Raw genomic sequence first — 226,484 nt, 5'->3', positions numbered from 1 at the left:
TCGCCGAACGCCGGCGCATCGAGATAGGCAAAACCCAGGTTCAGCTTTTCCAGCGCTTCGGGCAGAGCCGGATCCGACGCAGCCTTGCGTGTCGCATCGCGCAGTACGGTGACGATCTCGGCTGGCGTCGCCTTGTGGACGGCCAGTCCGCGCCAGGTTCCGATGGACAGATCGATCTTTCGCTCCTTCAGCGTCGGCACCTTGTCGAAGGCCTTGATGCGCTGGTCGGCCATGACGGCGAGCATCTTCAGCTTGCCGCCCTGCACATGCGCGGCAACCTCGCCCGGGCTTACCGCCACCGCGTCGATGTGCCCGCCGAGCAATGCCACCACGCCGGGTGCAGCGCCCTGATAGGGCACATGGTTGAACTTGACGCCGGCCTTGTCTTCGAGGCCGGCCGCTGCGAGGTGCCAGATCGAGCCGTTGCCCGAATTGCCGACGCGCATCTCCTCCGGCTTCGCCTTGGCCGCGGCAAGGAATTCCTCGATGGTGTTCCAGGGCGCATCGGCGCGGACCGTGATCGCGGCGGGGTCTGCATTGAGTCGAGCAACCGGCTGGAAGTCGGCATACGTGAACTTGGCGAGATTCAGGTGCGGCAGGATCACCAGTTCGGCGATCACGACGCTGACCTTGTAGCCGTCGGGCTTGCCGTTGAGCACGTCACTCATGCCGACCACGCCGCTTGCGCCCGGCTTGTCGTTGACGATCAGCGGTTGCGGGAGGTGCTTCTTCACGATCTCCGCGAAGGCACGCGCCAGCGCGTCGGTACCGCCGCCCGCCGATGCGGGAACCACCAGTTCGACCGGCTTGCCCGGATAGGTTTCCGCATGCAGTGCGAACGGCAGCGGCAGCATCGCGGCGCCGATGCCCTGCAGCATGCGGCGACGCAGAAGAGAAGAACTGGAGGTCATGGTTTTGTCGCTTGGAATCGGGTTCGGAACGATGCGCAAGAGGCCGCTCTCCCAGCGAAAACCCTCGCGGCATGAACGACCCCTGCGCTTATCATATGACCATTGAAACGGTCTCCCCGCAGGGCAAACCCTGCCAGAAATTCCCGATGAGCACCCCGATCCTTGCGCCACTCGAGCCCCGCACGCCCCTCGTCGCAGTCGATTGGGGCACGAGTTCGCTACGCGGCGCACTGCTGGATTCCGACGGCCGCGTGATCGAAGAGAGGAGCGCCTCGCGTGGCATCCTGACGGTGGCGGCCGGCGGATTTCCCGCCGTGTTCGATGAACTTTTCGGCGCCTGGATGCAGCCGGCCGGCGTTCGCTGCCTCATCTCCGGCATGGCCGGCAGCAAGCAGGGCTGGACCGAAGCGCCATACTGCGCCTGCCCGGCCGGCCTCGAACACATCGCAAAGAAGATCGTCCCCGTCGCTCCGCGCATTTCGATGGTTCCCGGCCTCAGCGCCGACGACGACGGCGTGCCGGACGTGATGCGCGGCGAAGAGGTGCAGATCTTCGGTGCTGTCGCGCTGACCGGCATCCGCGACGGTTTGTTCGTGTTGCCGGGCACGCACAACAAGTGGGTCCGCGTGGTCGACGGCCGGGTCGTCGGCTTCCGCACCTTCATGACCGGCGAGTTCTATGCGCTGCTCGGCACGCAGTCGATCCTGGCCCGCACCATCGACACGGCGGCGCCGCTCGACGAAGCCGCGTTCCTGCAAGGCATCGCCCGGTCGCGCAACGGCCACGGCCTGCTCCACAACGCCTTCGGCGCCCGCACGCTGTCGCTGTTCGACCGCATGAAGGCCGGGCCGCTCGCCAGTTATCTTTCGGGCCTGCTGATCGGCGAGGAACTGAAGGCGCAGGTCCTCGATCCGGACCGGTCGGTGGTGTTGATCGGCGCAGCGCAGCTCACGCAACGCTATGCGCTCGCGCTGCAGGCGGAAGGGATCGAAAGCCGCACCCTGGGCGCCGAAGCCACATGGGCCGGATTGCACGCCCTTCACGCTCAACCGAAGACCCAATGACCCACATCGACACATTCCATGCGGCTGTCCGCCAGCTGCCACTGATCGCGATCCTGCGCGGGCTTACGCCGGCCGAGTCGCCTGCGGTCGGCGACGCCATCGTGGAATCCGGCTTTCGCCTGCTCGAAGTGCCGCTGAATTCGCCGCAGCCGCTCGACAGCATCGCGCTGATGCGCGAACGCTTTCCGGACGCCATGGTCGGTGCAGGTACCGTGCTCACGGCGCAGCAGGTGCGCGATGTGCATGCGGCAGGCGGCGTGCTGGTGGTGTCGCCCAACTTCAACGCCGAAGTCGTCGCCGAGACCGCGCGGCTCGGCATGATTTCCCTGCCCGGCGTGGCGACGCCGAGCGAGGCCTTCGCCGCCCTCGCAGCCGGTGCGACGGGGCTCAAGCTCTTTCCGGCCGAGGCAGCCTCTCCGGCGGTCGTCAAGGCCTGGCTTGCGGTACTGCCCAAGGGCACGCCGCTGATGCCGGTCGGCGGCATCACGCCGTCGAACATGACCGAATGGCGCAATGCCGGCGCCACCGGCTTCGGCATCGGATCGGCGCTCTACAAACCCGGCAAATCCGCTCACGCCGTCCGCGACGATGCGCAGCAGTTCGTCGCTGCCTGGAATGGCAGCGTGCGGGCCTGACCCTTTTCAAATGTCATGAATCACGATCAAAGCCCCGACGCCCAATACGCCAGCCCGGCCATCCGCCGCCTTCGCGAAGACCTCGCACTCGCACTGCGCGCGGCCGCGCACCACGATCTTGCCGAGGGCGTCTGCAATCATTTCAGCGTGATGCTGCCGGAAGACGCCGGCACGCCCGACCGCTTCCTCATCAATCCACGCGGACTGCACTGGAGCGAGATCGGCGCCGACGACATCGTGCTGATCGACGTTCGCGGCGAGGTGCTGGCCGGTCGTCACCGTGTCGAGCCCACCGCCCTCTTCATCCACGGCGCCATCCACCGCATCACCGGCCATGCGGTCGTCCTGCATTGCCACATGCCTTATGCGACCGCACTGACGCTGACCGCCGACGGCGCCATCGACCCGACGCTGAGCCAGAACGCGATGCGCTATGTGGACCGCATCGCAGTCGATCCGGTCTACAACGGACTCGCGCTCGACGATGCGGAAGGCGAGCGCATCGCGAACGCCATGCGCGGCAAGGATGTCGCGTTTCTGGCGAATCACGGCATCGTGGTCGCCGGCAACACCGTTGCGCATGCCTACGACGACCTCTACTACCTCGAACGTGCCGCTCTGCACCAGGTTCTCGCGCAGTCGACCGGCCGGCCACTGGTGCGCGTCGATGCCAAGCTGGCGGCGCATGTTGCTGCGCAGATCCAGGGCGAGCGCGAGCAGTCGGATCTGTTCTTCGAATCGTTGCGGCGCTTGCTGCCGGCGCCCAGCGCCTGAGCAAGAACGCCCGGCTGCGACACCTTCAGCCTTGGAAGTTCGGCTTTCGCTTCTCGACGAAAGCACGAACCGCCTCCCGATGGTCCGCCGTCATGTGCGCGATGGCCTGGTAGCCGGCCGACAGTTCCAGCAGCGATTCGAGCGAACTGCGTTCGCCTTCGCGCAGCAGCCGCTTGGTCATGCGCAGCACGCCGCCCGGATTCGCAGCGATGCGCGCCGCAAGCTGCATCGCCGCCGCCATCAGTTCCTCATGCGGCACGACACGCGATACCAGTCCGCAAGCCAACGCCTCCTGCGCAGTGAGCGCGTCGCCGGTGAAGGCCATCTCCGAAGCCTTCGACATGCCCACCACCCGCGGCAACAACCAGGCGCCGCCGTCGCCCGGCACGATGCCGACCTTCACGAAGCTCTCGGCGAAGGTCGCCTTTTCCGATGCGATGCGGATGTCGCACATGCAGGTGAGGTCGAGCCCCGCGCCGATGGCCGGGCCGTTCACCGCGCAGATCACAGGCACGTCGAGGTTGTAGAGAGCCTTGGGCAGGCGCTGGATGCCATTGCGATATTCCTCGCGAACGACCTCGGGCGAGAGGTTGCCGGTCTCGTAGCGCTGCATGTCCTTCACATTGCCGCCGGAACTGAACACCGGGCCTTCGCCGGTCAGCACCACGACGCGGATGCCGGTGTCGCGTGCAATGCCGGCACAGGCCTGCACGAACTCTTCGACGGCAGTGTTGCCGGTGAGTGCGTTGCGGGTGGCGGGCTGGCTCATGGTCAGTGTGAGAACAGCGCCGTCGCGCTCCGATTTCAGGAATTCTTGCGTCATCGGTTTCCTTGGGTTGTTTGAATCCGGGTCGTTCAGGCAATGTCGGTGACGGTGCGGATCACATCCAGCGCGAGACTGTCGCGCGCGTCGAGCAGCGCGCTGCCCAGCACGTCGTGCCAGTACGACTCGGAGCCGCCGACCTGCCGCAAGGCATGCAGGCGTCGCGTGAAGATCTGCAGGTCGAATTCCTCGGTGAAGCCGATGGCGCCGTGGATCGAATGGCTCAGCGACGCGACCTCCAGCGCTGCCTCGCCGGTGCGCGACTTCGCGACCGCCACCCGCATCGGTTCCGGCTCCCAACCGACCGCGCGACAGCCGATCTGTGCTGCCATGCGCGCGGCAAAGACGTGCTCGGAAATGACGGCCAGCTGATGCTGGATCGCCTGGAACTTGCCGATCGGCCGGCCGAACTGGTTGCGGTCGTTGGCGTACCGGAGCGTGCGGTCGAACACGGCCATCAGCGTGCCCGAAAGCTGTGCTGCGGCGAGGCAGGCCTGGAAGAGACGCACGTTGAAGGCGACCGGCAACGACAGCGCTTCGGCGCGCGCAGCCGCGTTCCAGCCGAGCGTCGCGTCGAGCACGAAGACCGCGTCCGTCTTCGTCGCAGCGGCCGTCGGCAACAGCACGCAGCCATCGGCCTGTGCAGCGAGCACCCAGTCGGCGGTGCGACCGCAGGCCACGCGTTCGCAGACGGCGTTCCGGTCGTCCTGCGGCAGCAGGCGACCCAGTGCGATGCTGCCCTTCGGAGGCTGCACGTCGGCGGCACAGAGAAATGCACGCGCGATCATCGTCTCGGCCAGCGGCACCGGCAGCGCGAAGCTTCCGCACAGCTCGACCAGAGAAAACGCGTCGGCCAGCGACAGGCCGGCGCCTCCGTGCGATTCAGGCAGCAGCGCGTCGGCGAAGCCGGAGCTTTCGAGCGCGTCCCAAAGAGGACGAGCCGACCGGCCGGACTCGATGTCGCGCACATGCCGCAGCGTGCAATGGTCGTTCAACAGGTCGCGTAACGCGTCGGTGAGCTGGTTGGTGGTGTCGTTCATGGGAAGTCCATTCAGCGCAGGCCGAGGCCGCGCGCGATCATTCCGCGCAAGATGTCGCGTGTGCCGCCGCGCAGCGAGTAAGAAGGTGCGACCTGCGTCACGTAGTCCAGCGTGCGCAGCAATTCGAGCGGAACTGCGGTGATGTCCCGCGCATAGAGATCGTCGGCGATGGCCGCCGGAATCAGCTGTTCGACGCCGGTGCCGAGGTCCTTCACCAGCGCGGCCTCGACCACCGGGCTCTCGCCCGCCGCGACCTTCTGCGTGACGGCCAGCGACATCGCCCGCAATGGCGCGAGCTGGCTCAGCACCTTCCCGGCAAGGCGCACGGATGCAGGCGTGCGGCCGGCATCCGTGCGCACGAACGCCAGCCATTCGTCGAACAGCACGATGCTGGAAAACAGCCGCTCCGGCCCACTGCGCTCGAAGGCGAGTTCGGCCGTCACCTGAGCCCAGCCGTTGCCTTCCTCGCCGATCAACGCTTCGTCGCCGAGCTTCACGTCGTCGAAGAAGACTTCGCAGAAATGCGCATCGCCGGACGAATCCGCGATGGGCCGCACCGTCACGCCCGGCAGCGACAGGTCGACGATGACCTGCGAAAGGCCTTTCTGCCGGTCCTGCGCATCGCCCGAAGTGCGGACCAGCGCGATCATGAACTGGCAGTGGTGCGCGTTGGTGGTCCAGATCTTCTGACCGTTCAGCGTCCAGCCTTCTCCGGTCTTGACGGCGCGCGTGCGCACGCTGGCGAGATCGGATCCGGCGTTCGGTTCGCTCATGCCGATGCAGAAGAACGATTCGCCGCGGCAGATCGGCGGCAGGTAATGGCGCTTCTGCGCCTCTGTACCGTATTTGAGGATCAGCGGTCCGCTCTGGCGGTCGGCGATCCAGTGCGAGCCGACCGGGGCGCCGAAGTTGAGGAATTCCTCCACGAGCACATACCGGGCGAAGGCGCTGCGACCGCCGCCTCCGTACTCCTCCGGCAGGGTGATGCCGAGCCAGCCGCGCCGGCCGAGTTCACGGCTGAATTCGGTGTCGTAGCCCGACCACGACTTGGCGCGAACATGCGCCGGCACCTTCGCCAGCGCCACCGAGAGAAACGCCCGGACCGGCGCGCGCAGCGCTTCGTCCTCGGGCGGTATGGCCGTCATCGACAGCGAATTCAAGGCACTCATTCCACGATTCCTTTTTCCTTCAGATCCGAGATCTGTTCCGCCGACATGCCGAGCCAGCCAGCCAGGACATCGCCGGTGTCCTGTCCCAGCTGCGGCGGCGCGAGGCGGTACTGCACCGGCGTCTGCGACATGCGCAGCGGGCTCGCCACCAGAGGTATGTCGCCGCCGGCCTGATGGCTCATGCTGATCTGCGTTCCCCTCGCCTTCACCTGAGGATCGTCGAAGACCTGCGCGACGGTGTTGATGGGCCCGCAGGGCACGCCGACCTTCTCGAACAACGCGATCCAGTCGGCCGTCGTGCGCGTCGAAGTGATCTCGCGCAGCAGACCGACGAGCGCTGCGCGATGCACGATGCGATCTGCATTGGTTCGAAAGCGCGCGTCGTCGGCCCACTCGCCGCGATCGACCGCGCGGCAGAAATTGCCGAACTGCCCGTCGTTGCCGATCGCCAGGATCATGAAACCGTCCGCAGTCGGAAAGTCCTGGTACGGCACGGTATTCGGATGCGCGTTGCCCATGCGCCTGGGCGTGCCGCCGTAGAGATGGTTCATGCCCTGGTTGGCAAGGCAGGCGACCTGTACGTCGAGCAACGCGAGGTCGATATGCTGGCCGATGCCGGTCAGGTCGCGCGACTGCAGCGCGGCCAGGATCGCGGTGCTGGCGTAGAGACCGGTCAGGATGTCGGTCAGCGCGACACCGACCTTCACCGGTCCAGCGCCCTCCTCTCCGTCGGCGCGGCCGGTAATGCTCATCAGCCCGCCCATGCCCTGCATCAGGAAGTCGTAGCCGGCCCGTTCGGCATACGGCCCGGTCTGGCCGAAGCCGGTAATGGAGCAGTAGACGAGCCGCGGATTCACCGCCTGCAGCGACGCGTGATCGAGTCCGTATTGCGCGAGCCCTCCGACCTTGAAGTTCTCGATGACCACGTCGCAGCGCTTCGCCAGGTCGCGTACCAGCGCCTGCCCCGCCGGCTGCGTGAAGTCGATCGCGACCGACTGCTTGTTGCGGTTGGCGCAGAGGAAATAGGCCGAGTCGCGCGTGTCGCTGCCGTGCTCGTCCTTCAGGAACGGCGGGCCCCAGCGGCGGGTGTCGTCGCCGCTGCCGGGGCGCTCGATCTTGATGACTTCGGCACCGAGATCGCCGAGTGTCTGGCTGGCCCAGGGACCGGCAAGCACGCGCGACAGATCGAGCACGCGGATGTGTGACAGCGCGCCCGTCGTCATTGCTGTTCGACGTTCGCCTTGACCGCGATGCGCCTCCACAGCTGGATTTCCGTAGCCTGGAAGCTGCGCATTTCCTCGGGACCACCCTGCATGACTTCGGCGCCAATGCGCTCGTAGAACTCGCGCGTCTCGGGCATCTTCTCGATGCGGGTGAGCAGTTCGGCGAGCCTGTCGGTTTCGGCTCTTGGCGTCTTCGACGACACCATCGCGCCGACCCAGGTATAGGCGGTGAAACCCGGCAGACCGGCCTCGGACGCGGTGGGCACCGACGACATCGCAGGCACGCGCTTGTCGGCGGCGACAGCCAGTGCGTGCACCTTGCCGGCCTTGGCCAGCTCCTGCACGCTGGTGATCTCCGCGAAGGCCATGTTCACAGTGCCCGCGACGACCGCGATCACGGCCTCTCCGGCGCCCTTGAACGGTACATGGTGCGTCTGCACCCTGGCGGCGTCGTTGAAGAGTTCTGCCATCAGCTGATAGCCGGCGGAACCGGCGCCATAATTGAGCGCATCCGGCTTGGCCCTGGCACCGGCGACCAGCTCGGCGAGGGTCTTGTATTCGGATGCGGCGGGCACGACGAGCAGCGCCGGCGATCGCATCATCATCGTCAGCGGCGCCAGGTCGGCCACGGGGTCATAGGGCAGCGACTTGAACAGTGCCACGTTGACCGCCAGCGTCGAATTGCTGCCGACGAACACGGTGTAGCCGTCGGCCGGCGCGGCGAGCACCGTCTTCACCGCAATGAAGCCGTTGGCGCCGGGCTTGTTCTCCACCACCACCGGCTGCCCGGTGAGTTCCTGCAGCTTGCGCCCGAAGTAGCGCGCCGAGGTGTCGGTGCCGCTTCCGGGCGGGAACGGGACGACGAAGCGGATCGGCTTCGACGGGAACTCGTCGGCTGCCGCAACCGGTCCGGTCGAGACGATGAAAAGCGCGGCGACGACCGGCGCGCATGCAAGGGAGAACAGTGTGCGGATGAATGGCATGACGATCTCCGTGCATTCAGTCCAGCGTCACGCCGGTCGCCTTGACCACGCCGGCCCAGCGTTTCAGCTCCTTCTGCACGTAGGCGCCGTATGCCGCCGGCGTCGAGCCCAGCGGCTCCGCGCCCTGCAGCGCCAGCCGCTCACGCACGGCCGTGCTGTTCAGCGCCCTGACGATCTCGACATTGAGCCGGGTCACGACCGCCGGCGGCGTGCCGGACGGTGCCATCACGCCCTGCCACGCACCGACCTCGAAACCCGGCATGCCGGACTCGGCCAGCGTCGGCACATCGGGGAACAAAGCCATGCGCTTGCCAGTGGTCACGGCGAGCATCTTCAACCGCTTGTCGCGCACGAAAGGCATGACGGAGTTGACCGTGTCGGTCATGAACTGGATCTGCCCGCCGACCAGATCGACGTCGGCCGGTGCGCTGCCTTTGTACGGCACATGCGTCGCCTCTATGCCGTTGGCCTGCACGAACTGGAATGCGCCGAGATGCGTCACGTTGCCGTTGCCGGCGGAACCATAGGAAAGCTTGCCGGGGTTCGCCTTGGCATAGGCGATGAATTCGCCGATGGTGTTTACGGGCACCGACGGATTGATCACCAGCCCAAGCGGCACGACCGCGACGGATGCGATCGGCGTGAAGTCCTTCGACACGTCGTAAGGCACGTTCTTGTAGAGCGAAGGGCTCAGCGTGATCGACGAGGTGTTGTAGAGGATGGTGTAGCCGTCGGCCGGCGCCTTGGCGACGTAGTTGGCGCCGATGTTGCCGTTGGCACCACCCCGGTTATCGACCAGCACCGGCTGACCCAATTGTTCGCCGAGTGTCTGCGCGAGTACCCGGGCGATGAGGTCGGTCGGTCCGCCCGGCGGGAATGGCACGACCATCGTGATCGGTTTCGTCGGGTACGTACCGGGCGGTGCCGCTGCGCCCTGGGCGAAGGCAGAGGATGCCGCGAGCGCGGCAAGCATGACGATCGCGCTGTTGAAATTGCGTCGATGGGCGATGAATGGCATGTGTCTTGTCTCCGTTGATTTTTATGAGTGACGCAACCGGAAGCGAACGGCCTATCCGTTGCCGCTGCGCCCGGCCAGCAGCCGCCGTGCGTCGTACGTCATCACGCAGGCGCCGTGCTGGTTGAAGACCTCGATGCGCGAATCGACGACTGCGCGCCCGCCCTTCGATGTCGGGCGGATGCCGGTGACTTCGACCGTCGCTTCGATGCGGTCGCCGACACGCACCGGCGCATGGATCTTCTGGACCAGTTCGAGCATCGCCAGCCCGGTGCCCTGGATCATGGTCTGCAGGATGAAGCCCTCGATCAGCGTGTAGGTGAGCGCTGCCGGAACAGGACGGCCGACGATGGCGCTGCCTTCGTAGCCTTCCTCTATGAAGATCGCCTCGAGCATGCCAGTCACGCCGATGAAGCTGACGAGATCGGTCTCGGTGATGGTGCGGCGGAAGGTTCGCATGCGCAGGCCGACCGCGAGGTCCTGCCAGACGAAGCCCTGGCCGAGTCGCGGCAGCGCCTCGTCCTGCGACGAGAAGACGGGGAGCGTCATGACGGCTCCTTCATCGCACGCGCGGCGCCGTTCGCAATCAGCGCTTCGACCTGCGCCGCCGGCAGTCCGGCGGCAAGCAGCGCCTGTCGCGTGTGCTCGCCGAGTCGCGGCGGCATGCGGACATCGGGCCGGACGCCGTCGAACTTCACGGACACGCCGGGAAAGCGCAGCGTTCCCATCCGCGAGTCGTCGAGTCGCGTGAAGAATCCGGTCGCGACGAGATGCGGATCGTCGGGAAGATCGTCCAGGCGGCTTGCCGGCGCGGCGGGAATCTCCAGCCGTTCGCAGATATCGAGCCACTCGGCTGTCGTGCCGCGCGCCACGAATCCACCGGCGATCTCCAGCAGTTCGCCGATGTGGCGGGTGCGCGTAGCGATGTCGACGAAGCGCGTGTCTTCCGCCAGCGCCGGCTGCCCGACCTCGGCGAAGAAGCGCTGCCAGTGCAGGTTGGTGTAAGGCATCATGCAGACGTGCCCGTCGGCCGTGCGCCAGGGCCGGCGCCAGGGCGTCAATACCCTCGGGTAGCCTGCGCTCGCCAGCTGCGGCTCGAAGTGCCGGCCGTAGAGGTGTTCCACCATGTTGAAGCCGACCATGGTTTCGAACATGGGTATCTCGACGAAGCAGCCCTCCCCCGTGCGCTCGCGCCGGAACAGTGCAGCCATGATGGCCTGCGCAGCAACCAGCGCACAGGTCTTGTCGGCTGCGATCACCGGCAGGTAGCGCGCCTCGCCGCTCTGCTCTTCCATCAGCGATGCCAACCCCGACATGCCCTGGATCACGTCGTCGTACGCCGGACGGCCTGCGTACGGGCCGCCATCGGAAAAACCGTGCAGACCCGCATACACCAGCCGCGGAAAGCGCGAGCGCAAGGCATCGACGTCGATGCCGAGCGCCGCCAGCTTCTGGGGTCGCATGCTGTGCATGAAGACATCGGCATCGACCAGCAATGCCATCAGCGCCTCGCGCGCAGCCGGCTGCTTCAGGTCGAGCGCCACGCTGCGCTTGCTGTGGTTGCTGCCCAGGAAGACCGCAGCCATGCCGACTTCGGTCGTCGGCCCGGTGTGACGCGTGGAATCGCCTTCGGGCGGCTCGACCTTGATCACGTCGGCACCGTAGTCGGCCAGCGTCTGGCTGGCCAACGGGCCGAACACCACGCTCGAAAGGTCGATCACCTTCACACCCTGCAAGGGAAGTGTCATATCTTTTTGTCTCCTGCTCGGCATTCTGCAAAGTCGAGCCGCTGCCGTCCAATATCAAATATCGACGCTGTGATACCTTTTCAGGATCAAGGGAGAAGCTTCATGGACACTCGCCAGCTGCGCCACTTCATCGCGCTCGCAGAAACGCTCAATTTTCACAGGGCGGCCGAACGGCTTCATATGTCGCAACCGCCGCTGTCCGCATCGATCCGCAGGCTGGAGGACCGGCTCGGCGTGCCCCTGTTCGAACGCAACCGGCGCGGGACCGAGCTGACGCTGGCCGGAGCGGCGGCGCTCGACGATGCGCGGCGCGCGGTCTTCCACAGCGAGCAGTTCGCGCGGGCAGCGCAGGCCGCATCGCGCGGCGAGGCCGGTACGCTGCGCGTCGGCTTCGTCGGCTCGGCTACCTATGCGCTGATGCCGCGCGTGCTGCCGCGCTTCCGGAAGCGCTATCCGGGCGTGCAGCTGGCATTGGCCGAATCCACCACCGCGCACATCGTCGCGCGGGTGGAGAGCGGAGACATCGATCTCGGGCTGGTGCGCTTTCCGATCGGCCGGGTCTGCAAGGCACGTGTGTTCCCGGTCGAGCGCGATGTTTTCGTCGCAGCGCTGCCGGCCGGTCACAAGCTCGTGCGCAAGCGGAAACTCACGCTGGCGGACATGGCCGACGAGCCGTTCGTGATGTACAGCGCCGACCAGGTTCCGGGCCTGCATGCGGCCGCGCTGCTCGCATGCCAGCAGGCCGGCTTCCTGCCGCGCGTGCAGCAGGATGCGGTGCAGGTGCAGACCGTCATCAGCCTGGTCGAAAGCGGACTCGGCGTCGCGCTGGTGCCTTCGGTCGCAACCCGGCACACCACGCGCAACATCGTATTCAAGCCGCTCACCGGCGCCGGATCGCAGACCGCCATCGGCATCGCGCTGGTGCTTCCGCCCGACGCGCAAACATCGGCTGCCCAGCGGTTTCATGAAAGCGTGATGGAGCCCGACGCCTGATCAGGACGTGCGCGGCCGAAGCTGCAACCGGCGCAGAAGCGTTTCGGTCGTGCATGGCCAGCCGACGCGGCCGAACCATGCGCCGCCGGCAATCGCGGAGGCGATCACGATGCCGTACACGACGAGCGCCACACCCTGCGCGACGAACACGTGCGTGAGTTCACCCGTCCAGCGCAGCGCCAGCCAGCCGCCGATGCCGGCCACTGCCAGCCGCGCCAGATTGCCGAGTACCGGCCAGAGCAGGCGCCCCGCACCCTGCGACGCGAAATACAACACCAGCCCGACACCGAAGAATCCGTACATCGGTCCGACCGCGCGCAGGTAATGCGCGCCGGCTTCGAGCATGGCCGGGTCGTCGCCGAACAGCAGCAGCCACTGCATCGGAAAAAGTGCCGCCGCGATGCCGATGGTTTCGGTCAAAACGAAGGCGATGGCGGCACCGATCCAGGTCGCGCGCAAGGCCCGCTCGCGGTTTCCGGCACCGATGCTGGTGCCGACCATCGCAACCAGCGGTGCACCGAGCCCGAACACCAGCGGCACCAGCAGGTATTCGAGTCGCGATGCCGTGCCGTAGCCGGCGATGGCTCCGGAACCGAAATGGCCCGAGAGCGCGGTCGCGATGCCGATGGACAGGTTGGTCGCGACGGTCGACACGGCGCCGATCAGCCCGACGCGGAGGATGTCGCGGAACAGCGCCCAGCGCAGCTTCAACCCGCCGAGCGTCAGCCTGATCAGGCTGCGCGGCGAGCGCAGGTAGAACAGCAGCGCAAGCGTCCCGGCCAGGTAATAGATCAACAGCGCAAGCGCTCCGCCGGCGATGCCGAGCCCCGGCAGCGGCCCCCAGCCGAAGATCAGCAGCGGCGACAGGGGAATCAGGACCACCACGCCCGCCACGGTGACGTTGGCGGGCACAGCCATGTTGCCGGTGCCCCGGATCACCGCCGCCAGCGCATTGAACATCCACACCAGCACCGCGCCTGCGAAGACGAAGTTCGAATACGTCATTGCCGCGTCCAGCGCGGCGCCGGTGCCACCCATGAGCGCGTAAAGCCAGCGCCCGCCGAACAGCAGCGCCAGCGAAAACGCAACGCCGAAGCCGAGTGCGATCACCATCGCATGCACACTGAGTGCATTGGCGACATCTCGCCGACCCGCGCCGAGCGCACGCGCGATGGCCGATGCGATGCCGCCGCCCATCGCACCGGCCGATGTCATCTGCATCAGCATCACGACCGGAAAGACCAGCGCCATGCCGGCCAGCGCATTCGTGCCGAGCTTGCCGACGAAGTAGGTCTCGATCAGGCCGACGGCGGCCTGCGCGACCATCACCAGCACGTTGGGCGCGGCGAGGCGAAGCAGTGTCGGGACGATCGGCGCTTCGAGCAGCAGGCGGGTGCGCGGATCGATGACGGCGCTCATCGTGCGGCTCCATTGACGCGCAAGGCCGGTGCTGCCGAAGAAACGGGCCTGCGGATCGCCATGACTACCAGCGCCGCGATCAGGCAGGCCGCGCCGGCGGCGTAGAGCGCAGGCGTGTAAGTCAGGAGCAGCGTGCGCGCGAAGCCGGCGCCGTACGCGGCAGTGGCGGCGCCGAGCTGGTGCGCCGCGAAGATCCAGCCGAACACCAGCCCCACCTTCTGCGCACCGAATTCGGCGCCCGCCAGCTTGACCGTTGGCGGCACGGTGGCGATCCAGTCGAGGCCGTAGAACATCGCGAAGATGCCGAGGCCATAGATGGTGAATTCGGAATGCGGCAGCCAGAACAGCGACAGCCCGCGCAGACCGTAGTACCAGAACAGCAACTTGCGGTTGTCGTAGCGATCCGAGAGCCAGCCGGAGAGGATGGTGCCCACGAAGTCGAAGGCGCCCATCATCGCCAGCACCGACGCGGCAGGCACCGCCGACATGCCGTTGTCGCCACACAGGGAGATGAAGTGCGTCTGCACGAGGCCATTGGTGCTCAGCCCGCAGATGAAGAAAGTACCGGCCAGTATCCAGAAGGTGCGGTTGCCCGATACCTCGCGCAGCGTGAGGAACGGCGTGCGCCATGTCATGGTCATGGGCACGACCTTGGGAGCGGCGGCTGCAGCTTCCGGCGTCTGGCCGTAGGGCAGCAGGCCGATGTCCGCAGGCCGGTTGCGCACGAAGGCCAGGCACAGCGCGCCGATCAGCGCGGCGCCGACGAAGACCGGCGTCACGGCGGAACGCCAGCCCCAATGCTCGATCATCCAGGCGGCCACCGGCAGGAATGCCAGCTGCCCGGTCGCGGCGCTGGCGGTCAGCATGCCGACGACCAGTCCGCGGCGCCCGACGAACCAGCGGTTGGCGACCACCGCACCGAGGACCAGCGCCGTCAGACCGGTTCCGACGCCGAGCATCAGGCTCCAGACGATGAAGAGTTGCCACAACTGCGAGGCGAATGTGACCAGCGCCATGCCGGAGCCGACCAGCGCGAGACCGACGCACATGACCGCGCGCAAGCCGTAGCGCTCCATCAACACCGCCGCGAACGGCCCCATCAGCCCGAACAGCGCGAAACGCAACGCCAGCGCCGACGAAATCTCGCCGGTACTCCAGCCGAACTCCTTGCCGAGCGGCTGCATCATCGCGCCGGGCAACCCGAGCGCAGCCGACATCGTCAGCATGGTGAGGAACGTGATCGCGGCGACCACCCAGCCGTAATGGATGCCGCGGCGCTGCAGCCACAGGGAAAGTCGTTGGGCGAGCATGGGATTCCTGCGGAGTCGGTGGGTCGGTCAGTCGTCGTGCGCCGCCTGGGCGTCTTCACCAGGCAGGCCGAGCAGATCCAACGAGTCGTCGATGAGCGAATGCAGTGCCAGCACGCGGTCCATGCCGAGCCGCTCGTTCAACGTCTGCTGCGCGACTTTCCAGTGCTTCTGTCCTTCGAGACGCTTTGCGATGCCGTCGGGCGTGATCTGCACCAGACGGCTGCGCGAGTCGGCGCCCGCGCCCATCGTCAGCCAGCCGGCGGCAATCAGCGGCTGCAGGTTGCGGCTGAGCGTCGACGCCGTCATCTTCATGGCCGCCGCCAGATCGACCGGGCGCAAAGGACCGAGCTTCATGACGTGCGACAGCAACGAGTACTGCGTCGTCTTGAGGCCGCTCTGCGATATCTCGGCGTCGTAGTGCTGCGAGACGCGCCGCATGAACTGCCGCACCTTGAAACTGGTGCAGCCTTGCGGCTGCCTGGGGGTGGCGGTGGCGGTGGCGGTGGCGGACTCGGTCGCCGCTGGCATTGCGTTCATGTCGATCATTGTAGGTACAACCATTGCATATGCAACTACGAAGACGAAGAAAAAGCCGGGCCGCATCCTTGGAAAAGATGCAGCCCGGCTCTTTCGCAGTCCGGACGCGTCAGACGATCAGGCGATCAGCCGCTCAGAACCGGATCGCGATATCCCGGACCACCGGTCCGGCAGCACCGCCGATCAGCGACAGCGCTGCGTTGCCCGACGCGTTGCCGTAGAGCGTGGTCGCGCCGGTAGTCAGGGAGATCGTGTACAGGCCGAACGCGCCAACGCCGGTCGGCCGCAGAGCCGCAAGCACCAGACCGTTCGCACCGCCTGCGATGTCGACCGCGCCCTGCCCGTTCAACGCGACGTTCAACGGACCGATGTTGACCAGCGTTCCGTCGTTCGGCGGCACCTGGCGGGCCAGGACGTTGGCGTTGGTTTCGAGGTCGAACAGGTCGGTCGCGGTAGTACCGGCGAAGCTGTTGCTGTAGGCGCCCGCCACGACGACAGCCGGAGCAGCACGGTTGATGGCACCGTCGGTGATGGTGACGCCGGTGTCGACGTTGATGCGCAGACTCTGGCCGCTGTCGCTGATGACGCGCAGGCGGTCGGCTACAGGGTTGAAGTCGACGGTGAATCGCGTGCCGGTCAGGCCTGCGTACGGCAGCGTGGCATCCGTCGGGTCGGCGGCCAATGTGGCGACGGCCGTCGCGACACCGGTTTCCGGTATCACGGTCAGCAATCGGGCCTGGCTGGTCAGTGCATACAACCGGCCATTGCTCGGACGGAAGTCGATGCCGACCACCTGCTCGTTGCCGGCCAGTCCGCTGATCGCCACCGACGCCGACAGGGTGTTCGGGGCGGACGGCGCGAAGCTCGCGAGACGCGAGCCTTCCGTGAGCACGAACGCGCGCGGCGCGGCGGCCTGCACGAGCGTGAGGCCGGTGACGGCTTCACCGGCGCCGATCGTTCCGATCAGCTTCGCGCCCGCGGTGCCAGTGAGCGGCACGGTGTACAGCTGCGTTGCTCCACCCACGGCCAGAGCGGCGTAGCCGACATTGGTGCGCGGATCGATATCGAAACCGTTGCTGGTACTGAAGGTGACGTTCATCGGTACCGGGTTGGCAAGCGTGCCGTTGTTCGGCGGGTCCTGCAGGTAGAGCGTGCCGGAGGCGCCCAGGTTGTAGAGCTGGGTGGCGGTCGTACCGGCAAATGAGTTCGTGTAGGCCGAAGCGGTGATGCTGGCAGCCGGTCCGTTGATGGCGCCGTCGACCGTCGCAGTGCCGGTGCCGACGTCGACCCGCAGGTTCTGTCCGGTGTTGCTGACGATGCGCAGCCGGTCGGCGACAGGATTGAAATCGACGCCGAACTGGGTTCCTGCGAGCGGCACGGAAAGTTGCGCCCTGGAGGTCAGGACGCCGCTGACGATGTCGAGCGTGAAGATGCGGCCCTGCGTGCTCACTGCATACACCAGTCCGTCTGCAGGCCGCGTATCGATACCGATGAGCGCCTCGCCGATGACGAGTCCCTGCACGACGCCGCTGGTCGACAACGTCGACGGCGCCGCACGATTGAAGGAGATGACGCGGCCCGAAGCCGTGATGGCGACCGTATCGCCGGGGGTGCCGGGCGTCGTCGGCGTGCCGTCGTCGCTACCGCCACCGCCGCCACCGCAGGCCGCAAGGGCAGCTGCGGCGATGAGCGCCAGCGGACGAAGGTTCTTGAGATTTGGCATAGGTAATTTCCTTGGTTTGAAGGAGTCAGGGGTTTGTTAGCCTTCGCGGACCGTAGCCCGTCCGGCATATGCCGCTCGTCTCTGTTCAATTGCGTTATTCGGGCGACATACTTCGACTACACGAACAGTCCGCGACTGGATGCACCCCAATATCAGGTTTACGTTTTGTTGCCACTGCAGCCAATATTCGAGACAAAAGGCCCGCCGCTGATTCCGGTAGACAAACTGGCCGATCTGGATACTTCGTTCCTTGTGCCCTGCGTACATTGCGACGCGCTTTTCCAGGAAGGCGAGCTCTTCTGCCCGTCCTGCGGCAAGGATCAGCGCGTCGCCGCCAACGCGGCCGATGCGCCTTCGGGCACTGCGCAAGGGGTCGGCTGGCTCGGTCCGCGCATCGCAGGTCCCGTGCAGCCGGATGCCGATCTCGCGAGCCGGACGCCGACGTCTGCGGACGGCAGATCCGGGTCCGGCGCGCGACGTCCCATCGGCGCGATCGTCGGCGTGCTGGCTGCTCTGCTCCTGGCAGCCCTCGGCCTGCTGCTCGGCGTTAACCACTACAGCGCGAAGCGCAGCGAGGCCGACCGGCTGCAAGGCTTCGATGCGGCCGTCACGCAGTTGCGCAACGCGCTCGATCGCGGCGACCTCGCAGGTGCCGGACGCGCCTTCGGGCTCTTCGACGCCACCCAGACCAGCGATCCCGGCGTGCTGGCGCTCAGGGAAAGCTTCGACCAGCGCATGCGCGACGAGGCAGAACGCCGCGAACAGCTCAGCGCCGCCGCGACCAGCGCTTCCAGGTCGCTCGGTTTCGAGCAGACCGCAGCGACGCCACAGACATTGCAGAAAGCTCCGGAGGCACCGGAAGCACCAGCGTCTGCGGCACCGTCCGCAGAGCCGGCACCGCCGGCCTCCTCCTCCACCTCCTCCTCCTCCGCCGAATGCAAGGAAGCACTTGCGGCAATGTCGCTCTGCCAGTCGCACTAGCGATTCACTCACCCGCCAACGAAGGATCAGAAATGTCCATCCCGTCCATGCTGATGCCGCTGATCCTGACAGCGTGCGCCGTTTTCGCATCGTCCGCCGGCGCCGCGTCCGAAGTGCCCTACAAGATCGTCACCGCTTCAAAGACCGGCACCTACATCGAGATCGGCCGCGACCTCGGCAAGTACGTGGCGGAGCCTGCCGCCATCTCGCTCGAAGCGCTCGAATCCAAGGGCTCGGCGGAGAACGTGCAACGCATGCGCTATGAACCGGGCGTGAAGCTCGCGCTGGTTCAGTCGGATGTGTACCAGGCCTTCCTGGACGAGGCGAAAACAGGCAATGCCGAGGCCGGCGACATCATCCGGCCGCTTCGCGTCGTGATGCCGCTCTACGACGAAGAGATCCATTTCGTTGTCCGCGCCGATTCGCCGCTGCAGTACATCCACGAGCTCAAGGGCAAGAAGATCGGCATCGGCCCGCTCGGCAGCGGCACCGCGCTGACGTCGCGCACCGTCTATCAGCTGATGTTCGGCGAACCGATGCCGGTCGAGAACAGGCAATACCTGAGCAACGAAGAAGCGCTCACAAAACTCACGGTCGACAAGTCGATCGATGTCGTCGTGATCATCGCCGGGCAGCCGGCCAAGCTTTTCGCGGACATGAAGGCCGAGGCGCGCAACTACATCAAGCTGCTCAAGCTGGACGACACGGCCCCGGAAACCGCACGCGCGAAGAAAACCTACTTTCCAGCCACGATCCGCGCGAGCAGTTATGCAACATGGCTGCCCGCCGATGTGCCCAGCCTGACGGTCAAGGCCTATCTGGTGACCTACGACTACAACCTGCGCTCGACCGTCGGCGACCTGACCCGTTTCGCCGACAGCCTGTGCATCAACTTCGACAAGCTGCAGGTCAACGGCCATCCCAAGTGGAAACAGGTGAAGCTTGAATTGCCGCCGCTCAATCAGGGCTGGCGCTATTTCGGGCCGATGGAAAGACGATTGCGCGGCTGCATCGCCGCGAAGGCGGCACCGCCACTGGCCACCACGGTTTCTGCCACGCCGGAGAGGCCGAAGCCGCCGGCGCGGCCTTGCTCGGAGCAGGAACTGGTGCTGGGTATCTGCAAGCGCTGAGCTCACAGGCTTGGAGGCGTCTTCCGGCCGTCACACGACGACGGCACCATGCGCGCGATGCACACATCCCAGCGACCGCCCCTGCGCGCGGTCGAACCGCGGCATCGCGGCCCACTCCGGCACCTGATGGACGGCGGCGGACTCCATCCGGTGTTCCAGCCTCTGGTGCGGCTGAGACAGGGCGAGGTCTTCGGCCACGAGGCGCTGATCCGCGGGCCGGCGGGCAGCGCGCTTCACATGCCCGCCGAACTGCTCGACGCCGCTGCACGCGAATCCCTGCAGATCGAGTTCGAGCTGCGTTGTGTAGATGCGGCGCTGGAAGCCTGGGGCCGACTGGCCCAACCGGGCAGGCTCTTCGTCAACATGAGCGCCGATGCACTTTCTCGCTGCACGCTCGGGCTTGCGCCCTGCCTTCTCGAACGCATGCTGAACCGCGCGCAGGTCGCGTCGCGCGTGCTGGTCGTGGAGCTCACCGAACGCGATCCGTCGACCGACATGGTCGCGCTGAAACGCGCCATCCACATCGCGCACACGATGGGCATCCATATCGCGCTCGACGACTTCGGCGACGGTCATTCGAGCCTGCGCCTGTGGGCGGAGCTGAAGCCGGACTTCGTGAAGATCGACAAGTTCTTCACCCGCGCCATCGCCACCACCAGCGAGAACTTCGAGATGGTGCGGGCGATACGGAGGATCGCCGAGGCTTTCGGTACCGAACTGGTGGCCGAAGGCATCGAGACCGGCGACGACCTGCGCGTGCTGCGCGATCTCGACGTCGGCTATGGGCAGGGTTACTTCCTCGGCCGCCCGATGCCTGCGCCCGTCGATGCACCGCTGGCCGCCGCCGTCGATGTGCTCGTCGACGGCAGGATCGCGGTGATGCCGACCCCTACCGCGCAGGCGCGTTCGGGTGCGCTGCGCGGCTTCCCGATCGTGCAGGCGCCGGAGATCCATCTCACGACCACCAACGACGAGGTCGCTGCGCTGTTCCAGCGACGGCTCGATCTGCATGCGGTCGCCGTGGTCGAGGACGGACGTCCGGTCGCGCTGATCAACCGGCAGGACTTCATGAACGAATACGCACGCCTGTATTTCCGCGAGGTGCACGGGCGCCGCTTCGCCATCGATTTCGCCAACCGGTCGCCGCGCATCGTCGAGCTGGATCACGACGTCGAGGAACTGATCGGCATCCTGACCTCCGACGACCAGCGCTACCTGAGCGACGGCTTCATCATTACCGACGCCGGCCAGTACCTCGGGCTGGGCACCGGCGACCGGCTCGTCCGCGCCGTCACAGAGACGCGGATCGAAGCCGCGCGGCATGCCAACCCGCTGACCTTTCTCCCGGGAAACATCCCGATCAGCCTGCACATCGGCCGGTTGCTGGCGAGCGGCAAGGGCTTCGTCGCTTCCTACATCGACCTCGACCACTTCAAACCGTTCAACGACCGTTATGGCTATTGGCGAGGCGACGAGGTGATCCGCAAGGTCGCCGAGATAGCGAAGGCGAATTGCAACGCCAGCCACGACTTCATCGGCCACGTCGGCGGCGACGACTTCATCGCGCTGTTCCAGAGCGATGACTGGGAGTCCCGATGCCGCCGCACGATCGACGAGTTCGCGCGGCACGCCGCCAGCCTCTACGACGAGCCGGACCGCCTGGCTGGCGGCATCGATGCGGAAGACCGGCACGGTACGCGGCGCCGCTTTCCGTTCATTTCGCTATCGATCGGGTCGGTCAGGGTGGCGCCGGGTTCGCTGCATCGAACAGAAGACGTGGCGAATGCGGCGGCGCTGGCGAAGCGGGAGGCGAAGATGGCGGCGTCCGGCATGGCGGTGCTGTCGACGTTCGCCAGCGACAAATAAGTCCCTGCTGCGTAGGGCCATCGAACCGGTTGCAACCGGACCGAGTTGATAATTATTCGCATCGGCTTGCCCGACCAGAATCGTTTCAATCCCGGAGACCTTCCCAAATGACCGACCGCCTTCGCGCGACCGGGCGCGCACTGCGAGCCCCTTCCCTTGCCATCTCCGCTGCTGCTTCCGTTTGCGTCGCCGTGGCCGCGATGTCTGCCGCCACCGCAGCGCATGCCGCCGAAGAACTGACCCTCTACACGACCCGCGAACCGGCGCTGATCCAGCCGCTGATCGCCGCCTTCTCCGCCCAGAGCAAGGTCGAAGTCAAGACCGTATTCGTGAAGGACGGTCTGCTGGAACGCGTCAAGGCCGAAGGCGCGCGTTCGCCTGCCGACGTGCTGATGACGGTCGACGTCGGCAACCTGCTCGACCTGGTCGAAGGCGGCGTGACGCAACCGGTGAAATCGGCTGCGCTCGAATCGGCCATTCCGGCCAACCTGCGCGGTGCGGACGGCCAGTGGTTCGCGCTCTCGATGCGCGCCCGCGTGCTGTATGCAGACAAGGGCCTGGCGATCAGCAACTTCCGTTACGAAGACCTGGCCGACCCGAAGTGGAAGGGCAAGGTCTGCATCCGCGCCGGCCAGCATCCCTACAACACGGCGCTGGTCGCATCGCTGATCGCGCATGACGGCGAAGCCAAAACCGAGCAATGGCTGCGCGGCGTGAAGGCCAACCTGGCCCGCAAGCCGACCGGCGGCGACCGCGACGTGGCGCGCGACATCCTCGGCGGCATCTGCGATGTCGGCCTGGCCAATTCGTACTACGTCGGCCAGATGAAGTCGTCGAAGGAAGGCACCGATTCGCGCAAGTGGGGCGATGCGATCAAGGTGATCCGTCCGACCTTCGCGAATGCCAAGAGCGGCGGCACGCACGTGAACATCAGCGGCGCGGCGGTCGCGAAGAGTTCGCCGAACAAGGCGAATGCGGTCAAGCTGCTGGAGTTCCTGGTGTCCGAACCCGCCCAGTCGCTCTACGCGGAAGCCAACTACGAGTACCCGGTGCGCAAGGGCGTCGCGCTCGATCCGATCATCGGCCAGACCATCGGCGAACTGAAGGTCGATCCGCTGCCGCTGACCGAGATCGCGAAGTACCGGAAGCAAGCCAGCGTATTGATCGACAAGGTCGGCTTCGACAAGTGATCTAGGTGATCTTCATGCCGCGCGGCTTGCGCGCGGCCGGACCTCTCTGGCGTCTCGCGACGCTGCTCGTGGCTATCGGCGTCCTGGCGCCGGTGGCCACTTTGGCGTGGCTGGCGCTCGGCGCGGACGTTTCGCACTGGGCGCATCTGTTCAGCTACGTGCTGCCCGATGCGGCGCTCAACACCGCGCTGTTGCTCGCCGGTGTCGGCACGCTGGTTCTGCTGATCGGCACCGGCTGCGCCTGGCTGGTCAGCAGCACCGATTTTCCCGGCCGACGCGTGCTGCACTGGGCGCTGCTGCTGCCGCTGGCGATGCCGACGTACATCGTCGCCTTCGCGTACCTCGACCTGCTGCATCCGATCGGTCCGATACAGGGCGCGATCCGCTGGATGCTCGGCTACGACAGCCCGCGCCAGTTCCGGCTGCCGGACCTGCGCTCGATGGGCGGCGCGATCTTCGTGCTCGGCTTCGTGCTCTACCCGTACGTCTACATGACGGCGCGCGCCATGTTCATGACGCAGCCGGCGCATCTGATGGAAGCCGCGCGCACGCTCGGTGCCGGGCGTTTCGGCGCATTCGCGCGCGTCGCGCTGCCGCTGGCGCGACCGGCCATCGCGGTGGGGCTGAGCCTGGCCTTGCTGGAGACGCTGAACGACATCGGCGCATCCGAATTCCTCGGCGTCAACACGCTGACGGTGGCCGTCTACACGACATGGATTTCGCGCTCCGACCTCGCGGGCGCGGCGCAGATCGCCTGCGCGATGCTGGTCGTCGTGATCGCGCTGGTGATGCTGGAACGCCATGGCCGCAAGAACCGCCGCTACGGCTCCGCACAACGCATGCGCGCCATGCAGCCGCGGCGCCTTCACGGTGCGGCTGCATGGGCGGCGACCTTCGTCGCCACCTTGCCGGTGCTGATCGGCTTCGTCGCGCCGGCTGCGTATCTGGTCTGGGAAACGATCAAACGGCTGCGGCAAGGACACGGGCTGTCGCAAGGCCTTGTCGCCAGCCTCGGCAACACGCTGATGCTGGCTCTCGGCGTGACGGCTATCGCGGTGAGCGTCGGCCTGGTGGTCGCATGGACGGCGCGCAGTACCGGCTCGATGCGCAATCCTGCACGCTGGCAGGCGCGGGTCGCGATGCTTGGTTATGCCCTGCCCGGCACCGTCCTGGCGATCGGCCTGCTCACGCCCGCGCTGGCTTTCGATGGTTGGCTGGCCGGCCTGCTGAGCCTGCCGGGACTGCCGCTGATGGGCCTCGGCGTGGTACTGGTCGTGGCCTGCACGATCCGGTTTCTCGCGATGCCGGTCGGCGGTATCGAAGCGGGCCTGGCCCGCATTCCGCCCGCGCTGGAAATGGCGTCGCGCCTACTCGGCGAGCGCCCTTCCGGCACCCTGCGACGCGTGCATCTTCCGCTGCTGCGCCCGGCCATCGCAGCCAGCGCGCTGCTGGTCTTCGTCGATGCGATGAAGGAACTTCCCGCCACCCTGCTGCTGCGGCCGGCGAACTTCGACACGCTGGCAACCTGGCTGTATGCCGAGGCCGCGCGCGGCACCTACGAGGAAGGTGCCATCGCGGCGCTCGGTATCGTGCTGGCCGGACTGCTGCCGGTCGTGTTGCTGGCGCGGACATCCGATGTCTCCAAGGATTCGATCGTCACGACATGACCACCGCACTGCAGATCCAGGACCTCCGCCTCGCCTACGACGGCCCGCAGAAGACCGTCACCGTTGTCGACGGCTTCTCGCTTTCTCTCGCAGCGGGGAGCATCGGCTGCCTGCTCGGACCGTCGGGTTGCGGCAAGACGACCGTGCTGCGCGCCATTGCCGGTTTCGAGCCGGCTCGCGCGGGACGCATCCGGCTCGGCGAAACGGTGCTGTCCGGGACGGGCATCCATCTGCCGCCGGAGAGGCGCCGCGTCGGAATGATGTTCCAGGAGTACGCGCTGTTTCCGCATCTCACGGCAGCGCAGAACGTGGTTTTCGGATTGCGCCGCCTGCCGCGTTCGGAGCAGCAACGGCGCGTTGCCGAATTGCTGGCGCTCGTCGGACTCGCGGAAGCGGGCGGGCGGCATCCGCACGAACTGTCCGGCGGACAGCAGCAACGCATCGCGCTGGCCCGCGCACTGGCGCCCTCGCCTGCGCTGCTGCTGTTCGACGAGCCGTTCTCCAATCTGGACGGGGCGATGCGGGAACGCCTTTCTGCCGAGGTGCGCGACATCCTGAAGCAGGCGCGGCAGACTGCATTGCTGGTCACGCACAACCATGTCGAGGCGCAGACGATGGCGGATCGGATCGGCGTGATGGACCGCGGGCGTCTGGTGCGGTGGGACGCGGTGGAGCGGCGTTAACCCGCATTGCAGGGTCCGCGCGCCCGGGCTTGAATCTGCAGCTTCATCGAGAACAACAAGAGGAGACAGCATGAACAGCAACTGCGATCGCAGAAACTTTCTTGTCGGAGGCGGCGCACTGGCCGCGATCGGCGCGATCGGCGCCCTCGGCACATTGCCGGGCATGGCACACGCGGCAATGGGTCCGAACGAGAAGTTCGACCTGCTGCTGCGCAACGCCGACGTCCTGGACCCCAGCCAGAACCTCCGGGGCAAACGCGACATCGGCATCCGCTACGGGAAGATCGAGGCGATCGAAACCAGCATCGGCCCCGAGCGCGCAAACCGCGTGATGGACGCCGGCGGCAAGCTGGTGACACCCGGCCTGATCGACCTGCATGCGCACACCTATCCCTACGGCTCCGCCATCGGCATACCCGCCGACGAACTCATCGCGCACCAGGGAACGACGACCGTCGTGTCGGCCGGCGATGCGGGAGCCAACAACATCGCCGCTTGGCGACGCTTCATCGTCCCGGGCGGACGCACGCGCCAGTTTGCCTTCGTCCATATCGCCGTCGCCGGCCTGGCCGGTTTTCCGGTGCCGGAGCTCTACAACATCGACTACGCGCAGGTCGACGCAACCGCGCGCGCCGTCGCCGAGAACGCCGACATCGTGCTCGGCGTCAAGGTGCGCATGAGCGAGAACGTGATCGCGAAGCACGGCGCCGAGCCGCTGAAACGCGCGATCCAGGCTTGCGAGGCGTCGGGCGTGCCGGCGAAGGTGATGGTGCACATCGGCGGCGTGTCGGACCGCGCGCTGATGTCGCAGATCCTCGACCTGCTGCGTCCGGGCGACATCCTGACGCACGCCTATTCGGGCGCACCGAACATCGGCGGCGAATTCACGAACATCGTGCAGGACGGCAAACTCCTGCCTGCAGCGCTCGCGGCCAAGAAGCGCGGCGTGGTCTTCGACGTGGGTCACGGCGGCGGCAGCTTCGACTACACGGTGGCGGAAGCGGCCATCTCGCAGGGAGCGCCGCCGGACACCATCTCGTCCGATGTGCACGTGTTCTCGGCCAACACGCCGGGCCAGCCCTATCTGCCGTGGGTCATGAGCAAGTTCCTGCACATGGGGTATTCGCTGTCGGAGGTGGTGGCGATGGCGACGGAAGCACCGGCAAAAGTGATCGCGCGCGTGCCGAAGCTGGGCACGCTGCAGATCGGAGCGCCTGCCGACATTTCGATCCTGGACCTGGTCGAGGGGCCGGTGGCCTTCGTGGACACGAGAAACAACAAGCGCGAAGGAAAAGCGTTCCTGAAACCGCTCGCGACGATCACGGCCGGGGTTGCGAACGGTAGGCCGTACCAGGCACCGTTTTCCGTGCGGTGAGGTTTTAGAACACCTGCGTCAGCGCCGACAGGCCACCAGATCGAAAATCAACGCTTGTTTTTAAAGTTCAACCACGGACCCCCATGAGACTCCTCCACACCATGCTCCGCGTCGGCGACATGCAACGCTCTGTCGATTTCTATACGAAGGTGCTCGGGATGCAGGTGCTGCGCACCTCCGAAAACCCCGAGTACAAGTACAGCCTCACCTTCGTGGGCTATGAGAACAATCCGGCACAAGCCGAGATCGAGCTCACCTACAACTGGGACACCGACAGCTACGAGCTCGGTACCGCCTACGGCCACATCGCGCTCGGCATGCCCGACGTCTACGCCGCCTGCGAGAAGATCAAGGCCGCCGGCGGCAATGTTTCGCGCGAGCCCGGCCCGGTCAAGGGCGGCACCACGGTGATCGCGTTCGTGACAGATCCGGACGGCTACAAGATCGAATTGATCCAGCGTGCCGACGAGGCAGGTGGCGGCGGATTGCGCTGAACGCCGCGGCTCAGCCGCTCAGTTGCTCAGTCACCTTCGTACCAACGGTCCTTCGCCAGCATCACCCGGTGGTGCCCCTGCCCCGACGGCATCATCGGGAAACAGTTCTCCTGAGCTGCGACCTGAACGTCCAGGAAAAACGGACCGTCGTATGCAAGACATTCGGCCAGCGCGGCGTCGAGCTCGGACGGGTCCGACACACGGCGCGCGCCCCAGCCGAAAGCCTTTGCCAAGGCCACGAAATCCGGCAGCGCCTCGTTCCAGCTGTGGCTCAGGCGATTGCCGTGATTCAGTTCCTGCCACTGCCGCACCATTCCCATGTAGCCGTTGTTGGACAGCACCAGCTTGACGGGCGTGCGGTGCTGCATGGCGGTCGACAGTTCCTGGATGTTCATGAGCACCGACGCATCGCCGCTGACGCACACGGTGAGCGCGCCGGGGTTGCCGATCTGTGCGCCGATGGCGGCCGGCAGGCCGTAGCCCATCGTTCCTGCACCGCCGGACGTGAGCCATCGACGCGGATTCTCGAATCGCAGGTACTGCGCGGCCCACATCTGATGCTGTCCGACATCGGTCGAGACGATGGCGTCGCGGCCTTCGAGTCGACGCTGCAGCGTGGTCATCAGTTGCTGAGGCAGGATGGCATCGGTGCGATGCGGAAAGTCCAGGCAGCGCTGCGCACGCCAGTGCCCGATGCGCTGCCACCACGGCGCCAGGCGTTCGGCCGCAAGACCGTCGATTTCCGGCATCTCCAGCAGCGCGCCGAGCACCGCGCCGCAGTCGCCGACCATCGGCACATCGACCTTCACCACCTTGTTGATGCAGCTGGGGTCGATGTCGATATGGATCTTGCGGGCATGCGGACAGAATTCGTCGAGCTTGCCGGTCACGCGGTCGTCGAAGCGCGCGCCGACGCAGACGACCAGATCGGCCTCGTGCATCGCCAGATTGGCCTCGAGCATGCCGTGCATGCCGAGCATGCCGAGAAACCGCGGATCGGATGCCGGAAAGGCGCCGAGCCCCATCAGCGTGAGCGTGCACGGCGCGTCGAGTTGCCTGACCAGCCGGGTGAACGCGGCGCAAGCGTCCGGACCCGCATTGATCAGGCCGCCGCCGCCATACAGCACCGGACGGCGTGCAGTCGAAAGCAGATCGGCGGCGCGCTGGAGCATGCCGCGCGGAGGCAGCTTCGCCAGCGCGATGGCCGAGTCGCGGCGAGTCGTTGCAGGCGACACCGGAGCGGTGGACGATTTCCCGCGACCCAGCGGCATCAGCTGAAGGTCTTTCGGCACATCAAGCAGCACCGGACCCGGCCGCCCGGACGCAGCGATGTCGAGCGCACGTCGCACGAGTGCCGGAATGTCGTCCGCCAGGCGCACCTGCCGGTTCCATTTCGTGACCGGACGCGACATCCCCAGCGCATCGCTTTCCTGGAACGCGTTGGTGCCGATGACCGCCGTCGCGACCTGTCCGCTGATGCACAGCACCGGGATCGAGTCGCTGATCGCGTCCAGCAATCCGGTGATCGTGTTGCCGACGCCCGGTCCCGAAGTGACGAGCACGACGCCGACCCGTCCGGTGCTGCGCGCGTATCCCTCCGCCGCGTGGACGGCGGCCTGTTCGTGGCGCACGAGGATGTGGCGCAGTCTGGGTTCGCCGTGCAAGGCGTCGTAGAGCGGCAATGCGGCACCGCCGGGGTAGCCGAAGATCGTGTCAATACCGCATTCGACCAGTGTGTCTAGAAGTGCCTCGGCACCGTTGCGCTGGCGCGGTGCTCGGAGGACGATATCGGCGGAAGGCGCGTGCGAAGTCTGAATTGATTGCATGCGTTGATTCTTGGGTTTTTCGTCCAGAAAGTGCTTCGTTCTTTGGATCACAATCGTGTCTCTCATGAAAACCAGTCGCCCAAAACAACATTCAGACGAAGAATCTTTCGACAAGACCGACATGGCCATCTTGCGCGCATTGCGGCAGGACTCGAGACGCACGCTGCAGGACATCGGCAGCGACGTCGGGCTTTCGGCCACGAGTTGCTGGAGCCGCATCAAGAAACTGGAAGCGCATGGCGTCATCAAGCGCTACACGGTCGACCTCGATGCCGACAAGCTCGGCTATCACGACTCGGTGATCGTGCAGGTCACGCTGGAAAGTCACAACGACGAGACGCTGTATGAGTTCGGTCGCGCGCTGGCGACCATCCCGGAAATCCAGGAGGCCTACCTGGTATCAGGCGACTACGATTACTACATCAGAATCGCCGTGCGCGATACGCGCGACTACGAACGGCTGCTGCGCGAGAAGCTCTACAAGATTCCCGGCATCCGCCACAGCCAGTCGCATTTCGTGTTGCGGGTGCTGAAGGAAAGCAGCATTCCGCTGGACTGATCCGAAAGCGTTCAACAACCCAGAAGGTCGGCGAGCGCACAAATGTCGCGCGCATGCAGCGTATTGCCTGGCTGCGGCGACACATCTTTCGGCAAACGGCGGCCGCGCTCGTAGGGGCGCTCTATATATGCAGTCTGCAGGCCACACGCCCGGGCGGCCGCCAGATCGTCCTCGTGCGCTGCGGCGAGCATCACCTGCTCGGCCGGCACGTCGAAAACCGCCGCCACCCCCAGATAAGTTCGCGGATCGGGCTTGTAAGCCTTGAAGACCTCGGCCGACAGGATGCAGTCCCAGGGCAAGCCGGCGTTCTTCGCCATGTCGGTCAGCAAACCGATGTTGCCGTTCGACAGCGTGCAGATCGTGTACTTCGTCTTCAGCCGCGTAAGACCTTCGACTGCGTCCGGCCACGCCGGCAGCCGGTGCCATGCCTTGTTGAGTTCGCGCTTGGCCGGTGCATCGAGATGGATCACGCCGAAGTCGCGCAGCACCTGATCGAGGATGCGCAGGTGCAGTTCGTCGATCAGAACGAAAGCGCCCTCGCCTTTCGGTGCCTTCGCGAGCTTTGCCATCACATCGCGCATCGCAGGCTGATAGCCCGCGCGCCATGCCAATGCGAAGGCGCTGCCATCGACGCCGGGCAACCGGCGCTCCACTTCGGCGGCAATGCCCGAATGCCAGTCGACAACCGTTCCGAAGACGTCGAAGGCGATGACTTTCAGGGTGCTCGTGTCCAGCGGTCCGGGCATCGGGTCAGCGTGCCAGTTGCGTGGCTTCGCGCGCCAGCTGCGTGATGCGTGCCCAGTCGCCGGCCTGGATGGCGTCGGTCGGCACGATCCACGATCCGCCGACGCAGGCGACGTTCGACAGCGCCAGGAAGTCCGGCGCGTTGGCCAGGCTGATGCCGCCGGTCGGGCAGAAACGCACGTCGCCGAACGGACCCTGCCACGCCTTGAGCATCGCCAGTCCGCCGGCCTGCACGGCAGGGAAGAACTTGAGTTCGGTGTAGCCGTCTTCCTGCGCCATCATGATTTCGCTGCCTGTCGCGACGCCCGGGAGCAGCGGCAAGCCGAGCTCGCGGCAGGCATTGCCGACCGCGCTGGTGTAGCCGGGGCTGACACCGAATTTCGCACCGGCGCTCAACGAGGCTTTCGCATCCGCCACCGTGCGGATCGTGCCAGCACCGGCCACGGCTTCAGGCACTTCGCGCGCGATCGCCTCCATGCAGGCCAGCGCCTGCGGCGTGCGCAACGTCACTTCCAGCATGCGGATTCCGCCAGCCACCAGCGCGCGCGCCAGCGGCACGGCATGGGCAACGTCGTGCAGCACGATCACCGGAATCACCGGCGCATCGCGCATCACGTCGAGGGCTGTCATTTTTTCACTCATCTCAATGCTCCAGATCGTTGTCATGGCCGGGAGCACCGTGGAACGGGCTTTGCCCGGCCACCGGTGCTGCCCCCGGCGAGGGGGTTGGCGAAGCGACACGAAGTGCGCGAAGCCTGGAGGAAAGCCAGGTCAAAGCCATGAACAGGCTCCTTCTTCGGCGGTTAGAGCATTTCGGCGCATACCAGCAAACAGTTCGCGGCCCAGGCCGTGGCCGTCGGCCGTGCGTTGATCTTCGGGCATCGTCGCGGTTTCGCGCGCGGTCCATTCGTCTTCGGAAATCAGAACGGCGAGCGTGCCGGCGATGGAATCGAGTCGGATCAGGTCGCCGTCGCGCACCTTCGCCAGCGGACCGCCGGCTGCCGCTTCGGGAGACACATGGATGGCGGCCGGCACCTTGCCGGATGCACCGCTCATGCGCCCGTCGGTCACCAGCGCAACGCGGAAACCCTTGCCCTGCAGCACCGAGAGCGGCGGCGTGAGCTTGTGCAGTTCGGGCATACCGTTGGCCTGCGGACCCTGCCAACGCACGACGCAAATCACGTCGCGGTCGAGTTCGCCAGCGGTGAAAGCTTTCTGCAACGCCGCCTGCGAGTCGAAAACACGTGCGGGCGCTTCGACGATATGGCGGTCGTCCGGCACCGACGACACCTTGATCACGCTGCGCCCCAGATTGCCGCTGAGCAGCTTGAGCCCGCCGCTGGCGCTGAAAGGCGACGATACGGGACGCGCCACGGCATCGTCCTTCGACGGCGCAGCGACATTCCAGCGCAGCACGTGCTCCGCCGATGCATCGCCGTCGAGCACCGGAATGCTCGCAAATTCGCGGATGCCGCCAGCGCGCACGGTCAGCACGTCCTCGTGCATCAGGCCGGAATCGACCAGTTCGCCGATCACGAAGCCCGGACCGCCTGCATGCTGGAACGCGTTGACGTCGGCGCTGCCGTTCGGATAGACCCGCGTCAGCAGCGGCACCACGTCGGACAGCTGGGAGAAATCGTTCCAGTCGATCAGGATGCCGGCGGCGCGCGCCACCGCGACCCAGTGGATCAGGTGATTGGTCGAACCGCCGGTTGCGAGCAACGCCGACATCGCGTTGACGATGGCACGCTCGTCGATCATTTCACCGATCGGCGGGCATTTGAAAGCAGCCTCGGACGCCTTGCCGAGCACGGTGCGGACCGCCTCGCGCGTGAGCGCCTCGCGCATCGAATCGCCTGGCTGGATGAAAGCCGTGCCGGGCACGTGCAGGCCCATCGCTTCGAGCAGCATCTGGTTGCTGTTGGCGGTGCCGTAGAAAGTGCAGGTTCCCGGTGCGTGATAGGCGGCCATTTCGGCTTCCATCAGACCCTGGCGACCGACCAGACCCTGCGCCGCCTGTTCGCGGACCTTGGATTTGTCGTTGTTGGACAGGCCCGAAGGCATAGGGCCGGCCGGCACGAAAACCGTCGGCAGATGACCGAAGTGCAACGCGCCGATCAGCAGGCCCGGCACGATCTTGTCGCAGACGCCGAGCATCAGCGCCGCATCGAACATGTCGTGCGTCAGTGCAATGGCGGTGCCCATCGCGATCACGTCGCGGCTGAACAGGCTCAATTCCATGCCGGGCGTGCCCTGCGTGACGCCGTCGCACATCGCAGGCACCCCGCCCGCAACCTGCGCCGTGGCGCCGAGGCGCCGGGCCTCGTGCTTGATGATGTCCGGATAACCCTGGTACGGCTGGTGCGCCGAGAGCATGTCGTTGTACGCGGTGACGATGCCGATGTTGGGCGCGCGCTCGGCGACGATCCGAAACTTGTCGTTGGCCGGAATGCCTGCGACGGCATGCGCGACGTTGGCGCATCCCATGCGGTCGGAGCCCCGGTCGCGTTTCGCGATCTCGGCCAGACGCTGCAGGTAGAGACCGCGTGTCTTGCGGCTGCGCTCGCGGATGCGCTCGGTGACTTCGCGGACGGTGGAATGTGGGGTCATGGGTCCTGTCGCTTTGTTGAATGGTAACAAGCGGGCGTGAAAAAAGCCCGGTCGATGCCGGGCTTCTTCACTGTGCTGGAAGGCGATGCCCGCTCAGTCGAGCAGCTTCACTTCCACGCGACGTGCCTGGGCGTCGCTGCCGGTGCCGGTGCTCACGGCCGGCTTCTGCAGGTCCACCTTGTCGGCAGGCGTTCCGAGGCCGATCAGCACGTCGCGCACGGTTTGCGCGCGTAGCTTGGCCAGTTCTTCGTTGATGGCCCGATCGCCGGTCGTGTCGTGGAAGCCGGAAACCTGGGCCCTGCGGCCGCCTTCGACGCCCTTGATGACCGTCGCCAGCGCTTCGGCGGCGCCGGGCGCGAGATCGGCGCTGCCGGTCGCGAAGTAGAAGTTCACGATGCCGTTGGCGACGCTGATGCTGGCGCCTTCGGGGATCACGACGGAAACGGTTTCGGTTGTGACGATCACCCCCGCAACACCCGGCGTCACCGGAACGCCGCCGACCACCACCACCGGGCCGGCAGCCGCTGCAGCAACCGGCGGCGCCGTTCTGGCGATGCCGTACTTGTAGACAGCCACACCGACGACGGTGAAAACCACCAGCGCGATGATGGCGAAAAGGAATCCGAGGGCGAAGCGCTGTTGACTGTCTTCGTCGTTGCTGGATGACATCCGATGATCTCCGTAAGAATTTGAACTGAAAAGGGGACGTTGAATAATGGGTGGGTGATCCATAACCGCGAAATTGTAGGGGCCCGGGACCCGCAACCCATGCTCGACCGAACCATCGAAGAATGGGGCGGTCGCGAAGATCTCTGGCTTTTCGGCTACGGATCGCTGATCTGGCGTCAGGAATTCGACGCGGTCGAAAGCCGTCCCGCGCGCGTGCACGGCTGGCACCGCGCACTCAAGATGTGGAGCCGGGTCAATCGGGGCACTGTCCAGAACCCCGGGCTGGTGTTCGGCCTGTTGTCAGGCGGCAGTTGCCAAGGGATGGTTTTTCGCGTGCCGGCTGCGGCCGGGCTCGAGACGCTGGGCCGTCTGTGGCTGCGCGAGATGCCGACCGGCATCTACGATCCGCGCTGGCTCGATTGCGTGACCCCGGGCGGCCGCGTGCGCGCGCTGGCATTCACGCTGTCGCGCAAGAGCCCGAACTTCACCGGCGTGCTGACCGACGACCGCTACTGCGAAATCTTCGGCAGCGCGACCGGTCGCTACGGCACGTCGATCGAGTACGCGCGCCTGACCTTCGAGGAATTGCAGCGCCACGGCATCCATGACCGGGCGCTCGGACGATTGATGCGCCTCGTCGAGGGCGATCAGCAATCGAATTCCGCATTGGCGGTCTTGACCGACGGGAAGCCGGCATGCGCGGTGTTAAACATTAACAAGCCTGACGGTCCGGGTTCCGTTGCGCAGCCACCTCCAGAAGAGAACAAATCATGATCCAGATCACATCTCGCGCGGCCCGTCTGGCCGTTCCCGCTGCACTTGCATTGCTTCTGGGCGCCTGCGCCGGGACCGGTACAGGCTCCGGCATGCGCATGAACAGTGGCGCAGCGCCGGGAGCAAAGGCGGTACTCGCGCCGACTGGCGCAATCACGCCGAATCCCACCAGCGGCACGGTGACCTTCGTCGCGCTTGAACACGGCGTACGCGTGGCAGGCGAAGTGCGCGGCCTCGTTCCGGGCAGCGAGCACGGCTTCCACATCCACGAAAAAGGCGACTGCGGCAACAACGGCGAAGCGGCCGGCGGTCACTTCAATCCGGCCGGCGGCACGCACGGCAAGTACGGCACGCCGGGCAGCCATGCCGGGGAATTGCCCAGCCTGGTCGCGGATTCAAGCGGCGTGGCACGCTTCCAGGTCGACGCGCATTCCATCTCGCTCACCGAAGGCGCAGCGAACAACGTGATCGGCCGCGCACTCGTGGTTCATCGCGACCGAGACGATCTGACCACGCAACCGTCCGGCAATTCCGGACCGCGCATCGCCTGCGTCGTCATCGCGAAGAGCTGACCCATAGCGTTTCGGCTGCAGCAAGGTCGGATAACGTGTCGATGTCGGTGATGACGCCGAAGTCGCCGATTTCTAGATCGCAGACTTTCCCGGCGGCACGCAGCGTCTTGAGTACGGATGCTGCTCCGGATTCGCCGCCAAGCGATCGCAAGGCGTGGCCATTGCCGGCTGCAAATCCGACAGGGTGGCCTTTCGCGCCTTTGCAGGCGGGTTGCACGGCCTGCCAGCTTCCCTCTCCGAGCGCTGCTGCCACGCGTTGCAAGGTGGCGGCACTTGTCAGCGGAAGATCGGCGGGCAATATCAGCCAGCCATCCGCATCGGGTGTCGCGCGAACTGCAGCAGCGATCGAATCGCCCATGCCGGGATGACCCGCGTCCTCGATATGCCAGGGCAGACCGCTTGCACGAACGGCGTCGAGCGTGCGTTCGCGGACCGAACGCCCGGCGATCAGCGCATCCAGTTTGTGCACAGTCCCGCCGGACGCCCTGAAACGTTCTCCACGGCCTGAAGCAAGCACGATGACAGTCGGCAATTTCATCGTTCGAGTATCTCGCTGCGACTACCCCGATACCCCACAATTCCCTCATGACCGATCCGCAACATCCCACCGAAGTTCCCTCCAATGCCGCGCTGGGCGACCTCGGCGCACTGCGCAAGAGCTACGAACGTGCAGAACTCGACGAAGTCCGCAGCGCAGCCGATCCGCTCCTGCAATTCGAGCGCTGGCTCGCCGAAGCCATCGACGCGAAGCTGCCGGAACCCAACGCAATGACGCTCGCCACGGTCGGCAGCGATCTGCGGCCATCGACCCGCATCGTGCTGATAAAGGGCGTCGATGCGCGCGGCATCGTCTGGTACACCAACTACGAAAGCCGCAAGGGCCACGAGATTGCCGGAAATCCGTATGCCGCGCTGCAGTTCCACTGGGTAGAACTGGAGCGCGTGGTGCGTATCGAGGGGCGTGTCGAGAAGGTCGACGCGGCCGAGAGCGACGCCTATTTCGCGAGCCGTCCGCTCGATTCGCGCATCGGCGCCTGGGCCAGCCCGCAGAGCGAAGTGATCTCCGGCCGCGACGTACTGGTCAGGAATGCCGCGATGGTTGCTGCCCGCTATCTGCTGTCGCCGCCGAGGCCGCCGCAATGGGGCGGGTATCGGCTGGTTCCGGAGCGCTGGGAATTCTGGCAAGGTCGGAAAAGCCGTCTGCACGACAGGTTGCGCTACCGACACGCCGCTGCCGGCGAGTCCGATGCCGTATCGGCACCGTGGATCCGCGAACGGCTTGCTCCCTGACACGTTCGTGCGACTACTTCCTAGAATGCCCGCTCCCACCGCTTCTGCCATCATCATCCTGTGTCCGATCGTCTTCCCGTCCTCCCCCAATATGTGATTCCCAAGCAGGCGCTGACCTCTTTCGCCGGCTGGGTGGCCGGAAAAGAGCGTGGCGCCGTGACGACCTGGATCATTCGTCGCTTCGTCGCCAAATATGGCGTCGACATGGGCGAGGCGCTCGAGAGCGACATCTCCCGCTATGCCAGCTTCAACGAATTCTTCACGCGCGCGCTCAAGCCCGGCGCCCGGCCGATTTCCTCGGCCGCGCTGATTTGCCCGGTCGATGGCGCCGTAAGCCAGTTCGGAAAAATCGACGGCGACCAGATCTTCCAGGCGAAGGGCCACAGTTACAGCACCACGGCGCTGGTTGGCGGCGATGTGGCGCTGGCGGCGAATTTCGCGCACGGCAGCTTCGCGACGATCTATCTGAGCCCGAAGGACTACCACCGCATCCACATGCCGTGCGATGGACGCCTTCGCCGGATGATCTATGTGCCGGGCGACCTGTTTTCGGTCAATCCGACGACCGCGAGAGGCGTACCGGGCCTTTTTGCTCGCAACGAGCGCGTGGTCTGCGAGTTCGACACGGCGCGCGGACCGTTCGTGCTGGTTCTGGTCGGCGCGACCATCGTGGGCAGCATGGCGACCGTCTGGCAAGGCGTGATCAATCCGCCGCGCGGCGGCAGCGTGCGCGAGTGGCGCTACGACGACCAGGACATTTCACTTAAAAAAGGGGATGAGATGGGCCGGTTCCTGCTCGGATCGACGGTTGTCATGCTTTTCCCGGCGCCGGCGCTGCGTTTCGCGAACGGCTGGGCGCCTGCGCGTCCGGTACGGCTGGGCGAGCCGATGGCCGAATACATCGCCCGATGAGCATCCCATGAGCGCCAAGGAAAACGCTGCGATCAATCAGCTGCTGGCGTTGCTGGAAGCACGTTACGCGCTGCGCGTGCTCTGGGCACTTCGCGACGGCCATGCGCAGACTTTCCGGCTGCTTCAGGACAGCGTCGGCAACATCACGCCCAACACGCTAAATACGCGCATCAAGGAATTGCGCGAAGCCGGCGTCGTGAGTCACGGCAGCGACGGTTACTGCCTGACGATGAGCGGCCAGGATCTGCTCAAGCGACTGTCCGACCTGCAGGCCTTCGCAGCCAAATGGCAAGGCAGCCAGGCAAAAAAGGCAGGCATCGCGGCACAGGCCATCGGCGACGAGGTTGCCACGGACGAGCCGGCCATGAACGCCCACAGCACGGCGTCACTTTGACACCCGTGCATCGGCACGGCCATTTCAGGCGTCGTTAAACTCGCCGCCTTCGATTCATTGACAGCTTTTTACCTAGACCAAGGAGCGCTCATGCCAACCACCCCTTCCGGCCTGCAATATGAAGACACCGTCGTCGGCGACGGCGCCGAAGCCAAAGCCGGCCAGCACGTGCATGTGCACTACACCGGCTGGCTCTACAACGACGGCGTCCAGGGCGCCAAGTTCGATTCCAGCCGCGACCGCAACGACCCGTTCGCGTTTTCGCTCGGCGCCGGCCAGGTCATCAAGGGCTGGGACGAAGGCGTCGCCGGCATGAAGATCGGCGGACAGCGCACGCTGGTCATTCCGGCATCGCTCGGCTACGGCGCACGCGGCGCCGGCGGCGTGATTCCACCGAACGCCACGTTGAAGTTCGACGTCGAACTGCTCGACGCGCACTGAGCGAACGCGCCTTCAAGCGCGCTCTGCTCCTGAAGGCCTGCAATCCTCTGACGAGATTGCAGGCCTTTTCTGTTTCGGACTGCTCCTAGCGAATCTTCCTTTCGGCCAAATTTAATCTGGTCGATTTCCACAGGAGCATTCATGACCATCCCTATTTCGACTTCGAGCGTCTCGCGCGTCCACGATCTGACGACTCGCAGAACCGAAACTGCGCAGACGACCGCTTTGCAACGCCCGCCTGCCGGGTTTACCCGCACACAATCTTCCGAGAAAACGGAACCCGCCGCGCGTCTCGGCATGAAACCGCATCCGATCGCCGTACCGATGACGGGTAAGCGGACGTTGAGCGACGCACAGCTGAACGGCATGGGCGCCGAAATCCTGCAGCTCTACAAAGACAAGATCATTGCGTCCGGCGGACGTCGACTTGCTTTCAACGGGGAGCCGAAGTGGAGCATCAGAGGCGCCGACATAGAAAACCTCGTCATCCACACTTCAGAGGGGCTGATTCAGTTACGTCCCGATGGCTCGCCCACGCGGAACGTCGCCCTTCCCATAGAGTCCTGGAGCGGGCTGGAGAACGGTTTGAAAAGCGTGCTGGCCCTCTTGCAAGAGCTTGAAAAGCCAAAGACCAGACCCGCAGGCGCCATGCCGCTCTGACCCAGAGGAATCGACCGCACCTTCGCTTTTTGTTCTTGAAACACCGGCAGACATCCCCAATTGGCCTGCAATCGTCACTTCTTGTCCGATTTACTCGCCATAGAACATGTCAGCACCAATTCATCCAGAATCTTCCGCCACGAATTTGAACGCGCTCCACGGCGATCCGAGCCCTGAGGAGCTAGAGGCCGCGCAGGCAGCCAACGAGGCCGATGCTCAGACCGAACTGGTCGCGCTTCAGGCCGAGTTTGCCGCGCTGCAGGCGAAGAACGTGGAACTTGCCGATCAGTACGTGCGCGCGCAGGCCGACGTGCAAAACGCTCGCCGCCGTGCCGACGAGGACATCACCAAGGCCCGCAAGTTCGCGGTCGAAGCGTTTGCCGAGAGTCTTCTTCCGGTGACCGACAGCCTCGAAGCCGGTCTGGCCATCAAGGACGTGACGCCGGAACAAATCCGCGAAGGCGCCGAAGCCACGCTTCGTCAGCTGAAGAGCGCGCTCGAACGCAACAAGGTCATCGAGATCGCACCGGCCGCCGGCAGCAGGTTCGATCCGCACCAGCACCAGGCCATTTCGGTCGTGCCGACCCCTGGCCAAGATGCCAATACGGTCGTCTCCGTGCTGCAGAAGGGTTACACCATCGCGGAACGCGTGCTGCGCCCTGCCCTGGTCACCGTCAGCTCACCCAACTGACATCGTCGCGGGAAAAACTGCGCACAAGAAACCCACAGGAAATCCACGCTTCATACCTTGAATCGCGCCGGGTTATCCACAAGTAAAAAACAATCAAACTTTCGCATTCAGGAGCTTAGAAAATCATGGGCAGAATCATCGGCATCGACCTCGGCACGACCAATTCTTGCGTTTCCATCATGGAGGGCAACACGACCCGCGTGATCGAAAACTCGGAAGGCGCTCGTACCACGCCTTCGATCGTGGCTTACCAGGAAGACGGTGAAGTACTGGTCGGTGCCTCGGCCAAGCGTCAGGCCGTCACGAACCCGAAGAACACGATCTACGCCGTCAAGCGCCTGATCGGTCGCAAGTTCGAGGAAAAGGAAGTGCAGAAGGACATCGACCTGATGCCCTACACCATCACCAAGGCCGACAACGGCGATGCATGGGTGGAAGTGCGCGGCAAGAAGCTCGCACCGCAACAGGTCAGCGCCGAGATCCTGCGCAAGATGAAGAAGACTGCCGAAGACTATCTCGGCGAGCCGGTGACCGAAGCGGTCATCACCGTGCCAGCGTACTTCAACGACAGCCAGCGTCAGGCCACGAAAGACGCCGGCCGCATTGCCGGCCTGGACGTCAAGCGGATCATCAACGAGCCGACCGCTGCCGCTCTGGCCTTCGGCCTGGACAAGCACGACAAGGCCGATCGCAAGATCGCCGTGTACGACCTGGGCGGCGGCACCTTCGACGTGTCGATCATCGAGATCGCCGATGTCGACGGCGAGAAGCAGTTCGAAGTGCTGTCGACCAACGGCGACACCTTCCTGGGCGGCGAAGACTTCGACCAGCGCATCATCGATTTCATCATTGCCGAGTTCAAGAAGGACCAGGGCGTCGATCTGGGCAAGGACGTGCTCGCACTCCAGCGCCTGAAGGAAGCTGCGGAGAAAGCCAAGATCGAGCTGTCGAATGGCGCGCAGACCGACATCAACCTTCCCTACATCACCGCCGATGCGTCGGGCCCGAAGCACCTGAACATCAAGCTCTCGCGCTCGAAGCTCGAAAGCCTGGTCGACGAACTGATCGAACGCACCATCGCGCCTTGCCGCACGGCCATCAAGGATGCCGGCGTGAGCGTTTCGGACATCAACGACGTGATCCTGGTCGGCGGCATGACCCGCATGCCCAAGGTGCAGGAAAAGGTGAAGGAATTCTTCGGCAAGGAACCGCGCAAGGACGTGAACCCCGATGAAGCCGTGGCCGTCGGCGCCGCGATCCAGGGCCAGGTGCTTTCCGGCGACCGCAAGGACGTGTTGCTGCTCGACGTTACACCGCTGTCGCTCGGCATCGAGACGATGGGCGGCGTGATGACCAAGATGATCGTGAAGAACACGACCATCCCGACCAAGTTCGCGCAGACCTTCTCGACCGCCGAAGACAACCAGCCGGCCGTGACGATCAAGGTGTTCCAGGGCGAACGCGAAATCGCGTCGGGCAACAAGGGCCTCGGCGAGTTCAACCTCGAAGGCATCCCGCCGGCATCGCGCGGCACGCCACAGATCGAGGTCAGCTTCGACATCGACGCGAACGGCATCCTGCACGTCGGCGCCAAGGACAAGGGCACCGGCAAGGAAAATAAGATCACCATCAAGGCGAACTCCGGCCTCAGCGAGGAAGAGATCCAGAAGATGGTGAAGGACGCCGAGCTGAACGCGGCCGACGACAAGAAGAAGCTGGAAATCGTCCAGGCCCGAAACCAGGGTGAAGCGATGGTCCACAGCGTGAAGAAGTCGATGGTCGAGCACGGCGACAGCCTCGATGCGGGCGAGAAAGAAAAGATCGAAGCCGCGATCAAGGACGTCGAAGAAGCGCTCAAGACCGAAGACAAGTCGGCGATCGAAGAGAAGACCAATACGCTGATGACCGCGAGCCAGAAACTGGGCGAAAAGATGTACGCCGAATCGCAGGCGGCTGCCGGCGCAGCGGGTGCCGCGGGTGGTCCGGGTGCTGGCGGCCAGTCCGGCCCGAGCGCCGGTTCATCGAGCGCTCCGGCCGACGACAACGTCGTCGACGCCGAAGTCAAGGAAGTCAAGAAGGGCTGATCGCCCCGCTTTAACCGAGGCTGGACCACCTGCAGAGGTGATCCAGCCTTTTCCGTTTAACGTCTCGCCCTATCTGACGACCCCGACGACCACGACGACCGACCATGGCCACCAAACGCGACTATTACGAAACCCTCGGCGTTCCAAAGAATGCGAGCGAGGAAGAGATCAAGAAGGCTTATCGCAAACTCGCGATGAAGCATCACCCCGACCGCAACACCGGAGACTCCGCCAAGGAATCCGAGGCAAAGTTCAAGGAGGTGAAGGAAGCCTACGAGATGCTCTCGGACGCACAGAAGCGCGGCGCCTACGACCAGTACGGCCATGCTGGCGTGGACCCGAACATGCGCGGCGGTCCGGGAGCCGAGGGCTTTGCCGGCGGCGGATTTGCGGAGGCGTTCGGCGATATCTTCGGCGATGTCTTCGGCGGCGCGCGCGGCGGTCGGCAGGCCAGCGGCCGGCAGGTGTTCCGCGGCAGCGACCTGAGCTATGCAATGGAAGTCACGCTCGAGGAAGCGGCCGAGGGCAAGGATGCCCAGATCCGCATACCGAGCTGGGACGACTGCGGCACCTGCAGCGGCACCGGGGCAAAGCCCGGCACCAAGCCCATCACCTGCACGACCTGTCACGGCCAGGGCGCGGTCCAGATGCGCCAGGGCTTTTTCAGCGTGCAGCAGACCTGCCCGCAGTGTCACGGCACCGGCAAGATCATTCCCGAGCCATGCACCGTCTGCAACGGCCAGGGAAAGATCAAGAACAACAAGACGCTGGAAGTAAAGATTCCGGCCGGCATCGACGACGGCATGCGCATCCGCAGCACTGGCAATGGCGAGCCGGGTACGAACGGCGGCCCGCCGGGCGATCTCTACATCGAGATCCGCCTCAAGAAGCACGAACTCTTCGAGCGCGACGGCGACGACCTGCACTGCGTCGTGCCCGTCAGCATGACGACGGCGGCACTCGGCGGCGAAATCGACGTGCCGACGCTAAAAGGCGCTGCTGCGATCGACATCCCGGAAGGCACGCAGAGTGGCAAGCAGTTCCGTCTGCGCGGCAAGGGCATCAAGGGCGTGCGGGCTAGCTACCCCGGCGACCTGTACTGCCACGTGCGTGTCGAGACGCCGGTCAAGCTCACCGAGCACCAGCGCAAGGTGCTCAAGGAGCTGGACGAGTCCTTCAAGAAGGGTGGCAACAAGCACAGCCCGACCGACAAGGGCTGGTTCGACAAGGCCAAGGAATTCTTCAGCTAGAAGCTGAATGCCTCGCCCGGCTGGATCGCCAGCACCCTGACCGATGAAGAGGTGCCCAGCGCCTCGACGAATTGCGCCGGCGTGCCGGTGAGTTGCGGATTCGTTCCGTAATGCATCGGCAAGGCCATGCGCGGCTTGATGAGGTCGCGTGTGGCCATCGCGGCATCGGCAGGGTTCATCACGAACTGCCCGCCGCCGATCGGGATCAGCAGCAGGTCCGGTTTGTACATCTCGCCGAGCAGGCGCATGTCGCCGAAGACACCCGTATCGCCCATGTGCCAGATGCGGAATCCGTTCTCCATTTCGATCACGAAGCCGCACGGTTCGCCGCCCACGTGGGTTTCGTCCTTGCCGGTCGCTTCATTGCGCCAGAGCAGCTCCGAGCTGTGTTCCGCCCGCGTCATGGTGATGCGAACGCCGCCCGGACCGAAAGGCGTGATGCTGCCGCCCTTGTTCATGCGGTTCGCCATCGGCGGCGGCAGGATGCCCAGCGTCTGCATCGACTGCGACAGGCCTGCGGGACCCCACACCGGCGCGTTGTTCAATCTGGACAGCGCAGGCGCGTCGAGGAAGTGATCGGTGTGTGCGTGCGTGACGAGGATCAGATCGACCTTGCCCAGCGCTGCAAGATTCTTGTAGGCCGGCGGGGTCTTCGGATTGGCTGTGAGGTATGGATCGATCACGATGACCTTGCCGGTCGCCGTGGTGATCCTGAACGCCGACTGCCCGAGCCACAGCACCGAGACCTTGCCGGCGACTGCGGGACCGGGATTCGCGGTTGCAACAGGCGCACCGCCCGTCATGGCGCCGGGCGTCGGCCCCGTGGCACAAGCGGCAAGACTGCCGGCGAGAACGACCACTGACAGTAGTTTCGTGAACTTCATTACGTCATCTCCAAATAAACGTTGGGTTGATTGAATACAAAAGTTGCAAGCCGTCCCATCATCGTCTCGAGCCTGCTGAAGGAACTTCGGCAAGACGCCGTTGCTCTGAAAACACATACCGGCATCGCAGGTGCGATCTTTGCTTTATGCTGGCTTAGCGCAGATTCGGGGCCACCGCCTCATTGACTCGATGGAGGTATTTCCATGGATGTGATCAGCAATTTTGCAGCCCGCTACGACCGCACGCGAGAAGAGGTAATTTCGCTGCAGGAGTATCTGGACCTTTGCAAGCGAGACCCGCTTGCGTTCGCCAGCGCAGCCGAGCGCATGTTGAAAGCGATCGGCGATCCGCAACTCGTCGACACCCGCAACGACACACGCCTGTCGCGCATCTTCGCCAACAAGGTGATCAAGCTCTACCCGGCGTTCAAGGAGTTCTACGGCATGGAGGACGCCATCGAACAGGTGGTGTCGTACTTCCGTCATGCCGCGCAGGGGCTGGAAGAAAAGAAGCAGATTCTCTATCTGCTCGGCCCGGTCGGCGGCGGCAAGAGTTCCATCGCAGAGCGGCTGAAACAGCTCATGGAGCATGTGCCCTTCTATTCGATCAAGGGCTCGCCAGTGAATGAATCGCCGCTGGGTCTTTTCGATCCGGCAGAGGATGGCGAGATCCTCGAAAAGGAATACGGCATTCCACGCCGTTACCTGCAGCGCATCCTTTCTCCCTGGGCTGTAAAACGCCTGGAGGAATACGGCGGCGACATCCGCAAGTTCCAGGTCGTCAAGCGCTACCCGTCGGTACTGCGGCAGATCGGCGTCGCGAAGACGGAGCCCGGCGACGAGAACAACCAGGACATCTCCTCGCTGGTCGGCAAGATCGACATCCGCAAGCTCGAAACCTATGCGCAGGACGATCCGGATGCGTACTCGTATTCGGGCGGCTTGTGCCTGGCAAACCAGGGCTTGCTGGAGTTCGTGGAGATGTTCAAGGCGCCGATCAAGGTGCTGCATCCACTGCTGACCGCGACGCAGGAAGGCAACTTCAAGGGCACTGAAGGATTTGGCGCGATTCCCTTCGACGGCATCGTGCTGGCGCACAGCAACGAAAGCGAGTGGAAGGCATTCCGCAACAACAAGAACAACGAGGCTTTCCTCGACCGCATCTACATCGTGAAGGTGCCCTACAGCCTGCGCGTTTCGGAAGAGATCAAGATCTACGAGAAGCTGGTGCGGACTTCCTCGCTTTCGGCTGCGCCCTGCGCTCCCGGAACGCTGCGGATGATGGCGCAGTTCTCGGTACTCACGCGGCTGAAGGAGCCGGAGAATTCCAGCATCTTCAGCAAGTCGCAGGTCTACGACGGCGAGAGCCTGAAGGACACGGACCCGAAGGCCAAGTCGCTGCAGGAATACCGCGATTACGCCGGCGTCGATGAAGGCATGAGCGGTGTCTCGACGCGCTTCGCCTTCAAGATCATCTCGAAGGTATTCAACTTCGACAGCACCGAGATCGCGGCGAATCCTGTGCATCTGATGTACGTGCTCGAGCAGCAGATCGAACGCGAACAGTTCCCGGCCGAGACGGAGCAGAAGTACCTCGCGTACATCAAGGAGCAGCTGGCCGCGCGCTACGCCGAGTTCATCGGCAAGGAAATCCAGACGGCTTATCTGGAGAGCTACAGCGAATACGGCCAGAACATCTTCGATCGCTACGTGACCTACGCCGACTACTGGATCCAGGACCAGGAGTACCGCGACGTCGATACCGGAGAAGTCTTCGATCGCGTGTCCCTGAATGCGGAGCTGGAGAAGATCGAGAAGCCGGCCGGCATCTCGAACCCGAAGGATTTCCGCAACGAGATCGTGAATTTCGTGCTGCGTGCGCGGGCCGGTCATGCGGGCAGCAATCCGGCGTGGACGAGCTACGAGAAGCTTCGTACGGTGATCGAGAAGAAGATGTTCTCGAACACCGAGGAGCTATTGCCGGTGATCAGCTTCAATGCCAAGAGCAGCGCCGACGAACAGAAGAAGCACCAGGACTTCGTCGCACGCATGGTCGACAAGGGCTACACGCCGAAGCAGGTCCGCCTGCTGTGCGAATGGTATCTGCGGGTCCGGAAGAGTTCATAACGGCGACATAAAAGCGCACGCGCGCGGAGGTCCGATACCTTGGCAATGCTTCAACAGATCATCGATCGGCGGCTGTCGGGCAAGAACAAATCGATCGGCAATCGCGAGCGGTTCCTGCGACGGTACAGAGGGCAGATTCGCGAGGCGGTGCGCCATGCGATCAGCGGGCGCGGAATCCGGGACCTCGAGCGCGGCGAAGACATCACGCTACCCAAACGCGACGTGTCGGAGCCAGTCTTCGGTCACGGCCCGGGCGGCAATCGCGAACAGGTGCATCCCGGCAACCAGGAGTATCTGAAGGGCGACCGCATCGCGCGTCCGCCTGGCGGCAGCGGCGGCGGAAGCGGCAAGGGAGAAGCCGGCGACAGCGGCGAAGGCGAGGACGACTTCGTCTTCAAGCTGACGCGCGAGGAATTCATGCAGGTGTTCTTCGAGGATCTCGCCCTGCCCAATCTCATTCGCACGCAGTTGGCCGAAGTGCCGGAATGGAAGAGCCATCGCGCCGGCTTCAAGAGCGACGGCAATCCGAGCGCCCTGCATGTGGTGCGGTCGATGCGCGGTGCGCTGGCGCGACGCATTGCGCTGGGTGGCGACAGCCGCATCGAACTGCATAGGCTCCAGGCCGAACTGCTGCTGCTCAAGCTCGAACCGGGTGCCGACGAACCGCCGCTGCTCGACCGCATCGTCGCCCTGGAAGCGCAGATTGCCGAAGTCAGGCGCACCGCGAAGCACGTGCCCTACATCGATCCGATCGACCTGCGCTACCGCAACCGCGTGCGTGTGCCGGTGCCGAGCGCGAAGGCTGTGATGTTCTGCCTGATGGACGTTTCGGGCTCGATGGACGAGGCGCGCAAGGACATGTCGAAGCGCTTCTTCATGCTGCTCTACATGTTCCTCACGCGGCACTACGACAAGATCGACCTCGTATTTCTACGGCATCACACGCAGGCGCAGGAAGTGACCGAAGACGAGTTTTTTCATGCCACCGAAACCGGCGGCACGGTCGTGTCGAGCGCGCTGGTGCTGATGGACGAAATCATCCGCGCACGCTATCCCAGCGGCGAATGGAACATCTACGGCGCGCAGGCCAGCGACGGCGACAACTGGCATCAGGACAGCGGTCGCTGCAGGAAGCTGCTTGCCGATTCCATCCTGCCGATGGTTCGCTATTACGCCTATGTGCAGGTGGCCGACGCCGAGCAGAACCTGTGGCAGGAATACACCCAGTTGCAGGCGGCGAAGACCAACTTCGCGATGCGCAAGGTGGCGAGTGCGCAGGACATCTATCCCGTGTTTCGCGAGCTGTTCAAGAAAGAAGGAGCAAGCGCATGAGTGCAGTCATCACCCCGCCGCAGACGCGTCCGCAACAGTTGCCGAGCCCGTCGGACTGGACCTTCGACCTGATCGAAAGCTATCACCAGGAGATCAGGCGCACGGCCGAGTCGTTCAAGCTCGACACCTATCCGATCCAGCTGGAAATCATCACCGCAGAGCAGATGATGGACGCGTATGCCAGCGTCGGCATGCCGGTGATCTACCGGCACTGGTCGTACGGCAAGCAGTTCATCGCGACCGAGAAGAACTACCGACGCGGCGCGATGGGCCTGGCCTACGAGATCGTCATCAACTCCGACCCGTGCATCGCCTATCTCATGGAGGAGAACACGATGGCGATGCAGGCGCTGGTCATCGCGCATGCAGCCTACGGACACAACAGCTTCTTCAAGGGCAACTACCTGTTCCGCATGTGGACCGATGCATCGTCGATCATCGATTACCTGGTCTACGCGCGGAACTACATCACCGAATGCGAGGAGCGTCACGGCGTCGACGCTGTCGAGGAACTGCTCGATTCCTGCCACGCGCTGATGAACTACGGGGTCGACCGCTATCGCCGTCCGCAGAAGCGGTCGCTGGCGCAGGAAATCAGCCAGCGCGCCGAGCGCGAGCATCATCTTCAACAGCAGGTGAACGATCTCTGGCGCACGCTGCCGCGCCGGATCGAAGCGCTTGCGGGCGCCGATGCGACCAAGCGGTTCCCGGCCGAGCCGCAGGAAAACCTGCTGTATTTCATCGAGAAGAACGCCGCCCTGCTAGAGCCGTGGCAGCGAGAGGTCGTGCGCATCGTGCGCAAGGTCGCGCAGTACTTCTATCCGCAGCGCCAGACGCAGGTGATGAACGAAGGCTGGGCCACGTTCTGGCACTACACGCTGCTCAACACCATGTATGACAACGGCAAGCTGGGCGACGGCTTCATGATCGAGTGGCTGCGTTCGCACACCAGCGTGGTCTACCAGCCGCCGGTCGGTCATCGCGCGTACAGCGGCATCAATCCGTATGCGCTCGGCTTCGCGATGTTCACCGACCTGCGCCGCATCTGCGAGAAGCCGACCGAGGAAGACCGTAGATGGTTTCCCGACTACGCCGGTAGCAACTGGCTCAAGACGCTCGACCATGCGATGCGCAACTTCAAGGACGAAAGCTTCGTCGGCCAGTTCCTGAGCCCCAAAACGATGCGCGATTTCCGCCTCTTTGCGGTGCGCGATCACGCCACCGACTCTGCGCTCGAGATTTCGGCCATCCATGACGACAACGGCTACCAGGCATTGCGCGAATCGCTTTCGCGCCAGTACGACATCGGCAACCGCGAGCCGGACATCCAGATCTGGAATGTCGACATGCGCGGCGATCGTTCGCTGACTTTGCGGCATCTGCAGCGCAGCGGGCTGCCGTTGCGCGACGATTCGGCGGAAGTGCTCAAGCACGTCGCTCGCTTGTGGGGTTTCGAGGTGAAGCTGGAAAGCGTCAATGCGACAGGCGGCGTGACGCAGCGGATGTCAGCCGCCGGACCCAAGAACCATCACTAGAGACGAAGCGCGCGCCGGGCCTCGAACGCCTTTGCGCGCGTATCGCAGCCTTCGATGTGGTCGTTGACCAGGCCCATCGCCTGCATGAAGGCGTAGACCGTCGTCGGCCCGACGAAACTCCAGCCGCGCTTCTTCAGATCCTTCGACATGGCGACCGACTGCGGCGAGGTGGTGGCAGTCCTGAGAATGTCGAGCGTCATGTGTTCCGGGCGCGATCCGGGCGCAGGCTCGAAACCCCAGGCATAGGACGCCAGCGAGCCGAACTCCCTTCGCAGGTCGATCACCCGCTGCGCGTTGTTGATGACGGACACGATCTTTCCGCGGTGGCGCACGATGCCGGTGTCTGCCATTAGCCGCTCCACATCGGCCTCTCCAAAACGCACGATCTCTTTGGCTTCGAAGTTGGCAAAAGCGGCACGAAAGTTTTCGCGCTTGTTGAGGATGGTGATCCAGCTCAGCCCGGCCTGGAAGCCTTCGAGACAGAGTTTCTCGAAGAGACGCCGGTCGTCGGTGACGGGAAAGCCCCACTCGCTGTCGTGATAGTGGCGGTAGGCGGGAGTGGACGCGCACCACTTGCAGCGCACGGCGCCGTCTTCGTCGGCAAACAACCCATCGGCCGGCACAGGCTCGGCGGAGCTGCTGCGTACAAGTATTCCGGTCATGGCGTGCCTCTGAAAGAGGGGCATCTTATAGTGGGCACCTTCTGTCTTTTTCTTGCGCCCGCAACCTCCGAATCATGAAAACCAAAGCCGCCGTCGCCTGGCAATCCGGCCAGCCCCTCACCATCGAAACCGTCGACCTGGAAGGGCCGAAGTTCGGCGAGGTGCTGGTCGAGATAAAGGCCACCGGCATCTGCCACACCGATTACTACACGCTCTCCGGCGCCGATCCGGAAGGCATCTTTCCGGCGATCCTCGGCCACGAAGGCGCGGGCATCGTGGTCGATGTCGGCCCCGGCGTGACGACGCTGAAAAAGGGTGATCACGTAATTCCGCTCTACACGCCGGAATGCCGCCAGTGCAAGTTCTGCCTTTCGCGCAAGACCAACCTCTGCCAGCTGATCCGCGGCACGCAGGGCAAGGGCCTGATGCCCGACGCCACCAGCCGCTTCAGCCTCGACGGCAAGCCGATCTTCCACTACATGGGCACGTCGACCTTCAGCAACTACACGGTCGCGCCCGAAATCTCCCTGGCCAAGATCCGCGAGGACGCACCGTTCGACAAGGTCTGCTACATCGGCTGCGGCGTGACCACCGGCATCGGTGCGGTGATCTTCACGGCGAAGGTCGAGGCCGGCGCGAACGTCGTGGTGTTCGGTCTCGGCGGCATCGGCCTGAACGTGATCCAGGGCGCGAAGATGGTCGGTGCGGACAAGATCATCGGCGTCGACCTGAACCCCGAACGCGAAGCCATGGCCCGCAAGTTCGGCATGACGCACTTCCTGAATCCGAAGGACATCGAAGCAGCCGGCGGCAACATCGTCGATGCGATCGTGCAGCTGACCGACGGCGGCGCCGACTACAGCTTCGAGTGCATCGGCAATACCAAGGTGATGCGCCAGGCGCTGGAGTGCACGCACAAGGGCTGGGGCCGCAGCATCATCATCGGCGTGGCCGAAGCCGGTGCCGAGATCAGCACGCGGCCGTTCCAGCTGGTCACCGGCCGGCACTGGGAAGGCTCGGCCTTCGGCGGCGCGCGCGGTCGCACCGACGTGCCGAAGATCGTCGACTGGTACATGGAAGGCAAGATCAACATCGACGACCTCATCACTCACACCATGCCGCTCGAAGACATCAACAAGGGTTTCGACCTCATGAAGCGCGGCGAGTCGATCCGCGGCGTGGTGCTGTTCTGATGATGCCGGCTGTCGAAGCCGGCCTCGGCACGCTGCGGCGCGTGCGCGCCGGCGTGCTCGACGTGGCCTTTCACGAGAGCGGTCCTGTCGATGGCCCGGCCGTCGTGCTGCTGCATGGCTTTCCTTATGACGTGCATGCCTACGCCGAAGTCGCGCCGCTGCTCGCCGCGAAGGGTTGCCGCGTGGTCGTGCCCTACCTGCGCGGTTTCGGGCCGACGCAGTTCATCGACGACGCGACGCCGCGTTCTGGCGAACAGGCGGCGCTCGCCAGCGACGTGCTGGCGCTGCTCGATGCGCTGGCCATGCCGCACGCCGTGCTCGCTGGCTTCGATTGGGGCAGCACCGCCGCCTGCGCAGCCGCCGCGCTGTGGCCCGATCGGTGCACGGCACTGGTCTCCTTCAACAGCTACAAGCTCCAGAACATCGCAGGTTCGCATGAACCGGCCGCGCCCGAAAACGAGTTCCGCTACTGGTACCAGTGGTACTTCCACAGCGAACGCGGACGCGCCGGTCTGGAACGGAACCGCCACGAGCTTTGCGAACTGCTCTGGAAGCTCTGGTCGCCGACCTGGAAGTTCGACGCTGCAACCTACGAGCGCAGCGCCGCTGCTTTCGACAATCCCGACTTCGTCGACATCGTGGTGCACTCCTACCGCCATCGTTACGGACTCGTCGAAGGCGACCCGGCCCATGCCGACATCCAGGCCACGCTCGCGCAGATGCCGGACATCACCGTTCCGTCGCGGACCTTCGACGGTGCGGACGACGGCGTGATGTCGACTGCCGGCAGCGCCGACCACGCACATCACTTCACCGGCCCGCACACGCACCGCACGCTGTCCGGCGTGGGCCACAACATGCCGCAGGAAGCGCCGCAAGCTTTCGCCAATGCGGTGCTGGAATTGGCTTTCCCCGAATGACCGACGCTCTCAAGACTCTCTCCGAACACCGCTGCTTCGGCGGCACACAGCGCTTCGTCGAACATGCGTCGCGCGAAATCGGCCTGCCGATGCGCTTCTCGGTATTCCTGCCGCCGCAGGCGGCGCAGGAGTCGGTACCGGCCGTCATCTACCTGGCCGGGCTGACCTGCAACGAAGAAACCTTCATGACCAAGGCCGGTGCGCAGCGGCTCGCCGCCGAACTCGGCCTTGCGCTAATCGCGCCCGACACCAGTCCGCGCGGCGCCAAGGTCGCAGGCGAGTCCGAAAGCTGGGATTTCGGCGTCGGTGCCGGCTTCTATCTGGATGCGACACAGGCGCCCTGGGCACCGCACTGGCGCATGGAGAGCTACCTGATCGACGAACTGCTGCCGCTGCTCGGCGCGCAGTTTCCGATCGACCCGCAACGCATCGGCCTTTTCGGTCATTCGATGGGCGGCCACGGTGCGCTGACGCTTGCGCTGCGCCATCCCGGCCTGTTCAAGTCGCTCTCGGCCTTCGCGCCGATCTGCGCACCGACACAGTGCCCGTGGGGTGAAAAAGCCTTCGCCGGCTACCTCGGCGCCGACCGCGCCGGCTGGGCCGAACACGATGCGACCGTTCTGATGGAAAACCAGCCGCTCGCGCCCTACCCGGCCGGCGTCCTGATCGACCAGGGCCTGGCCGACAAATTTCTCGCCGAACAACTGCATCCGCACCTGTTCGAAACCGCCTGCGCCGCCATCGGCCAACCGCTGACTATGCGGCGACACGAGGATTACGACCACGGCTACTACTTCATCCAGAGTTTCATGGCCGACCATCTCGCACACCACGCAAAGCAGCTGGGCGCTGCCGCATGACCGCGCCGCCGCAGCGCCCCGAGCTGCCCTCCCGCGAAGACATCGCGCTGCTGCCCGAATTCGACGGGCTCGATCTGCGCGACATCGATGTGGTTTCGACTGCACTGCAGGCGGAACATGCGCTGGCGGCACTCGGTGCGTTGCGCGTCGTCGGTTTCGACACCGAATCGAAACCAACATTCCTGAAGAACGAAGTCTCGAGCGGGCCGCACGTCGTGCAGTTCGCCTCACACGACCGGGCCTGGGTGTTCCAGCTGCATGACCCTGTCTGCCGCGCCGCCGTAGCCCACTTGCTGGCTTCGGGCGCGTTGACCAAGGTCGGCTTCGGGCTCGATGGCGACCGCACGCAGATCCGGCATACGCTGGGCATCGAACCGCAGGCCATCGTCGACCTCGACACGGTATTCAAACGTCGCGGCCATCGCAATTCGGTCGGCGTGAAGACGGCCATCGCGCTGGTGTTCGGCAAACGGTTCGTCAAATCGCGCAAGCAGACGACATCGAACTGGGCCACGCGCGACCTTTCCGAAGGGCAGGTTCGCTATGCCGCCAATGACGCCTACGCGGCCTTGCGCGTCATGGAAGGCTTGGGCCTGGATGCGACTTCGCTTGCGCCTATGCCGCCGATGCCGCTGTCGGCTTGAAGTCCGTCGGCTTGCTTTCTAACCGCAGGCATGACCTGCTCAAGCTTCCTTGCTTAAAAACTGCGCCGCATCCGGCGCGCTTAACGCCGCGACGAGCAACGAAAGATTGCGGTTGAGTGTCATGGGAGTGACGTTCTTGCCGTGGTTCGAGAGCTCGCCCTTGCTAATCCATGCATAGTCTTTCAACGTTTCGTCGAAAAAAACCATGTGTCCTTTGGCGGTTCCAAACATCGACGCACGCTGCCCATCTACTCCGTCGAAAACGAAATTGCAGGCACCTCGAAGTCCGGTCGCGTCTTTCAACGCACGCAAAAGAGGTCCGGTGCTCATCGCAAGTTGTTCGTTTCTCTTCTCCAACAGCGCATGCGCCGGATTCTTGACGTCGTACATCTTCCATCCCGAAGCGCTATCGGCGACTGGATCAGGACGGAAAAATGAAAGGTTCTTGCGAAGTGGGGCCAGCGGCACAGTCAAGGCTGCGTCACGCTGTGAAGAGATGAGCGCTGTGCGCGCTGTAGACGTGATCATGATGCTTGCTTTGCAGGTTGGAAATTGGAAGTTCTCAAGCTGATCGACATCCGACTGGCACAGTTCTCACGCTGCCCAAACCAACGTTGCTTCTCAAGACGTTGACGATTCAGATCGGCTTGAAGTCCGCGAGCCACTCACCGACCTCGGTCACCAGTTCGGGTAACGGCGTCGTGGCCTGCACTTCGAGTACGCGGCGTTCGCCCACCGGCGACTCGAGCGTCGCGAACTGGTTTGCGACCAGGCTCGGAGGAAACATGTGCTCCGAGGCCCGCGCGGCGACCCGTCGTTCGGCCTCTTCGCGCTCCAGCGACATGAACACGAATTGAAGTTTCGGTGCGCACGCACGAAGCCGTTCCCTGTAATCGCGCTTCAGGGCTGAGCAGGTCAGAACGGCGCCGTGCTGCGCTTCTGCAAGCGTATGGCCAAGCGTATCGAGCCAGCCGATGCGATCCGCATCGGTCAGCGGTATGCCGGCGCTCATCTTTTCGACGTTGGCTTCCGGATGGAAGTCGTCGCCTTCGATGAGCGGCAGACCGAGCGACGACGCCAGCGCGGCGCCGAGGCTCGACTTGCCGCAGCCGGAAACGCCCATCACCACCAGCCAGAAATGCGCGCGCGTGTCGGCTTCGGGGATCAGGATTTGCTGTTGCATGCGCTGGATTTTCTTATGAATCCTGAAGCGCGCGAGCTCTTAACCGTTACTGCGCAACAGCTTTTCTGCTCCAGGCGCTCTCAGCGCAGCGACTGCATGCGATAGAGCGGTGTTCAATGCCACCGGGCTCACTTTTCCGGTGAAGCTGGTGAATTCTCCGTTCTTGATCGTCACGGTATTTTTGCCCGCGGCGTCGAATCTCAATGTGTGATGTGCAGACGTGCCCATCAGCAGCACGGCGTCGTGGCTTCCCGTCTTGATATGAAGACTGCAGTTGCCATGTTTCGAAGAAAGGTCCTTGAGTGCACGCAGGCTGGGTCCGGTCTCTCTCGCCAACTGCTCGTTCTTCAATTTCATCTGAACATGCGTCGGATTGTTCAGGTTGTAGATCTTGGAAACCGAAGCGCCATCGACAGCCGGTTTGGGACGAGAAAACGAAGGCTTTTCCTGCAGCTCGGCGTGAGGCGCTTTCCTGCTTGCGTCTGGCGTCGATGAAACAGCGGTGCTGGCTGGTTTGGAAATGATCATGATGAAGGCCCTGGTAGTTAGATGATGAGCCTTCGACGTTAGTCAGCATCGCAACCGGCGCTGTTCGGAAAGTGCCTAAATCCGGCCGCGCAGTCATTCAGAAGAGATTTCCCTGCCCTGCGCCGCCCGGTGGCCGGAATGCTTCCAGGTCGAGCTTTAAGCGCTGCCGGTTGAAACCGATGCGGTTCGTCGCCTTCTCGAAGCGCTGACGGATCAGATCGGCCCACAGTCCGCTGCCCTTCATGCGCGTAGCGAAATCGGCGTCGTAATCCTTGCCGCCGCGCATCTCCTGGATGCGTGCCATGACCCGTGCGGCGCGCTGCGGGTAGTGCACATCGAGCCACTCCCTGAACAGCGGCGCCACCTCCCACGGAAGACGTATCACCGTGTAGAAAGCGCTGCGCGCACCGGCCTCCCACGCGGCCTCGAGCACCTGCTCCATGTCGTCGGTGATGAACGGAATCTGCGGCGCAACGCAAACGCCGACCGGCACGCCCGCTTCGGCCAGCGCGCGAATGGTGCGCAGCCGGCGATGCGGCGCAGCGGCGCGCGGCTCCAGCTTGCGGGAGAGATCGCCATCGAGCGTCGTGACGGTGATGTACACGGCGGCAAGCCGGTCTGCGGCCATCGGTGCGATCAGGTCGAGATCGCGTTCGACGGCGCTGGATTTGGTGACGATGCCAAAAGGATGGCGGGTTTCGCTCAGCAGTTCGACCACCGAGCGCGTCAGGCGCAGGTCGCGCTCGATCGGCTGATAGCAATCCGTGGCGGTGCCGAGCGCGATCTGGCTTGGGCGGTACGCCTTGCGGCCGAGCTCGGCGCGCAGCACTTCGACGATGTTGCGCTTGGCTATCAGCTTGGTTTCGAAGTCGAGCCCCGGCGACATGCCGAGATAGCTGTGCGTCGGCCGCGCGAAGCAGTAGATGCAACCGTGTTCGCAGCCGCGGTACGGGTTGAGCGAGCAGTCGAAAGGTATGTCGGGCGAATCGTTGCGGGTGAGCACCGATTTCACATCCTCGAAGCGCACTTCGGTCTTCGGCGCCGTTGAGTCGATCATGTCCTCTTCCTGCTGTCCTGGAGAGTTCCAGCCGTCGTCGAACGCGTCGCGCACGTCGACTTCGAAACGGTGGGCGATGCGCGTGGCCGCACCGCGACCCTTGACGGCTTGGAGAGGCACGATGAAATTCGTCATGATCACTGTATTTTTATACAGTATCCAGGATCTCGCAACCGTTACTTCACTGCACCTCGCAAGCGATTTGCAAGCGATTCGCAATCCAAGCGTCTGTCCGACAGGGCAAAAAGCTTTGAGGGGTGTTACCTATTGCGCAGATAGGCTTAAATGTTTCTCAGGAGGATTTCTCAACGTGCAAATCGATAACCACCGTCTGAACGAACAGGACATCTGGCTTTTCCGCGAGGGTACGAATGCAGAGTTGCATCGCGCCATGGGTTGTCAACTTCAGCCGGAGGGAGGCGCTTCATTCGCCGTCTGGGCACCGAACGCCGCGGCCGTGTCGGTCGTCGCCGACTGGAACGGCTGGGACGAGAACACGCTGCGGTTGAAAGCGCGTGACGACGGCAGCGGGATTTGGGAAGGTTTTGCGTCCGAAGCAACGCGCGGCGCGGTCTACAAGTACCGGATCTTTTCGCAACAGAACGGCTACGTTGTCGACAAGGCGGATCCGTTCGCCTTTTTCTCCGAAGCCGCTCCGGCCACCGGATCGCGTGTCTGGTCGTTGGAGTACACCTGGAACGACGCCGACTGGATGTCGAAGCGCGGTGCGAAGAACGCACTCGGCGCACCGATGTCGATCTATGAGGTCCATCCTGGCTCATGGCAGCGGCAGGACGGCCAGATGATCGGATGGCATGAACTTGCGGAGCGCCTTTCCGCCTACGTGCTGCACATGGGCTTCACCCATGTCGAGTTGATGCCCGTCACCGAGCACCCGTTCTATGGGTCCTGGGGCTACCAGACCACTGGCTATTTCGCGCCAACCTGGCGCTACGGCACCCCGCAGGATTTCATGGCGTTCGTCGATCACATGCACCGGAAGGGCATCGGCGTGCTCCTGGATTGGGTGCCGTCGCACTTCCCGACCGACGAGCATGGGCTTGGTTATTTCGACGGAACGCATCTGTTCGAACATGCCGATCCGCGCCAGGGTTTCCATCCGGAGTGGAACTCTGCGATCTTCAACTATGGCCGCAACGAAGTCCGGAGTTTCCTGATCTCGTCGGGTCTGTTCTGGCTCGACAAGTACCACCTCGACGGCCTGCGTGTGGATGCTGTCGCATCGATGCTGTATCTCGATTACGCGCGCAAGGACGGTGAATGGATTCCCAACGTGAACGGCGGGCGCGAGAACCTGGAGGCGATCGAATTCCTGCAGGACCTCAACCGCGCCGTCTATCGCGCGCATCCGGACACCGTCTCCATCGCTGAAGAGTCGACGGCCTGGCCGATGGTGTCGCGACCGGCCGACATGGGCGGCCTGGGCTTCGGAATGAAATGGAACATGGGCTGGATGCACGACACGCTGTCGTACTTCGCCAACGATCCGCTCTATCGAAGCCATCATCAGGGGCAGCTCACCTTCTCGCTCGTCTATGCGTTCGACGAGAACTTCGTCCTGCCGATTTCGCACGATGAAGTCGTGCACGGCAAGGGCTCGATGATCAACAAGATGCCGGGCGACGAATGGCAGCAGTTTGCGAACCTGCGTGCGCTGTTCGGCCTGATGTGGGGCCATCCTGGCAAGAAACTGCTGTTCATGGGTTGCGAATTCGGGCAGCGCCGCGAATGGACGCATGACGGCGAACTCGAATGGTGGTCGCTCGACAAACCCGAACACGTCGGCCTCCAGCGTTTCGTGCGCTCGCTGAATCATGTTTACCGCGCGGAACCGGCGTTGTATGAAGTCGACTTCTCGCCGCGCGGCTTCGAATGGATCAGCACCGACGATGCCGGCGCCAGCGTGATCGCTTTCCTGCGCAAGCCGCTGGACGGCGGCGCTCCGGTACTGGTGGTCTGCAACCTGACGCCTCAACCGCACACGGGCTACATGTTGGGCGTGCCGGAAGCCGGAATCTGGCGCGAGATCCTGAACAGCGACTCGGCCGATTTCGGCGGTGCCGGCTGGGGGAACATGGGCCAGGTTGCGACGACCGACAACTGGTCGCATGGTCGCCCGCAATCGCTCGCCCTCACGCTGCCGCCGCTGTCCACGCTCATCCTGAAGCACGCACCCGACGCTCCTTGAACCTGAACGCCACGTCCAAGATACCAACATGCCCAAGACCGAACGCACCAAATCCGACACCGAAGCAAAAGGCAAGGCCAAAGCTTCGACCAAGACCGCAGCGAAAAAGATGACCGGTACGAATACGCCCGCGACGACGAGCGCAGATCTTCAGGTCGGGTTCGACGGCCGCATTCGTGCGGTTGTCGATGCGGTGCTGCCCAACGTCGATGGGGGTCGCTTCGCGATAAAGCGTGTCGCGGGCGAACGCTTCGACGTGACGGCGCATTGCTTTGCAGACGGCCACGACGCTTTGCGCGTCGTTCTGCAATGGCGTCCGGAAGGCGAGACCGCCTTCAACGAAGTGCCGATGGTTCTGCTGAACAACGACATCTGGGAAGCGTCTTTCGTACCGCCAGTGCCGGGGCGTTACCTTTACACGGTCGTGGCCTGGGTCGACTCTTTCGCTTCCTGGCGCCATGAACTGACGCGCCGCATCGACGACGAAGACATCCGCATCGCCGCGCAGGTCGGCTCGCTCGAAATCGCCGGCGCGGCCTCCCGTGCACAAGGTGCGGACCAGCAGACGCTGCTGCAGCTCGCGGACGAACTCGACCGCATCGCGCAGGACCCGGACATCGAAGCGATCAGCATCAAGGCGACCGCGCTCGACGGCGAACTCGATGCACTGGCTTCGCTATACCCGGACCGACGTTTCGAGGCACACTATCCGGTCGCGATGCCGCTGGTCGCCGATCGCCGGAAGGCGCGCTTCAGCAGCTGGTACGAATTGTTCCCGCGTTCCGCAGGCACCGAGCCCGGCGTGCACGGGACGTTGCGCGATGTGGAAGCACGGATTCCGGCCATCGCCGCGATGGGGTTCGACGTGCTGTACTTTCCGCCGATCCATCCGGTCGGTCGCATCCAGCGCAAGGGGAAGAACAACGCCCTCGTCACCGAAGACGGCGATGTCGGCAGCCCGTGGGCCATCGGCTCGGACGAAGGCGGCCACAAGTCGATCCTTCCCGAACTCGGCACGGCTGAAGATTTCCGCAGCCTCGTCGGCAAGGCGAAGGAAGCCGGTCTCGACATCGCACTCGACATCGCGTTCCAGTGCGCGCCCGACCACCCGTATGTCAAGGAACATCCGGGCTGGTTCCGCTGGCGTCCGGACGGCAGCGTGCAGTACGCCGAGAACCCGCCGAAGAAGTACCAGGACATCTACCCGTTCAACTTCGAATGCGACGACTGGCGCGGTCTGTGGGCAGAACTCAAGAGCGTGTTCGACCACTGGATCGGCGAAGGCGTCACGGTGTTTCGCGTCGACAATCCGCACACCAAGGCTTTCCCTTTCTGGGAATGGGTGATCGGCGAGATCAAGCGCGAACATCCTGAAATCATCTTCCTGGCCGAAGCGTTCACACGTCCGAAGGTCATGCACCGGCTCGCGAAGGTCGGCTATTCGCAGTCGTACACCTACTTCACCTGGCGCAACACGAAAGCGGAACTCGAAGCGTATTTCACCGAGCTGATCCAGAGCCCGGGCATCGACTACTTCCGTCCCAACGTCTGGCCCAACACGCCCGACATCCTGCACGCGCAGCTGCAGAGCGGCGAGGCCGCGATGTTCCGGCTTCGTCTGGTACTGGCCACGACATTGGCAGCCAGCTACGGCATCTACGGCCCGGCCTACGAGCTGCTCGAATACAAGCCGCGCGGTCCGGGTAGCGAGGAATATCTCGACTCCGAGAAGTACCAGCTCCGCACCTGGGACCACGACAGCGCGGACAGCCTGGCCCCGTTGATCACCCGGCTGAATGCGATCCGCAAGGCCAACGTCGCGCTGCAGTCGAATTCAAGTCTTCGCTTTCTCGCCGTCGAGAACGACCAGTTGATCGCCTATGCGAAGGCGTCGGAAGACGGCCGCAACGTGATCGTGACGGTGGTCAATCTCGATCCACAGAACGCGCAGGATGGATGGATCGGCCTGGAGCCGGCATCGATCGGCGTCGAGCCCGGTCAGCCGTTCCAGGTCCACGACTTGCTTTCAGACGAACGCTATCTGTGGCAAGGCGACTGGCACTACGTTCGTCTCGATCCGCAGCAGGCTTCCGCCCATGTGTTCGTCGTTCGCCGTCGCGTTCGCGACGAGCACGACTTCGATTCCTTCCAGTGACCTTCTCGTTCAAAGATACCGAAGCCATGAATGCACCCCTGCCCGCACTGACGCTGGAAACCCCCGAGATCGACACCAGCGACGACCCGCAGTGGTACCGCGACGCCGTCATCTACCAGCTCAACGTCAAGGCGTTCTTCGACACCAACAACGACGGCGTCGGCGACTTCAAGGGCGTGACGGCGAAGCTGGATTACGTCAAGGACCTGGGCGTCAACACCATCTGGCTGATGCCGTTCTATCCGTCGCCGTTGCGCGATGACGGCTACGACATTTCCGAGTACGAAGACGTCAATCCGCAGTACGGGACGATCGCCGATTTCAAGGAGATGCTCGAAGCCGCGCATGACCGCGGGCTGCGCGTGATCACCGAGCTGGTCATCAACCACACGTCGGACCAGCATCCGTGGTTCAAGGCGGCACGCAAGGCTCCGCCCGGTTCGCCAGAACGCAATTTCTATGTCTGGAGTGACACCGACCAGATCTACCAGGGCACGCGGATCATCTTCACCGACACCGAGACGTCGAACTGGACCTGGGACCCGGTCGCGAAGCAGTACTTCTGGCACCGCTTCTTCAGCCATCAGCCCGACCTGAATTTCGACAATCCGGCGGTGATGGAAGCCATCCTGAAGACGATGCGCTTCTGGCTCGACATGGGCGTCGACGGCTTCCGTCTGGACGCGATTCCCTACCTCATCGAGCGCGACGGCACCAGCAACGAGAACCTGCCCGAGACGCACGTCGTCATCAAGCAATTGCGCGCAGCCATCGACGCCGAATACAAGAACCGGTTCCTGCTGGCCGAGGCCAACATGTGGCCGGAAGACGTGCGAGAGTATTTCGGCAACGGCGACGAATGCCACATGGCTTATCACTTCCCGCTGATGCCGCGCATGTACATGGCCATCGCGCAGGAAGACCGCGACCCGATCATCGAGATCCTGCAGCAGACACCCGAGATTCCGGACGGTTGCCAATGGGCGATCTTCCTGCGCAACCACGACGAGCTGACGCTCGAGATGGTGACCAGCAAGGAGCGCGACTACATGTACCGCATGTATGCCGCCGACCCGCGTGCGCGCATCAACCTGGGCATCCGCCGGCGTCTCGCGCCGCTGATGGAAAACGACCCGGACCGCATCAAGCTGATGAACAGCATGCTGCTGTCGATGCCCGGTTCGCCGATCATTTACTACGGCGACGAGATCGGCATGGGCGACAACGTGTTCGTCGGCGACCGCAATGGCGTGCGTACGCCAATGCAGTGGAGCCCCGACCGCAACGCCGGCTTTTCGCGCGCCGATCCGCAAAGCCTGTACCTGCAGCCGATCATGGACGCGATGTACGGCTACGAGGCACTGAACGTCGAGACGCAGTCGCGCGAATCGAGTTCGCTGCTGAACTGGACCAAGCGGATGCTCGCGGTGCGCAAGACCAGCCGTGCCTTCGGTCGCGGCCGTCGTCGTTTCCTGAAGCCTGCCAACCGCAAGGTGCTTGCGTACATCAGCGAGCACGACGGCGACCTGATCCTGTCGGTGTTCAATCTTTCCGGCTCGGCGCAGCCGGTTGAACTCGACCTGTCGTCGTACAAGGGTCGAGTGCCTGTCGAGATGCTCGGCAAGACGGAATTCCCGCCGGTCGGCGAGCTGCCTTATCTGCTGACGATGCCGTCGCACGGCTTCTACTGGTTCCGGCTTTCGTCGGAAATCGAGACGCAGGAGCGCCGCCCCGAAGGCATCCCGTTGCAGGACCGCCCGGTGCTGGTGCTGTTCGACGGCTGGACCAGCTTCTTCCGCGACCGCGTGATGCCGTGGCGTATCGGCATGGCCGACCGCATGCGTCAGCAGTTCGAGACGGAAACGCTGCCGCGCCACATCGAGACCCAGCGCTGGTATGCGTCTAAGGGTACGCCGATCGCGCGTGCCAGGCTCGAGGATTACGTGGTGTGGGAGGCAGGACAGCGCAGCTGGATGCTGCCGCACATCGTGCTCGAAGGGCCGGACGATCCGGTGTCGTATTTCGTGCCGCTTGCCCTCGCCTGGGAGGAAACCGACGAGGAACTGATCCGCACGATGTCCCCCGGTGCGGTTGCCAAGGTGCGCCAGCAGGCCAATGTCGGCGTGATGGCCGATGCGTTCTACGACGAGACCTTCTGCCGCGCGATGATCGAGGCCATCGGTCTGCGTACCGAGCTGCCGACAGCGCACGGCCGCCTGCTGTTCAGGCCGACAGCCGCTTTCGCGGGTCTGGTCGGCGGCGATCTGGATTCGCTTCCGGTCACGCAACCGAGCGGCGCGAGCAGCAACACGGTGGTGATGCTCGGCGAGAAGTTGTTTTTGAAGGGCTACCGTCGCGTTCGCACCGGCATCAACCCGGAACTGGAGGTCGGCCGCTTCCTGACGGAAGTGGCGAAGTATCCGAACTGCGTGCCGGTCGCCGGTGCACTTGAGCACATCTCGAACGACGGCACGAACACCACGCTGGCACTGGTCCAGGCCTATGTTCCGAACCAGGGCGACGGCTGGGACTACACGCTCGATTACCTGTCGCGCTACCTCGAAGGTATTCGCACGGTCGAAGCCACGCAGCAACCGATCGACGTTCACGGCGGCTTTCTCGCGCTCATGCACACGCTGGGCGAGCGCACGGCCGAGCTGCATCTGGCGCTGTCTAAGGTGACGGGCGATGCGGCGTTCGATCCGGAGCCGATCGTTGCGGAAGACATCGTCCGCTGGCGCGACCGTGCCGCCGACGAAGCCGGACACACGCTGGATCTGCTGGCCGAACGCCTTCCCGAACTCACGCCGGAAGTGCAGGAAGAAGCCAAGCGCCTGCTCGCCCGATCTGCTCAGGTGCGTGCGCGGGTTGCGGCTTTCCCGCTCGAGGGTCAGGACGGACTGAAGACGCGCTACCACGGCGACTACCACCTGGGCCAGGTGCTGGTGTCGCGCAACGACTTCCTGATCATCGACTTCGAAGGCGAGCCCGCACGGACCTTCGAAGAACGTCGGGAGCGCAGTTCGGCGCTGCGCGACGTGGCCGGCATGGTGCGGTCGCTCAATTACGCGCGCTGGTCGGCGTTGCGCAAGGTCGTGCACAACGCCGACGAGCTGGCCAAGCTCGAACCAGCGGCGCGCGACTGGGAGGTCAAGGCGCGCGGCGCCTTCCTCGACGCCTACGAAGCGCGCATGGCGACGGGCGGCTCTGCACAGACGGCGGAAGCTTCGGAGCGCCTGCTCGCGCTGTTCGAGTTCGAGAAGGCGATGTACGAATTGCGTTACGAACTCGGCAATCGTCTCGACTGGGTTCAGGTGCCTCTGCAAGGCATCCTGGCGCTCGTCGACCGCAGCTGAACCTGGCTGAACACATCAACGAATCGGGAGTCATCATGGAAAATTTCGGCGTCACCCTGGAGCCCGTCCGGGCCATCCTGTTCCAGATCGGTGCTTTCCTTCCGCGTCTGCTGATCGCAGTGGTGGTCGTTATCGGCGGGTGGCTTTTGGCGAAGGTGGCCCGCTTCGCGCTCATCAAGGCGCTGAGGGCGATCAACTTCCCGGTGCTGACCGAGCGCTCGGGCATGGACAACTTCCTGCGCCAGGGCGGCATGGCCGGCGACACCACCAGCATCTTCGGCATCCTCGCGTACTGGCTCGTCATCCTCGCTGCACTGCTGATCGCCTTCAACGGACTCGGCCTGACCTACATCACCGACCTGCTCGGCCGCGTGGTGTGGTTCGTGCCCAATGTCTTCGTTGCCTTGCTGGTGCTGGCTTTCGGCGCGTACTTCGCACGCTTCATCCGCGACACCGTGACGACCTACGGGCGCAACGTGAAGCTGCAGGACGCAATGCTGCTGGGCAAGCTGGCGCAATACGCGGCGCTGGCGTTCGTGGTGCTGATCGCGCTCGACCAGATCAAGGTCGGCGGCGACATCATTCGCGAGAGCTTCCTGATCCTGCTGGGCGGAGTGGTATTCGCGGTGGCGCTGGCTTTCGGCATCGGCGGCAAGGACTGGGCCGCGGAGCGGATCGAGCAGTGGTGGCCGCGCAATCCTCCGACCAAGGATCCGTTGAAGGACATCGCCAAGGAAGCCGTCAAGGATGCTTCGCGACCCACGGGTCCCGGTGCGCTCGGCGAACCTCTGAAGTCCTCGGGTGTGCGCGGCCCGTACGACAAGCGCTCGCCTTGATCCGAGTGGACCGGGCCCGATACGTGCATCGTTGACGAGATGAAGCATCCCAATCCGATACACGTCGTCTGGCCCGGAACCGCATATCCGCCTGGTGCCACCTGGGACGGTGAAGGCGTCAACTTCGCTCTCTTTTCCCAGCATGCCGAGCGCGTCGAGCTCTGCATATTCGACGACAACGGGCGCCGTGAACTGCAGCGCATCACGCTGCGCGAGAGAACCGACCATGTCTGGCATTGCTACCTGCCGGAAGCGCGCCCCGGAATGGCCTACGGCTACCGCGTGCACGGCCCGTACAAGCCGGAAGAAGGCCACCGTTTCAACCCGCACAAGCTGCTGCTAGATCCTTATGCCAAGGACACGATAGGCAGCCTTCGCTGGGGCGATGCGCTGTATGGCTACACCATCGGCAGCAAACGCCAGGACCTCTCGTTCGACCGCCGCGACAGCGCCGCGCTGATGCCGAAAGGCCGCGTGCTAGAAACCGCCTTCACCTGGGGCGACGACCGCCGTCCGGACATCCCGCGCCAGGACATGGTGATCTACGAACTGCATGTTCGCGGCTTCACGATGCAGCATCCCGAAGTGCCCGATCACCTGCGCGGCAGCTACGCGGCGCTGGCGACAGCGCCGGTCATTGCGTATCTGAAGAAGCTCGGCGTGACGACCGTCGAACTGCTGCCGGTCCACAGCTTCCTCGACGACAGCCATCTGGTCGAAAAAGGCCTGCGCAACTACTGGGGCTACAACACGCTCGGCTTCTTCGCACCGGAGATGCGCTACAGCGCGTCGCGCAAGGTGAAGGAGTTCAAGACGATGGTCAAGACGCTGCATTCGGCCGGCATCGAGGTCATCCTGGACGTCGTCTACAACCACAGTTGCGAAGGCAACCAGCTCGGCCCGACACTGTCCCTGCGCGGCGTGGACAACGCGGCCTACTACATCGTCAATTCGGCCAACCGGCGCTACTACGACGACTTCACCGGCTGCGGCAACACGGTGAATCTCGAACACCCGCGCGCGCTGCAACTGGTGATGGATTCGCTGCGTTACTGGGTCGAGGAAATGCACGTCGACGGCTTCCGCTTCGATCTTGCGTCGGCGCTGGCGCGCGAATCCGGCAAGGTGGAGAACCTCGGCGGCTTCTTCGACGCGATCCGCCAGGACCCGGTGCTGAACCGCGTCAAGCTCATCGCCGAACCATGGGATCTCGGCCATGGCGGCTATCAGGTCGGCAACTTTCCGCTCGGCTGGGCCGAATGGAACGACCGTTACCGGGACGGCATGCGCAGCTTCTGGAAAGGCGACAGCGGCAAGCTCGGCGAAGTCGCCGGTCGCCTCACCGGTTCGCAGGACCTGTACGGCTGGTCCGGCAAGGGACCGCATGCCAGCATCAACTTCATCACCGCGCACGACGGCTTCACGCTCGACGACCTGGTCTCGTACAACTACAAGCACAACACGGCCAACGGCGAAGACAACCGCGACGGCAGCAGCAACAACCTGTCGTGGAACTGCGGTGTCGAAGGGCCGACCGACGATCCCGAGATCATCAGCCTGCGCGCGCGCCAGAAGCGCAACATGCTCGCGACGCTGCTGTTGTCGCAAGGCGTTCCGATGCTGCTGGCCGGCGACGAATCCGGCCATACGCAGGACGGCAACAACAACGTCTATTGCCAGGACAACGCGCTCGGCTGGATCGACTGGAAACTCGATGCAGACCGCGAAGCACTGCTCGACTTCGTGCAGCGCCTGGTCCACTTGCGGCGCCAGCATCCGTGCTTCGGCCGACGCTCGTTCTTTCGCGGCGCGCCGCTCGAAGACAGCACCGCGCGCGACCTGGTCTGGCACCGGCCCGACGGGCTCGAAATGAGCGCCGCCGACTGGGGCGACGGCAACGCGCGCTGCGTCGGCATGTTCATGTCCGGTCTCGGGATCGCCGACGTGAGCGTACGCGGCGAAGTGCTGCGCGACGACGACTTCTTCCTGCTCTTCAACGCCCACCACGAAGACATCGACTTCAGGCTGCCGGCCGACGGCGGCCAGCCGTGGCGCGTCGAGATCGACACCCGCTACGACAACGTTCCGGACGTCGGCGACACCCTCTGGCTTGCGGCGGACTATCCGCTGCATTGCCGCTCGCTCGCTCTGCTGCGCCGACCGTCTCACTCTCCGGTTCATCAACCATGAAAAACATCCATTCCATGCCCTTCGGGGCCACCGTGCTGCCCGACGATGGCGGCGTGCGCTTCCAGCTCTGGGCGCCCGGCGTCGAGCGCATCGAACTCGACCTCACCGACAGCGGCAAGACGCAACGCGCCGGCACTGCCGGTCTCGCCCTGACGCGCGACGAAGCCGGCTGGCACCGGGCGACCGTCGCCGAAGGACGAGCCGGCGATCGCTATCGCTTCGTCCTGCCCGACGGCCTGCATGTGCCCGACCCTGCGTCGCGCCGCAATCCCGACGACGTGCACGAAGCCAGCGAAGTCGTCGACCCGGCCAGCTACGACTGGCAGGACGGCGCCTGGACCGGCCGCCCCTGGACCGAAGCCGTCATCTACGAGATGCACATCGGCACCTTCACGCCCGAAGGCACGTTCGTGGCTGCGACCGCGCGCCTGCAGGATCTGGTCGATCTCGGCATCACGGTCATCGAAGTGCTGCCGGTGGCGGACTTTCCAGGCCAGCGCGGCTGGGGCTACGACGGCGTGCTGCTGTTCGCGCCGGATGCCGTGTACGGCACGCCCGACGAGCTCAAGGCCTTCGTCGATGCGGCGCACGGACTCGGCATGAGCGTCTTGATGGACGTGGTCTACAACCACTTCGGTCCCGAAGGCAATTACCTGCATGCCGGCACGCCGGAGTTCTTCAACCCGGCACACCAGACGCCCTGGGGCGCAGCCATCAACTACGACGGCAAACAGTCGCCGGACGTACGCGATTTCTTCATCCACAACGCGCTGTACTGGGTCGAGGAATTCCGTTGCGACGGCCTGCGCATGGACGCCGTCCACGCCATCCGCGACGATTCGGCCATCGACATCGTCACGGCCATCTGCACAGCATTGCAGGAAGGCCCCGGCAAGACCCGCAAGATCCACGTCGTGCTGGAAAACGACGCCAACGGCTCGCATTTCCTCGAGCGCGACCAGGCCGACCAGAAACCGATCACAGCCAGCGCGCAGTGGAACGACGACCTGCACCACGTCGCGCATGTCATCGTGACCGGCGAGACCGACGGCTATTACGCCGACTATGCGAAAGACCCGGTGTCGACATTCGGCGTGGCGCTGGCCGAAGGCTTCGTCTACCAGGGCCAGGCGTCGGAGTTCCGCAAGGGCGAACTGCGCGGCGAGCCGAGCGCGCAGTTGCCGCTCGAAAGCTTCGTCTCGTTCCTGCAGACGCACGACCAGGTCGGCAACCGGGCGTTCGGTGACCGCATATCGTCGCTGGCCGATCCGGTGCTGCTGCGCGCGGCCTACGCCTGCCTGCTGCTGTCGCCTCACACGCCGATGCTGTTCATGGGCGAGGAATACGGCGCATCGACGCCCTTCCTCTACTTCTGCGACTTCGGGCCCGAGCTGGCCTCGGCAGTCTCCGAAGGCCGGCGCTCCGAGTTCGGCGGCTTTGCCGCCTTCAGCGACGAATCGAAGCTGGACGAGATTCCCGACCCGAATGCCGAATCGACCTTCACCGCGTCGAAGCTGAAGTGGGACGAACGCACCGAAGGCGTCCACGGCGAACTGCTCGCGCACATCCGCGAACTGCTGGCGCTGCGCAAGACGCATCTGGTGCCGCGCTTCGACGGCCAGCATGCGGGCGGACGCCACTGGCGCGACGGCGATGCGCTGCGCGTCGATTGGTCGATCGGCGGCGCCGACGGCGAACCGGGCGGCGCGAAGCTGCAACTCGTCGCGCACTTCGGCAAGACGCCCGCCGACAGCATCACCCCACTGGAAGGCCAGACCATCTACTCGAGCGGCGTCGGCACGCGCGAGGCATCCGACGACAGTCCGTGGCGCCTCGAACCCGGCGCCGTCCACGTGACCATTCAGGAGAACCCACTTGTCTGAAAACGCCCAGATCACGAACCACGCGAACCACGCAAACCACGAGGCGCGCGAAGAACACGAGGCGCTCCAGCGCCTGGGCGCCTTCTTCGGCATCGCATCGGATTACAACGACATCTTCGGCAAGCGCCATGTGGCGCCGTCGGCCAACCTGTCGTCACTGCTCGCCAGCTTCGGCATCGACCCGTCGGTCAGACCGCAGGAAAGCCTGGCGGTCGCGGAGGCTGCGCGCTGGCGCGAGTTCGTGCCGCCGGCCATCGCGGTCGAAGCCGATCGCGCAGGATGGTCGTTCCGCGTCCGCGTGCCGGCCGCCCAGGCACAGGCCGCCTGGACACTGCATGAAGAGAACGGCACGCCGCATCACGGCGAGCTGTCGCTCCACGCCGTGCCGGAACTGGACCGCGTCGACATCGACGGCGTCGCCTGGTGCGAAAGAGAAGTCACGATCGCGCTTTCGCTGCCGGCCGGCTACCACCGCCTGTCGCTGGACGACGTGGGCGGCAAGCCGAGCGGCGACGCTTTCATCATCAGCGCGCCGACGCAGTGCTACAAGCCGCCGGCTTTGCGCGGCGAGGGGCGTGTCTGGGGACCGGCCGTGCAGCTGTATGCGCTGCGCTCGCGCCGCAACTGGGGCATCGGCGATTTCGGCGATCTGGCGATGCTGGCGCAGCAGGCCGCACAGCGCGGCGCGGGCATCGTCGGGCTGAACCCGCTGCACGCACTATTCCCGCACAACCCGGCGCACACCAGCCCTTACAGCCCGTCCTCGCGGCTGCACCTGGACGTGCTCTACATCGACGTCGAGGCGGTCGACGAATTCCGCGATTGCGACTTCGCGCAACGGCTGGTGAAGTCGCCCGAATTCCAGGCACGCCTGGCCGCGCTGCGCGGTACGCTGCTGGTCGACTATCCCGGTGTGGCTGCGGCCAAGTTCGAGGTACTCGAACTGCTGTATGCACGATTCCGCAGCCGACCGAACCCTGCCTTCGAGTCGTTCCGCAAGGAGCGCGGCGCGTCGCTGCGCCGCCATGCGCTTTTCGAGGCGCTACAGGAACATTTCTTCGCAGACGATTCGTCGGTCTGGGGCTGGCCGGTCTGGCCCGAGGCCTATCGCGATCCGTCTTCGGCCGAAGTCGCCGCGTTCTGCGAAGCCAACATCGAGCGGGTCGAGTACTTCGAATACCTGCAATGGCAGGCAACCCGCCAGCTGACCCGCGCGAGCGACCAGTGCGAAGCGTTGGGCATGGCAGTCGGGCTTTACCTCGACCTGGCCGTGTCGGTCGACCGCGCCGGCTCGGACACCTGGAGCGAGCAGACCACTTTCGTGCACGGCGCCAGTGTCGGCGCGCCGCCCGACGAGTTCAACCCGAACGGCCAGGGCTGGGGCCTGCCTCCGCTGCGTCCCGACAAGCTGCGCACCACCGGCTACCGCTTCTTCATCGAGACGCTGCGCGCCAACATGCGCGCCGCCGGCGCCCTGCGAATCGACCATGTGATGGGCCTGCTGCGCCTGTTCTGGATTCCGCCGCACAAGTCGCCGCAGGACGGCGCGTATGTGCACTACAACCTCGACGAGATGCTCGGCATCGTCGCCATCGAAAGCCAGCGCGAGCGGTGCATGGTGATCGGAGAAGACCTGGGCACCGTGCTGGAAGAGATGCGCACGGCGATGACCCGCAGCGATGTGCTGTCGTACAAGCTGCTGTACTTCGAGCGCACGCGCGAGAACGACTTCATCGCGCCGGCCGACTACCCGCGCAACGCGCTGGTCGCGATCAGCACGCACGATCTGGCCACGCTGGCCGGCTGGTGGACCGGTCACGACCTTCGGTTGCGCCTGTCGCTCGGTCTTTTTCCGGACCAGGCCCTGTTCGAGAAACAGCTTTTCGACCGGGCGCAGGAACGCGTCCGCCTGCTGCTGGCGGTGCAGCGCGCCGGCTTCCTGTCGCCCGATGCAGTGGCCGGCGCCACCGGTGCGCAGACGCTGTCGTCGGAGGTGGTTTCGGCCATCCACGCCTACGTCGCGAGCGCGCCGTCACAGGTGATGATGGTTCAACTGGAAGATGCCATCGGCATGGCCGAGCAGGCCAACATGCCCGGCACCACGTCCGAGCATCCCAACTGGCAACGCAAGCTGTCGCTCGATCTGCTGCAGCTGTCGACCGACGAGCGCGTGCTCGAACTCTGCCGCACGCTGGCCGCGATACGCCCGCATCCGACGCTCAAGATGCCGCCGCGCCGCAGCATCGAAACCGTGATTCCGCGCGCCACCTACCGCGTGCAATTCCACAAGGATTTCCGCTTCGAGCATGCGATCGCGGCGTTGCCGTACCTGGCGCGTCTCGGCATCAGCCACGTGTACTGCTCGCCGATCCAGCGCGCGCGGCCAGGCAGCATGCACGGCTACGACGTGGTCGCGCATGACGAGATCAACCCCGAGCTCGGTGGTCGCGAAGGCTTCGAACGTTTCACCGAGGCATTGCGGGCCAACGGCATGGGCCAGTTGCTCGACCTGGTGCCCAACCACATGGGCGTGCTCGGCGCCGACAACGCGTGGTGGATGGACGTGCTGGAAAACGGACCGGCTTCGCAGTATTCGCAGCATTTCGACATCGATTGGCGACCGCTGAACCTGGAGCTGGCCGGCAAGGTGTTGCTGCCGGTGCTGGGCGACCACTACGGCGACGTGCTGGAGCGCGGCGAGCTCGAACTGGCTTTCGATGCAGAGCGCGGCAGCATGGAAGTGCATTACCACGAGCACCGTTTTCCGCTCGCACCCGAGACGTACGCGCGCGTGTTGCAGCGCGCCGAGGCCGCCCTGAACGATCCCGATCTGACGGCCAGCCTGGCCAGCGTCGCGACCGCTTTCGGTCATCTGCCACCTCGCCTGTCGACCGACCCCGAATCGGTGGCAGAACGTGCGCGCGACAAGGAAATGCTGAAGGGCAGGCTCGCACGTCTGCTGGCGCGCAACCCCGAAGTCGCACAGGCGATCCGTGCAGCGGTCGCAGGCTTCAACGCGCCTTCCGAGCGCGACGCGCTGCATGCGCTGCTCGACGCGCAGGCTTACCGCGTGTCGTACTGGCGCGTGGCCGCCGACGAGATCAACTACCGCCGTTTCTTCGACATCAACGAGCTGGCCGCGCTGCGCATCGAACGCGAGGAAGTCTTCGAGGCGACGCACCGCATGGCGCTCGATCTGTCGGCTTCCGGCGCGGTCGACGGGCTGCGCATCGACCATCCGGACGGACTCTACGACCCGGCCGAGTATTTCGAGCGGCTGCAGGACGGCTACGCGCGTCGCGCGGGACTGGTACTGCCCGCCAGCGACGCGGACGGTCGGCCGCCACGTCCGCTCTACGTCGTCGCCGAGAAGATCGCCGCTTCGCATGAGGAAGTGCCGGTGACCTGGCACATCCACGGCACCACCGGCTACCGCTTCGCCACCGTCGTCAACGGAGTGATGGTCGATACGCGTGCAGCGGAGCGCTTCATGCGCATCTGGCGCGGCTTCACCGGCGTGCAGCAGGAGTTCGGCGAGCTGGCCTATGAAGGCAAGCGGCAGACGATGCGCAACGCGCTGTCTTCCGAGCTCAACGTGCTGTCGACCGAGCTGCTGCGAATGGCCCGCTCCGACCGCCGGACGCGCGACTACACGCTCAACAGCCTGCGCCGTGCGCTCGGTGAGATCGCTGCGTGCATGCCGGTCTACCGCAGCTACATCGTCGATACGCCGTCCGAGCAGGACCTGCACTACATCGACACCGCCGTCGCCGAGGCGCGACATCGCAGCCTGGATGCGGACGAGTCGGTGTTCGACTTCGTGCGGATGACGCTGCTCGGGGAAGCGGTGCCCGACGCGTCGACCGGCCTGCGCGAGCGCGCGCGCCGGCTGGCTGTGCGCTTCCAGCAGTTCAGCGCGCCGGTGACGGCAAAAGGTGTCGAGGACACGGCCTTCTACCAGTACTTTCCACTGAGTTCGCTCAACGAAGTCGGCGGCGAGCCCGGGCATTTCGGCATGACGCTCGAAGAGTTTCACAGTGTCAGTACCGATCGCGCATCGCGCTGGCCGCACACCATGCTTGCCACGTCGACGCACGACAACAAGCGCTCGGAAGACGTGCGCAACCGCATCAACGTGCTGTCCGAAATGCCGGCGACATGGCGGCTGGCGCTGCGTCGGTGGAAGGCGATGAACGACGTGCCGCACGTCGACTGCGAGGCCGAGGCCGACGACGACACACCGACGGTCGTGCCTTCTGCAGCGGACGAATACCTGCTCTACCAGACGCTGCTCGGCACCCTGCCCGTCGGCGGACTGACCGACGCCGGGCGCGCCGAGTTCATCGAGCGCATCGAACGTTACGTGCTGAAGGCGGCCCGCGAATCCAAGTCGCACACGAGCTGGGTGCATCCGGATCAGGACTATGAAGACGCGCTGACCGGCTTCGTGAAGCGCCTGCTCGGCAGCGCCGAAAGCGAAGCGTTCCGTGCCGACCTCGAAAGCCTGAGCGCCACGCTGGCCTGGTTCGGTGCGCTCAACAGCATCTCGATGATCCTCATCAAGTACACCTCGGCCGGCGTGCCCGACCTGTACCAGGGCAACGAGCTGATGGACCTGAGCCTGGTCGACCCGGACAACCGCCGACCGGTCGACTACACCGCGCGCAGCAGCTGGCTCGACCGGCTCGATGCGATGGCCGCAAGCGACGACATGGCCGGTGGCGCGAGCGCACTCGCGGCGACGCCGCACGACGGTGGCGCCAAGCTGTGGACGACATGGCGGCTGCTCGATCTGCGGCGCGAGAATCCGGCGCTGTTTCGCAACGGCGGCTACACGGCGCTCGAAGCGAGTGGCAGCGAGGCGTCGCATGTGGTCGCTTTCACGCGGCATCACGAAGCGCATACGCTGGTCGTCGTCGCCGGCCGGCTCTACGTCAGTCTTGCGACATCGGCCGAATCGAAGGCCGCAGAAGCCGCTTCCGACGGCTGGCTGCCGCTCGGCGCCGCCGTCTGGAAAGATACCGCCGTGCAGCTTCCGGGCTGGGCCGACGGCGCCCGCTTCGAGCATGTCTTCACCGGCGAGGTGCTCACCGTCCGCGACGGCGCGTTGCAGGTCGGAAACCTCTTCGCACATTTCCCGGCAGCCGCGTTGATGGCGCTGGACCCACGGGAACCGGAATCCAAGGAAGCGCAATGAGTCTGTTCGGAAAATCGAAGCCGACGCTGTCCGTCGCCGACTTGATCGTGCAGACGCTCGCCGACATCGGCGTGCAACGCGTCTGGGGCGTGACCGGCGACAGCCTGAACGCGATCAACGACAGCCTCAGACGGCTTGAGAAGATCGACTGGATGCATGTGCGCAACGAGGAAGCCGGCGCTTTCGCGGCCGGTGCCGAAGCCGCCGTGACAGGCGAGCTGGCGGTCTGCGCCGGCAGTTGCGGCCCCGGCCATGTCCACCTGATCAACGGGCTCTACGACTGCCAGCGCAATCACGTCCCGGTGCTGGCCATCGCGGCGCACATTCCGTCGAGCGAGATCGGCCTGGGCTACTTCCAGGAGACGCATCCTACCGAGCTGTTCCGCGAATGCAGCCACTTCTGCGAAATGCTGCAGGACCCGGCGCAACTGCCCGAGCTGCTGCACCGCGCAATACGTACCGCCATCGGTCGCAAGGGCGTCGCGGTACTGGTCATTCCGGGCGACGTGTCGATGAAGGACGCGCCCGAGAACGCGCGGCCGACGCTGGCATTGCCGGTGGCGCCTCGCATCGTTCCCGATGCGGGCGAGGTCGAGAAGCTGGCTGCGCTCTTGAACGACGCGGGCCGCGTCACGCTGCTGTGCGGTGCCGGTACGGCCGGCGCGCATGCCGATGTCGTCGCGCTGGCCGATGCGCTGCAGGCGCCGATCGTCCATGCATTCCGCGGCAAGGAACACATCGAATGGGACAATCCGTTCGACGTCGGAATGACCGGGCTGATCGGCTTCTCGTCGGGCTATCACGCGATGATGGAATGCGACACGCTGCTGATGCTGGGCACCGACTTTCCCTATCGCAATTTCTATCCGGACAAGGCGACGATCGTGCAGATCGACAGCGACCCGACCGCGCTGGGCCGGCGCGCTCAATTGACCATGGGCATCGTCGGCGACGTGCGCGAAGCGGCTTCGATGCTGCTGCCGAAGATCCGTGCCGGACGCGAAGCGAAGTTCCTGGATTCGGCACTCGAGCACTATCGCAGCGCACGCGAAGGCCTCGACGATCTCGCGACGCCGCGGGACGGCGACGAGCCGCTGCATCCGCAATACGTCGCGCGCGTCGTGAATGCGCTGGCGAACGACGATGCGATCTTCACCGCCGATGTCGGCACGCCGTCGGTCTGGGCTGCGCGCTATCTCGCTATGAACGGCCGGCGTCGGCTGGTCGGCTCGTTCAACCACGGCTCGATGGCGAACGCGATGCCGCAGGCGCTCGGCGCGCAGGCAGCCTTTCCGGGCCGGCAGGTGATCTCGCTGTCCGGCGACGGCGGCCTGACGATGCTGATGGGCGAGATGCTGACGGCCGTACAGATGAAGCTGCCGATCAAGATCGTGGTCTTCAACAACAGTTCGCTAGGCTTCGTCGAGATGGAGCAGAAGGCTGCAGGCTATGTCGATACCAACGTGTCGTTGAAAAACCCGGATTTTGGTGCCATCGCACGCGAGATGGGCTTCTTCGGACGACGCGTGACGCGGTCGGCGGACCTGGAACATGCGTTGCGCGAAGCCTTCGCGCACGACGGTCCGGCGTTGATCGATGTGGTCACCGATCCGATGGAGCTGGTGATGCCGCCAAAGATCAAGGCGGCGCAGGTGAAGGGATTCAGTCTCTATTCGATTCGCGCAGTGATGAACGGGCGCGGAGACGAACTGGTGGAGCTGGCGAAGACCAATCTGCTGCGGTCGTAGATCGAAATCACAGTGCGTGGCCGATGGGCGCGTTAAGGAGAACTTAATCGCGGATGTTCCAAAGCTGAACGACGCGCCGCGCTGGCGGTTCTACATTCGAGGGTACAAGCAAATCGACCCTCCAAGGACTCGCCGTGTCATGACCTCCCGACCCACGCATTCATCGGCTATCGCCAGAACCCTGGCCAATCTCGACACGCCCGCCGCCGTGATCGACACCGGCCGGATGACCCGCAACATCGAACGCATGCAGAAGAAGGCCGATGCGCTGGGCGTGCGCTTCCGGCCGCATGTGAAGACGACGAAATGTGCCGATGTGTTCGAAGCCCAGCGCCATGCGGGCGCGCGAGGCATCACGGTGTCGACGCTCAAGGAGGCCGACAGATTCTTCGCAGCCGGCGTGACCGACATCCTCTACGCCGTCGGCATGGCCGCCCACCGTCTCGACCACGCATTGCGACTGCGTCGCGCCGGATGCGCTCTCACGATCATCACGGACAGCCTCGAAGGCGCGAACGTCATTGCCGATTTCGGCCATCGCTTCGGCGAAGCCTTCGACGTGCTGATCGAGATCGACACCGATGGCCACCGTTCCGGCGTCAAACCGGAGGAACCGCGGCTGATCGACATCGCACGCGCACTTCACGACGGCGGCATGAAGCTTGCCGGTGTCATCACGCATGCGGGATCGAGCTACGAGCTGGAGACGCCGGAAGCTCTCGCTGCGCTGGCCGAAGTGGAACGCGTCGGTTGCGTGCGCGCCGCAGAACGCATCCGTGACGCCGGCCTGCCTTGCGATGTGGTGAGCGTCGGCTCGACACCCACCGCGCTCGAAGCGCACGGTCTCGAAGGCGTGACCGAACTGCGCGCCGGCGTGTACGTGCTGTTCGACCTCGTGATGCACAACATCGGCGTCTGCAAGACCGACGACATAGCGCTGAGCGTGCTCACCACGGTGATCGGCCACCAGACGGAAAAGGGCTGGGCCATCGTCGATGCGGGCTGGATGGCGATGAGCCGGGACCGGGGAACGTCGCGCATGGGCCACGACTTCGGTTATGGCCAGGTCTGCACGATCGACGGCGAGGTGTTGCCCGGCTATGTGATCGGCAGCGCAAACCAGGAACACGGAATCCTGTCGCGAGAGCCTGGTGCCGGCGAACCCGATGCAGACATCGTATCGACGTTTCCCATCGGCACGCGCCTGCGCATCCTGCCGAACCATGCCTGCGCGACAGGCGCGCAGTTTCCGTCCTATCAGGCCGTCGATGACGCCGGCCGCGTTCAGACCTGGGAGCGTTTTCATGGCTGGTGACACCGGTGCACGTCCTGTCCGCATCGAGGTCCCGGCGCTCGCGAAACCCGGCGGCCACTACAGCCATGCGGTGTGCGGCGCCGGGCTGGTCTTCGTCTCGGGACAACTGCCGATCGGGCCCGACGGACTGCGCCTGACCGAAGCAGACTTCGAAGACCAGGCGCGCCAGACCCTGAGCAATGTCGAGCAGGCGCTGCTGGCCAGCGGATCGGAGATCGCGAAGCTGTTGCAGGTGCGCGTCTATCTCGACGACATCGACAACTGGCCTGCCTTCAACGTCATCTATGCAGCGTGGGCCGGCAGCGCCCTGCCCGCGCGCGCCATCGTCCCCGTGCCGGCGCTGCACTTCGGGTTCAAGATAGAAATCGAAGCCACTGCACTCGCCTGATCCAGGCGAAGGCCTCGGCCTAGAACTCCGCGACCTTGCCCCATGCGGAGGACTGGAACCGGTCCGGATGGTAAGGGCGAGGATCGACGATGGGTTTGCAGGCACTGACCACGTCGGCGATAAGGTGTCCCGCACCCGGTCCGATGCCGAAGCCATGGCCGCTGAATCCCGCGGCCAGGACCAGTCCCGGCAAGGTGGCCGTCTCACCGATCCCGGGAACGCCATCGGGTGTGCTGTCGACATAGCCGGCCCATGCCGAAGTGATCGATCGTTCTGCAAGCTGCGGGACCAGTGCGACTGCCCGGTCGTAAGTGAGTTGCACGACCGACCGGTCGACGGCCGGGTCCAGGACCCGCATCCGCTCCATCGGCGTCGGTCGATCGAGCCTCCACTTCGACCAGCCTTCGTGACCCGACCGGATGCCTTCCAGTCCGCCGGGCGCAAGGTTGCGCCAGCGCCGCTGGAACATGGGCAGGAATTGCGGGGCGAATCGCAGCAGCTGAGGTGTGGGATCGACCCGACCGCGACCGCTGATGGACAGCGTGTATCCGCCATCCGAGCGCCGGGTCATGGAGACGCCCTTGGTGTGGAGCGTATACGGCAATTCGGCTGCGCCCGGAGACACGGCGAGAACCGTCTGCCGGATGGCCGCCTGCGGAAACCGGATTCCATACTGACGGCAGAACGACGATGCCCAGGCTCCGCCGGCCAGCACGGCGATCTTGGTCCGGATCGTGCCTTTTTCGGTGACCACCGCCGAAAGTCGTCCCGCTTCCGTTTCGATGCCACGCGCCGCACAACCCTGGTGGACCGTTCCACCCAGGCGCATGACTGCCCGGGCCACCGCAGGCGCGGCGCGCGAGGGGTCGGCGGTGCCGTCCGTGGGCGAAAAGACGCCGCCTTTCCACGCCTTGCCGGTCACCCGGCCGTGCGCGGCGGCTTCGGCCGAAGTCAGCATCCGGGTATTCACGTCGACGGTGCGAGCGAATTCTCCCCAGCGGGCCCAACCCTCCAGCTCACGCTCGTCGTTGCTCAGATAGAGAAGGCCACACCGCTGAAACCCGGTTTCTTCGCCGGTGTCCGCGGTGAATTGCTCCCACAGGTCAAGACTCCTTGTCGCCATCGGAAGCTCGCGGGCATCGCGGTTCTGCTGCCGGCACCAGCCCCAGTTGCGGCTCGATTGCTCCGCACCGATGCGTCCCTTCTCGACGACCGCCACCTTCATGCCGCGCTTCGCGAGGTAGTAGGCGGTGAACACGCCGATGATGCCGCCACCGATGACGACTACATCGGCGCTGGCCGGCAAGTCGGGCGACGTCGGAACGGCAGTCAGAGGTGCTGGCATATGCAAGGGTTCCTGGACAGAAAGGATGATCGAAGCCTGGATTTTCGTTGCCGGGATTTAAGTTTGCAATTTACGGTTCATGCATCGGCCATTAAGCTCGTGGTTAATGCTCACCTCGGAAGACCTCGCTTTTTTCACTGTGCTTGCGGACTCCAGCTCACTGGCGGAAGCGGCGCGCAAGCTCCACGTCACACCGCCGGCCGTGTCGCAGCGACTCCAGGCCCTGGAGGCGCGCGCCGGCATCCGGCTGCTCGACAGGACCGGTCGGCGTTCCTCGCTGACGGACGAAGGCGTACTGGTCGCAGCGCATGGGCGGATGGTGGCCGAGACGATCGAAGCGTTGTCCGAAGCGCTGGCCGATCGCACGAAAAAGGTGACCGGCCAGCTTCGGGTGGCAGCCCCGCATGGTTTCGGCAGACTCTACGTCGCGCCGGTGGCGGAGGCTTTCGCTCGCACCCATCAGGGCGTGACGATCTCGCTGGAGCTGTCGGACCATCCCGGTGTTCAGCTGATCGAAAGCTGCGATGTCGTGATTCATATCGGGCCTGCGGGCCCACCCAATCAGATAACGACGACCCTGGCGCCGAACCGGCGCCTGCTTTGCGCCAGCCCGGCCTATCTGGAACGCGCAGGGCCGATCGCCTCGCCTGCCGATCTCGCCGGACATCGCTGCCTCGTCGTCAAGGAGAACAACGAGGATTTCAGTCTCTGGCGTTTCGCTTCAGAAGACGGCGAATCGGCCACCGTGCGAATCGCACCGACCATGTCGAGCAACGACGGTGCCGTCGTGCGCGACTGGGCACTGGCGGGCATGGGCATCGCCGTGCGTTCTGAGTGGAACGTCGCGGAGGACATAGCGCAGGGCCGCCTCCGGACGATCCTGCCGAACTGGGAAGCGCCGGCAGCCGATGTCGTCGCGCTTTTCGGCTCGCGACACGGACGAAGTGCGCGGACGACAGCGTTTCTCGCATCGCTCCGGCAATCTCTGCAACCGGTGCCGTGGCGCTCGGGCAACGCCGACGGGAAGCACCTTGGGCTTGGGCTTGGGCTCGATCAGGTCTTGCCGTCTTCCTCTGCCGGCCAGTCGCGGATGTAGGCTTTCAGCATCTTGTTCTCGAAATTCTGACTGTCCACGATGGTCTTGGCCACGTCGTAGAAGCTGATCACCCCCATCAGCATCCGCTTGTCCATCACCGGCATGTAGCGCGCGTGGCGCTCCAGCATGATGCGGCGGACTTCGTCGAGATCGGTTTCGACGGTGCAGGTGACCGGCGCATCGTCCATCGCCTTGCGGATCAGCGTGGTGCCGACCTGCCCGCCGTTGGCGACGATGCAGACGATCACTTCGCGGAAGGTAAGCATGCCGACCAGGTCGCCGTGCTCCATGACGACCAGCGAACCGATGTCCTTTTCAGCCATCGTGGCCACGGCCACGGAGAGCGGCTCATCGGGCGTTACGGTGAAGAGCGTGTTGCCCTTGACGCGCAGGATGTCGCTGACTTTCATCGGAATACCTCTTTGAAGCTCTGGTCGTTATCGCGTTTGAATATAACCCGCGCTCGCTCAGAATAGGCCGCACCTGAAAAAACGGCCAAAGGAGACACATGCCAGGCTATTCCGATCCGGGATTCGACACGCTCGCCCTGCACGCGGGCGCAGCGCCCGATCCGACCACCGGCGCGCGCGCCGTGCCGATCCACCTGACGACATCCTTCGTCTTCGAGTCCAGCGACCACGCCGCCGCGCTGTTCAACCTGGAACGCGCCGGTCACGTCTACAGCCGCATCAGCAATCCGACGAATGCCGTGCTGGAGCAGCGCGTGGCTGCGCTCGAAGGCGGCATCGGCGCCATTGCGACCGCCAGCGGACAGGCCGCGCTTCACCTGAGCGTCGCGACGCTGATGGGCGCCGGCTCGCACATCGTCGCCAGCACCGCGCTCTACGGCGGCTCCCAGAACCTGCTGCACTACACGATGCGGCGCTTCGGCATCGAGACGACTTTCGTCAAGCCCGGCGACTTCGACGGCTGGCGCGCGGCGATACGGCCGAACACCAAGCTGCTGTTCGGCGAGACGGTCGGCAATCCCGGGCTGGACGTGCTCGACATACCGGCCGTCAGCGACATCGCGCATGCAGCCGGCGTGCCGCTGCTGGTCGATTCGACGCTCACCTCGCCCTATCTCATCAAGCCTTTCGACCACGGCGCCGATCTGGTCTACCACTCGGCAACCAAGTTCCTGAGCGGCCACGGCACGGTGATCGGCGGCGTGGTGGTCGACGGCGGCAGCTTCGACTGGGAGCGTTCGGGCAGATTCGCCGAACTGAGCCAGGCCTACGACGGCTTCCACAACATGGTCTTCAGCGAGGAAAGCACCGTCGGCGCCTTCCTGCTGCGTGCCCGCCGCGAAGGCCTGCGCGACTTCGGAGCGTCGATGAGCCCGCACACCGCATGGCTGATCCTGCAAGGCATCGAGACGCTGCCGCTGCGCATGGAGCGGCACATCGACAACACGCAGAAGATCGTCGAGTTCCTGGCCGAGCACCCGTTCGTCTCGCGCGTCGGTCATCCGCTGATGCCGTCGCATCCGAGCCATGCTCTGGCTGGAAAGCTGCTGCGACACGGTGCGCGAGGTGCCGGCGCGGTGTTCAGCTTCGACATCAAGGGCAGCCGCGAACAAGGCAAGAAATTCATAGAGGCGCTGAAGCTCTTCAGCCATCTCGCCAACGTCGGCGACTGCCGCAGCCTGGTGATCCATCCGGCAAGCACGACGCATTTCCGGATGACGGACGAGGCGCTCGCGGGCGCGGGAATCTCGCAAGGCACGATCCGTCTGTCGATCGGCCTCGAGGATCCGGCCGACCTGATCGACGACCTCAAGCGCGCGCTGAAAGCTGCAGAGAAGGCGGGTGCCTGAGATGGAACTGATCGTCGACGGTCACACCACTTATGCCTACACAGGCGGCAAGACGCTCGATCTGGCCAAGCCAACTGTCGTGTTCATCCACGGCGTGCTGAACGACCACAGCGTATGGATTCTGCAGAGCCGCTGGTTCGCGAATCACGGCTGGAACGTTCTGGCGATCGACCTGCCCGGCCACTGCCGCAGCGCCGGAGCGCCGCCGGCGAGCGTTGAGGACGCGGCACGCTTCGTCGTCGCGCTGCTCGATGCCGCGGGCGTCGAGAAGGCTGCGCTGGTCGGGCACAGCTTCGGCTCGCTGATCGCGCTGGAAACCGCCGCGCAGGCGCCGGAGCGGGTGTCGCACATCGCGCTGGTTGGCACGGCATACCCGATGGCTGTGTCACCTGCGCTGCTGGAAAGTTCGCTGAATACACCCATGCGCGCGATCGACATGGTCAACAGCTTCTCGCATTCGATGCTTGCGCCGCCGCCCTCCTCGCTCGGTCCCGGCACCTGGCTGTACGGCGGCTCGAGGGCGCTGATGCGGCGCGTGTTGGCGAGCAACCGCGAAGTCAATGTGTTCCACGTCGGCTTCAAGGCCTGCAACGACTATGCGAACGGCGAAGCGGCGATGGTCGCGGTCGCAGCGGCGGGATGTCCGGTGCTGTTCCTGCTCGGAGCCGCCGACCAGATGACGCCGCCGCGCGCTGCCAAGGCGCTGCAGACGAAGGCCGCCGGCGCAAAGGTCGTGACGGTTCAGGCCGGACACGCGCTGATGTCGGAAGCGCCGGATGCCGTTCTTTTCGCGCTGAAGGATTTTCTGGACGCCTAGACCGAGAACGTTTTCGGCTCTGCTCTCAGCGCCGCAAGCAACTTCGCGGCGTGCGGCGTGGAAACCTGTGGCGGTTGCAATGCCGACAGCATCCGCGACAGCGTCTCCGCATGCGGCAACAAAGGACCGACGAAGCGCGTGCCGTCCGCGCCGGCCACGAGGATGGTCGGGAAGGTCTCGACATCGAAATCGTCGGCCAGATCGGCATGGTCCTCGATGTCGACCCAGGCGAAGCGAAAGCCGGGATGCGCGCGCTCGACCTGCGCGAAGAACGGTCGGTATTCGCGACAGGCGCCGCACCATTCGGCGCAGAGGCATACGACCCAAAGGGCGTCGGTCGGTTCGTGCACGGTCATTCAGAAACCACGCTTTGCCGGCGTTTCGAGCCGCAACACGTCGCGCAGCGTGAGCTGCGCCAAAGGACGCTGCTGCCAGACCGGCGCCAGCGCGGCAGCTCGCGGCAGCAAGAGCTCGCCCAGCAGCGGTACCAGCGATGTCGTGTCGGGTGTGACGAGCATCACGTAGCGACGGTCTGCCGCCTCGGTGCGTTCGGCGAGCGGCGCGATCCAGTCCAGAGCGACCAGGGTGTCGAGCACCGGCGCCAGCTGCAATGCATCGACGCGCAGGCGATGCACGAGTTCGATGGTGTCCAGTCCGCGCTCGGGCGTAGTGCGCGCGGCGTGCAGTTCCTGCAGCGCCTCGACCGCCAGCAGGAACGACCAGCCCGGCGTGTCGCTGCGCCGCGCGACGCCGGCCACCAGACTGGGAAGATAGGCCGCGATGACCGCGCCCAGCAGCACGATGACCCAGGCGACATAGATCCATATCAGCAGGATAGGAACCGTCGCGAAGGCGCCGTAAAGCACCGAATAGGTCGGGACCAGGCTCAGGTAATAGCCGAGCACGCGCTTGGCGATCTCGATTGCGGCGGCAACGAAGACACCGCCGGCGAAGGCATGCGTCCATTTCACGGCGGTGTTGGGCACGAAGCGATAGAGCGCGGCCATGCCACCGGCAAGCAGCACGAATTCGAAGGCGTCGAACACCATCTTCAGCATGCCTGTGCCGCCGCCTCCGCCGCCCTCGCCGCCGACCGCGCCGCGCGATGCGGAGAACACATACGAGGTGGTGCTCAGGCTCACGGCCAGCATCGGCGGGCCGAGCGTGATCGCGGCCCAGTAGATGAAGACGCGCTGTGCCAGCGGACGCGGCGTGGGCACGCGCCAGATGTTGTTGAGCGTCTTGTCGATGGTCAGGATCAGCGCGATGGCGGTGACCAGCAACACGCCGAGCCCGGCAACGCCGAGCCCGCTGGCCTTGCTGGCGAATTGGTTCAGATAGCCAAGCACCTGGCGCGCGATGTTGTCCGGTATCAGGCTGTCGATGAGCCAGCGCTGCAGGCGGTCCTGCATGGTGGCGAACATCGGGAAGACGGTGAACAGGGCGAGCGCGACAGTGAAGAACGGCACCATGGCAATGGTGGTCGTGAAGGTCAGGCTGCTGGCAGTGAGCCCCAGGCGGTCTTCCTTGAAGCGTTGACCCAGCGCCACCGCGGTGTTGCGCCAGGGAAAGTGGGAAAAGTCTTTCCAGGAGGGCCGGCGTTTCATCCTCGTATCATAAAGAGCTCGCCCCCAGGCTTGCCCACTTCGTGTGGCAGCGCCTACCCCCTGCCGGGGGCGACACTGGCGGACTGGCGAAGCCAGATCCGCGGTGTCCCTGATGAATCCTAATACGCCCCTTTACTCCTCTGCGTCTGTTGCTGCTACCCGATGGTTGGCCGTTGGTAGCCTGGTCGGACTGATCGTCCTGGGTTTTGCCTGGGAGATCTGGCTGGCGCCGTTGCGGCCGGGCGGATCGTGGCTGGCGCTGAAGGTGCTGCCGTTGGTGGTGCCGCTGGCAGGGTTGTTGAAGAACCGCATGTACACGTACCGCTGGGTCAGCCTGATGATCTGGCTTTATTTCACCGAGGGCGTGGTGCGTGCGTGGAGCGATGCGCTGCCGCTGAGCCGGGCGCTGGCGGGGCTGGAGATCGTGCTCTGCCTTTTGCTTTTCATCGCTTGCGCGCTGCATGTGCGACTGCGGTTGCGTGCGCCCCGACCGACTGAATCCTGATCTTTTCGATATGACTGACAAGAACGTTCTCTTCGAACAACTTCGCGCCGTGGTCGGCGCCTCCAACGTCCTGACCGAAGGCGATCTCAGCGCCTGGGAACAGGAGTGGCGCAAGCGGATGCAGGGCAAGGCGCTCGCGGTCGTGCGTCCGGCGACGACGCAGCAGGTCGCCGATGTGGTGAAGCTCTGCGCCGCGTCCGGTACGTCGCTGGTCCCGCAGGGCGGCAATACCGGGTTGGCGGTCGGCTCGACGCCGGACACCAGCGGCACGCAGATCGTGCTGAGCCTGCAGCGGATGAATGCCGTCCGTGCGATCGATGCAGCCAATCTCACGGTGACGGTCGAGGCCGGCTGCATCCTCCAGACGCTGCAGGAAACCGCCGAGAAGGCAGGCTTCCTGTTCCCGCTGAGCCTCGCCGCCGAGGGCAGCTGCACCATCGGCGGCAATCTCGCGACCAACGCCGGCGGCACGCAGGTCGTCCGCTACGGCAACGCGCGCGACCTCTGCCTGGGACTGGAGATCGTCACGTCGCAGGGCGAGATATGGGACGGCACCAGCGGTCTTCGCAAGGACAACACCGGCTATGACCTGCGCGATCTGCTGATCGGCAGCGAAGGCACGCTGGGCATCATCACCGCCGCTTCCATGAAGCTTTATCCGCAGCCGGCCGCGCGGCTGACCGCCTGGGCGGCGGTGCCGTCGCTCGATCACGCGGTCACGTTGCTCGGCATGGCGCACGGCCAGCTCGGCGCCGGCCTGACCGGCTTCGAGGTGATGGGCAAGTTCGCGCTGAGCCTGGTCGGCAAGCACATGCCGCAGTTGCGCGTGCCGTTCCTGGACGACGAGAACGCACCGTGGTGCGTGTTGCTGGAGAACTCCGACAGCGAATCCGAGGACCATGCCCGCGCGCGTTTCGAGGCGCTGCTCGAACGCGCGTTCGAGGAAGGCTGCGTCGTCGATGCCGTGGTGGCTGAAAACATCGCGCAGGCACACCAGCTCTGGCATGTGCGCGAAAGCATTCCGCTGGCGCAGGCCGAGGAAGGCCTGAACATCAAGCACGACATTTCGATCGCCGTGTCGCGCATTCCGGCTTTCGTCGCCGAGACCGATGCGACGCTTCAGCGCGAAGTCCCGGGCGTGCGGCTGGTGAATTTCGGCCATCTGGGCGACGGCAACCTGCACTACAACGTCCAGGCACCGGCCGAGGGCGATACCAAGGTTTTCCTGCGTCAGGAAGAAGAGCGCGTGAATACGCTGGTCTATGACGCGGTCGAAAGGTTCGGAGGTTCCTTTTCAGCGGAGCACGGAATCGGCGGACTCAAGGTGCACAAGCTTGAAAAGCACAAGTCGCCGGTGGCGCTGGGCATGATGCGGGCGATCAAGCAGGGGCTGGACCCGCAGAACATCATGAATCCGGGGCGAGTGTTGCGGGCTTGAGCAGCAACTGGTTGTGCGGATAAAATATGCGCATACTCCATGCCCGAAAGAACGCACATGCTTCACTTCGATAAAGCGCCCAAGAAAGCAACCAACCTCAGCCTCAACAGCAAAGTGCTTGAGATGGCGCGCGAGTTGGGGATGAATGTGTCGCAGACGGTCGATGGTCTGCTCGCGGAAGAGGTGAAGCGCCGTTACCTCGAAAAGTGGGCCGACGAGAGCAAGGACGGCATTGCCGCATACAACGCCCGCATCGCAAGAGAGGGTTTGCCGTTGGCCAAGTACCGGACGTTCGCACGCAGTCTCGGCGATGGGAAAAATAGCTGATGGCGCGATTCGATGTGTATGCGAATCCGGATATGGACGACCGCGCGGTCGTCCCGTATTTGCTGGATGTCCAGAGCGACTATCTGAAAGGTCTCGAGACGCGCGTCGTGATACCGCTCTTCGCAGCCGCCCGCTTCAGCACCACCGTCCGCACGCTGAATCCCGAGCTTAAGGTCGACGGGAAAAGCGTCGTCATGGACACGGCGTCCATCGGCGCAGTGCCCGCAGGCGAGTTGCGCAGACCGGTGGTGAACGTCTCCGGCAGGCAGCTCGACATACAGGATGCGCTCGACGCGCTATTTGCAGGTTACTGAAATGACAACGCCCGAAAGCATTGCCCGCCCCGTCCGCTCCCAATACGAAGACTTCATGCGCCACGTCGACACGACCGGCGTGCACAAGGCCGATCGCACCGGCACCGGCACGAAAAGCGTGTTCGGCTACCAGATGCGCTTCGACCTGAACGAGGGCTTCCCGCTTGTCACGACCAAGAAAGTCCACCTGCGCTCCATCATCCAGGAGCTGCTCTGGTTCCTGACCGGCTCCAGCGACAACAACTGGCTCAAGGCGCGCGGCGTCAGCATCTGGGACGAATGGGCGCCCGATAACGGTGACCTGGGTCCGGTCTACGGTGTGCAGTGGCGCAGCTGGCCGACGCCCGACGGCGGGCACATCGACCAGATCGCCGAAGTCGTCAAGACACTGAAATCCAACCCCGACTCGCGCCGCATCATCGTCAGCGCCTGGAACGTGGCCGAGCTGTCGAAGATGGCGCTGATGCCGTGCCATGCCTTCTTCCAGTTCTACGTCGCGCCGCCGCAAAATGTCGGAGAACGCGGCAAGCTCAGTTGCCAGCTCTACCAGCGCAGCGCCGACATCTTTCTCGGCGTGCCTTTCAACATCGCCAGCTACGCGCTCCTCACGCACATGGTGGCGCAGCAGTGCGACCTCGACGTCGGAGATTTCATCTGGACCGGCGGCGACTGCCACATCTACGCCAACCATGCCGAGCAGGTCGCGCTTCAGCTGAGCCGCACGCCGTATCCGTATCCGACGCTGGTCATCAAACGCAAACCCGATTCGATCTTCGGCTACGACTACGAGGATTTCGAAGTGGTGGACTACCAGCATCACGCCGCGATCAAGGCGCCGGTGGCTGTCTGACGATGACGATCCCGCATCCGCATCCGCTGCCGCGCCTCAACCTCATCTACGCCCGTGCCGCCAACGGCGTCATCGGCAAGGACAATGCCCTGCCCTGGCAGCTGCCGGAAGACATGGCGCATTTCAAGCGAACGACTGCCGGATCGCCGGTGATCATGGGCCGGAAGACCTGGGATTCGCTGCCCCCGCGTTTCCGGCCGCTGCCGGGGCGGCGCAACATCGTCGTGACAAGACAGGCCACCTGGACAGGCGAAGGCGCCGAACGCGCCGGAGGCCTGCGGGAAGCGGTGTCGCTGTGCGCGGGCGTCGCGGATATCTGGGTCATCGGCGGTGCGCAGATCTACGCCGAAGCGGCACCGCTGGCGCAGCGCGCCGTCGTGACCGAGATCGAACACGAGTTCGAAGGCGACGCCTGGGCGCCGGTGCTCGGCCACGAATGGCATGAGACATTGCGCGAATCGCACCTCGGCGCCGCCGGCCTGTCTTTCAGCTTCGTCACCTACGAAAGAAAAGCCTCACCGACGGCCGATGTCACGCCGGAAGCTGCGCAAATCCGGACGAGCTGAACGACGTGTCGACGGGCGTGTCGACAGCGACTTTCGAATCGAAGATCTCGACGCCGCCCCGCATTCTTCTCTTGACCGTGTAGAGCGCGGCGTCGGCGGCAGCCACCCAGTCGTCGGGTGATGCGAAGCCGTCGTGATAGCACGCGATGCCCGTGCTGATGCTGATGTTGCCGCAGGGAACGGTCCAGGGATCGGCATCCTCGGCACTGCGGTTCAGGTCCGCCTGCATTCTCTCGACGAAAGCCAGCGCCTCGGTCGGGCCGGCGCCGTTCAGCATCACCACGAACTCGTCGCCTCCGTAGCGGGCCGCAAGATCGTGGCGCGGCACATTGGCTTTCAGCAGCGCACCCATCCGGCGGATCACGGCATCGCCTGCCGCATGCCCGCCCGCGTCGTTGATGCGCTTGAAATGATCGACGTCGCACAGCAGCAGCGCCGCTTTCGGCGCCACGGCGCCATTCGAATTGCGCATCTCCTGGAAGACCCTGCTCAATTCGTCTCCGAAGCTGCGCCGGTTGTTCACGGCGGACAGCGAATCTTCCCGGCTCATCCGGCCCAGCGCCTCACTGGTTCGGCGCAAACCGCGCGCAAACTGCAACGTCGACCAGCCGAAGGCGGGAAAGTACAGCGCCATCATCGGCAGACAGGCGTACTGCACGCGAAGACTGGAGTCCGGCGTGAAGTGCCAGGGAAGGACAAGCCATGCCAGCAACACTCCCAGCGCCCCTGCCATCACGCCCTGCACCCAGAGTCGCGGTCCGCCGACCGCCATGTTGTTCATGCTCATGATCGTCACCGCGACCGCGCTGGGCATAAGGTTCCCACCGATGACGTAGACGCACATGCACAAAAGCATGGAGTCGACCATCAGGTTCTCCTTTTCCGCCCGGTCGGGCAAATCCGCACGCGACGACCGCTGGTAGGCCAGATGCGGCCAGATCAGCGAGACGAAGAAGAGAAATGCCCAGACATGCCAGACCGAGTCCCGTTCCGACAGGGCAACGACCAGACCGAAGCCTCCAAGACCCAGACCGGCAACGCGCGGCACGTAGATCTGCTGCGGCAACCGGACACCGGAGGCGTCTCGCCTTGGGACAATGAAGGGCATAGGCAGGGAGGTTGAAGGACGCGGAACGAATCGGACAGCCCGTAATTTAAGACATTTGGCGCTTGAAAATACACATTTTGTTGCAAGATCGATCAGGCAACGGCAGGTCGGTCGGCTGACTGCCGGGGACCGGACGCGTCCAGATAGTCCGAGAGCCAGATTCCCAGTACGCTGGCCCGCATCGGCTTCGCGAAGAGAAAACCCTGGAGTTCATCGCAGCCCATCCGCAGCAGAATGTCGCGCTGGCCTCGGTGCTCCACGCCCTCGGCCACGACCCGCAATCCAAGCGCATGGGCGAGCTGGATCACCGCCGCGACGACCGCCCTCGCGTCTTCCTTGCTTTCCAGTTCGCGAACGAAACTGCGATCGATCTTCAGCTGGCGCGCCGGAAGCTGGCGCAGGTAGCTGAGGCTGGAATAGCCGGTGCCGAAATCGTCGATCGAAAGATAGACGCCGATGCGCGCCAGATCGTCGAACGTGCGCTGCGTGGCCTTGATGTCTTCCATCGCGACCGATTCGGTGATCTCGCACATGAGCTGCGAGGCCGGAACGCCGTGGCGCAGCAACGCGTGCGCGATCCGCTCGGCGAGCCCGTCCTCGCGAAGCTGCATGACGGACAGGTTCACGGCGACGTTCATCGACAGCCCTTCGTCGCGCCATGCCGCAATCTGCCGGCAAGCATCGTCGATGATCCAGTCGCCGAGCCTGACGATCATTCCGAAGCGTTCCGCCAGCCCGATGAAGTGCAGCGGCCCCACCAGTCCACGCTGCGCATGGTTCCATCGCACCAGCGCTTCGACGCCGCTGACGCCGCCGCCGACGCCGTCGATCTTGGGCTGGTAGTAGAGCTCGAACTCGTTGCGGTCGAGCGCCTTGCGCAGGTCGCTCTGAAGTTCGAGCTGGTCGCTGGCGTCGGCCAGCATGTGGGATTCGAACATGGCGTAGTTGGCACCGCCGTTGCGCTTGGCCGCATACATCGCGGCGTCGGCGTTGGCCACCAGCTTGTCCGCCTCGCCCTGGTCGGGATGCAGCACGATACCGATCGAACAGGCGATCTGCACCTGCCGGCCGAGCACGTCGAACGGCTGCGTCAGCGCGTGCAGGATGCGGTTCGCGACATCCGCGCAGCCGGCCTCATCGGACACGCCTTCGAGCATCATCAGGAATTCGTCGCCGCCGATGCGCGCGACCGTGTCGCTTTCGCGGGCAGCGCCGAGCAGGCGCGCAGCCGCTGCCTGCAATATCAGGTCGCCGGCCTTGTGCCCGAAAGAATCGTTGACGGGCTTGAAGCCGTCCAGGTCGACGAACAGGACAGCGATCCGCTCTTCGATGCGCAACTGGTTCGCGCGCGTCATGCGCTTCAGCGCGTGGTACAGACGATCCTCGAACAGGACCCGGTTCGGCAGACCGGTCAATGCATCGGTGAACGCACGACGACGCAACTCGTGATTCGCGTCCTTGAGTTGCGCGTTCGACTGTTCCAGCGAATGGGCGAGGCGCCGCGCCACCACCTGTAGCCGTGCCTCGAGCAGCGATGTGAAGAGCGTTCCGAGCAGGAGCATGCTGGACGCCACGAGCACGATGCCGGTCAGCCCGGCGCCGCCGAGCGCATTCGCGCTGAGACAGACGGAACCCGCCGGAAAATTCGCCGCTGCCATGCCGGTGTAGTGCATGCCGCAGATGGCGATACCCATCAGCACCGCCGCCAGAAGCTGGACCTGCGGCCGACGCTCCTGCCGCACCCGGACCAGCAAACCGAAGATCGACAGCGCGGCAGCCGACGCAGCGACCGCGATCAGCACGGAGAGCGCGACCGTCGGCCAGTGCCAGACGATGCCCGGCGCCATGTCGATGGCCGCCATGCCGAGATAGTGCATGCCGGAAATGCCCGCACCCATGACCAGCGAAGCGATCAGCACGCGCTTCAGGCTGTAGTCCGCCCTGCTCGCCACCCACAGCGCGACAGCCGATGCCGCAACGGCGGCGATCCAGGAGACGAGCGTGAGCAATCCGGTGAAACCGATGCGGATCGGCAACGAGAAACCCAGCATGCCGACGAAATGCATGGACCAGATGCCGGTTCCGAGCGCAACCGAGCCAACGGTCCACCAGGGCGCACTGAAGATGCCGTCGGCGGAAAGGACACGGCGCGACAGGTCCAGCGCGACGTACGAAGCCAGCGTCGCGATCAACAGCGACGCAGCAACGAGCCACAGGTTGTGGTCGGCGGTGAGGTAAGCCCCGGACAGCAGGGGCGACGAAAAGGTTTGTGTCGGCGGAATCACACCTGCGATACGCAGTCAGCGCCGAAATCGATTCAGTGTCGCAGCAGCTTTTTGCTGGATTTTTTTCTGTTCGAGAGAAAGTACGCGATGGATCGTCAGTTCCTGCGTTTCTTGATGGCCGCGATGCCGGTCTGCGTGACCGCTGTCACGGTGGCCGCCGAGGCATATCTGCCGCCCTGCCGGTCGGGTATGTAGGCAGGGATCCTGGCCACCACCAGCCCCGCAGCCTGGAGCGATAGAAGCTTGTGAATGTCTTCCGCAGCTGTGATGTCGATCGGCAGCTGCTCACCAGCAAGACGTGCCAGCAGGACGTAGGGCATGCCGATTCCAAAGAGCGAAGATAGTAGTTATATCCTTTCTTTCAAAATCTATCGCAAAAAAACATAAAAAATTGCTTCTCTATCGGAATCGCTTGGTGAACTCGCGAACGACCCCAATGATTTTCGCGGTGCCGAGCGGTTTGATCGGGTAACGGCTGTTGAGCGGCTTGAGATAAAGATCGCCGCCGTCTTTGACCAGTTGCTTGAAAGTCGTCTCGTTGGCGGTATTGAGCGCAATCACATAGTCGCCCGGGATCGGCAGCATTTCGGGCTCCACGATCAGGATTGCACCGGGTGGAAATGAATCGCCGGTTTCGCTCACCATGCTGTCGCCGTGCACCCGCAATGCGTAGGTATGACGCTTGACGTCGATTCGCACGGGAACGGTGTCGAAAGACAAATTCTGCTTGAAGTTGTCGATGACGGTGTAGTTGCCGGCTTCGACTTCAGACACCAGCGGAACCTCCGCCCGCATGTCCGGCACTGCATCAGCCCGCATCCCGGAAAGCAGTTCGGCGACCGGCACGCCGAGCACATCCGCGACGCGTTGCCAGTTGCTGCGGCGCGGTGCCGTCCCACCCGGTCGCTCCCATTGCTGAACAGCGCCCCGGCTCACGCCTACGGCAACAGCGAACTGCTGCTCGCTCATATGAAGACGTTTTCGGCCTTCGCGAATGTATAGATGGCTGCTCACAGCCTGAAAGACTAGATTGCGCCGATGATTACAAAGGTATCAATGATAGGTTTTCCAACATTTCGGCAGCCTCGAAAACGCCGGATATCGCAGGACATTCCGTTTTGCTAACGTTCCGGCTTCGTTCTTTCGTTTGCCTTGCTTTCATCTTTTTCTCCTGTTCGCAGTTATTCATCCGAGCCCAATGCTTTCGATTCACGCAGACACATCCCATGTCATCCAGCTGGCCGTCGGGCCGGCTTTCATGCTTGCCGCGATCGGCGGCACGCTGACCGTCCTGACCGGACGTCTAGCCCGCGTCAATGACCGGACGCTCAAACGTCGGGAAGAGGCGCCGTCTCCGGACCTGGCAAAGCGCCTCGAGATCGACCAGGAACTCGCGACGCTCAACCGCCGCGCAAAAGTCATCAATTCGGCAATTACCGCCGGCGCGGTCTGCGCAATACTGGTTTGCACCCTGATCGGCTCGCTGTTCGTAGGCAACGAACTTGAAATTGCGTTCGACAGACCGGTTGCAGTGCTATTCATTCTGGCCATGCTGGGCCTTGTCGCAACCTACACCTTGCTGCTTGTAGAGATATTCATGGCGCAACACAGCATCAATCCGACCTGAAAATCCGGCTCTTCAGACTTTTAGGTCATGAAGAAGAAACGAATCGGTCGTTTCGGTTTGACTCGTGCAATTGCAGAATTCGCCGAAGATGAATTTTCAACAGTTGCGCTCCGTGCGTGAAGCCGTCCGAAGCGGCTTCAACCTGACCGATGCGTCGGTCGCCCTTCACACTTCGCAGCCCGGCGTCAGCCGGCAGATCCGCGAGCTCGAGGACGAACTCGGTGTCGACCTCTTCGTTCGTGCCGGCAAGCGCCTGACAGGACTCACTGCACCGGGCGATGCGCTGCTACCCATCATCGAGCGCGTGCTGACGGAGAGCCGCAACCTGCACCAGGCCGGTCAGGATTTCCTCACGCAGGACGAAGGACTGCTGTCGATCGCTGCAACGCATTCGCAGGCCCGCTACGCGCTGCCGGTCGCGGTAAAGGAATTCCGCAGCCGTTTCCCGAACGTGCAGTTGCATCTCCGCCAGGGCTCGCCGAGGCAGGTGGCGCAGATGCTGCTCGACGGCGAGGCCGATGTCGGCATAGCGACCGAGGCACTCGGCGACTACCCGCAGCTGCTGGCGCTGCCCTGCTACCGCTGGACGCATTCGGTCATCGCTCCGCCCGGCCATCCGCTGCTGGAGGGCCCGCTGACGCTGGAGCGCCTCGCCGCCTATCCGCTCGTCACCTACGACAACGGCTTCACCGGACGCACCCGCATCGACGAGGCCTTCGGCCGCGCCGGCCTGTCGCCCGAGATCAGCATCACCGCGATGGATGCGGACGTCATCAAGACCTATGTCGAACTCGGAATGGGCGTCGGCATCGTGGCGGGCGTCGCATTCGAAGCCGAGCGCGACACGCAGTTGCGGGCAATCGATGCGGGCGCGCTGTTCGGCATCAACCTGACGAAGCTGGCGATCCGGCGCGGAAACTATGTGCGGAACTACGTGTTCTCGTTCATCGAATCGTTCGCGCCGACGCTGTCGCGCGCGGTGCTTAAAGAGGCGCTGGAAGCCACCTGATCAGTTGGTGGCCGGCGGCAGCTTGCGCCAGCGCCTGTGGTGCCAGCTCCAGAGCTGCGGATGCGCCAGCACCTGCTGCTCCGTGATGCGAACCAGACGCTCCAGATCCGCCTCGAGCGACCCTGCGCCAAGTTCGACCGGGGGACGGATGTCGAAGCGCCAGACTGGCAGCGCAGCCGTCGTGGCGACCGGCAGCAGCGGCGCCTTCGCAGCGCGCGCGAGCTGCGCCGGGCCGGCGGGCATCGCCGAATCCTTGCCGAGAAAACGCTGGACCAGCCCGGTTTCCTTGTTCTGCACGCCCTGGTCCATCATCACGAAGACGATGCGCCCCTGCTTCAATGCGCTCAGCATCTGCCCGTAGGCACGAATGCCGGTGTTAGCCAGGATGCCCTGGATCCCGTACTGTTCCAGCCCGGTCTGCAAAAAGCCGGCCGACATCATCCGGGCCTCCCGATAAACCACGCTCACCGGCCAGCCGGCGTGGGCCAGCTTCACCGTCAACAGCGCCGCATTGCCCATGTGCGTGGCCAGCAGGATCGCGCCCCGGCCACCGGCCATCGCCGCGCGGAGGTTTTCCAGCCCGTCGACCTCGCAGCGCGCAGCGAGCACGGCCTCGTCATGGCGTCGATCGAACATCGCCATGATTTCCAGCACGGCCGTGTTGTTCACCCGATAGGCCTCCCGCAGCAGCCGACCGACTTCGGGATCGTCGGTCGGCCGGCCCATCGCCAGCGCCATGTCGTGCTGGATGCGTTTGCGCTGCTTCGACGCCAGACGGAACTGCAGTTCGCCGGCCAGATTGCCGATGGCGCGGACCCGCGCGAAACCGGTCGCGCGCAGGATCGTGCGAAGGCTCAGGAACATGAATCGCCGACGCGCGCGGCGCATGCGCCGCTTCAGATCGGGCTTCGGCTCCTGCTTTAGCTCCTGCCTGGACCCGGACGGCTTCATGCTGAAACGACGACTTCGGGACCGCGCACCATCGTTATCCGTGCTTCGGCGAGTCGATAGAGGCGGTCGGCGGCGTCGATCATCGAAGGCTGGTGTGCGACGGCCACGATCGTCAGGCTGCCCTTCAGCCGCCGGACGGTTTCGATGACTGCCGCCTGCGCCTCTGCGTCGAGGCTGCTGGTGGCTTCGTCGAGCACCAGCAGGCGCGGCTTGTGCACCAGCGCACGCGCAATCGCCAGGCGCTGCCGTTGACCACCCGACAGCCGCGAGCCGCCCTCGCCGACCAGCGTCCGCAGGCCGTCTGGCATCGCATCGACGAAATCGAGCGCATCGGCCGCACGCAGCGCCTCGCGAAGATCGTCTTCGCTCACGTCTTCCTCGCCCAGAGCAAGGTTGTAGGCGATCGAATCGTTGACCAGCACCGAATCCTGCGGCACGTAGCCGATCTGACGCCGCCACTGCCGCAGCGCCAGTTCGGCCATCGGCACGTCATCGACGAGCAATCGGCCGGATTCGGGTTGAAGCAGCCCGACAACGAGATCGAGCAGCGTCGTCTTGCCGGCACCCGACGGCCCGATGATGACCGTCAGCTCCTGCGCGGCGATGCTGAAAGACGCGTTTTCGAGCACCAGCCGGCCGTCGCCGTGCCGGAAATGCACGCGGTCGAAACGGATGGCTTCCGACAGCTGCACCGTCCGCTGCCCGCCCTGCGGCTCCACCTGCACGTGCGCCTCGGCGATGCCGTCGATCAGCGACCAGTAGGCACTCTCGCGAACCACGATCTGCTGATACGCCCGCTGGGCCTTCGACAGATAGCTCACCACCCGCGCCAGCAGGAACAGCATCACCAGCACCGCAGCCAGCGGCATCTTCAGCAGCACCAGGCTGAGGAAGAAACCGGTGCCGACCATGATGGCGAGCAGCGGATCCTGCAACGCGCTCAGCGCTTCCCGGCTAACGACCTGGCGGCGCAACGCTCGGCGCAGCTGCTTCATCTGGTCGGACAGCAACGCATCGACATGGTCTTCGCGCGCCATCGCCTTCAACGGCTTGGCCGCGGCCAGTTGCGCACCGATGGCCGACAGCAGCGATGTCAGCAGCTGCGTCTGGTGCTGCCCGGCCTTGCGCGAACTGCGGATGAGCGTGTGCAGCAGCGTCAGCAGCAAGCCGCCAGCGAGCCCGGTCGCCAGGCCCGCCTGCCAGGAGATCGACAGCGCGATGACCATGTAGATCAGCGCGTTGAGCAGCATCGCTGCCATCTCGGCGCTGTACTGGAAAGCCTCGGACGCGCGCTGCGCCTCGGTCGCGACCGCGTTGGACAGCCGGCCGACCGACTGCTGCAGGTAATGGCTCCAGCGCGCCGACATCACCGCGCGGATCAGCGCCAGCCGCAGATCGGTCGCAATGTGCGCCACCGCGTAGCCGACCTGCTTGTTGGCCAGCAGCGTCAACACGGCCTTGAACGCGATCAGCACGATCGCCAGCGTCAGCAGGACCGGCGCGGTCGGCTGCAGGCCGAGGAATTCGGCGATGCGCGTGGCGACCTGCTCGGGCAGCGACGGCTCATGGTTGCTCTCGGCCGTGGTGAGCGTGAGCATCGACAGCAGCATCGACATGCCGAGACCGTCCATCAGCCCGGCGACGAAAACGGCTACCAGCGCCGCAGCGCTGCGTCCCGGATAGGCGCGCACGAAGGCACCGATCATCGGAAAGGCGCCGCGCGCCCGCACGGCCGTCAGGATTTTTGTGGAGGAAGAACTCATGCGGCAAAGAATCGTAACCGTGAGCCGCGCCGGAGCAGGACCGGGCGCGCCGGATCGGTGTCGAAAGCTTCGCCGTCGAGCGAATAACCGCTCAAGCCGATGATCTCCGCGCGCTCGCAACCGCCGCTCAGGTAGCCGTCGGCGGTGGTCATGGCGCCGGAGAAGCGCCCGGTCAGGAGCCGGGGCAGCGACGGCCAGAAGCGCCTGGCACGGCGCGACACCGCGGTAATGCGCATGTCTTCGGCCGCACGTGTGGCGTAGGGATCGAACAGCCCCCGCCGATGCTGAAGCGTCGTCGCCAGCAGCAGGCGAACCGGCGCCTGCATTCGTCCGAGCGGTCCGGCGTCGACGGTCAGCAGCGGGCAGGCAAGCCCCGAACGCCCGCGCAGGCCGAGAAAAGCCAGACGCAGCATCGATATGAGCGTGCTGAGGTGGCCGGTCTTCATGGCGCTTCCGCCGACGCGATGTGCATGCGTCCGGCGGATCACGCCGTCGATCAGTGCCGCGCCGACCCAGAAGCCGTAGCGCGCGGGCGCCGGCGCCTGCTCGATGCAGAGCACGCAGCGCTCGACCACGGCGCTGTCCCAGCGCTGCGCCGCGGAAAGCTTCAGGGCACGCTCCAGCGTCGCCAGAGCCGCGCCACCGGGCACGAAGTCTTCGGCGGTCAGGTTGGTCCGGCCGCCCGCGAGCACGAGCAGGTCGGGAATCCAGGAACCACCGGGCAATGCCGCAAGCTGATCGACGACGGCGCGCACGGTGCCGTCACCGGCCAGCACCATCACCCGCTTCTGTCGGCGCGAAAGAATGGATTCGACGGCCGATGTCAGCGCCTGCGGACTGTCGATCGTCACGACTTCGGCGCCATGCGCGATCGCAAGCGCGGTCGCCTGCTCGGCCAGTCCGCGAGACGCACGAAAACTGAGGGGATTGACGATCAGACAAGGCGGCGATTCGCTTGCATCGCCGGGGAAGCCAGCGTTCAAGTGCGGTCGGAGCGGGGCACCCACGCCCGCATCGCCGATTGCTCATGCGGCGTCCGGCGCGCCGATTGCCAAAGGTCGCGCACGGCCGCGAAGAAGCTGTCGCGGTTGGTCGCGCGATACGGCGCATCGGCAGGCAGCTTCTGCATCAGGCGGCGATGCGCCTCGTCCATGTTGTGATACGGCAGCGCCGGAAAGAGATGGTGCAGCGCGTGATAGCGCAGGCCGACCGGGAAGAACGCGACCGTCAGCCAGGTCTGGCCGGTGATGTTGATCGAATCGTCGACCTGGCCCGCGAGGTCCATCTGCGTACCGTCGTTGACGTAACGATGCGCCGCCAGGTTGCGCACCCAGTTCAGGCCGAGCGTGAACGCCAGCAGCAGGTACCCCATGCCGACCTGCGCGAAGCTGATCGCATCGCGCCACACCAGCACTGCCAGCACGACGATGTAGGCCAGGCAGATCGCCTCGACCTGCTTCAGGTGGCTTTCGAATCGCTTCGGGAAACGTTCGCTGTAATAAGGATTCGACACAGCGGCCGACGCGCGTGTCAAAACCCAGTGGCGCAGCCGCGCGTTGAACCACGACAGCGGCCCAAGCACGCCGAACCGCAGCGCCATCAGCAGCGGCGCGAGCGGTGCCTGCGCCAGATACTTGAGCGTTTCCCTGATCGGCGACGAGCCCAGCGGCAGGTATTCGCCGTCCGATGGCGTGCCGAAGCGCCGGTGGTTGTGATGCTCGATGTGGTTGCTGTACATGATCCACGGCATCAGGAACGGAATGCCGAGCAGCAGATTCCAGGTCCGCTTGAACCAGATCATCTGGCGGCTGGGCATGTGGACGATTTCGTGGATGAAGGTGCCGGAGCGGAAGAACAACAGGCTTGCGACCAGGAAAGACGCGATCTGCACGAGGCTCCACGGCTCCGCCATGAAATAGACCGCCGTCAGCGCCCAGCCGAGGCCGGTGCTGACCAGGAAATCGGTCCAGTAGATGGCCGGCGAGCGCTCGAAGAGATCGTCGATCAGTCCGCGCGCCTCATCCCGCCATGCAAAATTTCTCGCAACGCCCGATGAGGCGATGGAGGTGGGTTCGGCAACGGAAGAAGTGGCTGTCACGGCTCGGCATGAAAGATTTTGGAAGGCCGAAGCATACCTTTTGAGGGATTTCCCCATCCAAAGCGCGCCAACTCGCGCTTTCGGTCGCGGTGGGAAGTCGCTAGGAGCTTGCGCCAGCGAGATTCAATTCGAGCGGCGCGTCGAACGGCGGGGTCGCCAGGCGGATGCGGACCGGCAGATACTGCCGTGACGGATCGACCCACACTTCAGCCTGCGTGTCTTCCGGCTTGTGCAGTTCGCGAATCAGTTTGACGGCACGGATCGTGCCCGATGGCGTCTTGATCGATTCGGGGCCGGCCGACTCGAAAGTCCAGGTTTCGCCATGCCCGCGCACGCCGACGACGTACATGCCGACACGTGCTCCCAGCTTCGCCCGCGTCGGATCGGCGGAGAGGATCGCCGGCAGCTGGACCATCCAGCTCAACCGGTCCTGCGTGCCGGGCAGCAGCGGAATGTCCGGACTGACGCCGGAAAAATCGACCACCGAAGCATCCCTGCGGAAAACAGCTTCCCGATCGGATTTGCCGATCCGGCTTTCGAGATAGCGCGCCGGCGCCACGCCGGAAGCGTCGAATCCGCCGCTGCTGGCCCAGTTGAGCACCGTGAATCCTGCTATGGAGCCTTTCAGGTGCGACTCGTAGCTGTCGCCGTTGCGCTTCCAGCTGAACTCGCCGCTGCCGCTGATGCCGCCGCGCTGCATCTGATACAGCAGGCTGAACGATCGGGCGATGCGGGTCGGATAGACGGGCGGCGGTGCGTCCGCGACCACGGGTTCGGCGGCCCGCGCGGGCGCGAACGGCATGCCGAGCGCGAGACATGCCGCCGCGCACAGCGCGACGAGGGAAACGCGAAGGGAAAGATTCGGGAAGATCGTGGACATCGGCCCGCATCCTATGCGAGCCGTCAGCGCAATACGCCGAGCCGCCGCAATCGCCAATAGATCCCCGGGGCTGCGAGCAGGGGATGGCGTCGCTGGAATGCCGTCGGCTCGATCCGGTACCCGCTGTGCCGCTCGACTTTCCAGGCGACATAGTCGGTCGCGTTGTCGAATGTCAGCGCGGCTTTCAGGAGGCGCAGCAGGTTGAGCGGACGGCCCAGGCGTTGCCGCAGGCGCCAGCGACGCTCGGCGGCGGATCGCTCGGCCGCGTCCAGCGCGGGTTCGAGCTGCCCGTCCGCCGACTCGGCGAAGGCGATGCCGCCGGCCTTCCAGGCCAGCGGCAGCAACCGCGCGAACCTCGGCGCATCGTGCGCGAGCAGATCGGCACCGCGCGACTTGCGCTCGACGCGCAGTTCGGCTGCGTAGGTCCGTGTGTAGAGTGAGCGCCAGAACGTTATTGCGTCGCCCCGCTCCGGCCCCAATGCAGCCGCCCAGGTCGCCGCCGCGATGACCGCATTGCCGACCGCGTCGCGAACCTCGGCCCGAGCGGCTTCGCTGCGTGCGAAAAGACAGGCGCACGGCTGTGAAAACCTCGCCCAGAGCGTCGTATCGATGCGCTCGACCGACATCGCTCGCCGGAACTGCGCCACCGTCATCACCGCGTACTTCGCGCGCAGAGGACGACCGTCAACCTGTTCTTCCAGGTAACCGACATTCGGCGGCAACAGCCGGTTGGCGAACACGGCCGCCCGAGAACCGGGCCAATCGCCGCAGTCGTCTAGCAGCACGTAGAAATCGAGCACGCCGTCGAGCGCCGAATCGCGCAACGCGGAGCCGTAGAACAGCACCGCTGCGGTGCCGCCTCCGGCCCGCGCCGCGAGACGCTCCGCCAATGCGACGGCGGCTTGCGGCATGTCGCGACGCAGTTCGTCGCCGATCAGCGCGCGGAGTTCTGCTTTCACCGAAGCTTCACGGACGGGTCACAGCGGCGCCGAAAGCCACGAGCGCAGCGGTCCGTGGCGCCGCGCAATGGCCGCCTGCAGGATGCGCACGGCATGCACGATCAGCGAAAGCACCGTCCACACAGCCACGGCGACGATGCCGAGATCAGGCCTTCCGACCAGCACGGCCGCGGTCAGCAGCAGCAGGTTCGGATTGCGCCGCGCGGTGATGAGCCGGAACTTGCTGTCGAAGCGCTGCCAGACATGCATGTCCATCTTGAAACAGGCCATGAAGATGCCCTCCTCCACCCGCTGAAACACGTAGCCAGCCACGATGGCGGTGAGGATCAGGCCGGTGTCCGGCAGCGAAAAACCGGCCGCCGGCAACCCGACCAGCCAGGCCCACCACCAGAACGGCGGATGCACCAGATCGATGGAATGGTCATAGAAATCGCCGAAGCGCGACGAATGCAGCGTGACGCGTGCCAGCTTGCCGTCGACCGTGTCGAGGAAAGTCATGCCCCAGGCCGCGACGAGCCCCAGCGCGAAATGACCGTTCCAGAAAAGCCACATCGCAGCCAGGACCAGCACGAGACTCGCCGTCGTGACCTGGTTCGGCGTGATGCCGGCCTCGGCGCAGAGCCTGGTGACGTAGCGCGCCGGGCGCGGCCAGGCGTACAGCGTGACCAGATCCGTCACGCCCTTGTAGGCGCCGCTGAAAGTGCGTTTCTCGATGGCCGGCAAGGCGGCGGCGGTGAGCGGCAACAGAAAGGCCGGTTCCCGCTTGCGCAGCTTGTCGTTGTAGTTGTCGGCGATCTGGTCGACCGAGACGATGCGGGCCGTTGCCGGCGCGCTCGATTCCGCGAGCATGGCTTCGGCTGTCGTGGCGTTTTTCGCAGCCACGCCGAGAGCAACGATCTGTCCGTCGTCGGACTTCAGCGCCACGTCATCGACGGCGCCTGCCAGCCCGCGCACCAGCGCTTCGTCGTAGACCCAGTCGGCCCGCAGCAGCACGACGCGCTCGGCACCCGCTTCCGGGCTGTCGATGCCGGCACGCTGAAACTGACGCTGCAGCCGCGCTTCGGCGGTCAGACCCCAGACACGCAGCGACGATGCGCCGACGACGACCCCTGCGATGCGACGGCCCGGCACGTCGGGGTTTTGAGGTTTTGGCATGATCGAAACGTGTCATTCAAAGAAACAGCGGGCGATTATCGATGAGCGGATTTGCGTTTGCGCACGTGTCGGACCTGCATCTCCCCTTCGAACCGGTGCTCTCTCCGCGCCAGCGGCTGTCGAAGCGTCAGCTCAGCGCCTGGTCGTGGCAAAGACGTCGCGCGCTGCACAGGAGCGACATCCTCGACGCGCTGGCGCAGGACCTGCGCAGCCAGTCGGTCGACCACATCCTGATCACCGGCGACATCACGAACTTCTCGCTGCCCGGCGAATTCCGGCAGGCCGCGCAATGGCTGACGAACTTCGCGCCGCAGGAACGGATCAGTCTGGTGCCGGGCAATCACGATGCGCTGGTTCCGGTGTCGGACGCCGAAGGACTGGGCCTGCTGGCCGGCTGGACGCGCGCCGAAAGCGGCTGGCCTTTCGTGCATCGCAGGGAAGACGTCTCGGTGATCGGGCTGAATTCCGCGTTGCCGACCGCTCCGCTTCTCGCGCGCGGCAGGTTGGGATCGCGACAACTCGCGCGGCTGGAACAGGTGCTCGCAGCCGAAGGCAAGGCCGGCCGCACGCGCATCGTCATGCTGCATCACCCGCCGGCCGAAGGCGCCATCGGCTGGCGCAAGGCGCTGGCGGATCGGCAGGCGCTGCGCGACGTGATCCGTCGGACCGGCGCCGAACTCGTCCTGCACGGCCACGCGCGCGACGCACGGCTGGACGTGGTTCCCGGGCCGAACGGACCGATTCCGTGCCTTTGCGTGCCGTCGTCGTCGGCCCTGCCCAATCCGAAGGACCAGGGCGCGATGTGGCATCGCCTCCGGCTGCTCGACGACGAGAGAGGGCCACGGGTGGAAGTCGAGGTGCGGCGCTGGTCGATGCAGGCCGAAGCCTTCGTCTCCGACGGCGCGTACACGCTGTGCCTGCCACGAGGCGAGAATGTCCGACTCCCGGATTTACCCGCAACGAACGACCTTGAATCGATTGCCGATGGCCAACGCAACTGAAACCAAATTCGGTGACCCCGCGATGCGGCTTGCCCGGACCGACTGCTGGACGCTGCTGCTGCGCCCCAAACAGCCCACGCTCGGCGCGATGGTGCTGGTGTGCCGCGAGCCGGTGCAGGCTTTCGGCGACGTCAGCGCCAAGGCGTTCGCCGAACTCCGCGAGCTGATCGCCGGAATCGAAACCGCGTTGCGTGGATTCGTCGCCTACGAGCGGATCAACTACCTGATGTTGATGATGGTCGACCCGGACGTGCACTTTCACGTCATCCCGCGCTACGAAGGCTCGCGTCCGTTTCATGGCGTCGGGTTCGCGGACGCCGGCTGGCCCGGACCGCCCGCGCTCGACGCGGCCGTCGCGCTCGACGAATCGACCCGCGATGCATTGCTGATCGCGCTTCGCGCCGCGCTGGCCGGCGTTCCCGGCGCCACGGCATAGGACGCTGCCCGTTGCGTCTGCTCTCCTTCGACCGGCTCGACCGCTATGCGGTGCGGCTGTTCACCGTCCCCTTGCTGACCGCGCTCGCGACGATGCTGCTGGCGACCATGCTCCAGCGATTGCTGCGGCTGTTCGACATCGCCGCATCGACCGGCGCCGCGATATCGAGCGTGCTGCTGATGGCGGCCGATCTGGTGCCGCACTACCTCGGGCTCGGATTGCCGGTCGCTTTCACCGCCGCGATCTTCATGGCGGCTGCGCGCCTGTGCGACGACAGCGAACTCGACGCGATGCTGTCGACCGGCCGGTCGATCGCGCGCATCGCGACGCCGTACTTCGTGCTTGCGGTGATGCTGAGCCTCTTCAACCTGTACCTGTTCGGCCTGCTGCAACCGCTGTCTCGCTACGACTATCACGTCAAGATGGACGCCGTGCTGCAGACCAACTGGGACGCCAAGATCGAGGAGAACCGCTTCATCGACATCGCGCACGGCTTCAGCTTCAGCGCGAACACGGTCGATGAAGGCGGCAAGCGCTTTGGCGGCGTGTTCATGGAGCGGCGCCAGGACGGCATCGAGGAAATCACGACCGCCGTGCGCGGCCAGCTCGAAACATCGCCCGAAACCCGGAAGATGGTGCTCAAGCTGGAAGACGGCCTGCGCGTTCGCCAGACCGGCGACGGCGTGATCTCGACGACCCGCTTCGTCGACGGCTATCTGGAAGATTTCTCGCCGTTGCGAGCGCCGTTCCGCGACCGCGGCGCATCGGCCAGCGAACGCACGCTGCCCGAACTCTGGCAGGCCATGTGCAAGACCTGCGAGAAGGATTCCGCCGCCGAATTCCACAGCCGCCTCGCGCGCGCGCTGATCCCGCCGCTGCTGCCGTTGCTCGCGCTGCCGCTGGGGATGGCGTCCAAGCGCGGACGGCGCACGCCGGGCGTGATCTTCGCGTCGCTGGCGTTGCTGCTGCTCAACCATGCGCTGCAGTTCGGCAAGAGCCTGGCCGAAAGCGGCCGCGTGCCGGCCGGCGTTGCCGTGTGGACGCCGTTCCTGCTGTTCGCGCTGCTGAGCATCTGGATATTCCGAGGCAGCCTGGCCTGGCCGGGCGACAACCCGGTTTCGCGCGCCGTGCTGGGTTTCGAGAACCTGCTGGAGCGCGCCCGGCCGCGCCGTCTCAAGAAAGCAGTGCCGTGAGCTTTCTTCGCAATCTGGCTGTCGCGAACGGCGCGATGCCGTCGTACTTCCGGCGTCGCGTGGGCACGCAGATCCTGGTGCTGCTGCTGGTGATCACCGCGCTGATGCAGCTGCTGGAACTGCTCGACGTGACCACCGACGTGCTCAAGCGCGACCAGGGCCTCGGCGGCGTTCTCTATTACGGGATGCTGCGGATTCCGGCCGACGTCGTCACGGCATTGCCGATCGCGGTGCTGATCGGCACGCTGATGGCGCTGAGCTCGATGGCGCGCAATCTGGAGATCGCCACGATGCGCGCCGCCGGCATCAGCATGATGAAGATGCTGCGCTACCTGCTGCCGGTCGCGCTGCTGCTGGCGGTATTGCAGTTCGCATTATCGGAACGCGTGCTGCCGCAGGCCGAGAACCAGTTGAAGGAATGGTGGAGCGCCAGTGGGCCGCCAGACGACGAGGCGCCGAAGCGTCTCTGGGCGCACACGGCCGGCGGCACCGTCGCGATCGAAAGCATCAGCCCCGACGGCAAGCTGCTGAAAGGCATTCGGCTCTTCGTGCGCAATCCGTCGGGCCTCATCGCCGACCGCGTGACCGCCGCCGAGGCGCAGTGGGACGGACGGTCGTGGATGCTGAAGGACGTCACCGAGATCCGCATCGGGGAGGAGCGCATCGACCGCACCCGTGTCGCCGAGCGTCCCTGGAAGACCAATCTGAGCCCCGACGACGTGTTGCGACTCGACGTCGACAGGCCACGCCTGTCGACCGAGATGCTGGCCGAAGTCATTGCCGGCACGCGCACCGGGACGCTTTCGCACCGGTACTACGAAACCGTGCTTTACCGCTCGTTCACCGCGCCGCTGGGCATCTTCGTTATGCTGCTTCTGGCTCTGCCGACGGCCACAGCACTGCCGCGAAACGAAGGCGGCGGTCGCGCGATGGGTATCGCGCTGGTGCTGGGGCTGGCTTTTCTTCTCTCCGACGGCATCGTCGCAGCCCTCGGCACCAGTGCCCGCTGGCCGCCGCTGGTCATCGCGCTGGCCGCGCCGACGCTGTTCGCCGCGATCGGCCTCTTCCAACTGCGAGCCACCGAGCGCATCTGAAACTTCGATGAACCTCTGGATAGACACCACACCCGCCGCCAACGCCGAAGCGCTCTTCAACGTGCCGCCGATCGAGCGCATCCGGCGCAGCGTGGGCAAACTCGCTGCCGGAACGCAGATCACGCTGTCCGGCGCCGATGCGGGCGGGACGAAATGGCCGGCAGCGAAGGTCGAGGTAGACGCGGCGCCTCTGGGCGCACGCCTTCGCAGCGCATTGGCCGAAGGCGCACTGGTCGCCATCGACGGCGGCACCGCTATCGATCCGCGGCTGGTGGCTTTTTTGTTGCGCAGCAAGACATCGTGCGTTGCTTCACGCGACGAGGGTGCCGAGCGCGCGATCGCCCTCTGCCTCCGTCCCGATCTGGCAGACGCCATTCCTGCGGACGCACCGAACCTTCGCGCCGTCGCCGATGCGCTGATCGCCGCCGGCCGCATCGCGCCGGTCGACGAAGCCGAATTCCCGGCCTACGTGAACAAGCTGCGCCGCTCGCACCCGTACTGGATCTACGCCGTGAAAGACGCTGCGACGCGCAAGCGGCTCGAACGCCAGATGTTCTGGGACAACTACAAGGGCTCGACCGATCTGCTCACGCGCTACGTGTTCCCGCCCATCGTCTGGCCGATGACGCGCTGGTGCACGCGCTGGGGCATCCACCCGAACGTCGTCACCGCGATCTCGATCGTGCTGACGATCCTGGCCGTGCCGCTGTTCGCGCGCGGCGACTTCTTCCTCGGCTTCCTGTGCGCCTACGGCATGGCCGTGCTCGACAGCGTCGACGGCAAGATCGCCCGCGTCACGCTGACCGATTCGGCCATCGGCAACATCCTCGACCACGGCGTCGACCAGGTGCATCCGCCGTTCTGGTACTTCGCCTGGGCCTGGGGCCTGGGTGCCCGGTCGATGGACGATCCGCTCTACATGGCGGCGGTCTGGCTGATCGCGTTCTATCTCGGCGACCGCATCGTGCTGGGCATAGCCAAGCATCGGCTCGGCTTCGCGCTGCATGCGGCGACGAAGCTGGACGGTCAGGTGCGCAGCTTCATCGCGCGCCGCAACATCACCATGACGATCATGGCGCTCGCGCTGCTGATCGGCGCCGGCCCGGCCGGTTTCTACATCGTCGCCGCCTGGCAGGGCCTGACGTTCGGCTGGCACAGCGTGCGGACGCTGTGGCTCGGCTTTCTTGCACCCGACAAAGCCCGGCCCTCTGCCTGATTGCTTCCTGATGACCACAATCGAAATCGTCCCGGTGCGCACACCGGCGGAACTGAACCGCTTCATCAAGCTGCCTTCCAGGCTGCACGCGAACGACAGGAGCTTCGTGCCGCCGCTGACGATGGAGCGCCAGGACGCGCTGTCGCCGAAGAAGAATCCATATTTCGCGCATGCCGAAACGCAGTTGTGGCTCGCCCGAAAGGACGGCCGTGATGTCGGCCGCATCAGTGCGCAGATCGACAAGCTGGTGAAGGACCCGGCCATCGGCCACTTCGGAATGATCTGCGCCGAGGACGACGGTGCGATCTTCGCGGCGTTGTTCGATGCGGCCGAAAGCTGGCTGCTCGCGCGCGGCAAGACGCACATCCTCGGGCCGTTCAACCTGTCGATCAACGAGGAAACCGGCCTGCTCGTCGACGGATTCGACACGCCGCCGATGATGCTGATGCCGCACGACGCGCGGCATGTCGCGGCGCAGGTCGAGGCTCGCGGCTACGTCAAGGCCAAGGACCTGATCGCCTATCTCTACGACATCGAGCACGAGCTGCCGGCCGCCGCCCGCCGGATGATCGGCCCGCGCAAGCCGGCCGCGCTGACGGTGCGCAATCTCGACCCGAAGCGCTACCTGGAAGAATTCGACACGGTGACGGCCATCTTCAACGATGCGTGGTCGCAGAACTGGGGTTTCATCCCGTTCACCGAGGCCGAGATCGCGCACATGGCGAAGAGCCTGAAGATGTTCATCGACCCGAAATGCGTGGCGATCGTCGAGCTGCACGGCAAGGCGGTCGGCTTCGGCATCGCACTGCCGAACCTGAACGAAATGATCGCCGACTTCAACGGCAGCCTCTTTCCGTTCAACTGGGCCAAGCTGATGCTGAGGCTCAAGCGCGGCACGAAGACGGCCCGCGTCCCGCTGATGGGCATCAGCCGCAGCATCAGCGGCGAACTTGCCGGCGCCATCGCGCCGTTTCTCGCCATCGACACGATGCGCCAGGGCTTGCGGGCCAAGGGCGTGAAGCAGGTCGAGCTGTCGTGGATCCTGGAGGACAACCGTCCGATGCGGCACATCATCGAATCGCTCGGCGCGAGTGCGTACAAGACTTACCGCGTCTATGAAAAGACGCTGACGAGCCATGCGTGAAGTTGCTTCGACCAGTGCCGGAATGACGGCGCTGGTGCTTGCCGGCACGCGGCCCGGCGGCGATCCGCTGGCCGAACACGCCGGCGTGAGCCACAAGGCGCTGATCGAGATCGGCGGCATGGCGATGATCGAACGCGTGGTTATAGCGCTGGCCGCTTCGCCCGCGGTCGGTCGGATCGTGATCGCGATCGACCGGCCGGAGCTCTTGAAGGGTTTGGCGGGTTTGCAGTCGTCCAACTGCGGCAAGCCCGTCGAGACCATGCCGACCGGCGAAGGGCCAAGCGCTACCGTCGCCCTCGCGCTCGCGCGCGGACAGACGCCGATGCTGGTCACGACGGCCGACAACGCGCTGCTTCAGGCGGCATGGCTCGACGAATTCCTGGCCGCCTGCCCCGCCGATGCGGACGTCGCCGCCGCGCTGGCGCCGCGCAAGGCTGTCGAAGCCGCAGCGCCGGGCGGTCAGCGCACGTGGCTGCGATTCAAGGACGGCGACTTTTCCGGCTGCAACCTTTTCCTGCTGGCAACGCCGGCAGCGGCGGGCGTTGTGACGCTATGGCAGGAACTCGAAGGCGCGCGCAAGGAGCCGCTGCGGATGATGCAGCGCCTGGGTTTCGGCATCGCGATGCGTTATCAGCTCGGCCAGCTGCATTCGTCGGATGCGGCGGCGCGACTTGGCGAACTTTCGGGTGGGGCGCGGCTGGCGCTGGTCGAAATGAAGGACGGCCGGGCTGCGATCGATGTCGACAAGCCGGCCGATCTGGTGCTGGTGCGTCAGCTGGTCAGTGCGGAATCGGAAGCGCGGGCCTTGGCGTCTTCGGTCAGCCAGCCGGAAGCCAGCTCGCGGACGTAAACAAGATCGGCGGGGAAATCCAGCTCGCCCCATTGCAGGCCTTCGATGGATGTCACACGGATGTCCGCGCCGGCTCCGGCCAGCCGGTTGATCGCCGACAGATACCAGAGCCCCGGACCCTCGGCGGTGCGCATGGTGCGTTCGAGTTCGGCGACGAATATCGCCGCGCCTTCGGTGTCGAAGCGCAGGAAACCGATCGATTCGCCGTTGACGCGCTCTGCCGACAGCGTCTTGCCGATGGCGCGGAGGCGGTCGCCTTCGACTTCGACCTTCATGTCGTCGGCGTCGTAGCCCGGCTTGCGATCGATGGTGACGGTGATGGGCGCGGACGGCGCAGCCAGCAGGCGGCGTGCGATCTCGGGCTCGAACAAGGTGTCGCCGTTGAGCACAAGACAAGGTCCGCGAAGTTCGGCGCGGGCCATCCAGCAGCTCGCGAGGTTGTCGGCGAGCTTGTAGAACGGATTGAACAGCGTGCGCACCGTCATGCCGAGCGGCGTGATGCGCTGCAAGGCTTCTTCGACCAGGTCGGAGCGGAAACCGGTGACGACGACGGTTGCGCGGATGCCGGTTTCGGCCAATGCACGCAGTTGCCATTCGAGCATGCTGCGACCGCTGAGGTCGAGAAGGCACTTGGGAAGCTGCTCGGTCAGCGGCAGGAGGCGGCTGCCTTGACCGGCGCCGAGGATGAGCGCACGTTCGAATCTGGACACGTTCGATTCACCAATTCTTGAGTATTGAGAGGCCCCGGAAGATCGGGCCGGCCTGGCGTCATGCACGGGCTTCGCAACGACTGCGGGCCCTGCAGCGCGTCGGCTGCACATGAGACAATCGTGAATTAAGCACGAAGGCAATTTCGCATTATGGCACAGGCAATCTTGGCGCCCGGCCCGGAAGAGCGCTACGACCTCGACGCCAACGATGAGAGCCTGCCTGTGTTGCAGGCCTTGATAAGGCAGTACGGCAACACCTGCCGCGTGCCGTCGCGCACGCGAGCCGGCGACGGCCTGCTCATCCAGGACCCCGACGACATCCGTCGCGTTCTTCTTACCAATCGCACCAATTACGTCAAAGGCGCCGGACTCGAACGGGTCCGCGTGCTGTTGGGCAACGGACTGATCGTGAGCGACGGCGAACTCTGGGCACGCCAGCGTCGCATGATCCAGCCGGCATTTCTCGGCAGCGCCAACCGCGGATTCGCGCCGCTGGTGGAGCGCGTCAACGCAGGCCTCGTCGAACGATGGGCCGCCTGCGCCGACACCGGCGAGACCGTCGACATCACTCACGAACTCAGCAGCGTGGCCCTGGACATCGTGCTGCGTGCGCTGTTCAGCACCGATTTCGACCGAATGATCGCGGCCGAGGGCACCAGTCCGTTCGATCTGCTGACCGAGGAAAGCAAGCGCGATCTCCAGTTTGCGGCCCGTTTTCGCGCGCTGACGCGTTTCGTGCGCGCCATCATCGAAGCGCGACGTCAGGAATCGCGCGTCGAGTCCGACTGGCTTTCGATGATGATGCAGGCGCGCGACAAGGAAAGCAGCGAGCCGATGCCCGACCGTGCTCTGGTCGACGAAGTGATGACGCTGATCGTCGCGGGCCACGAAACCACCGCCAGCACGCTGAACTGGACCTGGTATCTGCTCTCCCAGCACCCGGAAGCCGAAGCCGCGCTGCACGACGCCATCGCCGCCAACGCGGCATCGGTTACGGCCGACGACGAGGCCGCGCCGGACGCACCGTCGGCCGCCGCAGGCTACGTCGAGCAGGTGCTGCAGGAAGCCCTGCGTCTGTACCCGCCGGTCTGGCTCTTCAGCCGCCGCGCCATTCAGGACGACACGCTCGGCGGCCATCACGTCGCGGCCGGTACGGACATCTTCATCTGCCCCTACCTTCTTCATCGCGGCGAACACTGGGAGCGGCCGGACGACTTCCTGCCGGAACGGTTCACGCCCGAAGCCGCGGCGGGGCGTCACCGTTTCGCTTTCCTCCCGTTTTCTGCAGGGCCGCGCTTCTGCATCGGCGCCGGGTTCGCGATGGCAGAAATGGCGACGCACCTGAGCATGGTCGCCTCGCGCTTCCGGTTGCAATATGTCGGACCGGTCCCAGCTGAAGCCGAGTTCCAGATCAATCTGCGCACGCGCCATCCGCTCGGGATGCGGCTCGTGACGCGCCAGTAATTCTCTCGTTCCCTTCGTTTCGTTCATGCGACCCCAGATTCCCCAGACCCTCGACGCCATCCTGGCTGCCAATGCCCGCGAAGACCGCCAGATCACGCTGATCGAGGGCGAAAAAGAACAGCGCGTTCTCAGCTTCCAGCGACTGCGGCAGCGAGCGCTCGGCGTGCTCGGCGCGCTGCAGCGCCGGTCGATGCGCCCCGGCGATCGCATGATCCTGTGCCTCGGGGACAACGAGCACTTCCTGGAAATGTTCTGGGCCTGCGTGCTGGGCGGGATCGTGCCGATTCCGCTGGCACCCGGATCTGCCGACGAACATCGCCGCAAGCTGTTGCGCGTCTTCGCCCAGCAGAAGACGGCGACCGTCTATATAGATACACCGTCGCTGGACCGCCTGCATGAATTCGCGGTTGCCAACGGGCTGTCCGACGAATCCGACCGCCTGCGCGCCAACGCGCTGGTCCCCGGCCAACTCGACTTCGGCGACGCGCCCGGCAGACCGGTCGCAGCCGCACCCGACGATCTGGCCTTCGTCCAGTATTCCTCCGGCTCCACCGGCGAGCCGAAAGGCGTGCTGCTGACGCACCGCAATCTCGGCGCCAACATCGCCTCGATCGTCGAAGCCGCCGATTTCTCGGATCGCGACGTCGCCCTGAGCTGGATGCCGCTGTCGCACGACATGGGGCTGATCGGCTTCCACCTGAACATGCTGGCCTGCGGCGCAAGCCACGCGATCATGCGGACCGAGCTGTTCGCCCGCCGGCCGCTGCTCTGGCTCGAACTGGCGAGCGAACGTCGCGCCACGGTGCTCTGCTCGCCCAACTTCGGCTACCAGCACTATCTGCGGCAGTTCGACATCAAGCCGCCGCAACGGCTCGACCTGTCGGCCGTACGGCTGATCTTCAACGGCGCAGAGCCGATTTCCGCCGAACTGTGCCGGCGCTTCTCGCTCGCGCTTGCGCCGCGCGGGCTGAAAGCAAACACGCTTTTCCCGGTCTACGGCCTGGCCGAAGCCAGCCTGGCCGTGAGCTTCCCGAAGCCGGGCAGTCCGCTGGAGACCGTTCTGCTCGACCGCACGGCGCTGCAGATCGGCGAGCCGGTGCGCGTGGTGCCGAAGGATTCGACACACGCGGTCGAGTTCGTGAAGCTCGGTCGCGCGGTGCCGGGAACCGAGGTCAGGACCGTCGACAGTGCAGGCGCACAGGTTGGCGAAACTGCGGTCGGCCACGTGCAGATCCGGGGCGAGAACGTCTCGCGCGGGTATTTCCGGGCGACAGGCGATGACGTGCAGGACGCCGCATCGCAATCCGCCGACGGCTGGCTCGACACCGGCGACCTCGGCGTGCAGATCGACGGCCATCTGGTGATCACCGGCCGCGCCAAGGACCTGATCATCGTCAACGGGCAGAATTTCTACCCGGCGGACCTGGAGCGCATCGCCCAACAGGTGCAGGGCATCGAAGCCAATCGCGTGGCGGCCGTCGGGGTGCGGATGCCGGGCGAAGACACCGAGCTCCTGGCGCTGTTCGTCGTGCATCGCGGCAACCTCGCCGACTTCGTGCCGAAGGCCGCCGAACTGCGGAGCGCCGTCAGCCGGCAGACCGGACTGGACGTCGCGCGCATCGTCCCTGCGCAGACGATTCCGAAGACCACGAGCGGCAAGCTCCAGCGCTACGCCTTGGCCAGGTCCTTCGAACAAGGCGAATTCGCTACAATTCTGGCTGAGTTGGACGTGCTGCTGGTGTCGAAAGATGTTGCGGTAGCGGACGACAGCGAGCCGATGTCCACGGCATCGCATTTGAAGCAGATCTGCGAGCGACTTATTCCGGACATGCAGATCACGCCGGAAACCAATCTGCTCGACATCGATCTCAACTCCCTGACGCTGGCCCGCATCCACGAGGCCATCGAGAGGGAATTCCCACAGAGAATCGAAGTGACCGATCTTTTCGACTATCCGACGCTGGGGCAGCTGGCGACACTCCTGGATACACCGCGAGCCTGAGCGACTGTGCATACCATCGATGACAATTTGAAGTCGGTTCGACTTTCCATACCGCTGTCCGCGCGGTCCCGTAACAGGGCGGGCGGCGCTGGCGCGCCATGCGCGCTACATTTTTAAGCTTTTAGAGTGACGTGGTGCATGCCAAAAGGACAGGAACGGAGCAGTTTCCAATGACGGGAACGACGCTCCACACGCCGACGGTCAGCGGCATTGCGCTGAGAAGCGCGGATTTCCCGACCCTGACCGAAGCGCTCGATTACGCGGCGACTGGTACCTCGGGCTTCAATTACTACGACAGCCGCGACAACCTCACGGCGACCCTTCCCTACTCCGAACTCCGACAGCGGGCCATCGCGGTGGCGCGTCATCTCGCGCCCCTGGGCCGCGGCCAGCGCCTGGCGCTCGTCGCCCACACGCACCCCGATTTCGCCGTCATGTTCTATGCATGCCAGTACGCCGGACTGGTACCCGTGCCGCTGCCGGCCGCCGTGCACCTGGGCGGCCGCGAAGCCTATGTGCGCCATCTGCGCCAGTTGTTGCGCGATTGCGAAGCGGTTGCCGCGTTCGCGCCAGCCGACTTCGTCGGCTTCCTGCAAGAGGCGAGCGAAGGGTTGTCGCTGACGCTTTCCGGCACACTGGACGAATTCCTCGCGCTCGAAGCTGCCGAGACCGATCCTCTCCCGCCGGCGCCGAGTTCGCTGGCTTACCTGCAGTACACGTCCGGCAGCACCCGCTTCCCGCGCGGCACCATGATCACGCAGGCCGCGGTCATGGCCAATCTGCATGCGATCTTCAACCATGGCTTCGCGCTCGGCACCGACGACCGTTTCTGCTCCTGGCTACCCCACTATCACGACATGGGGCTGGTCGGGATCGTGCTCGGTTGCGTGGCGACCCAGCGCTCGGTCGACTATCTGCCGACGCGCGAATTCGCGATGCGTCCACGGCTCTGGCTCAAGCTGATCTCGCGCAATCGCTGCACGATTTCCTTCAGCCCGCCGTTCGGCTACACGCTGTGCGCGCGCCGCCTCCGCCCTGCCGACATCGAGGCGCTCGACCTGTCGTCGTGGCGCGTCGCCGGCGTCGGGGCGGAAATGATCCATCCGGAATCGTTGCGGCAGGTCGCCGAGATCCTGGCGCCCGCCGGCTTCGACGAGCGCGCCTTCCTGCCGTGCTACGGCATGGCCGAATGCGCGCTGGCCGTGAGCTTTGCGCCCGTGGGCGCCGGCCCGCGCAGCGACCTGATCGACATCGACAGGCTCTCGCGCGACGGCGAAGCCCGTCCGCCGGTCGATGGCGAAGCGGATGTCAAGGGCAAATCGTTCATCGATTGCGGCCGTCCGCTGCCGGGTTTCGAGGTGGAGATTCGCGATGGGCACGGCAAGGTGCTGCCTGATCGGCAATGCGGCACCATCTACCTGCGCGGCGCCAGCGTGATGTCCGGCTACTTCGGCAACCCCGAAGCCACTCAGGAAGTTCTCTCCGACGACGGCTGGCTCAACACCGGCGATCTCGGCTACTTCGCCGAAGGCGCGCTCTACGTCACCGGACGCGCGAAGGACCTGATGATCATCAAGGGCCGCAACATCTGGCCGCAGGATCTCGAATACCTGGCCGAGCAGCAGCCCGAAGTCCGCACGACCGATGCATCGGCCTTCACCGTGACAGACCAGGACGACGAAGAAACCGCCGTGCTGGTGGTGCAGTGCCGAGAGATCGACGCGCACAAGCTTGCCGCGCTGGCTGTCAGGCTGAAGCAGGCGATCAATGCCGAGTTCGGCATCCAGTGCCTGATCGAACTGGTGCCGCCGCATACGCTGCCCCGCACTTCGTCGGGCAAGCTGTCGCGCAGCATGGCGCGCAACGATTTCCTCAAGCGTCGCGAGGAGGAAGCTCCGGAAGCCTCGAATGACGCTTCCCCGGAGACAGCGACCTCACAGCAGCGCGATATTGCCTTTACGACCCCTCACTGACGTCATTGACGACGCGACGACCATGACCGAACACAGTATCGCGACCATCGAACAGGCGATCCGCGATGCGCTCTACGCCATTCGCCCCAACGCCGTCGGCCTCGCCGGAGACGCCGACCTGATGCAGGAAGCCGATCTCGACTCCATCGGCGTGATGGATCTCGTCATGGAAATCGAGGATCGCCTCGATCTTTCGATTCCGGTCGAGACCCTGGCAGAGGCACGAACGATCAACGGTCTGCGCGCCGGCATCGGCCAGCTGACGGGCAGCCCTTCGTGAGCCTGCTCGAAAAATTTGCGCCGCAACGGGCGCTGAAGGCCAGCCTCGCCGAATTCGGAGGCGTCGTGCCGATAGCTACGCCGATGGATGCCGTGCACTCGGCGACCTCGGCCACCATCGCCGGCCGGAAGATGATCCTGGCCGGCACCAACAACTACCTCGGGCTCACCTACGACGCCGCCTGCCGCGCCGCCGCCATCGACGCCATCGAAACGCTCGGCACCGGCAGCACCGGCTCCCGGATGGCCAGCGGCAACTACGCCGGCCACCGTGCGCTGGAGCAGGAATTGGCGGACGCCTTCGGCTGGCCTTCCTGCATGGTCTTCTCGACCGGCTACCAGACCAACCTCGGCATGATTTCCGCGCTGGCGGACACAGGCGACTACCTGCTGGTCGATGCCGACAGCCACGCCAGCATCCACGACGGATGCCGGATGAGCCACGCGACGACGATCCGCTTCCGCCACAACGATCCGGAAAACCTCGACCGCCGCCTGGCCCGCCTGGGTACCGATGCGCAACGAGCGCTGATCGTCGTCGAGGCCGTCTACAGCACCCTCGGCGACCGCGCGCCGCTGCGCGAAATCGTCGAGATCAAGCGCAAGTACGGCGCCTGGCTGATGGTCGACGAGGCGCATTCGTTCGGCATCTTCGGCGAGCGCGGACTGGGCCTGGCGGAAGAACTCGGCGTTCTGGACGATGTCGACTTCATCGTCGGCACGTTCTCCAAGAGCCTTGGCGGCGTCGGCGGGTTCTGCCTGAGCCGGCATCCGGAGCTGGAACTGGTGCGCATGGTCAGCCGCCCTTACATCTTCACCGCCTCGTCTTCGCCGCCGTCGATCGCGGCGACGCGCGAGGCGCTGAAGCAGGTGCTGTCGGGCCAACATCTGCGGGAACGGCTCTGGCGTCATGCGCGACGCCTCTATGCGGAAGCCGCGAAGCTCGGATATCGCCTCGGTGCCGACGAGCCGTGCCCGGTAGCCGCGCTGGTCTTCGAAGACCGGTTCAAGGGGCAGGCGCTCTGGCAATCGCTGCTCGACGCCGGCATCTACACCAACCTGATGATCCCTCCGGCCACGCCGGCCGGCCTGAGCATCGTGCGCATCAGCCTGAGCGCAGCACACACCGACGACGACATCTCGCAGGTGATCGCGGCACTGGAATCCGCGCGCGGCTGAGTCATGAGCCCCGAGCGCCGCTTCGCCGTCGTCACGACCTGCCATGCGGGCGGTTACCGCGACTACGGCCGGATCATGGTCGAGACCTATCTCAAGCACTGGCCGGCCGAGGTTCCGCTGATGCTTTATCACGAAGGTTTCGAGCCGCCGTCCGAGCCGGGTCGGCTCGAAACGCACGACCTGATTGCCGCAAGCCCGGCGCTGATGGCTTTCAAGGCGCGGCACGTCGGCAATCCTCGTGCGCACGGCAAGGTGCAGCCCCGGCGACGCCTGCGCATCGGTTCGCTGTCGATCCCGCTGCCGATGCGTGGCCGCAAGGCGCCGTACCGCTGGGACGCCGTCCGCTTCGCCCACAAGAGCTATGCCATCTTCGACGCGGCCCGCCGTACCGACGCCGATACGCTGATCTGGATCGACGCCGACACGCGCTTCTTCGCGGATGTCGACATGGCAGAGCTGGCTGCCCTTGCGCCGACCGACAGTGCCGTGTCGTGCCTGCGGCGGCCCAACCACAGCGAATGCGGCTTCGTCGTCTACAACCTGCGGCATCCGGAAACCCGCCGCCTGCTGGATGAATTCGAGGCCATGTACACCCAGGACCTGCTGTTCGCCGAGCGCGAGTTCCACGACTCGTTCCTATTCGACATCGTCCGCCAGCGGGCGGAAACACGCGGCGCGCGCACCCACGACATCGCGGAAGGCGCCGGTGCCCGGGCGTCGCATGTGCTCATCAATTCGCGCCTCGGCCGTTTCATGGACCACATGAAGGGCGACCGCAAGACCGAAGGCAAGAGCCGTGCTGGCGACCTGCTGGTGAAGCGCGACGAAGCGTACTGGAAGTAATTGCAGTGATGGAAGTGACCATGCCCAACGCCGTCTTCATCCATACCAATCCGAAGCAGATCGTCGGCGCGATGGTGGCGAAGCACGCATTGCAAAGCCGCAGCGCAGCGCCGGAGCGCTTCGGCGTTCATATCATCCAGACGACGGATTTCCCGGCGTTCGCACAGTTCGAAGGTCGCAGCTACCTGCGCGAAGGCAAGCAGACGGTCTGGCGCAACGACGACCTGCAGTCGTTCACGCCGCTGCGTTTTTCCGTGCCGGAGCTGATGAACTACACCGGCCGCGCCGTCCTGATAGACCCGGACATCTTCGCGCTGGGCGACATCAACGAACTGCTCGACCGCGACATGGGCGGCGCTGCGGTGATGGCGCGCCAGATGGAAGGCGACTTCCGCCGGCCGCTGCATTTCGCGTCGAGCGTGATGCTGATGGACTGCGCCAAGCTGCGGCACTGGCAATGGTCGACCGACTTCGAGCGCACGTTCCGCGGCGAGCGCGACTATCGCGACTGGATGTGGCTGCTGCTGGAACCTGCCGGCAGCATCGCGCCGCTCGAATCCGTCTGGAACGACTTCGACCGGCTCACGCCCGAAACCCGGCTGCTGCACAACACGCATCGCCGCACGCAGCCGTGGAAGACCGGTCTGCCGTCCGACTTTACGCCGCGCGGGACGACCTTCAAGTCGCGCGCCGGCATCTGGCTGCGCAAGCTGACCGGGCGCGGCGCCGGGCGCTATCGGCGTCATCCGGATGCGGCGCAGGAGCAGTTGTTCTTCCGGATGCTGGGCGAATGCCTGGAGAGCGGATCGATCGATCGTGCGTTGCTGACCGCGGAAATCGCTCGTGGGCATGTGCGTGCCGATGCGCTGGACTGCGTGGCCCGAGCCATTCGCACAGCCGCCTGAACGCTCGCCGCAGCTAGCGCGGTTTTTCGATCAATGCAGCGATTCGTGCCAGCGTGATTTCGCGCTCCTGACGCGCCAGCTCCGGTGCGATGCCGGTTCCGTCGAACGCACCTGCTTCTTCCAGCGATCGGCGCATCAGATCCAGATCGCGCACCGACGACAGCAGCCCCAGATCCTGCAGCCATTCGAAACTGCGCCCGACGATCGACTGCGGCGCTCGCACCGCCGCCTTGCGCCAGGCCGTCGCCACGCGCCAGCGCCAATCCGGCTGCACCGGCAGATCGAAAGGCACGACCGGCTTCCCGCTGAGCAGCGCCTCGGTCACCATCGATGCGCTGTCCGTCGTGACGACGAAACGGTCGGCGGTCCGGCGCAATGCCGCGTACGGGTTCTCGCCCTGCCCCCAGCGCACGACATGTGACGGCACTTCAAGCGCGCGTTCGATGATCGCCATCGCCGATGCGGGCGTTCGCGGACTGCCGAGCACCCAGGCGCTGCCGCCGTGAGTGCGGACTTCAGCGTTGATCTTTTCAGCGAAGCGCGCTGCAGCAGCGTCGTCGAGCACGAACGGCCGGCTGTCGCCGCCGACCATCGCCAGCGTCCAGGGTCGCGGCATCGCGTCCGAGCGTGCATGCAAATCAGCGGGAAGCGCCACTTCGTCCAAGGTCGACGGCAACAGGAACGGCATGCGATTGATCAGCACATTGGCGCGCGGCGGGACGGCGTACTGCGGCGTGGTGACGACCAGATCGAACCACGACAGCGGCGCCCAAGGCCGGTTGACATGAATCAGCCGCGTCTGCCCGCCAGACTGTTTTCCGATCCACAGCGCAGCCGAAACACTCTTGCGACCGGCGGCCAGCACGGCGCGCGGCCACGGCGGCACAAGCTGCAAATCCTCCTTGGTCTTCCATGCGAGCCGGCTCGCACCCAGCAAAGCGGGCGGCAGGCCGGCCGCGGCATTGAAGCGCAGCGGAACGGATCGATAGGGGATGCCCAGTGCATCGACGATGGCGAGCAACTGCTGGTTGTCGCCATGACGCGTGCCGAGCAGCACCCAGAGCGGCGCGGCACCGTCGATGGATTTCATCGCGCCTGCGGCAACCAGCCAGCCGCGCGATACCAGGCAACGGCATCGGCGAATCCGCTGTCGATGTCGAATTCCGGCGCCCAACCGGTCGGGCGCGCCAGTTCGCCGGGTGCAACGGCCCAGTCGGCATGGCGCAATTCGCGCAGCTTCTGCGTGTTGAGCATGCTGGCGGAACCGGCCAGCCGTGCAATGTCACCGATCAGCGCGACGCCGCGCAACAGCGACGCCGGTGCCTGAACGAAACGCGGTTCGCGATTGCCGACGGCACCCGCAGCAGCGCCGAGCAATCCGCGCCAGCTGTAGCCCTCGGGACGGTCGTCGGCGGCAGTCATGACCCGGCCGTTGGACGATTCCGCGGCGAGCACGGCAATCAGGCGGGCCACGTCGCGCACGTGGATCAGGGCGGCGCGGGCATCGGGCGAACCCATCAGCGGCACGCGGCGCCAGCCGGCGACCTGAAAGAAACGAAGGGTTTCGCGGTCTCCCGGGCCGTAGACCGCAGGCGGTCGCAGAACCGTCACGCGGTCCCCCAGCATATCGAGCGCGGCGCGTTCGCCGGCATGTTTGCTGGCTGCGTAATCGGACAGCGACGGCTCGCGGGCAGCGAGGCTGGAAACCATCACGAAATGGGCGTCGGGGACTCGTCGACGAACGGCATCGGCCAGTCGCTCCACGCCTTTGCAATTGACCTCGAAGAATTCGGCGCGCCGCGCGGCCTTGATCAGGCCGGCGAGGTGAACCACCGCGTCGGCACCGTCGACCAATCGGTCGAGAGCGGCGTCGTCGTTCAGCGATCCGGCGACGACTTCGGGTCTCGATGCACGCCAGGCCGACCCGGAAGGATCGCGCCGCAGCAGCAACCGGACACGCCAGCCCGCCTGCGTCAGCGCCTCGACGGCATGGCGCCCGATGAAGCCTGTGGCGCCGGTGACGGCAGCCAAGGGTCGGACGGCCGACGTTTGTTCGAAATTCGGCGAAGACAGGTTCATTCGGAAGCAAGGAAATTCAGGAGGCGCACAGCAAAAGGCGACGTTCGGACCGCCATAGCTGGTGCAGACCGCAGCATCAGGCAGCCACCCTGATACCCGCTTCGTGCGCCCCACGCGCCGGCCGAACAACGATCTTCACATCCTGATCAAGCGATACAAGCGCCTGCATCAGCCGTTCCAATGAAATGTTCTGAAGTTTGTAGCGGCGAATCTGAGACACCTTGGGCTGCGTCATGCCGGTCAGCGCCGCAACCTTTGACTGTTTCAACCCGAGCGCTTCTATCAAATCGTTTAATTTGACCGCGAGCAAGGCTTTGGCCGAAAGCTCTTCGGCGTCGTCGAATCCAAGGTCGGCAAGAACGTTGTCCGTGCCTTCGCGAAAGATCTTCTTTTGCATTGTTATTTCCCGCTGCGCCCGATGCGGGCCAGCACTGCCTTAAGCCGCTTTTCGATCAGATCCACATCCGGCTGCGGCGTACTGATGCCGGATTTGGATTTCTTCTGGAACGCATGCAGTACATGCACGGCATCACCGACCTGTACCGCATAAACGGCCCTGAAGGTATCGCCCCGATGATCTTCGACAAGCTCGTATACGCCGGAACCGAGCCCTTTCCAAGGCTTTGCCGAAGCTGGCCTTCGCCCGAGTTGCACGACGAACAATGCAACGCCGAGATCTTTCTGCACCGGCACCGGAAACTCCTTGAAGTCTTTCTTTGAAGAGCCTTCCCAGAGCAGCACGTGCCTCAACTCCCTCCCCATACTATATCCGTTCATGTATATTTTTATCTCATCAATGCTGCTTGGTCTACTTTGGCCTTCTCGACGAGTGGGCTTGTTTTTTCCGACTGTTCGGCACGATGGTGGCACGAACTGCCTTTGCCAGATTCGGTGCTAATGTGCTGAGAAGATGAAATCGACCAAGCTCCTCTGCCTCTTGCTGACCGCACTCCCCCTCTTCGCCCAGGCCAAGAACCCACGCGACCGCGAGGAATTGCTTGCGTTCCGATCGGAGAACCCCTGCCCCAGCGACGGCACGATCAAGGGCACGTGTCCGGGATGGCGTGTCGGCTACATCGTCGAGCTGTGCGCCAACGGACAGGACAAGCGCGAGAACATGCGCTGGATGACCGAGGCCGACAGGCTGTTCGTCAAGAATGCGAACGGCAAGAATTGCAAGAAGCTCCGGCGCGCGACGCTGTATCCCTGACGGCTTTTCAGCGAGTTCAGGAAGAAGGCGTGACTTCGTGATTCGCCATCAGCTCCAGCGCCTTCACCAGCGCCGAATGGTCGAGCTGGTCCCAGCCGTTCGCAGCACATGCGCCCATCAGTTGTGCAGCGCCCGCCGTCTGCGGTAGCGCGACGCCGATGGCCTTTGCGCCGGCGAGCGCCAGATTCAGGTCCTTCTGGTGCAGACCGATGCGGAAACCCGGATTGAAGGTCCGCTTGATCATTCGTTCGCCGTGCACTTCGAGAATCCGGCTCGATGCGAAACCCCCCATCAGCGCCTGGCGCACCTTCGCCGGATCGGCACCCGCCTTGCTGGCGAACAGCAGCGCTTCGCCGACCGCGGCGATGTTGAGCGCGACGATGATCTGGTTCGCAACCTTTGTGGTCTGGCCGTCGCCGGTGCCGCCGACGTGCGTGATGTTCTTGCCCATCAGCTCGAACAGCGGTTTCGCCATCGCGAAAGCCGATTCGGTGCCGCCGACCATGATGGTCAGGCTTGCTGCCTTGGCACCGACTTCGCCGCCCGAAACGGGCGCATCCAGGTAGTCGCAGCCGAGATCGGCGATCTGCTTCGCGAAGACTTTCGTCTCGATCGGCGAGATGCTGCTCATGTCGATGACGGTCTTGCCCTTGGTCAGGCCTTCGGCCACGCCGTCCTTGCCGAAAAGCACCGACTGCACGTCGGGCGTGTCCGGCACCATGAGGATGACGACGTCGGCTTTTTCTGCGACTTCCTTCGCGGTGGCGCAGGCGACGGCGCTGGTCGCCGCGATCTCCGCGTTGACCTTGCTGCGCTTGACATAGTAAAGCTCGTGGCCAGCGTTGACGAGGTGCAGGGCCATGGGTGCACCCATGATGCCGAGGCCGATGAATCCGATTTTCATGATGTCGTGTCCTGTTCGATGGAGGTGAATGGATCGGCAGGTCAGTAGGTCGCGCTGCCGCCGGGTGCCGCAGTCGTCGTCGGCTTTGGCGTTCCGGCACGCATGGCCGAAAGCACCTGCTGTGCGCCCGAAGCGATCAGCCGCGCGTCCGAACTCACGGTGACGAACTGGAAGCCTTTGTTGATGCGGCTCAGCGCGCCGGCCGGCGTGCCGTTGTGGATGCCGGCCACGAGTCCGTGCGCCTTCGCGCGTTCGAGGATGTGGTCGATGGCCTGCTGCACCGGCGGATCGACGTCGTCGAACACCGGACGGCAGCCAAGTGCCAGCGACAGGTCCGAAGGGCCGATGTAGACCGCGTCCAGCCCCTCGACCGACAGGATGTCGTCGAGATTGTCGAGCGCCTGCGCGGTCTCGATCATGGCGAAGGTGACGATCTCGTCGTTGGCATGCTGCGCGTAGTCGGCACCGCCGTAGAGCGTGGCGCGGACCGGCCCGAAGCTGCGGGTGCCGCGCGGTGCGTAGTGGGTGTACGCGACCAGTTGCTGGGCCTGCTCGCGCGTGCTGATCATCGGGCAGATGACCCCGTAGGCGCCAGCGTCCAGCGCCTTCATCAGCGCGCTCGGGTCGAGCCAGGGCACGCGAACCACCGGGACGGTGTTGGTGGTCGAGATGGCCTGCAGCATCGGGATCATCGACTGGTAATCGACGACGCCGTGCTGCAGGTCGATGGTCAGCGAATCCCAGCCCTGATGGGCCATCGTCTCGGCCGAGAAGCCGTTCGGAATCGCGAGCCAGCCGTTGACGGCAGCGCCGCCCGATTTCCAGAGCGCGCGCAGCGGGTTTTTTCTCATGAGGTGCTTTCTGTTGTTTGTCTGCTTTTTCAGCGATCGAACGCAGGCCGCTTGGGATCGAATTTCCAGCCCGGAATCAGGCCCTGCATCGCAGTCGCATCATCGCGCGAACCGAGGCCGTGCTGCTTGTAGAGCTGGTGCGCCTTCTCGATCTCGACCATGTCCAGTTCGATGCCGAGGCCCGGCTTCTTGGGCACCTGCACATGGCCGTCGACGATCTGCAGCGGCTCCCTGGTCAGGCGCTGGCCGTCCTGCCAGATCCAGTGCGTGTCGATTGCCGTGACGCGGCCCGGCGCGGCGGCGCCGACGTGCGTGAACATGGCGAGCGAAACGTCGAAATGGTTGTTCGAATGGGAGCCCCAGGTCAGGCCCCAGTCGCGGCAGGTCTGCGCCACGCGCACCGAGCCGGCCATGGTCCAGAAATGCGGGTCGGCCAGCGGAATGTCGACCGACTGCAGCGACAGCGCATGCACCATCTGGCGCCAGTCGGTGGCGACCATGTTGGTGGCTGTCGGCAGGCCGGTCGCGCGGCGGAATTCAGCCATCACTTCGCGGCCGGAGAAGCCGTCTTCTGCACCGCACGGATCTTCGGCATAGGCGACGACGCCGCGCATGTCGCGCATCAGGCGGATCGCATCCTTCAGCAGCCAGCCGCCGTTCGGGTCGAGTGTGACGCGGGCCGTGGGAAAGCGCTCGTGCAGGGCGACGATGGCTTCGACTTCTTCGTCGCCACGCAGCACGCCGCCCTTGAGCTTGAAGTCGTTGAAACCGTACTTCTCGCGTGCGGCTTCGGCCAGGCGGACGATGGCTTCCGGCGTCATGGCTTCTTCGTGGCGCAGGCGGAACCAGTCGTTGTCGGCGTCCGCATCGGTCACGTACGAGAGATCGGTCTTCTTCTTGTCGCCGACGTAGAAGAGATAACCGAGCATTTCGACGGATTCGCGCTGCTGCCCTTCACCGAGCAGCGCAGCCACCGGCACCTCCAGATGCTGGCCGAGCAGATCGAGCAGCGCCGATTCGATGGCGGTCACCGCGTGGATCGTCGTGCGCAGATCAAAGGTCTGCAGGCCGCGCCCGCCGCTGTCGCGGTCGGCGAACTTGGTCTGAATCTCCTGCAGCAGGCGCTGATGCGAACCCAGCGGCTGACCGACGACCAGCGGCGCCGCGTCTTCGAGCGTCTGGCGGATCTTCTCTCCGCCCGGCACTTCGCCGACGCCGGTGCGGCCCGCGCTGTCGGTGAGGATCAGGATGTTGCGGGTGAAAAACGGCCCGTGCGCGCCGCTCAGGTTCAGCAGCATGCTGTCGCGGCCGGCGACGGGGATCACGCGCAGCGCGGTGACGATCGGTGTGGAGGACGAGGACATTGAATTGTTTCGGAGCTGAATGTTGAGGGGTCGATCAGTCGATCGAGATCTTTCCGGTTTCGATGACCTTCTTCCACCGCGCGGACTCCTGTTGCTGGAACGTGGCGAACTGAGCGGGCGTATTGGCGACCACCTCGAGGCCGATGGCGGTGAACTGCTGCTTCACGGCCGGGTCGTTCAGCGCAGCCGCCATGGTGTCGTGCGCCCTGGCCCGGATGTCAGCAGGCAAACCCTTGGGTGCGACGATCGCCTGCCACGAATACACCTCGACGCCCTTCACGCCGGCCTCGGCCATCGTCGGCACGTCCGGCAGCACCGGCGAACGCTTCTCGCCCGTCACGGCCAGCGCCTTCAGCTTTCCGGCCTTGATGTTCTGCACCACTGCATTGACGTTCTGGAACGAGCCCTCGACCTGGCCGCCGAGCAGATCGGTAATGGCCGGTGCGCCGCCCTTGTACGGAACATGCAGGCCGGTGGTGCCGGTCTGCTGCCAGAAAAGCTCGGCCGTGAGGTGATCGCTGGAGCCGTTGCCCGACGATGCGAAGGTCATCTTTCCCGGGTTCTTCTTCTCGTACGCGATCACGTCGGCCATCGTGTTGTGCGGCGAATTCGCCGGGACGACGAGCACGTTCGGCGCCTGCACCGCTACGGTGATGGTGTCGAAATCCTTCAGCGCGTCGTACTGCATGCCCTTGATGAGATGCGGCGCGATCACCAGCGGGCCGAGCGAAGTCACCAGGAACGTCGTGCCGTCGGGCGCCGAACGCTTGACCTGCGTCGCGCCGATGGTCCCGGTGGCGCCGGCCTTGTTGTCGACAAGGAACGGCTGGCCGAGCGTATTCGTCAGGCGCGGCGCGATGGCGCGCGCCACCATGTCGGTCGAACCGCCTGCCGGGAACGGTACGACGAGCGTGACCGGCTTCGTCGGCCAGGTCTGGGCGAACGCACCGGTGGCGAACAGAACGCCGCACGCCAGCGCAGAAAAAAATTTCCTCATGAATTTGTCTCCGTTGATTCGGTTTTTCACAAACGCGCCGAACCGCGATGGTAGCGCTACCGTATTGGGACAATGGTAGCGCTACCTTTTCTGAAGTCAATGAGTTGAGGATCGGTAGTTACCCGAATCTCCGCCGCGAGAAAAGTCAGGCGCTGTCGCGTTCCACGATGCTGAAACCGACGTCGACGACGGCCGGACCGGCAGACCGCTTGTCCGCCCGATCGATGATGAATCGCGCCGCCTGCCTGCCGATCGCGTCGCTGTCGATCCGCACCGATGTCAGGGACGGGTCGAGGTCGGCCGCGAATTCGAGATCGCCGAAACCGACGATGGCCAGCTGCGTCGGCACTGCGATGCCGCGCGAACGCGCTTCGACCATCACGCCGAGCGCCAGCAGGTCGGAACTGCAGAAGACGGCGTCGATTCCCTGGCCTGTCGCCAGCAATTCGGCCAGGGCCGCTCGGCCGCTTTTCAGCGTCGTCGGTGCGGGCACGTTCACGACGCGCACGGCCGCAAGCCCGGCTGCGCGCGCTGCATCCTCGAAAGCCTGCTGCCGACGACCGGAACGCTCGTCGTCGCCGGCGATCATCGCCAGCGCGCGCCGGCCCTTCGCCTGCAGATACGTGACGACCGCCAATCCGACATCGGCATGCGAGAAGCCGACCAGCATGTCGAGCGGCGTCTCGGTGAGGTCCCAGGTCTCCACGACCGGAATGCCGGCAGCCAGCAGTCGCTTGCGCCCCTGCGGCGAATGCATGATCCCGGTCAGCACGATGCCGTCGGGACGCCGCGCGATGATGGCTTCGAGCAGATCGTCTTCGCGCGAATCCACGTAACCGCTCTGGCCGAGCATGAGCTGGTAGCCCTCGTCGGCCAGCGCCTGCGTCAGCGCCTGGATGGTCTGCAGGAAAACCGGGCCGGCGATGGTCGGCACGACGGCCGCGACCAGCCGGCTGCGAGTCGATGCCAGTCCGCCGGCCAGGCCGTTGCGTACATAGCCGGTGTTGCTCACCGCCTCGGCAACTTTCCGGAGAACTTCCTTCGAGACCCGCGACGGCGAACTCAGCGCGCGAGACGCGGTGATCGGCGCCACGCCGGCCAGCTTCGCGACGTCGTGCAACGTGACTGCGCCACTGCCCCGGCGGGCGCGGCGGGGTCCGGAAACGGATTCGGAAGCGGCTTCGGATGTCATGTTTTCATTCTAGGAAACACCGACCTTAGGGTGATCCCTGTAGGTAGTCGGTTATGCCCTTTTGAGATACCCATATTCCTAGAATTTCTCATCAGTCCGGCAAAGATCGGACTGAAACGATGGAGACGACACGATGAGATTCATTCCAGTGGTGCAGGCCGAGGCACCGATCATTCCCGGCGTGCGCGAACCCGGCCTCACTCGCCGCACGCTACTCAACGGCACCGGCATTCTTTTCGGAACGCTGGCAGTCGGAAGTTCGCTGGCATTGCTGGCGCCTTCGACGGCCTGGGCACTCGAGCTGAAAACGCTGTCGCAGCAGGAAGGCGAGAGCCTGCTGCAAATGGGCCGCGTGCTGTTCCCGCACCCCAATCTTCCGGATGCGGTCTATGCGCTGCTGGTCAAGGACCTGGACACCGGCGCCGCAGCCAGCGCGGCATCCGCGAAGACACTCAAGGACGGCATCGCCCAGCTCGATGCGGGTACCGGCGGCAGCTTCTTGAAGGCGGATCCGGCGCAGCGGCTGGCAACCGTCAGGTCGCTGTCGGGCAAGCCGTTCTTCAATACCGTGCGCGGCAAGGCCGTGACTTCGATCTACGACAACGAAATGGCTTTCGCCGTGTTCGGCTACCCCGGCTCCGCCTGGGAAAAGGGTGGCTACATCGTGCGCGGTTTCCAGGACCTGGCCTGGCTGCCCGATCCGTCGGTCGAGGCAAGTCCGCCGCCTTTCCTGGGCTGAAGCACGGTGCCGCGAGGGCACACATCCAACATAACAGCGCTGGCGATTGCCAGGCGCCATAGGAGACATCATGGCTAAATTCGACTTCGGCGACGAATCGGTCGTCGTCATCATCGGTTCGGGCGCGGGCGGCGGCACGCTCGCCAACGAACTTTGTCAAAAGGGCATCAAGGTCGTCGTGCTGGAAGCGGGCGGCAAGCAATCCAATGCCAGCTTCATCAACGACGAATGGAAGTCGTTCAGCCAGCTGGCCTGGACCGACAAGCGCACCACGTCGGGAAGCTGGCGCATAGCCAAGGATTTCGCTGAACTGCCCGCTTGGATCTGCAAGACCGTGGGCGGCACCACGACGCACTGGGCCGGCGCATCGCTGCGTTTCCAGCCGCACGAGTTCAAGACGCGCACGACCTACGGCGGCCTCGCAGGCAGCAACCTGCTCGACTGGCCGATCACGTACAAGGACCTGGAGCCGTACTACGCACGCGCCGAGAAGAAGATGGGCGTGACCCGTACCAACGACATTCCAGGCCTGCCCGGAAACAACAACTTCAAGGTGCTCTACAACGGTGCGACCCGCATCGGCTACAAGGAAGTGCACACCGGCAACATGGCGATCAACAGCCAGCCGCGCGACAACCGCGGACGCTGCATGCAGCTTGGCTTCTGCTTCCAGGGATGCAAGAGCGGCGCGAAGTGGTCGACGCTGTACACCGAACTGCCCGCGGCCGATGCCACCGGCAAGTTCGAGCTGCGCGCCGAGGCGCATGCCACCCGCATCGAGCACAACGCGGCCGGCCGCGTCAACGCGGTCGTCTACCGCGACGCCGCCGGCAAGGAACAGCGCCAGAAAGCCCGCGTCGTGTGCGTGGCCGGCAACGCGATCGAAACGCCGCGCCTGCTGCTGCTGTCGGCATCGAACAAGTTCAAGGACGGCCTGGCCAACTCTTCCGGCCAGGTGGGTCGCAACTACCTGCGTCATACCACCGGCTCGGTCTACGGCGCGTTCAAGGATCCGGTGCACATGTACAAGGGCACGACGATGGCCGGCATCGTGCGAGACGAGGCGCGTCACGACACCCGCCGCGGATTCGTCGGCGGCTACGAGCTGGAAACCATTTCGCTGGGCATCCCGTTCATGGCGGCCTTCCTGGATCCGGGTGGCTGGGGCGAGGACTTCGCCTGGTGGATGGACAACTACACGAACCTGGCGGGGCTCTGGATCGTGGGCGAGGACATGCCGCGCGAAAGCAACCGCATCACCCTGAATACCGACGTGAAGGACCAGTTCGGCAGCTACGTGCCCAACGTGCACTTCGACGATCACCCCAACGACGTCGCCATGCGCGAGCACGCCTACAAGCAGTCGGAGCAGCTCTACGCGGCCGCCGGTGCAACCAGGACCTTCCGCACGACGCCCTATCCGTCCACGCACAACATGGGCACCTGCCGCATGAGTGCGAAGCGCCAGGACGGTGTCTGCAATGCGTGGGGACAGACCCACGACATTCCGAACCTGTTCATCAGCGACGGCAGCCAGTTCACGACCGGCGGCGCGGAAAACCCGACCCTCACGATCGTCTCGCTGGCGATCCGGCAGGCCGAGTACATCGCCGGTCAGATGACGCGGCGCGCGATCTGAACCGAACCGGACTGGAGAACCTTTCATGTGCGATTTTTTCATCACGGCGGACCCCATCCTGTACGAATCGAGAACCCGGACCGTGCGCATACACGGCGTGTCGACCAGCATCCGACTGGAAAATTTCATCTGGGACACGCTGGCCGGCCTGGCGGAAGAAGAAGGGATGTCGACCAACGCGCTCATCATGAGCTTCCACGACGAGATCCTGCGGCACCGGGGCGACGTGCTCAACTTCACGTCGTTCCTTCGCGTCACCTGCCTGCGCTATCTCAAACGCAAATGCGACCGCCTGAGCGCGCAGGTCGATACCGTTGCCAACGACCGGATCGCGACACCTTCCCCATTGCCTTCGTCGCTGCCCGCGATGACATCGATCGGCAAGATCACGCACTGAACAAGCCCTGAGCACGATGGCAAAACTGATCCACACCATGATCCGCGTCCACGACCTGGACGCCTCGCTGGCTTTCTACCGCGACGTGTTCGACATGACACCGTCGCACCGGCTCGACTTCCCCGACTTCGCGCTGGTCTACCTGCGAAACCCGGATGGCGATGCCGAGATCGAACTCACCTGGAACAAGGGCCGCGACACGCCCTACACCCACGGCGACGGCTACGGTCATATCGCCTTCGTCACGCCCGACGTGAACGAACGCCACGCAGAACTGGTCGCGGCCGGCCGATCGCCCCTGCCGGTCAAGGAATTCAAGGATGGCGAGAATCTCATCGCCCGCTTCTTCTTCATCCTCGACCCCGACGGCTACAAGATCGAAGTGCTGGAAACGCACGGTCACTATCGCTAGACAACAGCTCTCTCACAGATCTCCCACGCCTCTCCCTCATGAAATTCATTCCAGTAAAAACCGCCCTCGTCGCTCTGCTGATGGCCGGTGTCTGCGCAAGTGCCAGCGCTGCCGTCGACGCTGCCAAAGCCAAGGAACTGGCGACGAAGAACGCGTGCCTCGGCTGCCATGCAATAGCCTCGCGCATCCTCGGCCCCTCCTACAAGGAAGTCGCTGCGCGCTACGAGAAGGACAAGAGCATCGACGCCAATGCGCTCGCGGCACGGATACGTTCCGGCGGCAAGGGAAAGTGGGGCGCGATCGAGATGCCGGCGCAAGCGGGGCTCAGCGACGCCGACGCAAAGGTGTTGGCCGAGTGGATCCTGTCCGATCCGAGCAAGTAGTAAAGAGCGAGAGCGGCCCGGTCTGCCGCCTGTGGAAAGCACCGCGCTGGCAGACGCCTCGATTGCTCTTTGACCAACCACAGGCCGGTTCGACAGATCGCGACCGACATGCGTCCAACGACGCATTCCGATGATGCTTAGGCGCAAAGCTTCGTTGGACTGACAGAGCGGCGGCCCTAGAGTCCGCGGCATGTCCTACCTTCCCCAACGCCGTGCCGTCAGCGGCCTCCTCGTGACGCTGCTGCTCGCCAGCGGCGTCCACTCCGCCAATGCCGAAGACCTCCGCATCGGCTTCATGCCGGGTCCTTATCGCGACGCCTTCACGAAGGGCATCGAGCCGCTGCTCGCCCGCAAGGGCTACACCGTCAAGTACGTCGAATTCAGCCAGGGCGTGCAGCCCAACGATGCGGTCGAGCGCGGCCATATCGACGCCAACATCTTCCAGCACTCGCTCTACCTGAACGCCACCAACGAGCGGCAGGGCTTCAACCTCGTGCCGATCGTGCATGTGCCGACGCCGCCGATGGGTCTTTATTCGCAACGCCACAAGACGCTCGATGCGGTGCCCGACGGCGCCACCGTCACGCTGCCCGCGGACCCGGTGAACGGCGCACGCGCCCTGAACATCCTTGCGGCCATCGGCTGGATCGAACTGAAGCCGGGCGTCAGTCCGGTGAACGTCTCGGAGCGCGATGTCGTCGCCAATCGCAAGCGGCTGCGCTTCGTACCGCTCGACGCGGCCCAGGCGGCGCGGTCGCTGGCCGATGCCGATCTCGCGGCCGTGCAGGGCAACTATGCCGTGGCCTCGGGGCTGAAGCTCACCGAAGCCCTGAAGCAGGAAGACATGACGTTGCCGTACATCAACGTCGTGGCAGTCAAGCGCGGCAACGAGAGCACGAAGTACGCGAAGGACATCGTGCTGGCCTACCAGTCGGCGGAGTTCCAGCAGGTGTTCCAGGCCAACCCGGCATGGGCCGGCTACAAGCTGCCCGACTACTTCGCGAAGTGAAGCCGAGCGCCATGCCCCAGACCACCGGAACGCGCCGCCTGCACCTCAACGTCAACATCCTGCATTCGGGCTTTCTGCCGTCGGCATGGCGTCCGGCCGGCAGCGATCCGCGTGCATTCATCGACATGAAGCACTACACCCGGGTCGCACAGATCGCAGAGGCAGCAAAGCTCGATGCGGTGTTCCTCGCGGACAACGCGGCCATCGTCGACCAGATCCATTTCCGGCCGATCACGGCGCTGGAACCGACCGTTCTGCTCGCAAGCGTTGCTGCGGCAACGACGCACATCGGCCTCATCGCAACCGCCTCCACCAGCTACAACGAACCCTACAACATCGCGCGGCGCTTCTCCACGCTGGACCACGTCAGCGGCGGCCGTGCCGGCTGGAACATGGTGACCACGGCCGACCTCGCCTCGGCACGCAACTTCGGCCGCGACGCGGTCCCCGATCACGCACAGCGCTACGCGCGCGCGGCCGAATTCACATCGGTCGTCAAGGCGCTCTGGAACAGCTGGGAGGACGATGCTTTCATCGGCGACAAGGCCGCCGGTCGCTTCATCGATGCGGCCAAGGTTCAACCGATCGCGCATCGCGGCGAGTTCTTCTCGGTGCAAGGTCCGCTGAATCTGCCGCGCACGCCACAGGGCCATCCGGTGCTGGTACAGGCGGGCGGATCGGGCGACGGCCGAGCGCTGGCGGCGCGACATGCCGAGGCCGTGTTCTCGGCTTCCCAATCGTTCGAGGAAGCGCTCGCCTATGCGCGCGACCTCAAATCGCGCGCCGAGGCGCTGGGTCGCGGACCCGAGGCGATTCGCGTGCTGCCGGGCCTGACGACCATCATCGGCGACACCGAAGCCGCAGCGCGCCGCCGCCGCGACGAACTGGTCGAACTCATTCCGTGGGACTACAGCCTCACCCGCCTGGCAGGCATCCTCGGCATCGCGCCCGAGCGCCTGAAGCTCGACGAGCGGCTGCCGGAAAACCTCTCGCTGCCCGGCGCCGGCAACGGCAACCACACCTTCTTCAACGCGACGCTGGCGACTGCACGGCGGCTCGACCTCACCGCGCGAGAGTTGATTCGCGAGCTGGCGGGCGGCGGCGGACATCGCGTAATCGTCGGCACGCCGGAGCAGATCGCCGACGACATCGAGCGCTGGTTCCGGGCCGGTGCGGCCGACGGCTTCAACCTGATGCCCGACGTGCTGCCGGACGGCCTGCAAGCCTTCACGGACGGCGTCGTGCCGATCCTGCAGCGACGAGGCATCTTTCGCACCGAGTACGAGGGCGACACGCTGCGAGATCACCTCGGCCTCCAGCGACCGGCCGGCCGGAGCGCAGAGCGCGCGGCTGCATAAGGTTGTGCGTTTTAAGTCGTTTGAACACAGCTTGGCCGGAGGCATAGTCACGCCTCTTTCAATCACGACATGCGTTTCGACATGCCTTTCCAGATGCTGACCTCCCTCCCCCGCCGCAAAGCGCTCGTCGCTGCCTTCTCGCTGGCTTCCGCCTCACTTCTCGCAACCGGCGGCATCGCGCACGCACAGGACAAAAAGACGATCAAGGTCGGCGTCTCCGTCGGCAGCGGCGAGCAGATCTTCGAAGTGGTGAAGAAGGTCGCGGCGCGCGACGGCCTCACGCTCGACGTGATCGTCTTCAACGACTACCAGTTGCCCAATGCGGCGCTATCGGCCGGCGACCTCGATGCCAACGCCTTCCAGCACCAGCCCTTCCTCGACAACCAGAACAAGTCGCGCGGCTACGATATCGTGCCGGTCGCGCTCACCATCACGGCGCCGCTGGGCTTTTATTCGCGCAAGCTGAAGACCATCGATGCGCTGCCGGACGGCGCCACGGTCGGCATCCAGAACGATCCGTCGAACGGCAACCGCGCGCTACTGCTGCTGCAGGAAGCAAAGCTGATCACGCTGAAGCCCGAAGCGGTCAAGAACAACACGGCGACGCCGCTCGACGTCGTGACGAATCCGAAGAAGCTCAAGCTGGTCGCGCTCGATGCGGCGCAGCTTCCGCGTTCGCTCGACGATCTGACCATCGCCGCCATCAACAACGACTATGCCGAGAAGGCCGGCCTCACGCTGGCGAAAGACAGCGTGATCAAGGAGTCGCCGAAGGGCCCCTACGCGAACATCATCGCGGTGCGTCGCGCCGACAAGGACAAGCCCTGGACGCAGCAGCTCGTGAAGGCTTACCACTCGGCGGAAGTGAAGACATTCATCGAGACGAAATTCAAGGGCGCGCTGGTGCCGGCTTTCTGATTTCCTGACCTGCACAGACCGATGTCTTCACCTGCCTCGCCGACCTCCGCCGACCTTTCGCTGCGCTTCCAGCCGGTGTTCGACCGCATCGCACAAGGCGCCCTGCAGCGCGAGGGCGACCGCGCGCTGGCCTACGAGCCCATCGGCTGGCTGCGCAACGCTGGCTTCGGTGCGGTGCGTGTGCCGGTCGCGGCCGGCGGGCTCGGCGCATCGGTCGAGCAGTTCTTCGATCTGCTGATCGCGCTCGGCGAGGCCGACTCCAACCTGCCGCAGATCCTGCGTGCTCACTTCGGCTTCATCGAGCGTCTCTTCGCCGAGGCCGATCCCACACTGCACGCTCCCTGGCTGCGCCTCGCGGTGGACGGCACGATCTTCGGCAACGCCACGACCGAACTCGGCCACGGCGCGCTCGGCACATTGCAGACGACACTGCGCCGCGAAGGCGACGATTGGCTGCTGGACGGCGACAAGTTCTATAGCACCGGCACGCTCTACTCGGACTGGATCGCCGTCGCCGCACAGCGCATCGGTCCCGACGAAAGCGCGGGAGAGCGCGTGCTTGTGCTGGTGCCCGCCGACGCGAAAGGCGTCGAACGCGTGGACGACTGGCGCGGCTTCGGCCAGCGCCTGAGCGCGTCGGGCACGACGCGATTCCGACGCGTGCGCGTGGACCCGGCCCATGTGCTGCCGAGCGCACGCACCGGCCCGACGCCGATGACGGCTTTTTTCCAGCTGGTACACCTCGCCACGCTTGCAGGCATCGCACGCGCCATCGAGCGCGACGCAGTCGCCTTCGTGCAGGTGCGCAAGCGCGTCTACAGCCACGGCGCCGGTGCGACGCCGCGCGAAGACCCGCTGGTGCAGCAACTCATCGGCCAGCTGGCCAGCACCGCTTTCGCCGCGACGGCGACTGTCCGCGCAGTGGCTTCAGGTCTTGGCGACATCGACCGGCTGCGCAATGCAGGCCAGCCGGTTCCCGTCGAACTGCTGGTGGACGTGGAACTGCGCATGGCCAAGGCGCAGGTCTTCATCGGCGATGCGGTGCTGCAGTCGTCGACGCGGCTGTTCGATGTCGGCGGCGCATCGGCGTTGCAGGAAGACGTGCGGCTCGATCGCCACTGGCGCAACGCGCGAACGCTGGCGTCGCACAACCCGGTGATCTACAAGGCCCGGGTTGTGGGGGACCATGCGTTGAACGGGATCGACCCGACTTTCTACTGGTCGGTGGGGGCGAATGCGGGCTGACAGAATGAGTGATCCCATTCAAATCGACAGGTCCGAAGAAAATGAAAATCACCACCTGGAACGTCAACTCCCTCACCGCCCGCCTCCAGCACGTGCTCGACTGGCTCGCCGCCAACCCGGTCGATGTCCTGTGCCTGCAGGAGCTGAAGATGACCGACGACAAGTTTCCGCTCGAAGTCCTCAAGGCGGCAGGCTATGAAGCCGCCGTCTTCGGTCAAAAGACGTACAACGGCGTCGCGCTCCTGAGCCGCTTGCCGCTGCGCGACGTGACGAGAAACATCGGCGGCTTCACCGACGAACATTCGCGCGTCATCAGCGCCACGGTCGACACTGCGACCGGTCCGCTGCGCATCGTGAACGGCTATTTCGTCAACGGACAGGCGCCGGGCAGCGACAAGTTCGAATACAAGATGCGGTGGCTGACAGCTCTGCGCGACTGGCTACAGAAAGAGATCGCGGCGCACCCCGATCTCGTGCTGCTCGGCGACTTCAACATCGTGCTAGAAGACCGCGACAGCTTCGACCCCGAAGGCCTGCGCGAAACCATCCATCACACGACCGAGGAGCGCGACCACTTCAAGGCATTGCTGGCGCTCGGCCTGACCGACGCGTTCCGGCTGTTCGATCAGCCGCCGAAGAGCTTTTCGTGGTGGGACTACCGGATGCTCGGCTACCAGAAGAATCGCGGCCTGCGCATCGATCACATCCTCGTGACGGCGCCCGTCGTGCCGCGCGCCGTGGCTTGCAGCATCGACCGTGTGCCGCGCAAATGGGAGAAGCCCAGCGACCATGCGCCGGTGACGCTTGAAATCGACGCCGCAGCGAGCTGATCGGCTCGCTGGCTTCGATCGCGCTCGTTCACTCCAGACCGAGTTCCTGGATCTTGCGGGTGATGGTGTTGCGGCCGATGCCGAGCTTCTGCGCGGCCTCGATCCGTCGGCCGCGCGTGTTGGCCAGCGCAGTGAGGATCAGGCGCGATTCGAAACGGCGCGACAGCGCGTCCCAGACGTCGTTGCGGCCGGATGCGAGCAGGCTCTGCGCTTCGCTTTCCAGGCCGCTCTCCCAGGCGCTGCTGTCCGGCGACAACGCCGTAGCACCCATGCCGACCGGATGCGCGAACCCTGCGGCGCCTTCGGCATCGGCCAGGGGCGCGGGATACAGGGCGGGCGCGGCGGTCACCATCGCAGCCGGAAACACCACTGCGGTCGATGTTTCCGAAGCGGCATTGGCTGCAGCGGCGGCGGCGGCGGATGCAGCGGACGCAGCTGCCGCCGCCACTCCGGTCGCCATTACTTCCGGCGGCAGGTCCTTGGCTTCGATCAGCTGCGCAGGCGCCATCACCGTCAGCCAGTGGCAGATATTTTCGAGCTGGCGGACATTGCCGGGAAAGTCGAATGTCGCGAGTTGCGTCAACGCCGCCTCGGCGATGCGCTTCGGCTCGACACCGAGCTGCTTGGCGCTCTGCTGAAGGAAATGCCGCGTGAGCGCCGGCACGTCTTCGCCGCGTTCGCGCAACGCAGGCAGGCGCAGTCGGATGACGTTCAGCCGATGGAAAAGGTCTTCGCGAAAGCCACCGAGCTTGACGCGCTGTTCGAGATCCTGATGCGTCGCCGCGATGACGCGCACGTTGGCCTTGACCGAGTTGTGACCGCCGACGCGATAGAAGTGACCATCGCTCAGCACGCGCAACAGACGCGTCTGCAGATCGAACGGCATGTCGCCGATTTCGTCGAGGAATAGCGTACCGCCTTCGGCCTGCTCGAAACGACCGCGGCGCATGGTTTGCGCGCCGGTGAAGGCGCCGCGCTCGTGGCCGAAGAGTTCGCTCTCCAGCAGATCCTTCGGGATCGCCGCCGTGTTGATGGCGACGAACGGGCCGTTGGTTCGCGGCGAATGCTTGTGCAGCGCGCGCGCGACCAGTTCCTTGCCGGAGCCTGATTCGCCGGTGATGAGCACCGTCACGTTGCTCTGCGACAGACGCCCGATGGCACGGAACACATCCTGCATCGCAGGCGCCTGACCGAGCATTTCCGGCGCGGCGGCCATGCGTTCTTCAGCCACCTCCTCGCGCATGCTTTCCTCGACGGCACGACGAATGAGTTCGACAGCGCGAGGCAGGTCGAACGGCTTCGGCAGGTATTCGAAAGCGCCGCCCTGGAACGCCGACACGGCGCTGTCGAGGTCGGAGAACGCGGTCATGATGATGACCGGCAGGCCCGGATGCTTGGCCTTTATCTTGTCGAGCAGGTCGAGCCCGGAACCGCCGGGCATGCGGATGTCGCTCACCAGGACCTGTGGTCCGAGCGCTTCGTCGCCGGCTGCAGCTTCGAGCGCCGCCAGCACTTCGCGGGCATTGGTGAAGCTGCGCGTCGGCAGGTCTTCGCGCAGCAGCGCCTTCTCGAGCACGAAGCGAATCGATTGGTCGTCATCTACTATCCAGATCGGCTTCATGCAGTTCCCTTGTCGTCCGGCCTCTACGGCAGCGGTATCAGTAATTTGAAATCGGTTCGGCCCGGCACGCTATCGCACTCGATCACCCCATGGTGCTGTTGCACGAAGGTCTGTGCGAGCGTGAGTCCCAACCCTGTTCCGCCTTCTCTTCCCGACACGAGGGGATAGAAAATTCGGTCCTTGATTGCGCTCGGCACACCCGGCCCGTTGTCGATGACATGCAATTCCAGTGCCAGTCGATACCACTGCTTGTTGAATATGACCTGACGGGCGATGCGTGTCTTGAGGGTGATCTGCGCATCGCCTGCAGCACGGCGCTCGGACAGCGCCTGTGCCGCGTTGTGGACGATGTTGAGCGTCGCCTGGATCAGCTGCTCGCGATCGCCGCGAAACTCCGGGATCGACACGTCGAAATCGCGCTCGATGTGAAGGTCGCGCGGAAACTCCGCCAGGATCACCGAACGCACGCGCTCGCAGACTTCGTGGATGTTCACGTCGCCCACCACATGCGGCCGGCGGTGCGGCGCCAGGAGTCGGTCGACCAGCGACTGGAGCCGATCGGCCTCATGAATGATCACCTGCGTGTACTCGATCAGATCGCGCGACTCGACCTCCATCTGCAGCAGTTGCGCCGCGCCGCGGATTCCGCCCAGCGGATTCTTGATCTCGTGCGCCAGGTTGCGGATCAGCTCCTTGTTGGCCTGCGCCTGGTCGAGCAGTCTTTCTTCGCGGTCCTGCTTGACCTGCTGGTCGAGCGGAGACAACTCGATGATCAGCTCGCCGACCTTGTCGCTCTGAGCCAGCGTGATCTGCACCGGCATCATGTCGTGATTGACGCGGCGCAAGAACGCTTCGTAGCGCAGCGTGGCGAAATCATTGGCACTTGCACCGTCCAGCGCCGTCTGGAGCACTTGCGGCTCGTTGAAGCAGGCGCCGAAGGACGAGCCCTCGAGCGTCCGGCGCGATGTGCCCAGCACGTCTTCGAGCGCCGCGTTCGCGAACAGCACCAGGCCGTTGCGGTTGACGACCGCAATCAGCGTCGCCAGCAGATCGAATGCCTGAAAACGTTTCGAGGAAGAGGCCGGCTTGCCGAAGACCATCAGGGTGCTCCGTTGGCCGGCAGTCGGCCGAGCTCACGCCGGATGCCGGCGATGTCGCTCTCGTTGCGCGTCAGTTCGGCTTTCATGTCGGCCACGCGGTCCAGGTATTTCTGATAGTTGCGGGCCTCGCCGCCCTGCTTATCTGGCTGACCGTTGTTGTAGTCGCGAAGCAGTTCGACCTGCCGCGATTCGGCCTTGCGGAGTTCGGACTGCAGCACCGAACGGGCTTCGCCGTCGCGCGCACGCTGGTCGGAACCTTCGACACGCGGGCTGCCTGCAGGACTGCCGCCCGGCGCACGGACCGCCGGATTGGCTGCGGCTCCGCCACCGGAAGCCGGACGCGGGGACTGCACGACCGTGACGTTGCCGCCTTCCATCACCTTGCAGCCCTTTTCCTTGGCTACGGCGGCGTTGTTCGTGTATTCATTGCCGCAGCGCCAGACGCGCTCCTGCGCGACGGTGGGCAAGGCCGCCAGGGACGCGGCCGACATCAGCAAAAGCAGGAACCTGGTCTTCATGGTCGAGAGAATGAGAAGTTGGACAGCAAAAAGGCATTCTCATGCATTCCTGGTTCTGTTCGTCCCAAGCCCCGACGCCAATGAAAAAGGCGGCCGAAGCCGCCTTTGTTCCGGTGCAACCCCCGTCTTGCGACAGGGGTAAGCATCACAGCGAGTAGTACATGTCGAACTCGGCAGGATGCGTCGCCATGCGCAGGCGCGTGACTTCCTGCATCTTCAGTTCGATGTAGGCATCGATGTAAGACTCGGTGAACACGCCGCCCTTGGTCAGGAAGGCGCGGTCCTTGTCGAGACATTCGAGTGCCTGGTCGAGGCTGTGGCAGACGGTCGGGATCAGCGCGTCTTCTTCAGGCGGCAGATGGTAGAGATCCTTCGTGGCCGCTTCGCCCGGATCGATCTTGTTCTCGACGCCGTCGAGGCCGGCCATCAGCAGCGCGGCGAAACCGAGGTACGGGTTCATCAGCGGATCCGGGAAGCGTGCTTCGACGCGACGGCCCTTCGGATTCGCGACGAACGGAATGCGGATCGATGCCGAACGGTTCTTGGCCGAGTAAGCCAGCTTGACCGGTGCTTCGTAGCCCGGAACCAGGCGCTTGTAGCTGTTGGTGCCGGGGTTCGTGATGGCGTTCAGGGCACGGGCGTGCTTGATGATGCCGCCGATGTAGTGCAGCGCGAATTCCGACAGGCCTGCATAGCCGTCGCCGGCGAACAGGTTCTTGCCGTCTTTCCAGACCGACTGGTGCACGTGCATGCCGGAACCGTTGTCGCCGACGATCGGCTTGGGCATGAATGTGGCGGTCTTGCCGTAGGCGTGGGCCACGTTGTGGATCACGTACTTCTGCAGCTGGACCCAGTCGGCGCGCTGAATCAGCGTGCTGAACTTGGTGCCGAGTTCCATCTGGCCGGCGTTGGCCACTTCATGGTGATGCACTTCGACCGGGATGCCGAGCGATTCGAGCACCAGGCACATTTCCGAGCGCATGTCCTGGAAGCTGTCGACCGGCGGAACCGGGAAGTAGCCACCCTTGACAGCGGGACGATGGCCGGTGTTGCCGTGCTCGTATTCCTTGTCGGTGTTCCACGAAGCTTCTTCCGAATCGATCTTCACGAAGCAGCCCGACATGTCGTTCTTCCAGCGCACGCTGTCGAACACGAAGAATTCGGGTTCCGGTCCGAAGTAGGCGGTGTCGCCCAGGCCGGAAGCCTTCATGTACGCCTCTGCGCGCTTGGCAAGCGAGCGCGGATCGCGCTCGTAGGCCTTGCCGTCGGCCGGGTCGACCACGTCGCAGGTCAGGATCAGCGTCGTTTCTTCGAAGAACGGATCGATGTTGGCGGTATTCGGGTCGGGCATGAGCTGCATGTCCGATGCTTCGATGCCCTTCCAGCCGGCGATGGACGAGCCGTCGAACGCGTGGCCCGAAACGAACTTGTCTTCATCGAAATGCGAGACCGGCACGGTGACGTGCTGTTCTTTGCCACGGGTGTCGGTGAAGCGAAAGTCGACGAACTTGACCTCGTTTTCCTTCACGAGCTTCAGTACGTCGGCGACGGTCTTTGCCATCAATTTCTCCTGGTTGGGTTTGGTTTGGTCTGCAGGGGGGAGGGAATGCAGTTTCTGTGCCATTGGCTGCAAACGAGTTATTTGCAACCGATTGCGGGAGAGTACTTATCGGCTATCGGGCCAGATCACACCAGTTTGGTGCGGCGTAGGTTATCGCACCAACTCAGGGCCGAGACGCGCGTCAAAACCGTGCAAACCTTCCAAAAGCTGTGCATAGGCCGCTTCGATCAAGGCCCGGTCGCCCTTGACGCCCAGCTCGATGTGCCTTCCGTGCACCGGATGATCGACGCTTGGCAGGCTGAAGACCTTGATGCCCGGGTGCGCTGCCTCGATGTCCTGCATGAGCGGTGTGAGCGTCGCTTCCATCGCGCCGTAGACCACCACCGATTTCTCGATGGACTGACCGTGCGCGAAAAGATCCGCATAGCGCGTGTCGAGCACGGTTTCGATCATCGGCCAGGCCATCACCGGAAAGCCGGGTACGAAATGCACGTCGCCGACGCTGAAGCCGGGAATCTTGTTGTACGGATTGCGGATGATCTCGGCACCGGTCGGGAACACGCCCATGTTCAGGCGATGGACGTTGTCGGGCCGGTCCGGCTCGTACGTCAGGCCTTGCTCTTCAGCGGTGTCCTTGATGCGCTCGCGGATCAGCACCTCGGCTTCCGGATGCAGCAGCAGCGGCACGCCAAGCGCGGCCGCCGCGCATTGCCGCGTGTGATCGTCGGGCGTCGCGCCGATGCCGCCGGTGGAGAACACGACATCGCCCGATGCGAAAGCACGCGCAAGTGCGGCAGTGATGCGGGCCGGCTCGTCGCCCACGTATTCGGCCCAGGTCAGCGACAGGCCGCGGGCGGCGAGCAATTCGATGAACTTGGGCATGTGCTTGTCGAGGCGTTTGCCCGAAAGGATTTCGTCGCCGACGATGATCAAACCGAAGTTGCGGCTCATGGGAGGGTCCTTTGGATGGAAGATGAAGCTGCGGGAGCCGTTGAATCGGACGCGACGACCAGCGCATCGGGCGATGTCGCGACCGACGCTGCCGACGCTGGCGATATGGCGCGCTGCGCCCGCAGTTGTGCCAGCGCGTCCAGCGTGTAATGCGCAAACCATAGCGCCGAGAAGGCGAAGACCAGCGTGTAGATCCAGATCGCCAACGGCACCAGCACGAAGAATGCGGCAGCGAACAGCAGCCCCGACGCCCAGACGATGCTCGGCGCCGCGCCGAGATAGCCGCACAGCACGCCCATCGCCAGCAACGGCATCCGGTGGGTGCGCAGCAAAGTCGCGCGTTCCTCTGCGTTGGCATGGTCGGCCAGCGCATCGAAACTCATCACGCGGTAGGTGAGCCAGCCCCAGATCAGGGGCGGCAGAACCAGCACCAGCGGCGGGATCAGCCACAGCGGCATCGACACCAGCAGCGCCACCAGCGCCAGCAGGCTGAGGCCGAGCGAACGCGCGACGCTGCCGACGAACGAAGCGCCCTTCTTGCGTTCCAGCGTCGTGAATCGCCTGTCGGCAACGAGCTCGGTGAGCGCCGGCGCCATCAGACCGGCAACCAGCAGCAAAGCGACGAGGACGATCACCGGCGTCGCAGCCAGCACCACGACCAGCGGCGCCAGCATCGATGCGATGTCGCTGGAAAACAGTCCGCCGAGCCAGCCCCAGAGACTCGACAGCAGCGGCCACGCGTCGAGCGCGCCGCGCGTCCAGATCACGGTCGAATTCCAAAAGAAATAGCCGAATACCGCAGCCAGCACCGCCATCAAACCGAGCGGCACCAGCGAAAGCAGGATCACGCGCGGGCGGAGGCAATAGGCGACGGCGCGCCAGAAAGAATCGAGTAGGAGTCGCATCGGGTGCCGAGGATAACGCTGCGTAGCCGACCCTTGCGTAGTCCAGAGACGGTCCTGCCGGCAGAGTGCGTTGTCGGTCAGCCGCGCCCGACGAGGCGCAGCAGTCCCAGCCATTGCTGCGACCAGAAGCCGCGACCGTATTCGCGCACCCGGCCGTTCGCGTCCGGCTCGACCTGGTCACGGATGCCGGTCGGCTCGTAGCGTCTCGAGAAATCGCCGGTGCGGAACAGCATGTCCCACCATGGCAGAAGCACGCCGTAGTTGCTGCCGTGGATTTCGCCCTGCCCCCGTGTCTCGTGACCGTCGCCTTCCGCACCGTAGTCGCCGATTCGATGGTGCGTGCGATGGAATCTCGGACTCACCCACAGCCGCTCGCCGATGGCACCGAAACTCATCCGCAAGTTCGCATGCTGGAAGCTCTCGCTGAGCTGCATCAGCGCCACGATCGCGATGAACTGGCCCGGCGCCACACCGATCAGCTGCGCGACCACCACGATGATCGTGTCGTGCAGCACGTCGTCGAGCAGATGGTTGCGGTTGTCGCTCCACATCGTCATCTGGCGCTGCGAGTGGTGCAGCGAATGCAGTCCCCACCACCAGTTGAAGCGGTGCTGACCGCGATGGATCAGGTATTCGACGAAGTCCAGCACCACCAGGTAGATGACGACGGCCACCAGCGGAATGTCGGTGATTCCCGGCACCAGTTCGTCCAAGTGCAGCGTGCCGACACCCGAGGCGCGCAGCAGGCCCAGCCATTCGTCGAAGAAAGGCTGCAGCAGCAGGAACATCGCCACCCGGAATATGCCGAGCCGGTGAATTGCCGTGTAGAGAATGTCGAGCCGGATGCCCGCGCGATCGGTTACGGCCTCGACCGGACGCCAGCGCTGCAGCGGCCCGATCACCGCGATCAGCACAAGCAGCTGGAGCAAGCCGACCAACAGCCAGCCGGTCGCATCGAAAGCATCCTCGACGCGACCTCCGAGCCCTACCGCATAGACCAGCGGCTGCATGAGGGTCTCGAAAACCCACTGCTGGCAAGCCGCGAACTGGTCGGTCAACCATTCCGTCATTTATGTCTTTCGATCCATTCACTGTAGGCCGGATGGCGACGCAGCGTCTGGAAGCAGAAGCCCTTGGCCTTCAGGCCGACGATCAGCGGTTCCAGCACCGCCGGCGCCCACGGATCCTTGCGCGACCAGATGCCCAGGTGCGCCAGCAGAATGTCGCCCGGACGAATGCCGTCGAGCGCCTGCTGCAGCAAGCGCTCGTTGCTGAATTTCTCGCTCGGCAGCTCGTCGCCCAGGAAACCGGCCGGCGCCCAGCCGACGTACCTGAAGCCGCAGGCTTCGGCGGCGGCAAGCAGCTTCGGCGATGTCTTGCCGCCCGGCGCGCGGAACAGCGGCAACGGCTTCTTGCCGGTAATCTGAGCGATGCGGTCGCTCGCCCTGGAGATGTTCTCGCAGTACTGTGCCGCGCTCCAGGTGAATTCCCGGCCCGCGAACGCGCCGGCGGACGGCCGGATCCGGAAGCTCGGTGCCACGCCGCGTTCGTCACCGCGCCAGTACGCATGGTCGTAGGTGTGCGATGCGAACTCGTTGCCCTCGGCGGCTCGCGCCTTCCACCAGGTAGCCCAGTGGTTGTCCAAGCTGTCGCCGTCCGTCGTCGTCCGCTCGGCCGCGACGAAGAACGTGACCCGCACGTTCTGCCGCGCCAGAACTTCGGCCACCAGCGGCGCGATGCCCATGTGGCCGGTGTCGAAGGTCAGATAGACCGGTTTCTCGCAGGCGCCTTGCGCAGCGGCGCCCAGGCACGCAAAAACGGCCGCGCAAGCCAGCGCAGTTTTCGCGCTAGCGTTGCTTCGCATGGTCGATCGTCCAGACGCCGTGCGGCGAGCGTCCCACATTCACCTGCAGTTCCAGCTTGCGCGTGGTCAGGTCGACCACGCTGAGTTTCTTGGCCCAACGCGAAGTCACATAAAGGCGCTTGCCGTCGGCAGACACGTCCATGCAGTCGGGACCGCCCGGTACGGCGTAGCTTTCGATGACCTGCAGCGTCTTGATGTCGATGCGGCTGATGCTGTTGGCGACGCGATTGCTCACGAAGACGCTGCGGCCGTCTCCGGCGGAACGGAACGCATGTGCGCCCTTTCCGGTCAGGATCTTGCCGACCGCCTTCGGCTGCGGGCCGGCGACGTCGAACACCTGCACGCCGTCGCTGCCGGTCAGGCCGACCAGCAGCGTCTTGTCGTCATGGACACCGAAGATGTCTGCCGGCATCGGACCGGTCGCCACGCGCCAGCGGATCGTCTGCGTCGCCAGGTCGACGGCGATCATCTCGTTGCTGTCCTGCATCGTGACGTAGGCCACGGTGCTCGCGTTGTCGATCCAAATGTGGCTCGGCGTCTTGCCGGTGACGATGCGCTTGGCAAGCTTCAGCTCCTTGCCGTCCCAGCGATAGATGTCGACGTGATCGAGCCGGTTTGCGGCGGTCACGAACCACTTCATGTCGCGCGAGAACTGAAGCTGGTACGGATCGATGATGCCGTAGACCGTGCGCTGGATTTCCGCCGTGCGTGGGTCGAGAAAAGTCAGCGAATCGCCAGCGGAGTTCGCGACGATCAGCGAGCGCTCGTCCGGCGTCATGTACAGATGGTGCGGCTCCTTGCCGGTCTGGATGCGCTGCTTCTCGGCCCATGTGAGCGGATCGATCACGCTTACCGTGGCGTCGAGTGAGTTCAGCACGAAAAGCGGCGGCGGCGTGGTCGCGGGGGTCGCTGCGGTTGCGGCCTCGGCGGACTTCTCGGGAAACAGCCCCGTGGCGGCAACCGCGAAGGCAAGGAAAAAGGCCGCAAGACGGCCGGTCGACGGGACAGAAAATAGCAAGGGGAAATTCCAGAAAAAGCGGTTTTGAGCTTAACGCCCGACACTTGCCGTAGGCTGACCTCAGCGTGCTTTACGCAACGCTTCGACCTCGTCGTGCGTCAGCCAGCGCCATTGGCCGACAGGCAGTTCTGTCGTCAGTTCCAGCCCGCCGATCCGCGAGCGATGCAATCCCTCGACGCGGTTACCGACCGCAGCCAGCATCCGCTTGACCTGATGGTACTTGCCCTCGGTCAGCGTGAGCCGCAGATGCAGCGGATCGACGGCTTCGCAGGCAGCGGCGCGCACGGGCTTGGGGTCATCGTCGAGCACCACGCCGGCCAGCAGTTTCGCCACCTGCGCCTCGTCGATCGGATGCTTGGTCGTCACCTCGTAAACCTTGGGCACATGGTGCTTCGGCGAACCCATGCGGTGGATGAACTGGCCGTCGTCGGTCAGCAGCAGCAGCCCGGTGGTGTCCTGGTCGAGCCGGCCGATCGCCTGCACACCCTGCACTGCGCCCTTGTTCGGCCGAAGGCGCAGCGGCGAAGGCAGCAGCGTGTAGATGCTCGGATAGGTCGACGGCTTCTGCGAGCATTCGGTGCCTGCCGGCTTGTGGAGCATCAGATAGGCTTTGTCGTGAAACTCCCAGGCCGTGCCCTGCACAGTGAACGCCATGCCTTCGAGCGGCTGGCCGTCCGCAGCCGGCAAATCGGTGGCCGGATCCCGTACCGCAACGCCATCGACCGTCACAAAGCCCTGTTGAACCAGTCCGGCGCAGACCCGGCGCGTGCCGAAGCCCTGGGTGTAAAGAATTTCCTGCAGCTGCATCGATGACAAATAAGAGAACGAAAAAACGTCCGCAGCGACATGCCGCGGCCGCTTCGGATTGTCGTTCAGTACCCGAGCGCCAACCCACTGTTGCGCCGTGGATCGTTCGCGCCGTAGAAACGGTTCTTGCCGACCGGCTTGCCGCCGAGCGACGGCGCACCGACGATGATCGCCGCCAGGTGATTCGCCGACTGCGGCACGCCCAGGTTGTGGCCCATGTCGACCAGCAGCTTGCGGGTGTCGGGGCTCAGCGCGTACGTTTCGACGTTGGTCACGTCGGGCAGCCATTGCTGGTGGAAACGCGGCGCGTCGACGGCTTCCTGAACGTTCATGCCGTAATCGACCACGTTCAAGATCGTGTGCAGCACGGCGGTGATGATTCGGCTGCCGCCCGGCGTGCCGACCACGAACACCGGCTTGCCGTCCTTGCTGACGATGGTCGGGCTCATCGAGCTGAGCGGACGCTTGCCGGGCGCGATCGCATTGGCCTCGCCCTGCACCAGGCCGTAGAGGTTTGGGACGCCGATTTTCGACGTGAAATCGTCCATTTCGTTGTTGAGCAGCACGCCGGTGCCGCTCGCCATCACCTTTGCGCCGAACCAGTCGTTTAGCGTGTAGGTAACGGAAACCGCGTTACCGAATTTGTCGGTGATCGAATAGTGAGTGGTGTTGCTGCCTTCATGCGGCGCGACGCCGGGCTTGATGTCCTTCGACACGCCGGCTTTCGCCGGGTCGATCGCTGCACGCACCTTCTCGGCATAGCCCTTGTCGAGCAGACGCTCCATGGGGTTCTTGACGAAATCTGGGTCGCCCAGGTAGCTGTTACGGTCGACGTAGGCATGGCGCATCGCCTCGATCTGATAATGCACCGACTGCGCCGACCGAAAGCCCAGTTCCTTCAGCGGATAACCCTCGAGGATGTTGAGCATCTCGCAGATCACCACACCACCCGAACTCGGCGGCGGCGCGGAAATCACGCGGTAACCGCGATAGTCGCATTCGACCGGCGCCAGTTCGCGCGTGCCGTACTGGTCGAGATCGGCCTGGGTGATGATGCCCTTGCCCGCCTGGCTCGACGAAACGATGGCGCTGCCGACCGGACCTTTGTAGAAACCATCGGTCCCGCGCTGGCTGATGGCCTTGAGCGTCCGGGCCAGGTCCTTTTGAACCAGTTTCTGGCCCGGCGCGAATGGCTCGCCCCTGTTCAGGAAAATTGCACCTGAATCCTTGTCCATCCTGAATGCGGCAGTCGCCGTCACAAGCATGTCGACATCGCCCTGATCGAGCACGAAACCCTTGTCCGCCAGTTCGATCGCCGGCTTGATCAGCGCCGAACGTTCCAGCGTGCCGTACTTGGTGCGCGCCGTCTCCAGTCCAGACACCGTGCCCGGCACGCCGACCGCTAGATGACCGGTGGTGCTCAGTCCCTTGACGACATCGCCGTCCTTGTCGAGATACATGTTGGCCGTCGCAGCCAACGGTGCTTTTTCGCGGAAATCGAGAAAAGTCTTGCGCCCGTCTGCCAGTTGCACCGTCATGAACCCGCCGCCGCCCAGATTGCCCGCTGCGGGGTAGACCACTGCGAGCGCGTAACCGACAGCGACTGCTGCATCGATGGCGTTGCCGCCGCGCTTGAGCACGTCGACGCCAACCTTGGTCGCCAGGTGTTGCGCCGTGACGACCATGCCGTTCTCGGCACCGACCGGCGCTTGAGACGCTGCGTGCGCCACGCCGTCGAAAGCGATCATCTGCGTGACAAGCGCAACTGCGCACAACGAAGTCTGGATTGCTGTTCGTCCGGGTAGCGTCATCTTTGTGTCCTTCTTGGCATTTCGACGATTCGACCCGCGGATTGTGCTTCAGGCAACGAACAGCCCCTTTCGCTGCATCGCGTCCAGCGCAAGCAGCAGTTCGGTCCGGATGAAGCCTGCCGGCAGAGCCGCTCCGTCGACGGATTCGTTCCGAAACGTGAATTTCAAATCGCCGGCACGGGTGGCAGCCGCGACCTCGATCTCGAGTTCGTCATGTGACCGGCTGCCATCGGTCAGCGCCAGGAGGAACGCCTCCAACGAGGACAAGGTCACTCTCTCATGCCACTGGTTGCAAGCCAGTCTGGGCCGATCGTTGTGAGAAAAAGAATTGGAAGCCCGGCAGTTCGCTTCGAGCGCACGCGGCAGTTGCTGAAGATCGGCGGCGATGTCCGCCCGCTCGCGACGGCTGTAGACCGCGCCGCGTCGAACCAGACGCTCCAGCAGCGCCAGCGCCATCGGACGAACCTCGACCGCCGATCGATCGAGCTGCCCAGCGATGTGCGAGACGATTTCGTCGACGCTCATGCAGGCCGGAAAACGTCCATCGAGCACCTGCACCACTGCCTTGTGAACGGCGCTGGAAAGCAGGATCGATCGGTGGCACGGTGCCGAGCAAAGCTGCTCCCGGTCGTCGAGCGATAGCAGACTCCCGTCGAGCGTGGCGTAGAAACCGGCAAAGAACATCGAAGCCACCCGAGCGGGATCGAGACTGAAATCGATCTGGCCCGCCCTGGCTTCCTTGACGAACAGCGTCTGCCTGAAACTCCTGTTCGTGAAGAAGTCGATGTACTGCTCCATGACGACCTGACTCCCGCCACATTCGCGCAACAGAAAGTCGCGTATTGCGTCCGGGTAGTTCTCGGCAAACATCGACGACGACGCAGCTTCGGCGAGATAGGCAAGCCCATGGGCGCTTGCACGCGCCAGCAAGTCGGTGAAGTAACACGGCGCGTTGAACGGCTCGAGAAACTCATGCGAGATGTAAGCCGGATCGGCTGTGCGCACGAGAGGCTTCACGTCCTCGATCACGGTTCGCATGACGCTACCGGACTCGGATGTTTCGAGCAGCGTTGCCAACATGCCCATCCCCAGCGAAAGCCTTCCGGCAGGATCCGTACCCGAGCTGGCGCGCAAAAGCATCGCGTCGCGAGCGATTTCTCGCGTCTTCCAACCCGGATAGACGTTGTAACTGATGTACGCAACGCCATCGGGCGCCAGATTCTGGTTGCAGATCCGCAAGATCGCATCCTGTGCCGAAGGGGGTACCCAGCTGTAGACACCGTGACAGATGATGTAATCGAACTGCCCGAGCGACGCGGCGATGTCCGTGAGGTCTGCCACGCGAAAATCGATGTTCGTCAGCCCGGCGCGTTTAGCAGCATGGATGCCCGATTCGATCTGGACGGGCGAGAGGTCGATCCCGAGTGCGGTAGCGTGGGGATACCGGCCGGCAAATGGAATCAGGTTGCCGCCACCGGCACATCCCAACTCGAGCACACGCGCATATGCTGGATCAGGTGCCGACAGCCCGAAGCTGAAAGCTCTGGTTGCCAGGTGTTCAACCGCGCTTTGCGGAAACGGATGAGAGTCGTAAGGGACCTCATCGTAATACTTGGCCAGATCGTCGTTTGCTCGAATTGCCATTGCGAGGACCCTTGGAGTTGGTAACTCCCCGGACTGTAAAGTCCGGCCGGATCTCGAAATCGTGACAATTCTTTAGAGCGAATTTGACGAAAAGCACTCAGCCCAATAACAGCAAAGGAAAAGCCATATCAAGCGCACTTCCGCTTTTCTCCCGAGCGGCTCGGTTGAAAAGATCTCTCGAAATTTGGTGGAGCTGGGGGGATTCGAACCCCCGTCCGCAAGCCTTCTTCGCGCAGTTCTACATGTTTAGCGATCTGATTTAATCTTGCTCCCGGAGTCGCGCAGTCGCACGCTAAACCGGACGCCAGTACCCTTTTTTCTCGTTTTTACCCAAGGCACCCGGGCAAGAACCAGCCTCTGTGATTATCTTTGCAGTTCGAAAAATCAGGATTACTCCATCATCTCCTTACCCAGCCCAAAGGCAAGCTGTTGCAAAGTCGCTTCAATTAAGCAGCGAGTGCGAGTCTAAAAGACTTATCGTTTGCAGTTACGTTTTTGAATCTGATTAACGAGCGCATTCAGCTCGACATGCCCCGCAGCGCTTCCGAACCCACGTCGAAACCAGTGCAGCCCCAAGCCTCGCATTTTAGGTCAGTTTCAGGCATTGCAAGAGGCTGAGCGGTGATTCGATCGCATCGTCTGCTCCCCAGTCCTTCGCGTCGGCTTTGGCTCCCATGTAGCCGTAAGTAGCAGCGATCGTACGCATGCCCGCAGCGCGTCCGGCAATGATGTCTCTCTCGTCATCTCCGACATACATGCACTCTGCTGGCGCCAGCCCGATGCGTCGCGCAGCCTCGAGCAGCGGTGCCGGATGTGGCTTGGCGAATGGCGTCGTGTCTCCGCTGACTACTGCACCAGCAGTCGCGAACAACGACATCGATTTCGTCAACGGCTCCGTGAAGCGTGCTGACTTGTTCGTCACCACACCCCAGTGCAAGCCGCAGTCGCGCAATGCAGCGATCAATTCCGGGACTTCGTCGAAGACCGGCGTATTGAGCAGCATGCGCGCTTCGTAGTTGAGAAAAAACTCCTCTCGCATCGCCGGAAACTCCGGCATTTCAGGCGTGATGTTGAAGGCGATACCCAACATGCCGCGTGCCCCAGACCCTGCCATGTGCCGATACGCGCTCAACGGGAGCGAAGCCATTCCCCGATCGGTGCGCATCTTGTCTGCAGCGGCGCCAAGTTCAGGCGCACTGTCGACAAGCGTACCGTCGAGGTCGAACAGAACGGCCTTGAGTTTGACGGCTTGCATCAAAGCGGCTTTCTTGTGGCAAACATGTAGTTGACGCTGGTATCAGCACTAAGCCAGTAGCGCCGGGTCAGCGGGTTGTACTGCATGCCTCGCGTGCTGTCGACTTCAAGGCCGGCGCTTCGGCAGTAGTCGGCAAGTTCGCTCGGTCGGATGAATTTCTGATACTCGTGCGTCCCTCTGGGAAGCATTCGCAGCACATATTCCGCACCGATGATGGCAAACAGGAATGCCTTCGGACTGCGATGAATCGTGGAGAAAAAGACCCAGCCACCCGGCTTCACCAGGTCGGCGCATGCCTTCACGACGGATGCAGGCTGTGGAACATGCTCAAGCATTTCCATGCATGTCACGACATCGAAGCTTGCCGGACGTTCGGCCGCCAACGCCTCCGCGCTTATCGCCCGATACTGAACACCATTGGTCGACGCCTCGAGTGCATGCAGTTGGGCAACCTTGAGCGCCTTCTCGGCAAGATCGATCCCCAGCACTTCCGCGCCCTTTCGCGCCATCGAATCCGAAAGTATCCCGCCGCCGCAGCCGATGTCCACCGCCTGCTTGCCGGAGATGGATACCAATCCGTCTATCCACTCGAGTCGCAGAGGATTGATTTCATGCAACGGTCGAAATTCGCTCTCCATATCCCACCAACGGTGAGCCAGTTCAGAAAATTTGGCGAGTTCTGCCAGATCGGCATTTACTTGATCGTTCATGTGACGATTATCCGAGATGACGCCTTTCAATCGAAAGACATGGCTATTGGACTTAATAAGTCGTCAACTGCGTGCCCATAAAAAAACCCCGCCGAAGCGGGGTTTTTTCGAGGACTCCGAAGAATCAACGATTGGCGCGGGTACCGACCACTTCGATTTCAACGCGGCGGTTCTTGGCGCGACCTTCCTTGGTGCGGTTGTCAGCGACTGGCTGCTTCTCGCCCTTGCCTTCGGTGTAGACGCGATTGCGTTCAATGCCCTTGGTCACCAGGTATGCCTTGACAGCTTCTGCGCGGCGAACCGACAGACGCTGGTTGTAAGCATCCGAACCGACGGAGTCGGTGTGACCCACGGCGATGATGACTTCGAGGTTGACACCGCTGATCTTCGAGACCAGATCGTCGAGCTTGGCGCGACCTTCTGGCTTGAGAACCGACTTGTCGAAGTCGAAGAATGCGTCGGCAGCGAAGGTCACCTTCGAGGCTGCTGGCGGCGCTGGCGGCGGCGTCGGCACCATTGGTGCTGCAGGCGTAGCCGACGGAGCTGGCGTAGCGACCGGAACCAGAGCGCCGTCGCAACCACGAGCGGCCGTTGCAGGCGTCCAGTTGGCATCGCGCCAGCACAGTTCGTTCGTGCCGTTTTTCCAGACGAGTTCGCCGGTGCCGTTCTGCCAATTGTCGATCACGGGACCGCCATTTGCTGCGGTGACACGGGTCTGCGCGCCGGCGGCAGTGGCGAGCGCAGCGACTGCAAACATCATCGCCACTTTATTCAGTTTCTTCATGGTTCTCCTCTTGGGGAAAAAGCCGCAGCCGCGCTGCGAATCAAGGACGCTTTAAGTGACCACCACCCAAAACGTTGAGGCGATTGTGCCATAGGGTCTTTGGCAAACCGGCTGCGAGCCAGGTGCGAAGCGTAGGACGAGTGCGGAATAGCCTTCATGTGTTGCGGCGTTGCGACAACTCCCAAAGCGTAAAATTCACCACTTGCTGACTGCCTGACGCTCATGACCTCGTTCGCCAAAGAAACCCTGCCCATCAGCCTCGAAGAGGAAATGCGCCGAAGCTATCTCGATTACGCCATGAGCGTCATCGTCGGCCGTGCACTTCCCGACGCCAGAGACGGTCTCAAGCCCGTGCACCGCCGCGTCCTGTTCGCGATGCACGAACTCAACAACGATTGGAATCGTCCATACAAGAAGTCGGCCCGTATCGTGGGCGACGTGATCGGCAAATACCATCCTCACGGCGATCAATCCGTTTACGACACGATCGTGCGTCTGGCGCAGAATTTTTCGATGCGCCATATGCTGGTCGATGGCCAGGGCAATTTCGGATCTGTCGATGGAGATATGGCGGCAGCAATGCGCTATACCGAAATCAGGCTTTCCAAAATTGCGCATGAAATGCTCGGCGATATCGACAAGGAAACCGTCGATTTCCAAGACAATTACGACGGCTCGGAAAAAGAGCCGATGGTGTTGCCCAGCAAGCTGCCCAATCTGCTGGTAAACGGCGCGGGCGGTATCGCGGTCGGCATGGCGACCAACATTCCGCCGCACAACCTGAACGAAGTCGTCGATGCGTGTCTGCACCTGCTGCGTCATCCGCAGGCCTCCATCGACGAACTGATGGAGATCATCCCGGCGCCCGACTTTCCGACCGCCGGCATCATCTACGGGATCAACGGCATCAAGGACGGCTACCGGACGGGTCGCGGCAAGGTCGTGATGCGCGCGCGCTGCCATTTCGAGGACATCGACCGTGGCCAGCGCCAAGCGATCGTCGTCGACGAGCTTCCTTATCAGGTGAACAAGAAGACGCTTCAGGAGCGCATGGCCGAGCTGGTGCATGAAAAGAAGATCGAAGGCATCAGCCACATCCAGGACGAATCCGACAAGTCGGGCATGCGGCTGGTCATCGAACTCAAGCGCGGCGAAGTGCCGGAAGTCGTCCTCAACAATCTGTACAAGCAGACGCAGCTGCAGGACACCTTCGGCATCAACATGGTGGCGCTGGTCAACGGCCAGCCGAAGCTTTGCAACCTGAAAGACCTGATCGAAGTCTTCCTGCAGCATCGGCGCGAAGTCGTGACGCGGCGAACCGTGTTCACGCTGCGCAAGGCGCGCGAACGCGGCCACGTGCTCGAAGGTCTGGCTGTCGCGCTGGCGAACATCGACGAGTTCATCGCAATCATCCGCAACGCGCCGACGCCGCCTGTCGCCAAGGCCGAGCTGATGACGCGTGCCTGGGACAGCAAGCTGGTGCGCGAGATGCTGACGCGCACGCGGGCGGACGGCGGCGTGATCAACGCGGACGACTATCGGCCGGACGGCCTCGAACTCGAGTTCGGCATGGGCAGCGACGGTCTGTATCGGCTCTCCGAAACGCAGGCGCAGGAAATCCTGCAGATGCGTCTGCAGCGCCTGACCGGGCTTGAACAGGACAAGATCGTTGCCGAATACCGTGAAGTGATGGCGGAGATCGATGACCTGCTCGACATCCTTTCGAAGCCGGAACGCGTCTCGGTGATCATCGGCGACGAACTGACGACGATCCGTACCGAATTCGGCCAGACCAAGCTTGGCGCGCGCCGCAGCCAGGTCGAGCACAGCGCGTTCGACCTGTCGACGGAAGACCTGATCACGCCGACCGACATGGTCGTGACGCTCTCGCACAGCGGCTACATCAAGAGCCAGCCGTTGAGCGAGTACCGCGCGCAAAAGCGCGGCGGGCGCGGCAAGCAGGCCACGGCGACGAAGGAGGACGACTGGATCGACCAGCTCTTCATCGCAAACACGCACGATTACATCCTGTGTTTCTCGAACCGCGGCCGGCTGTATTGGCTCAAGGTCTGGGAAGTGCCGGCCGGTTCGCGCGGCTCGCGCGGTCGTCCGATCGTGAACATGTTTCCGCTGCAGGAAGGCGAAAAGATCAACGTCGTGCTTGCGCTCACCGGCGAGAAGCGCACCTTCCCTGCCGATCAGTATGTGTTCATGGCAACGTCGATGGGCACGGTCAAGAAGACCACGCTCGATGAATTCAGCAATCCGCGCAAGGCGGGCATCATTGCCGTCGACCTCGATCCGGGCGACTATCTCATCGGTGCCGCGCTGACCGACGGCAAGCACGACGTGATGCTTTTCTCCGATGGCGGCAAGGCCGTGCGGTTCGACGAGAACGATGTCCGCCCGATGGGCCGGAACGCGCGCGGCGTGCGCGGCATGATGCTCGACGAAGGCCAGGGCGTGATCGCCATGCTCGTGGCAGAGGATGGAGAGCAGAGCGTGCTGACCGCGACCAGAAACGGTTACGGAAAAAGAACGAGCATTACCGAGTACACCCGACATGGTCGGGGAACCAAAGGCATGATTGCCATTCAACAGAGCGAGCGCAACGGCAAGGTCGTCGCGGCAACGCTGGTTCATGTCGACGACGAGATCATGCTGATCACCGACAAGGGTGTGCTCGTGCGCACCCGGGTCGCCGAGATCCGCGAACTCGGACGCGCCACCCAGGGCGTGACGCTGATCGGTCTCGACGAAGGCGCCAAGCTCAGCGGGCTGCAACGCATCGTCGAAAACGACGCCATCGTCGAAACCCCTGAAACACTCGAAAACAGTGACGGCGGCGATGGCGGCGATGCCGATGCCGGCGACATTTCTACACCTTCAACGGAGAATCCTCAGTGAAAAAAATCAAGCTTGCGGTCCTGACGGTCGCACTGGCAGCCAGTTCGATCGCCATGGCACAGGACAAGGCGGCGCTCGTGAAGCAATTGCTCGACGTCCAGCGCCCTGCCGTCGAAGGCATGGCCCGTATCCTCGTGAACGACTCGGTCGCCCCGATCATTCAGGCCGGTGGCGAGTACCTGCAGACCAAGGTTGCGCCCGAAAAACGCGAAGCGCTCGGCAAGGCTGCCGAAGCGGAAATCCAGAAATACGTGTCGGAAGCTTTCCCGATCGTCCGCGACAAGGCCGTGCAGCTCGCTCCGACCACGGTCGGTCCGCTGCTCGAGCAGAACTTCAACGAAGAAGAACTGAAGCAGCTGATCTCCTGGCTGAGCTCGCCGCTGAACAAGAAGTTCTCGGATCTGAATCCGCAACTTGGTTCCGCGCTGACGCAGAAGCTCGTTGCCGACGTGCGCCCGACCATCGACCCGAAGCTGCAGAACCTGAACGTCGCTGTTGCCAAGGCACTCGGCGCGCCGACTGAAGGACAGGCGCAGCCGCAGTCCAAGGCTGCACCGGCCAAAGCGCCCGTCAAGAAGTGACGCAGGCGACGGGCAAACGTCCGTACAACTTCTCGGCCGGTCCGGCCGCCATGCCCGAGGCGGTGCTTCGGCGCGCCGCAGCCGAAATGCTCGACTGGAACGGGTCGGGCATGGGCGTCATGGAAATGAGCCACCGAGGCAAGGAGTTCGGCGCAATTGCAACCAAGGCGGAAGCCGATCTGCGCAAATTGCTGGCCGTTCCGGGGAACTTCCACATCCTGTTCATGCAGGGCGGCGGACTCGGAGAGAACGCCATCGTGCCGATGAATCTGTCGCGCGGCACCGTGGCCGACTTCATCGTCACCGGCAGCTGGAGCATAAAGTCGCAGAAGGAAGCGCAACGCTATTGCGAGGCTCGCACCGCGGCTAGCAACGCGCCCGACGGTCACACGCGCCTGCCAGACCCGGCAAGCTGGAAGATTTCAGCCGACGCTTCGTACGTGCACGTTTGCACGAACGAGACGATCAACGGCGTGGAATTCCAGCAGCTGCCCGATCTGGCCGCGCTGGGAAGCAACGCGCCGCTGGTGATCGACTTTTCATCGCACGTGGCGTCGCGCTCTGTTGATTGGCGCCGCGTCGGTCTGGCCTTCGGCGGCGCACAGAAGAACATCGGGCCTGCCGGACTGACGATCGTGATCGTTCGCGACGACCTGCTGGACCGTGCGCTCAAGATCTGCCCGAGCGCCTTCAATTACAAGACGGTCGCCGACAACCAGTCGATGTACAACACGCCGCCGACCTGGGGAATCTACGTCGCCGGGCTGACTTTCGACTGGCTGCTGAATCAGACCGAAGGCGATCTCAGCGGTGTCGCTGCGATGGAACGGCGCAACATCGCCAAGGCGAAGTTGCTCTACGGTTTCATCGACGGATCGGATTTCTACGAGAACCGTGTCGATGCCGACTGTCGCTCGCGCATGAACGTACCGTTCTTCCTGCACGATCAGGATCGCAACGATGCTTTCCTGGCCGGCGCCAAGGAAGCGGGCCTGCTTCAGCTCAAGGGACACAAATCGGTCGGCGGCATGCGTGCCAGCATCTATAACGCGATGCCGATTGACGGCGTTCAGGCGCTGGTGGACTACATGAGAGAATTCGAGCGATTGCATGCCTAGCGGGATGGCCCGTGCCGGCTGCCCGAGACAGACCGATGACAGAGCCAGCACCCCACCTCCCCAGCCTCGACAGCACCAGTGACGCGACCGACAAGTCGGCCAGCCTGGCCGATTTGCGCGTCAGGATCGACTCGCTCGATCAGCAGCTGCTCGACCTGCTCAACCGGCGGGCACACATCGCCGAACTGGTCGGTGAAGTCAAGAAACGCGAGGGCACGCCTTTTTTTCGCCCCGATCGCGTTGCGCAGGTCATCGAGAAGATGCAGAAAAGCAGCGCCGGCCCGCTCAAGGGCAACCACGTCGCTGCGATCTGGCGGGAAATCATGTCGGCTTGCCTGGCGCTCGAATCCCCGCAGCGCGTCGCGGTGCTTGGGCCCGAAGGCACGTTCTGCGAGCAGGCCGCCGTCGAGTATTTTGGCGGTGCAGCAGACCTGATCTACTGCGCGAGCTTCGACGAAGTCTTCCACGCGACGGCCGCCGGCAGCGCGCAGTACGGCGTCGTCGGCGTTGAGAACTCGACCGAAGGCGTCGTCACACGCTCGCTCGACCTGTTTCTGCATTCGCCGACGCATGTCGTCGGTGAAGTCAGTCTGCTGGTGCGACACCATCTGCTGCGAACGACGAATTCGCTCGGCGACATCGAAGCGGTTCTTGCGCATCCGCAGGCGCTCGCGCAATGCCAGACCTGGCTTTCCAAACACCTGCCCAACGCGGAGCGTCGCGCTGTGTCGAGCAATGCTGAGGGCGCCCGTCTCGCGGCGACCAATCCGGCCTGGGCCGCATTGGCCAGCGATCGCGCAGCCACGCGATTCGGTCTGCATATCGTGGCGCATGCGATTCAGGACGATTCGTACAACCGCACGCGTTTCGCGATCATCTGCCTGCCGCAGACGCTGGCGATGCCGCCGGTGTCCGGCCGCGACTGCACGAGCCTCGTCGTCTCGGTGCCCAATCAGCCAGGCGCCGTGCATGACCTGCTGATGCCGCTGAAAGCGAACAACGTCTCGATGACTCGCTTCGAATCGCGCCCCGCCCGCACCGGTCAGTGGGAGTACTACTTCTACATCGACCTCGACGGCCATCCGTCGCAGCCGAACGTTGCGGCGGCGCTGGCCGAATTGCGGACGCTGTGCGCGTTCTACAAGGTGCTCGGCGCCTATCCCGTCACCTCCTGAATGCGGCCAGGTTCGATGTTCGAACAACTCGGCCTGATCGGCTGCGGCCTCATCGGCGGCTCCTTCGCACTGGCGCTCAAGCGCGCCGGACTGGTCAAGCGAGTGGTGGGCTACAGCAAATCGCCCTCCACTACCGAGCTGGCTAGGCGGCTGGGCGTGATCGACATCGAAGCGCCATCCGCGCTTCTGGCCGTTTCCGGCGCTGATCTCGTTCTGGTCGCGGTGCCGGTAGCCGCCTCCGAAGCGACCTTCAAGGCGATCCGCCATGGCCTCGTGCCCGGTGCGCTGGTGATGGACGTCGGCTCGACCAAAGGCGACGTCGTCGAAGCAGCGCGTCTGGGGCTGCAGACCGAATTCGCCAACTTCGTGCCGGCGCATCCGATCGCCGGGAAGGAGGTGGCAGGCGTCGAGCACGCGGAGGCCTCGTTGTTCGACGGCAAGCTCGTCGTGCTCACACCGGTCAAGGCCACCCGGCATGCGAACGTTCACCGCGCCGCACAGGTCTGGTCGGCCATCGGTGCCAACGTGGCGCAGATGACGCCGCAATCGCACGATGCCGCATTCGCCGCCGTCAGCCACCTGCCGCACCTGATCGCCTTCGCATATATCAATACGCTCGCTGCGCAGTCCGAAGGTGCGATGTTCATGAGGCTCGCGGGACCGGGGTTTCGCGACTTCTCTCGCATCGCGGCGAGCGATCCGGCGGTCTGGCGCGACATCCTGATGGGTAACCGCGAGCAGGTGCTGCGGCAGTCGCGCGCGTTCCGCGAAATGCTGGTCGCCTTCGAGGACAAGATCGCCGCCGGCGACGCTGCTGCGCTCGACGAGGCCATCGCCGCAGCGCGCTCGACACGCGGCCCGTGGCGCCTCGACCCTGCCGCCGCCGTTTCGCCGACTTTCTCTTTCGCTGCCGCACCCGAAGCCGCCGACAGCTCCTCCCTACCCGCCTCCGACGGCTGACGATGTACGCAACGCTTTTCCTCGATCTTCCGGCTCTCGCGTCGGCTTCCGGCACGGTCCGCCTGCCCGGCTCCAAAAGCATTTCGAACCGTGTGCTGCTGCTGGCCGCGCTCGCGAGCGGCGTCACGACCGTGCACGATCTGCTCGATTCCGATGACACGCGCGTGATGCTCGATGCGCTGCGGCAGCTGGGCTGCAGCGTGGAACAGTCCGGTGCGACCCTGCGGATCGATGGCCTGGGCGGACAGCTCAAGACGTCCCGGGCCAACCTGTTCCTCGGCAACGCCGGGACTGCCATGCGGCCGCTGACCGCTGCGCTGTCGTTGCTCGGCGGCGACTTCGAGCTCAGCGGCGTTCCGCGCATGCATGAGCGCCCGATCGGCGACCTGGTCGATGCGCTGACGCAACTCGGCTGCCGCATCGACTATCTCGGCAACCCCGGCTACCCGCCGCTGCGCATCCATCCGGTCGACCCGTCAGCACTCGCTCTCGATGTGCCGATCCGCGTGCGCGGCGACGTTTCCAGCCAGTTCCTGACCGCGCTGCTGATGGCGCTGCCGCTGGTTTCGACGCGCGACATCGTGATCGACGTCGTCGGCGAACTGATCTCCAAGCCCTACATCGAGATCACGCTCAACCTGCTTGCGCGCTTCGGCATCGACGTGCGTCGCGAAGGATGGCAGCGTTTCACCATACCGGCAGGCAGCCGATATCGGTCACCGGGCGATATCCACGTCGAGGCCGACGCGTCCTCGGCGAGCTACTTCATCGCCATGGGTGCCATCGCGGCGACCGGCAGTCCGCTGCGCATCGAAGGCGTCGGCGCGGATTCGATTCAGGGCGACATCCGTTTCGTCGATGCGGCGCGGCAAATGGGCGCTCAAGTCGACAGCGGCGCCAACTGGCTGCAAGTGAAGCGCGGCGCCTGGCCGTTGAAGGCGATCGACGTCGACGCCAACCACATACCCGATGCAGCCATGACGCTGGCGGTGATGGCGCTTTACGCCGACGGGCCGAGCACGCTGCGGAATATTGCAAGCTGGCGTGTCAAGGAAACCGATCGGATCGACGCCATGGCGGCCGAGCTGCGAAAACTCGGCGCCAAGGTCGAAGACGGGCCGGATTTCCTGCGCATCCATCCGCTGCCGGCCGACGGCTGGCGGGCTGCGTCCATCAGGACGTACGACGATCACCGCGTCGCGATGTGCTTCTCCCTGGCGGCCTTCAACCCGGCGGGCATGCCGGTGCGCATCCTCGATCCGCATTGCGTCGCCAAGACATTTCCCGACTATTTCGAGGCGATGTTTGGTGTCGTTGAACCGCTCGACGTACCGGTAATCTGCGTCGACGGCCCGACGGCATCGGGCAAGGGCACGCTCGCGGCCGAGCTCGCGAGACAGCTCGGCTATCACTATCTCGACTCGGGGTCGCTCTATCGCGTGACCGGTTTGGCCATGCGGCGTGCGGGCCTGGAGGCCGAACCGCAGCACGAAGCGCGCATCGCCGAGATAGCCCATGCGCTTCCGCTGCAGTTCAGCGAAGGCAAGGTTTTGCTCGCAGGCGAGGACGTCGGCGACGCCATCCGCACCGAAGCAGCCGGCATGGATGCCTCTCGCGTATCTGCCCTGCCGGCGGTCAGAACAGCGCTTTTCGAGCTGCAGAAACGCTTTCGACGCCTGCCCGGCCTGGTCGCGGACGGCCGCGACATGGGCACGGTGATCTTCCCTGAAGCGCCTTTGAAGATTTTTCTCACCGCCAGCGCCGGGAAACGTGCCGAGCGGCGGTATAAGCAATTGATTTCAAAGGGTATTTCGACTACAATCGATAGTCTTCGTGCCGACCTGGAAGCACGCGACGCACGGGATTCCTCCCGCAGCGTGGCGCCTCTCAAGCCGGCGACGGATGCCCGCCTCCTGGACAACTCCACTTTGTCGATCGTGCAATCGGTCGATCAGGTGCTGGACTGGTGGCGTGAAGTGCAACCCTTCAAGTCAACTTGACGGGTGTGCTGCCAACGGTCCGACAGGCTCTTGTCGCGCGACAGCGCATCGGTCTGCCGGTTTTTCAAATCTGACCCGAGCGACAAGCTCAACCAACCGCCGTCTCCAGATCAAAGCGCAGTCGCACGCAATTTCGCAATCGCGCCTGCCAACCCTGTCTGACGGAAGGAAAAATACATGTCTGAATCTTTTGCCGACCTATTCGAAGAATCGCTGAAGCGCTCTGAAATGCGCACCGGTGAAGTCATCACCGCTGAAGTCATTCGCGTTGAACACAACCACGTCGTCGTGAACGCCGGACTGAAGTCCGAAGCGTACGTGCCGATCGAGGAGTTCAAGAACGACAAGGGCGAGCTCGAAGTACAGGCCGGCGATTTCGTTTCCGTGGCCATCGGCTCGGTCGAAAACGGCTACGGCGACACCATCCTCTCGCGCGACACCGCGAAGCGTCTCGCTTCGTGGCTCGCACTCGAGAAGGCCCTGGAATCCGGCGACTTCGTCACCGGCACCACCAGCGGCAAGGTCAAGGGCGGCCTGACCGTTCTGGTCAACGGCATCCGCGCATTCCTGCCGGGTTCGCTGATCGACACGCGTCCGATCAAGGACCTGACGCCGTACGAGAACAAGACCCTCGAATTCAAGGTCATCAAGCTCGACCGCAAGCGCAACAACGTCGTGTTGTCGCGTCGTGCCGTGGTCGAAGCAAGCATGGGCGAAGAACGCGCCAAGCTGATGGAAACCCTGAAGGAAGGCGCAGTCGTGCGCGGTGTGGTCAAGAACATCACCGAATACGGCGCATTCGTCGACCTCGGCGGTATCGACGGCCTACTGCATATCACCGACATGGCATGGCGCCGTGTCCGCCACCCGAGCGAAGTCGTTCAGGCCGGCCAGGAAATCACCGCCAAGATCCTCAAGTTCGACACCGAGAAGAACCGTGTCTCGCTGGGTCTCAAGCAAATGGGCGACGACCCGTGGATGGGCGTTTCGCGCCGTTATCCGCAGTCGACCCGCCTGTTCGGCAAGGTCACGAACATTGCCGACTACGGCGCATTCGTCGAACTCGAACCCGGCATCGAGGGCCTGGTGCACGTCTCCGAAATGGACTGGACCAACAAGAACATCGCTCCGAACAAGATCGTCTCGCTCGGCGACGAAGTCGAAGTCATGGTTCTGGAAATCGACGAAGACAAGCGCCGCATCAGCCTTGGCATGAAGCAGTGCAAGGCCAATCCGTGGCAAGAGTTCGCTCAGAACACGAAGCGCGGCGACCGCGTCAAGGGCCCGATCAAGTCGATCACCGACTTCGGCGTGTTCGTGGGTCTGGCTGCCGGCATCGACGGTCTGGTTCACCTGTCCGACCTCTCGTGGAACGAAACCGGCGAAGCCGCTGTTCGCAACTACAAGAAGGGCCAGGAAGTCGAGGCTCTGGTGCTCGCAGTCGACGTCGATCGCGAACGCATCAGCCTGGGCATCAAGCAGCTGGACAGCGATCCGTTCACGACGTTCACCACCGTGAACGACAAGGGCCAGATCGTGACCGGCAAGGTCAAGACCGTGGATGCCAAGGGCGCTGAAATCGACCTCGGCGAAGATATCCTCGGCTACCTGCGCGCCAGCGAAATCTCCCGCGACCGCGTGGAAGATGCCCGCAACGTGCTGAAGGAAGGCGACGAAGTCACTGCCATCGTGCTGAACGTGGATCGCAAGACCCGCAACATCCAGCTGTCGATCAAGCAGAAGGACATGGTCGACGAACAAGGCGCCATGGCCAGCCTGAGCCAGCAGTCGTCGCGTGAGAACGCCGGCACGACCAGCCTGGGCGCCCTTCTGCGTGCCAAGCTGGACAATAGCGAAAAATAAGGGCTCGCCCCCAGGCTTGCGCACTTCGTGTCGCAGCGCCTACCCCCTACCGGGGGCAACACCAGCGGCCGGGCGGAGCCCGTTCCGCGGTGTTTTTGGAGTAAGAAAGGGTGCTTTTGGCGCCCTTTTCTTTTGCATCGTTTTCTGGCTTGAACCATGACACGCTCTGACCTTGTCGAAGAACTCGCAGCCCGTTTCGCGCAGCTGACACATCGCGATGCCGAATACGCCGTGAAGACCATCCTGGACGCGATGAGCGATGCCATGGTGCGTGGGCACCGGATCGAGATTCGGGGGTTTGGCAGCTTTTCGGTGAATCGACGGCCGCCGCGTATCGGGCGCAATCCGCGTTCGGGCGAGAGTGTCCAGATTCCTGAGAAGCGCGTACCGCATTTCAAGCCGGGCAAGGCCTTGCGCGAGGCGGTCGACGCGCGAACGGCCGAAATGGGCGATGCCAGAAGCGCTGGTACCTCAGGCAAGGCCTGATGTCTGCAAAAGTAGAATCGTCCCGCCATTGGGGACGACCATGAAATATTTGCTGTGGCTGCTGAAGGCAGCCATTTTTTTTACGCTCTTCGCATTCGCGCTGAACAACCAGCACGACGCCACCGTGTACTTCTTCTTCGGTACCAACTGGCGCGCGCCGCTGGTTCTGGTCGTGCTTGCGGCATTCGCAGGCGGCGTGGTGGTCGGCGCACTCGGGATGCTGCCGGGCTGGTGGAAGCACCGCAGCGCAGCGGCAGCGCAGTCGCCTGCCGCACGCAATCGCAGCGAAACCGTGGTTGCCGCATCGGTGGCGCCTTCATCGACGACGGCTTCGAGCCCGACCCCCGTCGCAATCACCGACCTTCCTGCCGTTCGCCAGCATGGACTCTGATTTCACCTGGCTGCTATTCGCCCTGCCCGTTGCCTTCGTCCTCGGCTGGCTCGCTTCGCGCTTCGATCTTCGGCAACTCAAGCTGGAGAACCGGCAGGCACCGAAAGCCTACTTCCGAGGCCTGAACTTCCTGCTGAACGAACAGCAGGATCAGGCCATCGATGCCTTCATCGAAGCCGTCCAGAACGACCCCGACACGCAGGAGCTGCACTTCGCGCTCGGCAACCTGTTCCGCCGTCGTGGCGAATACCAGCGCGCCGTCCGCGTGCATGAACATCTGCTGGGTCGCGGCGACCTGTCGCGCGCCGACCGCGAGCGCGCGCAACATGCGCTGGCACAGGACTTTCTGCGTGCGGGCCTGCTCGACCGGGCGGAAGCTGCGCTGCAGAAGCTCGAAGGCACACGCTACGAAAACGAATCGCGACTGTCGCTGCTCGCCATCTACGAACGTTCGCGCGAGTGGGCGCAGGCCTCCCTGGTCGCGCAGAAGCTCGACGCTTCCGATCAGGCCAGCTACATCACCCGGCGTGCGCATTACCTGTGCGAGCAGGCAGCCGAGCAGCTTGCTGCGGGCGACATCGCCGCAGCCGGCGCGCTGCTGGCCGATGCCGTTGCGCTCGCTCCCCAGGCGCCGCGCCCTGCGATCGACTCCGCGTCGCTGCAACTGCGCAACGGCGATGCCGGCGCCGCGCTCGACACGCTGATGGCACTTGCAGAAACCGCCCCGGTGGCGCTACCGCTCTACGCCGCAACGCTGCAGCAGGCAGCTGTGGCGGCGCATCGCACCGGCGAAGCGCTGTCTCTGCTGCAACGCCGGTACGCGGAGATGCCGTCGATCGATGTGCTCGAAGCCGTCATCGCGCTCGGTGGCACCACCGAAGGCGCCACCACCGATGCAACACCGCGCGACGGCTACATCGCGCATCTCGCACATCAGCCCTCGCTAGTAGCCGCTTCGCGCTGGCTTGCCGGCGAGACTTTCAAACATGAACAATTTCATCCGCAAGTTCAGCGGGCGCTCGATCAGGCGACGCGTCCGTTGATGCGCTATCGCTGCGCAGCCTGCGGCTTCGAGGCGCATCAACACTTCTGGCACTGCCCGGGCTGCCAGGCCTGGGACAGCTATCCGCCACGACGGGTGGAAGAACTCTGACCCAACTACCAAAGTAGTACATCGCATGTAAGGCTGATCGAAGCAACCGGGTAACCTGCGCGCGCGCCTCGCGCAAGCGACCAGCGCATGTTGTTTCTTTCAATCAAAAAACTCAGGGAGAGTGTTTACATGTTCAAGAAAATTCTGGCTGCCGTGGTCATGCTGGCTGCAGCGACCGCCTTTGCGGCGGTCGATGTCAACAAGGGAACGGCTGCGGAGCTCGACGGACTCAAGGGCGTCGGGCCCAGCATGTCGAAGCACATCATCGAAGCGCGAGAGCAAGGCGCTTTCAAGAACTGGTCGGACTTCATGACCCGCGTGAAGGGCATCAAGGAAAAGAAAGCTTCGAAGCTGTCGGCTGAAGGCATGACCGTGAACGGTCAGGCATTCGACGGCGCAACGGTCGTCAAGGCCGAGTCGAAGATGCATCCGGTCAAAGCGAAATAAGCATTCGCGACCCATGACAAGCCGCCTCCGGGCGGCTTTTCTTTTTCCTCGCGCGTCAGGGATAAACCTGAAAGATGGCCCGAAATTTGCACGCAAAGTGCACACAACGTTTCAGACGTTTGAATACATTCCATCCAATCCCCTTCCGGAGAATTCATGAACTTCAAGTTCACCCGCGTGATGCAGGCGTCTTTCACTGCATTCGCAGTCCTCGCTGTCAGCGCAGCCGCCCACGCGCAAGCCAAGTGGGACCTGCCGACCGCCTACCCGGCCACGAACTACCACACCGAGAACATTGCGCAGTTCGCGAAAGATGTCGATGCGGCGACCGGCGGCAAGCTGAAGATCACGGTTCACGCGAACGCATCGCTGTTCAAGGCGCCGGAAATCAAGCGCGCGGTTCAGAGCGGCCAGGCCCAGGCCGGTGAGATCCTGCTGGCGAACTATGCCAACGAAAACCCGATCTATGCACTCGACGGCGTTCCCTTCCTCGCGACCACCTACCCGGACGCCATGAAGCTCTATGCCGCGTCCAAGCCGGCGACCGAGAAGCTTCTGGCCGCGCAAGGCATCAAGGTGCTGTTCATGGTGCCGTGGGCGCCGCAGGGCATCTATTCGAAGAAGGAGATCAGCTCGGTCGCCGATCTGCGCGGCATCAAGTGGCGCGCCTATAGCCCGGCCACGGCCAAGATCGCCGAACTGGTCGGCGCGCAGCCGGTGCAGATCCAGCAGGCCGAACTCAGCGCCGCCATGGCGACAGGCGTGATCGAGAGCTACATGAGCTCCGGCTCGACCGGGTACGACACCAAGACCTACGAGAGCATCAAGAACTTCTACGACACGCAGGCCTGGATTCCGAAGAACGCGATCCTCGTCAATGCCAAGTCCTTCGACGCGCTCGACGCGCCGACCAAGGCCGCCGTGCTCAAGGCCGCCGCCGATCCTGAAACCCGCGGCTGGAAGACTGCTGAAGCCAAGAACGACGAGTACAAGAAGTTGCTCGCCGAGCGCGGCATGAAGATCCACAAGCCGTCGCCGAAGCTCGACGCCGACATGCGCCAGGTCGGCGGCATCATGCAGGCCGACTGGCTCAAGGCAGCCGGTGCCGACGGCGCCGCGATCGTCGATACCTACAAGAAAAAGTAAGTCGTGCGCCGATTCCTCGATCGTCTGTACGACGGCGCAGGCGCGCTGGGCGCGTTCTGCATCTTCCTGATCTTCGTGCTGATGATCGTCGCCGGCGTGGGCCGGCAGATGAACTGGCACGTGAGCGGGCTCAACGACGTCGTGGCCTGGCTCTGCGCCGCAGCCGCTTTCATGGCGATGGCGCATGCCTTCCGTCACGGCGACTTCGTGCGCGTCACGCTGCTGCTCGACGCGGTGCCGCTCAAGGTGCGCCGCATCCTCGACGTGGTCTGCCTGCTGATCGCATCGGTCTCGGTGGCTTACCTGACCTACGCGGCCACCAGCTTCACCTGGGAAAGCTACGAATTCGCCGAGATGGCGACCGGCCTGGTCGTGATCCCGATCTGGATTCCGCAAGCGACTTTCGTGATTGGCTGCTGGCTGCTGCTGATCGCGATGGTCGACGAACTCGTGGGCGTGGTTCGCGGCGAAAAGCCGAGCTACCAGCGCGCCATCGAAGAGCGGCATGCCGCCGGCGACTTCTCTTCCGACGTCTGAACGTAGAACGCCATGATTGAAACTTTATTGATGGGCGCCTTGCTGCTCGTCATCATGCTGGTGCTGCTGGCCGGCGGCGTGTGGATCGCGATGACGCTGGCCATCGTGGGCTGGGTCGGACAGGCTTTCTTCACCAGCACACTGCCGGCGAAGAACCTGTTCTCGTCGTTTTGGGAAAGCAATGCGAGCTGGGAACTGGCCGCGCTGCCGCTGTTCATCTGGATGGGCGAGATCCTGTTCCGAACCAAGCTCAGCGAGGAGATGTTCGAGGGCCTGCGCCCCTGGCTGAACCGCATTCCAGGCCGGCTGATGCACACGACGATCATCGGCTGCGGCGTGTTCGGCTCGGTCTCCGGATCTTCTGCCGCGACCTGCGCGACGATCGCAAAGGTCGCGCTGCCCGAACTCAAGCGCCGTGGCTACGACGAGAAGCTGGCCATCGGCTCGCTGGCGACGGCTGGAACGCTCGGCATCCTGATCCCGCCGTCGATCACGATGGTGGTGTACGCGGTGGCAGCGGATGCGTCGATCATCCGCATCTTCCTGGCAGGCTTCCTGCCCGGCCTGCTGCTGATGCTGCTGTTCTCGGGCTACATCGCCTGGTGGAGCCTTCGCAATCCCGACAAGGTGCCGCCGGCCGATCCGCCGACGACCTTCATGGAGAAGATGCGGCTGTCGGGCAACCTGATTCCATGTGCGCTGCTGATCGTCTTCATCGTCTGGGTGCTGGTCGCGGGTTGGGCCACGGCTACCGAATGCGCAGCCTTCGGCGTGCTCGGGTCGCTGGCCATCGCCGCTTACGGACGCAGCCTGACCTGGCAGAACTTCAAGGACGCGCTGATGGGCGCGACGCGAACCAGCTGCATGATCATGTTCATCCTGGCAGGCGCGGCGTTCCTGACCAAGACCATGGCCTTCACCGGCATTCCGCGCGAACTGGCGGAGTGGGTCGACAGCATGCACCTGTCGCCGTACACGCTGATCGGCGCGCTGGTCGTGGTGTATCTGGTGCTGGGCACCGCGCTCGACGGCATCTCGATGATCGTGCTGACCAGCGCAGTCGTGCTGCCGATGATCCAGAAGGCCGGATTCGACCTCGTCTGGTTCGGCATCTTCATCGTGCTTCTCGTGGAAATCGCCGAGGTAACGCCGCCGGTGGGCTTCAATCTCTTCGTGTTGCAGAACATGACCGGGAAGGACAGCAACGTGATCGCCCTGGCCGCGATTCCGTTCTTCTTCTGCCTGGTGGTCTGCATTGCGCTGATCACGATCTTCCCGAGCATCGTGACGATATTGCCGGACCTTTTCATGGGCGCCGAAAAGTAGCGCGACACATCGGCTTCGGATAATGGCGCCATGTTTCTGAACGCCGTCGCCATCTGCTTCGCCGCCTGCATCGGCGCCCTGCTCCGCTGGGGCGTGTCGATGTGGCTGAACCCGGGGGCGCTGATTCCCTGGGGAACGCTGGCGGTGAATCTGGTCGGCGGCTACCTGATCGGCATCGCGATCGGCGTGTTCGCTGCCATGCCCGACATCAATCCGGCATGGCGGCTGATGGCGATCACCGGATTTCTCGGAACACTGACGACGTTCTCGAGCTTTTCAGCCGAGACGGTGGGCATGCTGATGGCGGGCCGTACCGGTCTCGCACTGAGCACGATCGCGCTGCATCTGGGCGGATCGCTGTGTCTGACATGGCTCGGTCTGCGCACGGTCCAGGCCTTCGCCAACTGACGTTTCGAAGGTTTTTCAAGGGGTGTCGGTCGAGACCCCGCCGATAGAATCCCCACGCAATGCCCCTGGTCCTTCTCGTCGCACTCCCCTTCATCGCCAGCGTCTTCGCGGCGTTCCTGCCGGCCAACGCCCGCAACAGGGAATCGACGCTCGCAGGAATGGTGGCGCTGGGCTGCGCGATCCAGACGGCGCTGATGTTCCCGAAGCTGGCCGACGGCAATGTGATCCGCTACCAGGTCGAGTGGCTGCCGGCGCTGGGCCTCGATCTCAGCTTCCGCATGGACGGCTTCGCTTGGCTGTTCTGCATGCTGGTGCTGGGCATCGGCGCACTGGTGGTGCTCTATGCGCGCTACTACATGTCGGCCTCCGACCCGGTGCCGCGCTTCTTCTCGTTCTTCCTCGCCTTCATGGGCGCGATGATGGGCGTGGTTCTCTCCGGCAACATCGTCCAGATGGTGCTGTTCTGGGAGCTGACCAGCCTCTTCTCGTTCCTGCTGATCGGCTACTGGCACCACCGGCGCGACGCACGGCGCGGGGCGCGGATGGCACTCACGGTGACGGGTGCCGGCGGGCTGTGTCTGCTGGCCGGTGTGCTGATCCTGGGCCGCGTCGTCGGCAGCTACGACCTCGACACGGTGCTGGCTTCCGGTGACCTGATCCGCGCCAGCTCGCTCTACACGCCGATGCTGGTCTTGATGCTGCTCGGTGCCTTCACCAAGAGTGCGCAGTTCCCGTTCCATTTCTGGCTGCCGCGCGCCATGGCCGCGCCGACGCCCGTCTCCGCGTACCTGCATTCGGCCACGATGGTGAAGCTGGGCGTGTTCCTCATGGCGCGCTTCTGGCCGGTTCTCTCGGGCACGCCCGAATGGTTCTGGCTGGTCGGCGGCGCGGGCGCGATCACTTTTCTGCTCGGCGGCTACATCGCGATGTTCCAGCGCGACCTGAAGGCGCTGCTGGCCTACTCGACGATCTCGCACCTGGGGCTGATCACGCTGCTGCTCGGCCTCAACAGTCCGCTGGCCGCCGTCGCGGCGGTGTTCCACGTCATGAACCACGCGACCTTCAAGGCTTCGCTCTTCATGGCCGCCGGCATCATCGACCATGAAACCGGCACCCGCGACATCCGCAAGCTCAGCGGCCTGATGCGGCTGATGCCGATCACCGGCACGCTCGCGATCATCGCCAGCGCCTCGATGGCCGGCGTGCCGTTGTTGAACGGCTTCCTGTCGAAGGAAATGTTCTTCGCCGAGACGGTGTACATCAGCACGACGCCATGGCTCGACTACAGCCTGCCGATCATTGCGACGCTCGGCGGGATCTTCAGCGTGGCCTATTCGGCGCGCTTCGTATTCGACGTCTTCTTCGGACCGCCGTGCGGCGACGACGTGCCCAAGACGCCGCACGAGCCGCCGCACTGGATGCGTGTGCCGGTCGAACTGCTGGTGCTGGTCTGCCTGGTGGTCGGCGTGGCGCCGGCATGGTCGGTCGGCCAGATGCTCGCCGCGGCCGCAACGCCGGTGGTCGGCGGCGAACTGCCCGAATACAGCCTCGCGGTCTGGCACGGATTCAATCTGCCGCTGCTGATGAGCTTCATCGCGCTGGCCGGCGGCGCTGCGCTGTATCTGGTGCAGCGCAAGGGTCGCTCGCACGGACATCTGTCGCACACGCCGCTGCTGCATCGCTTCGACGGCCAGCGCATCTTCGAGAACCTGCTGGCGCGCCTGAGCGAAGCCGGACGCCGCAGTCGACGCATCTTCGGTACGCAGCGCCTGCAATCGCAGCTGCTGCTGCTGGTGCTGGTGGCGCTCGGCGGTGCCACGGCATCGGTGATGCTGAGCCCGGCGCAACGCGGCACACGCGAACTGCTCGCCTTCTCGCCGATGTTCGCGATGACCTGGCTGATCGGCATCGTCTGTGCGCTGGCTGCGGCTTGGCAGGCCAAGTTCCATCGGCTGGCCTCGCTGATGCTGGCCGCTGCGTCGGGCCTGGTCTGCTGCATCACCTACATCTGGTTCTCCGCGCCCGACCTGGCGCTGACGCAGCTTGTGGTGGAGGCCGTCACGACCGTGCTGATCCTGCTCGGCCTGCGCTGGTTGCCTTTGCGCAAGCAGTCGGCGATCCAGCCGGCTTCGCAGCGTCTGCGTCCGTGGGGTCGACGCGGCCGCGACCTGATCGTCGCGGCGCTTGCCGGCCTCGGCATGGCGGGCCTCGCCTGGACAATGATGACGCGCCCGTTTCCCAACAGCATTTCGCCCTTCTTCCTCGACCGCGCGTTGACCGAAGGCGGTGGCACCAATGTCGTCAACGTGATGCTGGTCGACTTCCGGGGCTTCGATACCTTCGGCGAGATCAGCGTGCTCGGCTGCGTCGCGCTCACCGTCTATGCACTGCTGCGCCGCTTCCGGCCGGCGCCCGAATCGATGGCGCTGCCTGCCCAGCAACGCGCGCAGGCCGACGACGGCAGCAGCGACCTGCTGAATCCGCGCCGCGCCAAGGACACAGCCATCGGCTACCTCATGGTGCCGGCCGTGCTGGTGCGGCTGCTGCTGCCGCTGGCTGTGCTGGTGTCGTTCTACTTCTTCATGCGCGGCCACAACTCGCCGGGCGGCGGCTTCGTCGCGGGGCTGGTGATGTCGGTGGCGCTGGTGCTGCAATTTATCGTCTCCGGCACCGAATGGGTCGAGGAACACCTGCGCATCTATCCGCGTCGCTGGATCGCGCTGGGCCTGCTGTTCGCGCTGGCGACGGGTGTCGGTTCGATCGTCGTCGGCTATCCGTTCATGACCACGCACACCGCTCACTTCGACCTTCCGCTGCTCGGCGAAATCCACGTGCCGAGTGCGCTGTTCTTCGATCTCGGCGTGTTTTCGCTGGTGCTCGGCGCGACGATGCTGATCCTGACTGCACTGGCCCACCAGTCGGTGCGCAGCCATCGATGGGCCGACGAACAGGACGAGAAGAAAGCCGAGATCGAGGCCGAGAAGGTTCGCATCGCTGAAGAGGCCGGCACCGAAGAAATGAAGGGAGCGCACTGATGGAAATCGTCCTCGCGATCGCCATCGGCGTCATGACCAGTTCGGGCGTCTATCTGCTGCTTAGGCCGCGCACCTTCCAGGTCATCATGGGCCTTGTGCTGATCTCGTATGCCGTCAATCTGTTCATCTTCAGCATGGGTCGTCTCAAGGTCGACAGCGAGCCGGTGCTCGTCGACGGCATCACAGCCACGCTGGCCAACACCGCAGACCCGCTTCCGCAGGCGCTGGTGCTCACCGCCATCGTCATCGGCTTCGCCATGACGGCGCTGTTCCTGGTCGTGATGCTGGCTTCGCGCGGTCTGAGCGGCAACGACCACGTCGATGGAACCGAGCGGCGCGAAGGGCGCGAGGAATGATCGACTTCAGCCAGATCACGCGCCTGCTCGACAGCCTGCTCGACTTCACGATGCCGCACCTGGTGGCGGTGCCGATCCTGGTGCCGATGCTCACCGCGGCGCTGATGCTGCTGCTCGGCGAGCAACGCCGGCGGCTTAAATCGGCGCTCAGCGTCGCGTCGGGACTGGTCGGCCTGCTTGCCGCACTCGCGCTGCTGCGTTGGGTGAACGCCGACGGCACCGGCAGCGGACCCGGCTCGATTGGCGTCTACCTGCCGGGCAACTGGCGCGCGCCGTTCGGCATCGTGCTGGTCGCGGACCGGCTTTCGACGCTCATGGTCGCGCTCACAGGCGTGGTCGCATTTGCCGCTTCGATCTATTCGACGTCGCGCTGGGACCGGGCCGGCGTGCATTTCCATCCCCTGCTGCAACTCCAGCTGATGGGACTGAACGGTGCCTTCCTCACGGGCGACCTGTTCAATCTCTTCGTCTTCTTCGAAGTGATGCTGGCTGCGTCTTACGGCCTGCTGCTGCATGGTTCGGGTCGGCTGCGCGTGCGGGCCGGGCTGCATTACATCGCGATCAACCTCGCAGCCTCGTCGCTGTTCCTGATCGGTGCCGCGCTGCTCTACGGCGTGACCGGCACGCTCAACATGGCCGATCTCGGCTTGCGCATCGTGCAGCTCGACGCCGCGGATCGCGGACTGGTTCATGCCGCCGCCGCGATTCTCTGCACGGCGTTCTTCGCGAAGGCCGGCGCATGGCCGCTCAACTTCTGGCTGGTGCCCGCGTACAGTGCGGCCGTGTCGCCGGTCAGCGCCGTGTTCGCGCTGCTGACCAAGCTCGGCGTCTACACGATCCTGCGTCTCTGGACGCTGCTCTTCGCACCCGACACCGGCGTGTCCGCCCAGTTCGGCCAGGTGGTGCTGATGTCGATGGGCATGCTCACGCTGGCCATCGGCGCGCTCGGCATTCTGGGAACGCAGCGGCTGTCGAATCTGGCGGGCTACAGCGTGCTGGTGTCCGCCGGAACGCTGCTGACGGCGGTCGGCCTGGGTCAGCCTGCCGTCTGGGCCGGCGCGTTGTACTACCTGCCGAGTTCGACTCTGGCCGTCGCAGCGTTCTTCCTTCTGATCGACATGATCGAGCGCTGGCGCAATGAAGGCGCCAGCATCGCGCCACACGAGAAACGGGGCGCCGCGCCCTTCCTCACCGAAGACCTCAAGGCCGCCGACCAGGTGAATCTGGACGACGAACAGCAGGCGCTGTTCGGCCGCGCGATTCCTGCTGGCGTCGCATTTCTCGGGCTCGGCTTCATCGCATGCACGCTGCTGCTGGCCGGCCTGCCACCATTTTCCGGCTTCATCGGCAAGTTCGCGATGCTCTCGGGACTGCTGGACGCACCGACGGTCGGCAGTGCCGGCTGGACCTTCGTCGTGCTGCTGCTGGTGTCGGGCTTCTTCACGCTGGTGGCATTCAGCCGCACCGGCATACGGCATTTCTGGACGCAGCGGCTGGATTCCATGCCGGCTCTCCGCGCAATGGAGGTCCTTCCGGTCGCGGCGCTGCTCGCTGCGGCCGTCGCGCTCACGGTCGGCGCCGGCCCGGTCATGCTGCACGCGAGCGCCACGGCCGAAGGGCTATATGCGCCGTCGGCCTACCGCGAAGCGGTCATGACGGCGCGACAGGTGCCGAATCCGGCATCGGCCAAACCATGATCAAACGCCTCATTCCGTCGCCGCCGCTGTCGCTCGCATTGTTCGTGGTGTGGGTGCTGCTCAACCAGTCGCTGCACTTCGCGACACTGGTGCTCGCCGCGATCCTCGCCATCGTCGTGCCGCTGATCACGCGCGGCCTGCGCCCGGCCGCGGTGCGCATGCGCAGGCCGGGCGTCGCGCTCCGGCTCACCGCACGGGCACTGGTCGACATGGTGCATTCCGCATTGACGGTCGCCAAGGCGTTGCTGACGCGCCGGCCGTCCAGCCTGCGACCGGCATTCGTCGTCGTCCCGCTGGATGTGCGCGACCCGAACGCGCTTGCCGTGCTCGCGATGATCCTCTGCCTCACGCCCGGCACGGCCTGGGGCGAACTGGCGCTCGACCGCTCGACATTGCTCATCCATGTGTTCGATCTCGAGGACGAGGCGGCCTTCATCGACCTGGTCAAGACGCGCTACGAACGCCCGCTGATGGAGATCTTCGAATCATGACGAGAACCGCCCCATGACGCCCGTCCTGTTCTGGGCGCTCAAGCTCGCCCTGCTTCTGCTGGCCATTGCCATGCTCTGCGCCGTCACCCGCCTGCTCATCGGACCGACCGCCCAGGACCGCGTGATGGCGCTCGATTGCCTCTACATCAACGGCATGCTGATGATGCTGGTGCTGGGAATCAATTACGCCAGCAACGTCTACTTCGAGGCTGCCATGCTGATCGCGATCTTCGGCTTCGTCAGTTCGACCGCCATCGCCAAATTCCTGCTGCGCGGCGAGGTGATCGAATGAACGGCGACTTCATCACCGGGCCACTGCCGCTCTGGGCGGAAATCGTCACGGCAGTCTTTGCGGTACTCGGCGCGGCCTACGCGGCGATCGGCTCCTTCGGTCTCGTGCGGATGAAGACGTTTTTTCACCGCATCCACACGCCGACCGTCGGCGCGACGGCGGGCGTCTGGTGCATGACGATCGCGACCATCGTCTACTTCTCGGTACAGGGTTTCAGCCTCTACCTGCACGCGATCCTGATCACGCTGTTCATCGCGCTCACGGCGCCGGTGACGACGATCTTCCTGATGCGCGCAGCACTGTTTCGCGAAAGGCAAAAGGGAGGCGATGTGCCGCCTGCCGAAAACACGGCGAGCCCGAAGCGGATGGGCGAAGTAAGTGAAGAATCACGCCGTTTACGCAAGTAGTCAGTGCTTTGCGAGAGACAGCCCGAGTAGTTCTTTGCGACTCACACCGATGTAAGCCTGTCCCTGGCGACTTCCCATAATCCCGCCGAGCCCTCGTTTGAAGGGCCGGTTCAGGGGGTTCGGGATGCTGATCTTTGGTGATGAAGGCGATGCGCTGCGGCGCACGTTGCGGGTTCGATTACCCGCGCCTGCGAGGCCCGACAGGCCGGCGCGTTCGGTCAACCCGCCGGTTTGGACGCCGGTTCGCCTTTCCGGTCGCGAGGGCGTGAATTCGCTGTTCTCCTACCAGCTGGACCTGAAGGCGGACGAGGCGGAGAGGTCGTTCGGTGGCGTCTTGGCCGATGCGATCGATGTCGACCTCGACGGCTGGGTCGGGCGCGAGATCGGCTGCTGCATCGAGCTCGACGGCGCCGGTCTTCGCGAGATCAATTCGATCGTCACCGAGGCTTGTCTATGGGGCGAGGAAGGCCGTCATATCCAGATCCGGCTGACGCTGAAGCCCTGGTTGCATCTGGCGACGCTGCGCACAAACTGCCGAATTTTTCAGAACAAGACAGTTGTTCAGATTCTGGATGAGGTGCTCGTCGATTACGGCTTTCCGGTCGAGAAGCGGCTGGTGGAACGTTATCCGGTGCGGGATTTCCAGACGCAGTTCAACGAGACGGACTTCGCGTTCTTTGCTCGGTTGTGTTCCGAATGGGGAATCAGCTTTCGCTTCGAGCATGGTCCGTTAGCCGCCGATGGCTCTGACGATGCCGATGCCGATGCCGATGCCGATGAATCTCCGATTGGCCCGCATCGCCTGATCCTCACCGACACGATCGGTGGCTTCCAAGACATGCCCAGCGAGGCCTATCGCAACGTCGACTTCCACCCGCCGGGCTGGAAGACTGACGCCGAGTATCTGCACAGCTTTGCGCCAGTGAGCCGGCTGACCAGCGGGCGCTATTCGACACGCGACTACGACTACCTGAGGCCACGTGCCGATCTGTCGGTCAGCCAGACCGATCCCGGATCGACAGCACAAGCCGATGGCGAGGTCTATCGCTGGCATGCGGACAGCCACTATGCGCAACCGGGTGCGGGGGCTGCTGCCGAAGCGTCGGGGCCGAACGACGTGCATGACGAAGCTCGGCAGATCGCGTTGGTGCGAATGGAGGCTTTGCGCACTGCCGGTGTCCGGGTGCAGGCCAGCGGCAATCTACGCGGGATGGTGCCGGGTTTCGTATTCCGGCTGGTCGGTCATCCGAGAGAGGCGGCGAACGTCGAGCATCTGGTAATCGATGCGAATCTGCTGATCGAGGAAGTGGGGCAGGACAGCCAGCGTCGGGTGGACGGCAATTCAATGCCCGGGCACAGCCACCGTTCGCAGCATTGGCAGGTGCGGACCGAACTCGTGCTGCATCCTGTCACCGAGCCACTGCGCCCGGAAGGCGTCCCCGCAAAACCGTTCAGCCACGGTCCTCAGATAGCGCTGGTCGTCGGCCCTGAAGGTCAGGACATCTGGACAGATTCGCTCGGCCGAATCAAGGTGCAGTTTCCCTGGGACCGCATCGGCCAGAAGAACCAGAACAGCACCTGCTGGTTGAGGGTGAGTTCACCATGGGCCGGGAATCAGCTTGGCGGTATCCAGCTGCCGCGTGTCGGCCAGGAAGTCATCGTCGACTTCATCGGCGGCGACCCGGATCTTCCGATCTGCACTGGGCGCGTTTACAACCAGCTGAACATGCCGCCTTGGGCGCTGCCGGGACAGTCTGCGCTCTCGGGATTCCGGTCGCGCGAATTGACTGCCGGCTACGGCAACAGCGCATTCGGACGCTCGAACCATCTGGTGCTGGACGACACGGCAAAGAAGATTCAGGTGCAGCTCAAGAGCGATCACTTGAGTTCGAGCCTGGGGCTGGGATATCTGACGCGGATCGAAGACAACGCGGGGCGCAAGGACGCACGGGGTGAAGGGTTTGAGTTGCGGACGGACGGGCATGGCGTGCTGCGAGCGGGCGATGGGTTGCTCATCACAACCGAACTGCGGACGAAAGCAGCAGGCCATGCGAAGGAATTGGCCGAAAGCGTTGCCCGGCTCGCGGCAGCACAGGACCAGCATGCGCAGCTGTCTGATGCGGCCAAGCAGGCCCAAGCGCAGGACGGTGGCGATCAGGAGACGGTGGCGAATGCATTGCAAGCGCAGTGCGACGAGATCAAGGGCTCTCGCGGCGGGGCCAGCGGCACAGGCAGCGCCGCCGGATCTAACGGATCGGATTCCCGCAACGGCGGCGCTGAGGGCAACTTTCCTGAACTGACGCCACCGCACCTCGTGCTCGCCAGCGCAGCGGGCATTGAGTCCACCGCTGCCGACGCCACCCACATCGCCAGCGGCACGCACACAGCCATCACCAGCGGCGGCCACACCAGCATCTCCGCTGGCCGCAGCTTCCTCGCCAGCGCCCGAGACGCCATCCGCATGTTCGCCGCAAAGGCCGGCATGCGTCTGATCGCAGCCAGCGGCGACATCGACATCACCGCGCTGCAGAACGCAGTCCATTTGCTGGCAAAGCTGGAGATCACGCACACGGCCGAACGAATCACGATCACGGCGAGGCAGGAAGTGCTGATCAATGGCGCGGGGAGTTATTCGCGTTGGAACTCGGCGGGAATAACGCATGGAACCCAAGGCACGTGGACCGCGCATGCAGCGGGGCACGGGCAGATCGGGCCGGATGGCATTCCCGTCGTCACACCGCCGATGGCGACGGGCACTCCAAAAGCCCGCCGCGGTTTTTCTTCTTGAACAACAGGGTCCAACAATGTTGATAAGTCATCCATTTCTGACCGATGCAATCCAGGACGACGACGAAAACGCCGTGCGCTATTCATTCACCGGAGGCTATCCGGTCAACTCTTTTCTGGAATGGCACAACGGCGTGCACCTGATTGCACCGGTCGATGGCGCAAAAGGCTACGCGCCGGTGCGCGCGATCGCCGATGGAACGGTCATCTACGTGCGACAGCCACAGACCGCTCAGAACCCGCAGCAAAACTACGGCGCCTTCAGCGACAGGCCCGAGTGGACCGATAACGGCTTGGTGATCCTGGAGCACGTGTTGGAAATCGGCGCCTCCGATGCAGGTCCGACTTCAGTCACGTTTCATAGCGTATACATGCATCTGAAGTCGCTGGCCAAACTTGAGCCGACAACGGCAAAGCCCAAAGCGCCGGCGCTAGAAATAAAAACCGGCGACCGGCTGTTCAGGAAGCACGAACTGGGCGTCGCCGGACAGATCTACGGTCAGGATGCCCACCTGCATTTCGAGATCTGCTTGGATGAGGTCAACCTCAAGAAACTGGTTGGCCAGGACACCCCGGCGCTTCCAGATCTCGGCACGAAACCCACCACCGACGGCCGCACCGATGCCGTCTGGGGGAACACGTATGTCTATCTGCCCGCCTCGACACCAGTGTTGACAGCCGAGCCGAGAACACACACCGCAACAACAGGGTCGACTGGTTTAGGGACCGCGTTGTGGATTCAGATCGCCTATGCAGGAAACGCGACGCTGACCAGCTATTTTGCAGAAGGGGACAAGGCCGGCGAACCGATTTCGCAAACTGAAAGTGCGTCGTGCGTGACTGATTCCGATGGCGAATATGAACTGTACAAAAAGGCGGCCGATCGACATGCGAGCCTGCATGCGCTTCCCGCAGGACAAAGCACCCGCTGCGGGTGGTATGACCTGCTTCGGTTCGGACGCGCAATTGCACCGAACCCAAAAATAACGGCTGGCATCGAGCACTGGCGAAAGATCAAGACGCCTATTGGTGACCGCTGGGCCGACCTGAATGCATCGGGAACATACAAGTTCAGCGACGCAGACTTTCCTTCATTCCTCGGATGGCAGTGCATCGGAGACGATGCTGAGGGCGGCAACGCGCTCGACCAGCGCTGCGACAGTCCGACGCTGCGAACCTTGCTGGCCCGTCAAATTCCGGACATCGCCCTGCGTCTCAATGCACTTTTGAAAACCGGGGAAGGACGAACAACGCTGTCAAAACAGGCGACACAACCGCGCACGGAATTTTTCAGACGCAGGCTGACCAAACTCATCTGCAGGTTTCCGTCCGAATTCGATCGAAGTACGTTCGAATCGCGTTATACGCATGTCAAGGAGGAGCCTCATTTCAAAGACGATTCCACCGGAAAGAACTGGGCGGAACTCAAAGCACATATCGAGTCGAACTGCTGCGCGGACCTGCCTCTGGCATATAAAAACGCGCAATGGCATTTTCATCCAATCACTTTTATTTCAGTTTTGAGCCGTTGTGCATGGCTGCAAAAATCAGACTTGAAGAGATGTTATCCAGAAATCACCGACGATCACCTGCGCGATGTCTGCAGCGAGCTAAACAAATACTCGTCAAGACATTTTCTGAATACAGCGTTGAGACAATCGCATTTTTTTGGTCAGATCAGACAGGAAGCAGGACAAGGGATGAGGACTGCTTCGGAAAATCTAAGTTATCCACCCGAAAGATTGAAAGCCAAGTTTTCCTACTACAGGAAAGCCCCGCTTGAAGCGGATGTCGATGGCTACACAAAAGACGCGAGAGGCAAAATCAATCGCCCAGCTCTGCAAGAAAATATCGCTAACAAAGCCTATGGCCTGAGAAACGGGAATCTCGCGCCGGGAGATGGCTGGCTTTATCGAGGCCGTGGATTAAAGCAATTAACTGGAAAGTACAACTACAACGCATTCGCAGAAAATTACGAAGTCTACTGGGGTGAAGGAAAAAAAGTTTTCGTAGCGGACCCCGACCTTCTTGTACAAACCAAGTATGGAATTCGGTCTGCTGTTTGGTTTTGGGCATCCAACGGATGTATGAGGTCTGCAGACCGAGGCACGTCAGACAAATGCATTGACGCTGTGACCGCGATTGTCAATAAAGGCGAATTGGGGAAGCCGAACGCTGACGGGAGCTTTACGCTAACCTCGATCACACCAGCTTTCAACCGACGCGCATACGTCAACTATGCATTTTTGATATTTTCTTGAGAACAACATAACAATGAAAAAATTCCTCTTTTATATCCTCAGTTATCTTGTCATTTTTTCAGCGACGAGCCAAGTAAAAATCCAAACCGAAACAACACCACAACAAGCCGAAAAATTCATAAAGTCCGTTCCGCTGAAAGAATTTGAAAATTATGTCAAGCTAAATGGCATGCCTTATGTGGGAGGAAGCAACACCCTCGACGAGCCAGGCCTCACAGCAGTGACCTCGCAGACGGAATATCGATGGTCGTTTAAGAATAATAACTTTTTCTCGTATGTCAAGGCATTTCGCACAGACCTTACTCCTCCACCAATTTGCGTTGACTCCTCATCAGGAAAATTGGAAATGTGGAAAATTGGCTGTCGCCAAGCCATATATCAATTATTGCAATGTCATCTTTTTATCGTGAGCCCTTTGCGAAAACTTGTCGCGGTGCAACCTCTCAATATCCCCCAGCCCAACTTCATCGAAGCAAAACCTGCCTGCTTCGACGTCTATGCAATGGCACCCGCAAAAGTAGTCGAAGACGGCATGCTGATCATCGTTGGCTATTACGACAGCCGCTGGACTTGCAATTCAGGTTGGTATTGCGCCTCCGATAGCCCGGCTGCTTCACCCGACCCGCTGTACAAAACGACATTTCTCGTCCGCTTCAGCGAAGATGAAAAAGGCAGACTGGTACTTTCGCAGGACGATAAATGCATGCCGCCCCTAAACTCTTACAACACTATTGCAGAAGCACGAGATGCTTTGAAGAAGAACGGATGCCGTTGAATCGTTATATTCTCCCAATCAAACCAGTAGTCCGCTGAAAGCGCCAAATTTCAAGAAGAGAGCTCGCAGAACTCTCACCTAATCAAACCTTGATAGTAACCATCAGACGGCAATACGCCCCACCGCCTCTTTCGCAATAGCCACTTCAATTTCCCTTGGCAACACAACATTGTTCTTCACAGCCAATACCTCCGCCATCACACTCACCGCGATCTCCGGCGGCGTCTTGCTGCCGATATAAACCCCAATAGGCCCGCGCAATCGCGCCAGTGACTCATCGGTCTGCCCAAAATGCTCCATCATCCGCTGCCGACGCGAAGCCGCATTCCGCCGCGAACCGATAGCCCCGACATAAAACGCATCACTCGCCAGCGCCTCCAGCAGCGCCAGGTCATCCAGCTTCGGATCGTGCGTCAACGCCACAACGCAACTCCGCCGGTCCGGCCGGAATGAAATCACAGCGTCATCCGGCATTTCGGTCGTGATCGCGACACCCGGCACCGCCCACGAACTCCGATGTTCGATGCGTGGATCGCACAACGTGACCGCGAAGCCGCTGAATTTCGCCATCGTCGACAGGTATTCAGAAAGCTGTCCAGCACCGATGATCAGCATCCGATATTCGGGACCAAAGGTATTCGTGAGCGATTCGGCGTCGACATGCAACGCAGCAGGCGTCTCGGCGACCTTCAAGTGCGCAGTGCCATCGGAAAGCGAAACGCTGCGCTGCATCAGCCTGCCGCCTTCCAGTTCCGAAACCAGCGCGCTGAGCGATTCGGCATCTGGCGCGTATTCGAGAAGCAATTCAAGTGTCCCGCCGCACGGCAAGCCGAACCGCTGGGCCTCGTCTGCACTGACGCCGTACTGAACGAGCGTCGGAGCACCTTCGGGCATCTTCGAAACTCTTGTTGCCGATCCGGCGTCATGCACCGGCCCGCTATACCGAGAAATCAGATCGTCTTCGATGCACCCACCCGAAACCGATCCCACCATCGCGCCGTCATCCGCCAACGCCATGATCGACCCGACCGGACGCGGCGACGAGCCCCAGGTGCGAACGACTGTCGCGAGCAATGCACGCCGTCCGGCCATTCGCCAGTCGCGCAACGTGCGCAAGACGGTGACGTCGAGATTTTCCATTTCCCCTGCTGCTTTCTTTTTATTCCAATGAAGGCAGGGCGCAGGAATCAATCCACATCGCCCTTCTTGCCAAAACCGATCTTCTGCATGAAGCCGGCGACCGCGCCTGATTTCTCGACTGGCGCTTCGGTCGCAGCTTCGGACTCTTCCGGTGCGGGACCGTGACGTCGCTGCATCTCGGCGTCGAATCGCTTGAAGAAATCGTCAGCGGTCGATTTCGCAGCGCCATCAATCAACCGCTGGCCCATTTGTGCAATCTTGCCGCCGACCTGCGCCTGCACGGTGTAATCGAGGTCGCAGGCGTCTGCGTCGTCCTCCGCCGGCTTCAGCGCGACGCTCGACGCTCCCTTGGCGAACCCGGCGACGCCGCCCTGCCCCTCAAAAACGAGCCGATAGCCGTTCGGCGGATCGATGTCGGCCAATGTCACCTTGCCGGTGAACTTGGCCGAAACGGGCCCGATCTTCAGCGCCAGCGCCACCGTGTATTCATTCTCGCCAGTCAGCTCGAAGCGGTCGCAGCCGGGGATGCATTTCTGCAGCGTCGCAGGGTCATTGAGTGCATCCCAGGCTTGTTGCCGGGTGACGCCAAGCCGACGGTGGCCGAGCATTTCCATGAGTCTTCTCCTTGAACTTGAAAGTCTTGATCGACTGGTGGCCGCCGCTAGATCCGCCGCCGCATCAGCGTCGACAGGCTTTCTGCAAGCTGTTGCAGCGCCGTGAGGTTGTGAACCGCAAGCATCGCGTCCGCATACCGATGCAACACTGAAGCACCTTGCGCCAGCGGCGCGTAACCGTCGAAGCGCAACAGCGGATTCAGCCAAAGCACCCGGCGCGAATGGCGCTTGAGCCAGTGCAGTTCACGGTCGAGCGTCTCGGGCGAACCGGTGTCGAGCCCGTCGCTGATGACCAACACTAACGTTCGGCGTCCGGTGAGGCGGCGCGCGTGATGTGTGCGCAACTGGCCCAGCGACTCGCCGAGCCGCGTGCCGCCGGCGAAATCGTCGATGGCGATGCCGGCCGCAGCGAGCATCGCGTCGGTGTCGGCAAGGCGAAATGCCGGCGTGAGATCGGACAGGTGCGTTCCGAATGCGAACACATCGCGCCGTCCGACCGCCCCACGATCGCCGCGCGTCGCCGCATGCAGGAACGCCAGCAGCAGACGCGCGTAGCGCTCCATCGATCCAGACACATCGACCAGCACGAGCAAGGGCAACGGAATTTCGCGCCGGACCTGATGCGGCAGATGCAGAAGCTCGCCGCCCGTTCGCGCCGCAGCACGCAACATGCCGGGCCAGTGCAGCCGCGCCTGTTCCTTGCCGCTGCCGGCCGAGCACAGTCGGCGCGACGGCGTCGAAGGTACCGGCATCGAAATCTCTCGCGCCAGCTGTTCGACGAGGCGGTATTCGGATGCGCCGAGCGCGTTGAAGTCCGCGTGGCGAAAATGCTGTAGATCGCCGGCGGTCATCGCGGCATCGAAGTCGATTTCACGCTCGGAATCGGCTGGTGTGGATGCTTTTCGTGGCGCGGACAGCGCCTCGCGCACGCGCGGCCGCTGCTTCGACGGCGGCAGCTTTCCCTCGGCGCTCGGCAGCATCTGCGCGAGCATCTTGTTGGCGAGCTCCGGGTCGCGGAACCACGCATCGAACAGTTCCCGAAACACCGCCCGGTCCTGCGTTCGCGCGACCATCACTGCCTCCATCGCGGCCGACAGATCGTGCCGGTCTTCGACGCCGACGATCAGCGCGGCCTCGGTTGCGAGCGCGATGCGTGACGCATCCATCGGCACGCCGGCGCGGCGCAGCGCCCGACCAAAGCCGGCAATGTTGCCCGCCATCTTTCCGCGTCGCGCATCCCCGAGTTGCTGCACGGTGGCCATGCCGGTCAGGCGTCCTGCACTTCGGGCTTCAACAGATCCGCAGCCAGCGACAGGTTGAGCGCAGCCACGTCGTCGCGCTGCTTGAACAGGATGCCGGCCGTGTCGGCGATGACTTCCGGATCGAGCACCAGCGTGTCGAGAGCGACCAGCGCGCGCGCCCATTCGACGCTTTCGGCGATGCCGGGCGCGCGCTGGAACGCATCCGCGAACGGCGCGCTGCGCAGTCGCGCCACCACGTCGGCGACCTGCTGGGACAGCGCCGCGCCGGCCTGCGGCACCTGCGCCCGCACGATGGCGAGTTCGCGGTCGCGTTCGGGATGAGAAAGCCAGTGAAAGAGACAGCGCCGTTTCACCGCATCGCTGAGATCGCGCGTGCGGTTGCTGGTGAGGATGGTGACCGGCGGCGACGCGGCGCGCACGGTGCCGAGTTCCGGGATGCTGACCTGGTATTCGCCCAGATATTCGAGCAGGAAGGCTTCGAAAGGCTCGTCGGCGCGGTCGACTTCGTCGATCAGCAGCACGGCACCGGGCGGCGGCGCCTGCAGCGCTTGCAGCAACGGGCGGCGGATCAGGTAGCGCGGCTGGTAGACCTCCGATTCGATGTCGCTGGACGCACCAGCCGCTTCCGCCGCGCGCATGTGCAGCAACTGCGCCGCGTAGTTCCACTCGTAGAGCGCCTCGCGCTGTTCGAGTCCGTCGTAGCACTGAAGCCGCAGCAGATCGCGGTCCAGCGCTTTCGCAAGTGCCTTGGCCAGTTCGGTCTTGCCGACGCCCGGCTCGCCTTCGAGCAGCAACGGGCGCTGCAGTTTGAGCGCTAGGAAGACGGCGGTCGCGAGCCGACGGTCGGCGTAGTAACCGGCCTGTTCGAGGCCGGCGACGACCGCATCGATGGAAGCAAAAGCCATCCTGCCCGATCAGCCCAGCGCCTGCCGAACCGCGCGCTGCGTCAGCACGCCGATCAGGTTGGCACGGTACGGAGCGGACGCGTGCAGGTCGCTGTTCAGGTCTTGCGAATCGATGGCGACGGATGCAGCCGCTTCCGGCGTGAAGCTGCCGTTCAACGCCGCCTCCAGCCCACCGTGCCGGAAAACGCCGTTCCCGGCGCCGGTGATCGCCACCCGCACGCCGCTGTCGTACTGCGCGACGAAAACGCCGACCAGCGGAAAGTGCGACGCCTTCTGGCGCAGCTTTTCATAGTGCGCACGCTTCGGAATAGGAAAGCGGATGGCGACGATCAGCTCGTCTTCCTCCAGCGCGGTCGTGAACAGGCCAAGGAAAAAATCGTCGGCGGCGATTTCGCGCCGGTCGGTGATCACCGTAGCTCCGGAGCCGAGCACCGCGCTGGGATAGCAGGCTGCGGGATCGTTGTTCGCGACCGATCCGCCCAGCGTGCCCATCGCGCGAACCTGCCGGTCGCCGATGCGCGAAGCTAGATCGGCCAGCGCGGGGTAAGCGAGACGGACGTCCGCGTGATTGGCGACTTCGAGGTGCCGCGCCATCGCGCCGATGGTGAAGGCATCGCCGTCGCGGCAGATGCCGGTCAGCTCGGGAATGCCGGCCAGGTCGACCAGTTGCTCGGGCGCGGAAAGCCGTAGTTTCATCGAAGCGAGCAGCGTCTGACCGCCGGCCAGCGGCTTGCCGCCGGTGCCGGCGAGTTGGACGGCATCGGCGACGGTGGACGGTTGTTCGAGGGTGAATGGATACATCGCTGTTCTTCCTTCAAACGGCCGGACGGCCCTGGGTGGTGCCGGCGAGCGACGGTGTCTGCGGTTCCTGCGTAGGGCTGACGCGGTCGCGCGCGCCTTTCTGCATCGCTTCCCAGACGCGGTGTGGCGATGCGGGCATGTCGAAATCCTTGACGCCGAGCGGCGCCAGCGCGTCGAGCAACGCATTGATGACCGCCGGCGGCGAACCGATGGCGCCGGCCTCGCCACAGCCCTTGGTGCCGAGCGGGTTGTGCGTGCACGGCGTGCAGAGCGTGTCGAGCGTGAAATTCGGCATGTCGGCTGCGCGCGGCATGGCGTAGTCCATGAAGCTGCCGGTCAGCAGTTGGCCGGTTTCGTTGTCGTACACGCAGTTCTCCATCAGCGCCTGACCGATGCCCTGCACCAGTCCGCCGTGCACCTGGCCCTCGACGATCATCGGATTGATGATGGTCCCGAAATCGTCGACGGCGGTGAATCGGTCGACGGTGACTTCGCCGGTTTCGCGGTCGATTTCCACCTCGCAGATGTAGGTGCCGGCCGGGTAGGTGAAATTCGTCGGATCGTAGAAAGCGGTCTCGTTAAGCCCAGGTTCCAACTTGTCGAGCGGGTAGTTGTGCGGCACGTAAGCCGTCAGCGCGACCTGGCCGAACGGGATCTTCTTGTCTGTGCCCTTGACGGTGAACTCGCCGTTCGCGAACTCGATATCGGCGTCGCTGGCTTCCATCAGGTGCGCCGCGATCTTCTTCGCCTTGGTCTCGATCTTGTCGAGTGCCCGCATGATCGCCGCGCCGCCGACCGAGATTGATCGCGAGCCATAAGTGCCCATGCCGAACGGGATGCGCCCGGTATCGCCATGCACGATGTCGACCGCCTCCACCGCAATTCCCAGCCGCGCCGCGACGACCTGCGCGAACGTCGTTTCGTGCCCCTGGCCGTGGCTGTGCGAGCCAGTGAACACTGTCACGCTGCCAGTCGGATGCACGCGCACCTCGCCGGCCTCGAACAGCCCCGCCCGCGCGCCGAGTGCTCCAGCGACGTTCGACGGTGCAAGTCCGCAGGCCTCAATGTAGCTCGAATACCCGATGCCGCGCAGCTTGCCGTTTGCAGCGCTCGCGGCCTTGCGCGCATCGATGCCGGCGACATCGGCCAGTTCGTTCGCTCGGTCGAGCAGCGCCGGAAAGTCGCCTGTGTCGTACTGCAGCGCGACCGGCGTCTGGTACGGAAAGCTGCTGATGAAGTTGCGCCGGCGGATCTCGTCCTGCGCAAGATTCATCTCCCATGCGCAGCGGGACACCAGCCGCTCCAGCAGATAGGTTGCTTCAGGTCGGCCCGCGCCTCGGTACGCATCGACCGGCGCGGTGTTGGTGAACCAGGCGTCGACCTCGACGTAGATCTGCGGCGTCGCGTACTGGCCGGCGAGCAGCGTGGCGTAGAGGATGGTCGGAATGGCGGTCGAGAAGGTCGACAGGTAGGCGCCGAGGTTGGCGTCCGTGTGGACGCGCATCGCGAGGAACTTGCCTTCCGCATCCATCGCCATCTCGGCATGGCTCACGTGGTCGCGGCCGTGCGCGTCCGACAGGAAACATTCCGAACGCTCGCCGGTCCACTTGATGCTGCGGTTGAGCTGCTTCGAGGCCCACGTCAGTGCCACGTCTTCGGCGTACAGATAGATCTTGGAACCGAAACCGCCGCCGACGTCCGGCGCGATCACGCGCACCTTGTGCTCCGGCAGATTGAGAACGAAAGCCGTGAGCAGCAGTCGTTCGACGTGCGGATTCTGGTTCGAGACGTAGAGCGTGTATTCCTCGGTCGCGCGGCTGTAATTGCCGATGGCGACGCGCGGCTCGATCGGGTTCGGGATCAGCCGGTTGTTGACAAGGTCGAGCTTTGTCACATGCGCGGCGTTGGCGAAAGCCGCCTCGACGCCGGCCTTGTCGCCGAGCGTCCACTTGTAGCACTGGTTGTCGGGCGCCTCGTCGTGGATGGTGACGCTGCCCTGCTTCTTCGCCGCATCGGAAACGCTGACCAGCGGCTGCAGCGTTTCGTAGTCGACCACCACGGCCTCGGCCGCATTCTTGGCCTGCTCCACCGTTTCGGCAACGACCATCGCGACGTGGTCGCCGACGTAGCGCACCTTGTTGATCGCGAGGATCGGGTGCATCGGCTCCTTCATCGGCGTGCCGTCGGGGTTGTGGATCAGCCAGCCACAGGGCAGCCCGCCCATCTTTCCCTCGATGTCCTTGCCGCTGAAGATGCCGATCACGCCGGGCATCGCCTGCGCGGCGGCAATGTCGACGCTGCGCACCACCGCGTGCGCGTGCGGCGAACGCACGAAGATCGCGTGGCTCTGCGCGGGCATGGTGACGTCGTCGGTGTACTGGCCGGCGCCGGTGAGGAAGCGGTAGTCCTCCTTGCGCCGCACGGCCTCGCCGATATGCGGGAGGTTTGCGAAATCGGGTGCGCCCATGTCGTGCTCCTCAGGCGGTAGCCGCTGGGGCCACCATGTTGCGACCGCCCATCTGCACCGCTTTCACGATGTTCTGGTAGCCGGTACAGCGGCACATGTTGCCGTCTAGCAGCGCACGAATTTCTGTCTCGTCTGCGCCGGGATGGTTGTGGCACAGGTCGATGGCGCTCATCACCATGCCCGGCGTGCAGTAGCCGCACTGCAGGCCGTGGCACTCCTTGAAGGCCGCCTGCATCGGATGCATCGTGCCGTCCGGCTCGGCAATGCCCTCGATGGTGGTGATCGTTTTGTTCGCTACCTGCGCCACCAGCACGTTGCACGACTTTATCGCGCGTCCGTCGACGTGCACCGTGCACGCACCGCACTGGGCCGTGTCGCAGCCGACATGGGTTCCGGTGAGGTGGAGGTGCTCGCGGATCGCGTGCACCAGAAAGGTGTTGGGCGGCGCGTCGACCGTGACGGCGCGTCCGTTGACCGTGAAGGGAACCTGCATGTTGGCTGTCTCCGTGATGGTGATGGCTGAAGCGTTCAACCGGCATCTTCGACGCCAGAACGGAGCGGCCGACTAGGCAAAACCCTCAGCGCGCGGCTCGTAGACTTCGATGCCGCCGCCCTGGCATGCGGATTGCGCAGGAGGACCCCATGCGTAGCTTTTGCACTCTTCTGACCTGTGTCGCGCTGGTGGCCTGCGCCGGCGCGCCCTCGCGCGCGCCGACGCTGACCGATTCGGCCGGCATCGCATTCGCGCTCGTCCCCGCCGGAGAATTCCTCATGGGCAGCGACGAAAGTCCAGAGACCCTTGCAGCATCTTTCCCGGCCTATGACCGAGCTCGTCTCGCTGGACTTTCCGACGAAGCGCCAGTGCACCGGGTGCGCATCACCAGGGCGTTCTGGATGGGTCGCACCGAAATCACCGTCGCGCAATTCCGGCGCTTCCTCGAAGGTTCGGGCCACGTGGCCGAATCGGAAGCCGACGGCACCGGCGGCTTCGGATTCAATCCCGCCTACGACCCGGCTGCGTCGGCCAACGGCGACGCGTTCGAAGGCCGCAATCCGAAATACTCCTGGCGCAACCCCGGCTTCGCGCAGGGCGAAGATCACCCGGTCGTCAACGTCACGTGGAACGACGCCGTGGCAATGGCACGCTGGCTGAGCGCGAAGGAAAGCGCCGTCTACCGCCTGCCGACGGAAGCCGAATGGGAATACGCCGCGCGCGCCGGCACGCGGACGCGCTTCAACACTGGTGACGCACCGCAGACCCTGGCCGGTAGTGCGAACCTTTTCGACCCTGACGCGGCAGTCAACTGGCCACGCTGGAAAACCTATGCAACGACCCGAAGCGACGGCTACGCCTTCAGCGCGCCTGCAGGAACCTTCGCTCCCAACGCCTTCGGTCTGCACGACATGCACGGCAACGTCTGGGAATGGACGGCCGACTGGTACGCCGACGATTACTTCGCGCGGTCGCCGGTCGACGATCCGCGGGGTCCGGCAGACGGCGACGTGCGTGTGCGGCGCGGTGGCTCCTGGCACACATGGCCGTTTTATGCGCGGTCGTCGTTCAGGAACTGGAACACGCCGCAAAGCCGCTATCCGCTGCAAGGATTCAGGCTGGTTCGCGAGACCGCACGCTAGGCGCGACAGGGTCAGCCGGGCAATGCGACCACGACGGACGACTCTTCTACCGTCGCCGTCACGCGGTTTCGCACACGCAGGGCAATGCCGTCCGCTGCGAAGCCGACCAGCCGCAGTCCGCCTTCCAGCGCGACCGAGATCTCGTCGCCGCTCTCGCTGCGAAGAACGCCTGTCACGCTGCCGGTCAGACGGTTGCCACCGCCGTCTCCAGATCGGATGACGGCATCCACACGCTGGATCGAAACCGCAGTCGCCTTGCACAACGCGATCACCGGCAAGCCTTCGCGCAGGCCGAGCAACTCCGCGCTTTCCTGCGTGATTCGAGAGGTGATGGACGCTTCGGCGCTGAGTCGCATATGCACGCGAACGGTGCGTCCCGCAATGGCCAGCGTATCGATGACGGCCGGCAACTGGTTGCGCATGCTGGTGCGCACGGCCATTCGCGACATGGCTGTGTCGGCAATCAGCGCGGCGCCCGTCCCATTGGCCGACCAGCGCGCATGCACTTCGCGCCGCGCGGCATCGAGCGCCTCCGCCAGTTCCAGCAGGTGCACACCTTCCGCCGTCAGCACGGCTCCGCCACCGCCGGCACCGCCCACCGCGCGCACGACCAGCGGAACGCCCGCCAGATTGGTCAATGTGTCGACGGCCTGCCATGCAGCCTTGTAGCTGACCCCGGATTCGCGCGCGGCCTGCGAGATGCTGCCGGAGAGCGCAATGCCGCGCAGGATGTCGATGCGCTTGTCGCTCGCGCCGTGGCCGAGCGCATCGCCATAGCGAGGTGGGCGAGGTGGGCGAGGCGAACGACTTGCGACTGCTGGGGATATCGAAGACATTCGCGGATTGTGCGTCGTGTCCTTGACTATGATCCGCGCTATTCCGTTTTTGAATAGCGAACCAAAGGACCGCCGCATGACGCCGACGACGAAGACCTCCTCCCGCTGGATGCGCAACGCCGCAGCCGTTGCCGTGCTGCTGATCGCCGGCGGCGCGGCGCAGGCGCAGGAACTCGTCGTGTCGGCTGCAGCCAGCCTGACCAACGCGTTCCAGGCCGTCGGCACGGCTTTCGAGAAAGCGCATCCGGGCGCGAAGGTGACTTTCAACTTCGCTGCCTCGGGGCCGCTTCTTGCGCAGATCCAGCAAGGCGCGCCGGTCGACGTGTTCGCATCGGCCGACCAGGAAACCATGAACCGCGCTGCCACCGCCAAGCTGCTCGCCGAAGGCACGCGCGCCGATTTCGCAAGGAACACGCTGGTGCTGATCGTGCCCGCCACAGGTCCGGCCTCGCCCGCACCCGCCACGCTCGCGGACCTTGCCGGCCCGGCCTTCAAGCGCGTTTCCACCGGCACGCCGACCACGGTGCCGGTCGGCCGCTACACGGTCGAGGCGGTCAGGCAGGCCGGCCTCGCCGATGCGCTGGAGCCGAAGTGGATCTACGGCGAAAGCGTGCGCCAGGTACTCAACTACGTCGCGCGCGGCGAGGTGGATGCCGGCTTCGTCTACCGCACCGACGCGCTCATCGAACGCGACAAGACGCGTATCGCCTTCACGGTGCCGACGACGACACCGGTCAGCTACCCGATCGCCCAGATCGCCGCCAGCAGGAACGCAGCGCTCGGCAAGGACTTCGTGGCTTTCGTGCGCAGCGCGCCGGGCCAGCAGATCCTCGAAGGCTTCGGTTTCTCGCAGCCCTGATCGGTACGGGAAACAGGCCAGGAAAAAGGCACGCCGCACGTTGCTCACTCCGCTCTGGCTCACGCTCAAGGTCGCCCTGCTCGCCACGCTTCTGTCCGGCGCGGCGGGCATCGGCCTGGGCTGGTGGATGTCGCGCCGCCGCTTCGCCGGCCAGCATGTTGCCGACGCCTTTCTGATGCTGCCGATGGTGCTGCCGCCGACCGTGCTCGGCTACTACCTGATCGTGCTGATCGGCCGCAACGGCGTGTTCGGCCAGTACCTCGACCGCTGGTTCGGCATCAACCTGATGTTCACATGGCAGGGCGCGGTGATCGCCGCATCGGTGGTGTCGCTGCCGCTGATCTACAAGGCCGCGCGCGCCGCTTTCGAAGAGGTCGATGGTCGCTTCGCACATGCCGCGCGCACGCTGGGTGCGGGCGAGTTCGAGGTCTTCTGGCGCATCGCGCTGCCGCTGGCGATCCGCGGCATCGCGGCCGGGCTGATGATGGCTTTCGCACGCGCGATGGGCGAATTCGGCGCGACGCTGATGATCGCCGGCAACCTGCCGGGCAAGACGCAGACGCTGTCCATCGCCGTGTACGAAGCCGTGCAGGCCGGCAACGACGCGCAGGCGCTGTGGCTGACGCTGGTGATCTCGCTGGTCTGCATGACCGTGCTGGTGATCTCGGGCCGATTGCTGCAGGCGCGGCATTGAGGCGGGCATGACGATGAACGACATGACATGTCCGGTACTCGACATCTCTCTCCAGCTCGCGCTGAACTCCGGCGACCGTCACTTCGAACTCGATGCGCGCTTCACCTCCACCGCCGCACGCACCGCGCTGATGGGCGCCTCCGGTTCCGGCAAGTCGACGGTGCTGATGGCCATCGCCGGCCTCGCGCCGCATGCGGCCGGCCACGTGCGGATCGGCGGCGCCAGCCTGCTCGACACCGTGCGCGGCATCGACCTGCCCGCGCGTGAACGCGGCATCGGTTTCGTTTTCCAGGACTACGCGTTGTTTCCGCACATGACGGTGACGCAGAACCTGGAATTCGGCGTGCGCAGGCTGGGCCAGAAGACCAGCGATGCCGATCGCATGCGCATCGATGCGCTGCTGCAGCAGTTCGACCTGCTCAAGCTGCGCGACGCCCTGCCCCGTCATCTCTCGGGTGGACAGCGCCAGCGGGTCGCGCTCGCACGTGCGCTCGCGCCGCAACCAAGTTTGCTGCTGCTTGACGAACCGCTGTCTGCACTCGACACAACACTGCGTACGCGGCTGCGCAAGGAACTCGCCGAGATGCTGGAGCGCGTGAACGTGCCGACGCTGCTGGTCACTCACGATCCGCAGGACGTCGAAGCGCTGGCGCAGGCGGTCGTCCACCTCGATCACGGACGGGTCGTGCAAAGCGGTTGAATCCGCTGTGCGGATCAGGGAAAACCCCGCCGCCCACTGTCAGTTCTGCAAAGGGTGCGCGGCTTACCATCGCGAGCTTTGCACGGCGCAAGCGCCGTCACCCTCAGACAACGGAGACACACGTGTCCGCACTCCTCAGATTCGCGACGGTCATGGACTGGATCAGCGAAAAGCTCAGCAAGTTCGCCGGCGTCGCCGTGCTGGCCGCATCGCTGATATCGGCCGGCAATGCGCTGATCCGCTACGGATTCGATTTCAGCAACAACTCGTGGCTCGAGATCCAGTGGTACCTCTTCGCGGCCACCGTGATGCTCGGCGCGCCGGTCGTGCTGCGCTACAACGAGCACGTCCGGGTCGACATCATCTACGGCAAGCTGAAGGGCAACGGTCCTGTCTACGTCGACATCTTCGGCCTGCTCTTCTTCCTGCTGCCGGTGATGGGTCTCTTCACCTACCTCACCTGGCCGTTCTTCTGGCGCATGTACGTCTCCGGCGAGATGTCCGGGAACATCGGCGGGCTGATCCGCTGGCCGGCCGCGCTGCTGATGCCGGTCGGCTTCGGCGCGATGTTCCTGCAGGGCGTGGCCGAGATCATCAAGCGCGTCGCCTATCTGCAAGGCCGCATCGAAATGAGCACGCATTACGAGAAGCCGCTGCAATGACACCGCACGCCGACTCCCTCTCCCCAGACTCCGCCACCGCCTGACACGCAGGACCCGACATGCAAATGGAAAATTTCGCCCCGATGATGTTCGCGGGGCTGGTCGTGATCATGCTGATCGGCTTTCCGGTCGCGTTCTCGCTTTCGGCGCTCGGTCTTTTCAGCGGCTTCATCGCCATCGAGATGGGTTGGTTCCCGGCCGGCTTCATGGCCAACCTGCCGCTCAACGTGTTCGGCATCCTGAGCAACGAGACGCTGCTCGCCATCCCGTTCTTCACGCTGATGGGCGCCGTGCTGGAGAAATGCGGCCTCGCCGAGGACATGCTCGATTCGATGGGCCAGCTCTTCGGCCCGGTGCGCGGCGGGCTGGGTTACTCGGTGATCATCGTCGGCTTCATCCTCGGCGCCATCACCGGCACGGTGGCCGGCCAGGTCATCGCGATGGCCATGATTTCCCTGCCGGTGATGATGCGATACGGCTACAACATGCGCTATTCGACCGGCGTGCTGGCCGCATCGGGCACCATCACGCAGCTAGTGCCGCCGTCGCTGGTGCTGATCGTCATGGCCGACCAGCTCGGCACCGACGTCGGCCAGATGTACAAGGGCGCCTGGGGCCCGTCGATCCTGCAGGTTCTGATCTTCGCGGCGTACACGTTCATGGTTGCGCGCCTGCGTCCCGACCACGTTCCGGGCCTGCCGCCTACCGCGCGCACGCTGCACGGCTGGGCGCTGTGGGGCAAGTGCCTGCGTGGCATCATTCCGTCGGCGATCCTGATCTTCGCGGTGCTCGGTTCGATGGGCGGCCTGCCCTTCATGGACCATGCCATCGCCACGCCGACCGAGGCCGGCGCGATGGGCGCGGTCGGCGCGCTGATCCTCGCCGCGATCCACCGCCGCCTCAACTGGACGCTGCTCAAGGAGGCGATGGAAGGCACCATGCGCATGACCGCGATGGTGGTGTTCATCCTGATCGGTTCGCGCGTGTTCTCGCTGGTGTTCCAGGGCGTCGACGGCGCGATCTGGATCGAGCACATGCTCACCGGCTTGCCGGGCGGGCAGATCGGCTTCCTTATCGCGGTCAACATCTTCGTCTTCTTCCTGGCGTTCTTCCTCGACTTCTTCGAGATCGCCTTCATCATCCTGCCGATGCTGGGGCCGGTCGCGGCCAAGCTCGGCATCGACATGGTCTGGTTCGGCGTGCTGCTGTGCGTGAACATGCAGACGTCGTTCATGCATCCGCCGTTCGGCTTCGCGCTGTTCTATCTGCGCGGCATCGCCGACACGCTGTTCAAGAACGGCGCATTGCCGCGCAAGGTGGAGTCCCGCGACATCTACCTCGGCGCGATTCCCTGGGTGCTGATGCAGCTGCTGCTGGTCGCCATCGTGATCTTCTTCCCGCAGACCGTGACCGTTTTTCTCGACAAGGCGGTGGTTGTCGATACAGACAAGGTTCAGCTCGAGATGCCGAAGGAAATGGGCGAGCCGGACGCAGGCGGCATGAACATGGAAGACCCGTTCGGCAACCAGAAGCCGGAGGCCGAACCGGCGCCTGAACCAGCACCTGAACCAGCGCCCGAAGCGACGCCGAAGCAATGACGGACAAATCGCCGGTACTGGCGGCGCTGGAAAGTCCCGCCTACCCGCCGCTGCTGCGCGTGCTGTCGGTGGTCATCGTCGTCGACGTGATCGGTTTTGCGCTCTGGAGCCTGCCTGCGTTGCGCAACACGACGTGGTCGACCGGCAGCCTGGCGCTGCTGTCGCTGGCCGGCATCGGCGTGCTGTGGATGGGCTGGTGGATCGTCTACAGCCGCACGCGTCTCGAAGGCGACGTGCTGAGCCAGACCTGGCTATGGAACCGCCGGGCGCATGCCAATGAAGTGACGCAACTCAAGCTGGTCCATCTGCGCCCGCTGCAGAAGATCATCGCGCCGCGACTGCTCGTGCGCAGGCGCAACGGCGCGATCGCTTGGTTCCACTCGGCCGATCCGCAGCTGCTCACGGCATTTGCCGAACGCGTCGCGGCCCAAGCTGGCCGCACGATGCAACGCGACTGAAACTTAGCCAAGAAAAAAGCCCCTACGGCGGACCCGAGGGGCTTTCTGCTTTTTGGAGCGTCTGGATCAGAGCTTCTGCTGCTGCATGAAGCGGTCGAAGGTGCCTTCGGTGAAGCGGAACCATGCGTTCTGGTCGGCCAGGAATTTCGACCAGTCGGGGTAGATCTTCTTCCACTCCGGGTTGCTGTTGTTCAGGTCCGAGAAGATCTGTTGTGCCGACTTGAAGGCCGCATTCATCACGTCTGCCGTGAACGGGCGCAGCTTCGTACCGGAGCCGACCAGCTGCTTGAGCGCGATCGGATTGCGCGCGTCGTACTTGGCCGTCATCGTGATGTTGGCATGCGAAGCCGCCGTTTCCACGATCGCCTTGTACTCGCCCGACAGGCTCTCCCACGCCTTGTTGTTGATGTAGAAGTCCAGCTGCGGACCGCCTTCCCACCAGCCGGGGTAGTAGTAGAACGGCGCGACCTTGTTGAAGCCGAGCTTTTGGTCGTCGTACGGGCCGACCCATTCCAGCGCGTCGAGCGTGCCCTTCTCGAGTGCCGGGTACAGGTCGGCGCCAGGGATTGATTGCGGGATCACGCCGAAGGGTTCGAGGACCTTTCCGGCGAACGGATTGGTGCGGAACTTCAGGCCCTTCAGATCGGCGACCGACTTGATTTCCTTGCGGAACCAGCCGCCCATCTGCGCGCCGGTATTGCCGCCCGGGAAATTGATGATGTTGTACTTGGCATAGAACTCGCGCATCAGCTTCAGACCGTTGCCTTCGTACATCCATGCGTTCATCTGGCGCGTGTTCATGCCGAATGGCACTGCGCAACCGAGGCAGAAGGTCGGGTCCTTGCCGTAGAAGTAGTACGGCGCGGTATGCGCCATTTCGACCGATGCGTTCTGCACGCCGTCGACCACGCCGAATGCCGGCATCAGCTCGCCGCCAGCGTGCACGGAGATCTGGAACTTGCCGCCGGTCATTTCGCTGACCTTCTTCGAGAACACCTCGGCTGTGCCGAAGATGGTGTCGAGCGATTTGGGGAAACTGGAAGCGAGACGCCAGCGCACAGCGGCCTGCGCGTGGACTGCCGGCGCGATGCCGGCAGCCAGCACGCCGGCGAGGCCTGCATTCTTGATGATTGAACGACGGTCCATGGGAAATTGACTCCGATTGCAAGGGGGAAAACAGGCCTTTTGAGCCCCCGTAATTGTAAAAAGAGCCTACCCCCGACCCGCAGGGGTTTACCCTGCGGAATCGGCGCCGAATCGTTTACCGATAGAGAGCGCGATGCCCTCTGCATCGAGGCCGATGCCGGCCATCAGCTTGCCCGGATCGCCATGCTCGATGAACAGATCCGGCAGACCGAGCTGAAGCACTGGCCGCAGCAATTCGGCTGCGCTCAGCGCCTCCAGCACGGCGCTGCCTGCGCCTCCCATCACAGCGCCTTCTTCGATCGTGACGATGGCCTCGTGCGATGCCGCCACCTTCAGCAGCAGTTCGACGTCCAGCGGCTTGGCCCAGCGCATGTTGACGACCGTCGCACCGATCGATTCAGCCGCTTCGAGCGCCGCGTACAGCAGCGTGCCGAACACCAGGATCGCGATGCGCGAACCTTCGCGACGAATTTCGCCGCGACCGAACGGCAGGCCCTCGAGCGTCAGGTGCGGCACGGTGCCGACGCCTGCGCCGCGCGGATAGCGCACCGCCACCGGATGGCTCTGCGCATAGGCGGTCGTCAGCAGTTGACGGCACTCGGCCTCGTCGGCCGGACACGCGATGCTCATGTTGGGAATGCAGCGCAGGAACGGTATGTCGTAGGCGCCGGCATGCGTCGCGCCGTCTGCACCGACGAGACCTGCGCGATCGATCGCGAACACTACCGGCAGGTTCTGGATCGCGACGTCGTGGATCAGCTGGTCGTAGGCGCGCTGAAGGAAGGTCGAATAGATCGCGACCACCGGCTTCAGTCCTTCGCAAGCCAGCCCGGCCGCGAACGTCACGGCATGCTGCTCCGCGATGCCGACGTCGTAGTAGCGACCGGGAAATCGTCGCTCGAATTCGACCAGACCGGAGCCTTCGCGCATCGCCGGCGTGATGCCGACGAGCCGACCGTCCTGTGCGGCCGTGTCGCAGATCCAGTCGCCGAAGACCTGCGTGAAAGTCTTCTTCGGCACGGCGGTCGGCACGACGAGCCCGATCTTGGGATCGAACTTGCCCGGCCCGTGGTAGGCCACGGGATCGGCCTCGGCCAGCTTGTAACCCTGTCCTTTCTTGGTCACGACGTGCAGAAATTGCGGACCGTCGAGCTGCTTCAGGTTTTCGAGCGTCGGCACCAGCGATTCGAGGTCGTGACCGTCGATCGGACCCACGTAGTTGAAGCCGAACTGCTCGAACAGCGTCGCCGGAACGACCATGCCCTTCGCATGCTGCTCGAGTCGCTTGGCAAGTTCGAACAGCGGCGGCGCATTGCGCAGCACGCTCTTGCCGACATTCTTGGCCGCAGCATAGAAATTGCCGCTCATCAGCTGCGCGAGATAGCGGTTGAGCGCGCCGACCGGCGGGCTGATCGACATGTCGTTGTCGTTCAGGATCACCAGCAGACGGCAGTCGCAGACGCCTGCATTGTTGAGCGCCTCGAAAGCCATGCCGGCGGTCAGCGCGCCGTCGCCGATGATCGCGACCGAGTGCCGGTTCTCGCCCTTCTGCTTGGCCGCCATCGCCATGCCGAGCGCAGCGGAAATGCTGGTCGACGAATGGGCTGTGCCGAAGGTGTCGTACTCGCTCTCGGTGCGCTGCGGAAAGCCCGACATGCCGCCAAGCTGGCGAAGCGTCGGCATGCGCTCCCGGCGGCCGGTGAGGATCTTGTGCGGATAGGTCTGATGGCCCACATCCCAGACCAGGCGGTCGTGCGGGGTGTTGAAGACGTGATGCAGCGCGACGGTGAGTTCGACCGTGCCGAGGTTGGAACTCAGGTGGCCGCCGGTGCGCGATACGTTGTCGAGCACGCAGGCACGGACCTCGTCGGCGAGTTGCCGGAGCTGAATGCGGTCGTACTGGCGGATGGCCGATGGATCTTTGAGTGTGGGAAGCAATGGGGCCATGGGGTCCTGAGGTTCTCTCGTCTTCTTCTTATCGGTCGCGATCCACGACCATGCGTGCCAGCGCACGCAGCGCTCCGGTGTCGGTCAAGCCGCTGCGATCGAGGGCCTCCAGCGCCTGCGCGAGCAGAACCTGCGCCTCCTCGCGGGCGCCGTCGAGACCTAGCAGCGAAACATAGGTCGGCTTGTCGGCCGCGGCATCCTTGCCGGCGGTCTTGCCGAGCGTTTGCGAATCGGCGGTGACGTCCAGTATGTCGTCGACGACCTGAAACGCCAGTCCGAGCGCGGCGCCGTAATCGCGCAGCGCATCGATCGTCTCCGGACGCACCCCGACGCCGCAGGCCACGCCCATCTCGACGCTGCCCTGCAGCAGCGCACCGGTCTTCAGACGATGCATCTCGCGCAACTGGACCTCGTCGAGCGCCAGGCCGACGCTGGCGAGATCGATCGCCTGCCCGCCGGCCATGCCCTGGCTGCCCGCCGCGCGCGCCAGCAGACGGCACAGCGTCGCCTGTACCGCAGGCGGCACGGCCGCTTCGTCGTCGGGTGTGAGCAGTTCGAAGGCCAGTGCCTGCAGCGCATCGCCGGCGAGCAAGGCATCGGCCTCGCCGAACTGCACGTGCACCGTCGGCTTGCCACGGCGCAGAACGTCGTTGTCCATGCACGGCAGATCGTCGTGCACGAGCGAATAGGCGTGAATCAGCTCGGCGGCGCACGCCGCCCGCAACGCGGCTTCCTCGTTGCCGGCGACCGCCTCGCGCGCCGCCATCACGAGAAGCGGACGCAGCCGCTTGCCGCCGTCGAGCACTGCATACCGCATCGCATCGCCCAACTTCTCCGGTGCATCGTTGCCGACCCAGTGCGACAGCGCAGTCTCGACACGCGAGAGATGCGGATCGCTCCACTCGGCCAGCCGCGCCGCGTTCCAGGCCACGGCGAGCGCGGGTGCGGTCGCGTTCATTCGGCCGACCACGACTTCAGCGTCCCGGCGTCCAGCACCTTGATCTGGTCTTCGACCGCCTGCAGCCTGTCCCGGCAGAATCCGAGCAACGCTGCGCCACGCCGATAGCTGCCGAGCAGTTGATCGAGGGGCAACTGACCTGATTCAAGTTCGGAAACCAGCCTTTCCAGCTCTTGCAAACCGGCTTCGTAGCTGGTCGGCAAGGCGGCGTTTTCGGGCGAGGCCATGGGGTCGGCGGATGAAAGAGGGGGCGCCTTGGGCATGCGGGAGACTGGGATGAGCCGTCGTGGTTGGGTTGAAACGGGGTCATTTTAGGACGGCTCCGATACAACTGCCCCGCAGGTACAATGCCTCCCTTCGCCCAGACCGGCGCCAGCCGGCTTTGTCCTTTGGGCCACCGTTGTCTCGGATGGCGCCTTCACTCTCCTTTTTCTCCCTGTGGGGAGCTTGGTCAGGTCACCCATGTCTGATTTAAGTCTTCAACTGCAGCAGGCGCAGAGCCAACTCCCTGTTTCCGCGTACTTCGACGAGGCACTCTATGCCCGCGAGCTGCAGACGCTTTTCGCCAACGGACCGCGCTATGTCGGACACCGGCTGGCCGTGCCCGAACAGGGCATGTTCCACACCCTGCCGCAGGAGCAGCAGGGCCGCGCGCTGGTGCATACGCCCAAGGGCGTCGAGCTGATCTCCAACGTCTGCCGTCACCGGCAGGCCGTGATCCTGCAGGGTCGGGGCGCGCTCGATGCGCGCACCGGCGGGAACATCGTCTGCCCGCTGCATCGATGGACCTACGCGGCGTCCGATCCGCGCACCACCGGCACGCTGATCGGCGCTCCGCACTTCGACGAGGACCCGTGCCTGAGCCTGCACAACTATCCGCTCGAGGAATGGAACGGGCTTCTGTTCGAGAAGAGCCGCGATGCCGGCGCGCAGCACGGTCGCAGCGTCGCGACCGATCTGGCCGGACTTGGTCCGCGCGCCGATCTCGACTTCTCGGGTTATGCACTCGACCGCGTCGAACTGCACGAGTGCAACTACAACTGGAAGACCTTCATCGAGGTGTATCTGGAGGACTACCACGTAGGCCCTTTCCATCCGGGGCTGGGCAGCTTCGTGACCTGCGACGACCTGCGCTGGGAATTCGGCAGGCATTTCTCGGTGCAGACGGTGGGCGTGGCCAACCGGCTCGGCCGCGCCGGCAGTCCGATCTACCAGAAGTGGCAGGAGCAGTTGCTCAAGTACCGCGACGGCAAGCCGCCGAAATACGGGGCGATCTGGCTCACCTGCTATCCGCATGTGATGGTCGAGTGGTACCCGCACGTGCTGACAGTGTCGACGCTGCATCCGGTCGGTCCGCAGAAGACGATGAACATGGTCGAGTTCTTCTATCCCGAGGAGATCGTCGCGTTCGAGCGCGAGTTCGTCGAGGCACAGCAGGCCGCGTACATGGAAACCTGCGTGGAAGACGACGAGATCGCCGAGCGCATGGACGCCGGTCGTCGTGCGCTGATGCTGCGCGGCGACAACGAAACCGGCCCGTATCAGAGCCCCATGGAAGACGGCATGCAGCACTTCCACGAGTGGTATAAAAAGGAGCTCGCCCCCAGGTCGTAGCGCACTTCGTGTCGCTTCTCCCACCCCCTGCCGGGGGCGATACCAGCGGCCGGGCGGAGCCCGTTCCGCGGTATCTCTGGCAAATGCCGTCCTCCACGCCTCTCTCTATTTGATTGTCTAGTTCGTGCAAGCCTTGTGGATGGTGTTGGGTGCCTTGTTCTTCGCGACGATGGGCGTCTGCGTGAAGATCGCGTCGGACTGGTTTTCGAGCGCCGAACTGGTGCTTTACCGCGGTCTGATCGGCATCGTGTTTCTCTGGGTGCTGGCGCGCACGCGCGGCGTTTCGCTGGCGACACGGTATCCGGGCATGCATGCGTGGCGCAGCACGATCGGCGTACTGTCGCTCGGCGCCTGGTTCTACGCCATCGCGCATCTGCCGCTGGCCAGCGCCATGACGCTCAACTACATGAGCAGCATCTGGATCGCGGCTTTCCTCATCGGCGGCGCACTGATCGCCTGGGTTCCGGTGCCGGGGCGCGACGGCACTGTGCCGAAGCCGCCGCTCCAGGGCTCGCTCGCGCTGACGGTGCTGGCAGGTTTCATCGGCGTGATCCTTATCCTCAAGCCCGACGTCGGCGGCCTACATGGAAGTAGCGGAAGCGGTAGCGGAAGCGGCGGTACGGGCAACGGCCAGGGCTTCGCCGGCATGGTCGGATTGCTCTCGGGCATGGCAGCTGCCTTCGCCTACATGCAGGTCGTGGCGCTGTCGAAGCTCGGCGAACCCGAGGCCCGGACGGTGTTCTATTTCGCCGTCGGGTCCGCTGTGGCGGGCCTGATTGCGACCTTGTTCACCGGCTTCACTCCGATCGACGAATGGACCTGGGGCCACACGCTCTGGCTGCTGCCGGTCGGCGTGCTGGCGGCGCTGGGCCAGCTCTGCATGACGCGCGCCTATGCGACGGCGAAAACTGCCGGCGGTACGCTGCTGGTTGCAAACCTGCAATATTCCGGCATCATTTTCTCGGCGATCTTCGGCGTTGCGCTTTTCGGCGACCGCATCGACGCCGGCAGCCTTGCCGGGATGGCGCTGATCATCGCCAGCGGTGTCGCAGCCACCTTCCTGCGCCAGCGCTCGCTGCCCAAAGCACCGGCCGAAGAACACTAGCCACATCAGGAGCATCGCGCATGTACACCACGCTCATTTCCGCCGAAGACCTCCAGGCCCTGCAGACCGCAGGCACACCGACGATGGTCTTCGACTGCACTTTCGACCTCATGAAGCCAGCGTCCGGCCAGGCGCAGTATGCGGCGTCGCACATTCCCGGCGCCGTCTACGCGAACCTCGACACCGACCTGAGCGCACGCCACGGCGCTCCGGGCAAGCACGGCGTCCTGGTTGCGCAGGACGAGGGCCTGCCGGCGTCGGGCGGACGTCATCCGTTGCCAAGTCGCGAGAGATTTGCCGAGTGGCTGTCGAGCGTCGGCTTCCGGAACGACATGCAGGCAGTCGTCTACGACCGCAACGGCGCAAATTACTGCGGGCGGCTGTGGTGGATGCTGAAATGGATGGGCCACGATGCGGTTGCCTTGCTGGACGGCGGGCTGCAGGCGTGGGAAGCCGCTGGAGGCGCAGTGACCGGCGAAGAGGAAGCAGGCCATTTCCAGTCCAACTACGTCACCGGTGATTCGCTGGTGAAACTGGTCGGAACCGAAGAAGTGGCAAAGCAGCTGGATCGGCCGGGACAAACGGTCGTCGATGCACGTGCAGGTGCCCGGTATCGAGGCGAGGTAGAGCCTCTGGACCCGATCGCCGGCCACATTCCCGGCGCGCTCAATCGACCCTTCGGTGAAAACCTCGGTCCGGACGGCAAATTCAAACCGGCAGCGCAATTGCGATCCGAGTTCGCCGCGTTGCTCGGAGATCGCGACCCGTCGACGGTGGTCCACCAATGCGGAAGCGGCGTCAGTGCCGTTCCGAATCTGCTTGCGATGCAGATCGCAGGCTTTGCGCCGACCGCGTTGTATGCAGGCAGCTGGAGCGCATGGAGCAACACACCGGGATTGCCCTCGCGACAAGGCCCGGAGCCCTGACCCCAACGGAACGATCTATGCAGTGAATCAGTCCGGTGCCTGAACGACGCGGCCCTGCTCCTCGTCGGCAGTCACGTTGTCGGCATCGAGATCGCTGGCATCGGTCAGGTCGATGCCGGTTTCGTCTTCAAGCTCTTCGGGAGCGGAATTTTCCGGTGCATCGAAGGCATCGCCCAGCGGACTTTCGCCGTCGTTGTCGTCCTCGGGCGAAAACGCGCCGGTACGGAGGGTTGGATCTGAAGAATTCATGGCGATGGTCCTGGAAATCGTGACGTTGTCCGAATGGGAGAGTGAAGGTGCATGCTGCACCTCATCCAACCGGCTTGCAACGCCCATCAGGCCGCATTCGCGTCGGAAATCGCCTGCGTCCGGTTCTGCGTGTGTGCATCATGCCCGCCGTGCTCGTGGCCATGCTCGTGATCGTGCCCTGCATGCGCAAGCTGGCTCACCACCGTGACCAGCGCGATGCCGGCGATCAGCCAAGCGATCTGCGCTGCCGTCTGTTGCGCGGGCAACTGCTTCTGCAGTTGCGGTATGAGGTCGGCCAGCGCCACATAGACGAAGCTGCTGCCGGCCAACACCAGGAAATACGGCAACAGGCCGTGCAACTGGTCGACCAGCCACCACCCGACCAGTCCGCCCAGCACGGTCATCGTGCCGGCAAGCGACACCTTGACGAGCGCGGCGCGCGAATCGGACGACGTCTGGCGCAGCACGATCAGGTCGCCGATATGGTGCGGTACTTCATGCGCAAGCACCGCCAGTGCCGCGACCATGCCGAGCCGGATGTCCGCGATGAAAGCCGAGGCGATCAGGATGCCGTCGCCGAAGCAGTGCACGCTGTCGCCGGTCAGCACCGTCCATCCGCCGACGCGAGGCCCGTGCGCATGAGCATGAGCGTGGCCGTGATCGTGCGGCTCCTGCCCGTGCTTCGCCGCATGGCCCTCCTCCGACTCGACGTCGATGTGATGGTGCTCATGCCCGTGGTGCCAGAGTTCGGCTTTGTCGAGCAGGAAGAAGAACACCAGCCCGAACAGCAGCACCGCGAACAATCGCGACGGCTCCACGCCGCCTTCGAACGCTTCCGGCAGCAGATGCATGAAGGCGGTTGCCAGCAACGCGCCGGCCGCAAGGCTCAGAAGATGCTGCGGATTGACGCCGCCGCCCCCGGTCCGCACGCCGAAGCGCATGAGCAGCGCAGCGATCCAGACGCTTCCGGTGCCGGCTGCGAGCGTGGCGACGATGATGGCCAACAGGTCCATGGTTCTTCTTCTCTTGCAAAAAATAAAGCCGTCCATCGGGACGGCTTTCGTTGGGGGAAAGCGGCTCACTGCGCCGCCTTCCGGCAAATTGCAGGATCAGGCGACGCCGTTGGCTTTGAACCAGGCCACCGCGCGACGCCAGCCGTCTTCGGCCGGCTCCTTGATGTAGCTCGGCCGGTAATCGGCATGGAACGCGTGGCCCGCTTCGGGGTACACGACGAACTGGGATTCCTTGGCTGCGGCGGAACCGCTGGCAAGGGCCGTTTTCATCTTATCAACCGTGTCAAGAGGGATTCCCTGGTCTTTTCCGCCGTACAGGCCGAGCACCGGCGCCTGGATCTGCGCGGCCACGTCGACCGGATGGCGAGGCGTTAGCTCGCTCGGCTGTCCGACCAGCCGGCCGTACCAAGCCACGCCGGCCTTGACCTTGCCTGTCGCTGCGTAGAGCCACACGATGCGGCCGCCCCAGCAGAAGCCGGTGATGCCGGCTTTCGACACGTCGCCGCCATGCGCCGCCGCGTACTGCAACGCGCCGTCCAGGTCGGCCATCACCTGGGCGTCGGGCACCTTGGATACGATCTCGCTCATCAGCTTTGGAATCTCGGTGTAGCTCTTCGGGTCGCCCTGCCGCGCATACATGTCCGGCGCGATGGCCATGTAGCCGAGCTTCGCGAACCGGCGGCAGGTGTCGGCGATGTACTCGTGCACACCGAAGATTTCCTGGATCACCAGGATCACCGGCAGACCGGTCTTGCCGGCCGGCGCGGCGACATAGGCCGGCACGTCGAAACCGGCGACCGTGAACTTCACCGCGCCGGCCTTCAGGCCTTCGGACGATGTCGTGATCGCGGTCTGCGCCGAGATCGGCAGCGTCGATGCGGCATAGCCGACGCCGAGCGCGGCCTTCAGTGCCGTCCGACGCGTTGCACCGCCGTCCTTGCTTTCGCCGGGGCGCAGCGAATCGAATTCGGATCGAAGATCGGAAGCGGTCTGGTTGTCTGCGAAGCGGTCGTCTGAACTTGGCATGGGTACTCCGGTTGAAGGCGGGATGGAACGCTTCCGACTCTAGGCGATTACCAAACCCCGGTCAGGTCGCCGGCTTATCGGAAGGGGTCCTGATGTTCTGGCGCAATTCGTCGCTCAACGGCAGGCCGATCGGCAGGTTCTTCGGCGGAATCGGGCCGAGGAACCACTTGTTGTAAAGCTTCTCGAATTCGCCCGACTTCATCATGCCGGTGATCACGCCGTCGACCAGCGCCTTGAACTGCGGGTCGTCCTTGGGCAGCATGCAGGCGTAGGGCTCCACCTGCAGCGCCTCGCCGACCACTTCGAGCTCTGCAGGATTCTTCGAATTCGAGCGCAGGCCATATAGCAGGATGTCGTCCATTGCGAACGCGGCGGCACGGTCGCTCTCGACCAGCAGCAGCGCGTCGGCATGGTCCTTGGCTGCGAGGATGTCGAGGTCCAGCTTCTTCTCTTCGTTGTACTTGCGCACGACCAGCATGTTGGTCGTGCCGGTGGTGATCGCGACCTTCTTGCCCTTCAGGTCGGCATAGTCCTTGACGTTCGCGGTCTTCTTCACCAAGAGGCGGGTGCCGGTGTAGAAATGGTTGACGGCAAACGCCACGTCCTTGGCCCGCGCCGTGTTGTTGGTGGTCGAGCCGCATTCGACGTCGATGGTGCCGTTGGACAAAAGTGGGATGCGGTTCTGCGAAGTGACCGACATCCAGTTGACTTCGAGGTCGGGCTTGCCCAGTTTTTGCTTGACCGCAGCGACGATCGCATTTGAAAGATCGACCGAGAAACCGATCGGCTTGCTCGGGCCGTCGAGATAGCTGAACGGCACCGACGATTCGCGGTAGGCCATCGTGATCTTGTTCGACGACGCCACCTTGGCGAGCGTGTCGGCAGCCTGTGCGCCTGTGGCGGTCAGCAGGATGGCGGTCATCAGGAAGGAGAGTTTCATTCGGGCCTTTCGGGACGCATTGATGATCGATGACAAAACTTCGAGAGAACAGTGTAAAAACTTGTTCGTTCCGGCAGCATACCGGGCGCAACAATCAAGCCAGCAAGGAAAGCACGCATGCATGTCTGTGTTCTCGGCGCCGGAATCGTCGGGCTCGCCACGGCCTGGGAGCTGCAGCGGCTCGGCCACCGCGTGACGGTGATCGAGCGGGCGGCCGCACCCGGCAGCGGCGCGAGCGGCGGCAACGGCGCGCAGCTGAGCTATTCGTACGTGCAACCGCTGGCCGATGCATCCATCTGGAAGCAGCTGCCGAAGCTGCTTTTGTCAGCCGATTCGCCGCTCAAGCTGCGTCCGCAACTCGACCCGCTGCAATGGCGCTGGGCGGTGCAGTTCCTGGCTGCATGCAATGGCGCCACGTCTCGCGCCACTACAAAACAGCTGCTGGTGCTCGCCGCGCTGAGCCGGACGGCATTCGACGAGATGCGTGCTGACGTCCGGCCCGACTGCGACTTCTCCGCGACCGGCAAGCTGGTGCTCTACGGCAGCGAGCAGGCGCTCCTCGGCGCGCAACACCAGCTGAACCTGCAGCGCGATCTGGGAAGCGAGCAGTGGGTGGTTTCGCAGGACGAATGCATCGCGCTCGAACCCGCGCTCGCCGGCTACCGGTCGGGCATCGCCGGCGCGGTCTACACGCCGAGCGAGTGTGCGGCCGACTGTCTCAAGGTCTGCACCGAGCTCGAGCGCACGCTGCGCAAACGCCGCGTCGTCTTCATGCTGGAAACCGATGTCAGCGGATTCGATATCCGCGGCGACCGCCTGACCGCCGTGCGCACCAACGGACGGCACGGGCCTGGCAGCGTGGAGGCCGATGCCTTGGTGCTGGCCGCTGGAAGCGCATCGCACAAGCTCGGACGATCGCTCGGCATTTCGCTGCCGGTCTATCCGCTGAAGGGCTACAGCATCACGGTCGACGTCGGCACCTCGGCCGGGACGCCGCGCGTGAACGTCACCGACAGCTCGCGCAAGGTGGTCTTCGCGCGAATCGGATCGCGCCTGCGCGTGGCCGGCATGGCGGAACTCGTCGGGCACGACGCGCGGATTCCGGCCGAACGCATCGAGACACTCGTCGCCGCGACGCGCAGCGTCTTTCCGGATGCGATGCCGGCTGGCGGCGACGTGGCACTGCATCCGTGGACCGGCATGCGCCCCGCGACGCCAACGGCTCTGCCGATCATCGGCCGACAGCGCGGCGCACCGGGCAACGTCCTGTTCAACGTCGGCCACGGTGCGCTCGGCTTCACATTGTCTTTCGGTTCGGCGCGGCTGCTGGGACAGGCACTGACCTCGGCGGCGTAGCTGCCTCGGCGTCAGGCGTCAGGCGTCAGTGCTTGTGGTCGCCGTGCATGCCCGGCATCGAAGCGCCGCTCGCGCCCGACGCTGCCGCACTGTTCAGCGGACGCACGGTCGCCTCGACCTGCTGCGTCTCGCGCTTGCCGCTCTTGTCTTCGAAGACCAGCGTCAGCGGCACCTTCTCACCCGCCTTCACCTGCTGCGGCAGATCGAGCAACATGATGTGCTGCCCGCTCGGCGTGAGCTCTACCGTCTTGCCCGCAGGAAGTTCGATGCCGCCGGCCACCTGGCGCATCCGCATCACGCCATCGCGCATCGCCATCTCGTGCACTTCGGCGAGCGGCGTCACGGGCGTGCTCACGGACACGAGCTTCGTGTCCTTGGCAGCGCTGATCTGCATGAACGCACTGGTCGATTTCTGCTGCGGCACCGTGGCTCGCACCCACGCGTCCTTGACGGTGACCTGCGCCTGCGCGCTGGCGGCGGCGAGCGCAGCGACAGCCAGCAGGATGGATTGGAAAGCGTGACGGGTACTGGATTGCATGACGGGCTCTTGAAATGTTCGTTGAACGCGATGTCCGGGTCAGCGATTATCGACCGACCGCACCGCGCGAGATGTCCATCACCATCCGCGTGACGAGGTAGAGGCGCGGCTCGATCGAGTCGATCAGCACGTACTCGGCATCGGCCGAATGCGCGCCGTAACCCTGCAGGCCGAAACGTTCGACCACGCCGGCCTTGGTCGACAGGCCGGCGAAGGCCGCATCGGTGCCACCGCCCGCGACCTTGTCGTCGGCGGCCAGCTTGCGGTCCATCTCTGCGTAGATGCCCTGCGCGTGTTTCGCCAGCGCCATCGATGCCGCGCTCGATTCGAGCGGCGGACGGCGACGCTCGAACTTCACCTCGACCTTGGCATCGGGGATCAGCTGTTTCTTCGCGCGCTCGTTGATTTCCTTCTCGACACGGTCGTAGTCGGCGACCTTGGTCACGCGCACGTCGGCACCGGCTGTCGCAGTCGCGGGAATCACGTTGCGATTGGTGCCAGCCTGCGCGACGGTCCAGTTCATCTTGAGCCCGGTCGATGGGTCGGACAGATCGCGCATCTGCAGCACCTGGTGCGCCATCTCGTAGAACGCGTTCACGCCCTTTTCCGGCGCCGATCCGGCATGCGACGCCTTGCCCTGCACCTTGAGTGAGACCGAGCCGATGCCTGCGGTCGCGAGCGACAGCTTGTCTTCGGTGACGTACGAACCTTCATGCGACAGCACCGCATCCTGCTGGCTGCCGAGCTGCGTGATGAGCGCACGCGAACCCGGCGAGCTGATCTCCTCGTCGGCGTTGATCAGCACGGTCAGCGTGCCGTATTCCTTGAAGTCGAGCTGCTTGAGCATCGCCAGCGAATGCAGGATGACGGCGATGCCCTGCTTGTCGTCCGCGATAGCCAGACCGAAAGCCTTGTCGCCCTCGATGCGGAACGGCTGCTTTGCGAGCATGCCGGGCTGGTACACGGTGTCCATGTGCGCGATCAGCATGATGTTCTTGGTGCCGGTGCCCTTGAACGTCGCCTTGACGATCTTGCCCAGCTTCTCCGGCGTGTCTTCCATGCGGTAGACATCAGGCGATGCAGCGCTGCCGGGCTCGATCAGCTCGACCTGACCGCCGAGCGCACGCAGACGTTCGGCGATGAGGTTGGCGATCTTGTCGAGCCCCGGCAGGTCGCGGCTGCCGGATTCGATGCCGACCAGTTGCGAGAGCGAATCGAGCAGCGGCTGCTTCTCCCTGGCTGCCAGCGCGGCGATGCGCGCATCGGGCGCGGCCATCGCGGAGGGCGCAACTGCGATCGCAGCAATGGAAACGATGGCAAGCGTCGCGGCTGCGGCGAGTCGATGGAGGGGATGCACGGTCATTGTCTGAAAAGTCCTGAGAGATATCTGCAAAAAAAACTGCTGCGCGGTCAATGCGCCTTGTCCCAGTTGGGCCCGACACCCAATTCGGCCAGCAACGGAACCTTGAGTTCGGCGACGCCGGCCATCAGGCGCGGAATCTCGGAGCGCACCCAATCGATCTCGGCCTCGGGCACTTCGAACACCAGTTCGTCGTGCACCTGCATGATCATCTTCGTGGCGCGCTTCTCTTCGTCCAGCACGTTCTGTACCTTGACCATGCTGAGCTTGATCAGGTCGGCTGCCGTGCCCTGCATCGGCGCGTTGATGGCTGCACGTTCGGCACCGCCGCGACGCGGGCCGTTCGGCGAATTGATCTCGGGCAGGTAGAGCCGGCGACCGAACACCGTCTCGACGTAGCCCGTTTCCTTGGCGCTCTGGCGCGTCTCGTCCATGTAGCGCTTCACGCCCGGATAGCGTGCGAAGTAGCGGTCGATGTACGACGCTGCGGCCTTGGTCTCGATGCCGAGGTTCTTCGCCAGACCGAAGCTGCTCATGCCGTAGATCAGGCCGAAGTTGATGACCTTCGCATACCGGCGCTGTTCGCTCGACACCTGGTCGACCGCAGTGCCGAACACCTCCGACGCGGTCGCACGATGCACGTCGATGCCTTCGGTGAAGGCCCGCAGCAGCGATTCGTCGCCGCTGATGTGCGCCATGATTCGAAGCTCGATCTGCGAATAGTCGGCGCTTGCGATCACGCTGCCCGCCGGCGCCACGAAAGCTTCGCGCACGCGCCGGCCTTCGGCGGTCTTCACCGGGATGTTCTGCAGGTTGGGATCGTTGCTGCTCAGGCGCCCGGTCACCGCCACGGCTTGCGCATAGTGCGTGTGGACCCTGCCGGTGCGCGGATTCGCCAGCTGCCCGAGCTTGTCGGTGTAGGTGCCCTTGAGCTTCGAAAGGCCGCGATGTTCGAGGATCTTGGCCGGCAGCGGATAGTCGTCGGCCAGCTTCTCCAGCACTTCTTCGTCGGTGCTCGGCGCGCCGCTTGGCGTCTTCTTGATGACCGGCAGGCCGAGCTTGGTGAAGAAGATCTCGCCGATCTGCTTCGGGCTGCCGAGGTTGAACGGCTGGCCGGCGAGCTCGTAGGCCTCCGTCTCCAGTTCCATGATCCGCGTGCCGAGCGCATGGCTTTGTGTGGCGAGCGTCGGGGCATCGATCAGCACGCCGTTGCGCTCGATGCGGTAGAGCGCCTCGCTGCTGTCCATCTCCAGCTGGTAGATGTAATGCAGCTTATCGTCGGCCTGCACCTGGGGCCATAGCACCCGATGCACGTCGAGCGTCTGGTCGCTGTCCTCGCACGAATACTCGGCAGCCTTTTCGATCGAGACCTGGCTGAACGGTATCTGCTTGGCTCCCTTGCCGCACAGATCCTCGTAGTCGATGCCGCTGCGACCCAGATGCCGTTCGGCCAGGCTCGCGAGACCGTGCGGCCTGTGGACCTCGAGCACGTAGCTCTGCAGCATGGTGTCGTGCGCGTAGCCCTGCACTTCGATGCCGTGGTTGGCCAGCACATGGCGGTCGTACTTGACGTGCTGGCCGAGCTTCTTGCGCGCACCGTTCTCGAACCACGGCTTCATGCGCGCGAGCACTTCGTCGCGCGGCAGTTGCGCCGGTGCATCCGGATAGTCGTGCGTCAGCGGAATGTAGGCGGCTTCGCCGGGCGTCACGCTGAAACTCAGGCCGACGATCTCCGCACGCATCGCGTCGAGCGACGTGGTTTCCGTATCGACCGCCACCAGGTCGGCGGCCTCGATCTTCGCCAGCCACGCATCGAACATTTCCCAGGTCAGCACGGTGTCGTAGGCGAGGTTCGACACCTTCTCGGCGGCCTCCTCGGCACTCGGTTCGTCGAACAGGTCGCCGCTGGCTTCGGGGCCTTTCTTCTTCTTGTTCTGCTCCAGCATCTCGGGCGGCACGGCGTGCGCTTCGAGCGTCCTGACCAGGCTCTTGAAGCCGTATTGCTCGTAGAACGCCTTGAGCGCATCGACCTGCTGCGGCCCGATGGCGATGCCGTCGAGTGACGGCAGGCCGACGATGTGCTCGCCCAGATCGCAATCGGTGCGGATCGTCACCAGCCGCCGGCCCTGCGGCAGCCAGTCGAGCGCCTTTCGCAGGTTCTCGCCGGCCTGGCCCTTGATCTCGCCTGCGCTGGCAACCAGCGCGTCGAGCGATCCGTACTGCAGCAGCCACTTGGCGGCGGTCTTCGGGCCGACCTTGTCGACGCCCGGCACGTTGTCGACCGTGTCGCCGACCAGCGTCTGGTAGTCGACCATCAGCGATGGCGGCACGCCAAATTCGGCCGTGACGCCGGCCACGTCACGCTTCTTGCCGTTCATGGTGTCGATGATCGTGATGTGCTCGTCGACCAGCTGGCTCATGTCCTTGTCGCCGCTGGAAACGATCACTTCGATGCCCTGCAGCGCGGCGGTCTTGGCCAACGTGCCGATCACGTCGTCGGCCTCGACCAGCGGCACGTGCAGCACCGGCCAGCCGAGAAGGCGCACGACCTCGTGGATCGGCGGAATCTGGTTGCGCAGGTCGTCGGGCATCGGCGAGCGGTTGGCCTTGTACTCGGGATACCAGTCGTCGCGGAAGGTCTTGCCGGGCGCATCGAAGACGCAGGCGGCGTAGTCGGCGCGCACCTCGCGGCGCAGCGCCTGCATCATGTTGATCATTCCGCGGATCGCGCCGGTGGCCGGGCTCGCCGGATCGCCGGGAACGGCCCGCAGGTCGGGCATGGCGTGGAAGGCACGGTAGAGATAGCTCGATCCGTCGACGAGCAGCAGCGTTTTCTTGTCGGTCATCGGGGCATTTTGCCCGCGCGACCGAGCCGCCCCATACGAACGACGTACGCCCCTTCACGACATGGCGTCCCGTTGCGCACCGACAGCGCGTCGCGAGGGAGCGCACCTACAATTGCTTCATGGCCTCCAACACTTCTTCCCTCGTCCGCCACGCGCTGCTGGCAACCGTTTTTTGCGCCGTTGCCGGCGCGGCTTCGGCACAGACCGCGGCATTGCCTTCGCAGCAACCCGCTGCGCAGGCCGCGCCAGTGGAATCGGCGCCGGGCGAGGGAAAGCGGAACCAGAAGATCGAACGCATTCACGTCGAAGACAGCGGCGCGACCGTCGACGAGGTCCGCTACGGTGGGCAGACGCAAAGCATCACGGTTCAACCCAAGGCCAACGTTCCCTCGTACGAGGTGTTGCCGAACGACGGTGGGCGCGAACGCCAGGGGCAGACCGAGACCAGCAGCGGCGGCAACGGCCCCCGCGTCTGGAACCTGATGAAGTTCTGAGCGGCGTGGCGGTCTACACCGACGTCGGTTTCGACGAAGCGAACGCGCTCGTTCAACGCCTGGGCCTTGGGGCCCTTCGGTCGTTGAAGGGCATACAGGGCGGCATAGAGAACACCAACTACTTCGCCAGTACCGAGAAGGGCGAATACGTGCTCACGCTGTTCGAGCGCCTCGGTGCGGATCAGTTGCCGTATTACCTCTGTCTGATGAAGCATCTGGCGGCAAAGGGCATTCCGGTACCGGAGCCGGTCGCCGACCCCGAAGTGATGCCTTCCGACGGCCATCCGCTGACGTTTGCAACGGACATGCCCTGCGAGCTACTGCATATCGTCGCCGGCAAACCGGCGGCTGTGGTGCAGCGCCTCGGCGGCCATAGCGAGCTCTCGCCGACGGCAGCCCACTGCTCAGAACTCGGCGGCTGGCTCGCGCGCATGCATCTGGCGGGACGCGATTTTTCGCGCGTGCAACCCAATCTTCGCGGGCTGGACTGGTGGAACGACACGGCGCCGGTCGTGCTCCCGCATCTCGATTCCTCGCAGGCCGCGCTGCTGCGCAGCGAACTGGCCTACCAGAACCACATTGCGGCATCTTCGACTTACGCAGCGCTGCCTCGCGGACCGGTGCATGCCGATCTGTTCCGCGACAACGCGATGTTCGCCGCGCCCGACACACCCGACACGCCTGCCGGCACCCCTCGGCTGAGCGGTGTGTTCGACTTCTATTTCGCCGGCACCGACACCTGGCTGTTCGACCTGGCAGTTACCCTCAACGACTGGGCCGTCGACCTGCCGACCGGCGCACCGCACGCCGCACGCGCCACCGCCCTGCTCGACGCCTACATGACGTTCCGCCCGCTCCACGGCGCCGAGCGCGCACTGCTGCCCGCCATGCTGCGTGCGGCAGCGCTGCGTTTCTGGATCTCGCGGCTTTGGGACTTCTACCTGCCGCGCGAAGCCAGCATGCTCAAGGCGCATGACCCGACCCATTTCGAGCGCGTGCTGCGTCATCGCGCCGCTGCGCCTGCCGCAATCGCCGCAATGAGCCCACACGCATCCCAGCCGATCACGGCCTGAACGGAACCGATGAAACTCAACCTCGTCCCGGCGCGCAATGGCGCAGCCTGGGTCCGCCAGGGCCTCCAGGCCTTCGCCAAGCGACCGCTGGCCTTCGTGTCGCTGTTCTTCTTCTTCATGGCGGTGGTGTCTATCGCATCGCAGGTGCCGCTGGTCGGTACCGTGATCGCGCTCATGCTGTTGCCGACGATGACGCTGGGACTCATGGCGGCTGCGGCGGCGACATCCGATGTCACGCCGGATGGGCAGAAGCCAGCCGCTGCTGCCGTATTTCTGGCTTCGTTGAGCGCCGTGCGCTCGGATGTCAAGCCGATGCTGGTGCTAGGCGCTCTCTATGCGGTGCTGTTCCTGTCCGTCATGGGCCTGTCGGCGCTGGTGGACGGCGGGCAGTTCGCCCGCGTCTACCTGCTGGGCGAGACCATCAACCGCGAACTGGCCGAGAGTGGCGAATTCCAGGCAGCGCTCTGGCTCGCCATGGCGCTCTACCTGCCGCTGTCCTTGGCCTTCTGGCATGCGCCCGCGCTCGTTCACTGGCACAAGGTGCCGCCGGCCAAGAGCCTGTTCTTCAGCCTCGTCGCATGCGTCCGCAACTTCAGCGCCATGGCGGTCTACGGGCTGACCTGGGTGGCAGTCTTCGTCGGCGCCGGTATCGTGCTGAGCCTGATCGCCACGCTGCTGGCAGCCGCCGGCATTTTCGGTGGCGAAGGCGCAGGTGCGGCCGGCGGCGCGATGATGGTCGGCGGCGCGCTGATCATGGCGACCATGTTCTTCACCAGCACCTGGTTCACTTTCCGCGACAGCTTCCAGGACTGACTGCTTCAGACCGGCGTCAGTTTCGCCACCGAAAGCGCCAGCCACTTCACGCCGTGGCGCGGGAAGTTGATCTGCGCTCTGGCGTCGTCGCCGACGCCTTCCAGCGCCAGCACCGCGCCCTCGCCGAACTTGTTGTGGAACACCTGCATCCCGACGCGCAAGCCATGCGACGGCGCGGCCTTTTGCGGCGGCACGGGCGGGCTGGCGAATGAATCCTTGCTGAAGCCGGTGCTGGCGCCGCCGCCTGCGCTTCGCGTGGTGGCATAGCCGCCGCCATAGCCGAAGGCAGACGGCGCAAAACCCTGATTCTTCGGCGTCAGCCATTTCAGCGCTGCTTCGGGCAGTTCTTCGTAAAAACGACTCTTCAGGTTGTAGCGCGTCTGGCCGTGCAGCATGCGCGTCTGCGAATGGCTCATGTACAGACGCTGACGCGCCCGCGTGATGGCCACATACATCAAACGGCGCTCTTCCTCGAGCCCGTCGTGATCGCTCATCGAGTTCTCGTGCGGGAACAGGCCTTCTTCCATGCCGGTGATGAAGACGCAATCGAACTCCAGCCCCTTGGCCGCATGAACCGTCATGAGCTGCACGGCGTCCTGACCGGCCTGCGCCTGGTTGTCGCCCGATTCCAGCGCGGCGTGCGTGAGGAAGGCTGCGAGCGGACTCAGCGTCTCGCCGGTTTCGGCATCGGGCGCGAGTTCCATGACTTCGTCGAGCACCGGCAGATTCGGATTCAATCCCTGGCTGACCAGCGATTGCCGCAACTCGTCGATCGGCAATGCAACCGCGTCGCGGCCGAAGCCTTCCTGCGTCACGAAGCTTTCGGCGGCGTTCACGAGTTCTTCCAGATTCTCGATCCGGTCGGCGCCTTCGCGATCGGCCTTGTAGTGCTCGATCAGCCCGCTGTGGTCGAGCACCAGCTCGATGATCTCCCGCAGCGAAACGCCTTCGGTCTGCTCGCGCAGCACGTCGATCTTGGCCACGAAGGCAGTCAGGTTGCCGCCGGCCTTGCCGCCGACCGCGCTCACCGCGTCGTGCATCGACTTGCCCGACGCGCGAGCCGCATCCTGCAACACCTCGATGCTGCGAGCGCCGATCCCGCGCGGCGGGAAGTTGACGATCCGCAGGAAGCTGGTGTCGTCGTCCTTGTTCTCGATCAGTCGCAGGTACGCGAGCGCGTGCTTGATCTCGGCACGCTCGAAGAAGCGCAGTCCGCCGTAGACGCGGTACGGCACCGACGCATTGAACAGCGCGGTCTCTATCACCCGGCTCTGTGCATTGCTGCGGTAGAGCACGGCAATTTCCTTGCGCGAAATGCCTTCGCGCACCAGCTGCCGCATCTCCTCGACCATCCATTGCGCCTCGGCGAAATCGCTGGTCGACTCGTACACGCGCACCGGTTCGCCCGGCCCCTGCTCGGTGCGCAGGTTCTTGCCGAGGCGATTGGTGTTGTGGCTGATCAGCGCATTGGCCGAGTCGAGGATGTTGCTGAAGCTGCGGTAGTTCTGCTCCAGCTTGATCTGCCGCTGCACGCCGAACTCGCGCACGAAATCCGCCATGTTGCCGACGCGCGCACCGCGGAACGCGTAGATGCTCTGGTCGTCGTCGCCGACCGCGATCACGCTGTTTCCGGCGCCGGGAACGAAGCGCCCGCCTTCGACCATCTTGCCCGAGAGCATCTTGATCCATGCGTACTGGAGCTTGTTGGTGTCCTGGAATTCGTCGATCAGGATGTGCCGGAAGCGCCGCTGGTAGTGCTCGCGCACCGCATCGTTGTCGCGCAGCAGTTCGTAGCTGCGCAGCATCAGCTCGCCGAAATCGACCACGCCTTCGCGCTGGCACTGCTCTTCGTACAGCTGATACAGCTCGACCTTCTTGCGGTCGTCGTCGCTGCGCACTTCGATGTCGCGCGGACGATCGCCGTTTTCTTTCGCACCGGCGATGAACCATTGCGTCTGCTTGGCCGGGAAGCGCTCGTCGTCGACGTTGTATTGCTTCATCAGCCGTTTGATGGCGGAAAGCTGGTCCTGCGTGTCGAGGATCTGGAAGGTCGAGGTGAGGTTCGCCAGCTTCCAGTGCGCGCGCAGAAAACGGTTGCACAGGCCGTGGAACGTGCCGATCCACATGCCGCGCGCGTTCACCGGCAGCATCGAGGTCAGCCGCGTGACCATCTCCTTGGCCGCCTTGTTGGTAAAGGTCACGGCCAGCACGCCGCCTGGCGACACCTGCCCGGTCTGCAGCAGCCAGGCGATGCGCGTGGTCAGCACCCGCGTCTTACCGGAACCGGCACCGGCGAGGATCAGCGCATTGCCGTCCGGCAGCGTGACGGCGGCGAGCTGCTCGGGATTGAGGTTGGCAAGCAGCGGCGAAGCTGCGGCGGCCGCATGGGCCGCGCCGGTGGAGGGAGCGCCTGAAGACAGGGCGCTGGCGTCGTGCGAGCCGAAAAGAGACATCGGGCCATTGTAGAAAGTCATGGCACCGGGCGCTTCGGCCGGACTATTCGCTTCAGGCGCTTCCATGATCTGCGTCAAGGCGCAATCCGCATCGAACGATGAGACTTTGATCCAGCAACCGGCCTCGTGCGCCGGTCAATCACCGGAGAAGAAATCATGCGTCCCGTCATCCATCAATTCGCAGCGCTCGGCGCCGCAGTCTCGCTCTCTGCGCTGGCGGTCTTCGCACCCGCAGCCGCATCGGCGCAGGAGACGCAAGGCGACTGGCTCGTGCGCGCACGAGCGGTGCGCCTCGACCCCGCAAATCATTCGACCGCCATTGGCGCGCTGGCCGTGCCGTCGGATGCCATCACCGTCAATTCGAAGACGATCCCAGAGATCGACGTCACTTACTTCTTCACGCCAAACATCGCGGCCGAATTGGTGTTGACGGTGCCGCAGAAGCAGCATGTGACGATCGAGCAAAGCGCACTCGGCGGACCGGTCGACATCGGCACCTTCAGGCATCTGCCGCCGTCACTCCTGCTGCAGTACCACTTCATTCCGAACGGCACGTTCCGCCCCTATGTAGGCGCCGGACTGAACTTCACGCGCATCAGCTCGACGCGGCTTTCGGTGCCGACCGTCGGAGAGTTGCAACTCGAACACAATAGCTTCGGCCTCGCGTTGGGCGCAGGCGTCGACATCGCTATCGCAAAGAACGTCTTCCTCAACTTCGATGTGAAGAAGCTGCAGATCCGCACCGACGTGAAGCTGGCCGGCACCACGCTGTCGACGGTCAAGGTCGACCCGTGGCTGATCGGCGTGGGCATCGGCTACCGGTTCTGAAAGTTCGGCCGATATTGATATAAGGTTTATACGAGAGCAGCGACCGACAGCCGGTGCGGGCTGCCTAGAATCGACAACCGGGCCCAAGTTTCTTGTCGCCCGGTTTTTTTTTGGATCCCATGCAGATCTTCGACTACGACAACATCCTGCTGCTCCCGCGCAAATGCCGCGTGGAAAGCCGCTCTGAATGCGACGCCAGCGTCTCGCTCGGTGGCCGCAGTTTCCGCCTGCCGGTGGTCCCCGCCAACATGAAGACCGTGGTCGACGAGACCATCAGTCTGTGGCTGGCGAAGAACGGCTATTTCTACGTCATGCACCGCTTCGATCTCGACAACGTCGCGTTCGTCGGACGCATGCATGCGCAAGGCGCTTTCGCATCGATCTCGCTTGGCGTGAAGAAGCCGGACTACGACACCGTCGACACGCTTGCCGCCGCCGGCCTGACCCCCGAATACATCACCATCGACATCGCACACGGCCATGCCGACAGCGTGAAGAACATGATCGGCTACCTAAAGCAGAAGCTGCCGAAGTCGTTCGTGATCGCGGGCAACGTCGGCACACCGGAAGCCGTCATCGACCTGGAGAACTGGGGCGCTGACGCGACCAAGGTCGGCATCGGTCCGGGCAAGGTCTGCATCACGAAGCTCAAGACCGGTTTCGGCACCGGCGGATGGCAGCTGAGCGCGCTCAAGTGGTGCGCGCGCGTGGCAACGAAACCGATCATTGCGGACGGCGGCATCCGCGACCACGGCGACATCGCCAAGAGCGTGCGATTCGGCGCGTCGATGGTGATGATCGGTTCGCTGTTCGCAGGGCACGAAGAGTCGCCGGGCAAGACGGTCGAAGTCGACGGCACGCTCTACAAGGAATACTACGGCTCGGCCAGCGACTACAACAAGGGCGAGTACAGGCATGTCGAAGGCAAGCGCATCCTGGAGCCGGTCAAGGGCAAGCTGGCCGATACGCTGATCGAGATGGAGCAGGACGTGCAGAGTTCCATCAGCTATGCCGGCGGCAAGGCGCTGATGGACATCCGCAAGGTCAACTACGTCACGCTCGGCGGCGACAACGCGGGCGAACACCTGCTGATGTGAAGCGTTGCTGCTTCACCTTGAAAGCAGCTCCATCGCGCGACCGTGCAGCGCATGTTCCGGATCGGCCAGCGCATCGACGACGCTGAAGTGATGCAGGCCGGGCAAGGCTTCGCATACCGGCACGCGCTCCGCACCCCATGCGGCGCGGATCAGCATGTTCTGGCGCACGAACTCGTCGCTCTCGTTCTCTCCGACGACGGCGAACAGCTCTCCCCTGTTCGGTGCCTTCCATGACGCGGGACTTGCACGCTTCGCATCCGCATCGATCAGCCGCAGCGAATCGCCGAGGAACGGCGTCTTGCGCAGCGGACGCAGGTCGTAGAGGCCGGATACGGCGAGCGCATTGCGCACCAGATCTGCCGGCAGATCGGGCGCCACGCTTTTCCAGTCGCAGGCCAACAGCATCGCAGCCAGATGGCCGCCCGCCGAGTGGCCGGCGACTGTGATGCGCGACGGGTCGCCGCCGTGTTCGGCGATGTGGCGCCAGGTCCATGCCAGCGCCTGCACCAGCCGCAACGCGATGTCCGGAATCGTCACCGGATGCGCGTCGGTGCCGGGGCACAGCGGGTAATTAGGCATCACGACGCAGACGCCCTTCTGCGTGAAGGCGGGCGCGATGAAGCTGTGGTCGCGCTTGTCGAGCGATCGCCAGTAGCCGCCGTGGACGAAGACGAGCACCGGTGCGTTCGATGCGTTCGATGCGTTCGAGGGGAAAACGTCGAGCACTTCGCGAGGGCCGTCGCCATAACGGACGTCGATCTGCGACTTCCTGGCCGCTGCCCTCGCGGCAGAGGACATGCGCGCCCAGTTTTCGAGGAACTCCGGATGCTCAGGGACGAGCGCCCGGTTGTTGTACATGCGGTCGTGCCAGTCTTTGGTCTTCGATTTCATGACTTGTGATCCGTACTTTCACGCATCGAGCGTCAGATGCTGGCCGTGCAACGCAGCCGCCCCACCGGAAACCAGGAACGCGATCGTCTCGGCGGCGACCACCGTCGACACCCACTCTGCCGGATTGGCGTCGGGCATGGCCTGACGATTGGCCGGCGTGTCGAGCACGCTCGGCGCGATGCTGTTGACGGCAATGCCGTGCGGCGCGAGTTCCGCCGCCATGGATTCGACCAGCCGCTGCAACGCGCTCTTCGATGCGATGTAGGCAGACATCTGCGCGGCGCCGCGCGATGCGCTCTTTGCTGTCACCGCGACGATGCGGCCCGAGCCACGCGCAACCATCGCCGGTGCCAGCGCCTGCGTCACGGCGACGAACGACCAGGCATTGAGGTCCATCATCCGGTCCCATGCCGCGCGAGTCGTTTCATGCACCGCCTCGCCCATCTCGAAACCGCCTGCGATGTGCACGACCGCATCGACGTGCTTGAATGCGCCGACGATCTGCTGCGCGGACTCCTTCATGCGCTCGACGGAAGTCACGTCGCTCGCGATCAGGAGATGGGCGGAATTGGCCAGGCCCGGGAACGCCTCGTCGAGCTGGTTGGCGCTGTGACCCATCAACGCGAGCCGTGCGCCCTGCGCGAGAAAGTGCTGGGCGACGGCTTTGCCGAGTGCGCCTGAAGCGCCGGTGATCACGATGTGCAGCGGCTCGGGTTTGGTTGGGATCATGGTTTTTCCAGCTTGAAGATGGACGATCCTAAGCGGGTGTGTTTTCTGTGGCTATAATCGTGGGATTGCCTGATATGACAGAAATGTTCATCAGGGGCTCTTAGCTCAGTTGGTAGAGCAGCGGACTCTTAATCCGTAGGTCGAGTGTTCGAGTCACTCAGGGCCCACCACCAACAAGCCCGCAAGGGAACCAAAAGCCTGCTATTCAACCGATAGCAGGCTTTTTTCATGGGCGGTCGTCACCGCCCGCAATCACTCGATGAAGAAATCGACCTTGCCGTCGTCCAGGTCGTAGCGCGCGCCGACCACCATCAGCTTGCCCGCCTTCATCGGATCGACCAGCGCCGGCTCCCCGCTGCGCAGCCGCTCGACCGTGCGGCGCACGTTCTCGCGCACGGCGCCGTCGAGCAGGTCTTCGCCCGACTTCGCACCCATCGCCTTTGCCTTGAGCACGGCAGGAATGATCGGCTCGACCATTCGGCCGACACTGCCCGGATAGACCGTGTTCTTCTCCACCACCGACACGGCTGCTTCCACCGCACCGCAACGCTCATGGCCGAGCACGATGATCAGCGGCACGTTCAGCACCTGCACCGCGTACTCGATGCTGCCCAGCGCGACCGTGTCGATGGTGTTGCCGGCGTTGCGGACGATGAAGAGTTCGCCCAGGCCGGTGTCGAAAAGCACTTCGGGCGACACGCGGCTGTCGGAACAGCCGACCAGCACCGCGAACGGCACCTGCGCCCGGGCGATGGCCAGGCGGCGGGCGCTGTCGCGCATCGTCTTCAGCGTGGGTTTGTCGGCGAGAAAGTCGGCATGGCCCTGCTTTAGCTTGCCGAGCGCCTGCGCGGGCGTCATGTCGGTCTTGACGACATCCGCGGCATGGGACGACATGGCGCCCAGGCTGGCGGCCATGCCGAGGGCGCCATAGCCGAGACGGAAAAAGGACCTGCGGGACGGTTCGTTGGGGTACATGGATGCTCCTGTTTGATGTGTCGAAAACGAGCGCGATCCTAATTGCCGCAACGCGGAAAAGTTCCCGGTTTCCGCGATGGCTCCCCGCCGCCAAGGACATCGGAAAAAGAGTGTCCGGTATCTGCTAGGCGAAGTCGGCCAAGCAGGCCGGCTTCAGAGATCGATCTTCACGCCCGCCCGGACCGTTCGCGCCGCTCCCACGGCCAGACGCGTTCCCGCGGCAGCCCAATAGCGCTTGTCGGTAGCGTTCTCGACGTTGATCTGCCACACCGTCCGCTTGCCCAGGACCACCGCTTCGTAGCGTGCGCCGAGCCCGAAGGTGGTGAAGCCGCCGACGAAGGCCTGGTTGAGGTCGTCGACCGGGCGGCGACCGGTGTAGTACGCGCCGCCGTTCACCGAGAGCCCCGGCGCCGTGGCGATGTCGTATGAGAGAAACATGCTGGCCGTCCGCCTGGCCGTGTTTTCCGGTCTCTTGCCGTTGTAGAGCGCGGAGATGTCGCGAAACTCGGCATCGAGCCAGGTGGCCGACGTCTGCCACGACAGCGCGCGCGTCAGACGGCCCTGCGCCGAGACTTCAAGCCCCTGGTAGCGCTGATTGCCGCTGGCGACGAAAGTGTTCGCGCCGTTGGTGTAGGCGCCGGGACGCTCGATGTCGAACACGGCGGTCGACAGCAGCGTGCCGGTCGGCGTCAGCCAGCGCAGGCCGACTTCCTTCTGCTTGCTGATGCCCGGCGCCAGGCGGTTGTTCTGGTTGACGGTGCCCGTGGGCGCCACGTCGCCCTCCTCGACGCCCTGGGAATACGAGACATATGTCGCCAGGTCGGGCGTGAACTTGTAGGTCAGCGCGGCCAGCGGCGTGGTCTTCTTGACGTCGTAAGCGATCAGCGGCAGCGTCGCGCTCGGTTGCTGGCTGCTCTCATAGCGCGTATGACGCACTCCGGCGACGAGTTGCCATTGCGGCGAGAAGGTGATGCGGTCGAGCGCGTACAGACCGAGTTCGTCGCTGTCCTGCGCGCCGGTGGTCGGCCGCGCGGGGCGCGCGCTGAGCGCCAGCGCACCGATGGCGACCGGGTCGTAGAGGTTCTGCAGCGTGGTGGCGCCGCCGTAGGTGCGCTGGTAGATCGCGTCCTGCGTCTTCTTGCTCCGCGCCGCGCCGAGGGTGAGCTCGTGCTGGATGCCCCCGGTCGACAGCGTCCCGAACAGTTCGGTGCGCAGCAGGTCGGAGCTTTGCGCGAGATCCTGCGAATTGCCGGTCAGCCGTCCTGCGCCGGTGCGCACGTTGTAGTTGCCGACGCTGGCCAGCCGGCGCGTGCGATCCGCTTCCGAACGGCCGGCTTCGACCATCAGCGCCCAGTTCGGGCTCAACGAATAGTCGGCGCGCAACTGCGCATTGGTGACATCCGCCTCGAACACGGCCCAATCCGGCGCGAGCAGCTTTTTCGGATCGGGTATCGACGGCAGCGTTATGACGCCGTTGACGGCCACCGGCCGCGTGATGCCGGCCTGCTCGGTGATTCGCTTGCGGTAGGTTTCGAAATCGGCCTTGATGTTCAGGCTGCCGTTCACGCGCCAGTCGAAGGCGGCGGACAGGAACTTGCGGCTGCCGTCCACGCCTTCAATGGGCGAGCCCAGTTCTCCACCGGCCGCGTTGATGCGCAGGCCGTACTGGTTCTCGTCGCCGAACCTGCGGCCGATGTCGATCGATGTCTGCGCCCCGCCTTGGTCGTCGACCGAGAAGCCCAGCGTGCTGACCGGCGTGTTGCCGGCGCGCTTGGTCACGAAATTGACCACGCCGGCCGGCGACGTGAAACCGTAGTACAGCGCCGAAGCGCCCTTCAGCACTTCGACCCGCTCCTTGTTTTCCAGCGGGATCTCGGAGACGTTGGGTATCGCGAGCGAGCCGTTGAGACGGTAGTTGGTGCGGTTCTCGACCGCGATGCCGCGGATCACGAGCTGGTCGAAGGTGTCTCCGCCGTTCTGCTGGCGCGTAACGCCCGCAGTGTTGCGAAGCACCTCGTAGATGCTCGCCGCGCCCTGGCGCTCAATCACGTCGCGCGTGACGATGTTGACCGTCGCGGGCACGTCCATGACGCTCGCGCCTCGAAATGTGCCCGCCTCGACCGTGTTCGGCGCGAAGCCGTTGGCACGCCGGTCCTCCACGTCGACCGTTGCCAGTTCACCGGTCGTCTGTTGCGCGCTCACGAACGGTGCGATACAGAAGGTCAAGCCCACACAAAACTTTTTCACATTTTCTCCAGCCATCGGATTCGGGAGTATATGAGAATGCTTCTCATGTAGAACCTTTCAAATCGCTAGACTTCGCGTTCTGCTTCCATCGCACCAACCCCACCGTCCATGTCGCAGGCCAAGCTCTCCATAGCCCGCGCGCATTGGCGGGACTACGTGCTGGCGCTGGTCGCCGTCCTGCTCGCCCTGGGATTGCGGTATCTGCTCAACCCGCTGCTGGGTCAGCAGGGACCGTTCCTGATCCTGTGTCTTGCCATCGTGGTGGCGGCCTTCTACGGCGGCTTCGGACCGGCGATCTTCGCCACGGTGCTGAGCACGACGATCGGCACCTGGCTCTTCATCGGACCGACCACCGGGCTCGAGGATGTATTGCAGACCGCGAACATCAGCCGCACCGTTCTTTTCCTGGTCATCGGCCTGAGCATCGCGATCATCGGCGGGCGCCTCCGGGCATCGCGCCACGAGTTGGCCGAGAGCGTGCGACAGCTGCGTGCGAGCAACCGAGCCAAGGACAACGCGATGGCCACGCTCGGCCACGAGATCCGGAATCCGCTGTCGGCACTCCACTCTGCCCAGGAAGTGCTGAGGCGCGCACCCGACGACGCGAAACGCGTGACCTGGGCCAGCGAGCTGATCGGCCGCCAGGTGTCGCAGATGACGCGAATGGCGAACGACCTGGTCGACCTGTCCGGCGTGATGCGCGGCGAATTCCTGATGGAGCCGCGTCGCATCGATCTCCGGCAGGTGCTCGAGCAGGCGCTCGAACAGAGCGGACCGCTGATCGAGAAGAAAGGACACCGCCTGCGCACCGACCTCGGCAATGCGCCCGTGGAAGTGCTCGGCGATGCGACGCGGCTGGTGCAGGTTTTCGCCAACCTGCTGAACAATGCGGCGAAATACACCGATCCCGGCGGCGAAGTCACGCTCAGCATGCGGAAAGGCGGCATGCGCGAAGTCATCGTGCGCCTTACCGACAACGGCATCGGGATGCAGCCGGGCACCATCGACGACCTGTTCGAGCCGTTCGCACAGGCGCCGGGTGCCGCCTCGAACGCCGAGGGCGGGCTGGGGCTGGGACTGGCCATCGTCCGGAAGATCGTCGAAACCCACGGCGGCACCGTGACCGCGGAAAGTCCGGGGCTCGGCCGCGGAAGCATCGTCACCGTCGTCCTGACACTGGCGTCGCCGGCCGCCGCATGAGCCTGCGTCATGCGTGTGGTCGATGCCGAATCGACGCGTTCAGATACCGACCACCGCCAACCCTTCCGCAGCCAGATGCCGCTGCGCCACGTCCACCAGATGCCGGTGGTGCGTGAAGACGATGACCTGACTCCCCGGCATGCCGTGCGTCCCCCGTGAAAACGCAGCCAGCGCCTCCAGCATCGCGCCGGAACGGCCTTCGTCGGACGTCATCAGCACGTCGTCGAAAACCACCGGCAGGTCGACTCCGGCGCTGCGGCGGATGTCCAGCGCGGCAAGGCGCAGTGCGAGATAGAGCTGGTCCAGCGTGCCTTCGCTCATTTCCTCCACCCTGATGCGCGTGCCGTTGCGCCGTTGCGCGACCAGCGCCGGCTCCTTGCCGCTGTCGTCGCTCAGCAGCCGGTCGAACTCGCCGTGGGTCATGGCGCCAAAATAGGTCGTCGCGGCCTGCAGCATCGGCCCCTGCGCACGGTCCCGGAAGCGCTTGAGCGCCTCGGCGAGCAGCGCATGGGCCAGCCGTGAACGAATCCACGGCGCCATGTCGGCGCGCACGCGGGCGGCGGCCTGTTCCATGCCTTCCCGCGCGTTGGCGGCGATGTCCGATCCGTCGATCGCATCCAGCGCCCGGCGCGTCGATTCCTCGGCGACGCGCGCCGATTGCAGCGCCGTTTCCGTCTGCGCCTCGCCCTGCGCCAGCGCGCGCTCCTCGGCATCCATGCGCGCCACGTCCCAGCCTTCGAGCGAACGCCGGAGTTCGTCGAGATCGCGCGAAGTGACTTGCGCGAGATGGTTGCGCGAGCGATCGATTTCATGCACCGCCTCGCGCTTTCGCCGCGAGTTCTCCTCGGCTTCCGGCAACAGTGCGGCCGATGCGACACCTGCGGCGACGCAGAGAGCAGCTAACGTCGCCTCATGGCGCGCGACCGTCTTGCTGTGCGCGACCAGGCTTTCCGCCGCGTTGTCTGCCGCCTGCCGCGCCAGCGTCCTACGGCGCTCGACGACTTGCGCCGCAGCGAGCCGCGCAGCCAGCGCGTCGATGCCGGCGCGCACGTCGCCCGGAGCCTTCTCGCCGATATCCGCCATGACGACACCGACAGTCTCGGACAGCAGCGCCAGCGCCTTCCGCGCCCGCAGTTCGCTGGCCTCGGCCGCCGTCAATCGCGCCTGGGCGGAGACCAGTTCGTCGAATTCCGCCAGCCGCGCTCGTGCCACGCCGACACCGGCATCGCGGGGCAGTCCGAGCGCGGTCAGGTGCACGACGAGCGAAACGGAAGCCGCCTCCAGCGCTGCCGACAGCACTTCGCGGCGCGCCAGATGCAGACGCGTCGCGCGCTCCCGCTGCACCTGCTCGCCGCGTGCCGCGTCGGCTGCCTTTTCGCGCTGGCGAAAGCTTTCTTCCAGTGCGGCGGCCATCGCGGCCAGCATCGGCAGAGATGCGCCGTCGCTCGGCGCAGCACCGCCGACGGCGGGAGTCGCATTGGCCAGGGCTTGGGCCAATGCATCCGCCAACGCATCCGCCAGCGTGCGTTCGGCCACGAGCGTTTCTTCCAGTTCATCGCGCAACGCCTGCCGCTGATCCAGCGCACCCTGTGCCTTGGGAACCAGAACCTCCCATTCGCGCATCGCGGCAGGCGGCAGCGGCGGCAAATTGTTCTCCGTCAGCAGGCGCTGCCAGTCTTCGGTACGGCGGCTGTCGGCGGCCGCAATGTCGGCGAGCTGCTGCACCAGCGCGGCGCGGTCCCGTTCGAGATTCGCGATCTCGCGCTTCACCGCCTGCAGCGCCGACGATCGCGCCGTGTCGCCGGCCAGTTCGTCGACCAGGCGATCGGCTTCCTGGACGGCATCGACGTACGCGAGCGGCAACGCGCGTCCGGCTGCAAAACCGTCGTTGTCGGTGCTGAAAAGATCGCGGGCCGGCACAGTGCGCTCTATATATGTGTCGCGCACCAGCGCCCAGCCGATTTCCCTGCGATCGCGCGCCGCCCGCACGTCGTCGCGCGTTGCCGGCGCGCCGTCGGCGAGCAGCTTTTCCTGTCGCCCGGCGGCATCCGCCAGCGCTGTGGAGATGTCGTCGACGCGCAGGGCCAGGCCGTCGCGTCGAACGGTGCTGGCGCC

At 64.4% G+C, this 226,484-nt stretch carries 207 protein-coding genes, 1 tRNA gene and 1 other RNA gene (2 of these 209 running past the window's edge); 118 read left to right on the top strand and 91 right to left on the bottom strand.

Going from position 1 to position 226,484, the window contains the following annotated elements; translation table 11 throughout:
* On the bottom strand, nt 1-911 hold the 5' portion of the coding sequence (locus tag ACSFA3_RS14050; RefSeq protein WP_435506056.1) for a Bug family tripartite tricarboxylate transporter substrate binding protein. The gene continues 64 nt to the left of window position 1, outside the view; only the first 911 of its 975 coding nucleotides appear in the window; the start codon lies at nt 909-911; its stop codon lies off the left edge, out of view.
* A 146-nt stretch (nt 912-1,057) separates the two neighbouring features.
* Here ACSFA3_RS14050 and ACSFA3_RS14045 point away from each other — a divergent pair, with 146 nt between their 5' ends.
* The 3 genes from ACSFA3_RS14045 to ACSFA3_RS14035 are packed head-to-tail and all read left to right on the top strand — an operon-like array spanning nt 1,058 to nt 3,384.
* Nucleotides 1,058-1,975: a 2-dehydro-3-deoxygalactonokinase gene (locus ACSFA3_RS14045; protein WP_435506055.1), complete on the top strand. Its 918-nt coding sequence runs from the start codon at nt 1,058-1,060 to the stop codon at nt 1,973-1,975.
* Nucleotides 1,972-2,610: a 2-dehydro-3-deoxy-6-phosphogalactonate aldolase gene (locus ACSFA3_RS14040; RefSeq protein WP_435506054.1), complete on the top strand. Its 639-nt coding sequence runs from the start codon at nt 1,972-1,974 to the stop codon at nt 2,608-2,610. Before ACSFA3_RS14045 ends, ACSFA3_RS14040 begins: the two co-directional genes overlap by 4 nt.
* Nucleotides 2,611-2,625: 15 nt before the next feature.
* On the top strand, nt 2,626-3,384 hold the full coding sequence (locus tag ACSFA3_RS14035) for an aldolase (protein ID WP_435506053.1): 759 nt from the start codon (nt 2,626-2,628) through the stop codon (nt 3,382-3,384).
* 25 nt (nt 3,385-3,409) lie between these two features.
* On the opposite strand, the gene ACSFA3_RS14030 is transcribed toward ACSFA3_RS14035, so the two are convergent.
* Genes ACSFA3_RS14030 through ACSFA3_RS13995 form a run of 8 tightly spaced genes read right to left on the bottom strand, consistent with a single transcriptional unit; the run spans nt 3,410 to nt 11,385 of the window.
* Nucleotides 3,410-4,207, bottom strand: coding sequence for a crotonase/enoyl-CoA hydratase family protein (locus tag ACSFA3_RS14030; RefSeq protein ID WP_435506052.1), 798 nt, complete (start codon nt 4,205-4,207; stop codon nt 3,410-3,412).
* 32 nt (nt 4,208-4,239) lie between these two features.
* Nucleotides 4,240-5,247, bottom strand: a complete 1,008-nt coding sequence (locus ACSFA3_RS14025) for an acyl-CoA dehydrogenase family protein (protein WP_435506051.1) — start codon at nt 5,245-5,247, stop codon at nt 4,240-4,242.
* 11 nt (nt 5,248-5,258) lie between these two features.
* Nucleotides 5,259-6,416, bottom strand: coding sequence for an acyl-CoA dehydrogenase family protein (locus tag ACSFA3_RS14020; RefSeq protein ID WP_435506050.1), 1,158 nt, complete (start codon nt 6,414-6,416; stop codon nt 5,259-5,261).
* Entirely contained in the window at nt 6,413-7,639 is a 1,227-nt protein-coding gene (locus ACSFA3_RS14015) for a CaiB/BaiF CoA transferase family protein (RefSeq protein ID WP_435506049.1), read from the bottom strand. The genes ACSFA3_RS14020 and ACSFA3_RS14015 overlap by 4 nt, the downstream gene beginning before the upstream one ends.
* On the bottom strand, nt 7,636-8,622 hold the full coding sequence (locus ACSFA3_RS14010) for a Bug family tripartite tricarboxylate transporter substrate binding protein (RefSeq protein WP_435506048.1): 987 nt from the start codon (nt 8,620-8,622) through the stop codon (nt 7,636-7,638). Before ACSFA3_RS14010 ends, ACSFA3_RS14015 begins: the two co-directional genes overlap by 4 nt.
* Before the next feature lie 16 nt (nt 8,623-8,638).
* Nucleotides 8,639-9,640, bottom strand: coding sequence for a Bug family tripartite tricarboxylate transporter substrate binding protein (locus tag ACSFA3_RS14005; RefSeq protein WP_435506047.1), 1,002 nt, complete (start codon nt 9,638-9,640; stop codon nt 8,639-8,641).
* Between the two features lie 51 nt (nt 9,641-9,691).
* A complete protein-coding gene (locus tag ACSFA3_RS14000) occupies nt 9,692-10,186 on the bottom strand; it encodes a MaoC family dehydratase (RefSeq protein WP_435506046.1) in 495 nt (164 codons plus the stop codon).
* The gene (locus tag ACSFA3_RS13995) at nt 10,183-11,385 is read right to left on the bottom strand and encodes a CaiB/BaiF CoA transferase family protein (protein ID WP_435506045.1); all 1,203 of its coding nucleotides are present in this window, start codon (nt 11,383-11,385) and stop codon (nt 10,183-10,185) included. The genes ACSFA3_RS14000 and ACSFA3_RS13995 overlap by 4 nt, the downstream gene beginning before the upstream one ends.
* A gap of 102 nt (nt 11,386-11,487) precedes the next feature.
* Between ACSFA3_RS13995 and ACSFA3_RS13990 the strand changes: the two genes are divergently transcribed.
* Nucleotides 11,488-12,378 carry a LysR family transcriptional regulator gene (locus ACSFA3_RS13990; protein ID WP_435506044.1) on the top strand — a complete coding sequence of 297 codons (891 nt, stop codon included), beginning with the start codon at nt 11,488-11,490 and terminating at the stop codon, nt 12,376-12,378.
* Here the strand turns inward: ACSFA3_RS13990 and ACSFA3_RS13985 are convergent, their stop codons facing one another.
* The 4 genes from ACSFA3_RS13985 to ACSFA3_RS13970 form a co-directional block, all read right to left on the bottom strand.
* A complete protein-coding gene (locus ACSFA3_RS13985) occupies nt 12,379-13,797 on the bottom strand; it encodes an MATE family efflux transporter (protein ID WP_435506043.1) in 1,419 nt (472 codons plus the stop codon).
* Nucleotides 13,794-15,107, bottom strand: a complete 1,314-nt coding sequence (locus ACSFA3_RS13980; RefSeq protein WP_435506042.1) for an MFS transporter — start codon at nt 15,105-15,107, stop codon at nt 13,794-13,796. The genes ACSFA3_RS13985 and ACSFA3_RS13980 overlap by 4 nt, the downstream gene beginning before the upstream one ends.
* Nucleotides 15,108-15,134: 27 nt before the next feature.
* Entirely contained in the window at nt 15,135-15,635 is a 501-nt protein-coding gene (locus tag ACSFA3_RS13975; RefSeq protein ID WP_435506229.1) for a MarR family winged helix-turn-helix transcriptional regulator, read from the bottom strand.
* Nucleotides 15,636-15,777: 142 nt separating this feature from the next.
* Nucleotides 15,778-17,367 carry a DUF4394 domain-containing protein gene (locus tag ACSFA3_RS13970; protein WP_435506041.1) on the bottom strand — a complete coding sequence of 530 codons (1,590 nt, stop codon included), beginning with the start codon at nt 17,365-17,367 and terminating at the stop codon, nt 15,778-15,780.
* Nucleotides 17,368-17,535: 168 nt separating this feature from the next.
* Here ACSFA3_RS13970 and ACSFA3_RS13965 point away from each other — a divergent pair, with 168 nt between their 5' ends.
* The 8 genes from ACSFA3_RS13965 (at nt 17,536) to gloA (ending at nt 26,753) form a co-directional block, all read left to right on the top strand.
* Nucleotides 17,536-18,348: a zinc ribbon domain-containing protein gene (locus tag ACSFA3_RS13965; RefSeq protein WP_435506040.1), complete on the top strand. Its 813-nt coding sequence runs from the start codon at nt 17,536-17,538 to the stop codon at nt 18,346-18,348.
* 32 nt (nt 18,349-18,380) lie between these two features.
* Nucleotides 18,381-19,478 (top strand): TAXI family TRAP transporter solute-binding subunit, encoded by a 1,098-nt coding sequence (locus tag ACSFA3_RS13960; RefSeq protein WP_435506039.1) that lies wholly within the window; start codon nt 18,381-18,383, stop codon nt 19,476-19,478.
* A gap of 48 nt (nt 19,479-19,526) precedes the next feature.
* Nucleotides 19,527-21,344, top strand: coding sequence for an EAL domain-containing protein (locus ACSFA3_RS13955; RefSeq protein WP_435506038.1), 1,818 nt, complete (start codon nt 19,527-19,529; stop codon nt 21,342-21,344).
* 107 nt (nt 21,345-21,451) lie between these two features.
* The gene (locus ACSFA3_RS13950; RefSeq protein WP_435506037.1) at nt 21,452-22,534 is read left to right on the top strand and encodes a Fe(3+) ABC transporter substrate-binding protein; all 1,083 of its coding nucleotides are present in this window, start codon (nt 21,452-21,454) and stop codon (nt 22,532-22,534) included.
* 14 nt (nt 22,535-22,548) lie between these two features.
* Nucleotides 22,549-24,201: an ABC transporter permease gene (locus tag ACSFA3_RS13945; protein ID WP_435506228.1), complete on the top strand. Its 1,653-nt coding sequence runs from the start codon at nt 22,549-22,551 to the stop codon at nt 24,199-24,201.
* Nucleotides 24,198-24,884 (top strand): ABC transporter ATP-binding protein, encoded by a 687-nt coding sequence (locus ACSFA3_RS13940; protein ID WP_435506036.1) that lies wholly within the window; start codon nt 24,198-24,200, stop codon nt 24,882-24,884. Before ACSFA3_RS13945 ends, ACSFA3_RS13940 begins: the two co-directional genes overlap by 4 nt.
* A gap of 70 nt (nt 24,885-24,954) precedes the next feature.
* Nucleotides 24,955-26,259, top strand: coding sequence for an amidohydrolase family protein (locus ACSFA3_RS13935; protein WP_435506035.1), 1,305 nt, complete (start codon nt 24,955-24,957; stop codon nt 26,257-26,259).
* An 83-nt stretch (nt 26,260-26,342) separates the two neighbouring features.
* The gene (gene gloA, locus ACSFA3_RS13930; RefSeq protein WP_435506034.1) at nt 26,343-26,753 is read left to right on the top strand and encodes a lactoylglutathione lyase; all 411 of its coding nucleotides are present in this window, start codon (nt 26,343-26,345) and stop codon (nt 26,751-26,753) included.
* A gap of 26 nt (nt 26,754-26,779) precedes the next feature.
* Here gloA and ilvB read toward each other — a convergent pair whose 3' ends face one another.
* On the bottom strand, nt 26,780-28,579 hold the full coding sequence (gene ilvB / locus ACSFA3_RS13925; protein ID WP_435506033.1) for a biosynthetic-type acetolactate synthase large subunit: 1,800 nt from the start codon (nt 28,577-28,579) through the stop codon (nt 26,780-26,782).
* Between the two features lie 64 nt (nt 28,580-28,643).
* On the opposite strand from ilvB, the gene ACSFA3_RS13920 reads away from it, so the two are divergent.
* On the top strand, nt 28,644-29,138 hold the full coding sequence (locus ACSFA3_RS13920; protein WP_435506032.1) for an Lrp/AsnC family transcriptional regulator: 495 nt from the start codon (nt 28,644-28,646) through the stop codon (nt 29,136-29,138).
* Between the two features lie 11 nt (nt 29,139-29,149).
* Here the strand turns inward: ACSFA3_RS13920 and ACSFA3_RS13915 are convergent, their stop codons facing one another.
* The 4 genes from ACSFA3_RS13915 to ACSFA3_RS13900 form a co-directional block, all read right to left on the bottom strand.
* Complete coding sequence (locus ACSFA3_RS13915) at nt 29,150-29,884, bottom strand: haloacid dehalogenase type II (RefSeq protein WP_435506031.1); 735 nt, start codon at nt 29,882-29,884, stop codon at nt 29,150-29,152.
* A 4-nt stretch (nt 29,885-29,888) separates the two neighbouring features.
* On the bottom strand, nt 29,889-30,524 hold the full coding sequence (locus tag ACSFA3_RS13910; RefSeq protein ID WP_435506030.1) for a bifunctional 4-hydroxy-2-oxoglutarate aldolase/2-dehydro-3-deoxy-phosphogluconate aldolase: 636 nt from the start codon (nt 30,522-30,524) through the stop codon (nt 29,889-29,891).
* A gap of 129 nt (nt 30,525-30,653) precedes the next feature.
* Entirely contained in the window at nt 30,654-32,492 is a 1,839-nt protein-coding gene (gene edd / locus ACSFA3_RS13905; protein ID WP_435506029.1) for a phosphogluconate dehydratase, read from the bottom strand.
* Nucleotides 32,493-32,585: 93 nt separating this feature from the next.
* The gene (locus ACSFA3_RS13900; RefSeq protein WP_435506028.1) at nt 32,586-33,161 is read right to left on the bottom strand and encodes an OmpA family protein; all 576 of its coding nucleotides are present in this window, start codon (nt 33,159-33,161) and stop codon (nt 32,586-32,588) included.
* Between the two features lie 99 nt (nt 33,162-33,260).
* Between ACSFA3_RS13900 and ACSFA3_RS13895 the strand changes: the two genes are divergently transcribed.
* Together ACSFA3_RS13895 and ACSFA3_RS13890 are read left to right on the top strand one after the other, a co-directional pair.
* A complete protein-coding gene (locus ACSFA3_RS13895) occupies nt 33,261-33,935 on the top strand; it encodes a gamma-glutamylcyclotransferase (protein WP_435506027.1) in 675 nt (224 codons plus the stop codon).
* Complete coding sequence (locus ACSFA3_RS13890; protein WP_435506026.1) at nt 33,932-34,507, top strand: superoxide dismutase family protein; 576 nt, start codon at nt 33,932-33,934, stop codon at nt 34,505-34,507. Before ACSFA3_RS13895 ends, ACSFA3_RS13890 begins: the two co-directional genes overlap by 4 nt.
* Here ACSFA3_RS13890 and ACSFA3_RS13885 read toward each other — a convergent pair.
* Nucleotides 34,491-35,045 (bottom strand): nucleotidyltransferase family protein, encoded by a 555-nt coding sequence (locus tag ACSFA3_RS13885; RefSeq protein WP_435506025.1) that lies wholly within the window; start codon nt 35,043-35,045, stop codon nt 34,491-34,493. The two genes, ACSFA3_RS13890 and ACSFA3_RS13885, sit on opposite strands and share 17 nt — an antisense overlap.
* A 47-nt stretch (nt 35,046-35,092) precedes the next feature.
* Here ACSFA3_RS13885 and pdxH point away from each other — a divergent pair, with 47 nt between their 5' ends.
* The 8 genes from pdxH to dnaJ all read left to right on the top strand — a co-directional run bounded on the left by pdxH (nt 35,093) and on the right by dnaJ (nt 42,229).
* Nucleotides 35,093-35,797 carry a pyridoxamine 5'-phosphate oxidase gene (gene pdxH, locus ACSFA3_RS13880; RefSeq protein ID WP_435506024.1) on the top strand — a complete coding sequence of 235 codons (705 nt, stop codon included), beginning with the start codon at nt 35,093-35,095 and terminating at the stop codon, nt 35,795-35,797.
* A 60-nt stretch (nt 35,798-35,857) separates the two neighbouring features.
* On the top strand, nt 35,858-36,709 hold the full coding sequence (asd, locus tag ACSFA3_RS13875) for an archaetidylserine decarboxylase (protein WP_435506023.1): 852 nt from the start codon (nt 35,858-35,860) through the stop codon (nt 36,707-36,709).
* A 7-nt stretch (nt 36,710-36,716) separates the two neighbouring features.
* Nucleotides 36,717-37,103, top strand: coding sequence for a winged helix-turn-helix transcriptional regulator (locus tag ACSFA3_RS13870; RefSeq protein WP_435506022.1), 387 nt, complete (start codon nt 36,717-36,719; stop codon nt 37,101-37,103).
* A 90-nt stretch (nt 37,104-37,193) separates the two neighbouring features.
* Nucleotides 37,194-37,544 carry an FKBP-type peptidyl-prolyl cis-trans isomerase gene (locus ACSFA3_RS13865; RefSeq protein WP_435506021.1) on the top strand — a complete coding sequence of 117 codons (351 nt, stop codon included), beginning with the start codon at nt 37,194-37,196 and terminating at the stop codon, nt 37,542-37,544.
* Between the two features lie 141 nt (nt 37,545-37,685).
* Complete coding sequence (locus ACSFA3_RS13860; RefSeq protein ID WP_435506020.1) at nt 37,686-38,204, top strand: hypothetical protein; 519 nt, start codon at nt 37,686-37,688, stop codon at nt 38,202-38,204.
* 106 nt (nt 38,205-38,310) lie between these two features.
* Nucleotides 38,311-38,895, top strand: coding sequence for a nucleotide exchange factor GrpE (grpE, locus tag ACSFA3_RS13855; RefSeq protein WP_435506019.1), 585 nt, complete (start codon nt 38,311-38,313; stop codon nt 38,893-38,895).
* 125 nt (nt 38,896-39,020) lie between these two features.
* Nucleotides 39,021-40,979: a molecular chaperone DnaK gene (gene dnaK / locus ACSFA3_RS13850; protein WP_435506018.1), complete on the top strand. Its 1,959-nt coding sequence runs from the start codon at nt 39,021-39,023 to the stop codon at nt 40,977-40,979.
* Between the two features lie 104 nt (nt 40,980-41,083).
* Nucleotides 41,084-42,229 carry a molecular chaperone DnaJ gene (dnaJ, locus tag ACSFA3_RS13845; RefSeq protein ID WP_435506017.1) on the top strand — a complete coding sequence of 382 codons (1,146 nt, stop codon included), beginning with the start codon at nt 41,084-41,086 and terminating at the stop codon, nt 42,227-42,229.
* On the opposite strand, the gene ACSFA3_RS13840 is transcribed toward dnaJ, so the two are convergent.
* Entirely contained in the window at nt 42,226-43,113 is an 888-nt protein-coding gene (locus ACSFA3_RS13840; protein ID WP_435506016.1) for a metal-dependent hydrolase, read from the bottom strand. The two genes, dnaJ and ACSFA3_RS13840, sit on opposite strands and share 4 nt — an antisense overlap.
* 204 nt (nt 43,114-43,317) lie before the next feature.
* On the opposite strand from ACSFA3_RS13840, the gene ACSFA3_RS13835 reads away from it, so the two are divergent.
* From ACSFA3_RS13835 to ACSFA3_RS13825, 3 genes are read left to right on the top strand one after another with little or no spacing between them, the layout of a single operon-like run.
* Complete coding sequence (locus ACSFA3_RS13835) at nt 43,318-45,240, top strand: PrkA family serine protein kinase (RefSeq protein ID WP_435506015.1); 1,923 nt, start codon at nt 43,318-43,320, stop codon at nt 45,238-45,240.
* Between the two features lie 45 nt (nt 45,241-45,285).
* Entirely contained in the window at nt 45,286-46,572 is a 1,287-nt protein-coding gene (locus tag ACSFA3_RS13830; protein ID WP_435506014.1) for a YeaH/YhbH family protein, read from the top strand.
* On the top strand, nt 46,569-48,107 hold the full coding sequence (locus ACSFA3_RS13825) for a SpoVR family protein (protein WP_435506013.1): 1,539 nt from the start codon (nt 46,569-46,571) through the stop codon (nt 48,105-48,107). The genes ACSFA3_RS13830 and ACSFA3_RS13825 overlap by 4 nt, the downstream gene beginning before the upstream one ends.
* Here the strand turns inward: ACSFA3_RS13825 and ACSFA3_RS13820 are convergent.
* Complete coding sequence (locus ACSFA3_RS13820) at nt 48,104-48,769, bottom strand: DNA-3-methyladenine glycosylase I (RefSeq protein ID WP_435506012.1); 666 nt, start codon at nt 48,767-48,769, stop codon at nt 48,104-48,106. The genes ACSFA3_RS13825 and ACSFA3_RS13820 overlap by 4 nt on opposite strands.
* A gap of 74 nt (nt 48,770-48,843) precedes the next feature.
* Between ACSFA3_RS13820 and ACSFA3_RS13815 the strand changes: the two genes are divergently transcribed.
* The 4 genes from ACSFA3_RS13815 to ACSFA3_RS13800 are packed head-to-tail and all read left to right on the top strand — an operon-like array spanning nt 48,844 to nt 52,386.
* Nucleotides 48,844-49,962 (top strand): S-(hydroxymethyl)glutathione dehydrogenase/class III alcohol dehydrogenase, encoded by a 1,119-nt coding sequence (locus tag ACSFA3_RS13815; protein WP_435506011.1) that lies wholly within the window; start codon nt 48,844-48,846, stop codon nt 49,960-49,962.
* On the top strand, nt 49,962-50,882 hold the full coding sequence (locus tag ACSFA3_RS13810) for an alpha/beta fold hydrolase (RefSeq protein WP_435506010.1): 921 nt from the start codon (nt 49,962-49,964) through the stop codon (nt 50,880-50,882). Before ACSFA3_RS13815 ends, ACSFA3_RS13810 begins: the two co-directional genes overlap by 1 nt.
* On the top strand, nt 50,879-51,742 hold the full coding sequence (fghA, locus tag ACSFA3_RS13805) for an S-formylglutathione hydrolase (protein WP_435506009.1): 864 nt from the start codon (nt 50,879-50,881) through the stop codon (nt 51,740-51,742). Before ACSFA3_RS13810 ends, fghA begins: the two co-directional genes overlap by 4 nt.
* A complete protein-coding gene (locus tag ACSFA3_RS13800) occupies nt 51,739-52,386 on the top strand; it encodes a 3'-5' exonuclease (protein ID WP_435506008.1) in 648 nt (215 codons plus the stop codon). The genes fghA and ACSFA3_RS13800 overlap by 4 nt, the downstream gene beginning before the upstream one ends.
* A gap of 39 nt (nt 52,387-52,425) precedes the next feature.
* Here ACSFA3_RS13800 and ACSFA3_RS13795 read toward each other — a convergent pair whose 3' ends face one another.
* The 4 genes from ACSFA3_RS13795 to ACSFA3_RS13780 all read right to left on the bottom strand — a co-directional run bounded on the left by ACSFA3_RS13795 (nt 52,426) and on the right by ACSFA3_RS13780 (nt 55,289).
* Complete coding sequence (locus ACSFA3_RS13795) at nt 52,426-52,914, bottom strand: hypothetical protein (protein ID WP_435506007.1); 489 nt, start codon at nt 52,912-52,914, stop codon at nt 52,426-52,428.
* A 109-nt stretch (nt 52,915-53,023) separates the two neighbouring features.
* A complete protein-coding gene (locus tag ACSFA3_RS13790) occupies nt 53,024-53,569 on the bottom strand; it encodes a gluconokinase (protein WP_435506006.1) in 546 nt (181 codons plus the stop codon).
* A 39-nt stretch (nt 53,570-53,608) separates the two neighbouring features.
* Complete coding sequence (locus ACSFA3_RS13785) at nt 53,609-54,097, bottom strand: hypothetical protein (protein WP_435506005.1); 489 nt, start codon at nt 54,095-54,097, stop codon at nt 53,609-53,611.
* Between the two features lie 97 nt (nt 54,098-54,194).
* Nucleotides 54,195-55,289 carry a PA0069 family radical SAM protein gene (locus ACSFA3_RS13780; RefSeq protein WP_435506004.1) on the bottom strand — a complete coding sequence of 365 codons (1,095 nt, stop codon included), beginning with the start codon at nt 55,287-55,289 and terminating at the stop codon, nt 54,195-54,197.
* Between the two features lie 175 nt (nt 55,290-55,464).
* On the opposite strand from ACSFA3_RS13780, the gene glgB reads away from it, so the two are divergent.
* The 10 genes from glgB to ACSFA3_RS13730 all read left to right on the top strand — a co-directional run bounded on the left by glgB (nt 55,465) and on the right by ACSFA3_RS13730 (nt 76,431).
* Nucleotides 55,465-57,363 carry a 1,4-alpha-glucan branching protein GlgB gene (gene glgB / locus ACSFA3_RS13775; protein WP_435506003.1) on the top strand — a complete coding sequence of 633 codons (1,899 nt, stop codon included), beginning with the start codon at nt 55,465-55,467 and terminating at the stop codon, nt 57,361-57,363.
* Between the two features lie 109 nt (nt 57,364-57,472).
* Nucleotides 57,473-59,518 (top strand): alpha-1,4-glucan--maltose-1-phosphate maltosyltransferase, encoded by a 2,046-nt coding sequence (locus tag ACSFA3_RS13770; RefSeq protein ID WP_435506227.1) that lies wholly within the window; start codon nt 57,473-57,475, stop codon nt 59,516-59,518.
* Between the two features lie 26 nt (nt 59,519-59,544).
* Nucleotides 59,545-62,874, top strand: a complete 3,330-nt coding sequence (gene treS, locus ACSFA3_RS13765; protein ID WP_435506002.1) for a maltose alpha-D-glucosyltransferase — start codon at nt 59,545-59,547, stop codon at nt 62,872-62,874.
* 35 nt (nt 62,875-62,909) lie between these two features.
* The gene (locus tag ACSFA3_RS13760; protein WP_435506001.1) at nt 62,910-63,710 is read left to right on the top strand and encodes a mechanosensitive ion channel family protein; all 801 of its coding nucleotides are present in this window, start codon (nt 62,910-62,912) and stop codon (nt 63,708-63,710) included.
* A gap of 39 nt (nt 63,711-63,749) precedes the next feature.
* Nucleotides 63,750-65,900 (top strand): glycogen debranching protein GlgX, encoded by a 2,151-nt coding sequence (gene glgX, locus ACSFA3_RS13755; RefSeq protein WP_435506000.1) that lies wholly within the window; start codon nt 63,750-63,752, stop codon nt 65,898-65,900.
* Entirely contained in the window at nt 65,897-67,783 is a 1,887-nt protein-coding gene (treZ, locus tag ACSFA3_RS13750; protein ID WP_435505999.1) for a malto-oligosyltrehalose trehalohydrolase, read from the top strand. Before glgX ends, treZ begins: the two co-directional genes overlap by 4 nt.
* The gene (locus tag ACSFA3_RS13745; RefSeq protein ID WP_435505998.1) at nt 67,776-72,980 is read left to right on the top strand and encodes a malto-oligosyltrehalose synthase; all 5,205 of its coding nucleotides are present in this window, start codon (nt 67,776-67,778) and stop codon (nt 72,978-72,980) included. The genes treZ and ACSFA3_RS13745 overlap by 8 nt, the downstream gene beginning before the upstream one ends.
* Entirely contained in the window at nt 72,977-74,728 is a 1,752-nt protein-coding gene (poxB, locus tag ACSFA3_RS13740; RefSeq protein WP_435505997.1) for a ubiquinone-dependent pyruvate dehydrogenase, read from the top strand. Before ACSFA3_RS13745 ends, poxB begins: the two co-directional genes overlap by 4 nt.
* 139 nt (nt 74,729-74,867) lie before the next feature.
* On the top strand, nt 74,868-76,043 hold the full coding sequence (locus tag ACSFA3_RS13735) for a DSD1 family PLP-dependent enzyme (RefSeq protein ID WP_435505996.1): 1,176 nt from the start codon (nt 74,868-74,870) through the stop codon (nt 76,041-76,043).
* Nucleotides 76,033-76,431, top strand: coding sequence for a RidA family protein (locus ACSFA3_RS13730; RefSeq protein WP_435505995.1), 399 nt, complete (start codon nt 76,033-76,035; stop codon nt 76,429-76,431). The genes ACSFA3_RS13735 and ACSFA3_RS13730 overlap by 11 nt, the downstream gene beginning before the upstream one ends.
* 19 nt (nt 76,432-76,450) lie before the next feature.
* Here the strand turns inward: ACSFA3_RS13730 and ACSFA3_RS13725 are convergent, their stop codons facing one another.
* The gene (locus tag ACSFA3_RS13725; RefSeq protein ID WP_435505994.1) at nt 76,451-77,776 is read right to left on the bottom strand and encodes an NAD(P)/FAD-dependent oxidoreductase; all 1,326 of its coding nucleotides are present in this window, start codon (nt 77,774-77,776) and stop codon (nt 76,451-76,453) included.
* Between the two features lie 79 nt (nt 77,777-77,855).
* Between ACSFA3_RS13725 and ACSFA3_RS13720 the strand changes: the two genes are divergently transcribed.
* On the top strand, nt 77,856-78,872 hold the full coding sequence (locus tag ACSFA3_RS13720) for a LysR family transcriptional regulator (protein WP_435505993.1): 1,017 nt from the start codon (nt 77,856-77,858) through the stop codon (nt 78,870-78,872).
* Here ACSFA3_RS13720 and ACSFA3_RS13715 read toward each other — a convergent pair.
* A complete protein-coding gene (locus ACSFA3_RS13715; RefSeq protein WP_435505992.1) occupies nt 78,830-79,282 on the bottom strand; it encodes a CBS domain-containing protein in 453 nt (150 codons plus the stop codon). The genes ACSFA3_RS13720 and ACSFA3_RS13715 overlap by 43 nt on opposite strands.
* 98 nt (nt 79,283-79,380) lie before the next feature.
* Between ACSFA3_RS13715 and ACSFA3_RS13710 the strand changes: the two genes are divergently transcribed.
* Together ACSFA3_RS13710 and ACSFA3_RS13705 are read left to right on the top strand one after the other, a co-directional pair.
* Nucleotides 79,381-80,691 (top strand): O-acetylhomoserine aminocarboxypropyltransferase, encoded by a 1,311-nt coding sequence (locus ACSFA3_RS13710; protein ID WP_435505991.1) that lies wholly within the window; start codon nt 79,381-79,383, stop codon nt 80,689-80,691.
* Nucleotide 80,692: 1 nt separating this feature from the next.
* Nucleotides 80,693-81,508, top strand: coding sequence for an alpha/beta fold hydrolase (locus ACSFA3_RS13705; protein WP_435505990.1), 816 nt, complete (start codon nt 80,693-80,695; stop codon nt 81,506-81,508).
* Here ACSFA3_RS13705 and ACSFA3_RS13700 read toward each other — a convergent pair.
* Complete coding sequence (locus tag ACSFA3_RS13700; protein WP_435505989.1) at nt 81,505-81,864, bottom strand: thioredoxin family protein; 360 nt, start codon at nt 81,862-81,864, stop codon at nt 81,505-81,507. The two genes, ACSFA3_RS13705 and ACSFA3_RS13700, sit on opposite strands and share 4 nt — an antisense overlap.
* The gene (locus ACSFA3_RS13695; protein ID WP_435505988.1) at nt 81,865-83,115 is read right to left on the bottom strand and encodes a YihY family inner membrane protein; all 1,251 of its coding nucleotides are present in this window, start codon (nt 83,113-83,115) and stop codon (nt 81,865-81,867) included.
* A gap of 112 nt (nt 83,116-83,227) precedes the next feature.
* On the opposite strand from ACSFA3_RS13695, the gene ACSFA3_RS13690 reads away from it, so the two are divergent.
* From ACSFA3_RS13690 to ACSFA3_RS13665, 6 genes are read left to right on the top strand one after another with little or no spacing between them, the layout of a single operon-like run.
* On the top strand, nt 83,228-83,620 hold the full coding sequence (locus ACSFA3_RS13690) for a DUF2069 domain-containing protein (protein ID WP_435505987.1): 393 nt from the start codon (nt 83,228-83,230) through the stop codon (nt 83,618-83,620).
* A gap of 10 nt (nt 83,621-83,630) precedes the next feature.
* Complete coding sequence (locus ACSFA3_RS13685) at nt 83,631-85,058, top strand: FAD-binding oxidoreductase (protein WP_435505986.1); 1,428 nt, start codon at nt 83,631-83,633, stop codon at nt 85,056-85,058.
* 57 nt (nt 85,059-85,115) lie between these two features.
* A complete protein-coding gene (locus ACSFA3_RS13680) occupies nt 85,116-85,385 on the top strand; it encodes a type II toxin-antitoxin system CcdA family antitoxin (RefSeq protein WP_435505985.1) in 270 nt (89 codons plus the stop codon).
* Nucleotides 85,385-85,699 carry a CcdB family protein gene (locus tag ACSFA3_RS13675; protein ID WP_435505984.1) on the top strand — a complete coding sequence of 105 codons (315 nt, stop codon included), beginning with the start codon at nt 85,385-85,387 and terminating at the stop codon, nt 85,697-85,699. Before ACSFA3_RS13680 ends, ACSFA3_RS13675 begins: the two co-directional genes overlap by 1 nt.
* A gap of 1 nt (nt 85,700) precedes the next feature.
* Nucleotides 85,701-86,549: a thymidylate synthase gene (locus tag ACSFA3_RS13670; RefSeq protein ID WP_435505983.1), complete on the top strand. Its 849-nt coding sequence runs from the start codon at nt 85,701-85,703 to the stop codon at nt 86,547-86,549.
* A 2-nt stretch (nt 86,550-86,551) separates the two neighbouring features.
* Nucleotides 86,552-87,115 carry a dihydrofolate reductase gene (locus tag ACSFA3_RS13665; protein WP_435505982.1) on the top strand — a complete coding sequence of 188 codons (564 nt, stop codon included), beginning with the start codon at nt 86,552-86,554 and terminating at the stop codon, nt 87,113-87,115.
* Here ACSFA3_RS13665 and ACSFA3_RS13660 read toward each other — a convergent pair.
* From ACSFA3_RS13660 to ACSFA3_RS13645, 4 genes are all read right to left on the bottom strand, one after another.
* On the bottom strand, nt 87,081-88,223 hold the full coding sequence (locus tag ACSFA3_RS13660) for a diguanylate cyclase (protein ID WP_435505981.1): 1,143 nt from the start codon (nt 88,221-88,223) through the stop codon (nt 87,081-87,083). The genes ACSFA3_RS13665 and ACSFA3_RS13660 overlap by 35 nt on opposite strands.
* A 92-nt stretch (nt 88,224-88,315) precedes the next feature.
* Nucleotides 88,316-90,508 (bottom strand): putative bifunctional diguanylate cyclase/phosphodiesterase, encoded by a 2,193-nt coding sequence (locus ACSFA3_RS13655; RefSeq protein ID WP_435505980.1) that lies wholly within the window; start codon nt 90,506-90,508, stop codon nt 88,316-88,318.
* Between the two features lie 95 nt (nt 90,509-90,603).
* Entirely contained in the window at nt 90,604-90,828 is a 225-nt protein-coding gene (locus ACSFA3_RS13650; protein WP_435505979.1) for a hypothetical protein, read from the bottom strand.
* Between the two features lie 79 nt (nt 90,829-90,907).
* Complete coding sequence (locus ACSFA3_RS13645) at nt 90,908-91,522, bottom strand: LexA family protein (RefSeq protein ID WP_435505978.1); 615 nt, start codon at nt 91,520-91,522, stop codon at nt 90,908-90,910.
* A 184-nt stretch (nt 91,523-91,706) separates the two neighbouring features.
* On the opposite strand from ACSFA3_RS13645, the gene ACSFA3_RS13640 reads away from it, so the two are divergent.
* Both ACSFA3_RS13640 and ACSFA3_RS13635 read left to right on the top strand, forming a co-directional pair.
* Nucleotides 91,707-92,135, top strand: a complete 429-nt coding sequence (locus ACSFA3_RS13640; RefSeq protein ID WP_435505977.1) for a DUF2721 domain-containing protein — start codon at nt 91,707-91,709, stop codon at nt 92,133-92,135.
* 88 nt (nt 92,136-92,223) lie between these two features.
* Nucleotides 92,224-93,144: a CysB family HTH-type transcriptional regulator gene (locus tag ACSFA3_RS13635; RefSeq protein ID WP_435505976.1), complete on the top strand. Its 921-nt coding sequence runs from the start codon at nt 92,224-92,226 to the stop codon at nt 93,142-93,144.
* Here the strand turns inward: ACSFA3_RS13635 and ACSFA3_RS13630 are convergent, their stop codons facing one another.
* The 7 genes from ACSFA3_RS13630 to ACSFA3_RS13600 form a co-directional block, all read right to left on the bottom strand.
* On the bottom strand, nt 93,145-94,095 hold the full coding sequence (locus ACSFA3_RS13630; protein WP_435505975.1) for a lysophospholipid acyltransferase family protein: 951 nt from the start codon (nt 94,093-94,095) through the stop codon (nt 93,145-93,147).
* A complete protein-coding gene (locus ACSFA3_RS13625) occupies nt 94,092-95,858 on the bottom strand; it encodes an ABC transporter ATP-binding protein (RefSeq protein WP_435505974.1) in 1,767 nt (588 codons plus the stop codon). Before ACSFA3_RS13625 ends, ACSFA3_RS13630 begins: the two co-directional genes overlap by 4 nt.
* Nucleotides 95,855-96,841, bottom strand: a complete 987-nt coding sequence (locus ACSFA3_RS13620) for a diacylglycerol kinase family protein (RefSeq protein ID WP_435505973.1) — start codon at nt 96,839-96,841, stop codon at nt 95,855-95,857. Before ACSFA3_RS13620 ends, ACSFA3_RS13625 begins: the two co-directional genes overlap by 4 nt.
* A complete protein-coding gene (locus ACSFA3_RS13615; protein ID WP_435505972.1) occupies nt 96,838-97,956 on the bottom strand; it encodes a fatty acid desaturase family protein in 1,119 nt (372 codons plus the stop codon). Before ACSFA3_RS13615 ends, ACSFA3_RS13620 begins: the two co-directional genes overlap by 4 nt.
* Nucleotides 97,957-98,056: 100 nt before the next feature.
* Nucleotides 98,057-98,836 (bottom strand): DUF3108 domain-containing protein, encoded by a 780-nt coding sequence (locus ACSFA3_RS13610; RefSeq protein WP_435505971.1) that lies wholly within the window; start codon nt 98,834-98,836, stop codon nt 98,057-98,059.
* A gap of 23 nt (nt 98,837-98,859) precedes the next feature.
* On the bottom strand, nt 98,860-99,795 hold the full coding sequence (locus ACSFA3_RS13605; protein WP_435505970.1) for a hypothetical protein: 936 nt from the start codon (nt 99,793-99,795) through the stop codon (nt 98,860-98,862).
* An 18-nt stretch (nt 99,796-99,813) separates the two neighbouring features.
* Entirely contained in the window at nt 99,814-100,950 is a 1,137-nt protein-coding gene (locus ACSFA3_RS13600) for a CDP-alcohol phosphatidyltransferase family protein (RefSeq protein WP_435505969.1), read from the bottom strand.
* A gap of 41 nt (nt 100,951-100,991) precedes the next feature.
* Between ACSFA3_RS13600 and ACSFA3_RS13595 the strand changes: the two genes are divergently transcribed.
* The 7 genes from ACSFA3_RS13595 to ACSFA3_RS13565 are packed head-to-tail and all read left to right on the top strand — an operon-like array spanning nt 100,992 to nt 107,884.
* Entirely contained in the window at nt 100,992-101,951 is a 960-nt protein-coding gene (locus ACSFA3_RS13595; protein WP_435505968.1) for a metallophosphoesterase family protein, read from the top strand.
* Nucleotides 101,935-102,387: an HIT family protein gene (locus tag ACSFA3_RS13590; protein ID WP_435505967.1), complete on the top strand. Its 453-nt coding sequence runs from the start codon at nt 101,935-101,937 to the stop codon at nt 102,385-102,387. Before ACSFA3_RS13595 ends, ACSFA3_RS13590 begins: the two co-directional genes overlap by 17 nt.
* An 11-nt stretch (nt 102,388-102,398) precedes the next feature.
* On the top strand, nt 102,399-103,580 hold the full coding sequence (locus tag ACSFA3_RS13585) for an LptF/LptG family permease (protein WP_435505966.1): 1,182 nt from the start codon (nt 102,399-102,401) through the stop codon (nt 103,578-103,580).
* Nucleotides 103,577-104,674, top strand: coding sequence for an LPS export ABC transporter permease LptG (gene lptG / locus ACSFA3_RS13580; RefSeq protein WP_435505965.1), 1,098 nt, complete (start codon nt 103,577-103,579; stop codon nt 104,672-104,674). Before ACSFA3_RS13585 ends, lptG begins: the two co-directional genes overlap by 4 nt.
* Nucleotides 104,675-104,681: 7 nt before the next feature.
* Nucleotides 104,682-105,890: a CDP-alcohol phosphatidyltransferase family protein gene (locus ACSFA3_RS13575; RefSeq protein WP_435505964.1), complete on the top strand. Its 1,209-nt coding sequence runs from the start codon at nt 104,682-104,684 to the stop codon at nt 105,888-105,890.
* 10 nt (nt 105,891-105,900) lie between these two features.
* A complete protein-coding gene (locus ACSFA3_RS13570; protein ID WP_435505963.1) occupies nt 105,901-107,034 on the top strand; it encodes a dATP pyrophosphohydrolase in 1,134 nt (377 codons plus the stop codon).
* A complete protein-coding gene (locus ACSFA3_RS13565; RefSeq protein ID WP_435505962.1) occupies nt 107,027-107,884 on the top strand; it encodes a nucleotidyltransferase family protein in 858 nt (285 codons plus the stop codon). Before ACSFA3_RS13570 ends, ACSFA3_RS13565 begins: the two co-directional genes overlap by 8 nt.
* On the opposite strand, the gene ACSFA3_RS13560 is transcribed toward ACSFA3_RS13565, so the two are convergent.
* Nucleotides 107,806-108,594: a phosphocholine cytidylyltransferase family protein gene (locus ACSFA3_RS13560; RefSeq protein ID WP_435505961.1), complete on the bottom strand. Its 789-nt coding sequence runs from the start codon at nt 108,592-108,594 to the stop codon at nt 107,806-107,808. The two genes, ACSFA3_RS13565 and ACSFA3_RS13560, sit on opposite strands and share 79 nt — an antisense overlap.
* A gap of 150 nt (nt 108,595-108,744) precedes the next feature.
* Between ACSFA3_RS13560 and ACSFA3_RS13555 the strand changes: the two genes are divergently transcribed.
* The 7 genes from ACSFA3_RS13555 (at nt 108,745) to ACSFA3_RS13525 (ending at nt 117,239) form a co-directional block, all read left to right on the top strand.
* Nucleotides 108,745-110,058 carry a cytochrome P450 gene (locus tag ACSFA3_RS13555; protein ID WP_435505960.1) on the top strand — a complete coding sequence of 438 codons (1,314 nt, stop codon included), beginning with the start codon at nt 108,745-108,747 and terminating at the stop codon, nt 110,056-110,058.
* A gap of 25 nt (nt 110,059-110,083) precedes the next feature.
* A complete protein-coding gene (locus ACSFA3_RS13550) occupies nt 110,084-112,060 on the top strand; it encodes a non-ribosomal peptide synthetase (RefSeq protein ID WP_435505959.1) in 1,977 nt (658 codons plus the stop codon).
* Between the two features lie 170 nt (nt 112,061-112,230).
* Nucleotides 112,231-114,033: a fatty acyl-AMP ligase gene (locus ACSFA3_RS13545; protein WP_435505958.1), complete on the top strand. Its 1,803-nt coding sequence runs from the start codon at nt 112,231-112,233 to the stop codon at nt 114,031-114,033.
* Between the two features lie 22 nt (nt 114,034-114,055).
* On the top strand, nt 114,056-114,313 hold the full coding sequence (locus tag ACSFA3_RS13540) for an acyl carrier protein (protein WP_435505957.1): 258 nt from the start codon (nt 114,056-114,058) through the stop codon (nt 114,311-114,313).
* Nucleotides 114,310-115,491, top strand: a complete 1,182-nt coding sequence (gene spt / locus ACSFA3_RS13535) for a serine palmitoyltransferase (protein WP_435505956.1) — start codon at nt 114,310-114,312, stop codon at nt 115,489-115,491. Before ACSFA3_RS13540 ends, spt begins: the two co-directional genes overlap by 4 nt.
* A 3-nt stretch (nt 115,492-115,494) precedes the next feature.
* The gene (locus ACSFA3_RS13530) at nt 115,495-116,334 is read left to right on the top strand and encodes a hypothetical protein (protein WP_435505955.1); all 840 of its coding nucleotides are present in this window, start codon (nt 115,495-115,497) and stop codon (nt 116,332-116,334) included.
* Between the two features lie 20 nt (nt 116,335-116,354).
* Complete coding sequence (locus ACSFA3_RS13525) at nt 116,355-117,239, top strand: hypothetical protein (protein ID WP_435505954.1); 885 nt, start codon at nt 116,355-116,357, stop codon at nt 117,237-117,239.
* Nucleotides 117,240-117,252: 13 nt separating this feature from the next.
* Here the strand turns inward: ACSFA3_RS13525 and ACSFA3_RS13520 are convergent, their stop codons facing one another.
* The 4 genes from ACSFA3_RS13520 to ACSFA3_RS13505 form a co-directional block, all read right to left on the bottom strand.
* Nucleotides 117,253-118,329: an ELM1/GtrOC1 family putative glycosyltransferase gene (locus ACSFA3_RS13520; RefSeq protein ID WP_435505953.1), complete on the bottom strand. Its 1,077-nt coding sequence runs from the start codon at nt 118,327-118,329 to the stop codon at nt 117,253-117,255.
* Nucleotides 118,326-119,270, bottom strand: coding sequence for an NAD-dependent epimerase/dehydratase family protein (locus ACSFA3_RS13515; protein WP_435505952.1), 945 nt, complete (start codon nt 119,268-119,270; stop codon nt 118,326-118,328). Before ACSFA3_RS13515 ends, ACSFA3_RS13520 begins: the two co-directional genes overlap by 4 nt.
* A 124-nt stretch (nt 119,271-119,394) precedes the next feature.
* Entirely contained in the window at nt 119,395-119,715 is a 321-nt protein-coding gene (locus ACSFA3_RS13510; protein WP_435505951.1) for a helix-turn-helix domain-containing protein, read from the bottom strand.
* Between the two features lie 2 nt (nt 119,716-119,717).
* Nucleotides 119,718-120,080 carry a type II toxin-antitoxin system RelE/ParE family toxin gene (locus ACSFA3_RS13505; RefSeq protein WP_435506226.1) on the bottom strand — a complete coding sequence of 121 codons (363 nt, stop codon included), beginning with the start codon at nt 120,078-120,080 and terminating at the stop codon, nt 119,718-119,720.
* Between the two features lie 175 nt (nt 120,081-120,255).
* Between ACSFA3_RS13505 and ACSFA3_RS13500 the strand changes: the two genes are divergently transcribed.
* Nucleotides 120,256-120,528 (top strand): HNH endonuclease, encoded by a 273-nt coding sequence (locus tag ACSFA3_RS13500; RefSeq protein WP_435505950.1) that lies wholly within the window; start codon nt 120,256-120,258, stop codon nt 120,526-120,528.
* A 16-nt stretch (nt 120,529-120,544) separates the two neighbouring features.
* Here the strand turns inward: ACSFA3_RS13500 and glxR are convergent, their stop codons facing one another.
* The 5 genes from glxR to ACSFA3_RS13475 form a co-directional block, all read right to left on the bottom strand.
* The gene (glxR, locus tag ACSFA3_RS13495) at nt 120,545-121,435 is read right to left on the bottom strand and encodes a 2-hydroxy-3-oxopropionate reductase (protein ID WP_435506225.1); all 891 of its coding nucleotides are present in this window, start codon (nt 121,433-121,435) and stop codon (nt 120,545-120,547) included.
* Between the two features lie 38 nt (nt 121,436-121,473).
* Complete coding sequence (locus ACSFA3_RS13490; protein ID WP_435505949.1) at nt 121,474-122,283, bottom strand: HpcH/HpaI aldolase family protein; 810 nt, start codon at nt 122,281-122,283, stop codon at nt 121,474-121,476.
* Nucleotides 122,284-122,312: 29 nt separating this feature from the next.
* Nucleotides 122,313-123,647: a glucarate dehydratase gene (gudD, locus tag ACSFA3_RS13485; RefSeq protein ID WP_435505948.1), complete on the bottom strand. Its 1,335-nt coding sequence runs from the start codon at nt 123,645-123,647 to the stop codon at nt 122,313-122,315.
* A gap of 34 nt (nt 123,648-123,681) precedes the next feature.
* Entirely contained in the window at nt 123,682-124,644 is a 963-nt protein-coding gene (locus tag ACSFA3_RS13480) for a Bug family tripartite tricarboxylate transporter substrate binding protein (RefSeq protein ID WP_435505947.1), read from the bottom strand.
* A gap of 145 nt (nt 124,645-124,789) precedes the next feature.
* Entirely contained in the window at nt 124,790-125,836 is a 1,047-nt protein-coding gene (locus tag ACSFA3_RS13475) for a LacI family DNA-binding transcriptional regulator (protein ID WP_435505946.1), read from the bottom strand.
* 133 nt (nt 125,837-125,969) lie between these two features.
* Here ACSFA3_RS13475 and ACSFA3_RS13470 point away from each other — a divergent pair, with 133 nt between their 5' ends.
* The 10 genes from ACSFA3_RS13470 (at nt 125,970) to xth (ending at nt 134,766) form a co-directional block, all read left to right on the top strand.
* Nucleotides 125,970-126,575, top strand: coding sequence for a tat (twin-arginine translocation) pathway signal sequence (locus tag ACSFA3_RS13470; protein ID WP_435505945.1), 606 nt, complete (start codon nt 125,970-125,972; stop codon nt 126,573-126,575).
* Nucleotides 126,576-126,645: 70 nt separating this feature from the next.
* The gene (locus ACSFA3_RS13465; RefSeq protein ID WP_435505944.1) at nt 126,646-128,214 is read left to right on the top strand and encodes a GMC family oxidoreductase; all 1,569 of its coding nucleotides are present in this window, start codon (nt 126,646-126,648) and stop codon (nt 128,212-128,214) included.
* 25 nt (nt 128,215-128,239) lie between these two features.
* Nucleotides 128,240-128,611, top strand: coding sequence for a ribbon-helix-helix domain-containing protein (locus tag ACSFA3_RS13460; RefSeq protein ID WP_435505943.1), 372 nt, complete (start codon nt 128,240-128,242; stop codon nt 128,609-128,611).
* A 16-nt stretch (nt 128,612-128,627) separates the two neighbouring features.
* The gene (locus ACSFA3_RS13455) at nt 128,628-129,023 is read left to right on the top strand and encodes a VOC family protein (RefSeq protein WP_435505942.1); all 396 of its coding nucleotides are present in this window, start codon (nt 128,628-128,630) and stop codon (nt 129,021-129,023) included.
* A gap of 38 nt (nt 129,024-129,061) precedes the next feature.
* Nucleotides 129,062-129,406: a c-type cytochrome gene (locus tag ACSFA3_RS13450; protein ID WP_435505941.1), complete on the top strand. Its 345-nt coding sequence runs from the start codon at nt 129,062-129,064 to the stop codon at nt 129,404-129,406.
* Nucleotides 129,407-129,596: 190 nt separating this feature from the next.
* Entirely contained in the window at nt 129,597-130,415 is an 819-nt protein-coding gene (locus tag ACSFA3_RS13445; protein ID WP_435505940.1) for a MetQ/NlpA family ABC transporter substrate-binding protein, read from the top strand.
* An 11-nt stretch (nt 130,416-130,426) separates the two neighbouring features.
* The gene (locus ACSFA3_RS13440) at nt 130,427-131,773 is read left to right on the top strand and encodes an LLM class flavin-dependent oxidoreductase (RefSeq protein ID WP_435505939.1); all 1,347 of its coding nucleotides are present in this window, start codon (nt 130,427-130,429) and stop codon (nt 131,771-131,773) included.
* A gap of 81 nt (nt 131,774-131,854) precedes the next feature.
* Nucleotides 131,855-132,691 carry a MetQ/NlpA family ABC transporter substrate-binding protein gene (locus ACSFA3_RS13435; protein ID WP_435505938.1) on the top strand — a complete coding sequence of 279 codons (837 nt, stop codon included), beginning with the start codon at nt 131,855-131,857 and terminating at the stop codon, nt 132,689-132,691.
* A gap of 21 nt (nt 132,692-132,712) precedes the next feature.
* On the top strand, nt 132,713-133,936 hold the full coding sequence (locus ACSFA3_RS13430) for an acyl-CoA dehydrogenase family protein (RefSeq protein WP_435505937.1): 1,224 nt from the start codon (nt 132,713-132,715) through the stop codon (nt 133,934-133,936).
* 41 nt (nt 133,937-133,977) lie between these two features.
* Entirely contained in the window at nt 133,978-134,766 is a 789-nt protein-coding gene (gene xth, locus ACSFA3_RS13425) for an exodeoxyribonuclease III (RefSeq protein ID WP_435505936.1), read from the top strand.
* Nucleotides 134,767-134,794: 28 nt separating this feature from the next.
* Here the strand turns inward: xth and ntrC are convergent, their stop codons facing one another.
* The 16 genes from ntrC to ompA form a co-directional block, all read right to left on the bottom strand.
* Nucleotides 134,795-136,387 carry a nitrogen regulation protein NR(I) gene (ntrC, locus tag ACSFA3_RS13420; RefSeq protein ID WP_435505935.1) on the bottom strand — a complete coding sequence of 531 codons (1,593 nt, stop codon included), beginning with the start codon at nt 136,385-136,387 and terminating at the stop codon, nt 134,795-134,797.
* Nucleotides 136,388-136,410: 23 nt separating this feature from the next.
* The gene (glnL, locus tag ACSFA3_RS13415) at nt 136,411-137,487 is read right to left on the bottom strand and encodes a nitrogen regulation protein NR(II) (RefSeq protein ID WP_435505934.1); all 1,077 of its coding nucleotides are present in this window, start codon (nt 137,485-137,487) and stop codon (nt 136,411-136,413) included.
* Nucleotides 137,487-138,005, bottom strand: coding sequence for a hypothetical protein (locus ACSFA3_RS13410; protein WP_435505933.1), 519 nt, complete (start codon nt 138,003-138,005; stop codon nt 137,487-137,489). The genes glnL and ACSFA3_RS13410 overlap by 1 nt, the downstream gene beginning before the upstream one ends.
* A gap of 145 nt (nt 138,006-138,150) precedes the next feature.
* A complete protein-coding gene (glnA, locus tag ACSFA3_RS13405) occupies nt 138,151-139,566 on the bottom strand; it encodes a type I glutamate--ammonia ligase (protein ID WP_435505932.1) in 1,416 nt (471 codons plus the stop codon).
* Nucleotides 139,567-139,716: 150 nt separating this feature from the next.
* Nucleotides 139,717-140,517 carry a competence/damage-inducible protein A gene (locus tag ACSFA3_RS13400; RefSeq protein ID WP_435505931.1) on the bottom strand — a complete coding sequence of 267 codons (801 nt, stop codon included), beginning with the start codon at nt 140,515-140,517 and terminating at the stop codon, nt 139,717-139,719.
* The gene (locus tag ACSFA3_RS13395; protein WP_435505930.1) at nt 140,514-141,422 is read right to left on the bottom strand and encodes an EI24 domain-containing protein; all 909 of its coding nucleotides are present in this window, start codon (nt 141,420-141,422) and stop codon (nt 140,514-140,516) included. The genes ACSFA3_RS13400 and ACSFA3_RS13395 overlap by 4 nt, the downstream gene beginning before the upstream one ends.
* A 77-nt stretch (nt 141,423-141,499) precedes the next feature.
* Nucleotides 141,500-142,492, bottom strand: a complete 993-nt coding sequence (locus ACSFA3_RS13390; RefSeq protein ID WP_435505929.1) for a sterol desaturase family protein — start codon at nt 142,490-142,492, stop codon at nt 141,500-141,502.
* The gene (locus tag ACSFA3_RS13385) at nt 142,489-143,286 is read right to left on the bottom strand and encodes a polysaccharide deacetylase family protein (protein WP_435505928.1); all 798 of its coding nucleotides are present in this window, start codon (nt 143,284-143,286) and stop codon (nt 142,489-142,491) included. The genes ACSFA3_RS13390 and ACSFA3_RS13385 overlap by 4 nt, the downstream gene beginning before the upstream one ends.
* Nucleotides 143,270-144,304 carry a YncE family protein gene (locus ACSFA3_RS13380; RefSeq protein ID WP_435505927.1) on the bottom strand — a complete coding sequence of 345 codons (1,035 nt, stop codon included), beginning with the start codon at nt 144,302-144,304 and terminating at the stop codon, nt 143,270-143,272. Before ACSFA3_RS13380 ends, ACSFA3_RS13385 begins: the two co-directional genes overlap by 17 nt.
* A 60-nt stretch (nt 144,305-144,364) precedes the next feature.
* A complete protein-coding gene (locus tag ACSFA3_RS13375; protein WP_435505926.1) occupies nt 144,365-145,111 on the bottom strand; it encodes a pseudouridine synthase in 747 nt (248 codons plus the stop codon).
* Between the two features lie 65 nt (nt 145,112-145,176).
* A complete protein-coding gene (gene ggt, locus ACSFA3_RS13370) occupies nt 145,177-146,859 on the bottom strand; it encodes a gamma-glutamyltransferase (protein ID WP_435506224.1) in 1,683 nt (560 codons plus the stop codon).
* Nucleotides 146,860-146,970: 111 nt separating this feature from the next.
* Nucleotides 146,971-148,566, bottom strand: coding sequence for a class I SAM-dependent methyltransferase (locus tag ACSFA3_RS13365; protein ID WP_435505925.1), 1,596 nt, complete (start codon nt 148,564-148,566; stop codon nt 146,971-146,973).
* 185 nt (nt 148,567-148,751) lie between these two features.
* Nucleotides 148,752-149,140, bottom strand: a transfer-messenger RNA (tmRNA) gene (gene ssrA / locus ACSFA3_RS13360).
* A 12-nt stretch (nt 149,141-149,152) separates the two neighbouring features.
* A complete protein-coding gene (locus tag ACSFA3_RS13355) occupies nt 149,153-149,821 on the bottom strand; it encodes an HAD family hydrolase (protein ID WP_435505924.1) in 669 nt (222 codons plus the stop codon).
* Nucleotides 149,821-150,531, bottom strand: coding sequence for a bifunctional 2-polyprenyl-6-hydroxyphenol methylase/3-demethylubiquinol 3-O-methyltransferase UbiG (gene ubiG / locus ACSFA3_RS13350; RefSeq protein WP_435505923.1), 711 nt, complete (start codon nt 150,529-150,531; stop codon nt 149,821-149,823). The genes ACSFA3_RS13355 and ubiG overlap by 1 nt, the downstream gene beginning before the upstream one ends.
* Before the next feature lie 124 nt (nt 150,532-150,655).
* On the bottom strand, nt 150,656-151,315 hold the full coding sequence (gene ompA, locus ACSFA3_RS13345) for an outer membrane protein OmpA (protein WP_435505922.1): 660 nt from the start codon (nt 151,313-151,315) through the stop codon (nt 150,656-150,658).
* 222 nt (nt 151,316-151,537) lie between these two features.
* On the opposite strand from ompA, the gene gyrA reads away from it, so the two are divergent.
* The 24 genes from gyrA to ACSFA3_RS13225 all read left to right on the top strand — a co-directional run bounded on the left by gyrA (nt 151,538) and on the right by ACSFA3_RS13225 (nt 179,914).
* Nucleotides 151,538-154,222: a DNA gyrase subunit A gene (gene gyrA / locus ACSFA3_RS13340; protein ID WP_435505921.1), complete on the top strand. Its 2,685-nt coding sequence runs from the start codon at nt 151,538-151,540 to the stop codon at nt 154,220-154,222.
* Nucleotides 154,219-154,803 (top strand): DUF2059 domain-containing protein, encoded by a 585-nt coding sequence (locus ACSFA3_RS13335; RefSeq protein WP_435505920.1) that lies wholly within the window; start codon nt 154,219-154,221, stop codon nt 154,801-154,803. The genes gyrA and ACSFA3_RS13335 overlap by 4 nt, the downstream gene beginning before the upstream one ends.
* Before the next feature lie 50 nt (nt 154,804-154,853).
* A complete protein-coding gene (gene serC, locus ACSFA3_RS13330) occupies nt 154,854-155,921 on the top strand; it encodes a 3-phosphoserine/phosphohydroxythreonine transaminase (RefSeq protein WP_435506223.1) in 1,068 nt (355 codons plus the stop codon).
* 35 nt (nt 155,922-155,956) lie between these two features.
* Nucleotides 155,957-157,096, top strand: a complete 1,140-nt coding sequence (gene pheA, locus ACSFA3_RS13325; protein WP_435505919.1) for a prephenate dehydratase — start codon at nt 155,957-155,959, stop codon at nt 157,094-157,096.
* 15 nt (nt 157,097-157,111) lie between these two features.
* Entirely contained in the window at nt 157,112-158,056 is a 945-nt protein-coding gene (locus ACSFA3_RS13320) for a prephenate dehydrogenase (protein ID WP_435505918.1), read from the top strand.
* Nucleotides 158,057-158,058: 2 nt separating this feature from the next.
* Nucleotides 158,059-160,056 (top strand): bifunctional 3-phosphoshikimate 1-carboxyvinyltransferase/cytidylate kinase, encoded by a 1,998-nt coding sequence (locus tag ACSFA3_RS13315; RefSeq protein WP_435505917.1) that lies wholly within the window; start codon nt 158,059-158,061, stop codon nt 160,054-160,056.
* Between the two features lie 177 nt (nt 160,057-160,233).
* Nucleotides 160,234-161,919 carry a 30S ribosomal protein S1 gene (gene rpsA, locus ACSFA3_RS13310; RefSeq protein WP_435505916.1) on the top strand — a complete coding sequence of 562 codons (1,686 nt, stop codon included), beginning with the start codon at nt 160,234-160,236 and terminating at the stop codon, nt 161,917-161,919.
* Between the two features lie 156 nt (nt 161,920-162,075).
* A complete protein-coding gene (locus ACSFA3_RS13305) occupies nt 162,076-162,405 on the top strand; it encodes an integration host factor subunit beta (protein WP_435505915.1) in 330 nt (109 codons plus the stop codon).
* Between the two features lie 40 nt (nt 162,406-162,445).
* Nucleotides 162,446-162,796 carry a LapA family protein gene (locus ACSFA3_RS13300; protein ID WP_435505914.1) on the top strand — a complete coding sequence of 117 codons (351 nt, stop codon included), beginning with the start codon at nt 162,446-162,448 and terminating at the stop codon, nt 162,794-162,796.
* Complete coding sequence (gene lapB, locus ACSFA3_RS13295; RefSeq protein WP_435505913.1) at nt 162,786-163,949, top strand: lipopolysaccharide assembly protein LapB; 1,164 nt, start codon at nt 162,786-162,788, stop codon at nt 163,947-163,949. The genes ACSFA3_RS13300 and lapB overlap by 11 nt, the downstream gene beginning before the upstream one ends.
* Before the next feature lie 129 nt (nt 163,950-164,078).
* The gene (locus tag ACSFA3_RS13290) at nt 164,079-164,396 is read left to right on the top strand and encodes a ComEA family DNA-binding protein (protein ID WP_435505912.1); all 318 of its coding nucleotides are present in this window, start codon (nt 164,079-164,081) and stop codon (nt 164,394-164,396) included.
* A 156-nt stretch (nt 164,397-164,552) separates the two neighbouring features.
* A complete protein-coding gene (locus tag ACSFA3_RS13285) occupies nt 164,553-165,542 on the top strand; it encodes a TRAP transporter substrate-binding protein (protein ID WP_435505911.1) in 990 nt (329 codons plus the stop codon).
* Between the two features lie 3 nt (nt 165,543-165,545).
* Nucleotides 165,546-166,079, top strand: coding sequence for a TRAP transporter small permease (locus ACSFA3_RS13280; RefSeq protein ID WP_435505910.1), 534 nt, complete (start codon nt 165,546-165,548; stop codon nt 166,077-166,079).
* Between the two features lie 12 nt (nt 166,080-166,091).
* Nucleotides 166,092-167,405, top strand: a complete 1,314-nt coding sequence (locus tag ACSFA3_RS13275) for a TRAP transporter large permease (protein WP_435505909.1) — start codon at nt 166,092-166,094, stop codon at nt 167,403-167,405.
* A 30-nt stretch (nt 167,406-167,435) separates the two neighbouring features.
* The gene (gene crcB, locus ACSFA3_RS13270; protein WP_435505908.1) at nt 167,436-167,813 is read left to right on the top strand and encodes a fluoride efflux transporter CrcB; all 378 of its coding nucleotides are present in this window, start codon (nt 167,436-167,438) and stop codon (nt 167,811-167,813) included.
* Between the two features lie 59 nt (nt 167,814-167,872).
* Nucleotides 167,873-170,848, top strand: a complete 2,976-nt coding sequence (locus tag ACSFA3_RS13265) for a monovalent cation/H+ antiporter subunit A (RefSeq protein ID WP_435505907.1) — start codon at nt 167,873-167,875, stop codon at nt 170,846-170,848.
* Nucleotides 170,848-171,204: a Na+/H+ antiporter subunit C gene (locus ACSFA3_RS13260; RefSeq protein WP_435505906.1), complete on the top strand. Its 357-nt coding sequence runs from the start codon at nt 170,848-170,850 to the stop codon at nt 171,202-171,204. Before ACSFA3_RS13265 ends, ACSFA3_RS13260 begins: the two co-directional genes overlap by 1 nt.
* A complete protein-coding gene (locus tag ACSFA3_RS13255; RefSeq protein ID WP_435505905.1) occupies nt 171,201-172,901 on the top strand; it encodes a monovalent cation/H+ antiporter subunit D in 1,701 nt (566 codons plus the stop codon). The genes ACSFA3_RS13260 and ACSFA3_RS13255 overlap by 4 nt, the downstream gene beginning before the upstream one ends.
* Nucleotides 172,898-173,392, top strand: coding sequence for a Na+/H+ antiporter subunit E (locus ACSFA3_RS13250; protein ID WP_435505904.1), 495 nt, complete (start codon nt 172,898-172,900; stop codon nt 173,390-173,392). The genes ACSFA3_RS13255 and ACSFA3_RS13250 overlap by 4 nt, the downstream gene beginning before the upstream one ends.
* A 13-nt stretch (nt 173,393-173,405) precedes the next feature.
* Complete coding sequence (locus ACSFA3_RS13245; protein WP_435505903.1) at nt 173,406-173,684, top strand: K+/H+ antiporter subunit F; 279 nt, start codon at nt 173,406-173,408, stop codon at nt 173,682-173,684.
* Nucleotides 173,681-174,091 (top strand): monovalent cation/H(+) antiporter subunit G, encoded by a 411-nt coding sequence (gene mnhG / locus ACSFA3_RS13240; protein WP_435505902.1) that lies wholly within the window; start codon nt 173,681-173,683, stop codon nt 174,089-174,091. Before ACSFA3_RS13245 ends, mnhG begins: the two co-directional genes overlap by 4 nt.
* Before the next feature lie 124 nt (nt 174,092-174,215).
* Entirely contained in the window at nt 174,216-176,879 is a 2,664-nt protein-coding gene (locus ACSFA3_RS13235; protein WP_435505901.1) for a type VI secretion system Vgr family protein, read from the top strand.
* 16 nt (nt 176,880-176,895) lie between these two features.
* Nucleotides 176,896-179,139 carry a hypothetical protein gene (locus tag ACSFA3_RS13230; RefSeq protein ID WP_435505900.1) on the top strand — a complete coding sequence of 748 codons (2,244 nt, stop codon included), beginning with the start codon at nt 176,896-176,898 and terminating at the stop codon, nt 179,137-179,139.
* Between the two features lie 13 nt (nt 179,140-179,152).
* Nucleotides 179,153-179,914: a hypothetical protein gene (locus ACSFA3_RS13225; RefSeq protein ID WP_435505899.1), complete on the top strand. Its 762-nt coding sequence runs from the start codon at nt 179,153-179,155 to the stop codon at nt 179,912-179,914.
* Between the two features lie 102 nt (nt 179,915-180,016).
* On the opposite strand, the gene ACSFA3_RS13220 is transcribed toward ACSFA3_RS13225, so the two are convergent.
* Genes ACSFA3_RS13220 through ACSFA3_RS13190 form a run of 7 tightly spaced genes read right to left on the bottom strand, consistent with a single transcriptional unit; the run spans nt 180,017 to nt 187,596 of the window.
* Nucleotides 180,017-181,054, bottom strand: a complete 1,038-nt coding sequence (locus ACSFA3_RS13220) for an XdhC family protein (protein WP_435505898.1) — start codon at nt 181,052-181,054, stop codon at nt 180,017-180,019.
* A gap of 47 nt (nt 181,055-181,101) precedes the next feature.
* Complete coding sequence (locus ACSFA3_RS13215) at nt 181,102-181,668, bottom strand: SRPBCC family protein (RefSeq protein WP_435505897.1); 567 nt, start codon at nt 181,666-181,668, stop codon at nt 181,102-181,104.
* A gap of 47 nt (nt 181,669-181,715) precedes the next feature.
* A complete protein-coding gene (locus tag ACSFA3_RS13210) occupies nt 181,716-182,930 on the bottom strand; it encodes a vWA domain-containing protein (RefSeq protein WP_435505896.1) in 1,215 nt (404 codons plus the stop codon).
* Between the two features lie 5 nt (nt 182,931-182,935).
* Nucleotides 182,936-183,835 (bottom strand): AAA family ATPase, encoded by a 900-nt coding sequence (locus ACSFA3_RS13205; RefSeq protein ID WP_435505895.1) that lies wholly within the window; start codon nt 183,833-183,835, stop codon nt 182,936-182,938.
* Between the two features lie 9 nt (nt 183,836-183,844).
* Nucleotides 183,845-184,636 carry an FAD binding domain-containing protein gene (locus ACSFA3_RS13200; protein ID WP_435505894.1) on the bottom strand — a complete coding sequence of 264 codons (792 nt, stop codon included), beginning with the start codon at nt 184,634-184,636 and terminating at the stop codon, nt 183,845-183,847.
* Nucleotides 184,637-184,649: 13 nt separating this feature from the next.
* Nucleotides 184,650-187,103, bottom strand: coding sequence for a xanthine dehydrogenase family protein molybdopterin-binding subunit (locus tag ACSFA3_RS13195; protein WP_435505893.1), 2,454 nt, complete (start codon nt 187,101-187,103; stop codon nt 184,650-184,652).
* 10 nt (nt 187,104-187,113) lie between these two features.
* Nucleotides 187,114-187,596, bottom strand: coding sequence for a (2Fe-2S)-binding protein (locus ACSFA3_RS13190; RefSeq protein ID WP_435505892.1), 483 nt, complete (start codon nt 187,594-187,596; stop codon nt 187,114-187,116).
* Nucleotides 187,597-187,745: 149 nt separating this feature from the next.
* On the opposite strand from ACSFA3_RS13190, the gene ACSFA3_RS13185 reads away from it, so the two are divergent.
* Nucleotides 187,746-188,738 carry a formylglycine-generating enzyme family protein gene (locus ACSFA3_RS13185; protein WP_435505891.1) on the top strand — a complete coding sequence of 331 codons (993 nt, stop codon included), beginning with the start codon at nt 187,746-187,748 and terminating at the stop codon, nt 188,736-188,738.
* Between the two features lie 11 nt (nt 188,739-188,749).
* Here the strand turns inward: ACSFA3_RS13185 and ACSFA3_RS13180 are convergent, their stop codons facing one another.
* Nucleotides 188,750-189,574, bottom strand: coding sequence for a TOBE domain-containing protein (locus ACSFA3_RS13180; RefSeq protein ID WP_435505890.1), 825 nt, complete (start codon nt 189,572-189,574; stop codon nt 188,750-188,752).
* Between the two features lie 76 nt (nt 189,575-189,650).
* Here ACSFA3_RS13180 and modA point away from each other — a divergent pair, with 76 nt between their 5' ends.
* The 6 genes from modA (at nt 189,651) to ACSFA3_RS13150 (ending at nt 194,545) form a co-directional block, all read left to right on the top strand.
* A complete protein-coding gene (modA, locus tag ACSFA3_RS13175; RefSeq protein WP_435505889.1) occupies nt 189,651-190,433 on the top strand; it encodes a molybdate ABC transporter substrate-binding protein in 783 nt (260 codons plus the stop codon).
* Nucleotides 190,434-190,473: 40 nt separating this feature from the next.
* The gene (gene modB, locus ACSFA3_RS13170) at nt 190,474-191,127 is read left to right on the top strand and encodes a molybdate ABC transporter permease subunit (RefSeq protein ID WP_435505888.1); all 654 of its coding nucleotides are present in this window, start codon (nt 190,474-190,476) and stop codon (nt 191,125-191,127) included.
* A 13-nt stretch (nt 191,128-191,140) separates the two neighbouring features.
* Nucleotides 191,141-191,827 carry a sulfate/molybdate ABC transporter ATP-binding protein gene (locus ACSFA3_RS13165; RefSeq protein ID WP_435505887.1) on the top strand — a complete coding sequence of 229 codons (687 nt, stop codon included), beginning with the start codon at nt 191,141-191,143 and terminating at the stop codon, nt 191,825-191,827.
* 122 nt (nt 191,828-191,949) lie between these two features.
* Nucleotides 191,950-192,489 (top strand): TRAP transporter small permease subunit, encoded by a 540-nt coding sequence (locus tag ACSFA3_RS13160; RefSeq protein WP_435505886.1) that lies wholly within the window; start codon nt 191,950-191,952, stop codon nt 192,487-192,489.
* Between the two features lie 59 nt (nt 192,490-192,548).
* Nucleotides 192,549-194,087, top strand: a complete 1,539-nt coding sequence (locus ACSFA3_RS13155) for a TRAP transporter large permease (RefSeq protein ID WP_435505885.1) — start codon at nt 192,549-192,551, stop codon at nt 194,085-194,087.
* A complete protein-coding gene (locus ACSFA3_RS13150) occupies nt 194,084-194,545 on the top strand; it encodes a hypothetical protein (RefSeq protein WP_435505884.1) in 462 nt (153 codons plus the stop codon). Before ACSFA3_RS13155 ends, ACSFA3_RS13150 begins: the two co-directional genes overlap by 4 nt.
* A 66-nt stretch (nt 194,546-194,611) precedes the next feature.
* Here ACSFA3_RS13150 and ACSFA3_RS13145 read toward each other — a convergent pair whose 3' ends face one another.
* The 4 genes from ACSFA3_RS13145 to xseB all read right to left on the bottom strand — a co-directional run bounded on the left by ACSFA3_RS13145 (nt 194,612) and on the right by xseB (nt 198,859).
* Complete coding sequence (locus tag ACSFA3_RS13145) at nt 194,612-195,691, bottom strand: TRAP transporter substrate-binding protein (protein WP_435505883.1); 1,080 nt, start codon at nt 195,689-195,691, stop codon at nt 194,612-194,614.
* Nucleotides 195,692-195,778: 87 nt separating this feature from the next.
* Complete coding sequence (gene dxs, locus ACSFA3_RS13140) at nt 195,779-197,638, bottom strand: 1-deoxy-D-xylulose-5-phosphate synthase (protein ID WP_435505882.1); 1,860 nt, start codon at nt 197,636-197,638, stop codon at nt 195,779-195,781.
* A gap of 28 nt (nt 197,639-197,666) precedes the next feature.
* Nucleotides 197,667-198,596, bottom strand: a complete 930-nt coding sequence (locus tag ACSFA3_RS13135) for a polyprenyl synthetase family protein (RefSeq protein ID WP_435505881.1) — start codon at nt 198,594-198,596, stop codon at nt 197,667-197,669.
* A complete protein-coding gene (gene xseB / locus ACSFA3_RS13130) occupies nt 198,593-198,859 on the bottom strand; it encodes an exodeoxyribonuclease VII small subunit (protein ID WP_435505880.1) in 267 nt (88 codons plus the stop codon). The genes ACSFA3_RS13135 and xseB overlap by 4 nt, the downstream gene beginning before the upstream one ends.
* A 199-nt stretch (nt 198,860-199,058) precedes the next feature.
* Here xseB and ACSFA3_RS13125 point away from each other — a divergent pair, with 199 nt between their 5' ends.
* The 3 genes from ACSFA3_RS13125 (at nt 199,059) to ACSFA3_RS13115 (ending at nt 202,241) form a co-directional block, all read left to right on the top strand.
* Nucleotides 199,059-200,210 carry an aromatic ring-hydroxylating oxygenase subunit alpha gene (locus ACSFA3_RS13125; protein ID WP_435505879.1) on the top strand — a complete coding sequence of 384 codons (1,152 nt, stop codon included), beginning with the start codon at nt 199,059-199,061 and terminating at the stop codon, nt 200,208-200,210.
* A gap of 139 nt (nt 200,211-200,349) precedes the next feature.
* Nucleotides 200,350-201,315 (top strand): DMT family transporter, encoded by a 966-nt coding sequence (locus ACSFA3_RS13120; protein WP_435506222.1) that lies wholly within the window; start codon nt 200,350-200,352, stop codon nt 201,313-201,315.
* Nucleotides 201,316-201,335: 20 nt separating this feature from the next.
* Nucleotides 201,336-202,241 carry a sulfurtransferase gene (locus tag ACSFA3_RS13115; RefSeq protein ID WP_435505878.1) on the top strand — a complete coding sequence of 302 codons (906 nt, stop codon included), beginning with the start codon at nt 201,336-201,338 and terminating at the stop codon, nt 202,239-202,241.
* Between the two features lie 27 nt (nt 202,242-202,268).
* Here the strand turns inward: ACSFA3_RS13115 and ACSFA3_RS13110 are convergent, their stop codons facing one another.
* The 4 genes from ACSFA3_RS13110 to ACSFA3_RS13095 form a co-directional block, all read right to left on the bottom strand.
* The gene (locus ACSFA3_RS13110) at nt 202,269-202,490 is read right to left on the bottom strand and encodes a hypothetical protein (RefSeq protein WP_435505877.1); all 222 of its coding nucleotides are present in this window, start codon (nt 202,488-202,490) and stop codon (nt 202,269-202,271) included.
* 86 nt (nt 202,491-202,576) lie between these two features.
* Nucleotides 202,577-203,503 carry a ZIP family metal transporter gene (locus tag ACSFA3_RS13105; protein ID WP_435505876.1) on the bottom strand — a complete coding sequence of 309 codons (927 nt, stop codon included), beginning with the start codon at nt 203,501-203,503 and terminating at the stop codon, nt 202,577-202,579.
* 96 nt (nt 203,504-203,599) lie between these two features.
* Entirely contained in the window at nt 203,600-204,529 is a 930-nt protein-coding gene (locus ACSFA3_RS13100; RefSeq protein WP_435505875.1) for a dienelactone hydrolase family protein, read from the bottom strand.
* Nucleotides 204,530-204,590: 61 nt separating this feature from the next.
* Nucleotides 204,591-205,469 (bottom strand): transporter substrate-binding domain-containing protein, encoded by an 879-nt coding sequence (locus ACSFA3_RS13095; RefSeq protein WP_435505874.1) that lies wholly within the window; start codon nt 205,467-205,469, stop codon nt 204,591-204,593.
* A gap of 117 nt (nt 205,470-205,586) precedes the next feature.
* On the opposite strand from ACSFA3_RS13095, the gene ACSFA3_RS13090 reads away from it, so the two are divergent.
* A complete protein-coding gene (locus ACSFA3_RS13090) occupies nt 205,587-206,825 on the top strand; it encodes a D-amino acid dehydrogenase (protein WP_435505873.1) in 1,239 nt (412 codons plus the stop codon).
* A 25-nt stretch (nt 206,826-206,850) separates the two neighbouring features.
* Here ACSFA3_RS13090 and ACSFA3_RS13085 read toward each other — a convergent pair whose 3' ends face one another.
* From ACSFA3_RS13085 to polA, 3 genes are read right to left on the bottom strand one after another with little or no spacing between them, the layout of a single operon-like run.
* Nucleotides 206,851-207,363 (bottom strand): copper chaperone PCu(A)C, encoded by a 513-nt coding sequence (locus ACSFA3_RS13085; RefSeq protein ID WP_435505872.1) that lies wholly within the window; start codon nt 207,361-207,363, stop codon nt 206,851-206,853.
* Between the two features lie 46 nt (nt 207,364-207,409).
* On the bottom strand, nt 207,410-208,726 hold the full coding sequence (locus ACSFA3_RS13080) for a M20/M25/M40 family metallo-hydrolase (RefSeq protein ID WP_435505871.1): 1,317 nt from the start codon (nt 208,724-208,726) through the stop codon (nt 207,410-207,412).
* Nucleotides 208,727-208,773: 47 nt separating this feature from the next.
* Complete coding sequence (polA, locus tag ACSFA3_RS13075; protein WP_435505870.1) at nt 208,774-211,569, bottom strand: DNA polymerase I; 2,796 nt, start codon at nt 211,567-211,569, stop codon at nt 208,774-208,776.
* Nucleotides 211,570-211,688: 119 nt separating this feature from the next.
* Between polA and ACSFA3_RS13070 the strand changes: the two genes are divergently transcribed.
* The 3 genes from ACSFA3_RS13070 to ACSFA3_RS13060 are packed head-to-tail and all read left to right on the top strand — an operon-like array spanning nt 211,689 to nt 213,949.
* Entirely contained in the window at nt 211,689-212,063 is a 375-nt protein-coding gene (locus tag ACSFA3_RS13070; RefSeq protein ID WP_435505869.1) for a hypothetical protein, read from the top strand.
* Between the two features lie 5 nt (nt 212,064-212,068).
* Nucleotides 212,069-213,136: a homoserine kinase gene (locus ACSFA3_RS13065; RefSeq protein ID WP_435505868.1), complete on the top strand. Its 1,068-nt coding sequence runs from the start codon at nt 212,069-212,071 to the stop codon at nt 213,134-213,136.
* A 9-nt stretch (nt 213,137-213,145) separates the two neighbouring features.
* A complete protein-coding gene (locus tag ACSFA3_RS13060; protein ID WP_435505867.1) occupies nt 213,146-213,949 on the top strand; it encodes a BPSS1780 family membrane protein in 804 nt (267 codons plus the stop codon).
* A gap of 5 nt (nt 213,950-213,954) precedes the next feature.
* On the opposite strand, the gene ACSFA3_RS13055 is transcribed toward ACSFA3_RS13060, so the two are convergent.
* A complete protein-coding gene (locus ACSFA3_RS13055; RefSeq protein WP_435506221.1) occupies nt 213,955-216,402 on the bottom strand; it encodes a UvrD-helicase domain-containing protein in 2,448 nt (815 codons plus the stop codon).
* A gap of 156 nt (nt 216,403-216,558) precedes the next feature.
* Here ACSFA3_RS13055 and ACSFA3_RS13050 point away from each other — a divergent pair, with 156 nt between their 5' ends.
* Both ACSFA3_RS13050 and ACSFA3_RS13045 read left to right on the top strand, forming a co-directional pair.
* Nucleotides 216,559-217,230, top strand: coding sequence for an OmpW/AlkL family protein (locus ACSFA3_RS13050; RefSeq protein ID WP_435505866.1), 672 nt, complete (start codon nt 216,559-216,561; stop codon nt 217,228-217,230).
* Between the two features lie 119 nt (nt 217,231-217,349).
* The gene (locus tag ACSFA3_RS13045; RefSeq protein ID WP_435505865.1) at nt 217,350-218,327 is read left to right on the top strand and encodes a GMP reductase; all 978 of its coding nucleotides are present in this window, start codon (nt 217,350-217,352) and stop codon (nt 218,325-218,327) included.
* Nucleotides 218,328-218,339: 12 nt separating this feature from the next.
* On the opposite strand, the gene ACSFA3_RS13040 is transcribed toward ACSFA3_RS13045, so the two are convergent.
* Together ACSFA3_RS13040 and ACSFA3_RS13035 are read right to left on the bottom strand one after the other, a co-directional pair.
* Nucleotides 218,340-219,218, bottom strand: a complete 879-nt coding sequence (locus ACSFA3_RS13040; RefSeq protein WP_435505864.1) for an alpha/beta hydrolase — start codon at nt 219,216-219,218, stop codon at nt 218,340-218,342.
* Nucleotides 219,219-219,236: 18 nt separating this feature from the next.
* Nucleotides 219,237-219,947: an SDR family oxidoreductase gene (locus ACSFA3_RS13035; RefSeq protein WP_435505863.1), complete on the bottom strand. Its 711-nt coding sequence runs from the start codon at nt 219,945-219,947 to the stop codon at nt 219,237-219,239.
* Between the two features lie 94 nt (nt 219,948-220,041).
* On the opposite strand from ACSFA3_RS13035, the gene ACSFA3_RS13030 reads away from it, so the two are divergent.
* A tRNA-Lys gene (locus ACSFA3_RS13030) sits at nt 220,042-220,117 on the top strand.
* 82 nt (nt 220,118-220,199) lie between these two features.
* On the opposite strand, the gene ACSFA3_RS13025 is transcribed toward ACSFA3_RS13030, so the two are convergent.
* Together ACSFA3_RS13025 and ACSFA3_RS13020 are read right to left on the bottom strand one after the other, a co-directional pair.
* On the bottom strand, nt 220,200-220,922 hold the full coding sequence (locus ACSFA3_RS13025) for a carbonic anhydrase (protein ID WP_435505862.1): 723 nt from the start codon (nt 220,920-220,922) through the stop codon (nt 220,200-220,202).
* A gap of 153 nt (nt 220,923-221,075) precedes the next feature.
* Complete coding sequence (locus ACSFA3_RS13020; protein ID WP_435505861.1) at nt 221,076-223,184, bottom strand: TonB-dependent siderophore receptor; 2,109 nt, start codon at nt 223,182-223,184, stop codon at nt 221,076-221,078.
* A 93-nt stretch (nt 223,185-223,277) separates the two neighbouring features.
* On the opposite strand from ACSFA3_RS13020, the gene ACSFA3_RS13015 reads away from it, so the two are divergent.
* Nucleotides 223,278-224,369, top strand: a complete 1,092-nt coding sequence (locus tag ACSFA3_RS13015) for a sensor histidine kinase (protein WP_435505860.1) — start codon at nt 223,278-223,280, stop codon at nt 224,367-224,369.
* 39 nt (nt 224,370-224,408) lie between these two features.
* On the opposite strand, the gene ACSFA3_RS13010 is transcribed toward ACSFA3_RS13015, so the two are convergent.
* Nucleotides 224,409-226,484: the 3' portion of an ATP-binding protein gene (locus tag ACSFA3_RS13010; RefSeq protein WP_435505859.1), read on the bottom strand. Its footprint extends 1,500 nt past the window's final position; only the last 2,076 of its 3,576 coding nucleotides appear in the window; its start codon lies beyond the right edge, outside the window — the gene reads right to left on this strand; it ends in the stop codon at nt 224,409-224,411.

This window comes from Variovorax glucosi (genome assembly GCF_051216695.1).
Taxonomy (GTDB): Bacteria; Pseudomonadota; Gammaproteobacteria; order Burkholderiales; family Burkholderiaceae_C; genus Variovorax.
This window is presented reverse-complemented; position numbering and strand designations above follow the sequence as displayed.

What these genes read in the sequence shown, in the direction of transcription:
- ACSFA3_RS14045 (WP_435506055.1), top strand. Translation starts at nt 1,058, where the DNA reads ATGAGCACCCCGATCCTTGCGCCACTCGAGCCCCGCACGCCCCTCGTC.
- ACSFA3_RS14040 (WP_435506054.1), top strand. Translation starts at nt 1,972, where the DNA reads ATGACCCACATCGACACATTCCATGCGGCTGTCCGCCAGCTGCCACTG.
- ACSFA3_RS14035 (WP_435506053.1), top strand. Translation starts at nt 2,626, where the DNA reads ATGAATCACGATCAAAGCCCCGACGCCCAATACGCCAGCCCGGCCATC.
- ACSFA3_RS14030 (WP_435506052.1), bottom strand. Translation starts at nt 4,207, where the DNA reads ATGACGCAAGAATTCCTGAAATCGGAGCGCGACGGCGCTGTTCTCACA.
- ACSFA3_RS14025 (WP_435506051.1), bottom strand. Translation starts at nt 5,247, where the DNA reads ATGAACGACACCACCAACCAGCTCACCGACGCGTTACGCGACCTGTTG.
- ACSFA3_RS14020 (WP_435506050.1), bottom strand. Translation starts at nt 6,416, where the DNA reads ATGAGTGCCTTGAATTCGCTGTCGATGACGGCCATACCGCCCGAGGAC.
- ACSFA3_RS14015 (WP_435506049.1), bottom strand. Translation starts at nt 7,639, where the DNA reads ATGACGACGGGCGCGCTGTCACACATCCGCGTGCTCGATCTGTCGCGC.
- ACSFA3_RS14010 (WP_435506048.1), bottom strand. Translation starts at nt 8,622, where the DNA reads ATGCCATTCATCCGCACACTGTTCTCCCTTGCATGCGCGCCGGTCGTC.
- ACSFA3_RS14005 (WP_435506047.1), bottom strand. Translation starts at nt 9,640, where the DNA reads ATGCCATTCATCGCCCATCGACGCAATTTCAACAGCGCGATCGTCATG.
- ACSFA3_RS14000 (WP_435506046.1), bottom strand. Translation starts at nt 10,186, where the DNA reads ATGACGCTCCCCGTCTTCTCGTCGCAGGACGAGGCGCTGCCGCGACTC.
- ACSFA3_RS13995 (WP_435506045.1), bottom strand. Translation starts at nt 11,385, where the DNA reads ATGACACTTCCCTTGCAGGGTGTGAAGGTGATCGACCTTTCGAGCGTG.
- ACSFA3_RS13990 (WP_435506044.1), top strand. Translation starts at nt 11,488, where the DNA reads ATGGACACTCGCCAGCTGCGCCACTTCATCGCGCTCGCAGAAACGCTC.
- ACSFA3_RS13985 (WP_435506043.1), bottom strand. Translation starts at nt 13,797, where the DNA reads ATGAGCGCCGTCATCGATCCGCGCACCCGCCTGCTGCTCGAAGCGCCG.
- ACSFA3_RS13980 (WP_435506042.1), bottom strand. Translation starts at nt 15,107, where the DNA reads ATGCTCGCCCAACGACTTTCCCTGTGGCTGCAGCGCCGCGGCATCCAT.
- ACSFA3_RS13975 (WP_435506229.1), bottom strand. Translation starts at nt 15,635, where the DNA reads ATGCCAGCGGCGACCGAGTCCGCCACCGCCACCGCCACCGCCACCCCC.
- ACSFA3_RS13970 (WP_435506041.1), bottom strand. Translation starts at nt 17,367, where the DNA reads ATGCCAAATCTCAAGAACCTTCGTCCGCTGGCGCTCATCGCCGCAGCT.
- ACSFA3_RS13960 (WP_435506039.1), top strand. Translation starts at nt 18,381, where the DNA reads ATGTCCATCCCGTCCATGCTGATGCCGCTGATCCTGACAGCGTGCGCC.
- ACSFA3_RS13955 (WP_435506038.1), top strand. Translation starts at nt 19,527, where the DNA reads ATGCGCGCGATGCACACATCCCAGCGACCGCCCCTGCGCGCGGTCGAA.
- ACSFA3_RS13950 (WP_435506037.1), top strand. Translation starts at nt 21,452, where the DNA reads ATGACCGACCGCCTTCGCGCGACCGGGCGCGCACTGCGAGCCCCTTCC.
- ACSFA3_RS13945 (WP_435506228.1), top strand. Translation starts at nt 22,549, where the DNA reads ATGCCGCGCGGCTTGCGCGCGGCCGGACCTCTCTGGCGTCTCGCGACG.
- ACSFA3_RS13940 (WP_435506036.1), top strand. Translation starts at nt 24,198, where the DNA reads ATGACCACCGCACTGCAGATCCAGGACCTCCGCCTCGCCTACGACGGC.
- ACSFA3_RS13935 (WP_435506035.1), top strand. Translation starts at nt 24,955, where the DNA reads ATGAACAGCAACTGCGATCGCAGAAACTTTCTTGTCGGAGGCGGCGCA.
- gloA (WP_435506034.1), top strand. Translation starts at nt 26,343, where the DNA reads ATGAGACTCCTCCACACCATGCTCCGCGTCGGCGACATGCAACGCTCT.
- ilvB (WP_435506033.1), bottom strand. Translation starts at nt 28,579, where the DNA reads ATGCAATCAATTCAGACTTCGCACGCGCCTTCCGCCGATATCGTCCTC.
- ACSFA3_RS13920 (WP_435506032.1), top strand. Translation starts at nt 28,644, where the DNA reads ATGAAAACCAGTCGCCCAAAACAACATTCAGACGAAGAATCTTTCGAC.
- ACSFA3_RS13915 (WP_435506031.1), bottom strand. Translation starts at nt 29,884, where the DNA reads ATGCCCGGACCGCTGGACACGAGCACCCTGAAAGTCATCGCCTTCGAC.
- ACSFA3_RS13910 (WP_435506030.1), bottom strand. Translation starts at nt 30,524, where the DNA reads ATGAGTGAAAAAATGACAGCCCTCGACGTGATGCGCGATGCGCCGGTG.
- edd (WP_435506029.1), bottom strand. Translation starts at nt 32,492, where the DNA reads ATGACCCCACATTCCACCGTCCGCGAAGTCACCGAGCGCATCCGCGAG.
- ACSFA3_RS13900 (WP_435506028.1), bottom strand. Translation starts at nt 33,161, where the DNA reads ATGTCATCCAGCAACGACGAAGACAGTCAACAGCGCTTCGCCCTCGGA.
- ACSFA3_RS13895 (WP_435506027.1), top strand. Translation starts at nt 33,261, where the DNA reads ATGCTCGACCGAACCATCGAAGAATGGGGCGGTCGCGAAGATCTCTGG.
- ACSFA3_RS13890 (WP_435506026.1), top strand. Translation starts at nt 33,932, where the DNA reads ATGATCCAGATCACATCTCGCGCGGCCCGTCTGGCCGTTCCCGCTGCA.
- ACSFA3_RS13885 (WP_435506025.1), bottom strand. Translation starts at nt 35,045, where the DNA reads ATGAAATTGCCGACTGTCATCGTGCTTGCTTCAGGCCGTGGAGAACGT.
- pdxH (WP_435506024.1), top strand. Translation starts at nt 35,093, where the DNA reads ATGACCGATCCGCAACATCCCACCGAAGTTCCCTCCAATGCCGCGCTG.
- ACSFA3_RS13870 (WP_435506022.1), top strand. Translation starts at nt 36,717, where the DNA reads ATGAGCGCCAAGGAAAACGCTGCGATCAATCAGCTGCTGGCGTTGCTG.
- ACSFA3_RS13865 (WP_435506021.1), top strand. Translation starts at nt 37,194, where the DNA reads ATGCCAACCACCCCTTCCGGCCTGCAATATGAAGACACCGTCGTCGGC.
- ACSFA3_RS13860 (WP_435506020.1), top strand. Translation starts at nt 37,686, where the DNA reads ATGACCATCCCTATTTCGACTTCGAGCGTCTCGCGCGTCCACGATCTG.
- grpE (WP_435506019.1), top strand. Translation starts at nt 38,311, where the DNA reads ATGTCAGCACCAATTCATCCAGAATCTTCCGCCACGAATTTGAACGCG.
- dnaK (WP_435506018.1), top strand. Translation starts at nt 39,021, where the DNA reads ATGGGCAGAATCATCGGCATCGACCTCGGCACGACCAATTCTTGCGTT.
- dnaJ (WP_435506017.1), top strand. Translation starts at nt 41,084, where the DNA reads ATGGCCACCAAACGCGACTATTACGAAACCCTCGGCGTTCCAAAGAAT.
- ACSFA3_RS13840 (WP_435506016.1), bottom strand. Translation starts at nt 43,113, where the DNA reads ATGAAGTTCACGAAACTACTGTCAGTGGTCGTTCTCGCCGGCAGTCTT.
- ACSFA3_RS13835 (WP_435506015.1), top strand. Translation starts at nt 43,318, where the DNA reads ATGGATGTGATCAGCAATTTTGCAGCCCGCTACGACCGCACGCGAGAA.
- ACSFA3_RS13830 (WP_435506014.1), top strand. Translation starts at nt 45,286, where the DNA reads ATGCTTCAACAGATCATCGATCGGCGGCTGTCGGGCAAGAACAAATCG.
- ACSFA3_RS13825 (WP_435506013.1), top strand. Translation starts at nt 46,569, where the DNA reads ATGAGTGCAGTCATCACCCCGCCGCAGACGCGTCCGCAACAGTTGCCG.
- ACSFA3_RS13820 (WP_435506012.1), bottom strand. Translation starts at nt 48,769, where the DNA reads ATGACCGGAATACTTGTACGCAGCAGCTCCGCCGAGCCTGTGCCGGCC.
- ACSFA3_RS13815 (WP_435506011.1), top strand. Translation starts at nt 48,844, where the DNA reads ATGAAAACCAAAGCCGCCGTCGCCTGGCAATCCGGCCAGCCCCTCACC.
- ACSFA3_RS13810 (WP_435506010.1), top strand. Translation starts at nt 49,962, where the DNA reads ATGATGCCGGCTGTCGAAGCCGGCCTCGGCACGCTGCGGCGCGTGCGC.
- fghA (WP_435506009.1), top strand. Translation starts at nt 50,879, where the DNA reads ATGACCGACGCTCTCAAGACTCTCTCCGAACACCGCTGCTTCGGCGGC.
- ACSFA3_RS13800 (WP_435506008.1), top strand. Translation starts at nt 51,739, where the DNA reads ATGACCGCGCCGCCGCAGCGCCCCGAGCTGCCCTCCCGCGAAGACATC.
- ACSFA3_RS13795 (WP_435506007.1), bottom strand. Translation starts at nt 52,914, where the DNA reads ATGATCACGTCTACAGCGCGCACAGCGCTCATCTCTTCACAGCGTGAC.
- ACSFA3_RS13790 (WP_435506006.1), bottom strand. Translation starts at nt 53,569, where the DNA reads ATGCAACAGCAAATCCTGATCCCCGAAGCCGACACGCGCGCGCATTTC.
- ACSFA3_RS13785 (WP_435506005.1), bottom strand. Translation starts at nt 54,097, where the DNA reads ATGATCATTTCCAAACCAGCCAGCACCGCTGTTTCATCGACGCCAGAC.
- ACSFA3_RS13780 (WP_435506004.1), bottom strand. Translation starts at nt 55,289, where the DNA reads ATGACGAATTTCATCGTGCCTCTCCAAGCCGTCAAGGGTCGCGGTGCG.
- ACSFA3_RS13770 (WP_435506227.1), top strand. Translation starts at nt 57,473, where the DNA reads ATGACCGGTACGAATACGCCCGCGACGACGAGCGCAGATCTTCAGGTC.
- treS (WP_435506002.1), top strand. Translation starts at nt 59,545, where the DNA reads ATGAATGCACCCCTGCCCGCACTGACGCTGGAAACCCCCGAGATCGAC.
- ACSFA3_RS13760 (WP_435506001.1), top strand. Translation starts at nt 62,910, where the DNA reads ATGGAAAATTTCGGCGTCACCCTGGAGCCCGTCCGGGCCATCCTGTTC.
- glgX (WP_435506000.1), top strand. Translation starts at nt 63,750, where the DNA reads ATGAAGCATCCCAATCCGATACACGTCGTCTGGCCCGGAACCGCATAT.
- treZ (WP_435505999.1), top strand. Translation starts at nt 65,897, where the DNA reads ATGAAAAACATCCATTCCATGCCCTTCGGGGCCACCGTGCTGCCCGAC.
- poxB (WP_435505997.1), top strand. Translation starts at nt 72,977, where the DNA reads ATGAGTCTGTTCGGAAAATCGAAGCCGACGCTGTCCGTCGCCGACTTG.
- ACSFA3_RS13735 (WP_435505996.1), top strand. Translation starts at nt 74,868, where the DNA reads ATGACCTCCCGACCCACGCATTCATCGGCTATCGCCAGAACCCTGGCC.
- ACSFA3_RS13730 (WP_435505995.1), top strand. Translation starts at nt 76,033, where the DNA reads ATGGCTGGTGACACCGGTGCACGTCCTGTCCGCATCGAGGTCCCGGCG.
- ACSFA3_RS13725 (WP_435505994.1), bottom strand. Translation starts at nt 77,776, where the DNA reads ATGCCAGCACCTCTGACTGCCGTTCCGACGTCGCCCGACTTGCCGGCC.
- ACSFA3_RS13720 (WP_435505993.1), top strand. Translation starts at nt 77,856, where the DNA reads ATGCATCGGCCATTAAGCTCGTGGTTAATGCTCACCTCGGAAGACCTC.
- ACSFA3_RS13715 (WP_435505992.1), bottom strand. Translation starts at nt 79,282, where the DNA reads ATGAAAGTCAGCGACATCCTGCGCGTCAAGGGCAACACGCTCTTCACC.
- ACSFA3_RS13710 (WP_435505991.1), top strand. Translation starts at nt 79,381, where the DNA reads ATGCCAGGCTATTCCGATCCGGGATTCGACACGCTCGCCCTGCACGCG.
- ACSFA3_RS13705 (WP_435505990.1), top strand. Translation starts at nt 80,693, where the DNA reads ATGGAACTGATCGTCGACGGTCACACCACTTATGCCTACACAGGCGGC.
- ACSFA3_RS13700 (WP_435505989.1), bottom strand. Translation starts at nt 81,864, where the DNA reads ATGACCGTGCACGAACCGACCGACGCCCTTTGGGTCGTATGCCTCTGC.
- ACSFA3_RS13695 (WP_435505988.1), bottom strand. Translation starts at nt 83,115, where the DNA reads ATGAAACGCCGGCCCTCCTGGAAAGACTTTTCCCACTTTCCCTGGCGC.
- ACSFA3_RS13690 (WP_435505987.1), top strand. Translation starts at nt 83,228, where the DNA reads ATGAATCCTAATACGCCCCTTTACTCCTCTGCGTCTGTTGCTGCTACC.
- ACSFA3_RS13685 (WP_435505986.1), top strand. Translation starts at nt 83,631, where the DNA reads ATGACTGACAAGAACGTTCTCTTCGAACAACTTCGCGCCGTGGTCGGC.
- ACSFA3_RS13680 (WP_435505985.1), top strand. Translation starts at nt 85,116, where the DNA reads ATGCTTCACTTCGATAAAGCGCCCAAGAAAGCAACCAACCTCAGCCTC.
- ACSFA3_RS13675 (WP_435505984.1), top strand. Translation starts at nt 85,385, where the DNA reads ATGGCGCGATTCGATGTGTATGCGAATCCGGATATGGACGACCGCGCG.
- ACSFA3_RS13670 (WP_435505983.1), top strand. Translation starts at nt 85,701, where the DNA reads ATGACAACGCCCGAAAGCATTGCCCGCCCCGTCCGCTCCCAATACGAA.
- ACSFA3_RS13665 (WP_435505982.1), top strand. Translation starts at nt 86,552, where the DNA reads ATGACGATCCCGCATCCGCATCCGCTGCCGCGCCTCAACCTCATCTAC.
- ACSFA3_RS13660 (WP_435505981.1), bottom strand. Translation starts at nt 88,223, where the DNA reads ATGCCCTTCATTGTCCCAAGGCGAGACGCCTCCGGTGTCCGGTTGCCG.
- ACSFA3_RS13650 (WP_435505979.1), bottom strand. Translation starts at nt 90,828, where the DNA reads ATGCCCTACGTCCTGCTGGCACGTCTTGCTGGTGAGCAGCTGCCGATC.
- ACSFA3_RS13640 (WP_435505977.1), top strand. Translation starts at nt 91,707, where the DNA reads ATGCTTTCGATTCACGCAGACACATCCCATGTCATCCAGCTGGCCGTC.
- ACSFA3_RS13635 (WP_435505976.1), top strand. Translation starts at nt 92,224, where the DNA reads ATGAATTTTCAACAGTTGCGCTCCGTGCGTGAAGCCGTCCGAAGCGGC.
- ACSFA3_RS13630 (WP_435505975.1), bottom strand. Translation starts at nt 94,095, where the DNA reads ATGAAGCCGTCCGGGTCCAGGCAGGAGCTAAAGCAGGAGCCGAAGCCC.
- ACSFA3_RS13625 (WP_435505974.1), bottom strand. Translation starts at nt 95,858, where the DNA reads ATGAGTTCTTCCTCCACAAAAATCCTGACGGCCGTGCGGGCGCGCGGC.
- ACSFA3_RS13610 (WP_435505971.1), bottom strand. Translation starts at nt 98,836, where the DNA reads ATGTCCACGATCTTCCCGAATCTTTCCCTTCGCGTTTCCCTCGTCGCG.
- ACSFA3_RS13600 (WP_435505969.1), bottom strand. Translation starts at nt 100,950, where the DNA reads ATGCCAAAACCTCAAAACCCCGACGTGCCGGGCCGTCGCATCGCAGGG.
- ACSFA3_RS13595 (WP_435505968.1), top strand. Translation starts at nt 100,992, where the DNA reads ATGAGCGGATTTGCGTTTGCGCACGTGTCGGACCTGCATCTCCCCTTC.
- ACSFA3_RS13590 (WP_435505967.1), top strand. Translation starts at nt 101,935, where the DNA reads ATGGCCAACGCAACTGAAACCAAATTCGGTGACCCCGCGATGCGGCTT.
- ACSFA3_RS13575 (WP_435505964.1), top strand. Translation starts at nt 104,682, where the DNA reads ATGAACCTCTGGATAGACACCACACCCGCCGCCAACGCCGAAGCGCTC.
- ACSFA3_RS13570 (WP_435505963.1), top strand. Translation starts at nt 105,901, where the DNA reads ATGACCACAATCGAAATCGTCCCGGTGCGCACACCGGCGGAACTGAAC.
- ACSFA3_RS13565 (WP_435505962.1), top strand. Translation starts at nt 107,027, where the DNA reads ATGCGTGAAGTTGCTTCGACCAGTGCCGGAATGACGGCGCTGGTGCTT.
- ACSFA3_RS13555 (WP_435505960.1), top strand. Translation starts at nt 108,745, where the DNA reads ATGGCACAGGCAATCTTGGCGCCCGGCCCGGAAGAGCGCTACGACCTC.
- ACSFA3_RS13550 (WP_435505959.1), top strand. Translation starts at nt 110,084, where the DNA reads ATGCGACCCCAGATTCCCCAGACCCTCGACGCCATCCTGGCTGCCAAT.
- ACSFA3_RS13545 (WP_435505958.1), top strand. Translation starts at nt 112,231, where the DNA reads ATGACGGGAACGACGCTCCACACGCCGACGGTCAGCGGCATTGCGCTG.
- ACSFA3_RS13540 (WP_435505957.1), top strand. Translation starts at nt 114,056, where the DNA reads ATGACCGAACACAGTATCGCGACCATCGAACAGGCGATCCGCGATGCG.
- ACSFA3_RS13530 (WP_435505955.1), top strand. Translation starts at nt 115,495, where the DNA reads ATGAGCCCCGAGCGCCGCTTCGCCGTCGTCACGACCTGCCATGCGGGC.
- ACSFA3_RS13525 (WP_435505954.1), top strand. Translation starts at nt 116,355, where the DNA reads ATGCCCAACGCCGTCTTCATCCATACCAATCCGAAGCAGATCGTCGGC.
- ACSFA3_RS13520 (WP_435505953.1), bottom strand. Translation starts at nt 118,329, where the DNA reads ATGAAATCCATCGACGGTGCCGCGCCGCTCTGGGTGCTGCTCGGCACG.
- ACSFA3_RS13510 (WP_435505951.1), bottom strand. Translation starts at nt 119,715, where the DNA reads ATGCAAAAGAAGATCTTTCGCGAAGGCACGGACAACGTTCTTGCCGAC.
- ACSFA3_RS13505 (WP_435506226.1), bottom strand. Translation starts at nt 120,080, where the DNA reads ATGGGGAGGGAGTTGAGGCACGTGCTGCTCTGGGAAGGCTCTTCAAAG.
- ACSFA3_RS13490 (WP_435505949.1), bottom strand. Translation starts at nt 122,283, where the DNA reads ATGAGAAAAAACCCGCTGCGCGCGCTCTGGAAATCGGGCGGCGCTGCC.
- gudD (WP_435505948.1), bottom strand. Translation starts at nt 123,647, where the DNA reads ATGTCCTCGTCCTCCACACCGATCGTCACCGCGCTGCGCGTGATCCCC.
- ACSFA3_RS13480 (WP_435505947.1), bottom strand. Translation starts at nt 124,644, where the DNA reads ATGAGGAAATTTTTTTCTGCGCTGGCGTGCGGCGTTCTGTTCGCCACC.
- ACSFA3_RS13475 (WP_435505946.1), bottom strand. Translation starts at nt 125,836, where the DNA reads ATGACATCCGAAGCCGCTTCCGAATCCGTTTCCGGACCCCGCCGCGCC.
- ACSFA3_RS13470 (WP_435505945.1), top strand. Translation starts at nt 125,970, where the DNA reads ATGAGATTCATTCCAGTGGTGCAGGCCGAGGCACCGATCATTCCCGGC.
- ACSFA3_RS13465 (WP_435505944.1), top strand. Translation starts at nt 126,646, where the DNA reads ATGGCTAAATTCGACTTCGGCGACGAATCGGTCGTCGTCATCATCGGT.
- ACSFA3_RS13460 (WP_435505943.1), top strand. Translation starts at nt 128,240, where the DNA reads ATGTGCGATTTTTTCATCACGGCGGACCCCATCCTGTACGAATCGAGA.
- ACSFA3_RS13455 (WP_435505942.1), top strand. Translation starts at nt 128,628, where the DNA reads ATGGCAAAACTGATCCACACCATGATCCGCGTCCACGACCTGGACGCC.
- ACSFA3_RS13450 (WP_435505941.1), top strand. Translation starts at nt 129,062, where the DNA reads ATGAAATTCATTCCAGTAAAAACCGCCCTCGTCGCTCTGCTGATGGCC.
- ACSFA3_RS13445 (WP_435505940.1), top strand. Translation starts at nt 129,597, where the DNA reads ATGTCCTACCTTCCCCAACGCCGTGCCGTCAGCGGCCTCCTCGTGACG.
- ACSFA3_RS13440 (WP_435505939.1), top strand. Translation starts at nt 130,427, where the DNA reads ATGCCCCAGACCACCGGAACGCGCCGCCTGCACCTCAACGTCAACATC.
- ACSFA3_RS13435 (WP_435505938.1), top strand. Translation starts at nt 131,855, where the DNA reads ATGCCTTTCCAGATGCTGACCTCCCTCCCCCGCCGCAAAGCGCTCGTC.
- ACSFA3_RS13430 (WP_435505937.1), top strand. Translation starts at nt 132,713, where the DNA reads ATGTCTTCACCTGCCTCGCCGACCTCCGCCGACCTTTCGCTGCGCTTC.
- xth (WP_435505936.1), top strand. Translation starts at nt 133,978, where the DNA reads ATGAAAATCACCACCTGGAACGTCAACTCCCTCACCGCCCGCCTCCAG.
- ntrC (WP_435505935.1), bottom strand. Translation starts at nt 136,387, where the DNA reads ATGAAGCCGATCTGGATAGTAGATGACGACCAATCGATTCGCTTCGTG.
- glnL (WP_435505934.1), bottom strand. Translation starts at nt 137,487, where the DNA reads ATGGTCTTCGGCAAGCCGGCCTCTTCCTCGAAACGTTTTCAGGCATTC.
- ACSFA3_RS13410 (WP_435505933.1), bottom strand. Translation starts at nt 138,005, where the DNA reads ATGAAGACCAGGTTCCTGCTTTTGCTGATGTCGGCCGCGTCCCTGGCG.
- glnA (WP_435505932.1), bottom strand. Translation starts at nt 139,566, where the DNA reads ATGGCAAAGACCGTCGCCGACGTACTGAAGCTCGTGAAGGAAAACGAG.
- ACSFA3_RS13400 (WP_435505931.1), bottom strand. Translation starts at nt 140,517, where the DNA reads ATGAGCCGCAACTTCGGTTTGATCATCGTCGGCGACGAAATCCTTTCG.
- ACSFA3_RS13395 (WP_435505930.1), bottom strand. Translation starts at nt 141,422, where the DNA reads ATGCGACTCCTACTCGATTCTTTCTGGCGCGCCGTCGCCTATTGCCTC.
- ACSFA3_RS13390 (WP_435505929.1), bottom strand. Translation starts at nt 142,492, where the DNA reads ATGACGGAATGGTTGACCGACCAGTTCGCGGCTTGCCAGCAGTGGGTT.
- ACSFA3_RS13385 (WP_435505928.1), bottom strand. Translation starts at nt 143,286, where the DNA reads ATGCGAAGCAACGCTAGCGCGAAAACTGCGCTGGCTTGCGCGGCCGTT.
- ACSFA3_RS13375 (WP_435505926.1), bottom strand. Translation starts at nt 145,111, where the DNA reads ATGCAGCTGCAGGAAATTCTTTACACCCAGGGCTTCGGCACGCGCCGG.
- ggt (WP_435506224.1), bottom strand. Translation starts at nt 146,859, where the DNA reads ATGATCGCTTTCGACGGCGTGGCGCACGCAGCGTCTCAAGCGCCGGTC.
- ACSFA3_RS13365 (WP_435505925.1), bottom strand. Translation starts at nt 148,566, where the DNA reads ATGGCAATTCGAGCAAACGACGATCTGGCCAAGTATTACGATGAGGTC.
- ACSFA3_RS13355 (WP_435505924.1), bottom strand. Translation starts at nt 149,821, where the DNA reads ATGCAAGCCGTCAAACTCAAGGCCGTTCTGTTCGACCTCGACGGTACG.
- ubiG (WP_435505923.1), bottom strand. Translation starts at nt 150,531, where the DNA reads ATGAACGATCAAGTAAATGCCGATCTGGCAGAACTCGCCAAATTTTCT.
- ompA (WP_435505922.1), bottom strand. Translation starts at nt 151,315, where the DNA reads ATGAAGAAACTGAATAAAGTGGCGATGATGTTTGCAGTCGCTGCGCTC.
- gyrA (WP_435505921.1), top strand. Translation starts at nt 151,538, where the DNA reads ATGACCTCGTTCGCCAAAGAAACCCTGCCCATCAGCCTCGAAGAGGAA.
- serC (WP_435506223.1), top strand. Translation starts at nt 154,854, where the DNA reads ATGCCCGAGGCGGTGCTTCGGCGCGCCGCAGCCGAAATGCTCGACTGG.
- pheA (WP_435505919.1), top strand. Translation starts at nt 155,957, where the DNA reads ATGACAGAGCCAGCACCCCACCTCCCCAGCCTCGACAGCACCAGTGAC.
- ACSFA3_RS13320 (WP_435505918.1), top strand. Translation starts at nt 157,112, where the DNA reads ATGTTCGAACAACTCGGCCTGATCGGCTGCGGCCTCATCGGCGGCTCC.
- ACSFA3_RS13315 (WP_435505917.1), top strand. Translation starts at nt 158,059, where the DNA reads ATGTACGCAACGCTTTTCCTCGATCTTCCGGCTCTCGCGTCGGCTTCC.
- rpsA (WP_435505916.1), top strand. Translation starts at nt 160,234, where the DNA reads ATGTCTGAATCTTTTGCCGACCTATTCGAAGAATCGCTGAAGCGCTCT.
- ACSFA3_RS13305 (WP_435505915.1), top strand. Translation starts at nt 162,076, where the DNA reads ATGACACGCTCTGACCTTGTCGAAGAACTCGCAGCCCGTTTCGCGCAG.
- ACSFA3_RS13300 (WP_435505914.1), top strand. Translation starts at nt 162,446, where the DNA reads ATGAAATATTTGCTGTGGCTGCTGAAGGCAGCCATTTTTTTTACGCTC.
- lapB (WP_435505913.1), top strand. Translation starts at nt 162,786, where the DNA reads ATGGACTCTGATTTCACCTGGCTGCTATTCGCCCTGCCCGTTGCCTTC.
- ACSFA3_RS13290 (WP_435505912.1), top strand. Translation starts at nt 164,079, where the DNA reads ATGTTCAAGAAAATTCTGGCTGCCGTGGTCATGCTGGCTGCAGCGACC.
- ACSFA3_RS13285 (WP_435505911.1), top strand. Translation starts at nt 164,553, where the DNA reads ATGAACTTCAAGTTCACCCGCGTGATGCAGGCGTCTTTCACTGCATTC.
- ACSFA3_RS13275 (WP_435505909.1), top strand. Translation starts at nt 166,092, where the DNA reads ATGATTGAAACTTTATTGATGGGCGCCTTGCTGCTCGTCATCATGCTG.
- crcB (WP_435505908.1), top strand. Translation starts at nt 167,436, where the DNA reads ATGTTTCTGAACGCCGTCGCCATCTGCTTCGCCGCCTGCATCGGCGCC.
- ACSFA3_RS13265 (WP_435505907.1), top strand. Translation starts at nt 167,873, where the DNA reads ATGCCCCTGGTCCTTCTCGTCGCACTCCCCTTCATCGCCAGCGTCTTC.
- ACSFA3_RS13260 (WP_435505906.1), top strand. Translation starts at nt 170,848, where the DNA reads ATGGAAATCGTCCTCGCGATCGCCATCGGCGTCATGACCAGTTCGGGC.
- ACSFA3_RS13255 (WP_435505905.1), top strand. Translation starts at nt 171,201, where the DNA reads ATGATCGACTTCAGCCAGATCACGCGCCTGCTCGACAGCCTGCTCGAC.
- ACSFA3_RS13250 (WP_435505904.1), top strand. Translation starts at nt 172,898, where the DNA reads ATGATCAAACGCCTCATTCCGTCGCCGCCGCTGTCGCTCGCATTGTTC.
- ACSFA3_RS13245 (WP_435505903.1), top strand. Translation starts at nt 173,406, where the DNA reads ATGACGCCCGTCCTGTTCTGGGCGCTCAAGCTCGCCCTGCTTCTGCTG.
- mnhG (WP_435505902.1), top strand. Translation starts at nt 173,681, where the DNA reads ATGAACGGCGACTTCATCACCGGGCCACTGCCGCTCTGGGCGGAAATC.
- ACSFA3_RS13235 (WP_435505901.1), top strand. Translation starts at nt 174,216, where the DNA reads ATGCTGATCTTTGGTGATGAAGGCGATGCGCTGCGGCGCACGTTGCGG.
- ACSFA3_RS13230 (WP_435505900.1), top strand. Translation starts at nt 176,896, where the DNA reads ATGTTGATAAGTCATCCATTTCTGACCGATGCAATCCAGGACGACGAC.
- ACSFA3_RS13225 (WP_435505899.1), top strand. Translation starts at nt 179,153, where the DNA reads ATGAAAAAATTCCTCTTTTATATCCTCAGTTATCTTGTCATTTTTTCA.
- ACSFA3_RS13220 (WP_435505898.1), bottom strand. Translation starts at nt 181,054, where the DNA reads ATGGAAAATCTCGACGTCACCGTCTTGCGCACGTTGCGCGACTGGCGA.
- ACSFA3_RS13215 (WP_435505897.1), bottom strand. Translation starts at nt 181,668, where the DNA reads ATGGAAATGCTCGGCCACCGTCGGCTTGGCGTCACCCGGCAACAAGCC.
- ACSFA3_RS13210 (WP_435505896.1), bottom strand. Translation starts at nt 182,930, where the DNA reads ATGGCCACCGTGCAGCAACTCGGGGATGCGCGACGCGGAAAGATGGCG.
- ACSFA3_RS13205 (WP_435505895.1), bottom strand. Translation starts at nt 183,835, where the DNA reads ATGGCTTTTGCTTCCATCGATGCGGTCGTCGCCGGCCTCGAACAGGCC.
- ACSFA3_RS13200 (WP_435505894.1), bottom strand. Translation starts at nt 184,636, where the DNA reads ATGTATCCATTCACCCTCGAACAACCGTCCACCGTCGCCGATGCCGTC.
- ACSFA3_RS13195 (WP_435505893.1), bottom strand. Translation starts at nt 187,103, where the DNA reads ATGGGCGCACCCGATTTCGCAAACCTCCCGCATATCGGCGAGGCCGTG.
- ACSFA3_RS13190 (WP_435505892.1), bottom strand. Translation starts at nt 187,596, where the DNA reads ATGCAGGTTCCCTTCACGGTCAACGGACGCGCCGTCACGGTCGACGCG.
- ACSFA3_RS13185 (WP_435505891.1), top strand. Translation starts at nt 187,746, where the DNA reads ATGCGTAGCTTTTGCACTCTTCTGACCTGTGTCGCGCTGGTGGCCTGC.
- ACSFA3_RS13180 (WP_435505890.1), bottom strand. Translation starts at nt 189,574, where the DNA reads ATGTCTTCGATATCCCCAGCAGTCGCAAGTCGTTCGCCTCGCCCACCT.
- modA (WP_435505889.1), top strand. Translation starts at nt 189,651, where the DNA reads ATGACGCCGACGACGAAGACCTCCTCCCGCTGGATGCGCAACGCCGCA.
- ACSFA3_RS13165 (WP_435505887.1), top strand. Translation starts at nt 191,141, where the DNA reads ATGAACGACATGACATGTCCGGTACTCGACATCTCTCTCCAGCTCGCG.
- ACSFA3_RS13155 (WP_435505885.1), top strand. Translation starts at nt 192,549, where the DNA reads ATGCAAATGGAAAATTTCGCCCCGATGATGTTCGCGGGGCTGGTCGTG.
- ACSFA3_RS13150 (WP_435505884.1), top strand. Translation starts at nt 194,084, where the DNA reads ATGACGGACAAATCGCCGGTACTGGCGGCGCTGGAAAGTCCCGCCTAC.
- ACSFA3_RS13145 (WP_435505883.1), bottom strand. Translation starts at nt 195,691, where the DNA reads ATGGACCGTCGTTCAATCATCAAGAATGCAGGCCTCGCCGGCGTGCTG.
- dxs (WP_435505882.1), bottom strand. Translation starts at nt 197,638, where the DNA reads ATGGCCCCATTGCTTCCCACACTCAAAGATCCATCGGCCATCCGCCAG.
- ACSFA3_RS13135 (WP_435505881.1), bottom strand. Translation starts at nt 198,596, where the DNA reads ATGAACGCGACCGCACCCGCGCTCGCCGTGGCCTGGAACGCGGCGCGG.
- xseB (WP_435505880.1), bottom strand. Translation starts at nt 198,859, where the DNA reads ATGCCCAAGGCGCCCCCTCTTTCATCCGCCGACCCCATGGCCTCGCCC.
- ACSFA3_RS13125 (WP_435505879.1), top strand. Translation starts at nt 199,059, where the DNA reads ATGTCTGATTTAAGTCTTCAACTGCAGCAGGCGCAGAGCCAACTCCCT.
- ACSFA3_RS13120 (WP_435506222.1), top strand. Translation starts at nt 200,350, where the DNA reads ATGGTGTTGGGTGCCTTGTTCTTCGCGACGATGGGCGTCTGCGTGAAG.
- ACSFA3_RS13115 (WP_435505878.1), top strand. Translation starts at nt 201,336, where the DNA reads ATGTACACCACGCTCATTTCCGCCGAAGACCTCCAGGCCCTGCAGACC.
- ACSFA3_RS13110 (WP_435505877.1), bottom strand. Translation starts at nt 202,490, where the DNA reads ATGAATTCTTCAGATCCAACCCTCCGTACCGGCGCGTTTTCGCCCGAG.
- ACSFA3_RS13105 (WP_435505876.1), bottom strand. Translation starts at nt 203,503, where the DNA reads ATGGACCTGTTGGCCATCATCGTCGCCACGCTCGCAGCCGGCACCGGA.
- ACSFA3_RS13100 (WP_435505875.1), bottom strand. Translation starts at nt 204,529, where the DNA reads ATGCCAAGTTCAGACGACCGCTTCGCAGACAACCAGACCGCTTCCGAT.
- ACSFA3_RS13095 (WP_435505874.1), bottom strand. Translation starts at nt 205,469, where the DNA reads ATGAAACTCTCCTTCCTGATGACCGCCATCCTGCTGACCGCCACAGGC.
- ACSFA3_RS13090 (WP_435505873.1), top strand. Translation starts at nt 205,587, where the DNA reads ATGCATGTCTGTGTTCTCGGCGCCGGAATCGTCGGGCTCGCCACGGCC.
- ACSFA3_RS13085 (WP_435505872.1), bottom strand. Translation starts at nt 207,363, where the DNA reads ATGCAATCCAGTACCCGTCACGCTTTCCAATCCATCCTGCTGGCTGTC.
- ACSFA3_RS13080 (WP_435505871.1), bottom strand. Translation starts at nt 208,726, where the DNA reads ATGACCGTGCATCCCCTCCATCGACTCGCCGCAGCCGCGACGCTTGCC.
- polA (WP_435505870.1), bottom strand. Translation starts at nt 211,569, where the DNA reads ATGACCGACAAGAAAACGCTGCTGCTCGTCGACGGATCGAGCTATCTC.
- ACSFA3_RS13070 (WP_435505869.1), top strand. Translation starts at nt 211,689, where the DNA reads ATGGCCTCCAACACTTCTTCCCTCGTCCGCCACGCGCTGCTGGCAACC.
- ACSFA3_RS13060 (WP_435505867.1), top strand. Translation starts at nt 213,146, where the DNA reads ATGAAACTCAACCTCGTCCCGGCGCGCAATGGCGCAGCCTGGGTCCGC.
- ACSFA3_RS13055 (WP_435506221.1), bottom strand. Translation starts at nt 216,402, where the DNA reads ATGTCTCTTTTCGGCTCGCACGACGCCAGCGCCCTGTCTTCAGGCGCT.
- ACSFA3_RS13050 (WP_435505866.1), top strand. Translation starts at nt 216,559, where the DNA reads ATGCGTCCCGTCATCCATCAATTCGCAGCGCTCGGCGCCGCAGTCTCG.
- ACSFA3_RS13045 (WP_435505865.1), top strand. Translation starts at nt 217,350, where the DNA reads ATGCAGATCTTCGACTACGACAACATCCTGCTGCTCCCGCGCAAATGC.
- ACSFA3_RS13040 (WP_435505864.1), bottom strand. Translation starts at nt 219,218, where the DNA reads ATGAAATCGAAGACCAAAGACTGGCACGACCGCATGTACAACAACCGG.
- ACSFA3_RS13035 (WP_435505863.1), bottom strand. Translation starts at nt 219,947, where the DNA reads ATGATCCCAACCAAACCCGAGCCGCTGCACATCGTGATCACCGGCGCT.
- ACSFA3_RS13025 (WP_435505862.1), bottom strand. Translation starts at nt 220,922, where the DNA reads ATGTACCCCAACGAACCGTCCCGCAGGTCCTTTTTCCGTCTCGGCTAT.
- ACSFA3_RS13020 (WP_435505861.1), bottom strand. Translation starts at nt 223,184, where the DNA reads ATGGCTGGAGAAAATGTGAAAAAGTTTTGTGTGGGCTTGACCTTCTGT.
- ACSFA3_RS13015 (WP_435505860.1), top strand. Translation starts at nt 223,278, where the DNA reads ATGTCGCAGGCCAAGCTCTCCATAGCCCGCGCGCATTGGCGGGACTAC.